Annotated in this window: 200 protein-coding genes, 2 pseudogenes and 1 riboswitch (1 of these 203 only partly in view); of the genes and pseudogenes, 66 read left to right on the top strand and 136 right to left on the bottom strand. The window is 51.0% G+C overall.

What is annotated here, in order from left to right; translation table 11 throughout:
• The 6 genes from METTU_RS10790 to METTU_RS10760 all read right to left on the bottom strand — a co-directional run.
• On the bottom strand, positions 1-174 hold the beginning of the coding sequence (locus METTU_RS10790; RefSeq protein ID WP_006891571.1) for an MdtB/MuxB family multidrug efflux RND transporter permease subunit. It extends 2,952 nt beyond the left edge of the window; the window shows 174 of its 3,126 coding nt (coding positions 1-174); it begins with the start codon at positions 172-174; its stop codon lies beyond the left edge, outside the window.
• A gap of 619 nt (positions 175-793) precedes the next feature.
• Positions 794-2,059: an MdtA/MuxA family multidrug efflux RND transporter periplasmic adaptor subunit gene (locus METTU_RS10780; protein ID WP_006891569.1), complete on the bottom strand. Its 1,266-nt coding sequence runs from the start codon at positions 2,057-2,059 to the stop codon at positions 794-796.
• Between the two features lie 11 nt (positions 2,060-2,070).
• Positions 2,071-2,718 carry a TetR/AcrR family transcriptional regulator gene (locus METTU_RS10775; RefSeq protein WP_006891568.1) on the bottom strand — a complete coding sequence of 216 codons (648 nt, stop codon included), beginning with the start codon at positions 2,716-2,718 and terminating at the stop codon, positions 2,071-2,073.
• An 814-nt stretch (positions 2,719-3,532) separates the two neighbouring features.
• On the bottom strand, positions 3,533-4,996 hold the full coding sequence (locus tag METTU_RS10770) for an MBL fold metallo-hydrolase (protein WP_006891567.1): 1,464 nt from the start codon (positions 4,994-4,996) through the stop codon (positions 3,533-3,535).
• 756 nt (positions 4,997-5,752) lie between these two features.
• Positions 5,753-6,967, bottom strand: coding sequence for an efflux RND transporter periplasmic adaptor subunit (locus tag METTU_RS10765; protein ID WP_006891566.1), 1,215 nt, complete (start codon positions 6,965-6,967; stop codon positions 5,753-5,755).
• A gap of 7 nt (positions 6,968-6,974) precedes the next feature.
• Positions 6,975-10,265, bottom strand: a complete 3,291-nt coding sequence (locus tag METTU_RS10760; RefSeq protein WP_254257891.1) for an efflux RND transporter permease subunit — start codon at positions 10,263-10,265, stop codon at positions 6,975-6,977.
• 572 nt (positions 10,266-10,837) lie between these two features.
• On the opposite strand from METTU_RS10760, the gene ilvD reads away from it, so the two are divergent.
• Positions 10,838-12,691, top strand: a complete 1,854-nt coding sequence (gene ilvD / locus METTU_RS10755) for a dihydroxy-acid dehydratase (RefSeq protein WP_006891564.1) — start codon at positions 10,838-10,840, stop codon at positions 12,689-12,691.
• 285 nt (positions 12,692-12,976) lie between these two features.
• Here ilvD and darG read toward each other — a convergent pair whose 3' ends face one another.
• The 6 genes from darG to METTU_RS10730 form a co-directional block, all read right to left on the bottom strand.
• The gene (gene darG, locus METTU_RS10750) at positions 12,977-14,068 is read right to left on the bottom strand and encodes a type II toxin-antitoxin system antitoxin DNA ADP-ribosyl glycohydrolase DarG (protein WP_006891563.1); all 1,092 of its coding nucleotides are present in this window, start codon (positions 14,066-14,068) and stop codon (positions 12,977-12,979) included.
• Positions 14,069-14,713 carry a type II toxin-antitoxin system toxin DNA ADP-ribosyl transferase DarT gene (gene darT, locus METTU_RS10745; protein ID WP_006891561.1) on the bottom strand — a complete coding sequence of 215 codons (645 nt, stop codon included), beginning with the start codon at positions 14,711-14,713 and terminating at the stop codon, positions 14,069-14,071.
• Positions 14,710-15,270: a DarT ssDNA thymidine ADP-ribosyltransferase family protein gene (locus tag METTU_RS10740; protein WP_006891559.1), complete on the bottom strand. Its 561-nt coding sequence runs from the start codon at positions 15,268-15,270 to the stop codon at positions 14,710-14,712. The genes darT and METTU_RS10740 overlap by 4 nt, the downstream gene beginning before the upstream one ends.
• Positions 15,271-15,427: 157 nt before the next feature.
• Complete coding sequence (locus METTU_RS24955; protein WP_367301503.1) at positions 15,428-15,574, bottom strand: type I restriction-modification system subunit M N-terminal domain-containing protein; 147 nt, start codon at positions 15,572-15,574, stop codon at positions 15,428-15,430.
• Between the two features lie 254 nt (positions 15,575-15,828).
• A complete protein-coding gene (locus METTU_RS10735) occupies positions 15,829-16,290 on the bottom strand; it encodes a cupin domain-containing protein (RefSeq protein ID WP_006891558.1) in 462 nt (153 codons plus the stop codon).
• Between the two features lie 38 nt (positions 16,291-16,328).
• Complete coding sequence (locus METTU_RS10730; protein WP_006891557.1) at positions 16,329-17,756, bottom strand: arylsulfotransferase family protein; 1,428 nt, start codon at positions 17,754-17,756, stop codon at positions 16,329-16,331.
• 624 nt (positions 17,757-18,380) lie between these two features.
• On the opposite strand from METTU_RS10730, the gene METTU_RS10720 reads away from it, so the two are divergent.
• The 4 genes from METTU_RS10720 (at position 18,381) to METTU_RS10705 (ending at position 21,838) form a co-directional block, all read left to right on the top strand.
• A complete protein-coding gene (locus METTU_RS10720; RefSeq protein ID WP_006891555.1) occupies positions 18,381-19,121 on the top strand; it encodes a hypothetical protein in 741 nt (246 codons plus the stop codon).
• Between the two features lie 81 nt (positions 19,122-19,202).
• Positions 19,203-19,751: a cytochrome c gene (locus tag METTU_RS10715; protein ID WP_006891554.1), complete on the top strand. Its 549-nt coding sequence runs from the start codon at positions 19,203-19,205 to the stop codon at positions 19,749-19,751.
• Positions 19,752-19,868: 117 nt separating this feature from the next.
• Positions 19,869-20,297: a desulfoferrodoxin family protein gene (locus METTU_RS10710; RefSeq protein ID WP_006891552.1), complete on the top strand. Its 429-nt coding sequence runs from the start codon at positions 19,869-19,871 to the stop codon at positions 20,295-20,297.
• 509 nt (positions 20,298-20,806) lie between these two features.
• Positions 20,807-21,838 carry a sterol desaturase family protein gene (locus tag METTU_RS10705; protein WP_006891551.1) on the top strand — a complete coding sequence of 344 codons (1,032 nt, stop codon included), beginning with the start codon at positions 20,807-20,809 and terminating at the stop codon, positions 21,836-21,838.
• 44 nt (positions 21,839-21,882) lie between these two features.
• Here METTU_RS10705 and METTU_RS10700 read toward each other — a convergent pair whose 3' ends face one another.
• From METTU_RS10700 to METTU_RS10670, 7 genes are all read right to left on the bottom strand, one after another.
• On the bottom strand, positions 21,883-22,134 hold the full coding sequence (locus METTU_RS10700) for a DUF504 domain-containing protein (RefSeq protein WP_006891550.1): 252 nt from the start codon (positions 22,132-22,134) through the stop codon (positions 21,883-21,885).
• Between the two features lie 7 nt (positions 22,135-22,141).
• Positions 22,142-23,203 (bottom strand): RNA 3'-terminal phosphate cyclase, encoded by a 1,062-nt coding sequence (gene rtcA / locus METTU_RS10695; protein WP_006891549.1) that lies wholly within the window; start codon positions 23,201-23,203, stop codon positions 22,142-22,144.
• Between the two features lie 330 nt (positions 23,204-23,533).
• Positions 23,534-24,010, bottom strand: a complete 477-nt coding sequence (locus tag METTU_RS10690; protein ID WP_254257889.1) for a DUF502 domain-containing protein — start codon at positions 24,008-24,010, stop codon at positions 23,534-23,536.
• Positions 24,011-24,220: 210 nt separating this feature from the next.
• The gene (locus METTU_RS10685) at positions 24,221-24,613 is read right to left on the bottom strand and encodes a hypothetical protein (protein ID WP_254257887.1); all 393 of its coding nucleotides are present in this window, start codon (positions 24,611-24,613) and stop codon (positions 24,221-24,223) included.
• A gap of 49 nt (positions 24,614-24,662) precedes the next feature.
• Positions 24,663-27,389, bottom strand: a complete 2,727-nt coding sequence (locus METTU_RS10680) for a cation-transporting P-type ATPase (protein ID WP_006891546.1) — start codon at positions 27,387-27,389, stop codon at positions 24,663-24,665.
• 98 nt (positions 27,390-27,487) lie between these two features.
• Entirely contained in the window at positions 27,488-28,354 is an 867-nt protein-coding gene (locus METTU_RS10675) for a universal stress protein (protein ID WP_006891545.1), read from the bottom strand.
• Complete coding sequence (locus tag METTU_RS10670) at positions 28,354-29,847, bottom strand: SulP family inorganic anion transporter (protein ID WP_006891544.1); 1,494 nt, start codon at positions 29,845-29,847, stop codon at positions 28,354-28,356. Before METTU_RS10670 ends, METTU_RS10675 begins: the two co-directional genes overlap by 1 nt.
• Before the next feature lie 244 nt (positions 29,848-30,091).
• On the opposite strand from METTU_RS10670, the gene METTU_RS23645 reads away from it, so the two are divergent.
• Together METTU_RS23645 and METTU_RS10660 are read left to right on the top strand one after the other, a co-directional pair.
• Positions 30,092-30,226: a DUF2934 domain-containing protein gene (locus tag METTU_RS23645; protein ID WP_169624889.1), complete on the top strand. Its 135-nt coding sequence runs from the start codon at positions 30,092-30,094 to the stop codon at positions 30,224-30,226.
• 98 nt (positions 30,227-30,324) lie between these two features.
• A complete protein-coding gene (locus METTU_RS10660) occupies positions 30,325-31,035 on the top strand; it encodes a metal-dependent hydrolase (RefSeq protein WP_006891543.1) in 711 nt (236 codons plus the stop codon).
• Positions 31,036-31,306: 271 nt separating this feature from the next.
• Here METTU_RS10660 and METTU_RS10655 read toward each other — a convergent pair whose 3' ends face one another.
• The 12 genes from METTU_RS10655 to METTU_RS10610 all read right to left on the bottom strand — a co-directional run bounded on the left by METTU_RS10655 (position 31,307) and on the right by METTU_RS10610 (position 43,336).
• A complete protein-coding gene (locus METTU_RS10655; protein ID WP_006891542.1) occupies positions 31,307-32,230 on the bottom strand; it encodes a DUF1259 domain-containing protein in 924 nt (307 codons plus the stop codon).
• On the bottom strand, positions 32,227-33,624 hold the full coding sequence (chrA, locus tag METTU_RS10650) for a chromate efflux transporter (protein ID WP_006891541.1): 1,398 nt from the start codon (positions 33,622-33,624) through the stop codon (positions 32,227-32,229). The genes METTU_RS10655 and chrA overlap by 4 nt, the downstream gene beginning before the upstream one ends.
• Before the next feature lie 288 nt (positions 33,625-33,912).
• Positions 33,913-34,815 carry a LysR substrate-binding domain-containing protein gene (locus tag METTU_RS10645; protein ID WP_006891540.1) on the bottom strand — a complete coding sequence of 301 codons (903 nt, stop codon included), beginning with the start codon at positions 34,813-34,815 and terminating at the stop codon, positions 33,913-33,915.
• 737 nt (positions 34,816-35,552) lie between these two features.
• Positions 35,553-36,596 carry a sulfate/molybdate ABC transporter ATP-binding protein gene (locus METTU_RS10640; protein WP_006891539.1) on the bottom strand — a complete coding sequence of 348 codons (1,044 nt, stop codon included), beginning with the start codon at positions 36,594-36,596 and terminating at the stop codon, positions 35,553-35,555.
• A 31-nt stretch (positions 36,597-36,627) separates the two neighbouring features.
• Entirely contained in the window at positions 36,628-37,494 is an 867-nt protein-coding gene (gene cysW, locus METTU_RS10635; RefSeq protein WP_006891538.1) for a sulfate ABC transporter permease subunit CysW, read from the bottom strand.
• Positions 37,495-37,507: 13 nt separating this feature from the next.
• Positions 37,508-38,335, bottom strand: a complete 828-nt coding sequence (cysT, locus tag METTU_RS10630) for a sulfate ABC transporter permease subunit CysT (protein ID WP_006891536.1) — start codon at positions 38,333-38,335, stop codon at positions 37,508-37,510.
• Positions 38,322-38,510: a hypothetical protein gene (locus METTU_RS24030; RefSeq protein ID WP_150107776.1), complete on the bottom strand. Its 189-nt coding sequence runs from the start codon at positions 38,508-38,510 to the stop codon at positions 38,322-38,324. The genes cysT and METTU_RS24030 overlap by 14 nt, the downstream gene beginning before the upstream one ends.
• 29 nt (positions 38,511-38,539) lie before the next feature.
• Positions 38,540-39,568, bottom strand: a complete 1,029-nt coding sequence (locus METTU_RS10625) for a sulfate ABC transporter substrate-binding protein (protein ID WP_006891535.1) — start codon at positions 39,566-39,568, stop codon at positions 38,540-38,542.
• 139 nt (positions 39,569-39,707) lie between these two features.
• A complete protein-coding gene (locus METTU_RS10620; RefSeq protein WP_006891534.1) occupies positions 39,708-40,718 on the bottom strand; it encodes a sulfate ABC transporter substrate-binding protein in 1,011 nt (336 codons plus the stop codon).
• A 26-nt stretch (positions 40,719-40,744) separates the two neighbouring features.
• On the bottom strand, positions 40,745-42,235 hold the full coding sequence (locus METTU_RS10615; RefSeq protein ID WP_006891533.1) for a porin: 1,491 nt from the start codon (positions 42,233-42,235) through the stop codon (positions 40,745-40,747).
• Positions 42,236-42,344: 109 nt separating this feature from the next.
• Positions 42,345-42,515, bottom strand: coding sequence for a YezD family protein (locus tag METTU_RS22430; RefSeq protein WP_006891532.1), 171 nt, complete (start codon positions 42,513-42,515; stop codon positions 42,345-42,347).
• Between the two features lie 326 nt (positions 42,516-42,841).
• Positions 42,842-43,336: a Crp/Fnr family transcriptional regulator gene (locus METTU_RS10610; RefSeq protein WP_006891531.1), complete on the bottom strand. Its 495-nt coding sequence runs from the start codon at positions 43,334-43,336 to the stop codon at positions 42,842-42,844.
• A gap of 362 nt (positions 43,337-43,698) precedes the next feature.
• On the opposite strand from METTU_RS10610, the gene lptM reads away from it, so the two are divergent.
• The 8 genes from lptM (at position 43,699) to dinB (ending at position 50,387) form a co-directional block, all read left to right on the top strand.
• Complete coding sequence (gene lptM, locus METTU_RS23195) at positions 43,699-43,857, top strand: LPS translocon maturation chaperone LptM (protein ID WP_006891530.1); 159 nt, start codon at positions 43,699-43,701, stop codon at positions 43,855-43,857.
• 2 nt (positions 43,858-43,859) lie between these two features.
• Positions 43,860-45,107 carry a diaminopimelate decarboxylase gene (gene lysA / locus METTU_RS10605; RefSeq protein ID WP_006891529.1) on the top strand — a complete coding sequence of 416 codons (1,248 nt, stop codon included), beginning with the start codon at positions 43,860-43,862 and terminating at the stop codon, positions 45,105-45,107.
• A 170-nt stretch (positions 45,108-45,277) separates the two neighbouring features.
• Positions 45,278-46,105 (top strand): diaminopimelate epimerase, encoded by an 828-nt coding sequence (dapF, locus tag METTU_RS10600; protein ID WP_006891528.1) that lies wholly within the window; start codon positions 45,278-45,280, stop codon positions 46,103-46,105.
• Positions 46,102-46,785, top strand: coding sequence for a DUF484 family protein (locus METTU_RS10595; RefSeq protein WP_006891527.1), 684 nt, complete (start codon positions 46,102-46,104; stop codon positions 46,783-46,785). The genes dapF and METTU_RS10595 overlap by 4 nt, the downstream gene beginning before the upstream one ends.
• Before the next feature lie 4 nt (positions 46,786-46,789).
• Positions 46,790-47,698, top strand: coding sequence for a tyrosine recombinase XerC (xerC, locus tag METTU_RS10590; protein WP_006891526.1), 909 nt, complete (start codon positions 46,790-46,792; stop codon positions 47,696-47,698).
• A 124-nt stretch (positions 47,699-47,822) separates the two neighbouring features.
• Positions 47,823-48,848 carry a DUF2333 family protein gene (locus METTU_RS10585; RefSeq protein ID WP_027148663.1) on the top strand — a complete coding sequence of 342 codons (1,026 nt, stop codon included), beginning with the start codon at positions 47,823-47,825 and terminating at the stop codon, positions 48,846-48,848.
• Between the two features lie 5 nt (positions 48,849-48,853).
• Positions 48,854-49,168, top strand: coding sequence for a DUF4389 domain-containing protein (locus METTU_RS10580; RefSeq protein ID WP_006891524.1), 315 nt, complete (start codon positions 48,854-48,856; stop codon positions 49,166-49,168).
• Between the two features lie 127 nt (positions 49,169-49,295).
• Entirely contained in the window at positions 49,296-50,387 is a 1,092-nt protein-coding gene (dinB, locus tag METTU_RS10575; protein WP_040580413.1) for a DNA polymerase IV, read from the top strand.
• Positions 50,388-50,402: 15 nt separating this feature from the next.
• Here the strand turns inward: dinB and yjgA are convergent, their stop codons facing one another.
• The 3 genes from yjgA to METTU_RS10560 all read right to left on the bottom strand — a co-directional run bounded on the left by yjgA (position 50,403) and on the right by METTU_RS10560 (position 53,009).
• Complete coding sequence (yjgA, locus tag METTU_RS10570) at positions 50,403-50,978, bottom strand: ribosome biogenesis factor YjgA (RefSeq protein WP_006891522.1); 576 nt, start codon at positions 50,976-50,978, stop codon at positions 50,403-50,405.
• Positions 50,979-51,226: 248 nt separating this feature from the next.
• On the bottom strand, positions 51,227-51,547 hold the full coding sequence (locus METTU_RS10565) for a ComEA family DNA-binding protein (protein WP_254257882.1): 321 nt from the start codon (positions 51,545-51,547) through the stop codon (positions 51,227-51,229).
• A gap of 142 nt (positions 51,548-51,689) precedes the next feature.
• Positions 51,690-53,009: a UDP-glucose dehydrogenase family protein gene (locus tag METTU_RS10560; RefSeq protein WP_006891520.1), complete on the bottom strand. Its 1,320-nt coding sequence runs from the start codon at positions 53,007-53,009 to the stop codon at positions 51,690-51,692.
• Between the two features lie 392 nt (positions 53,010-53,401).
• On the opposite strand from METTU_RS10560, the gene METTU_RS10555 reads away from it, so the two are divergent.
• The 4 genes from METTU_RS10555 (at position 53,402) to METTU_RS10540 (ending at position 60,534) form a co-directional block, all read left to right on the top strand.
• Positions 53,402-55,534 carry a RelA/SpoT family protein gene (locus METTU_RS10555; RefSeq protein ID WP_006891519.1) on the top strand — a complete coding sequence of 711 codons (2,133 nt, stop codon included), beginning with the start codon at positions 53,402-53,404 and terminating at the stop codon, positions 55,532-55,534.
• A gap of 289 nt (positions 55,535-55,823) precedes the next feature.
• Positions 55,824-58,616 carry a DNA polymerase I gene (gene polA / locus METTU_RS10550; protein ID WP_006891518.1) on the top strand — a complete coding sequence of 931 codons (2,793 nt, stop codon included), beginning with the start codon at positions 55,824-55,826 and terminating at the stop codon, positions 58,614-58,616.
• Positions 58,617-58,788: 172 nt separating this feature from the next.
• The gene (locus METTU_RS10545; protein ID WP_254257873.1) at positions 58,789-59,592 is read left to right on the top strand and encodes an HDOD domain-containing protein; all 804 of its coding nucleotides are present in this window, start codon (positions 58,789-58,791) and stop codon (positions 59,590-59,592) included.
• 60 nt (positions 59,593-59,652) lie between these two features.
• Positions 59,653-60,534 carry an MBL fold metallo-hydrolase gene (locus METTU_RS10540; protein ID WP_006891515.1) on the top strand — a complete coding sequence of 294 codons (882 nt, stop codon included), beginning with the start codon at positions 59,653-59,655 and terminating at the stop codon, positions 60,532-60,534.
• Here the strand turns inward: METTU_RS10540 and yihA are convergent.
• Positions 60,507-61,139 (bottom strand): ribosome biogenesis GTP-binding protein YihA/YsxC, encoded by a 633-nt coding sequence (gene yihA, locus METTU_RS10535; protein ID WP_006891513.1) that lies wholly within the window; start codon positions 61,137-61,139, stop codon positions 60,507-60,509. The genes METTU_RS10540 and yihA overlap by 28 nt on opposite strands.
• A 107-nt stretch (positions 61,140-61,246) precedes the next feature.
• Between yihA and METTU_RS10530 the strand changes: the two genes are divergently transcribed.
• The 3 genes from METTU_RS10530 to METTU_RS10520 all read left to right on the top strand — a co-directional run bounded on the left by METTU_RS10530 (position 61,247) and on the right by METTU_RS10520 (position 64,449).
• A complete protein-coding gene (locus METTU_RS10530; RefSeq protein WP_006891510.1) occupies positions 61,247-61,909 on the top strand; it encodes a c-type cytochrome in 663 nt (220 codons plus the stop codon).
• Between the two features lie 278 nt (positions 61,910-62,187).
• The gene (locus tag METTU_RS10525; protein WP_006891509.1) at positions 62,188-62,808 is read left to right on the top strand and encodes a thiol:disulfide interchange protein DsbA/DsbL; all 621 of its coding nucleotides are present in this window, start codon (positions 62,188-62,190) and stop codon (positions 62,806-62,808) included.
• Positions 62,809-62,910: 102 nt separating this feature from the next.
• Positions 62,911-64,449 carry a GGDEF domain-containing protein gene (locus METTU_RS10520; protein ID WP_006891506.1) on the top strand — a complete coding sequence of 513 codons (1,539 nt, stop codon included), beginning with the start codon at positions 62,911-62,913 and terminating at the stop codon, positions 64,447-64,449.
• A 577-nt stretch (positions 64,450-65,026) separates the two neighbouring features.
• Here METTU_RS10520 and METTU_RS10515 read toward each other — a convergent pair.
• The 37 genes from METTU_RS10515 to mnmG form a co-directional block, all read right to left on the bottom strand.
• Positions 65,027-65,794 carry a ParA family protein gene (locus tag METTU_RS10515; RefSeq protein WP_006891504.1) on the bottom strand — a complete coding sequence of 256 codons (768 nt, stop codon included), beginning with the start codon at positions 65,792-65,794 and terminating at the stop codon, positions 65,027-65,029.
• 7 nt (positions 65,795-65,801) lie between these two features.
• The gene (locus METTU_RS10510; RefSeq protein WP_040579739.1) at positions 65,802-66,170 is read right to left on the bottom strand and encodes a response regulator; all 369 of its coding nucleotides are present in this window, start codon (positions 66,168-66,170) and stop codon (positions 65,802-65,804) included.
• A gap of 222 nt (positions 66,171-66,392) precedes the next feature.
• On the bottom strand, positions 66,393-67,439 hold the full coding sequence (locus METTU_RS10505; RefSeq protein WP_006891500.1) for a sensor histidine kinase: 1,047 nt from the start codon (positions 67,437-67,439) through the stop codon (positions 66,393-66,395).
• Positions 67,440-67,480: 41 nt separating this feature from the next.
• A complete protein-coding gene (locus METTU_RS10500; protein WP_006891499.1) occupies positions 67,481-67,846 on the bottom strand; it encodes an ATP-binding protein in 366 nt (121 codons plus the stop codon).
• A gap of 1 nt (position 67,847) precedes the next feature.
• On the bottom strand, positions 67,848-70,103 hold the full coding sequence (locus METTU_RS10495) for an EAL domain-containing protein (RefSeq protein ID WP_006891497.1): 2,256 nt from the start codon (positions 70,101-70,103) through the stop codon (positions 67,848-67,850).
• 17 nt (positions 70,104-70,120) lie between these two features.
• Positions 70,121-70,705 carry a SpoIIE family protein phosphatase gene (locus METTU_RS10490; RefSeq protein WP_006891495.1) on the bottom strand — a complete coding sequence of 195 codons (585 nt, stop codon included), beginning with the start codon at positions 70,703-70,705 and terminating at the stop codon, positions 70,121-70,123.
• Positions 70,696-71,085: an anti-sigma regulatory factor gene (locus tag METTU_RS10485; protein ID WP_006891494.1), complete on the bottom strand. Its 390-nt coding sequence runs from the start codon at positions 71,083-71,085 to the stop codon at positions 70,696-70,698. Before METTU_RS10485 ends, METTU_RS10490 begins: the two co-directional genes overlap by 10 nt.
• Positions 71,086-71,093: 8 nt before the next feature.
• The gene (locus tag METTU_RS10480) at positions 71,094-71,513 is read right to left on the bottom strand and encodes an ATP-binding protein (protein WP_006891492.1); all 420 of its coding nucleotides are present in this window, start codon (positions 71,511-71,513) and stop codon (positions 71,094-71,096) included.
• Positions 71,510-71,899 (bottom strand): STAS domain-containing protein, encoded by a 390-nt coding sequence (locus METTU_RS10475; RefSeq protein WP_006891491.1) that lies wholly within the window; start codon positions 71,897-71,899, stop codon positions 71,510-71,512. Before METTU_RS10475 ends, METTU_RS10480 begins: the two co-directional genes overlap by 4 nt.
• Positions 71,896-72,774, bottom strand: coding sequence for an STAS domain-containing protein (locus METTU_RS10470; protein WP_006891489.1), 879 nt, complete (start codon positions 72,772-72,774; stop codon positions 71,896-71,898). Before METTU_RS10470 ends, METTU_RS10475 begins: the two co-directional genes overlap by 4 nt.
• Before the next feature lie 22 nt (positions 72,775-72,796).
• Positions 72,797-74,047, bottom strand: coding sequence for a methyl-accepting chemotaxis protein (locus tag METTU_RS10465; protein WP_006891488.1), 1,251 nt, complete (start codon positions 74,045-74,047; stop codon positions 72,797-72,799).
• Positions 74,048-74,051: 4 nt separating this feature from the next.
• Complete coding sequence (locus METTU_RS10460) at positions 74,052-74,426, bottom strand: response regulator (RefSeq protein WP_006891487.1); 375 nt, start codon at positions 74,424-74,426, stop codon at positions 74,052-74,054.
• Positions 74,427-74,442: 16 nt separating this feature from the next.
• The gene (locus tag METTU_RS10455) at positions 74,443-74,676 is read right to left on the bottom strand and encodes a hypothetical protein (RefSeq protein WP_006891485.1); all 234 of its coding nucleotides are present in this window, start codon (positions 74,674-74,676) and stop codon (positions 74,443-74,445) included.
• Positions 74,676-77,309, bottom strand: a complete 2,634-nt coding sequence (locus METTU_RS10450) for a chemotaxis protein CheA (RefSeq protein ID WP_006891484.1) — start codon at positions 77,307-77,309, stop codon at positions 74,676-74,678. Before METTU_RS10450 ends, METTU_RS10455 begins: the two co-directional genes overlap by 1 nt.
• The gene (locus tag METTU_RS10445) at positions 77,306-77,677 is read right to left on the bottom strand and encodes a response regulator (RefSeq protein WP_006891482.1); all 372 of its coding nucleotides are present in this window, start codon (positions 77,675-77,677) and stop codon (positions 77,306-77,308) included. The genes METTU_RS10450 and METTU_RS10445 overlap by 4 nt, the downstream gene beginning before the upstream one ends.
• Positions 77,674-78,516, bottom strand: coding sequence for a CheR family methyltransferase (locus tag METTU_RS10440; RefSeq protein ID WP_006891481.1), 843 nt, complete (start codon positions 78,514-78,516; stop codon positions 77,674-77,676). The genes METTU_RS10445 and METTU_RS10440 overlap by 4 nt, the downstream gene beginning before the upstream one ends.
• A 5-nt stretch (positions 78,517-78,521) precedes the next feature.
• Positions 78,522-79,145 (bottom strand): HEAT repeat domain-containing protein, encoded by a 624-nt coding sequence (locus METTU_RS10435; RefSeq protein ID WP_006891479.1) that lies wholly within the window; start codon positions 79,143-79,145, stop codon positions 78,522-78,524.
• A 20-nt stretch (positions 79,146-79,165) separates the two neighbouring features.
• On the bottom strand, positions 79,166-80,221 hold the full coding sequence (gene cheB, locus METTU_RS10430; RefSeq protein WP_006891477.1) for a chemotaxis-specific protein-glutamate methyltransferase CheB: 1,056 nt from the start codon (positions 80,219-80,221) through the stop codon (positions 79,166-79,168).
• Positions 80,222-80,240: 19 nt separating this feature from the next.
• Positions 80,241-81,812, bottom strand: coding sequence for a chemotaxis protein CheW (locus METTU_RS10425; protein ID WP_006891475.1), 1,572 nt, complete (start codon positions 81,810-81,812; stop codon positions 80,241-80,243).
• 29 nt (positions 81,813-81,841) lie between these two features.
• Positions 81,842-83,764: a methyl-accepting chemotaxis protein gene (locus METTU_RS10420; RefSeq protein WP_006891474.1), complete on the bottom strand. Its 1,923-nt coding sequence runs from the start codon at positions 83,762-83,764 to the stop codon at positions 81,842-81,844.
• 1,418 nt (positions 83,765-85,182) lie between these two features.
• The gene (locus METTU_RS10415) at positions 85,183-85,728 is read right to left on the bottom strand and encodes a DUF2058 domain-containing protein (RefSeq protein WP_006891471.1); all 546 of its coding nucleotides are present in this window, start codon (positions 85,726-85,728) and stop codon (positions 85,183-85,185) included.
• Positions 85,729-85,731: 3 nt separating this feature from the next.
• Positions 85,732-87,561, bottom strand: a complete 1,830-nt coding sequence (gene glmS, locus METTU_RS10410; RefSeq protein WP_006891470.1) for a glutamine--fructose-6-phosphate transaminase (isomerizing) — start codon at positions 87,559-87,561, stop codon at positions 85,732-85,734.
• A gap of 1 nt (position 87,562) precedes the next feature.
• Entirely contained in the window at positions 87,563-89,029 is a 1,467-nt protein-coding gene (gene glmU, locus METTU_RS10405; protein WP_006891468.1) for a bifunctional UDP-N-acetylglucosamine diphosphorylase/glucosamine-1-phosphate N-acetyltransferase GlmU, read from the bottom strand.
• A 139-nt stretch (positions 89,030-89,168) separates the two neighbouring features.
• Positions 89,169-89,591, bottom strand: coding sequence for a F0F1 ATP synthase subunit epsilon (locus METTU_RS10400; RefSeq protein ID WP_006891467.1), 423 nt, complete (start codon positions 89,589-89,591; stop codon positions 89,169-89,171).
• Between the two features lie 25 nt (positions 89,592-89,616).
• A complete protein-coding gene (atpD, locus tag METTU_RS10395; RefSeq protein WP_006891465.1) occupies positions 89,617-90,996 on the bottom strand; it encodes a F0F1 ATP synthase subunit beta in 1,380 nt (459 codons plus the stop codon).
• A 61-nt stretch (positions 90,997-91,057) separates the two neighbouring features.
• Complete coding sequence (gene atpG, locus METTU_RS10390; protein WP_006891464.1) at positions 91,058-91,921, bottom strand: F0F1 ATP synthase subunit gamma; 864 nt, start codon at positions 91,919-91,921, stop codon at positions 91,058-91,060.
• 12 nt (positions 91,922-91,933) lie between these two features.
• Positions 91,934-93,475 carry a F0F1 ATP synthase subunit alpha gene (gene atpA / locus METTU_RS10385; RefSeq protein WP_006891462.1) on the bottom strand — a complete coding sequence of 514 codons (1,542 nt, stop codon included), beginning with the start codon at positions 93,473-93,475 and terminating at the stop codon, positions 91,934-91,936.
• Positions 93,476-93,495: 20 nt separating this feature from the next.
• Positions 93,496-94,026 carry a F0F1 ATP synthase subunit delta gene (locus tag METTU_RS10380; protein WP_006891460.1) on the bottom strand — a complete coding sequence of 177 codons (531 nt, stop codon included), beginning with the start codon at positions 94,024-94,026 and terminating at the stop codon, positions 93,496-93,498.
• 5 nt (positions 94,027-94,031) lie between these two features.
• Positions 94,032-94,505, bottom strand: a complete 474-nt coding sequence (locus METTU_RS10375; protein ID WP_006891459.1) for a F0F1 ATP synthase subunit B — start codon at positions 94,503-94,505, stop codon at positions 94,032-94,034.
• 39 nt (positions 94,506-94,544) lie between these two features.
• Positions 94,545-94,832: a F0F1 ATP synthase subunit C gene (atpE, locus tag METTU_RS10370; protein WP_006891456.1), complete on the bottom strand. Its 288-nt coding sequence runs from the start codon at positions 94,830-94,832 to the stop codon at positions 94,545-94,547.
• A gap of 189 nt (positions 94,833-95,021) precedes the next feature.
• Positions 95,022-95,795 carry a F0F1 ATP synthase subunit A gene (gene atpB, locus METTU_RS10365; RefSeq protein ID WP_006891455.1) on the bottom strand — a complete coding sequence of 258 codons (774 nt, stop codon included), beginning with the start codon at positions 95,793-95,795 and terminating at the stop codon, positions 95,022-95,024.
• 25 nt (positions 95,796-95,820) lie between these two features.
• A complete protein-coding gene (locus tag METTU_RS10360; protein ID WP_027148645.1) occupies positions 95,821-96,180 on the bottom strand; it encodes an ATP synthase subunit I in 360 nt (119 codons plus the stop codon).
• Positions 96,181-96,300: 120 nt separating this feature from the next.
• Positions 96,301-97,164: a ParB/RepB/Spo0J family partition protein gene (locus tag METTU_RS10355; protein WP_006891451.1), complete on the bottom strand. Its 864-nt coding sequence runs from the start codon at positions 97,162-97,164 to the stop codon at positions 96,301-96,303.
• Positions 97,165-97,234: 70 nt separating this feature from the next.
• On the bottom strand, positions 97,235-97,570 hold the full coding sequence (locus tag METTU_RS10350) for a hypothetical protein (RefSeq protein ID WP_006891450.1): 336 nt from the start codon (positions 97,568-97,570) through the stop codon (positions 97,235-97,237).
• Entirely contained in the window at positions 97,567-98,343 is a 777-nt protein-coding gene (locus tag METTU_RS10345; RefSeq protein ID WP_006891447.1) for a ParA family protein, read from the bottom strand. Before METTU_RS10345 ends, METTU_RS10350 begins: the two co-directional genes overlap by 4 nt.
• Complete coding sequence (rsmG, locus tag METTU_RS10340) at positions 98,343-98,978, bottom strand: 16S rRNA (guanine(527)-N(7))-methyltransferase RsmG (protein WP_006891445.1); 636 nt, start codon at positions 98,976-98,978, stop codon at positions 98,343-98,345. The genes METTU_RS10345 and rsmG overlap by 1 nt, the downstream gene beginning before the upstream one ends.
• Complete coding sequence (gene mnmG, locus METTU_RS10335) at positions 98,978-100,849, bottom strand: tRNA uridine-5-carboxymethylaminomethyl(34) synthesis enzyme MnmG (protein WP_006891444.1); 1,872 nt, start codon at positions 100,847-100,849, stop codon at positions 98,978-98,980. Before mnmG ends, rsmG begins: the two co-directional genes overlap by 1 nt.
• Before the next feature lie 80 nt (positions 100,850-100,929).
• Here mnmG and METTU_RS10330 point away from each other — a divergent pair, with 80 nt between their 5' ends.
• The 5 genes from METTU_RS10330 (at position 100,930) to METTU_RS10315 (ending at position 102,611) form a co-directional block, all read left to right on the top strand.
• Entirely contained in the window at positions 100,930-101,178 is a 249-nt protein-coding gene (locus METTU_RS10330; RefSeq protein WP_006891443.1) for a DUF7230 family protein, read from the top strand.
• 3 nt (positions 101,179-101,181) lie between these two features.
• Positions 101,182-101,340: a hypothetical protein gene (locus tag METTU_RS23640; protein ID WP_006891442.1), complete on the top strand. Its 159-nt coding sequence runs from the start codon at positions 101,182-101,184 to the stop codon at positions 101,338-101,340.
• On the top strand, positions 101,312-101,803 hold the full coding sequence (locus METTU_RS10325; protein WP_006891440.1) for a Fic/DOC family protein: 492 nt from the start codon (positions 101,312-101,314) through the stop codon (positions 101,801-101,803). Before METTU_RS23640 ends, METTU_RS10325 begins: the two co-directional genes overlap by 29 nt.
• 302 nt (positions 101,804-102,105) lie before the next feature.
• Entirely contained in the window at positions 102,106-102,333 is a 228-nt protein-coding gene (locus METTU_RS10320; RefSeq protein ID WP_006891439.1) for a ParD-like family protein, read from the top strand.
• Positions 102,333-102,611 (top strand): type II toxin-antitoxin system RelE/ParE family toxin, encoded by a 279-nt coding sequence (locus METTU_RS10315; protein WP_006891438.1) that lies wholly within the window; start codon positions 102,333-102,335, stop codon positions 102,609-102,611. The genes METTU_RS10320 and METTU_RS10315 overlap by 1 nt, the downstream gene beginning before the upstream one ends.
• Before the next feature lie 67 nt (positions 102,612-102,678).
• Here METTU_RS10315 and METTU_RS10310 read toward each other — a convergent pair whose 3' ends face one another.
• Positions 102,679-105,339, bottom strand: a complete 2,661-nt coding sequence (locus METTU_RS10310; RefSeq protein ID WP_006891437.1) for an HD domain-containing protein — start codon at positions 105,337-105,339, stop codon at positions 102,679-102,681.
• Positions 105,340-105,718: 379 nt separating this feature from the next.
• On the opposite strand from METTU_RS10310, the gene METTU_RS10305 reads away from it, so the two are divergent.
• From METTU_RS10305 to METTU_RS10295, 3 genes are all read left to right on the top strand, one after another.
• Entirely contained in the window at positions 105,719-108,400 is a 2,682-nt protein-coding gene (locus tag METTU_RS10305; protein WP_006891436.1) for a cation-translocating P-type ATPase, read from the top strand.
• A 174-nt stretch (positions 108,401-108,574) separates the two neighbouring features.
• Positions 108,575-111,232: a UPF0182 family protein gene (locus METTU_RS10300; protein WP_006891435.1), complete on the top strand. Its 2,658-nt coding sequence runs from the start codon at positions 108,575-108,577 to the stop codon at positions 111,230-111,232.
• A gap of 141 nt (positions 111,233-111,373) precedes the next feature.
• Positions 111,374-112,204, top strand: coding sequence for a glycosyltransferase family 2 protein (locus METTU_RS10295; protein ID WP_040579738.1), 831 nt, complete (start codon positions 111,374-111,376; stop codon positions 112,202-112,204).
• Between the two features lie 228 nt (positions 112,205-112,432).
• Here the strand turns inward: METTU_RS10295 and METTU_RS10290 are convergent, their stop codons facing one another.
• Positions 112,433-113,059: a helix-turn-helix transcriptional regulator gene (locus METTU_RS10290; protein ID WP_006891433.1), complete on the bottom strand. Its 627-nt coding sequence runs from the start codon at positions 113,057-113,059 to the stop codon at positions 112,433-112,435.
• A gap of 177 nt (positions 113,060-113,236) precedes the next feature.
• Between METTU_RS10290 and METTU_RS10285 the strand changes: the two genes are divergently transcribed.
• Together METTU_RS10285 and METTU_RS10280 are read left to right on the top strand one after the other, a co-directional pair.
• Positions 113,237-113,623 carry a group I truncated hemoglobin gene (locus tag METTU_RS10285; RefSeq protein WP_006891432.1) on the top strand — a complete coding sequence of 129 codons (387 nt, stop codon included), beginning with the start codon at positions 113,237-113,239 and terminating at the stop codon, positions 113,621-113,623.
• 21 nt (positions 113,624-113,644) lie between these two features.
• The gene (locus tag METTU_RS10280; RefSeq protein ID WP_006891431.1) at positions 113,645-114,622 is read left to right on the top strand and encodes a 2Fe-2S iron-sulfur cluster-binding protein; all 978 of its coding nucleotides are present in this window, start codon (positions 113,645-113,647) and stop codon (positions 114,620-114,622) included.
• A 53-nt stretch (positions 114,623-114,675) separates the two neighbouring features.
• Here METTU_RS10280 and METTU_RS10275 read toward each other — a convergent pair whose 3' ends face one another.
• From METTU_RS10275 to METTU_RS10265, 3 genes are all read right to left on the bottom strand, one after another.
• The gene (locus METTU_RS10275; RefSeq protein WP_006891430.1) at positions 114,676-115,467 is read right to left on the bottom strand and encodes an MOSC domain-containing protein; all 792 of its coding nucleotides are present in this window, start codon (positions 115,465-115,467) and stop codon (positions 114,676-114,678) included.
• A gap of 105 nt (positions 115,468-115,572) precedes the next feature.
• The gene (locus METTU_RS10270) at positions 115,573-116,553 is read right to left on the bottom strand and encodes an FAD-binding oxidoreductase (RefSeq protein ID WP_006891429.1); all 981 of its coding nucleotides are present in this window, start codon (positions 116,551-116,553) and stop codon (positions 115,573-115,575) included.
• Between the two features lie 29 nt (positions 116,554-116,582).
• Complete coding sequence (locus METTU_RS10265) at positions 116,583-116,957, bottom strand: group I truncated hemoglobin (RefSeq protein ID WP_006891428.1); 375 nt, start codon at positions 116,955-116,957, stop codon at positions 116,583-116,585.
• Between the two features lie 194 nt (positions 116,958-117,151).
• Between METTU_RS10265 and METTU_RS10260 the strand changes: the two genes are divergently transcribed.
• Positions 117,152-117,607 carry an Rrf2 family transcriptional regulator gene (locus METTU_RS10260; RefSeq protein ID WP_006891427.1) on the top strand — a complete coding sequence of 152 codons (456 nt, stop codon included), beginning with the start codon at positions 117,152-117,154 and terminating at the stop codon, positions 117,605-117,607.
• A gap of 153 nt (positions 117,608-117,760) precedes the next feature.
• Here METTU_RS10260 and METTU_RS10255 read toward each other — a convergent pair whose 3' ends face one another.
• Both METTU_RS10255 and METTU_RS10250 read right to left on the bottom strand, forming a co-directional pair.
• Positions 117,761-118,114, bottom strand: a complete 354-nt coding sequence (locus METTU_RS10255; protein WP_254257869.1) for a DUF488 domain-containing protein — start codon at positions 118,112-118,114, stop codon at positions 117,761-117,763.
• A gap of 170 nt (positions 118,115-118,284) precedes the next feature.
• A complete protein-coding gene (locus tag METTU_RS10250; protein ID WP_254257867.1) occupies positions 118,285-119,184 on the bottom strand; it encodes a LysR family transcriptional regulator in 900 nt (299 codons plus the stop codon).
• 202 nt (positions 119,185-119,386) lie between these two features.
• Here METTU_RS10250 and METTU_RS10245 point away from each other — a divergent pair, with 202 nt between their 5' ends.
• From METTU_RS10245 to METTU_RS10225, 5 genes are all read left to right on the top strand, one after another.
• Positions 119,387-120,247 carry a hypothetical protein gene (locus METTU_RS10245; RefSeq protein ID WP_150107774.1) on the top strand — a complete coding sequence of 287 codons (861 nt, stop codon included), beginning with the start codon at positions 119,387-119,389 and terminating at the stop codon, positions 120,245-120,247.
• Positions 120,244-121,839: a DHA2 family efflux MFS transporter permease subunit gene (locus tag METTU_RS10240; protein ID WP_006891422.1), complete on the top strand. Its 1,596-nt coding sequence runs from the start codon at positions 120,244-120,246 to the stop codon at positions 121,837-121,839. Before METTU_RS10245 ends, METTU_RS10240 begins: the two co-directional genes overlap by 4 nt.
• A complete protein-coding gene (locus tag METTU_RS10235) occupies positions 121,836-123,374 on the top strand; it encodes an efflux transporter outer membrane subunit (protein ID WP_006891421.1) in 1,539 nt (512 codons plus the stop codon). The genes METTU_RS10240 and METTU_RS10235 overlap by 4 nt, the downstream gene beginning before the upstream one ends.
• A 70-nt stretch (positions 123,375-123,444) precedes the next feature.
• Positions 123,445-124,671: an HlyD family secretion protein gene (locus METTU_RS10230; RefSeq protein ID WP_006891420.1), complete on the top strand. Its 1,227-nt coding sequence runs from the start codon at positions 123,445-123,447 to the stop codon at positions 124,669-124,671.
• Positions 124,672-124,910: 239 nt separating this feature from the next.
• Positions 124,911-125,732, top strand: coding sequence for a nucleoside phosphorylase-I family protein (locus METTU_RS10225; protein ID WP_006891419.1), 822 nt, complete (start codon positions 124,911-124,913; stop codon positions 125,730-125,732).
• 15 nt (positions 125,733-125,747) lie between these two features.
• On the opposite strand, the gene METTU_RS10220 is transcribed toward METTU_RS10225, so the two are convergent.
• Genes METTU_RS10220 through METTU_RS10210 form a run of 3 tightly spaced genes read right to left on the bottom strand, consistent with a single transcriptional unit; the run spans position 125,748 to position 127,433 of the window.
• Positions 125,748-126,110 carry a SirB2 family protein gene (locus METTU_RS10220; protein ID WP_006891418.1) on the bottom strand — a complete coding sequence of 121 codons (363 nt, stop codon included), beginning with the start codon at positions 126,108-126,110 and terminating at the stop codon, positions 125,748-125,750.
• Complete coding sequence (locus METTU_RS10215; RefSeq protein ID WP_006891417.1) at positions 126,107-127,075, bottom strand: homoserine kinase; 969 nt, start codon at positions 127,073-127,075, stop codon at positions 126,107-126,109. Before METTU_RS10215 ends, METTU_RS10220 begins: the two co-directional genes overlap by 4 nt.
• 13 nt (positions 127,076-127,088) lie before the next feature.
• Positions 127,089-127,433: a DUF2782 domain-containing protein gene (locus tag METTU_RS10210; RefSeq protein WP_006891416.1), complete on the bottom strand. Its 345-nt coding sequence runs from the start codon at positions 127,431-127,433 to the stop codon at positions 127,089-127,091.
• Positions 127,434-127,964: 531 nt separating this feature from the next.
• Here METTU_RS10210 and dndC point away from each other — a divergent pair.
• The 6 genes from dndC (at position 127,965) to METTU_RS10180 (ending at position 134,918) form a co-directional block, all read left to right on the top strand.
• Entirely contained in the window at positions 127,965-129,113 is a 1,149-nt protein-coding gene (gene dndC / locus METTU_RS10205; RefSeq protein WP_006891415.1) for a DNA phosphorothioation system sulfurtransferase DndC, read from the top strand.
• Entirely contained in the window at positions 129,110-129,304 is a 195-nt protein-coding gene (locus METTU_RS10200) for a DNA modification system-associated small protein (protein ID WP_006891414.1), read from the top strand. Before dndC ends, METTU_RS10200 begins: the two co-directional genes overlap by 4 nt.
• Entirely contained in the window at positions 129,301-131,337 is a 2,037-nt protein-coding gene (gene dndD / locus METTU_RS10195) for a DNA sulfur modification protein DndD (protein ID WP_006891413.1), read from the top strand. The genes METTU_RS10200 and dndD overlap by 4 nt, the downstream gene beginning before the upstream one ends.
• On the top strand, positions 131,330-132,826 hold the full coding sequence (locus METTU_RS10190) for an FtsK/SpoIIIE domain-containing protein (protein WP_006891412.1): 1,497 nt from the start codon (positions 131,330-131,332) through the stop codon (positions 132,824-132,826). The genes dndD and METTU_RS10190 overlap by 8 nt, the downstream gene beginning before the upstream one ends.
• A gap of 163 nt (positions 132,827-132,989) precedes the next feature.
• Positions 132,990-134,009, top strand: coding sequence for an AAA family ATPase (locus METTU_RS10185; RefSeq protein WP_254257865.1), 1,020 nt, complete (start codon positions 132,990-132,992; stop codon positions 134,007-134,009).
• 18 nt (positions 134,010-134,027) lie between these two features.
• Positions 134,028-134,918, top strand: coding sequence for a DUF4435 domain-containing protein (locus tag METTU_RS10180; RefSeq protein WP_006891410.1), 891 nt, complete (start codon positions 134,028-134,030; stop codon positions 134,916-134,918).
• A gap of 36 nt (positions 134,919-134,954) precedes the next feature.
• On the opposite strand, the pseudogene METTU_RS22425 reads toward METTU_RS10180, so the two are convergent.
• Positions 134,955-135,068 (bottom strand): annotated as a pseudogene (locus METTU_RS22425) (winged helix-turn-helix domain-containing protein); the annotation flags it as partial.
• 79 nt (positions 135,069-135,147) lie between these two features.
• Here METTU_RS22425 and METTU_RS10170 point away from each other — a divergent pair.
• Both METTU_RS10170 and METTU_RS10165 read left to right on the top strand, forming a co-directional pair.
• On the top strand, positions 135,148-135,396 hold the full coding sequence (locus METTU_RS10170; RefSeq protein WP_006891409.1) for a type II toxin-antitoxin system CcdA family antitoxin: 249 nt from the start codon (positions 135,148-135,150) through the stop codon (positions 135,394-135,396).
• Positions 135,396-135,710, top strand: a complete 315-nt coding sequence (locus tag METTU_RS10165; protein ID WP_006891408.1) for a CcdB family protein — start codon at positions 135,396-135,398, stop codon at positions 135,708-135,710. Before METTU_RS10170 ends, METTU_RS10165 begins: the two co-directional genes overlap by 1 nt.
• Before the next feature lie 261 nt (positions 135,711-135,971).
• On the opposite strand, the gene METTU_RS10160 is transcribed toward METTU_RS10165, so the two are convergent.
• The 19 genes from METTU_RS10160 to METTU_RS10075 form a co-directional block, all read right to left on the bottom strand.
• A complete protein-coding gene (locus METTU_RS10160) occupies positions 135,972-136,673 on the bottom strand; it encodes a response regulator (RefSeq protein WP_006891407.1) in 702 nt (233 codons plus the stop codon).
• Positions 136,666-139,410 carry a DUF4118 domain-containing protein gene (locus METTU_RS10155; RefSeq protein ID WP_006891406.1) on the bottom strand — a complete coding sequence of 915 codons (2,745 nt, stop codon included), beginning with the start codon at positions 139,408-139,410 and terminating at the stop codon, positions 136,666-136,668. Before METTU_RS10155 ends, METTU_RS10160 begins: the two co-directional genes overlap by 8 nt.
• A 331-nt stretch (positions 139,411-139,741) precedes the next feature.
• Positions 139,742-140,647: an MCP four helix bundle domain-containing protein gene (locus METTU_RS10150; protein WP_006891405.1), complete on the bottom strand. Its 906-nt coding sequence runs from the start codon at positions 140,645-140,647 to the stop codon at positions 139,742-139,744.
• 132 nt (positions 140,648-140,779) lie between these two features.
• Positions 140,780-142,156, bottom strand: coding sequence for a porin (locus METTU_RS10145; RefSeq protein ID WP_006891404.1), 1,377 nt, complete (start codon positions 142,154-142,156; stop codon positions 140,780-140,782).
• Between the two features lie 119 nt (positions 142,157-142,275).
• On the bottom strand, positions 142,276-142,851 hold the full coding sequence (gene kdpC, locus METTU_RS10140; protein WP_006891403.1) for a potassium-transporting ATPase subunit KdpC: 576 nt from the start codon (positions 142,849-142,851) through the stop codon (positions 142,276-142,278).
• Positions 142,852-142,959: 108 nt separating this feature from the next.
• Complete coding sequence (gene kdpB / locus METTU_RS10135) at positions 142,960-145,029, bottom strand: potassium-transporting ATPase subunit KdpB (RefSeq protein WP_006891402.1); 2,070 nt, start codon at positions 145,027-145,029, stop codon at positions 142,960-142,962.
• 149 nt (positions 145,030-145,178) lie between these two features.
• Positions 145,179-146,921 (bottom strand): potassium-transporting ATPase subunit KdpA, encoded by a 1,743-nt coding sequence (kdpA, locus tag METTU_RS10130; protein WP_006891401.1) that lies wholly within the window; start codon positions 146,919-146,921, stop codon positions 145,179-145,181.
• The gene (gene kdpF / locus METTU_RS22420; RefSeq protein WP_081466901.1) at positions 146,921-147,010 is read right to left on the bottom strand and encodes a K(+)-transporting ATPase subunit F; all 90 of its coding nucleotides are present in this window, start codon (positions 147,008-147,010) and stop codon (positions 146,921-146,923) included. The genes kdpA and kdpF overlap by 1 nt, the downstream gene beginning before the upstream one ends.
• A gap of 619 nt (positions 147,011-147,629) precedes the next feature.
• Positions 147,630-148,649: a magnesium/cobalt transporter CorA gene (gene corA, locus METTU_RS10125; protein WP_006891400.1), complete on the bottom strand. Its 1,020-nt coding sequence runs from the start codon at positions 148,647-148,649 to the stop codon at positions 147,630-147,632.
• A 193-nt stretch (positions 148,650-148,842) separates the two neighbouring features.
• Entirely contained in the window at positions 148,843-149,559 is a 717-nt protein-coding gene (locus METTU_RS10120; protein WP_006891399.1) for a haloacid dehalogenase-like hydrolase, read from the bottom strand.
• Positions 149,560-149,601: 42 nt separating this feature from the next.
• Positions 149,602-150,099, bottom strand: a complete 498-nt coding sequence (locus METTU_RS10115) for a potassium channel family protein (protein ID WP_006891398.1) — start codon at positions 150,097-150,099, stop codon at positions 149,602-149,604.
• A 114-nt stretch (positions 150,100-150,213) separates the two neighbouring features.
• A complete protein-coding gene (locus METTU_RS10110; protein WP_006891397.1) occupies positions 150,214-150,567 on the bottom strand; it encodes a hypothetical protein in 354 nt (117 codons plus the stop codon).
• Between the two features lie 225 nt (positions 150,568-150,792).
• Positions 150,793-151,434: a MarC family protein gene (locus METTU_RS10105; RefSeq protein WP_006891396.1), complete on the bottom strand. Its 642-nt coding sequence runs from the start codon at positions 151,432-151,434 to the stop codon at positions 150,793-150,795.
• A gap of 2 nt (positions 151,435-151,436) precedes the next feature.
• Positions 151,437-152,402, bottom strand: a complete 966-nt coding sequence (dapA, locus tag METTU_RS10100; RefSeq protein ID WP_006891395.1) for a 4-hydroxy-tetrahydrodipicolinate synthase — start codon at positions 152,400-152,402, stop codon at positions 151,437-151,439.
• Positions 152,344-153,444 (bottom strand): sterol desaturase family protein, encoded by a 1,101-nt coding sequence (locus tag METTU_RS10095; RefSeq protein WP_006891394.1) that lies wholly within the window; start codon positions 153,442-153,444, stop codon positions 152,344-152,346. Before METTU_RS10095 ends, dapA begins: the two co-directional genes overlap by 59 nt.
• A gap of 131 nt (positions 153,445-153,575) precedes the next feature.
• Entirely contained in the window at positions 153,576-153,938 is a 363-nt protein-coding gene (locus METTU_RS10090; RefSeq protein WP_006891392.1) for an IS110 family transposase, read from the bottom strand.
• A 413-nt stretch (positions 153,939-154,351) separates the two neighbouring features.
• Positions 154,352-155,317 (bottom strand): magnesium and cobalt transport protein CorA, encoded by a 966-nt coding sequence (locus METTU_RS10085; RefSeq protein WP_040580393.1) that lies wholly within the window; start codon positions 155,315-155,317, stop codon positions 154,352-154,354.
• Between the two features lie 36 nt (positions 155,318-155,353).
• Entirely contained in the window at positions 155,354-156,565 is a 1,212-nt protein-coding gene (locus METTU_RS10080; protein ID WP_006891390.1) for a hypothetical protein, read from the bottom strand.
• Positions 156,566-156,674: 109 nt separating this feature from the next.
• On the bottom strand, positions 156,675-157,049 hold the full coding sequence (locus METTU_RS10075; protein WP_006891389.1) for a hypothetical protein: 375 nt from the start codon (positions 157,047-157,049) through the stop codon (positions 156,675-156,677).
• A 782-nt stretch (positions 157,050-157,831) separates the two neighbouring features.
• Between METTU_RS10075 and METTU_RS10070 the strand changes: the two genes are divergently transcribed.
• Positions 157,832-158,128, top strand: a complete 297-nt coding sequence (locus METTU_RS10070; protein WP_217182815.1) for a hypothetical protein — start codon at positions 157,832-157,834, stop codon at positions 158,126-158,128.
• Positions 158,129-158,247: 119 nt separating this feature from the next.
• Positions 158,248-158,970 (top strand): hypothetical protein, encoded by a 723-nt coding sequence (locus tag METTU_RS10065; protein ID WP_006891385.1) that lies wholly within the window; start codon positions 158,248-158,250, stop codon positions 158,968-158,970.
• 195 nt (positions 158,971-159,165) lie between these two features.
• Here METTU_RS10065 and METTU_RS10060 read toward each other — a convergent pair whose 3' ends face one another.
• The 4 genes from METTU_RS10060 to METTU_RS10045 all read right to left on the bottom strand — a co-directional run bounded on the left by METTU_RS10060 (position 159,166) and on the right by METTU_RS10045 (position 163,286).
• Positions 159,166-159,840, bottom strand: a complete 675-nt coding sequence (locus METTU_RS10060) for a hypothetical protein (protein ID WP_254257863.1) — start codon at positions 159,838-159,840, stop codon at positions 159,166-159,168.
• A 601-nt stretch (positions 159,841-160,441) separates the two neighbouring features.
• Complete coding sequence (locus METTU_RS10055; RefSeq protein WP_006891382.1) at positions 160,442-161,110, bottom strand: hypothetical protein; 669 nt, start codon at positions 161,108-161,110, stop codon at positions 160,442-160,444.
• 350 nt (positions 161,111-161,460) lie between these two features.
• A complete protein-coding gene (locus METTU_RS10050; RefSeq protein ID WP_006891380.1) occupies positions 161,461-162,258 on the bottom strand; it encodes a hypothetical protein in 798 nt (265 codons plus the stop codon).
• Positions 162,259-162,698: 440 nt separating this feature from the next.
• Positions 162,699-163,286 (bottom strand): hypothetical protein, encoded by a 588-nt coding sequence (locus METTU_RS10045; RefSeq protein ID WP_050897749.1) that lies wholly within the window; start codon positions 163,284-163,286, stop codon positions 162,699-162,701.
• Between the two features lie 78 nt (positions 163,287-163,364).
• Here METTU_RS10045 and METTU_RS24440 point away from each other — a divergent pair, with 78 nt between their 5' ends.
• The gene (locus METTU_RS24440) at positions 163,365-163,838 is read left to right on the top strand and encodes a helix-turn-helix domain-containing protein (protein WP_254257855.1); all 474 of its coding nucleotides are present in this window, start codon (positions 163,365-163,367) and stop codon (positions 163,836-163,838) included.
• Positions 163,835-164,434, top strand: a complete 600-nt coding sequence (locus METTU_RS24435) for an IS630 family transposase (protein ID WP_050897727.1) — start codon at positions 163,835-163,837, stop codon at positions 164,432-164,434. The genes METTU_RS24440 and METTU_RS24435 overlap by 4 nt, the downstream gene beginning before the upstream one ends.
• On the opposite strand, the gene METTU_RS10030 is transcribed toward METTU_RS24435, so the two are convergent.
• Entirely contained in the window at positions 164,435-164,653 is a 219-nt protein-coding gene (locus METTU_RS10030; RefSeq protein ID WP_040579735.1) for a hypothetical protein, read from the bottom strand. It abuts the gene before it with no gap.
• A gap of 493 nt (positions 164,654-165,146) precedes the next feature.
• Between METTU_RS10030 and METTU_RS10025 the strand changes: the two genes are divergently transcribed.
• Positions 165,147-166,331: a M20 aminoacylase family protein gene (locus METTU_RS10025; RefSeq protein WP_006891375.1), complete on the top strand. Its 1,185-nt coding sequence runs from the start codon at positions 165,147-165,149 to the stop codon at positions 166,329-166,331.
• Positions 166,332-166,339: 8 nt separating this feature from the next.
• Here the strand turns inward: METTU_RS10025 and ribA are convergent, their stop codons facing one another.
• From ribA to METTU_RS09995, 6 genes are all read right to left on the bottom strand, one after another.
• Positions 166,340-166,948 (bottom strand): GTP cyclohydrolase II, encoded by a 609-nt coding sequence (ribA, locus tag METTU_RS10020; protein ID WP_006891374.1) that lies wholly within the window; start codon positions 166,946-166,948, stop codon positions 166,340-166,342.
• A gap of 165 nt (positions 166,949-167,113) precedes the next feature.
• Positions 167,114-167,731, bottom strand: a complete 618-nt coding sequence (locus tag METTU_RS10015; RefSeq protein ID WP_006891365.1) for a class I SAM-dependent methyltransferase — start codon at positions 167,729-167,731, stop codon at positions 167,114-167,116.
• Positions 167,732-167,986: 255 nt separating this feature from the next.
• Positions 167,987-170,500 carry a glycogen/starch/alpha-glucan phosphorylase gene (locus METTU_RS10010; protein WP_006891363.1) on the bottom strand — a complete coding sequence of 838 codons (2,514 nt, stop codon included), beginning with the start codon at positions 170,498-170,500 and terminating at the stop codon, positions 167,987-167,989.
• Positions 170,501-170,556: 56 nt separating this feature from the next.
• Positions 170,557-171,312, bottom strand: a complete 756-nt coding sequence (locus tag METTU_RS10005) for a ParA family protein (protein ID WP_006891362.1) — start codon at positions 171,310-171,312, stop codon at positions 170,557-170,559.
• Positions 171,313-171,475: 163 nt separating this feature from the next.
• A complete protein-coding gene (locus tag METTU_RS10000) occupies positions 171,476-173,329 on the bottom strand; it encodes a diguanylate cyclase (RefSeq protein WP_006891361.1) in 1,854 nt (617 codons plus the stop codon).
• On the bottom strand, positions 173,326-177,069 hold the full coding sequence (locus METTU_RS09995; protein ID WP_006891360.1) for a response regulator: 3,744 nt from the start codon (positions 177,067-177,069) through the stop codon (positions 173,326-173,328). The genes METTU_RS10000 and METTU_RS09995 overlap by 4 nt, the downstream gene beginning before the upstream one ends.
• Positions 177,070-177,472: 403 nt before the next feature.
• On the opposite strand from METTU_RS09995, the gene hemL reads away from it, so the two are divergent.
• The 7 genes from hemL to METTU_RS09960 all read left to right on the top strand — a co-directional run bounded on the left by hemL (position 177,473) and on the right by METTU_RS09960 (position 186,368).
• Complete coding sequence (gene hemL / locus METTU_RS09990; protein ID WP_006891359.1) at positions 177,473-178,753, top strand: glutamate-1-semialdehyde 2,1-aminomutase; 1,281 nt, start codon at positions 177,473-177,475, stop codon at positions 178,751-178,753.
• Between the two features lie 35 nt (positions 178,754-178,788).
• Positions 178,789-180,111 carry a DNA recombination protein RmuC gene (locus METTU_RS09985; protein ID WP_006891358.1) on the top strand — a complete coding sequence of 441 codons (1,323 nt, stop codon included), beginning with the start codon at positions 178,789-178,791 and terminating at the stop codon, positions 180,109-180,111.
• A gap of 273 nt (positions 180,112-180,384) precedes the next feature.
• Positions 180,385-180,885: a 5-(carboxyamino)imidazole ribonucleotide mutase gene (gene purE / locus METTU_RS09980; protein WP_006891356.1), complete on the top strand. Its 501-nt coding sequence runs from the start codon at positions 180,385-180,387 to the stop codon at positions 180,883-180,885.
• Positions 180,882-181,976 carry a 5-(carboxyamino)imidazole ribonucleotide synthase gene (locus tag METTU_RS09975; protein ID WP_006891354.1) on the top strand — a complete coding sequence of 365 codons (1,095 nt, stop codon included), beginning with the start codon at positions 180,882-180,884 and terminating at the stop codon, positions 181,974-181,976. The genes purE and METTU_RS09975 overlap by 4 nt, the downstream gene beginning before the upstream one ends.
• Before the next feature lie 462 nt (positions 181,977-182,438).
• The gene (locus METTU_RS09970) at positions 182,439-185,735 is read left to right on the top strand and encodes an SIR2 family protein (RefSeq protein WP_217182813.1); all 3,297 of its coding nucleotides are present in this window, start codon (positions 182,439-182,441) and stop codon (positions 185,733-185,735) included.
• A 113-nt stretch (positions 185,736-185,848) separates the two neighbouring features.
• Positions 185,849-186,100, top strand: a complete 252-nt coding sequence (locus METTU_RS09965; protein WP_217182811.1) for a BrnT family toxin — start codon at positions 185,849-185,851, stop codon at positions 186,098-186,100.
• Positions 186,101-186,134: 34 nt separating this feature from the next.
• Positions 186,135-186,368 carry a BrnA antitoxin family protein gene (locus METTU_RS09960; protein ID WP_254257853.1) on the top strand — a complete coding sequence of 78 codons (234 nt, stop codon included), beginning with the start codon at positions 186,135-186,137 and terminating at the stop codon, positions 186,366-186,368.
• Between the two features lie 363 nt (positions 186,369-186,731).
• Here METTU_RS09960 and METTU_RS09955 read toward each other — a convergent pair whose 3' ends face one another.
• The 3 genes from METTU_RS09955 to METTU_RS09945 are packed head-to-tail and all read right to left on the bottom strand — an operon-like array spanning position 186,732 to position 190,438.
• Entirely contained in the window at positions 186,732-188,261 is a 1,530-nt protein-coding gene (locus METTU_RS09955; RefSeq protein WP_006891347.1) for a complex I subunit 4 family protein, read from the bottom strand.
• Entirely contained in the window at positions 188,254-189,903 is a 1,650-nt protein-coding gene (locus tag METTU_RS09950) for a complex I subunit 4 family protein (RefSeq protein WP_006891345.1), read from the bottom strand. Before METTU_RS09950 ends, METTU_RS09955 begins: the two co-directional genes overlap by 8 nt.
• Positions 189,904-189,910: 7 nt before the next feature.
• Positions 189,911-190,438: a hypothetical protein gene (locus tag METTU_RS09945; protein ID WP_050897748.1), complete on the bottom strand. Its 528-nt coding sequence runs from the start codon at positions 190,436-190,438 to the stop codon at positions 189,911-189,913.
• Between the two features lie 86 nt (positions 190,439-190,524).
• Between METTU_RS09945 and METTU_RS24430 the strand changes: the two genes are divergently transcribed.
• Complete coding sequence (locus tag METTU_RS24430; protein WP_050897696.1) at positions 190,525-191,028, top strand: transposase family protein; 504 nt, start codon at positions 190,525-190,527, stop codon at positions 191,026-191,028.
• Positions 190,982-191,362 (top strand): transposase family protein, encoded by a 381-nt coding sequence (locus METTU_RS24425; RefSeq protein ID WP_254257792.1) that lies wholly within the window; start codon positions 190,982-190,984, stop codon positions 191,360-191,362. Before METTU_RS24430 ends, METTU_RS24425 begins: the two co-directional genes overlap by 47 nt.
• Here METTU_RS24425 and METTU_RS09935 read toward each other — a convergent pair.
• From METTU_RS09935 to METTU_RS09910, 5 genes are all read right to left on the bottom strand, one after another.
• Entirely contained in the window at positions 191,359-192,447 is a 1,089-nt protein-coding gene (locus METTU_RS09935; RefSeq protein ID WP_081466900.1) for a proton-conducting transporter transmembrane domain-containing protein, read from the bottom strand. The genes METTU_RS24425 and METTU_RS09935 overlap by 4 nt on opposite strands.
• Positions 192,448-192,691: 244 nt before the next feature.
• Entirely contained in the window at positions 192,692-196,003 is a 3,312-nt protein-coding gene (locus METTU_RS09925) for a DUF2309 domain-containing protein (RefSeq protein WP_006891340.1), read from the bottom strand.
• 8 nt (positions 196,004-196,011) lie between these two features.
• Positions 196,012-197,502 (bottom strand): complex I subunit 4 family protein, encoded by a 1,491-nt coding sequence (locus METTU_RS09920; protein ID WP_006891338.1) that lies wholly within the window; start codon positions 197,500-197,502, stop codon positions 196,012-196,014.
• Between the two features lie 260 nt (positions 197,503-197,762).
• The gene (locus tag METTU_RS09915) at positions 197,763-200,900 is read right to left on the bottom strand and encodes a bifunctional diguanylate cyclase/phosphodiesterase (protein WP_006891336.1); all 3,138 of its coding nucleotides are present in this window, start codon (positions 200,898-200,900) and stop codon (positions 197,763-197,765) included.
• Positions 200,901-201,054: 154 nt separating this feature from the next.
• A complete protein-coding gene (locus METTU_RS09910) occupies positions 201,055-202,446 on the bottom strand; it encodes a sensor domain-containing diguanylate cyclase (RefSeq protein WP_006891334.1) in 1,392 nt (463 codons plus the stop codon).
• A 549-nt stretch (positions 202,447-202,995) separates the two neighbouring features.
• Between METTU_RS09910 and METTU_RS09905 the strand changes: the two genes are divergently transcribed.
• Complete coding sequence (locus METTU_RS09905) at positions 202,996-203,394, top strand: hypothetical protein (protein ID WP_006891332.1); 399 nt, start codon at positions 202,996-202,998, stop codon at positions 203,392-203,394.
• A 148-nt stretch (positions 203,395-203,542) separates the two neighbouring features.
• Entirely contained in the window at positions 203,543-203,971 is a 429-nt protein-coding gene (locus METTU_RS09900; protein WP_006891330.1) for a hypothetical protein, read from the top strand.
• A gap of 42 nt (positions 203,972-204,013) precedes the next feature.
• Here METTU_RS09900 and METTU_RS24025 read toward each other — a convergent pair whose 3' ends face one another.
• The 9 genes and pseudogenes from METTU_RS24025 to METTU_RS09860 form a co-directional block, all read right to left on the bottom strand.
• Positions 204,014-204,154, bottom strand: a complete 141-nt coding sequence (locus tag METTU_RS24025; RefSeq protein ID WP_217182810.1) for a hypothetical protein — start codon at positions 204,152-204,154, stop codon at positions 204,014-204,016.
• 1 nt (position 204,155) lies between these two features.
• Positions 204,156-204,422, bottom strand: coding sequence for a hypothetical protein (locus tag METTU_RS09895; protein WP_217182808.1), 267 nt, complete (start codon positions 204,420-204,422; stop codon positions 204,156-204,158).
• A pseudogene (locus METTU_RS24950) lies at positions 204,419-204,604 on the bottom strand (type II toxin-antitoxin system HigB family toxin); the annotation flags it as partial. The gene METTU_RS09895 and the pseudogene METTU_RS24950, both read right to left, overlap by 4 nt.
• A gap of 15 nt (positions 204,605-204,619) precedes the next feature.
• Entirely contained in the window at positions 204,620-204,913 is a 294-nt protein-coding gene (locus METTU_RS09885) for a BrnA antitoxin family protein (protein ID WP_006891328.1), read from the bottom strand.
• Positions 204,897-205,166 (bottom strand): BrnT family toxin, encoded by a 270-nt coding sequence (locus tag METTU_RS09880; RefSeq protein ID WP_006891327.1) that lies wholly within the window; start codon positions 205,164-205,166, stop codon positions 204,897-204,899. The genes METTU_RS09885 and METTU_RS09880 overlap by 17 nt, the downstream gene beginning before the upstream one ends.
• A gap of 124 nt (positions 205,167-205,290) precedes the next feature.
• The gene (locus METTU_RS09875; protein ID WP_006891326.1) at positions 205,291-206,010 is read right to left on the bottom strand and encodes a hypothetical protein; all 720 of its coding nucleotides are present in this window, start codon (positions 206,008-206,010) and stop codon (positions 205,291-205,293) included.
• Between the two features lie 7 nt (positions 206,011-206,017).
• The gene (locus METTU_RS09870) at positions 206,018-206,554 is read right to left on the bottom strand and encodes a hypothetical protein (protein ID WP_006891325.1); all 537 of its coding nucleotides are present in this window, start codon (positions 206,552-206,554) and stop codon (positions 206,018-206,020) included.
• 13 nt (positions 206,555-206,567) lie between these two features.
• On the bottom strand, positions 206,568-209,525 hold the full coding sequence (locus tag METTU_RS09865; protein ID WP_050897747.1) for an Eco57I restriction-modification methylase domain-containing protein: 2,958 nt from the start codon (positions 209,523-209,525) through the stop codon (positions 206,568-206,570).
• 615 nt (positions 209,526-210,140) lie between these two features.
• Positions 210,141-211,007 carry a YicC/YloC family endoribonuclease gene (locus METTU_RS09860; protein WP_006891324.1) on the bottom strand — a complete coding sequence of 289 codons (867 nt, stop codon included), beginning with the start codon at positions 211,005-211,007 and terminating at the stop codon, positions 210,141-210,143.
• Positions 211,008-211,052: 45 nt separating this feature from the next.
• Here METTU_RS09860 and METTU_RS09855 point away from each other — a divergent pair, with 45 nt between their 5' ends.
• Complete coding sequence (locus tag METTU_RS09855) at positions 211,053-211,952, top strand: serine/threonine protein kinase (RefSeq protein ID WP_006891322.1); 900 nt, start codon at positions 211,053-211,055, stop codon at positions 211,950-211,952.
• An 86-nt stretch (positions 211,953-212,038) separates the two neighbouring features.
• On the opposite strand, the gene METTU_RS09850 is transcribed toward METTU_RS09855, so the two are convergent.
• The 6 genes from METTU_RS09850 to METTU_RS09825 all read right to left on the bottom strand — a co-directional run bounded on the left by METTU_RS09850 (position 212,039) and on the right by METTU_RS09825 (position 226,903).
• Entirely contained in the window at positions 212,039-214,546 is a 2,508-nt protein-coding gene (locus METTU_RS09850) for a S8 family serine peptidase (RefSeq protein WP_169624887.1), read from the bottom strand.
• Positions 214,547-214,712: 166 nt separating this feature from the next.
• Positions 214,713-215,315 (bottom strand): hypothetical protein, encoded by a 603-nt coding sequence (locus METTU_RS09845; RefSeq protein WP_006891320.1) that lies wholly within the window; start codon positions 215,313-215,315, stop codon positions 214,713-214,715.
• Positions 215,316-215,470: 155 nt separating this feature from the next.
• A complete protein-coding gene (locus METTU_RS09840; RefSeq protein ID WP_006891319.1) occupies positions 215,471-218,239 on the bottom strand; it encodes a multicopper oxidase domain-containing protein in 2,769 nt (922 codons plus the stop codon).
• Between the two features lie 35 nt (positions 218,240-218,274).
• Complete coding sequence (locus METTU_RS09835) at positions 218,275-219,618, bottom strand: multicopper oxidase domain-containing protein (protein ID WP_006891318.1); 1,344 nt, start codon at positions 219,616-219,618, stop codon at positions 218,275-218,277.
• A 23-nt stretch (positions 219,619-219,641) separates the two neighbouring features.
• Positions 219,642-221,051 carry a multicopper oxidase domain-containing protein gene (locus tag METTU_RS09830; protein ID WP_006891317.1) on the bottom strand — a complete coding sequence of 470 codons (1,410 nt, stop codon included), beginning with the start codon at positions 221,049-221,051 and terminating at the stop codon, positions 219,642-219,644.
• Between the two features lie 71 nt (positions 221,052-221,122).
• On the bottom strand, positions 221,123-226,903 hold the full coding sequence (locus METTU_RS09825) for an SdrD B-like domain-containing protein (RefSeq protein ID WP_006891315.1): 5,781 nt from the start codon (positions 226,901-226,903) through the stop codon (positions 221,123-221,125).
• A 532-nt stretch (positions 226,904-227,435) separates the two neighbouring features.
• Positions 227,436-227,510: riboswitch (cyclic di-GMP riboswitch) on the bottom strand.
• Positions 227,511-228,070: 560 nt separating this feature from the next.
• On the opposite strand from METTU_RS09825, the gene rph reads away from it, so the two are divergent.
• The 3 genes from rph (at position 228,071) to METTU_RS09810 (ending at position 230,615) form a co-directional block, all read left to right on the top strand.
• Entirely contained in the window at positions 228,071-228,793 is a 723-nt protein-coding gene (gene rph, locus METTU_RS09820; RefSeq protein ID WP_040580354.1) for a ribonuclease PH, read from the top strand.
• The gene (gene rdgB, locus METTU_RS09815; RefSeq protein WP_006891312.1) at positions 228,790-229,401 is read left to right on the top strand and encodes an RdgB/HAM1 family non-canonical purine NTP pyrophosphatase; all 612 of its coding nucleotides are present in this window, start codon (positions 228,790-228,792) and stop codon (positions 229,399-229,401) included. The genes rph and rdgB overlap by 4 nt, the downstream gene beginning before the upstream one ends.
• A gap of 149 nt (positions 229,402-229,550) precedes the next feature.
• Positions 229,551-230,615 (top strand): phosphotransferase enzyme family protein, encoded by a 1,065-nt coding sequence (locus METTU_RS09810; RefSeq protein WP_006891310.1) that lies wholly within the window; start codon positions 229,551-229,553, stop codon positions 230,613-230,615.
• The last annotated feature ends 71 nt before the right edge of the window (positions 230,616-230,686 follow it).

Here is a 230,686-nt window from a genome sequence, read left to right as displayed (position 1 = left end):
CACCACCTGTATGGTCGGATAATCGACTTGCGGCAATGCCGACACCGGTAACATCCGATAAGCCAGGATACCGACCAGCAGCATCGCCACCATCAGCAGCGAAGTCGCCACCGGGCGCAGGATGAACAGCCGGGACGGGTTGAACTTCGGCAGGGTATGGTTTGAGGGTGTCATATTTGTCTCGTTCCCATGCGCTGCGTCGCTGCCGTTAGATCGCCGCCTCGTGGGAACGAGAGCAACGAGAAGATTCCCAAGCGGCTCGTGGGAACGAGGGGTAAATTTCCAGTTGGAACCCGCACGAAGGCTGGAGTGCAGGCTTCGCCTGCAAGCGCAAGCAAAGCTTGCACTCCTGTTTGTGCTAGTTCCCAAGCTCCAGCTTGGGAATTCAGTACGGGAAGCTGGAGCTTGGGAACCCGCGTAACGCAGAAGTAGGCCGGAATAAGCCGGTTCGAGCGATAGCGAGAACTGGCGTTTCCGGCAAACATCATCCAAATTCGCCGGAAACGCCACCTCGCGCTATGCGCTTGGATGGCCTTATTCCGGCCTACATCTGCCATTAAGTTAAGGATGGATAGCCCCTTCTCCCTCAGGGAGAAGACTGGGATGAGGGAATCAAATAAGGCTTTTTGTCTTATTTTATCCTCGTTCCCACGCGCCGCGTGGGAATGCAGTGCAGGACGCGCTGCGTCCCGTAACGCCAGACGCTGATCGTGATTCGCGGCGCAGCGCGCCTTGACTGCATTCCCACGGAGCTCGTGGGAACGAGAGCAGGTATAGTTTGCTGAGTTCATAGTCAAGGACGCTTATCTTTTTTACGCGACGTGCCTTCGGGCTTGGCCTGCATATTCGGATCCGCCGCCACGGCCAGCCCGTTTTTTTGGGCAATATCGACCCGGCTGCCTTCGTGTAGCTTGTCGACGCCGTCCACCACCACCGTTTCGTCGGCGGCAAGATTACTGAGTACCGCAACCTTGTCCCCTTCGGTCGGCCCCAAGGTGATGCGGCGCACTTGTGCGGTTTTTTCCTGGCCGACCACGTAGACAAACGAGCCCTGGGTATCGTGCTGAATGGCGGCGCTGGAAACCACTGTCACGCCGGGCAAAGTATCCAGGTGCATTTTGATGTTGACGAATTGATTGGCGAACAGTGTGCGCTCGTTATTGTCGAATTGCGCTTTCAACTTCAGCGTACCGGTGGTGGGATCGATCTGGTTATCGAGCGCCAGCAATTTTCCGTCGGCCAGCTTGGTTTTACCGGCCCGGTCATAGGCTTCGACGCGGACCGCTTCGTTGGAACGCCAACGCTGCACCACCGCTTGCACATTGTCTTCAGGCAGGGTAAACACCACGCTGACCGGCTGGAGCTGGGTAATCACCACCAGGCCGTTGGTATCGTTGGCATGGACGATATTGCCCTGGTCGATCTGGCGCAACCCGACCCGTCCGGAAATCGGCGCGGTCAGCCGGGCATAACTGAGCTGGAGTTTGGCGTTATTGACCTGGGCTTTATCCATTTCCACAATGCCTTGATACTGTTTGACCTGTGCTTCCTGGGTCATGGTTTGTTGGGCGGAAATAGAATCCTGCTCCAACAGCGTCTGATAACGGTCATGGTCTATTTGGGCATTTTTCAGCAAAGCTTCATCGCGCATCAGCTGCCCTTCGACCTGCTGCAACTGTACCTGGAACGGGCGCGGATCGATTTCGGCCAGCAAATCGCCTTCCTTGACCATCTGGCCTTCGCTGAACACGACCCGCACCAGTTCGCCGTCAACCCGGGGCCGCACGGTCACGGTGCGCAATGCGGTTACCGTACCCAAGCCGTTCAGGTACACCGGAAAATCGGCTTTGCCTGCGCTTTCTATCGCCACTACCGCCGGTGCGTCTTCGTCGTGACCGCGTTTGCCGCCCTTGGAAGCGGATTTTTCGTCGGGCGATGACGAATGCTGGAAATAAAAACCTGCGGCGATAAGCGCCAGCACGATCAGCGATCCGGGCAGTAAAAAAGCGCGGCGGCGGTTGGCGAGCGGGCGTAATTCGTGGCGATTGTCTTGACTCATACGAACGTTTTTTAATTAAGGGTTTGAGAGCGAATGGCTTGAATACCGGCCAGCGAGAATTGCACGACGTGTTCGGCAAAGGCCTTGATGTCGCTCAAATCGCTGGGATGGCTGCGAAACGGCCGGGCGCCTTGCATGTGCTTTAACCGCAACAGTTGAAAACATTGGCCCATGATGCTGGCGTGGCAGTATTGGATTTGTCGCTCGCTGGCCGCCTGTCCCAGGCACTCTTTCAGCAAGGCGAACATTTGCAGGCGTTGCGGATTGATTTCCTTTTCCAGAATATCGGCCAGCAACCGGGTGGGCTGCGCCATTTCCTTATGAATAATCGCAAACGAATAGGAGTTTTCATCGCCCATACGTCTGACCAGGGATTTAATCCGCCCGGCCAGCCGTTGTTCCGCCGATGCGTCGTCCATCAGCCCGCCGTCGGGCGGATACAAGTCAAGTTCCTGGTTAAAAGCAAAACGCCAGGATTCCAGGTAAAGGGTTTCCTTATCGCGAAAATGATAATTAACCGAGGCGATATTGGCTTTCGCCTGCTCGCAGATTTCGGCGATCGTCGCTTCCTGAAAACCTTTCTCGGCAAAGATCCGGCTGGCTGCGGTTAATAGTCGGTTGCGAGTTTGTTCCGACTTGGTGGTTTTAAGGTTCGTCATGTAGGAAAGTTGGAAACAGGATTACATTTGGCAATTGAAATCATAAATTCAAATGCGCATTTGATTTTTTAAAAATCATATATCAGTTTCATGGCATTCCAAATATATTTTTTATTTAGCAAGCTTTGTACCAAGCTTTACGGTGTTGATTTTATTTGGATTTTATTCAGAATCAATCGGCGATTGTTTGAAAATCAGCAGTGGCTGTGCAGACGCTGTCTGTTAGGCCACACTTTGTTACGAATGTGATTAAAAGTGCGGTTTTTTAGAAGACTATTCCTTGTACCTATCCTTGTTGAATACACGGGCATCTAAACAACGCGTCATCCCGGCAGGGATTGCCGGGATCCAGATGCCATGGATGGCAATATCAAAGTAGGCCACAAGTCTTGCTACACTGAGGACAACGCAGTTTGATTAATCGGCATTTAATAGCGGAAGAACACTTTCGCGCTGTTTTTACATACGCATACTTAAGCACATCCTTGTGCTCTGGATCCCGGCAATCCCTGCCGGGATGACGATAGTACAATTTGCGTAACATCTATGTTAGTGACCATTTACTTTGAGTTCAAACCGCACTTTTAATTGCACCCATCTGTTACCGCTGTCATCTGACAAGCTCAATATATGAATGAAAATACAATGGAACGCAGATGACGCTGATGCTTATGATAGACACAGAATATTCATAAAAAATCCGTGTTAATCATAGTCATCAGCGTCATCTGCGTTCTATTTTTGACGACTGGAGACAGGCCAAATAGATCAAGGCAAAAGCATTGCACTGTTGCCCTGATCCGAGTCTGGCCGGTTATTTGACGGCTTTGGGCAGGCCAATGGCGGTACGCAGATCGGCCAGCGTGACCACGCGCGGACCGTGCAAGGCAGCAATCTGACCGACATCCAGTTTCAGTTTCTGGATGTTCTGGTAAAGATTCACTGAATAAGGATTAGGCTTGGCCGGTGGCGGCGCATTAGCGGCGGGAGGCGTATAAGCATCGGCTTCGACCAGAATTTTCTCGTTCGGCAGATAGACCAATACGAACGCATCGTTGTGTCCGCTGCCCGCAATTGAGTGGATCTCGATATTGCGCTTACCGTCCGAAAGTACATGTTTGCCGGTAAAACTCTCGAAGCGCGCAGGCTTAAGCGACTTAGCCAAACGATCGGGATTGATGGTATGCGACGCAGCCCAAACTTTCTCGTAATAAGTTTGATTCGGTTGCAGCGTTACGATCGCAGCCCCTTCATCGACAAAAGTGCGTAAACCGCCCGAATGGTCGAAGTGGGCATGGGTGTTGACCAGATATTTGATCGGCTTGTTGGGAATGATCTCCTTGAGTTTGGCGATGACGGCCTGCGAGCGCTCTTCATTCTGCGGCGCTTCGACCAGCACAATATGGTCGCGCTGATCGATGGCGACGCTGTGATGACTGCCGCCGGTCAGGTAGTAAACGCCCTCGGCCAGCTTGTTGGCGGTCACTACCACAGCCGGTGCTTTGGCGACTTGCTGGGGTACCGCAATGTCAACTGGCGGGTTCGCCTTGACTGCCGAGACATTGATGTCCAGCACCGGATAGCCGCCCTGATTGCGGACGATGTGAGCGGGAAACTGGATGCCGCCGAAGTCTTTGTAATCGGTGTATAGAGTTTCGACCAGCGTGTCGCCGAGTACAGGATTGTCGATCCAGGTCTGCACCCGCTCGACCTGGTTGTTGGCGTTGATGGTGCCGACATAGCGATACTTGTCGGCAATGCTGAACGATACTTCGGTGCCGTTATCGACAGCCTTCGAAACGGCATGGTTGGCTTGCGCCGCTTTCAGGAAGCCTTGCGGGCTTGCCCAGATTTCCGCCAGACGCTCTTCAACAGCTGTCGGTTGAGCGCTTGGCGCCGGAGCCGCATTACCGGCAGCAGCCACGTTCCAGGCGGTGCCGCCGCTGACGTATTGGTCGACCTTTTGCTCGACCGGCGCAGGACGCAAGCGGCCGGGTTCCACGACCTGGCTGCGGGTGATCTGCACCCGCGCACTGGCGGTGTCGTAATTGATGTCGGCGGTAAAGTTTTTCACGTCGAACGGCGGCCAGGATAAATCCGGATTCGGCGCTTGACCGAACTGGTACCAACGCCCGCTGCCTGAAAATTCGATGGATTTAATGCTGTCGGCACCCGAGGCCTCAGACGCCGCCTGCAAGCCCTGCGGTTGCAGCAAACTGCATCCCGCCCCAGTCAATGCGACTGCCAAGCCAACAGCGGTGTATATCGATCTATGCATGAAACCCCCTTGGGTTTGAATATGGTGGAAAAATAAATATGAAGAGCCAGCCAAGTACAAAGCAAGAGGCATACCAGTCGACTTTGATCAGGGAAAAGGACATCTGAAGGCACGGTAATGTTGCCTTGGGCGGCAAGAGGCGATTGATCTGTTTTGTAACACGGCCCAGTCATGCTGAAATTCCAGCAGCTTTTGTTGAAGCGCTGCTTCTATCGGGGCAGTTTTGCTGCTGTGTTGAAAAACAGAACACGGATGCCAAAAGTAGGCGCCTCTAGGCGACACTGATTAGGCGGATTTAAACGGATTATTTCTTTTGAGCAAGCGGAACATCGTCATTCCGACAGTCCCTCACCTGGCGTTAGGCGAGGAACAGGCCGATAGGCAGACCTTCCAGGTTTTAAAAACCTGGAAGGTCTAAATAGCAACGTTCTGAACAGGCGGGGCGTTTCGAACTAAGCAACATGCCTCGTCCGGCATTATCACAATTTAGCGACACTCTTTACGCTGGTTCCCAAGCTCCAGCTTGGTAACCCAGTTGACGAAGCTCCAGCTTCGTGAGACGGGAAGCTGGAGCTTCCCACACTGAATTCCCAAGCTGGAGCTTGGGAACTAGCGCTCACTAAAATCCTTAACTTAATGGCAGTGACGCTCCGGAGTGGGAACAATAAAAGGCGCGCACGGCGCGCCCTACGCATACGGATAAAGGTCGTCCCGGCTGTTTTTTTCGTGCTTTTCGTGGACAATCCATAACATCGATCATAATTTGGCAACGCTCTTTTCCTTAGCTTTGTCATCCGGTTTTTTCTGTACTTCCACCACGCTGACCGTCTCGCCTTCGACCAGCAAATCCGACGGACTGGCGACCAGCACATCGCTGGGCCCCATACCTTCCAAAACTTCGACTTCTCGCCCGAAATCGCGACCCAGCTTTACCGGACGAAACGCGATGCGTTTTTCGGCATCGACAATAACGACATGCGTACCCGCCTGATCGATAACCAGCACATTGGCAGGCACAACCAACGGACTGGTTTTGCTGCCAACCACGTTGATCGAGATTTCCACATAGGAGCCGGGCAATAATTTCCCGTCTTTATTGGGTAGCGAAATATCCACCTGCCGTGAACGATTAACAGGGTCCAGGGCGCCTGCAACATGCTCGACACGCGCGGAGACGGACTTACCTTGCGCATCGGCAGGGCGCACCGCCACGTCCTGCCCTATCTTGACATCGTCCGCGTAAGCTTGAGGAACCCAGACGGTCAGGCGGAGCGGATCGATTTGCGTCAGCGCGAACAATTCCTGGCTGCCCGCGTTGATCAGGCTGCCCACATCGACGCTCCGGCGCGTAATAACCCCCGAAAACGGCGCGACAATGCGGCGATAATCCTCAACTTTTTCAAGCCGTTTAACGTTGACTTGGGCCGCCGCCAGGTCGGCTTCCGCCTGTAGGACGGCGCTACGTTTTTCGTCGAACTCCTGTTGAACCACGCTGTCGGTGTCTTTCAGCAGCGTCCATCGCTTCAATGTCGAACGCGCCAATTCCAGCCTGACTTTGATCTGTGCCGCCGCGGCATGTGCCTGGGCCAGCTCCTGCTCCAATTCGGGAACGTCGATCACGGCCAGCAGCTCGCCTTTCTTGACCTGGTCGCCGATGGTCTTGTGCCAGGCGCTCAGGTATCCGTTGCTGCGGGCATAGAGCTGCGTTTCGGTGTTTCCGCGCAAACTGGCAGGCAACACAATCTTGCGCGATACCTCGCCCGGCTTGGAGCGCACTGCGATGACGCTGCGCGACAGGCTGGCCTCGGTGCGCTGCCGCAAGCTCTCGGCCTCGCTTCGGTTAATCACCAGTCGCCAGCCTCCGGCCAGCAGTAAAAACAACAACAGCCCGAAGCCGAATCGCCTGACAATAATCAGCGTCCGTTGCGGATGAGAGGGTAAAGCAAAGACAGGATTTTGATAATTACTCATGACGGTTTCATTCAGTGATAAGGATAGGTCGAGTCGAATGGCGATGTTCAAGCCAGCGATGCGCGCCGGCGAAAACAATCGGCACAAACAGCAATGTGGACACCGTGGCGAACGCCAACCCGCCGATGACCGCGCGGCCCAGCGGCGCGTTCTGTTCGGCGCCCTCGCCCCAGCCGACAGCCATCGGCAGCATGCCGACGATCATCGCAAAAGCGGTCATCATGACGGGCCGCAAGCGTGTGGCTCCGGCTTCCAGCGCTGCTGTCACCGGCGGCACGCCGTCGGCCAGCCGGGTGCGGGCGAAAGAAACCACCAGAATGCTGTTGGCGGTGACCACGCCCATCGACATGATGCTGCCGGTCAAAGCGGGAATGCTCAGCGTGGTTCCGGTCAGAAACAAGGTCCAGGCGATCCCGGCCAGCGCCGCCGGTAACGCGCTGACGATAATCATCGGATCGAGCCAGGATTGAAAATTGACCACCAGCAACAAGTACAACAAGACAATAGCCACGGCCAATCCGGTCGCCAGCCCGATAAACGAACTGTTGAGCGTCTGGATCTGCCCGCGCACCGCCAGTTCAACGCCGCGCGGCAATTTGGCCCGGCTGTCCTCGATCAGTCGATCGATATCGACACTGACCGAACCCAAGTCCCGGCCCTCGACATTCGCGTAAATATTAAAAACGTTATTCGAGTTGAAGTGAGTCACTGCCGCAGGTTGCACCGAACGCTTCATCGTCACCAGATTGCCCAGCAATTGCGGCTGACGGTCATTGTCGCCGCCCACCGGCGTCCGCATCAGCGCTTCGATGCTGTCGAGATCGAGCGGATTGCCCATCACGCCGATGTTGACCGTGTTGCCGTTGGCGGGATTCAACCAATAGGTCGGCGCGGTTTGCATGCTGCCGCTCAGCGTGAGCAGCAGGTTTTGCGCGACGTCGCGCGCCGAAAGTCCCAGTTGCTGAAGCTGCGAACGGTTCATCTCCAGATCCAGCGACGGCCGGTTGGTGCGTTGGTAGATGTGTGCGTCGACGATGCCGGAAATTTGCCGCAGCCGGTTATTCAGTTCCACGACCAACGGCATGATCTCTTCGGGCTTGCCGCCGACAAACTGGATGTCGATAGGCGCCGGAATGCCGAAGTTCAGTGTTTGACTGACTTGGTCGGCGGGTTGGAAAAAGAATTCGAGTCCGGGGAAACGGCGCGGCAATTCGGCGCGCAAATCCTTGATATAGTCGACGCTCGGCGCGTGATCGCCGGGACGCAGGGAAATCATGATTTCGGTATCGGCGGTTTCGACCGTGCCCGAGTTGCCGAACAGCGTATTACGCGTACTGTAGGGCCCGCCGATAATATCCAGCACATCGCCCAGTTCGTGCGCCGGAATGCGCTCGCGGATCGCTTTTTCCACCGCGTCTATCCGGCTGGGCATCTCTTCTATCCGCGTCCCCGACGGCGCGCGAACATGCAGCCTGATTTGACCTGCATCGACCGCCGAAAACAAATCCTGACCGAGCAGCGGCACCAGCGTCAGCGACAACAGGCAGAATCCCAAAAAAGCGGAACCGTAACGCAAGCGATGATTAAGCAAATGGCTCAACAGAACCACATACTGCTCCCGGAAAACCTCGAAGCCATGCTCAAAGGCGTGGTGGGTTTGCTTGAAAATGCGGGCAATGGCGTTGGCCGGCGGCTGGTGCTTGCGGCCATGATGCCCGGCCATCATATACATCACCAGCGTCGGCACCAGCGTACGCGACAGCAGGTAGGACGCCAGCATCGCGAACACCACCGCCTCGGCCATCGGCACGAACAGGCTATGCGCAACGCCGGTAAGGAAGAACATCGGCACGAACACGATGCAGATACACAAGGTCGACACGAAAGCCGGCATCGCGATTTCCGCGGCACCATCGAGAATAGCCTGGCGCGGATTTTTGCCCATCAACATTTGCCGCTCGATGTTTTCGATTTCGACGGTCGCATCGTCGACCAATACGCCCACGGCCAGCGCCAAACCGCCCATGGTCATCAGGTTGATGGTTTCGCCGATCAGGTACAGCACAATCAGCGAGCACATGATCGATAGCGGGATCGACACCGCGATGATGCAGGTGCTCCGCCAGTTGCCGAGGAACAGCAGTATCATCGCGGCGGTTAAACCGGCGGCGATCAAGCCCTCGTGGATCACGTTGCCGATTGCCGCCTTGACGAACAGCGACTGGTCGAACATCAGTTTCATGTTGATGCCTTCGGGCATTTGCGCAAGCATTTTAGGGATAGACTGTCTCACATGATCGACGACATCCAGCGTCGATACCTTGCCCCTTTTAAAAATGGAAGTAAGAATGCCGCGTTCGCCGTTCTGGCGTGCGATGGTGGTCTGCGGCGCCGAGCCGTCGCGCACATTGGCGACGTCGCGGATCAGCGTGGTCGTGCCGTTGACCGTGCGCACCGGAATGTCGCCGATGCGGGGAATCGCGGCAATTGCGCCGTTCAGGGTAACGTCGTATTCGGTCGAACCGACCTTGATCGTTCCGGTCGGCAAAATCAGGTTCTGCACGGCCATCGCATCGACTAGGTCGGACGGAGTCAGTCCGCGGGCGAGCAATGCCGCCGGATCAATATCGACCGTCACCTGACGACTCTTGGAGCCGAACGGATTGGTCGAGGCAACCCCCGGTTTGGACTGAAGGAAGTTCCGGACGATGTTATTGGTCAGGTCGTTGACTTCCGTCTCCGGCACGATGCTGCTGGAGATGCCCAACTGCACCAACGGCAAATCGGAAGCCGAATACTGTATAACCTGGGGCGGGGCGGTGCTGGCCGGTAACGAGCGATAAACCGAGTTGCTGCTGGACATCACCTGAGCAATTGCAGTGCGAATGTCGGTGCCGGGATGGAAAAACACCTTGATAACTGCCGATCCTGCATACGACACCGATTCGCTATGTTCGATACCGTCAATCAACGACATCGAACGCTCGACCGAACCGGTAAGACGGTCCGCGATTTCCTTGGAATTCATGCCCTTGTAATCCCACAACATCGCCACCACCGGAATGTCGATATCCGGAAATATATCGGTCGGCATGTTGCGCAACACATAAGGAGTGGACAAAAGAATGAGTAGCGCCGCCACAATAAAGGTATAAGGGCGGCGTAGTGCAATATTAACAATCCACATGGTTTCTCGGGAGATTCGATTAAGTAACGAGCCGGCTCTGAAAGGTCTAGCCGTTTTTAAACTATCGTTTCCCCTGCAAAGACAACAAATATCTGAATGTATGCAATTCACATACCAGCAAGGCGGCATCGCTTGGCTATTCCTTCTCCAGCTTAGCTATACACCCTAGGTATCCAGGCAAGTACCGGCCTCTTGTCTCGTTCCCACGCACTACGTTCATTGATATACATACGTATCTGCGGGATGTCGTCCTTCCTACAGTCCCTCACCTAACATTAGGTGAGAAACATGCCGACAGGCAGACCTTCCAGGTTTTAAAAACCTGGAAGGTCTAACTTGCAACGTTTCGAACGGAGCAAGAGGCATACCCGTCGGCTTTAATCAGGGAAAACGGCACCTGAAGGTACGATAATGTTGCCTTTGGTAGTAAGAAGCGATTGGTCTGTTTTGTAACACGGCCCAGTCATGCTGAAATTCCAGCAGCTTTTGTTGAAGCGCTGCCTCTATCGGAGCAGTTGCCGACGACTACAAGGATGTAGGAGATAGAGCAATGCAGGAGCTATTGCCGGCCGGTATGTCGAACCCCTCAATCGCACGGCCCATGTGGCGCTACGTGCGCGATTGAAGTAGAATTGCAAGGCTTTACCCCCTTCAATTCCTTTAAGATTCTACCGAGGTCCGCCATGCCACAATACCGTTCCCGCACTACCACCCACGGCCGCAATATGGCAGGCGCAAGGGCGCTGTGGCGAGCCACAGGGATGAAGGAGGAGGATTTCACCAAGCCCATCATCGCCATTGCCAACTCGTTTACCCAGTTTGTACCCGGCCATGTGCACCTCAAGGACATGGGGCAACTGGTGGCCCGCGAAATCGAAAAAGCGGGCGGCGTAGCCAAGGAATTCAACACCATCGCCGTGGACGACGGCATCGCCATGGGCCACGACGGAATGTTGTATTCGCTGCCCAGCCGCGACCTGATCGCCGATAGCGTGGAATACATGGTCAATGCCCACTGTGCCGACGCGCTGGTGTGCATCTCCAACTGCGACAAAATCACCCCCGGTATGCTGATGGCCGCACTGCGCCTGAATATTCCGGCTATCTTCGTGTCCGGCGGCCCGATGGAAGCCGGAAAAGTGGTCTGGAACGGGCAAACCCGCGCCCTGGATCTGGTCGACGCGATGGTGGAAGCTGCCGACGACAGGATCAGCGACGAACAGGTCGCCGCCGTGGAACGCTCCGCCTGTCCGACTTGCGGTTCCTGTTCCGGCATGTTCACCGCCAACTCGATGAACTGTCTGACCGAAGCGCTGGGCCTATCGTTGCCGGGCAACGGCTCCATCGTCGCTACCCATACCGATAGAAAACAGCTGTTTCTACGTGCCGGACGCACCATCGTCGAGCTGAGCAAACGCTATTACGAACAGGACGACGCCTCTGTGCTGCCGCGTTCCATCGCCACTTTCGACGCATTCCAAAACGCGATGAGCCTGGATGTTGCGATGGGCGGTTCCACCAACACCGTACTGCACCTGTTGGCCGCCGCCCATGAGGCCGGCGTGGATTTCACCATGGCCGACATCGACGCCATTTCGCGCCGCGTGCCTTGCCTGTCCAAGGTGGCTCCGGCCAGCCAGAAATACCACATGGAAGATGTACATCGCGCCGGTGGCGTGATGGGTATTCTGGGCGAACTGGACCGCGCCGGCGTAATCAACCGCGATGTGCCGACGGTTCATGCGCCGAGCATGGCTGCGGCGCTAGACCAGTGGGACATCCAACGCAGCCAGGACGAGACGGTCAAAGACTTCTTCCGTGCCGCGCCCGGCGGTATTCCAACCACCATTGCCTTCTCGCAATCAGTGCGCTACCCGACCTTGGACGACGACCGCGCCGAGGGCTGCATCCGCGACAAGGCGCATGCCTATTCGCAGGACGGCGGCTTGGCCGTATTGCACGGCAACATTGCGCTGGACGGCTGCATCGTTAAGACCGCCGGTGTGGACGACAACTCACTCAAGTTCACAGGCCGTGCCCGCATTTTCGAAAGCCAGGATGCTTCCGTGGCAGCTATTTTGAATGACGAAATCGTCGCCGGTGACGTCGTGGTTATCCGTTACGAAGGCCCCAAGGGCGGGCCGGGCATGCAGGAAATGCTTTACCCGACCAGCTACCTGAAGTCCAAGGGTCTGGGCAAAGCCTGCGCCCTGCTGACCGATGGACGCTTCTCCGGCGGCACATCGGGGCTTTCTATCGGCCACGCCTCACCTGAAGCAGCCGAAGGCGGCGCGATTGGATTGGTCGAAGAAGGCGACACCATCGAGATTGATATTCCCAACCGCCGTATCCACTTGGCGGTCACAGTGGAAGAACTGGAACAACGCCGTGCCGGGATGGAAGCTAAAGGCGTGCAGGCCTGGAAGCCGGTCGACCGTAAAAGGACAGTGTCCGCCGCGCTCAGGGCTTATGCCGCGATGACCACGTCGGCTGCTAAAGGGGCGATTAGGGACGTTTCGCAAGTCGAACGAAAATAAAATTGATTTAAACGAGTAGTCTGGATGAAGCGTAGCGAAATCCGGGATGATTGGGGCTACGAAACTTCGGATTCCGCAAAGCTCTATTCAGGCGACTTCCATTAAGTAGGGGGCGCATCGCGCCCCATTTCGGAATCCAACCGTACTGGATATTTTTGTTCTCGAAATGGATTGTCCGTCGGAATGCTTTACCTCCGATTATTTTGGTATTTGTAAATGGGGCGCGATGCGCCCCTACCGGACTGTCTCGTAACGCACAACGTAGCCTACTTGGCTTCCGTGTATTCAAACATCCACCACCTCAGGCCGTTGCGGAATGGGCGGATGGATCAAGCGTTCCAATGCAATACCAATAGTATGCCTATCGAAAAGACGAGATTTTCGCTCCGCTGCGCCGGCTGGCCAGCGTTTCAAGCCTTCATATATAGCCTCAACCGTAGGCGCGACGTTTTCTTTACTAAGAAGCCAGTCCACGGTGGCTAATAGCTCCATACCGAATGGCGATTCAAAACCGTCGATCAATGCGGTCGTATACTCAAGCGCTGGTATATAAGCCTTTGCCTCTGTTTTCAAGTAAGTCTGCAAGTAAGCCTTGCGTTCATCATCAAACCAGATCACATCGAGCGGATCGGTGTCACTGATACGCTTATCACAATGCAGATAACTACCATCCAAGTTGTTCAGTAAGTGGCTTAACCGATTAGCGTAAGGGCCGTATTTGTGCGCAACAAATTGCAAGTTTAACGGATTGTCTCCTGGAGAAAATTGCTCTATAGCTCGTTCCAGAAACCACGCCAGCTTTTGTATCTCCAGCAAACTGCATTCCATGCCCAGCACCCAATAGCAGCGTACCAATTCGGCGATCAAAGCACGGGCAGGAGTCAACTTTTCCACACCGGTGCGTTTGGCGACATTTTGGTATTTCTGGGTAGGCTCAAATACCAGAATCTCAACATCAAGATTGCCCAAAGCCCTCTCGATTTGCATCCGCACGGCGGCCCATTCCAAGCCACCGTTGCCCGCGCCCAGAGGCGGGATAGCAACCGATTTAACATGCTGTTCGACAAGAAATCGGCGTAAATCTTGCAGCCCATCGATAATCCACTCCATACGTGATGACGCGCGCCAATGCTGCTTGGTGGGAAAATTGATAATCCAGCGCGGGCCATCACCTAGTTCATGCACTTCTGTCACAAACATACTGCCAGTCTGCACCTGCTTGGCCTTGCAAGCCATTGCATACAAATGGAAGTTCTCAGCAAAACGTTCCTTAAACATCAGTGCGATGCCTTTACCCATCACGCCAACTGTATTGACTGTATTAACCAGTGCTTCTACTGGAGCTTCCAGCAAATTGCCTTGTGTAAATGTAATCATTTAAAAATACCACTTAGTACGGGCATAAACTTCTAACATCAGGTTACGATCCTGAACCTGCTGTTCAATGTCATGTTTTAGTTGTTCTGTATAGCATACAATACCTAGTATGCCATTAATCGGTAAGTGTTTAAATATTAAAGCTTCCGCCTGATAACGTTCCATTTTTCTTAGATCATCTGGGTCACGTTTAAAATCCCGGCGTTGCAGGATATCCCAATCAATATTGTATAACTGCGCCAAGTTACTGTAATAATTAGTCCAGTTCGGATAAGCGTGAGCGTTTGTAAACAAAAATGGCAATCCGATGGAATGCACGTGATGCAGATTGGACACCAAGATCACAATTTCCTCATTTCGGCGTCGCGGCACCCCCCCCCGGCCCGAATGAATATTTAGCATCATGACTGAAAACGGTGTGAAATAGAACGGCACATAGTCTGCTAGTGTGCCGCTTGGCGCAATCGGCACTACCCTATGGCGGCGCTTATCGATCAAATCAGAGTTACCAATATTGATGTAATTTGGTGATAACGTCTTAGAATTTGCACAATGTAAGCCATTATCCAAAATCCACGACAGGTTGTCGCGATGGACGATACGCCAGATTAGCGCTTTCTCAGCATTGAGATTTTTGTAAATCATGGCAAAAACATTCGCTCGTTTTTTGTAATCTTTATTTGACGATCAAAACGTCTTACATAAGAAACGCTGTCGTCACAATAAACAAATATATTGAAAAAATCATCTGGTGATACTGTTATCGGCGACAAACACTCAGCCATACAGATACTCTTACAGAGTGGGTCGTGATAGTCTCTTCGATTCATCGTATCCCAATCGATTGCAGCAAAGCCTTTGGAATAGTCCATTAGCTCAATGTTTCCAGCAGATAAAGGATGATATGGAATAACTTTCCAGTTTCTACTTACTGCTAAAGTTCGTTCAACAGTGATAAGTACAAATAGATCATTTGGTCGATCTGCTTGCACACGTCCATCAAAAGGATTACGAGCAAACCAGTGAAACGGCACAAAATTTTCAAGTGACAAGTGTCGACGATTAACAATAATCTCTGAATCAGCAACATCATCAAAATTCTTTAACTCTGCTCGAGGTTTGAGCCCATCGGCAAGTATTGGGCCAATATTTTTAATGCTGGTTAAGTGATACAAAAGTTTTTGATCTTCTATGTCAGGCATAATTACCATCTCTTATTTGTAACTGTGATTTTCCCATAAGTAAATCTTGCACCAAACCAAGCTTTTGCCATTTCAATTTTCCAACTACGCACTCTCTTTTTGAATAGCCTGATAAGGTGTTAGTTTCGCTTATAAATTAATACTTGTTCAGCGATCATCAGACATACCATGCTTTTATCAATTCTTTCCTCCACTGGCCAAACAGATCGATGGCACGTTTGAGAAGCAGCATACCAAAAATATATTCCTTATATTCACTGGCATCCATATTGTCGCGTAAATCATCGCAGACATTAAGTAACAGATTTTCAAGGCAAGTCTGGGTAAGCTTTGATGAGGCATCGATTCTTTCTATTTTTGATTAGCTAATGGCTGTTGCACCAATCTAGACAAGAAAGTTTACGGTATTGAACTATGTAATTTTATACGGCTCACCCTGAATCCACGAGTTTTTTTACCGATTGTTCAGATCCTTAGGGTAGAGCGGCAGCGAAACCCATCATAATCATAAAGTCATGGATAGGCTTCTCTACGCTCTTGGCAATTGCTCCACACCCGTTATTTTGCCGGTACCGCCGGGGTTGAGGTCGCAGGTCCGATACCGACGATTTGCAAAATGGTATCGCCATCCTTGGCGCCGTCGTAATGGACTTCGTTGCCATAGTGGGTAACGAAACTACCCGCCGGAACCGGCTTCAAATTGTCCGGGTTGTAATCGGTGCCGGTGCCGACCCACCAAGTACCGGAAATCACGGTAATAAAACGGTCGTTCGGATGCGAATGCGGCTTGCTGTTGTGATGCGCTTTCCATTTGTTCAGCACCACATAAAGCCCCAGTTTGGACGGGTCGCCGACCAATACAGCGGTTTCCGAGCCGCTGGGATTGGCGACCCATTTAATGTCATCGGGCAGCTTGATCGAAATAGCCTTGGGATCGAGATCGGCTGCCGACACGGAACCGAAACTCAGGACCAAGCAGGTTGCCAGCGCTAAGCGTTGAACGTTAATAAAACCCAACATATAAATTCTCCAGTGATAATGCATGATTCGGCCGCAGATCAAGGCCCAGGCGGAATGCTGGCCTGACTTAACTCAGGCGGAATCACCGCTTTTTCGGAATGCGGCGTACCGGCCGGTACCCACTCATAAGGCACCGGCTGGCCGCGATACAGCTGATTGTTGGCGGTGGCCCGGCCGGTCAGCTTATCCTTGCCGATACGGGAATAAGGATTGACGTATTCCCAAACGATGTCACCGTCGCGAGTCACCTGGAACAAGCGGCCACTCTGGCCTTCATCGATAAACGTATTGCCGTTCGGCAAGCGGCGGGCGGCGCTGATATGGGTGCTGCGAAACGACCAGGCGGGGCCGCCGGAATCTTCGCCGGTGTACTGCCAAACGATCTCGTTCTTGACCGGATCGATTTCCAGCACCCGAGAGCCGCCGGTCCTGGGAACCGCCGCCGTCGGGTAGCCGGCCAAGCCTTGATTGTCGAATACCAACAAGTTACCGGCGCCGGGCAGGCCTTCGGGAATGATATGGGCGTCGTGCTGGGCGCTGATCTGGTCGACCGGCCTCGGCACATTGCGCGGCTGCGCTTGCTCTTCGCTGGCGGCTTTATAGTGCGGCCCAAGCCTCCAGACAATCTTGCCGGTCTTTTTGTCGATGATCGCGATGAAGTTGGCGTTACGGGCGTCGAACAGCAGGTTTTCGGGATCGAAACGTTTGTCACCAGCCGCAAACCAGCGATTGGGACCGACCACTTTGAGGTTGTTGACATGCAGGTAGTCGGCAATATCGGCATTGCGCACCAGCTTGAGTTCGGCCGGACTGAAACCGAATTCGTTGATATGCTCGGATGCGATCCATTTCCAGACCACCTCTCCGGCCGGGTTGACTTCATAAACGACATCGTCCAGCACCTGCGGCTGCTTAAAGCCTTTTACCGGATGCACGAGGTTAGCCAGCACGACAGTATTGCCGTTCGGCAGCCGCGCCCAATCATGATGTTGCTGGGCGGCTCCGCCGGGCGCTTTGTCGCCGAACGACCAAACGGTTTTGCCGTCCCAATCCAGTTCGCCGACGGTCTTGGCAACCCGCCGACTCACCTGCCCCGGCACCAAATCGGTCCCCTTGCCTTCGGTCATATCCAGCGTCACAAACACATGGCCAAGTTTGCCGCCGTTCACAGCCGGATCGATCAGCGTGCTGTGGCTGGCCGCGTCTCTCCATTCATGCACCGAATTGCCGTTCAGGTCGATCAGGTGAGCGATGTTGTCGCCGCCGGTAAACAGCACGAAGGAATTCAAGGCCTTGGCCGGATCGTAACGTGTCGTGCCGGTGGGGTAGATGCTGGGGGCTGCGCTTGCAGAGATGCTTAACATGACGCCGACTGCACCCAGCATCGCTTGGGATAAAACCGGTGAAAACCGGGCTCTGCTACCGGGGCTGTTATGTAGCGTCTTAAAAGTAGTTGTCAGCGTCATGTATTGATTCCGTTAGTGATTGATAAAGCAAGCGCTCGCCACAACGACAAAGCAATTACCAAGCCAGCATAAGAAACGAGCACAGGATAAAGTCACGCGGACTTGGATCGAGTCATAGCCAGCGCTGATTGCCGGAGGCTGTGCAAGCTTTCGCCGCCGCAAAAAACCGACACTTATCAGGTCGCGACCACGCCGACTTGTTGAGCAATGCGCAGCCTATCAGCAACGAAGTGAACGTAATTCAACAGTTGCTTTTTAACTGAGCGTTAATTGATTCTGCTGTTATCGCAATATCATCTGCTGGATAGCTGCCTTTAAATCAACACATTACCCGTGGACTGCATCGAGCCGCTCAAACCCACCCGATCCCGCTAAAGTTCAATCGAAAATAATAGATGTTTTGAAACAATCATCTAAATCATTCTTTGTGTTCTTCACCAGCGACAGCAAGGGGCGATTAAATCCATGGCACGGAATCTGCTTACTTTCTAGCGCTATGCTGCCGTCTATCGCCAGTTTGAGAATCATGTTGCCGGACTTGCAGGGCACACGACTGGATTCGCTTAAAGCGCCAAAACCGCAACCCCGCAAGTCCATTACTTAAAATTAAAAAGAAAAAATACTATGAAAAATACAATCCTGTTGGGTTCGCTGCTGTTAAGCACTTCACTCGTCATAGCCGCTGATCAGCCTGCATCTGTGACGCCTGTCGCTGCACCGGCACCCGCTCCGGCAGCGATGCCTATTCCTGCCGCTGATGCGAAACCCAAAGAACCGCTGAGCTTTTTTGTCACCAGCGTAGGGATAGGAAAAGGTGCAGAGCTTGGCGGCTTGGCCGGAGCCGATGCACATTGTCAAAAGTTGGCGGAAGCCGCAGGAAGCGTCAATAAGACCTGGCACGCCTATTTGAGTACGCAAGCCGCTGACGGTCAGCCCGTAATCAATGCTCGCGACCGTATTGGTTCAGGCCCTTGGCACAACGCGAAAGGCGCCGAAGTAGCTAAAAACATCGCGCATTTACATGGCAACACGCTGGAGCTCGCAAGACTCGGTAATAACCTGAGCAGAACAACAGTGCTCACTGAGAAAAATGAAACGGTTAACGGTGCCGGGGACAAGCCCAACCAGCACGATATTCTTACCGGTTCTCAACCCGACGGCACCGCTTTTACCGATGCAGCCGACCATACCTGTAAAAATTACACCCGCAGCGCTGAAGACGGTTCGGCTCAAGTGGGGCATTTCGATCGTACCGGTGGGGGCAATACGTCCTGGAATTCAGCGCATGCCAGCAAAGGCTGCGGCCAGGAAAACCTGGTTAAAACCGGCGGAGCGGGTCTGTTCTATTGCTTTGCGATCAATTAATGTTCATCATTTGCCGACCGGCCCGGAATTAACCGATGCGCCGGAAACAACTGACGTTCTTATCAATAACCCAAGATTCAGATGCTCTTAACATTAAAGTTCGCCCTCATCGTGATAGCGCTATCGGTATTTTCAGCGTGTTCGCAGAAATCGGTCATCCGCGACCAGAAGGAAAGTCTTGAATCGTCAGCCACGATTCAAGAACTGATGCTGTCGTTGATTGCCCCCGCCTCTGACGGAGTTTGGAACTCAGTCAGCAAGTCCGGCATAGGAGAAAAACAGCCGCATACGGACCAAGAATGGGCGGCAGCCAGGCAATACGCCGCCACGCTGCTTGACGCGGCCGTACGGTTGAGCGAAGGCGGCCGTCTCGTAGCGATAAAGGACTCGAAATTTGAAATCCCCGGCGTCAAAAAAAGTCCTGAAGAAATTCAGCAATTAATTGATGCGAAGCCGGAGATTTTTTTCAGGTATGCGCAGCAACTTCAGGCGACAGCCGAAGAAACGCTGGCAGCGATAGAGGCAAAGAATCCAGCGGCTTTACGTGAAATCGGAGGCCGAGTCGATGAAACCTGCGAACAGTGTCATACAACTTTTTGGTATCCAAATCAGCTTGAATCCAAGCAATGAGGATGAAATTTAATGGTGCATTTAATGTGCGAGGTAGCCATAAGAACCAGGAAACATAAGTTTTACCGCATCAAATTTAACCCGCTATTAGTCACTAACCAATAACAAGGAATTACTATGGAACGTCGCGATTTTATTCGCTTAAGTGTAGCAAGCGCAGGCGCTAGCCTAATCACGCCCACCCTGGCACTGGCTGCCGGTGATGAGCAGGCAACGGCATCAAGGGATATTTATTATACAAAAGAAGCACCGGGGCGCTGGGCGGGAAAAGTAGCCACCCATTTGCCCACTATTGAAATTACCAAAGCCGAAGACGTTACCACCGTAAAAATTGTCACTCCCCACGAAATAAAAGGCTACGAACATTACATTGTTAAGCATGTCCTGTTAGATAAGAACTATAAGTTTATCGATGAACATTTGTTTGACCCAACCAAGGACAATGCGGCTGTTTCAACATTTACGCTTAAAAACTACAGCGGCGCGGTGTACGCGCTAAGCCTATGCAATAAGCACGATCTTTGGCTAAATAGCGCGGATGCGTAACGACTCTTAAATCGAGAGAATACGTAGGTTAGACAAGTAGCCTGGGGTGCCTGGAAAAAGGCATTACCTGACTTTGGGTGATTTCGTATTTGTGCGGGTGGGCAAAAAATCCGGCCCACCCGCGGCATCCCGATTGCCATGATAACGACGCTTGGTGGTTTGGTGTTGCGAAGGTGCGTAAAAAAGAACAATTGCACCGGACTGATGCAATCCGGCGGCTAACCCATAAACCTTCTTCCAACGCTATTTGCAATCCCCGTTCTTCTTCATAAACCTCAAACCTTTGGCAATCATGGCTTGCAGGGAGGCATTGACTGCACCTTGCGGCCTTCCTCGGCTAAAAAGCAGTTTGTGGCGTGGATTTTGCTGGTATTTAATCAAAGCGTTTTCTTAAGTAAAGAACCCGAGCACATCGGAATTATCACCCCGCCTTTTCATCAAATTGTCACCGCTTTTACTTAAGATACCGTTGCACTAAGTTCACGTAAATTTGTATCGAGGTAAAGACAATGTCCAGCGAAATTACGTCACTCATCACCTTTGTTGAGTCCTATTTAACAGGGCTCTCAAGCATGTCGGGAGAACTGGCGACATTGATCCTGCTTATTGCATTTGTCGTCCTGTCGGCTCTTGAGCTTAACTATCCCAAGCGCGGCTTATCCCTTAAACAGTCGCGTCAGTCTTATCGAACCAATGTCGGCCTGTTTGTTTTTAACAGTATCGTTATCTCGTTACTGTCGGCAACGCCCTTGTTGATGGTGGCCGAACGCTATTCAGAGCAGGGACTGCTGAGTTACATCGCCAATACTGCATGGAAAGCCCTGCTGTCGTTTGTATTGCTCGATTTGATGCTCTATTGCTGGCACAGGCTCAGTCACCGCTTTGACGGCCTGTGGATGTTCCACAAAGTGCATCACAACGATCCTTATTTGAATGTCTCGACCGCATTCCGGCTGCATATTGTCGAGCTGTTAATCATCACCGCGCTGAAATCGGCTTACATTATCTTGCTCGGCGTAGACGCAACGATGGTGCTGACCAATGAAACCCTATTGACCTTATTCATCATGTTTCATCACACCAATATTTCATTTCGCGGCGAGAAACGCTTGGGGCAGGTCATCATCGCGCCCTATTTGCACCGTGCGCACCATTCAACGGAACGCAACGAGCACGACACCAACTACGGCGCTGTCTTTTCGATATGGGATCGTCTTTTCGGCACGTTGGCGGAATTGGAACCGGCGGAAATCGGCATTAAAAACAGCTCGCCGCAAACCGTTTTAGGCCTTGTTAAGTTTGGGTTTACCCCGGAGAACCCCGTCCCTGTCTACGAGCTGGATGTGAACCTTAAATCGATGATCGCCGAAGCGGCCTATTACAAAGCGGAAAAACGTGAATTTAAGCCTGGGAATGAACTGCGCGACTGGCTGGAAGCCAAGAGGGAAATTATCAGGATGGTTTATGGCGATAAGGCCGTCAGAAAGCAATCAAACCCATTTGACCGTCCCTCAATGCAGGGGCCTTATACGCTTTGTTAACCATGACTGCATGGGCATTTGCGGGGATGCCTCGGCATCCCCGCTCACTCCCGATGCCAGATCAACTCGCCGTTCTTGTAAACCGACCTGACCCGATGCAAGGGAATGGTATGCACTTGTCCCTCATGGTCGATCAGTTCGAAAACGCCGGGGCCGTCCTTTGGAAATGCGATTTCGCGAAACTGCACGCGGATGATTTTGTGCTCAACCCGGTCGTAATAGCCGATGACGAACTCGCCGCGGCCGAATTCCGGGTCCCAGCGGATGCGATGGAGAAGGTCTTGAATGGGGATCATGAGAGCGTTACCCGCTTGCAAGGATTTTGACGAAACCGGTTCCATCGGCGGCCGGGACGATGTCTATCCGCGCCAGTCCGAAACGCTCGACTACCCAGGCGTTGGTGACGAGGTGCGGACTGATGCGCTCGACGCCGAAGACGGATTCGCCCCGGCACAAGGCGGTCGGCAGGATCAACTGATCGGCGAGATGCTGCTCCAGGGCCGCGCCTGATCGATAGTGCTGCAAGAGCGCAAAACAGGCTTCCTCGGCGACTTGCTCGGCGGGCTTTCCGCGCTTCCCTTGGGCGCCGAAACCGGCCAAGCTGTTTTCGTAATGCGCCGTCAAATACAAGCCTGCTCCGGGGCAGGCTGCCTTCATAACGACCGTCTCGATTTTCGCCGCCATCCCGGCCTGCTCCAGAAGATAGCGCGCATGGGCAGCCATGCGTTCGCAAATATGGGCGGGCAGGTTGGCGACCAGGGCGCGTCCCGTAACCGCTCGCAGCGGGCCGCGATGTTCCAGGCGCAGGGGCAGCAATTTTTCAGCCCCCTCGATCCGCAGCTTCACTTCGCCCCGCCCCACCGGGTACCAGCCGGATCGCATCAGTGAAAGCTCGGCGCGCACGCCCATGCGGGCGAGCGTGGGCAGCCAGACATCATGCACGTAATCGTAGGAAGGACTCATGTCGACATGCGTGCCTCCGCGCAACATAACGTTGGATACCCCCGTAGCCAACGCCAACGGCGGCAGCAGGGTTTGCAGCACCAGCATGACCGCACCGGCGCTGCCGCCTTCCCGTGCATGGGCCACGTCCAGGAAGTAATCGCCGGCCCGAACCGGCTTGCGGGGGATGAATTGCAGCGTTTGCGAGCCGAGTTCCGCGCCCTTCACTTCGGCGTCGCAGAGCATCGCCGCCGCCCGCACCGAAGTCAGATGCTGCGCCGCCAGCCCCGGCTTTTTCCTGTTCGCGCGGAGCTTCTCGATGCGCACCGGACGCCCGGTAATGGCGGACAGACTCAACGCGCTGCGCAGGATTTGCCCGCCGCCTTCGCCGTGGGAACCGTCGATGATGAGCTTATCTGTCATCTATTAAATCCCCCTATTAAAGGATGATCCAAAAACAGCCGTTGAATCGTGAAAACCATCGTCAATGCCCCGTCGAAAGCGTGGAATGCAGTCGGCTCGTTATGTTATTAGCAACCCAACTCTTTGTGCTTGCATCTGCCGGGTTAACGATAAAGTCGTAACCCAGCCTATATTCATTTTGCGGTGAGAAAAGCTTTGGGCAGGTCATTATCTCGCACCATTCAACGGAGCGTAATGAGCGCTGCAATAACTGGAGCAGCCTTTTATGCTTTGTTAATCATGCAATAGATGTTTCTCGATAATAATTGCCATCCGCTTTAAACCGCTCGCCTACTTGCTTGTCTGGTTACTGATTCCGGCGCGCTCCAAGTCGGCAAGCTTTTCAAGCTCCTCTTTTTGATGCAAATCAACGCCGACACTGACAATAAAACTGGTAACCGCTTCAATATCCATGCTCGATTTCACGACCTTTGATTGATGCACAATAATGGTAAATCCGGAAGTTGGATTTGGCGAAGTCGGCACATAGACAACCAGCATCTCGCCCACCTTATTGGTGACATAGCCCGGCACCCATAAGCCGTCCTTGGGGTATTCGATAAAAACAATTTCTTTGGCTACGCTCTTTTCCTGGCTACCGAGCAGGTTGACCAGTTTTTTGCTGACTCTGTAAATCGTCCTGATCATTGGAATCCGGTTAATCAATAATTCGACTTGATGCAGCACCCACATTTTTTCGGATACGGTGACCCGATAACCGGTATAAGCGATTGCAACAAAAGACAGCGTGAATGCCAAAACAGTCATAAAGACATTGTTGGAGTACCCGTAAATATAAATAAAAAAATCCCTTAGGATAGTTTCCAAAAACACCAGGACTTGAATGACAATAACAACCGGAATGACCGCTAAAATACCACTATAAAATACTTCAGACTCGATTTAATAAAATTAAGCATATTTGACTCCTGATTCTGTTTCAACAAAGATTGCACCGCAAATAAAAATGCCACTAACTTAATCACGCATTAATTTCTCTTTTATATATTTTGCTGTCAGATAACCCAAAATCGCCCCCCATATCATCATAAAAATTCCGTGTAATATTATTTCCAAATTAAACCTATAGGCTTGTGTATAGTAATCATGGATATAATCTATTGTTACTATACAAGCTGTTATATACACAGCTTTTTTAAATTCCACTGCATGCGCATAAAAAAAACTAACGCCTAACACAATAAACCCTATCAAAAACCTTAGGCCTGCATGGATCGACCAATGAAGATCGAGTAGTGGGTTTTTTAATAATGCTATATTCAAAAAATAGAGCAAAACAATACCTACAATAAAAGAAAAAACGAGCATTTTCATAGCGCCACCTCTATACATATAATCATGTATATTCATTATAACTACTTGTTTTAAAATTAAGGGTGCCTCGAAAAATACCCTTTATTCATCTCTTGCTATTCCCGGCCGCTGCTTTGGGCAGAAACAAGCGAATAAAAAACTTTTCTATTTCAACCAGTATAAACACCGTTAAGGCGACCGCGACAATCATTTGCCAGGTATGCGCGTCTATGTCGACAGTTCCGAATAACACTTGCATGGGCTGCCAATAGGTGAAAGCCATTTGGAATGCAATCAGCAGCAGGACAGCCAGCCACACCAACCAGTTACCGAACAGGCCATGCAGATTGAGCACGGAATGGTGCAGGTACCGGCTGTTGAAGACGTAAAATATTTCAAACATCACCAGCGTATTCACCGTAACCGTCCGTGCCTGTTCAATCGGTGCGCCGAGTGAGCGTTCCCACAGAAACAGGCTAAAGGTGCCGGTTACCATAATCAGCGACACGAACACAATGCGCCAAATCATAAACGCCGAGAGCAAGGGCTTATCAGGCTTCCTGGGCATGCGATTCATAATGTTGCGTTCCGGCGGCTCAAAGGCCAGCGTTAGCGACAAGGTCACCGCAGTAATCATGTTCACCCACAATATTTGCACCGGGGTGATCGGCAATATTTCGCCCATGACGATGGCCGCGACGATCATTAACGCTTCACCGCCACCGGTAGGCAAGATAAAAATAATCGACTTAAGCAGGTTGTCGTAAATGCCGCGGCCTTCTTCAACGGCATGGGCTATCGAAGCGAAATTATCATCTGCCAACACCATTTCGCTGGTTTCCTTGGCGACCTCGGTGCCTTTTTGACCCATCGCCACGCCCACATCGGCGCGTTTTAGCGCCGGCGCATCATTAACGCCGTCACCGGTCATCGCCACCACATGCCCGTCCGCTTGCAGCGCAGTCACCAAACGCAGCTTGTTTTCCGGGCTGGTGCGGGCAAAAACATCGACATCGCGGATGGCCGTCGTCAGTTCGTTATCGGTCATCCTATCCAGGTCTTCTCCGCTCAACACCGAGCCGTCACCAATATTAAGCTGCGCGGCAATCGCTACAGCCGTCGCCGCATGGTCGCCGGTAATCATTTTGACATTGATACCGGCATTCCGGCACTTGAGCACGGCTTTGACGGCTTCGGGGCGCGGCGGGTCAATCATGCCGACGATGCCCAGCAAGGTCAGGCCGGTTTCCACATCGGCAACGTTAATTTGCTTCTGGGTGGAAGGCACGGTCTTGTACGCAATCGCAAGCAGGCGCTGCCCGCCGCCCGCGATTTCATCCATCATTTGATGCCACTGGACAGCATGAATCGGCACATCTTCGCCATCAATACGTTGTAGATTGCACATGCCCAGCACCCGTTCGGGCGCGCCTTTGATGAATATAAAGGCATGACCGCTATGGTCGTGATGCAATGTCGCCATATAGCGATGCTCCGATTCGAACGGAATAACATCGGTACGCGGCATTTCCTGATTGAGAAGATCGGGGTCCATCCCCGCTTTGTGCGCCAGGGTGATCAAGGCGCCTTCGGTAGGATCGCCGTGCACTATCCAGTTCGTGTGTTTTTGCTCCACTCTTGCGTTATTGCACAGCGCGGCGGCGCGAAGCAATTCATGCAGATACGGATGATCTTCTACAAGCGCTGTTTCGTCCGCCAGTTTAAAACCGCCGTGCGGGTTATAACCGACACCTTCCACAGTAAACAGTTTGTTATTGACGAAGACCGATTTGGCTGTCATTTCGTTGCAGGTCAGAGTGCCGGTTTTATCGGAACAGATAACGGTAACCGAACCCAGAGTTTCGACGGCAGGCAAGCGCCGGATAATGGCATTGCGCTTGGCCATGCGTTGTACGCCGATAGCCAGGGTGATGGTCATAACGGCGGGCAAGCCTTCGGGAATCGCGGCCACGGCAAGCCCTACCGCAGACATAAACAACTCGGTCAAAGAAGAATGCTGAATAGCCCAGCCATAAGCGAACGTAGCCGAGGCCAGCATCACAATGGCAAAGCTCAACCACTGGCTGAAGCGTGCAATCTGCCGCAGCAGCGGCGTGGCCACCGACGGCACTGTGCGCAGCATGGCGCTGATGCGGCCGATTTCGGTAAGGTCGCCGGTGGACACCACCATGCCAAGCGCTGTGCCGTAGGTAATCAAGGTACCCGAGTAAGCCAGGCAGAACCGATCTCCCAATGCGGCATGGGTGCCGACAGCCGCCGTGTTTTTTTCGACGGGTAAAGATTCCCCGGTGAGCATGGATTCATCGGCGCGCAAATTTTTGACCTGCAACAGGCGCAAATCCGCAGGTACCTTGTCGCCGCTTTCCAGCATGACAATATCGCCCGGAACCAATTGCTCGGCAGGCATCAGCACATTCTTGCCCTCGCGCCGCACCATGGCCTGGTGCGTGAGCATATTGCGTATCGCGTCCAGGGCTTTTTCCGCCTTGCCTTCCTGAATGAATCCGATCAGCGCATTGATCAACACCACGCCGACGATGACGCCGCTGTCTACCCAATGCCCAATGGCCGCCGTTACACCGGCGGCGGCAAGCAATACATAAACGAGTACATTGTGAAACTGGCTGAGAAAGCGTTTGCAAGGGCCGCGACCGGCGGCCGGTGTCAACTTGTTTAAGCCGTATCGCGTCAGTCGCCGCTTGGCCTCCTGCGGGCTTAAACCCTGTTCGGTGCTGACCAAAGCCTCACAAATTACATCGGGGGGCAGCGCATGCCAAAGATGGTTCTCTGATGGAGTCTTTTTTTTCATCATGACTGACCTCATTGTGATGACTATCTGATGTTATGCGCTGTCCAAAGCTTCTGTTTTTTGGAACTCCGTCAGAACCGGCCCCGCCCCCTTACAGCCGTTTATCTCAGTAAAAGCAGCGGCTTTTGGGTGTGCGCCAGCATTTTTGCGGTGAAACTGCCCAACAGTAGATCGTGAATGCGGGTATGGCTGAATGCGCCCATCACGATCATGTCGATAGCCTGGTCTTTTTGATACTCGCAAAGAACCTGTTCAGGTTTGCCCGGTAGTATTTTGGCAACCACGTCGATGCCGCCGGCGTTAATCAATTTACCGGCAGCCGACTCCAGTGTGCGTCCCTTATCGTCGTCCTTGCCGACGTAAACCAGGTGGCAGGTCAGTCCTTTATAAAGCGTGCTGTTGGCGACCATGTCCAGCGCTTTTTCGGCTGCCTCGCTGCCGTCATAGGCGATCATGATGCATTGCGGCGCTTTGAACGCCCCATTGACCACCAGGATAGGCTTATGCAATGAGCGGACGATGGATTCGAGCTTTGCGCCTATCTTGTCCGGCTGGTTTTCATGCACTTTGCCACGGATGCCGATGACCAGCACGCGGATGCTTTCTTCAAGCTCGATCAGCGATTCAACCAGGCTGCCGTGGCGCTGGTTGCTGTCGGGGTTGGCGATGCCTGCCTGGATAACCCGTTCTTTGGCGGCCTGTACCAGCAATTTGCCTTGCTGTAGCCGCAACTTGCTGTGTTGTTGTTCGACGGCGGTCAATTCTTCGAGCAAATGTTCCTGGCTGCCCAAGCCGATGTTGCCGGACAAATCCAAGGTTGCGGCGGTTTCAGGATGATGGTCGATGACATGCAGCAGCTTTAACGGCGCATCGACACGTTGCGCTATCCAGGCGGCGTAATCGCAAACGGCTTCGGTCAATAACGAACCGTCTATACACGCCAGCACTCTATTGATATTCGTGTTCATTAATGACCTCCCATGACTTTTTCAATTTCTTCCGGTTTATCGTGGATGCCGAATCGGTCGACGATGGTGGCGGTAGCTTCGTTCATGCCGATCAACTCCACGTCTGCGCCTTCGCGGCGGAACTTGATGACGACCTTATCCAAGGCGGTCACCGAGGTTATATCCCAGAAGTGGGCGCGGTGTAAATCGATCACCACTTTATCGACGGCTTCTTTGAAATCGAAGGACGTAATGAACTTGCCCGTCGAATTAAAAAAGATTTGACCGGTCACACGATAAGTCCGGGCGCTGTTCGCGTCATCCAGCTCCGACTCGACATACATGAAATGGCTGATTTTATTGGCGAAGAACAAGGACGCCAGCAATACGCCGACAAAAACGCCGAACGCCAGATTATGCGTCCAAACCACGACAATCACGGTCGCCAGCATCACCACATTGGTGGACAGCGGGTGTTGTTTCAGGTTGACGATGGAACTCCAGCTGAACGTGCCGATCGAAACCATGATCATCACCGAGACCAATGCGGCCATCGGTATTCTGGAAATCCAGGTATCCAGAAACACCACCATGATCAACAGAAAGCTCCCTGCGATTAAGGTGGACAAGCGTCCGCGCCCGCCGGACTTAATATTGATAACGGACTGTCCGATCATCGCGCAACCGGCCATGCCGCCAAGCAATCCGGCGCCGACATTGGCAAGCCCTTGGCCTTTGCATTCGCGGTTTTTGTCGCTGGAGGTATCCGTCAAATCATCGATGATGGTTGCGGTCATCAACGATTCCAGCAAACCGACGACGGCCAGCGGAACCGAGTAAGGCGCAATGATTTTTAAGGTTTCCAGCGTCAGCGGCACCTCGGGCCAGAGAAAAATAGGCAGCGTGTCGGGCAACTCACCCATGTCGCCGACCGTGCGGATGTCCAGCTGCCAATAAATGGCGACACCGGTCAGGGCCACAATGCAGACCAGCGGCGAAGGCAAAGATTTGCCGATGGCCGGAATATACGGAAACAGGTAAATAATCGCCAGCCCGCCCGCCGTCATCGCGTAAACATGCCAGGTCACATGGATCAGTTCCGGCAACTGCGCCATGAAGATCAATATCGCCAGGGCATTGACGAAACCGGTGACCACCGAGCGCGACACGAAACTCATCAGGCTGCCGAGTTTCAGGTATCCGGCGACGATTTGCAGCATCCCGGTCAGCAGCGTCGCCGCCAGTAAATACTGCAAGCCGTGATCCTTGACCAGCGTGACCATCAACAACGCCATCGCCCCGGTCGCCGCCGAAATCATGCCCGGCCTGCCGCCGACAATCGCGGTCACCACGGCAATGCAGAACGAAGCATAGAGTCCGACTTTGGGGTCGACCCCGGCAATGATGGAGAAAGCGATGGCTTCGGGAATCAGGGCCAAGGCAACGACCAGTCCAGACAACACATCGCCGCGGATGTTGCCGAGCCAGTCCTGTTTTTTCGATAAAAAGAGCATGTCAGTCCTATAAGTTAAAAAAGGCTATGCAAGGAACACAGCCGGGAGCATAAAAAATGACACAAAGATGGGAGGAATACTAAGTCGGCATTACTTGAGTTGGATTTCCTGGCATCTGCAAATTAATTGGAGATTAGTGTATTAGAGGGGGGCTTAGCAAATAGCCTGGATGGAACTTACGGAATCCGGGAGGTTCACGCCATATACTTTTGGATTAAACAGGCACTTCACTCAGGTGACTTGTTTGAATTCTAAACCGACGATCGCCGAAGCGGCCTATTACAAAGCGAAAAAGCGCGCTTTTAAGCCTGAGAATGGGCTTCGTGACTGGCAGGATGATGGAGAAATCCGCTGCCATATTGATGTGACGCCAGCTTGAGGTGTTCTTGCAACGCGTGCCCTACAAGGCTTATTTTAGTAAGTCCCGCTTAATTGTAATGGGTTACACTATTATAATTTAACGAATTATCACCCCCTATGGCTAACTTTAACACCCACCTATCCATAGCCTTGGTGGTCAGTACCGGAGCCGCTATAGCGGCCGTTAATGTCAATCTGATTACCACTACCGATATGGCGCGGCTTATATTCTTGGGCACATTGGGCGGACTGTTGCCGGATATTGATTCAACCAACTCAAGACCGGCAAAAATGTTGTTTTTCATATTGGCGTTAATGGGCACGGCGACGGCAATAGACACCTTTAAAAACAGCTATCCGCCCTACCCTCTATTGTTGATTATAGCGGGCACTTACCTGTTTATTCGCTACGTAATGCTTGCATTGTTTAATGGACTTACCGTCCATCGCGGCGTATTTCATTCGATACTGGCCGCCCTATTTTTTGCCTTACTGGCGACCTGCATTAGTTATCGCTTTATGCATCAGGATGTTTTGCATGCGTGGGCGAACGGTATTTTTATCGCCGTGGGTTTCATTGTTCATTTGCTGCTGGATGAGGTATATAGCGTTGATTTGTCGAACACGAAAATGAAGAAATCTTTTGGCACCGCTCTGAAGTTATTTAGCGGTAACAGCATAGCCTCTTCCGTTTTGATGGCGATCTGCACACTCGCGCTTTACTGGATGACCCCGTCACACCAGCCGTTGGCTGCGGTATTTAAAGGGTTTCAAATTGAATCGCTATTTCATAACAATGGCCGTCATCCTAACACTATAGCGTGTTGATTTTGGACATGACGCCATGGCCGGATCAATTGTAGGCAGCGGTCAAGGCGCTGGGGAAACATATTGATGTGACATTGGCTTAATGCGTTTTGAATATTGGGTGCGCTACCGCTTAAGGCAACACAGCACATTCACAATAAGTCGGGTTGGGCAACATCTTTTCGTTACCCAACATTTCGGCATACGGTGATGGGGAAATCCGCCGCCATATCGAAATATCGCAATGTTGGGCATAAAAAGCGCGCCCAACTACAGTACTAATACTGTCGATCTATCCTTTTAGATTTTCGGATTGTGTATCCAACGCGGCTTTGATAGCTTTGGCCAGATCGCTTACGGTGCCTGCGCCCCAGTAGTGCAGGAAAACGATTCTCGGCGACTCGCCGACCATGTGGTTATGGATCGAAGTGATGGCGATACCCGCTCCGCGTAAGGCTTTCAGCACGCCCTGCAATTCGGATTCCAGCATCGCAAAGTCGCCTTCGACAATCGCCTTGTCATTGCTGCCTGCAAATACCGCCCAGGTATTCACGCCCATGGTCTTGCCCACCTCATGGCCGTCCATCTGCGTGGTTCGACCGAGGGTCACCTTATACACTTCGCCGGTCTTTTCCACGGACGCGCCAATGATAGCTTCGATGGGCTTGGGATCAAGCGAGGTCTTACCTGCGTCGAACGTTGTGCGTTTTTGGGCCTTGCCGCCGCTGGTTTCCTTGATTTTGGCAAAGACCTTGCCAATGCCCGTTGCCAGACTTTCCGCATCGCCCGAGCCGCCGATGTGCATGAACATGACTTTCGGCGTATCCCACAGGAAATGGTTGTGCAGCGCGGTGACCTCGATGCCGTTTTCCAGCGCCGTGCTCATCACAGGATTGACCTGGTCTTCCTGCAATACCATGTCGCCCATGACCATGGTCTTATCGCCGGCCGGGGTAAATGCAGCCCAGGATGTGAGCCCCATAGCCGGGGTCATTTTGACCCCGGCCACAGTGACACTGAGATCGCCGCGCGGAACGGTGACTTTGAAGACATTCTCGGCGCTATCGAGCTTGCCTTTGGCGCCTGTCAACTGCTCTATCCTGGCCGTATTATCCAGAGTCGCTGTATGCTCACTTTGCTCCTGAGCGACGGCCACACCACCCAGCAGGGATGCCAGCAACAGCGCTAAAACCTGAGATTGACGAACTTTGTTCATACAATAAATCCCTGCTGGGCTAGCCAGCCTTTGATGAAAGTAAATAAAAGCCCGGCTACGCCGCAAGCGGCGATGACCGGAATAACCCCAACCTTGTAACGGAACAGCGACAGCAAAGCCCCCGCCCCGATCAGCACGGCAATGCCGTCGAAACGACCTTCGAAGCCTTGCGGCCAGAACACATGCCATGCAAAAAATACCGCAAGATTGAGAATCACGCCCACCACGGCGGCGGTAATTGCCGACAGCGGCGCGGTGAATTTTAAATTGCCGTGCGTCGATTCCACCAACGGGCCGCCAGCCAGGATAAATAAAAAACTGGGCAGAAAAGTGAAATAAGTGACTACGACCGCCGCGACCACACCGGCCATCAATAACGCATCCGGGCCGAGCGGCAACTGGCTCCAGCCGCCCAGAAAGCCGACGAAGGTGACGATCATGATCAGCGGGCCGGGCGTGGTTTCGCCCAGCGCCAAGCCGTCGATCATTTGCGTGGCGCTCAGCCAATGATAATGCTCCACTGCACCCTGATACACATAAGGCAAGACCGCATAAGCGCCGCCGAAAGTCAGCAGGGCCGCCTTGGTGAAAAACCAGCCCATTTGCGTCAGCGCACCGTTCCAGCCGTATTGTCCGTACAAGAACCCGATCACGCCACCCCACAAAACCAATCCTGCCGCTACGATTTTAAGCAGGTGCGTCCAACGGAACCGGGCATGATCCGGCGTCGGCGTGTCGTCATCGATCAACGCCGGGCCGTAGCTTTGTTTGACCGCACCATGCCCGCCGCCCACGGCGAATTTGTCAGGAGCGATGCGTCCGCCAATGGCTCCGAGGCAGGCCGCGATCAGTACGATCAACGGGAACGGCGCATGCAATGCGAAGATGGCGACAAAGGCCAGCGCCGCCAAAATCCACAATACGCCATTTTTTAAAGCCCGCGAGCCGATGCGGTACGCCGCGAACAGCACGATGGCGGTGACGGCGGGTTTGATGCCGTAAAGCACACCGGCCACCGCCGGAACCTGGCCAAAGCTCAGGTAAATCCAGCTTAGCAGCATCAACAGGAATAGCGACGGCAGGATAAACAACAGTCCTGCGACCACCCCGCCCCAGGTGCGGTGCATCAGCCAACCGAGATATACCGCGAGTTGCTGCGCTTCAGGCCCCGGCAATAGCATGCAGTAATTCAGCGCATGCAGAAAACGCCTTTCCGAAATCCAGCGCCGCCGCTCGACCAATTCCTGGTGCATGATGGCGATTTGCCCGGCTGGGCCGCCGAAGCTGATGAAGCCGAGTTTGAGCCAGAAGCGGAAAGCTTCACCGAAGCTTACGGGTTGCGGACGTTCCATGGAGTTTCCTTGATCGGATGGCGGGTTGGATTTTCTGGTCATACGCATCAACTTAAGGCTGGAGTGCAGGCTTTTGCCTGCAAGTTATGCGAGGTATTTATCTCGTTCCCACGCGCTGCGTCACTGCCATTAAGTTAAGCTTTACGCTGGTTCCCAAGCTCCAGCTGGGGAACCCAGATGACGAAGCTCCAGCTTCGCGAGACGGGAAGCTGGAGCTTCCCACACCGAATTCCCAAGCTGGAGCTTGGGAACTAGCGCACTAACCGCATTCCCACGCAACGCGTGGGAATGCGGCAATCTGGGACCCCAAGCTGAAGCGTACTTCGCTACTTAGTGGAGATCAAGCTCTTTAGCCGCAACCAGCAACTCGTCGATAAAGTGCTGCGTGTATAAAGGGAGGTAGTTGTTCTTTAAATAGGCGATCTTGGTTTTTGAACTGGGAATAAGATGCGATAAATCCCGTGCAACCAGATCTTGATCCATTGCCGGGTCATACGCCATACCAGCAATAATGCCGACTCCCATCCCCAGACGGACATAAGTCTTGATCACGTCGGTATCGGCGGCGGCCAGGATAATATCCAGTTCCATGTCGGTGTTTTTAAATGCGGTCTCGATATTTGAGCGCCCGGTAAAACCGAAGCTGTAGGTGAGTATCGGATAAGAAGCGAGTCGCTTAAGAGAAATTTCACCCTCGCTCAGCGGATGACTTTTTGGCACCACCACCGCATGATGCCATTCATAGCAGGGCTTGACGATCAAGTCGGTATCTTCACCGACTTTCTCGGTGCAGATGGCAATATCGGCTTTCCGGGTGTGCAGTTTATTAATCAGCTGCTCGGGCGATGCTTCAATCATATAAATCCTGACGCCCGGATATTTTTCCCTGAAACGCAGGATAGGTTTCGGCAAAAAATACTTGGCCTGGGTATGCGTGGTGGCAATATGCAGAACGCCTTGGTTGCTGTCGATATAGTCGGCGGCTATGGTTTGGATATTGTTTTTGGCCAGGTTAATGGTTGCGACTTCCTCCATGATGCGCAGCCCCAAGGAGGTCAAGCCTATCAGTTTTTTGCCCTGCCGTTCGTAGATAGGCGAACCCAGCTCGGCTTCAAAAAGCTGCAATTGCCGACTGACCGCCGATTGCACGATGTGCATTTTTTCCGCCGCTTTGGAAAGGCTGAAATCATTTTCCTGGAGAACGCGGAGCAGTTCAATTTGGCTTAAATTCATTTTTGGGGATGTTCCTTGTCTAAAATATCAAGTAGTGTGGGGCGGCACGACTCCCCATAGGCTTTAAATTAAAGCATAAAACCACGAAGACACGAAGGGTACGAAATTTTTAGGGGTGTAAAAAGCCCGTAGTTCACGCTACGTCGTGTAACTGTGTTATTCGCCTGACACCGATTCGTGGCGTAGCGCGCTCATCTTTGTACACACGTGCCTGCGGAACTCCGTTATTCGGTAAGAATGACGGAGTCGTCTTCGCTCCTGCGCAAACCTCTATCCATCGTTACGCGACTTATTGCAACGGGAGTGCAAGCTTTGCTTGCGCTTGCAGGCGAAGCCCGCACTCCAGCTATCAGCAACTTCCTTACACTGGTTTCCGAGCTCCAGCTCTCGTCGTTATACACAAGTATCTAAGTAACGCGTCATACCCGCCGGGAAGCGGGTATCCAGTGCCATGGATGGCGAGCTGTGTACGTCCATGTAGCCTGGATCCCGGCACAAATCCGTCTGGAACGGATTTGCATTAACCCAAAGGGTGTCAGGCAGGATAGCCTGACATGAATCCCTGCCGGGATGACGTGCTTTTCAATACTTATGTTAACGACGACAGCTCCAGCTTGGGAACCAGCACAAATAGTGTTATTTGCTTTGACATAAAGCAACATTAATTGTCTGTGGTGCGCGCACATTACTTAGCGTAGGGCGTGCCGTGCTCCGGCTTTTGTTTTTTGATCTAACAATCAATGAAACCAATGCGCATGGCGTATCCGCAAATCAACTTTGTCGCCTTTATTCAGGTGCAAGCGCTTGAACTGGTCATTAGGCATTTCTGCATAAACACTTGCAGCCGGACCGTTGGCGCCGGTCTTGACCAGTTCAATACGGATCAGCGCGCCCAAATGCTGCCAGTCTTTCAAGGTTACAAAGGCATCGCTATTGGCTGACGATTTTTCAATAACAATATCATGAGGGCGTACATGCACAATCTTGCCTTTCTGGTGCGCAGTGGACAATCCAGCCGTTTGCAGCCAATCGGTATCTTGATCTTCCATGTCAAAAATATTGGTCTGCCCGATAAAGCGGGACACGAAAGCGTTGGCAGGATGATCATAAATATCGCTGGGCGAGCCTTGTTGTTCGATGCGCCCGTGATTAAGCACCACAACCTGGCTGGCGACTTCCATGGCTTCTTCCTGATCATGGGTGACAAAAATGCTGGTGACGTTCAGGTCGTGATGCAAGTTGCGCAGCCATTGCCGCAAATCCTTGCGCACACTGGCGTCCAGCGCACCGAACGGCTCATCCAGCAATAACACCGCCGGCTCCACGGCCAGGGCGCGAGCCAAGGCGATACGCTGCCGCTGGCCGCCGGACAGTTGATCGGGGTAACGGTCATGCAGCCAGTCGAGTTGCACCAACTCCAGCAACGCATGGACTTTTTTAGTGATGACATCGTTGCTGGGCCGGTCGCGGCGGGGCTTGACTCTTAAGCCGAACGCCACGTTCTCGAACACCGTCATGTGCCGGAACAATGCGTAATGCTGGAACACAAAACCGATGCCGCGCTGGCTGACATCATGATCGGTCCGGTCCTGGCCGCTGATTAATACCCGCCCCTGATCGGCGCTTTCAAGACCGGCAATGATGCGTAACAGCGTGGTTTTTCCGCAACCGGAAGGCCCTAATAAGGCCACCAGCTCGCCTTCCGGGATTTCCAGATTAATATGATCCAGTGCGGCAAACGTACCAAAATTTTTACTGATATTGGAAAGTAAAATGCTCATAGTGGGAATCTCAAAAATAAAATCATTGTGGTCATCGTTTGGCTTGCTGCCATTCCAAAACCGTTTTTAAAACCAACGTCACAACCGCCAATCCGGCCAGAATTGAAGCACCGGCAAAGGCGCCGACTATGTTGTATTCGTTATAATTGACTTCGACATGCAGCGGCAGGGTATTGGTCAAGCCCCGGATATGACCGGAAACCACGGAAACCGCGCCGAATTCCCCCATCGCTCTGGCGTTACACAGCAACACGCCGTACAGCAATGCCCATTTAATGTTGGGCAGGGTCACCGCGCAAAAAGTCTTCCAGCCGCTTGCGCCTAATGACAGCGCCGCTTCTTCTTCCTGACTGCCCATTTCCTGCATCAACGGAATCAACTGCCGCGCCACGAAAGGAAAGGTAATAAATACGGTAGCCAGAATAATGCCGGAGGCGGCAAAGATGATTTTTACATCATGCGCTATCAGCCAGTCGCCAAACCAGCCCTCCGCGCCGAACAACAGCACGAAAATCAATCCCGAAATAACCGGCGACACTGAAAACGGCAGGTCGATCAAGGTGGTCAACAGACTTTTGCCTTTAAATTCAAAACGGGTAATTGCCCAGGCGGCGGCAACGCCGAATACCGTGTTCAACGGCACGGTGATCAATGCGGTCAATAAGGTCAACCTGATAGCGGCCAGCGTGTCGGGCTCAGATAATGCCGCCCAATAGGCCTCGACGCCTTTGGATAAGGCTTTAACAATCACCAGGCCCAGAGGCAGGCAGATAAACAGGCCGATAAAGCTTACCGCAATTGCAATCAAGCTCCATCTGACCCAATCCGCATCTTGCAAGGCCAGTTGTTGACGCGCGACCAATTTGGCCGGGTTCATGGGTTGGGTAACAGCGCTCATAGTCGAATCTTCCTCATAATTGTCCGGAGCGCTTACGCACCCAAAATTGCAGCAAATTAATCAACAGCAGCAGCACGAAAGAGATCACCAGCATGGTCAGGGCGATAGCCGTGGCGCCTTCTATGTCGAACTGTTCCAGCTTGGTCACAATCAACAGCGGCACAATTTCCGATACATAAGGAATATTGCCGGCAATAAAGATGACTGAGCCGTATTCGCCCACGCCTCTGGCAAAAGCCAGCGCGAAACCGGTCAGCAAAGCGGGGAGGACGTTCGGGAAAATGACTTTGCTGAACACTTGCCAGCGCGTAGCGCCCAGACTTGATGCGGCTTCTTCCATCGAAGTTTCGAATTCCAGCAGTACCGGTTCGACGGTACGCACGACGAACGGGATGCTGATAAAAATCAGCGCCATCACGATACCCAGCGGTTTAAACGCCACCTGTACGCCAAAGGTATCAATCAGTAATTTACCCAGAAATCCGCTCGGCTGGAAAATAGTTGCCAAGACGATACCGGCAACGGCTGTCGGCAGGGCAAAAGGAAAATCGATCAAGGCATGAAAAAATTGTTTGCCGAAAAATGAATAGCGCACCAGCACCCAAGCGACAATAAAGCCGAAGAATCCGGCAATCAAAGCGGCCACCAGCGCGGTGGAAAAACTGACCCGAAACGACGACAGCACGCGCTTGTTGGTTATGATATGGACGTAATCGTCCCAATTCAGCTGAAAACTTTGAAACACCAGGGTGCTTAGCGGAATTAAAACGATCAGGCTCAAATAGATCAGGGTGAAACCGATCGTCGGACGAAAACCCGGCATAATACTACTTCGTGACATTGCCGCTCTCCACGGGTGATTGATTGCTTTGTGAAAGCGGCGGTGTCGCTAAACCGACAATAGATAACGTTGATTTCATTGTTGCCCTCAAAAAATTAATTCCTGTTGGTCGGGTGCCATCCCCCAACAGGTCATCGTAATTCCATCCAATCAATGGTTTTTTATCTTTAACCACCTTTTTGTTGATTGGATAACTTGCTCAACTTATTCCTTTTTATAAATTTGATCGAATAATCCTCCATCGGCAAAGTGGATGCGTTGTGCGGCCGCCCAACCCTCCGGGATGATGTCATTAATTGAAAACAGCTCCAGCTTGGCGAATTCATCGGCGTGACGGGCAAGAATTTCAGGATTGCGCGGACGATAATGATGTTTGGCGATTATTTCCTGGCCGGCATCCGTCCAGAGAAAGTTAAGATAAGCTTCGGCAACCTTTTCGTTACCTTTTTTACTGACGATCGGGTCTATAATCGCGACCGGATGATCGGCTTCTATACTGGTTGAAGGTATAACCACATCAAACTTGTCCGCACCCAGATCGTTTGCAATCAAGAAGGCTTCGTTTTCGAACGTTAGCAACACATCGCCGGTATTGTTCTGAATAAAGGCATTGGTTGCTGCGCGTCCTCCGGTACTCAAAACCGGGACATGCTTGAACAGTTGAGTAACAAATTCCTGCGCTTTTTCTTCACTGCCCAATTTGCGTAAGGCATAACCCCATGCCGCCAAATAGCTGTAACGGGCATTGCCCGATGTTTTAGGATTGGACAGGATAACGACGTTATCGGATTTAACCAGATCGTCCCAGTCCTTGATATTTTTAGGGTTGCCTTTGCGTACCAAAAATACCGTGGTCGACGTGTAAGGCGCGCTGTTATCAGGGAAACGGGTACGCCAGTCCTTGCTAACCAAGCCCTTGGACGCCAGCTTGTCGACATCCGTTTGTTGATTCATCGTCACCACATCCGCTTCCAGCCCGGCTATTACAGCGGCGGCCTGCTTGGTGGAACCGTCGTGCGATTGCTGAATCGTCACTTTATCGCCGGTTTCCTTTAGCCAGTAATCGGCAAATGCGGCGTTAACGTCTCGATATAACTCACGAGAAACATCATAAGAAACATTCAGTAGCGTATATTCTTTAGCACTCACATTGAAAGCCAAAAGTAGCGCAAGTAAACCCAGCGGATAAAGAGCATGGCGAATAAATCGCGCATTAAAAATATGAGTAAGCATAATTTCTCTCATTTGAAAAAACCCCGATGTTGTGCTGTGCCTCACTCTCTATACTGATAGGGAGTTTTGCAAAAACAGTGCAGGGCGGACAAAAAACCTGCCCACCCTGCCTTTCTACACGCTATAAACAATCAGCGACTTATTTTCCCGGTCCGTAAATCTGGTCAAACACACCGTCATCGGCAAAATGCTTTTTCTGCGCCGCATCCCAGCCGCCGAATTTATCGATTTTCACCAGCTCCAACGGTTGGAATTGCTTGGCGTACTTGGCAGCTATTTCAGGATCGGTTGGGCGATAAAAGTTTTTGCCTATAATTTCCTGGCCTTCCTTGCTGTATAAATACTTCAGGTATTCGGTCGCTACTTCGGTAGTGCCGTGCTTACGCGTCACATCCTCAACTACAGCGACTGGCGGCTCAGCCAAAATACTCAATGAAGGCGTGACAATTTCAAACTTGTCCGCGCCGAATTCACGTAAGGCTAAGTAGGCTTCGTTTTCCCAGGCAATCAACACATCGCCGATTTCCCGTTCGATAAAGGTCGTGGTGGAACCGCGAGCCCCAGTATCCAGTACCGCAGCGTTTTTGAATAACTTGCCGACAAAGGCTTTAGCCGCCGCTTCATCGTTGTTGTTCGCTTTAAGCGCATAGGCCCAAGCGCCCAAATAGTTCCAGCGCGCGCCGCCGGAGGTTTTCGGGTTCGGGGTCACGATGCTGACGCCCGGCTTGACGATGTCATCCCAATCCTTGATTTTCAGCGGATTGCCCTTGCGCACCAGAAATACGATAGTGGAGGTATAAGGCGAGCTGTTATTAGGCAGCAAGCTTTGCCAGTTTTCAGGAATCAGTTTGCGCTTCTGGTAAAGCTGATCGACGTCATAACCTAGCGCCAGCGTAACCACGTCGGCTTCCAGGCCTTCCAGTACGGAACGCGCCTGTTTTCCGGAACCGCCATGAGATTGATTGATCGTTACGGTATCGCCGGTTTTGGCTTTCCAGTATTTGCTGAAGGCGGTGTTGTAGTCTTTATACAACTCGCGTGTCGGATCATAAGATACGTTGAGCAGATTAATCTCCGCCGCACGCACCTCGCTGGCTGCCAATACGGCTAATACGGCCGCAAAGACGATGTTGGTAAAGTTTTTATTCATAAATAAAATTCCTTAGCTCAGGTTGTTTAGAACGATAATTGGAAACGTGTGGCAAAAATTGATTCGTTGGGCATGTCACGGCCTCTGGCCGCACCGCCGTCAAAAGATACATTTTCATAATCCGCCCGAATGATGGCATTGCTGTTAAGGTACCAGTTGGCGCCTAGCGTCCAGGCTTTGGCCTTTGAAGCGGACAGGTTCGGATCAACAATTCGGAAAGTCGCATCGTCGACATCCAGTTCGCTATAGCGTGCTGCAAGCTGCAAGGCTCCCCACTTGCCTTTCAGCGGATCAAAATTCTGAATGGGCTTAACGCCGGCAAAACTATTATCCTCTCCGGTGACCACATAAGAAGCCAGGATCTGCCAGGCTTTATTATCCTGCTTGACATCCGTTCTTCCGCTAACCAGATGCTGGGATGAAATAACATATTCGCCAATGGCGCCGAACGGACCTGAAAACCAGTAAGCCTGCGGATAAATACGGTAGGTAGCGCCATCCGATGTCGGCGCGGCGAAACCGGTATTAAGCTTGGTATAATCAAGATACGTAGTTCTGCCTATTGGCGTAGCCTGGGCTTTGAGGCCCTGTTTATCCGGATTACCAACAGAGCCCGCCACACCAAGTCCCAAGCCTTCCAGCCAGGAGTAGCCGGTGTGATGGAACGGATGGGCAAATAAACGCCCGACCACTTCTTTATTGTTGTCGGTATCGGGCGAATTATTATTCGGGCTGCCATCGTCCCCGGAGCCGTTTGAAACACCTATCTGATAGGTGAACGTATTCTTGGTATCGATAGGCCCGGCTACGGTCTCTGCCTTATAACCCGGCTTGGAGAACGCGCCATGCAGCTGTATGCCTACGTCACGATTACTCGCCAAATAAGTTGGGAAACCGCGTTCCAGGAATGTGCCGTCCGAGTCGCCCTGTAACCGTTCAAGACTAATTGAGGGCTTGAACTTGCCGACCAACAGGCTGGCCGCAGGGTGGTAGGCGTAGTCGAGGTAAGCATCCGGCAGAATATTGCTACTCGCCGCAAAGTCGGGCATGATTTTAAAATAAATGTCTTTAAAAAAGTAACCTTCCAGCCAGATACGCGCTTGCTTGACCTCGAATTTATCGATTGACCTGGACGTGTTGTCATTAAGCCAGAAACGCGCGTCGGTTTGTACCGCACCGCGTATCCGCACCTGATGTTTTTTATCCGAGGAAGTAATCTTGAATCCATCCGCACCGGCATCGAATACCGGCAACTTTTGGAACGCACCGGCAGTCACTTCATCCTGCACTTCCAGTTTACGTTCAAGCGTATTCACTTTTCGGGTCAGTTTTTCCACTTCGGGAGTTGCTGCAACCGGCTTGCTGGATAACGCCCCGGCCTGATCCAGTTTTTCCAATCGGCTTTCCAGCTCGCGAATGCGCCGCTCCAGGGCTTCGGTATCGGCATGGGCATCGGGAATACCGAATAAAGCCAGATTAATCACGCTGGCTAAAGCGGTGCGTTTAAAATGTTTCATAGTTTTAGTCCTCAAAAAAAATCCATACCATCCGGCGGTCCGGTCAGGCTGCTATCTCTCGTATAGTATTTTTATCGCCGTTTTTTTACGGTAGAAATGGGTAATTATTTTATTTATTATCAAAGCGTAATTTCTCTTTACGCTCGATTTGCACAACTTTGCCTTCGTGAATAATAATTTCAACCGAACCAAACCTAATATCTTGTAAAATATCGGAAATCTGAGTTGCGATTTCAGACAGTCTCGGTTCTCTGTGTGTGTGTTCCAATTTAAGCGCCATGACAATGCTCCTGAAGGTAAAAACCTGTCGTTTACGTTGGCGGGAAGTTTAAAGAGGATTTAATATTTAATAAAACGACATTATTAGATGCACGTATCTAATTACAAGATATTGGAATTGACTTTAGTCAACCCTGCGACCTCTTAACTTAATAGGCTAGTGACGTATTACGGGGGAAAGAAGCCAAAGTAGAATCTTTGTGCTTTAACTGGAGGGGTATGGGGTAAAAAACATGGCCCGCTTGAGCGAGTGCCAAAACAACTCGCACAAACGACTTAAATCGACATCATTGGCTAAAATCAGCCATGCCTGTGACGTCCTGCATATCAGATAACATTGGATTCCAGAAAATCAGCCAATTGCGCACTGGTAAGCCTGAGTCGCTGGCTCAGGCCGCGGGAAATATTCCAGATAATCTTAAATGCCAGAGCAGGATGCTTGTCAGCCAAGGTCAGCATACCGGCTTTGTCCAATGACAAAAAAACGGTTTCCCCTTCTGCACGGGCCGTCGCTGATCGGGGTTGCGCGTCAATAACGGACATTTCGCCGAAAGTGCGTCCGACGCGCAGGGTTGAAATCAGTTTATTATTTTTGTAAATGCCGATTGCCCCCTTGGCAATAATTCCCATGGAGGAGCCTAGCTCGCCTTCTTTATAAATCGCCGTGCCTTTTGATGCGGCATAAGGTTTAAAATAATAGCTTATGGCTTGCAACTGCTCCCATGAAAAATCCTCTCCCCAATGCGAAGCGTCCAGTATTTGCGCGTTTGTTTGCAGCGTATTTTCAATGGTGATTAATCGTGGGGATTTGGATTCAGTCATGATGATGGCACAGCCTATCTGATTAGGTTTTTCAAAAAAATAGCATTTAAATCCTGCAAGCTTTGTCTAAAGACATGCGGATTCGGTCAGGGCGTTTAACTCATGGATACGTGCTTTTTCGCCGACTCGCAAGTTAAGTTGGACTATAGCACCTATCTTCATCCTCGCCATAGACGAAGCCAATACAATTAAGCAATTGGAAGCCGGCCATAAACCGACTTGAGATTATGCCGTTTTCCGGGTTAGCGCAAATCGCAACAGTCCTGCATTTCTAATGCCTTTTCTTGCAATTCAGCTTATTATATCGGCGATTCCTGCCATGAGCTCTCATGCTTACCAACAATGATTTATGATAATGCGCCATGAAACCTTATAAATTATTAGCGCTTTTGCTGCTAAATCCGGTCATCGTAGGCTGCGGACAACCGGGCCCGCTGTATTTGCCGGGACAAGCGGCACCGATTCATGTAGAACCGGAACACGCGCCAAAACCTGAACCCAAGCCAGAAAAAAACAAATAACCATGGATTATTTTAATTACCGAAACGATGAGCTTTTCGCCGAAGACATCGCTGTTTCCGACATCGTCTATAAATACGGCAGCCCTTGCTACATCTATTCAAGAGCTACGCTGGAGCGGCACTGGAAAGCATTCGACCAGGCTTTTGGCGAACAGGCGCATTTAATCTGCTATGCGGTAAAGGCCAATTCCAATATTGCGATACTCAACCTGCTGGCCCGGTTAGGTTCGGGGTTCGACATTGTCTCCTTGGGCGAATTGGAGCGGGTTATTACCGCCGGCGGCGACCCTAAAAAAATCGTGTTTTCCGGTGTCGGCAAGCGCGAAGATGAAATTCTGGCGGCATTAAAGATCGGCATACGCTGTTTTAATATTGAAGTCAGCGGCGAACTGGACCGGATTAACCGGCTGGCCGGGCAGTTGGGCGTTATCGCGCCGGTGTCTTTTCGGGTCAATCCTGATGTCGATGCCAAAACCCACCCCTATATCTCCACCGGGTTAAAGGAAAACAAGTTCGGCATCGACATACAGCAGGCTTTGACTGAATATCGCCGCGCGGCGGCCATGCCCCATATCAGCGTGATCGGCATCGATTGCCACATCGGTTCGCAACTGACCGAAACCCGGCCTTTCCTGGATGCGCTGGATAAGATTCTCGATCTGGTCGCGGCGCTTGAAGCCGAAGGGATTAAGCTGCATCATCTGGATCTGGGCGGCGGCTTGGGTATTTGTTATAAAGACGAACAGCCGCCAGAACCTGCGGAATATATTCAAGCGGTTTTGGCGCGACTGGGTCAAACCGATTTTGAAATTTTACTGGAACCGGGCCGCGCTATCGTCGGCAATGCCGGTATTCTGGTGACTCAGGTTGAATATCTTAAACCGACCGCCAATAAGAACTTTGCTATCGTCGATGCGGCCATGAATGACCTGGTGCGGCCTGCTTTATATAGCGCATGGCAGAACATTATTCCGGTCAACCGGCAAAATAACGCAGCGGAAGCGACTTGGGATATAGTCGGCCCGGTCTGTGAAACCGGTGATTTTTTGGGCAAAGACCGTACGCTTAAAATTGCCCAGGGCGATTTGTTGGCGATACGCTCATCCGGCGCTTATGGTTTTACCATGAGTTCGAATTATAATTCCAGACCTCGCCTGGCTGAGCTGATTGTTGATGGCAGCAACCTGCACGTGATCAGGGAACGAGAAACGATTGCGCAGCTTTGGGCGGGCGAGCATTTGTTGCCCTAAGACATAAATATTCACCACGAACGACTGCATGGATGCAGGAGGTAGGGCACCAACAGTAGGCGCTTTAGGCGATGCAGGAGCAATTGCCGAGGCACGAAGTTTTATCTTATTTCTTCGTGTTCTTCGTGTCTTCGTGGTGAACAATTAAATCCATTGTATTTAATATATAAATGATCAACTTCACTAAAATGCACGGCCTCGGTAATGATTTTGTGGTCATTGACGCCATCAATCAGCACATCGACTTAACGCCCGAACAAATCCGGCTGATGTCCGACCGGCACTTCGGCATAGGCTTCGATCAGCTGTTATTGATCGAAAAGGCGGTAAACGCCAATGCCGACTTCAAATACCGAATCTTTAACGCAGACGGCGGCGAAGTCGCCCAGTGCGGCAATGGCGCGCGCTGCTTTGCCCGCTTTGTTCGCGATAAAAAGCTGTCGGACAAGAATGAAATCTGCGTCGACACCAATTCAGGTCAATTGTTACTGCGCTTTGATGCCGACAACCTGATCACCGTCAATATGGGCATCCCAAGGCACGCGCCTGCTGAAATCCCTTTGCTGGCCGAAGAAGAATCCCGATTTTATACCGTGCTGGTTAACGAGACTGAAAAAGCTTTTGGCGCTGTATCCATGGGCAATCCGCACGCGGTTATTCAAGTCACGGATGTTAAAACCGCGCCGGTGGCTGAACTGGGAAAAGCCCTGGAAAGCCATACTTTTTTCCCGGAGCGGGTTAATGTCGGTTTTATGCAAGTCGTAGATCGCCAACACATTAAGCTGCGTGTGTATGAACGCGGCGCTGCCGAAACGCTGGCTTGCGGCAGCGGCGCTTGTGCCGCCGTGGTCATCGGCATTGAACACAATTTGCTGGATCATACGGTCAGTGTTGACCTGCCCGGCGGAACGCTAAGCATCAACTGGCTTGGCCGTGGCGAACCGGTTTTAATGACCGGACCCGCCATTTCTGTTTTTGAAGGACAAATAACGCTATGAACGAACACCCCTCAGAACTCACTTCAACCCAGGTTGAAGACTACCTGCGCAAACATCCCGAGTTCTTCCATGAGCATTTGAATTTGCTGGAACACATGAGCATCCCGCATCCTACCGGCAATGCGGTCTCCTTAATTTCAAAACAGCTGGAGCTGTTCAGAAGCAGGCATCATGACATGGAAAACCAGCTCACTGCGCTGATAGAAATAGCCAGGGATAACGATACCTCGCTGAACCGTATGCATAAACTGACTCTCGCGCTGCTGGATGCCATAACGCTGGAAGAAGCGGTTGCCAATCTGGATGTCGTGCTGTCGGAATATTTTTTGATCGATTTTGTTGCGGTGCGCATCATCAAACACAATCCGGACGCCGCTATTACCAACCTGTTTATTGAACCGGACAGCAAAGACCTGGAACCGTTTGCGGTTGAACTGACCGGCAACCAGCCCAAATGCGGTCGCCCGACTATAGCCCAGGCAAGAGTATTATTCGGCGAGCTGGCTTTTGAAGTAAAATCCTGCGCCATTATCCCCCTGGCCTTTACCGAACTGGAAGGCATTTTAGCCATCGGCAGCCGGGAAGAAGGCCGGTTCCATTACAGCATGGGCAACCTGTTTTTAAATCAAATGAGCGAAATCATAGCGACCCGGCTGATCACCTTGTTGCAGCAGCGTTAACAACATGGATTCCGATGCCGAACTGATGCTGGCTGACTTTTTCAAGCAGCTCACTGTTGAAGTTCGCGCTTCGGAACACACCGTAAAAAATTATCAGCGGGATCTTAAACATCTATCCCGCTATTGCACAGACAAACCCATAACCCGCTGGGCCGACCTGAAGCACACCGATATTCGCGCCCATATCGCCAGTCGGCATCGGAAAGGCCTAAGCAGCAAAAGTCTGCAACGCGAGCTGTCCGCTATTCGCAGTTTTTATAACTACCTGTTAAAAAAGGGCCAGACCGACGTAAATCCTGCGCAGCATATTCAAGCGCCCAAACAAGCCAGGAAGCTGCCTAAAACACTGGATGTCGATCAGTTATCCGGCTTGCTGGAAGCCGGGGCGAGTTCATTGCTTGAAATACGCGATCTGGCCATGTTCGAATTATTCTATTCATCCGGCCTGCGGTTGAGCGAGCTGTCGGCGCTTGATTTAACCGACCTGGATTTGCCGGACAGCACCTTGACTGTCCGCATAGGCAAGGGCGGTAAATCCAGAGTATTACCGGTAGGCAGTAAAGCCGTTACGGCGATTGAAAACTGGTTACAGCAGCGAGCCGTAAAAATCCCCGCTATCGAGCCCGCGCTATTCGTTTCAACGCGGGGCACCCGGCTCGGTCAACGCAACATTGAGTTAAGGCTGGAACGGTGGTGCAAAGCAAAAGGTATTGCCGAACATATCCATCCGCACATGCTGAGACATTCCTTCGCCAGCCATTTACTTGAATCCAGCCATGACTTAAGAGCCGTTCAGGAACTGCTCGGACACAGCAATATCAGCACGACCCAGATATACACCCACCTGGACTTTCAGCATCTGGCTGAAATCTATGACAAAGCACATCCAAGAGCCAAAAAAAAACCGTTATAACAACTTGCGCCGTAAGCAAATAGCAAAAAAACCTGCTACCATGTAGCTAATTTTTCATATAAAAAAGCAGTGGGATGAAATGTTTTTCGATCCTACGAAAAAACCTCTTTACGGGATTTCAAAAATGGCGGCAAACGATACACTGAACGATATAAAATCTAAAGGGATACTGTGGGGCTTTGGCGTTTTTACCCTCATTGTGGTGATCATCCTGATCTTCCTGGGCGCTTGGTGGGGCAGAGAACCGGACCAGTTTAATGTTCTGGACGAAGCCGTAAAACGCGCAGAAGAAACCCACGCCACTGAAAGTATGCCGGTCGGCTATGTCTACACCAACACCCTGGCTCATATCGCCGAGGTTCTGTTGCATAAAAGCGGCGGTTATATTACTAACGACGTCGCGCCTCCCGGCGTATTCCTGGACAACATTTCCAACTGGGAATATGGCGCATTAGTCATGCTGCGCGATGCCACATCGGCATTAAGAAACCACTTTGCCAGGGATCAATCCCAATCGGCCGAAGATCCTGATCTGGCGATTGCAGAACCTTATTTCTATTACGAAAACGACTCATGGGCCCTGCCGTCAACGGAAGCCGAATATCAAAAAGGCGTTGAAGCGCTGCATAAATACATGGAACGCCTGCAAAAATACGGCGGCCCCATAAAAAAAGCTCAATTTTATTCCCGTGCCGACAATCTGTGGCAATACACCGAAGTTGTGATTAAGCGTCTGGGCGGGCTTTCCACCCGTTTGACCGCAAACAGCGCCAGCGGCAACTACGGCCCCGGATTGACCGAGCTTGAGCGGGAAGCGGCTGATGAAAAAGGCACCTCCGTAGCCAAAGTTACCTGGTTGGAGATTGACGACGTTTTCTATGAAGCGCGCGGGGCAAGCTGGGCGTTGTTGCATATACTCAGAGCCATCAAACATGACTTTGAGGATATTTTATTGGACAAACGGGCCATGCGTACCGTTGACATCATGATTAAGGCGCTGGAAAACGCCCTGACCCCTATTCTAAGCCCGATGATTTTAAACGGTAGCGGCTACGGTCTTTTCGCCAACTACTCCCTGTCAATGGCAAATTATATAGCTCGCTGCAACGCGGCGGCTCTTGATTTACGCGACATTATGAACCGAGGTTAATTACGATGGATGAACAAATCAACTACAATTTGAAACAACTCAGCACCTGGAAAAGAATATTCTTTATGCTGATTTTTGCGGCTATCGGCGGGCTGGTCAGAATGCTGCTCTGGGCCGTTATTATATTGCAGGTGGCATCAACGCTGCTCACCGGCAAAGCTAATGTCAACATTCTTAATTTCGGACGCAGTCTTTCCATTTATACGTACCATATTTTGCTGTTCCTGACTTTCAATACCGAAACCCTGCCGTTTCCTTTCTCCGACTGGAATATGACCGCAGAACTGCAATTGCCGGAAGCGAAAAACTCCGCAAAATAACGCTCGGCAATCGCTCCATGCGTTGTTCTACCTCCCCCATCCCTGGGGGTCGTAGCTCCTGCATAATCCACAGGGATGCGGTGAATGCGAATATTGCAGGAGCAAATATCTGTCCATGCAGTCGCCGATGAACTCTAACCGCAAAATCATTCATATCGACATGGATGCTTTTTTTGCGGCCGTAGAGCAGCGCGATTTCCCGCAATACCGCAACAAGCCCCTGATCGTCGGCGGCGCTCCCGACTCGCGCGGCGTTGTCGCAACCTGCAGTTATGAAGCGAGACAATACGGCATCCATTCTGCGATGTCTTCAGCGCACGCTTACCGCTTATGTCCCCAGGCCATTTTTGTAAAACCCCGCTTCGACGCTTATCAAGAAGCGTCAATGGCCATTCGAAAAATATTTGCCGACTACACCGATCTTTTTGAACCGCTGTCCCTGGACGAAGCCTATCTGGACGTCAGCAATGCCGGCCTGCATCAAGGCTCCGCCACATTGATCGCCAAAGCCATTAAAGCCTCGATTAAGCAGGAGACCCAGCTGATCGCTTCGGCCGGTGTTTCCTATAACAAATTCCTCTCCAAGATCGCTTCGGACATCAATAAACCGGACGGGCTTTATTTAATCACCCCGGAACAAGGACCTGACTTTGCAGAGCGACTATCGGTCGAAAAGTTCCATGGCATAGGCAAGGCCACTTCGCTAAAAATGCACTCATTGGGCATCAAGACCGGCAAGGATTTGAAGGAATTGCCGCTGGAAACATTGCAGCACTATTTCGGCAAGGCCGGGCTGCATTATTACAGCATTTCCAGGGGCATAGACAACCGCCCGGTCAACAACTGCCGCATCAGGAAATCGGTGGGCGTGGAAATCACCTTTCAGCAGGATATTAAGGCCAAACAAGACGTCATTGCGCAGTTGCAAAGCCTGCTGGAAAAGGCCTTAAGCAAAATCGCCGAAAAACAGCTGGTCGCCCATACCCTGACCGTAAAAATCAAATATCACGATTTTGTGCAAATCACCCGCAGCAGGACACTGCCGCATGTCATTACGGCGGCATCGACCCTGGTCGACATCCTTGAAGACTTATTGAAAAACACCGACATAGGCAGGCGTAATGTGCGCTTGCTGGGAATTACGCTGTCATCACTGGAAAACAAGGCCGGGCAGACTCATTCCCGGCAAATGGATTTATTTAACGATTGTCAGGCATGATGGAGTAACGGGCGATTAATCGTCTTCCTGTTCATCCTCAAACCCTGCCTCATCATCCGGTTCGCCTTCAACCTTAAATAATTCTTTCAGTTGGCGATATAACAGACGCGAAGATTTGGGCGGCTTACCGGCTTCAGTTTCTTTTTGGGCATTACGCAATAATTGTCTTAATAACTGCCGATCGGCATGAGGCTGCTCGTCCAGCAATTCCGTCAAGGCATCATTGCCCTCGGCAATCAGCCGATCTCGCCAACGCTCAACAATATGGTGCTCCCTGACCGCGTGGGCGCTTTTATTTTTGATGCGCGACAGTTTTTCTAAAATAGGCTCTATATCTATCTTATTGAGCTGGCCGGCAATAAATTTCAGCAGCCGTTTTCTCGCGCCTTTATGCGGCATTCCCGATACTTCTACAACGGCTTTATTGATGATCTCAGGAAGCTCAAGCGTTTTTAATTGCCCCGCCGGTAGCTCAGACATTTCCTCGCTTAAGGCAAAAAGAACTGCCATATCTTTTTTGATTTGTGTTTTATTAGGCCGGATTGCGTAATATTCAACCTCTTCATCATCGTATTCGTATTCTTCACTCATTTCATCTCAAACCATTGCGATTAAAAAATAACACACAGCACCGGCACTGCCGCTCAATGCGATTAACTCATGCCTGTTGATTCATTTTACAGCATTTTCAATCAGCCTGTTTTTTGCTCGGTAATACGGATTGTCCACTCATGTTCAATGCTTGCATTCAATAGCACACGTAAAATAAATCCCAGACAATAAAAAACCAGCCGTCTCTAATTAGAAACGGCTGGTCTCTTAAGATAACTACCGATAATCTACTTGGTTTTTTCTTCTATCTTTTTATCCGTTTTTTCATCTATTTTTTTATCTGTCTTTTGATCCGCGACGGCCGCCGCCGCATCGCTTAACAAGACATCGTTTTTAATTTTTTCGACAGTTTTCGCGCCGATTCCATCAACGTTAACCAAATCTTCCACTGCTTTGAATTCACCTTTTGTTTCCCTGTACTTAACAATGGCTTCGGCTTTTTTCTGACCGATACCTGACAGGGCTTCCCCTATGGTTTTAGCATCGGCGGTATTGATGTTTACAGGAGAGGCAATGACATTAAACGAGCAAAAGGCGGCAAATAACACTACTAATAATCTAAGCATCTTTATTTTCCTATTATAAAAAATTATATGATTTATGATTTGTGAATAGTCTTATATGCCAACCAAAATTATTATTAACCATTCGCCGCTTAGTTTAGACGCTTGCCCTGTAAATACAACTTTTTTATCTCCCTATTGCGTAATAGGCTAATCCGCTACGCTTAACCCTGTCCGGTTCATACATATTACGGCCGTCAAAGATCACCTTATCATGCAGCTGTTGACTCATCTCATCAAAATCAGGACTGCGAAATTGTTTCCATTCCGTAACTATCACCAACGCATCGGCTTGTTTCAGGGCACCCTTGGGCGAGTCGTAATAACTCAAACCCGGCATGTCGCCATAAAGTCGCCGTGCTTCTTCCTGCGCTTCAGGATCAAAGGCCTGCACGGTTGCACCGGCTCCAATCAAGGCTTCCAGCACAACCCGGCTTGGCGCATCGCGCATGTCATCGGTATTGGGTTTAAACGCCAGTCCCCACAAGGCAAATACCTTACCGGTTAAATTGCCTCGATAATGCTTATTAATTTTTTCAAACAAGCGGTGTTTTTGCCGATTATTGACATTCTCTACCGCATTGAGCAATTCTGCATGATAGCCCTGTTCCTTTGCCGTTCTTTCCAACGCTTTCACGTCTTTGGGAAAACAGGAGCCGCCATAACCGCAACCGGGATAAATAAAGCTGTAGCCGATGCGGCTATCGGAACCTATGCCATGCCTTACCTTCTCAATATCCGCCCCCAAATGCTCGGCCAGATTTGCCAATTCATTCATAAAACTGATTTTGGTTGCCAGCATCGCATTTGCAGCATACTTGGTTAATTCGGCCGAACGTATATCCATGGTGATGACCCGGTCGACACTGCGATTAAACGGTGCATAAAGCGCCTTGAGCAATTCCGCCGTTCTGGGGTTGTCGGTACCGATAACAATCCGATCCGGCTTCATAAAATCATCCAACGCCGCGCCTTCTTTCAGGAACTCGGGATTTGACACCACATCGAACTCCAGATCTTTGCCGCGGCTTGCCAATATCTGCTGCATAACCGCTTTAACCTTATCTGCGGTACCCACAGGCACCGTCGATTTATCAATCACAACCCGATACTCGTCCATATTCTCGGCAATACCCTTGGCAACCGCCAATACATACCGCAAATCGGCTGAGCCGTCGTCATCCGGCGGTGTACCGACCGCTATGAATTGAAATACGCCATGATCCACGGCCGCCTTAATATCGGTAGTAAATCTTAATCGCCCTTCCGATTGATTTTCCTTGACCATAGCTTCGAGTCCCGGCTCAAATATCGGAATGATGCCCTGTTGCAGTTTGGCGATTTTAGCCTCATCAATATCAACACAGATAACGTCATTGCCGACTTCCGCAAGACAGGTACCTGTCACCAAACCCACATAACCGCTTCCGAATATTGTAATTTTCATTCTTTTCAGCTTTAAATTATTTGTTAAAAATATAACCGTGTTGCCGTAACCATAGAACTGCCGTTAGTTGACACCAACATCATAGATTTATTTCATTGTATTTCAATAAGTTAAAATACGTATTTAATGGATGTGTTTTCAGCAATCTGCACCAAAAGTAGGTGCTCTACCTCCTGTATAATCCACAGGGATGTGGTGAATACAGATATTGCAGGAGCAAATATCTGTCCATGCAAGTCGTGCTCACGCTCCTTACCTATATCCATGGAGGCAAAGCTTCCGCTCCTGCTCACGTCCCTTGCCTACTTCCATGTAGGCAATGATTGCTTGTTACATTTACCGGCATTGACCTATCATAACCGCCAAGTTTTCAAATTATTGACTATCGTTTGATGCAAAAAAACACCGAGCCCAATAAACAGCTTTTTAGCGGATTTTCCGCTCCCGATACCGAACAAATAAATCGGGCGCTGGCGATTATCGCCCAAATCCCTGAAGATCCGCATTATTTTCGCCCCAAAGGCGTTGAGGTAGCGGCAATTTTGATGGACTTTAATGTCGATCTGAAAACCATCCTCGCCGCAATATTAAGCGATCCACGCTTAGCCCATTTAAATCCGAAGCCTAACATTAAAGAGCAATTCGGCGAAACGGTTGCAACACTGGTTAACGATGTTAACTGGCTGAATAAGTTAACCGTTTATTCCCTGGAAATGACCGATCAACCGAGCCAAACGGAAACTTTACGCAGAATGCTGCTGTCCATGACTCAGGATGTCCGCGCCGTATTAATAAAACTGGCTTACCGGCTTCAACGGCTTAAGGTTTTACCCAGGGAGTCTTACGAACTCAGGCGCTTTATCGCCCAGGAAACGCTGGACATTTATGCGCCGATTGCTAACCGCATGGGTATTCATCAGCTAAAGTGGGAGCTGGAGGATATGGCCTTCCGCTATCTGAAACCCCAATCCTACCGCCGCATTGCCAAGTCGTTGACCGATAACCGCGTGCAGCGGGAAAACTGTATTAATAAGTTTATTGTCCTGCTGCAGAAAAAGCTCGCCGAAGAAGGCATTTCTGCCGAGATTTACGGTCGTCCCAAACATATTTACAGCATCTGGAAAAAGATGCGGCGCAAGCAACTGGATATAGACGAACTTTACGACCTGTTGGCCGTGCGCGTTATTGTCGACAACCTGACCGCCTGTTATGCCACCTTAGGCATGGTGCATAGCCTTTGGCAAACCATTCCCAAAGAGTTTGACGATTATATCGCCAACCCTAAAGAAAACGGTTACCAATCTTTGCATACCGTCATTATCGATCCCGAGGGCAATCGCATCGAGGTGCAAATCCGCACCCAGCAGATGCACGACTTTGCCGAACTCGGGGTTGCCGCGCACTGGTCTTACAAAGAAGGCGGCAAGCATGATGCGGCCATCGAAAAAAACATCGCCTCGTTGCGCAAATTGCTGGACGAAACCAGTCCTGAGCGTAGCCGAAAGGAAGGCAGCGACGAAGCGCTGTCGGAAAATTTCCGTAGCGAATTATTCAATGATCGCGTCTACGTTTTAACGCCCGCCGGGAAATTAATCGACCTGGTTAAAGGCTCGACGCCGCTGGATTTTGCCTACGCCATCCATACCGAAGTTGGACACCGCTGCCGCGGGGCGAAAGTCAACGGTCGCATTGCGCCGCTGACCTATACCTTAAAATCCGGCGATCAGGTAAAAATTTTGACGGCAAAAGAGGGCGGCCCCAATCACAACTGGATCGATCTCAACCTGGGCTATTTAAAGACATCGGCCGCGATCAGCAAAGTCAAAAGCTGGTTTAAAAATCAGCAACAAACCCAGAATATGGCCACAGGCAAGGCTATTTTAGACAAGGAAAGCCAGCGACTGGGCTTAAAAATGCTCAATCTGGCGGAGCTGGCTAAACATTTTCATCAACCGGATACCGATAAGCTGCTCGAAGCGATAGGCCGTAGCGACATTAACAGCCGACAGCTTGCGGCGTTTTTCAAGATTCCTGAACTGGAAGCTCAACCGACCCCCATTCAACGCAAAAAGCCCGAGACTAAATCAGTCATTTCCGTAGAAGGCATCGATAATGTCCTGACTTCTCTTGCTCACTGTTGCTCCCCGATTCAGGGCAATGACATTATCGGCTATATTTCCCACAAAAAAGGCATTACGATCCACCGCAAAGACTGCGAAAACATCTTGCACCTTGGCCCCGAAAAACAGACCCAGCTTATTTCGGTTAGCTGGGGCGCAAAAAAAGCCAGCTACGCTGTGCCTATTGTTATCCATGCCTTTAATTCGCAAAATTTACTCAATGACGTTACCCAGATTTTGGCCCAGGCTAAAATTCATATTTCCAATGCGGCACTGGATACGCATCCCGACTTTTCAGCGCTACTCAATTTGACCATTCAAATTGAAAATACCGATCAGTTAAGCCAGGTTCTTAATAAAATAAGTCAATTGCCCAATATCGTCGATGTTAAGCGTAAAACTTAATATATTTGGAATTTTCAGCAATTAGCAAAATGGAACGCAGATGACGCTGATAATTATGATTAAATAAGATTAACAAAGTCGTTAATTAGCGCCTCTACCCGCTATATTTGCAACCAAATGGAGCGCAGATTTAAAAGCGCATAACAAATTCGGCTTTCGGCTTTAAAAAAACCGCGCAAATCCGCCCAATCGGCGTCGCTTAGAAGCGCCTACTTTTGGCATCCGCGTTCTTTTAATCCATTCGCCGAATAGTTACCTCACCTTTAGCCCTTAGCCTTGAACCTAATTTATGTCCCAACAAACACAAATCCCCCCTGCCTCCCCTTTGTCAAAGGGGGGCGTCAGAGAACGCCTGATCCTGGTTGACGGTTCCTCTTTTTTGTTCCGCGCTTACCATGCCATTCCGCCGCTAACCAACGCGAACGGGGAACCCACCAACGCCATCTACGGCGTCAGCAATATGCTGCGCAAACTGATTGCCGACTATCACAGCGACTACATCACCGTGGTCTTCGATGCGCCGGGCAAAACCTTTCGCAACGAGCTTTACGATCAGTACAAAGCCCATCGGCCGCCCATGCCCGATGATTTGCGGGTGCAGATTGCCCCGCTGCACAACCTGATTCGGGCGATGGGTCTGCCGCTGATTATCGAATCCGGCGTGGAAGCCGACGACGTGCTCGGTGTTCTGGCCCAGCACGCCGAACAGCAAGGCTACGACGTTATTATTTCCACCGGCGACAAGGACATGGCGCAGCTGGTCACCGAACATATTATCCTCGAAAACACCATGTCCAATACCCGCATGGATATTCAGGGCGTTATCGACAAATTCGGGGTCAGGCCGGAGCAGATTATCGATTATCTGGCCTTGATAGGCGATACCGTCGATAACATTCCCGGCGTACCCAAGGTCGGCCCTAAAACGGCCGCAAAATGGCTGGAACAATACAGTACCCTGGAAAACCTGATCGCCCACGCCGATAAAATCACCGGCAAAATCGGCGAAAACCTGCGCGCCAGTTTGGATCAACTGCCGTTATCCAAACAACTCACCACCATTAAATGCGACCTCGATTTGCCCTACAACATGGAAGACTTGAAACAGCAGCCGATGGACAAGGCGGAACTAAGAATCTTATTGGCCGAACTGGGTTTTTCGTCCTGGTTAAAATCGCTGGATGCTTCGACTGAGCTCAGCACAGGTTCTTCGTCCACGCCTGCCCTGAGTCCTATTGAAGCCGCACAAACCGAAGACAAGCCCGCCAAAATCGATTCCAGTTACGAAACCGTGTTAACCGAACAGCACTTTGACGACTGGCTGGCTCGACTGGAAAAAGCCGAATTGTTTGCGTTCGACACCGAAACCACCAGCCTTGATTACAGCAAAGCCCAGATAGTCGGCGTATCGTTTGCGGTAACGCCGGGCAAAGCCGCCTACGTGCCTTTAGCGCACGACTATCCCGGCGTACCGGATCAGCTTGATCGCTCTGAAATACTGGAAAAACTGCGACCTCTGCTGGAAAATCCGCGTAAAGCCAAACTCGGGCAAAACCTGAAATACGATACGCATGTCCTGGCTAATCACGGCATCGCATTACGCGGCATCGCCCACGACACCATGCTGGAATCCTACGTGTTAAACAGCACCGCGACCAAACATAATATGGATGACCTGGCCAAAGAATACCTTGGCGTTGAAACCATCCATTACGAGGATGTTGCCGGAAAAGGCGCGAAACAAATAGGCTTTCAGGAAGTATCGATAGATCAAGCCGCACCTTACGCAGCGGAAGATGCTGACATTACCCTGCAACTGCATCAGGTGCTAAATGCAAAACTGGCGCAGCATCCAAGACTGCTTGAGTTATATTCGGACATGGAAGTCCCGCTGATTAGCGTACTGGCCCGCATCGAAAACAACGGCGTATTAATCGACGCGGCGATGCTCGCGCAGCAAAGCCTTGAGCTTTCCAGCCAGATTATCTCCCTTGAGCAACACGCTCACGATCTGGCCGGACAGACCTTCAACCTGGGTTCGCCGAAACAGATCCAGGACATCCTCTACGACCAGCAAAAGCTGCCGGTATTAAAGAAAACGCCCAAAGGCCAGCCCTCAACGGAAGAATCGGTGTTGCAGGAATTGGCTCTCGATTACCCGCTGCCCAAGCTGATTCTTGAGTACCGCAGCTTAAGCAAGCTGAAATCAACCTATACCGACAAACTGCCGCAGCAGATTGACGGACAAACGGGTCGGATCCATACCTCTTACCATCAAGCGATAGCCGCGACAGGCAGGCTGTCGTCCTCCGATCCCAACTTGCAAAATATTCCGATACGCAGTGAAGAAGGCCGAAAAATCCGGCAGGCGTTTATCGCCCCCGAAGGCAAAAAAATTGTCGCCGCCGATTATTCGCAAATCGAGTTACGCATCATGGCGCATTTATCGGCTGACGAAGGCTTGTTAAAAGCCTTTAGCGAAGAACAGGACGTGCATCGCGCCACCGCGGCGGAAGTTTTTGGCGTCGCTCCCGAGCAAGTCACCACCGATTTGCGCCGTTCCGCCAAGGCCATCAATTTCGGGCTGATTTACGGCATGTCGTCCTTTGGACTCGCACAGCAACTGGGCTTGTCGCGCAGTCAGGCGCAATCTTATATCGACTTGTATTTTGCCCGTTATCCGGGCGTCAAAAACTACATGGACCGCATCAGGGAGCAAGCCCGCGAACAAGGCTATATCGAAACCCTGTTCGGCAGACGGTTGTATTTACCGGAAATAAATTCACGCAACGCGGCGCGTCGCCAATATGCCGAACGCACGGCCATCAATGCACCGATGCAGGGAACTGCGGCCGACATCATTAAACGCGCCATGATTGCCGCCGACCAGTGGTTGTATAAGGAACAGCCGGATGCCAAGATGATTATGCAGGTGCATGACGAACTGGTGTTTGAAATTGCCGAAGAGCATGTCGACGACTGCGCGGCGAAGATCAGATCCATCATGTGTGCAGCCGCCGATCTTGACGTGCCGCTGATTGTAGATATAGGCATCGGCAATAATTGGGACGAAGCTCATTAACGGTTAGTTATTATTTTTCCGCATTGCGCCGGTATTGTATTATAGTGGCGGCGTAACCGGGATCTCACATAACTATACTTTTCGCTGCGGTGCTCTCCTTGTTGATTATTGTTTAACGAATCCTTAAATGCAAAACTCAAAGAACGAAAAACTCCTCGTCCTCGTTGAAAAAATGCCCGCTTTTCCTAAAAGCGTCCAACAGGTGGTGCAATTAACGTCAGACATCAACGCTTCGGCAAAAGATATTATCCGCGTTATTGAATGCGACCCGGTCATGACCGTTAGAATCCTTAAAGCCATTAATTCATCTTTCTACGGCTTACCCCAAAAAATCACCTCGGTGCAACGAGCCGTCGTACATATCGGCCTTAATACCATAAAAAACATAGCCCTGGGCGTTGCCGCAATGGGCATGTTGAATGCCGACAACAAGGCCAATTTCAATACCTCCGATTTCCTGCTGCATTCTTTGACCACCGCAGCAATCAGCAAACTGCTTGCTGAACGCATAGGCCTGTCTTCAACAGAATGCGGCGATTGTTTTGTTGCCGGATTACTGCATGACTTTGGGAAAGTGGTATTCGCCGAATTTATTCCCGATGAATTTAAACTCGCGCTGGAAAAGAGCCAAGAACAACAACTGCCGCTGCATCAAACCGAGCTCGAATTTATCGGTCTTAATCATTCGCAGGCAGGCAGAATACTGGCCGAAAAATGGGAGCTTTCAGGCCCGTTAATTGATGCCATCGCTCATCATCATGAGCTTGACCATAGCCCGAATGTCTTACGAGACTGCGTTTTTGCCGCGAATCAAATCAGCAAACGCATGCACTTCGGCGATGGCGGCAATCCTGTGATAGAAGCCTTCCCCGAATCCATTATCGCCCGTTTTGGCCTGGATCTCCCTGCGATGTGCGAGGCTTTGGGGGATTTGGAATCCGTCAAAATAGAAGCCCAATCTTTTATTAACTTGTAGCGCCCGGTTTGTGCTCCTGCATCGCCCCTACCCCCTACATCCATGCGTAGAAGGACAACAATGAAAATCAAATTCTGGGGCGTTAGAGGATCCATACCCACACCGGGACCCAGCACCGTTAAATACGGCGGCAATACCACCTGTATAGAAATCAGGACCGATGACAATGATTTGATCATTCTTGACGCCGGCACCGGCATCCACGCGCTTGCACAAAACCTGCTGAAAGAAATGCCCGTCCAGGCGCATATTTTCATTACCCACACCCATTGGGATCATATACAGGGCCTGCCTTTCTTCATCCCCATTTTTATCCCGAACAATCACATTAAAATCTACGGAGGAATTGACCCGGTCACCAATGAAACCATCAACCGGGCGCTTTCCGTACAGTTGCAATACAGTTTTTTTCCGATACGGGAAGCGCAGCTGAATGCCCGGATTGAATACGCCACAGTCAAACCGGGCGTACCGGTTCATGTAGGCAGAGCCGTAATCACGCCCATTGTGCTCAGTCACCCGGTATTAAATTTCGGCTATCGAATCGATTGCGACGGGCAGTCGGTTTTTTTTACCGGCGATTACGAACCGCAACTCAACATCTATGATCCGGAAGATGACGAATATGCAGAATTCCAGTCTTTTGTCGATGCAAAATGGGACGAAGTCGTGCTGGCCATGAAAGATGTCGATGCGTTGATTGTCGACTCATCCTATACCAATGAGGAATATGCCTCCAAACAAGGTTGGGGGCACGGTACTTATGATTCGGGAATAAAACTGGCTACCGCCGCAAAGGCAAAAAAACTGTTTTTCACCCACCATGAACCCACTCGTAGCGATACAAGTCTTGAAATCATTTACCAAAACTTGTTGCAAAATAATCCGGGAACCGGCTGCGAATTATTGCTCGCTCAGGAAGGTATCGACATTTCACTCTGATCCTGATCGACAGGATGAAACAACTGATCAAGCGCGGCATGCACTTCATCAATGCCGGTTTTTTTCAACGACGAAAATAGCTGTATCGTTAAAGGAAAATTACTATCCTTTAGTTCCTTTTGTACCTGCAACAAAGTATTTTTAGCGGCGCCGTAATTCAATTTATCGGCCTTGGTTAACAAGATATGCAGCGGCAGCCTGGTATGCTCGCACCACTCGACCATTTGCCAGTCGAATTCGGTTAAGGGATGGCGCACATCCATCACCAGAATAATCGCGCATAATGACTTGCGACTGGTTAAATACGTTTCCATCAACTCATGCCATTTCTTCTTCACCTCTAAAGGCACTTTGGCATAGCCGTAACCCGGTAAATCAACAAAGCGTTGCCGCTCATTAATTTCAAAAAAATTAAGCATCTGGGTTCTGCCCGGCGTTTTACTGATTCGGGCCAATCCGTTTTGCCGGGTTAAGGTATTAATCGCGCTGGATTTACCGGCATTCGAACGCCCCGCAAATGCCACTTCCAGACCCTGATCCGGGGGCGTATTGCTGAGATGTGGCGAACTGTTAATAAATTTTGCTTGATGATAAACTGGATTCATCGTTGTCTCGCTTAGAGTTACTATTTAGAGTAAAATTCGGATATGCGCAGCAGCCTGAGTAACTAAAAGACTGGCATAAATGATTAACCATTCCGAAGGGGAATTTGATGAAGAAAAAATTGCAGGTACTTTCAATTTCTCTGGCATTGGCCAGTGCTACGAGTATTTTACATGCAGAAGGCAATATTAACGCAGGAAAACAAAAATCAGCGTCCTGCACCAGTTGTCATGGAGACGACGGTAACAGCATGGTAGCAACATTCCCCAAGCTTGCACAGCAACATTCTTCTTATCTGGTAAAGCAGCTGCACGCATTTAAAGACGGTAGCCGCAACGATCCCATGATGTCGGCTATGGCGCTGGCATTAACTGATGAAGATATAACAGACATTTCCGCTTACTACGCGACACAAAAGATTTCAGAAAACGCCTTGCCTGTTTTGGACTCTGACGATGACAACGAAAAACCGGCCGGCAAAAAAGATGTCCAGGCCCTCATTGCTCAAGGCAGCGATCTGTATCGCAACGGCGATCTAAAAAGCGAAGTCTCCGCTTGCATCGCCTGTCATGGTCCTTTTGGCGAAGGCAATAAGCCGGCTTCATTTCCGGCATTAAAATCGCAACACGCCGACTATTTAATCAAAGCACTCACTGACTTTAAATCCGGTGCGCGCAGCAATAATCCGGAAAACATCATGTACATGATTGCAAAGAAGATGACGGATGAAGAAATAAAAGCCGTTTCGTATCGCATATCAATGATGAAATAAGCGTAGGGCGGACTCTCCCTACGATGGCATGGACCGATTTTTGCTCCATGCAAAATCGGCATAACCCGCACCCCTTTAGATTATGCTGAAATGGTTGCCGAGCAATCCGCCTATTCGCAGACAAAGTTTGGCGGTTTGCTCGGCAACGGCTCCTGCGTTGTTCTACCTCCTGCATGACGCACATGGAAGTGGGGAATGCAGATATTACATGGAGCAAATATCTGTCCATGCAGTCGTAAAACGAAACTGCCCTACAAAACCTACAGAGAACTTTAGCTATGCTTAAAAAAATCGCTCAAACCAGCTTATTAATCTTATTATTTTCCTGCTCAGCCTTGTTAAAAGCCGAATCCGTTGGCTATGAGACCCTGTCGCCGGCACAACCTACCCATAATCCCGGCAAAATTGAAGTTATTGAATTCTTCTGGTACGGCTGTCCGCATTGCTATAGCTTTGAACCACTATTGGAAGAATGGGTAAAAAAACTGCCTAAAAATGTCGAATTTATCCGTCAGCCCGCTGTATTCAGCGACCTTTGGGGCAAACATGCCAAAGCTTATTTTACTGCTGAAGCGCTGGGCGTAGTCGATAAGGTTCATGCCGACTTTTTCGACGCCATACAAAACAAAAAACAGAATCTTGAAACCGAAGATCAACTGGCTAAATTCTTTGTTGCGCACGGCGTTAACGAAACCGACTTCCATAACGCCTACAATTCATTTCTGGTTGACTCCAAAATGCGTCAGGCAACCGCCATGGCTGGTCGTTACGGCGTAACCGGCGTTCCTGCCATCATTATTAACGGCAAGTATAAGACCAATGGTCCTATAGCCGGTTCTCATGAAAAAATGATAGCGGTTATCAATCAGCTGATCCAACAGGAAAGCGCTGCAAAATAATTGTACCGCGCATCACCATTAGCGATGCGGCGGCCGGCAAGGCCGCCCATTGCATAAAACGCATAAGTTATTTATTTTTCATTATTATTTATAAGATCGATCATGAGTTTTTTTAGTAAGGCAGCCGACCCGGATAAATGGAAAGAGAAATATTTAGACCTGATTGATGAACATGAACAATCGGGGGAATCCTACAAGGAAAAGGAAGACCTGCTTTGTAAAACAATAGTCCGTCTGACTATCGCAACCACAGGACTAGACCCGCTTCTCGATCCACACCTGCTGAGTATCCGCGATCAATTAAAAGGCGGCATCAATAGCCATGCACTTAAAGATGAGCTCGAAAAGTTTACCAATTCCGTTGCTCAACTCAAGCACACGCCACCTCAAAGCCGGTCAGAGGAAACCGAGCTACTGTTTGATTTTTTGCTTCAGCAATACACAACTGAAAAACAACAAAGCATACTGAAACTGCTGAGGAAAAAAGCTGAGACCGTAAAATTCGAGACCTCCGATCAATTATTTATCGCCATACTTGAAGTTATCGAGCCTGACGACGACACACCGGCGCCAAATATCATCGCCAACCACATTGATACGGGAATTATCAGCAGACAGTTATTGCTTTTGCTGGAAGGCATCGAAATTCCGAGCATCTTTGATCAACAGGCGCAAACTGCAAAACAATTGCTCACTGCGTCTAATCAAACTGCGGCGGCTTTTGAGTCTATTCTGGATAAGTCCTTTAAGTTGCTGCTTAAAATCAAACAGCACAGCCAATCGGAACAAAAAGACATTGATCAATTTCTCTCCCATATCACCGAGCAATTAGCCGCGCTGGATGTAAGCGTAATGGGAGCCAGTACCGCGGCGCAACAATCGGCCGAAAACAGAAACAAACTCGATCAATCCGTTTCTGAACAGATGGAAGAATTACAGTTAAGCTCGACCAACGCCACCACGCTGGAGCCCTTAAAAGGAATCATTAACAGCCGCTTAGCAAACATTGCCAAAGAAATCCGGGAACATGGCCAAAAAGAAGCCATTCAACGCCAAAAGACGCAGCAACAACTGGACGATTTGGTCGATAAAATAAAAGACATGGAGTCAGAATCCTGCGAGCTTAAATCAAAACTGAAAATTGCCAATACCCGGGCATTACGCGACACCTTAACAGGCCTGCCGAATCGCAACGCCTATAACGAAAGACTTGAAACCGAGTTAGCCCGCTGGAAGCGTTACCATTCGCCACTAAGTCTTATCATCTGGGACATTGATCATTTCAAAAATATCAATGACAGCTACGGCCATAAAGCCGGCGATAAAGTGCTGCTGTTAATCGCCAAACAATTATCGGATCATTCCCGTGCAACCGACTTTATTTCCCGTTTTGGCGGTGAAGAATTTACTATGTTGCTACCAAACACCGACAGTAAATCGGCTTTGATACTGGCCACCCAACTGCGTCAAACCATTGAAAAAACAGGCTTTAATGCCAGCGGCGCGTCCGTTGCCATTACCATTTCCTGCGGCATTACCGAGTTTACCGATAACGATACTGATGAAACAGCGTTCGATCGGGCAGATCAGGCACTTTATCAGGCGAAAGAGCAGGGCCGCAACCGATGTTGCGTCTTGTAAAGGCATAACTTTTAATTATCCACAGGCGGTACGATTGAGCGGTGAATACTGGTAAAAAGGGTTCGCAAAATGAGTCGCAAGCTTTATTTTGGATAGTTTGGAAGTCGTTACAGGTGTTGCAACGTTACTGGGTTTGGCACTCACCTTAAGGCCTTCAAAGTAATGTTCGACTGATTTAAAAAACGTGACTGTTAATTCTACTTTGTCAGATTATACGTAAGCTCGTCATACCCGCCGAGAAGCGGGTATCCAGTGCCATGGATGGTAAGCTAAAATCCATCCATGGAGCCTGGATTCCGGCACCAATCGGTCTGGAACCGATTGGCATTAACCCGAAGGGCGTCAGGCAGGATAGCCTGACGTGAATCCCTGCCGGAATGACGATCTTGAATTGTGTGATCATGAAATCTGACAAAGTAGAATTAAAAAGCGTGCAAAACTTTCCAGGGTCCTGGGGAAAAGAGCGTTGAAAAGTTTCCACCCCGGTTTCTAAGCCGCGCACGCGCTCACCCTACTCACTTCCACCTCATCCGTCACGGCCATTCAGTCAAGGCTGGTTGTGCTTAGCGGGCTTATCTCAGCTACACAGTTGAACAAGAACAGCCCCGAGTTGGGCGAAGTCTTCCGCAGCACGGCTTTTCGGCGCGTAGTAACGGATGGGCTTGCCCGCGGCAAAGGATTCGGCCAAGCGGATGTCATTACGAATTCCCGACATCACCCGGTGAGCGCCGAACTGGCGGGAAACTTCGCCGCTAATGGCCCGGTGCTGTCGGATATGTTGCGCAACCATCATCGGCAGAAACCCCAAGATCTTCAGGCTGGGGTTTTCTCCCGACATCACTTTAAACAGCACCCGCATCAATTGCCGCACCCCCTCGAAAGACAGGTGGTGGGGAACATAGGGAACCAGCACCCAATTCGCCACAGAAAGCGCATTGAGCAGCAGAACGTCGAATGAAGGCGGCGTATCCACGATCACCACATCGAAACGCTCCTTGATTTCCGGCTCGGCAAGCGCATTCGCCAGACGCCGTACGTCGCGCACGCCGCTGCCATGCTCGAATAACTGGTCAGCGGGCGCGAGAAAAAGATTGGGGAAATCGGTATCCCGGATGGCATCGGCCAACCGGGCGGTCGGGTCGATAAAAAGATTATGAACGGAATGCTCGGGGGGCGTCGCATTAACGCCCAGCCCCACGGCGCAGTGTCCTTGCGTATCCAAATCCACCAACAGCACCCGCTTGCCGAGAGCGGCCAGTTCAGCGGCAATATTAACCGATACGGTGGTTTTGCCGGTGCCGCCCTTACGGTTGGAAATGGCGATAATATAAGGTGATATTGTCATAGTCGTTTCAGCCCAGCGCCTGCTCTATGGCCTGACGCAAATCGGCTCTGGTGAAAGGTTTCGCAAGCGTCGCCTTAACCCCCATCAGCGTCGCCGATTCAAGGTTGAATTCGGCGCTGATCGAACGCCGTCCGCCGGAAATGGCAATGATGGGAGTATCCCCGCCCTGCCGCGCCAATTCCATTATGGTCTCAATACCGTCCATACGCGGCATGAGTATGTCGGTGATAATCAGGTTCGGCCGGACTTGCCGACTGAGCCGCAAGCCCTCTTCGCCGTCATGGGCAACCGTTACCCTATGGGCATCCTGAGTCAACATCTGAACCAGCATCTCGCGGAATTGCTCATCATCTTCAATAACTAAAATACGTGCCATTTTGCTTATTTCCTCATTCATCAAATTTTTTCGCTGGTCTGAAACTTCCCCCTTCAGGGGGATTATTTGAGTTTGACAACGATGCACTGGCATCGTTATCCTTTTGGGTAACCTCCTCGTTTACGGGGAGGAACAATCCACCGACCTCTATCCGTCGGCGGGTGTCATTCGACGGATGAGGTCGGATGTGGATTGAAACATTAACTTAACTTCTGACGGCTTCTAGCCGTTTTCCCCATCGGGGGGATTATTCGCCAAAGGCAAAAACACCTTGAATTCCGTTCCCGAATTACCGCCGGCAGCCCGGCTTTGCACTTCTATGAGTCCGCCCAATTGGGTGACAATGCCGTACACCACGGAAAGCCCCAGCCCACTGCCTTTGTTGGGTGCTTTAGTGGTAAAAAAAGGATCGAATATCCGTTCCTGCACCTCAGGGGGCATACCGTGTCCGCTATCGATAACCTTCAGGCAAATGCCCGCCTTCGCACAGTCGTCAAATCTGGCGAAATCAAGACCAACGGCCACCACGCCCCGATGGCTCATGGCATCGGCCGCATTGATGCACAAGTTCATCACGATCTGTTGCAACTGGCCGGGATCGGCCATCACCGTCACTCGCTCGATGCCGGTCTGAAAACGGATTTCCAAACCCTTCTTATAAGAAACACTCAACAGCTCCAATGTTTCCTGCATTTGCGCGACCACCTCCACTTCCACCGCTACCGACTTGACCGGGCTTTGTCTGGCAAAGGTCAACATTCGGGTAACAAGGTCGCGGGCACGAAAGCTGGCGGTCAACACATGGTTAATGCTATGTTTCCCGGAAGACCCCTCCGGCAGCTCATCTCCCGCCATTTCCGCGAAACCGATGATACTACCCAACAGGTTATTGAAATCATGAGCGATACCCGCCGCAAGCGTGCCGACCGCTTCCAGTTTGTGCGACTGCGCCAAGCGGGAATTGACCATATCCTGATACTGACGCTCCATTTGTTCGCGAAAAGCCAAGCCATACGCCATGGTCATTTCCATCAACGGCCGGGTCAAACGATCGGCCACCTGCGCGAAACTTAATGAAGGATGCGTTCGGGAAAACCTGACCACCGCTTCATGATGAATATGCGTCACCTCATCCGGCGGCACCTTTTGATCGACCAAGGCCCGGCCCAGCTCAAAGGCTTCGGCCAAATAAACTTCAATCGCATAGGTATCATCGGCAAAGACCACCTGTTGCAGAATCTGGAAATAGCGTTCCCCGATCGGTTTCATGGGCGCACAACCTCCATGTCAATGCCAATCATCACAGCCATTTACGCGCCCTCACTACCGTACCTGTCGATGTCCATCTCATCCATCAGCCGCTGCACGCCGAGCAGGCCGCAGCCTAATCCGTCAGCCGTGCTATAATCGCCCCGCAACACCTTGTCAATATCGCCAATGCCGGGGCCCTGATCGGTAGCCACCCGCTCTATACCGGAACGATCCTTCAGACAGGACGCTTCAATCACCCCCCCGTCGGCATGGATAAACAGGTTGGCCGCCAATTCCGAGGCGGCGGTGGCAATGTAATGGGCTTGCGCGGCGCTAAACCTTAACGCCAATGCCGTCTGCCTAACTTGGCGGGCAACTTCGACAATGTCCGGTTCACCGGCCACCTGAATGCATACTTTATTCATTTCATCTCATCAAGACCGCTAACGGTCCCTCTATAACAGCCGGTTTCTGTGCGTCGGCATTAACAAATGCCAGAAATGCCTCAACCGGCATCGGTTTGGCGAACAAATAGCCCTGCACGTATTCGCAACCCGCTTCCGCCAGCAGCGCATACTGGCCTTCGGTTTCCACGCCTTCCGCTATCACCTTCAAGCCCAAGCGATGCGCCATCACCACAATCGCTTCCGCTATCGCCCGGTCGCCCGGATCGGTTTCCAAATCGCGGACGAAAGACTGATCGATCTTCAGGTAATCGATGTTGAATCTTTTCAGATAGGCCATCGCCGAATAGCCGGTGCCGAAGTCATCCAGTGAAATCTCGATACCGGCCGCGCGCAACTTTTCCAGTTTTTGGGTGACGCCCGGACAATTATCCAGCAACAGCCCTTCCGTTATTTCGACCGCAATATGCGCCGGATCAAGACCGTAAGCCTGCATATAATTAATGATAATTTGCTCGCCGCGCCCCCGGGTGAACTGGCGCGGCGACATGTTGACACTGATCTGCCGCTGACCTTGGTTTGCCGAGAGGGCATTCCAGCGCTTAACGGTATCCGCCGCCTCGCGAAATACCCAGGCGCCGATTTCCTGGATCAGGTCGGTTTCTTCAGCTATCGGAATAAACCGGTCAGGCGGCACCATGCCCCATTCGGGATGCCGCCAGCGCAACAGCGCTTCAGCCTTGACAACCCGACCGCTGACCACATCGATGATCGGTTGGTAAAACACCTCAAGTTGGCCTTTGCCCAGCGCATCGTGAAGGTCGTTGCCCAGTTGCATGCGCTGGTGGGCCAGCTCCAGCATCTGACGGTTAAAGAAGCAAAAATTGTTGCGACCCGTTTTTTTAGCCGAATACATGGCCTGGTCGGCGCATCCGACCAGCGTATCTGCGTTGTCGCCATCCTGCGGAAAAATGGCAATACCGATGCTGGCCGAGACGTAAGCGCTATGTTCGCCAAAAGTGAAGGACTGCGCCATAACGCCGACGATGTTTTGCGCTATCCGTTGCAAAGCCCCGCTTTCGCCGACTTCCGGCAAGATCACGACAAATTCGTCGCCTGCAAAACGCGCCACCGTGTCGGATTCGCGCACACAGCTGCAAATGCGTTGCGCTGCTTTTTTTAGCAACAGGTCGCCAACAGCATGACCCAAGGTATCGTTGACTTCCTTGAATCGATCCAAGTCGATAAACAATACCGCTAAGCCAAAGTCGTTACGTTTGGCCTTGGCAACGTCCTTACCCAGCCGGTCACCGAACAGTCGCCGGTTCGGCAAGCCGGTCAGGATGTCGTAACTAGCTTGATGGAGCAATTGCCGCTCGGCTTCTTTGCTACGGGTTACATCCCTACCGATCGCCAAGGTACCTATGACATCGCCATCGGCATCGTATTCAGCCACTACGTACATTTCATGGCTTACCCGCTGAGCATCCTGGCGCACCCACTCCAGCAGGATTTGATCCGTAACCCCGGTGTCCATGACTTGTTGCAGCCTCTTGCGGTATTCTTCGCGCGGCATGCTGGGACGCCAAACATTAGCATCATCGGTGCTTTTGTTAAGCACCAGCTCAGCAGGTGTATCCGTTTCCCGAATGTAAGCCGGATTAACAAATACACGCCGACAATCCCGGTCGTAACGGACAATAATGTCCGGCGAGTTTTCCACCAAAGAGCGGAAACGGCGCTCGTTTAATGCGATTTCTTCCAACATGGCCTGTTCGGCGGTTAGCAAGGTATTGATGTTGTCGACCATATTATTAAAGTCGTCTCCGGCCGAAGAACCGGGCATCAGTTTGTCCGCCGCAATTTCCGCAAAACCGCCGATGTTGCCCAGCAGATTATTGAAATCATGGGCGATGCCCGCCGCCAGTTTACCGACCGACTCCAAGCTGTGCGACTGCTTAAGGCGGGAGTTGACGATGGCCTGATAACGCTGCTCCATTTGTTCGCGAAAGGCCATCCCATAAGCCATGGACATTTCCATTAACGGTCGGGTCAAACGATCCGCCACCTGAGCAAAAATTAACTCGGGATGCGCCGTAGACAAGCGCACCATCGCGTCATGATGAAGGAGCGTCACTTCGTCAGGCGGCACCCCCCGGTCGACCCAAATGCGGCTCAGCTCGAAGGCCTCGGCCAAATGGACTTCAATAGCGTCCGCATCCGCGGCAAACGCTACCTGTTGCAGAATATGAAAATAGCGTTCTACATCCTGTTTCATAAACGCTTTAAGCCGTATTAAAACTCATGGCGGTAAATCAACACCGAGGCATCGTCGTCATTGTGCGCACAGTGATCCAGTATCGCTTGCGCCTGATCTTTCGCGGATACTCCGGGTTCGACAAAAACCTCCCGCAATGCGGGAAATTGATCCAGCCCGTCGGAAAACATCGCCAACACATTTCCCGGAGCAAGCACCCGCGTTTCCGGGACCAGGTTTTGATAGCCCGCGCCGACAATGCCTCGTCCGCCATCAAGCCTGCTGTCTTTGCTGTCGCACAGCAGCAGAACCCGGATATTGCCGACCGTGCAAACCGTCATTAGACCGGTGGCCGGTTCGATAATAGCGACGGCCAACGCCACGCCGCGCGTATCTTGCAAACAGGCGTCGCAATCGGCAAACAGGTCTTCGCAAGTCCGACTCAAGTTGTTAGCGATACAGGCCAAGGCGGCTTCGGAAGCGTAAGCGGCCTCCGGTCCATGACCCAGGCCGTCGGCCACGGCCAATACAATGCGCTCGCCGGAGCGCCACCAGCCGCAACTGTCGCCGCAGACCGTCTCTCCCGCCAGCGGGCGCGTCGCATAACCGATTGTTACAGCCATTTGCGCGCCCTCACCACCGTCCCCTGACCGGGTTGACTGTTAATATCCATTTCATCCATCAGCCGCTGCACGCCGGGCAGGCCGCAGCCCAAACCGCCTGCGGTGCTGTAACCGTCCTGCAAGGCCTTCTCTATATCGGCAATGCCGGGGCCATGATCGGTAACCACCAGCTCCAGACCGGGACGATCCGTCAATGCAGAGACTTCAAACATACCGCCGTCGGCATGGATAAACAGGTTGGCAGCCAACTCCGATGCCGCGGTAGCGATGTAATAGGCTTGTATCCTGGCGAACCCTAGCTCCGATGCCATGAGCTTGGCGGTGCGGACGGCTTCGGCGACATTAGGTTCACCGGCCACGTAGACACTTATTTTGTTCATACCTTCCTTCAAGATCGTTTTCTGACCAAGGCAATGCTGATGCGGGTAAGTCCCGGCTCCGATTCAATGACAAATTCATCCATCAACCTGCGGGTGCCCGGCAAACCCGCGCCCAATCCGCCGCCGGTGGTGTAACCATCCTTCATGGCTTTATCGATGTTATCAATACCGGAACCGTGATCCTCAACCAGAATGCCCAGCCGCATTTCATTGTGATCGGATGCATCGACAATCTCACAAAAACCGTCTTCGCCGTACTGCACGACATTGCGCGCCAACTCGGAGACCGCTGTCGCCAAACGCGTCTGGTCGGCAAGGCCGAAACCGATCCGTCCCGCCACTTGCCGGGCAACGCCGCGCGCCCGCACAATGTCCGACGCATCGAGAATCGGCACCCGTTCAGATGAGTTTGTCGGCTGCGTGGTCATCCCTCCCCCTCAATCATCCTTGCATCGCCGCGCATCTCAATCCGCGCTTTGATTATTTCCAGCCCTTGATCGAGATTGAAGGTGCAATCGACACCGATCAGATCCCGGCCCATCTCCACCAGCGTCATGGCCACATAAGGCTGGACGCCGCAGATGACCACCTCGGCGCCCAGAAGGCGGGCCATGCCGGCGGTATCGTTGATGACACGCGCCATGAACGAATCGACCACCTCCAGCGAGGTAATGTCGATGACGATGCCCAAGGCCTCGATTTCGGCGATTTTATTGACCAAATCGTCCTGAAACTGCATCGCATCGGCATCGGTGAGATCGACCTGGATGGAACTCAGCAGAATCCTGCCCAAACGCAGAATAGGGATTTTCACTTGTGTACTCCGCCGGTGAACTCAATGCGGCGGCCGACCAGCTGCAAAGCCTCGGCCAACCCGGCCCGCAAGGTCGCCCGGCTGATCACGTTGGCAAAGCTGATGCCCAACTTGGTCAGTGTCTGCGCGCCTTCCGGACTGATGCCGGTCATCACGATGCGGGAACCGAGCAACTGAGCGGCATCAATCGCTTTCATGATATGCCGGGCGACGCTGGTATCGAATACCGGCACCCCGGTCACGTCGATCAGCGTCACGCTGGCCTCGTGCTTGGTGATCGATTCCAGTAAGCGTTCGGTTAACTGGCGGGCGCGGACCGTGTCGATCACGCCGATCAGCGGCAGCAGCAGCACATTGTTCCAGAGCAGGATCACCGGCGTGGACAGCTCCACCAACGACAGGCTCTGCTGGGCAATGACCCGTTCCCGCGTTTCCACGAAGGCATCGAAGGTGAGCAGTGACAGGCGGTCGAGCACATCGTCCACCGCCCGCAGACAGAGGGTGAGGCTGGTCGGCGATTCGTTCAAGGTACGCACCAAATGTTGGGTCAGCACATTTTTCAGGGTAATCACGTATTGCGCCGTGTCCGCCGGTTTAAAGCCCTTTTTGGCGCGTTCGGAGCTCAACTCGCGAGCGATTTCGCCAAGCTCGCTGTTCCCGGTAATATCCGGCGGCGCTTCGCCGCTATGCTCGGAAAAGAGTTTGCCGAGCTCCTTGAGCAGAGCGTCGGCCTGCCGACGCAACTCATCCTCGTTGACCAATCCGGGGTACAGGCGCATCCAAACGCGCAGCACTTCAGTCATCCATTCCGAACTGATCGCGGCTCGATGCTGCTGCAACAGAGTAACAATGGGGGCAAGGGAATTCGTTGTCATAAGTACGCTCTAGGTTGTAAGTTCAAAATAATTCAAATTGAGGCAGGCCGGCATCCTGTTCCGATGCGTTATTGGCAGCAGGTGCATGGCGGCTTTCAAGCGCCAGATACTCATCCAGCACCACGCGCATTTGCTCAGCAAGTTCAAGCAAATCGGCATCAGGCGTATCCAGCCCCTGAGCAAACGCCTGAAACAGCACATTGCGCTTTGCCACGGCATTTTCCATACGCTCGATACGTTGCCGCACCACGTCCTGAAACTGTATGTGTCCAAGAATTTCGCCGAGCCCTGCCGCCAGACAGGTGTTGTGCTCGGTCACCACGGAGAACAGCGTCTGGTAATACTGTCGCATGTTCTCGTGGCTTTCCTGCAGACTGCGGATGGACTCGACCACTTTGTCCGCATCGCAGATCTGCTGTGCGTACTCTTGCAGAAAGTTGAATTTATGGCCGTTCTGCCGGATGTTCCGGGCAACGGTGAGACTCTGTTCGATCATGGCGGCGGCATTGGTCGACTGCTCCGAAAGTTTGCATATTTCGTCGGCCACCTCCACAAAACCGGCCCCGAACTCGCCGACGCTCGCCGCCTCAATGGAAACATTACGAGCCAGGAAATCGGTTTTCTTGCTGACTTCCTTAATGACATCAACATACTTCCCCAGCTCATCGATCTCCTTACCGGCCTCCCGCATAAACGCCATGTCCTGCTGTATCCGGTCGGGCAGTTCCCGCACGAAGTTGTCAATCCGGACAATGAAAGCAACGCTCTCGCCAATTTCATGCTCCATGTCGCGGGCATTCATATTGGAATTATCGAGGTAAGACATCAGCGTATTGGCGGCATCGCTGAGCTTGCGTACCTCCAGCATCAGCATCATTGCCGCATTCTCGGTGTCGCCGACCACCCCTTTAAGCTGAACGCCCATAGCCTCGTCGAGGCGCAGGTGATGCTCCACCATCAAGGCAGCCTGCTCAGCCGGTCGAACCGCCAGACTAGCGGCTACCTGCACTTGAGACGCCCTCAACTCGATGCGACGGGATGCCCGACGTATCAGGCTCATGTTGGTGGCTATCAGGATCAGTGCGGCCGCCGCCAGAATAACAAAATCCCGCTGACCGCCCAACAAACGATCCAGATCACTCTGAAACATCATCGCCGCCCAGCCAACCAAGGCAAACAGCGCCAATGCCATGTACGTGGCACGCCAAAGCTCTTTACCGGCAATGGTCGGCAGCTCGAATACATCGCTGCTAACATTGGTTTCTGGTGACATCACGCTAGGCTCCCGGCAGCACCTTCTTAATAATTGACATCAACAGTTCCCCGCCCACCGGCTTGACCACCCAACCGGTAGCGCCCAACTGCTTGGCTTCATCGCGCATGGTCTGCTGGCTTTCGGTAGTCATCACCAGGATAGGCATGAACCTGAATTCCGGTAACGCACGGGTACTCTGGATCAACTCGATGCCGTTCATATTGGGCATGTTAATGTCAGTGATCATCAGGTCGGGCTTGAGGCCGGCTTTAAGCATATTAAGCGCATTGAGGCCGTCATCTGCGGTCTCGACGGTAAAGCCACCGTTTTTAAGGTGCTGAGTTACACTCGTCCGAATAAGAGCCGAGTCGTCCACAACCAGTATTGTTTTTGCCATATTATTTTCCTTGTTTCTATTTCAGGGCCGATTCCAGCCAAGTACGCAGCTTCGCGTCCTTGGGCCAGACGGCGATTACAGGTTTTACTGCCATCATGACTTGCAGATTGGCGGCATGCAAATGCCGGCAATCTGCAAAATTGAGCTGGCTTTTCGGGTTTTTCAGCAACCATTCCAGTAGGCCCTCGGCCTCTTCTGCACCAACGGCATCCTGGAACAGCGCCACTTTTTTCTGGTAGGTAATTGCCATTACACAAGCTCCCTTGGGTTTAAGACCATCAGCACCGAACCGTCACCCAGCAGCGCCGAGCCGGAATAGCCGCCCAGACCGCCAATGATCCCGGCCATCGGTTTGAGGATGATGTCCACGGTTTCGCGAAAATCGTCGACCACAATGCCGACGTGTTCTTCGTGGACGCGCACCACCAGCGTTGCCAATTCGTCGTCCTCGTTGGCGTACGGCTCAGCGTCAATCGCCAGCAACTCGTTGAGCGCCAGCAGCGGCACGATGCGGCCGCGCAAAACCGTAGTCTGGCGTTTTTTGATGGTACGGATGGCGCTTCTCGATACGCGGACGGTTTCCACCACCATGTCCATCGGCACGCCGAAAATCTGCTTGTCGGACTCGACGATCATCACATTGGTAACCGCCATCGACAGCGGCAACGACAAGCGGATCAACGTACCCTTACCCAACTCGCTTTCCAGGCTGACGGTGCCGTTGACTTTTTCTACCGCACTGCGTACCACGTCCATGCCGACGCCTCGGCCGGACAGGTCGGAAATCACCTCCGCCGTGGAGAATCCGGCGGCGAACACCAGGTTCACCGCTTCCTGGTCGCTCAGTCGTTCCATCGTGGATTCGTCGATAATGCCTTTCTCGTAAGCCTTGCGTTTGATGATAGTAGGATCGATGCCCTTGCCGTCATCGGAAATTTCAATGTACACCCGGTCCGCTTCCTGCGTGGCGCGAATGGTAAGCCGTCCGGCAGGCGGCTTACCCGCGGCACGCCGGACTTCCGGCGTTTCAATGCCGTGATCGAGGCTGTTGCGCACAATATGAATCAACGGGTCGGCCAGCGCTTCGACAATATTCTTGTCGGCCTCGGTGTTTTCGCCTTCCAGTATCAGGTTCACTTCCTTAGCCAGTTTTCTGGAGGTATCGCGCACCAGTCGCGGAAAACGCTGGAACACAAACGACACCGGCATCATCCGCACCTGCATGATGGCATCCTGCATTTCCTCGGCGATACGGTTGATGACCGCATATTGGGTCTTGATCTCGCGACCCAGTTCGCGCACCCCGTATTGCGTCTCGGCCCGGCTGGCAAGATAAGGCAGGCTGTTCTTGGCCACCACCATTTCGCCGATCAAGCCCATCAGGTTGTCGATTTTGTCCTGATCCACTTTGAGCGTCTTGGGCCCGACGTAAGAATCCTCGACGCGACGACCGAACTTATTATCAGACTCCACATCGATCAGCGCATTGCGCACCTGCATCGGCGCGGCCTCCGCCTCCGACTCGGCCGTTGCAGACCGATCAAGCGGCGCGTGCGCATCCAGCCATGCCAACAACGGCGCTGCCTCAACGCTATCCAGAGCCTCTGCCAGCGCCGCTTCCAACGTCGGTAACGCCTCGATCCGCCCGGCACTGCGTTGGCAGGCCGCAAGCGCGGTCGCCGCCGCATTCAATCTGCCGGGCAGCCATGCATCGCTATCCGGTAAGCCGAGAATTTCACGCTGCGCTTGCAGGATGTCGGCAAAAGCCCGCGCATCGGCTTCAGAAAACCTCTCGCCGACAAGCTCCGAATCAGCTTCAACCGCTGTTTCCGGCGTCGTCCAGACCGGCAACGTCAAGCTACCCAGAGACTCTATCAAGGTGCGTTGCGCATAGCGGTTGCCGGGTTCCAGTTCAAGCACCAACAGCAGCCAGCGCAAGCCCGAAGACAGCCACAGGCTGGGGGAAGACAGCTCCAGCATGGTGCGGGCAACGGATTCCAACCCGGCCATGTCGCCGGTATCCAGTCGACCCAGCGCATCGGTGACAAAATCGCCGTACACCGGCCCGCCGTTTGGATCGCCATGAGGCAGAGCCAGCACAATAGGCGGCAACGGGACGATGCGCAGCTGTTCCGGGGTGTAACGGAACAGCTCGTACAACTCTTCGGGCGCAGCCGTGGTCAGCGCATTAAAGACCAGGTTGCAATGATAGGCATCCAGCTCGGCCGGCGCGCTCCACGGTTCGCGAGGCAGCACCGACTGCCAGACGACATCAGGAATCTGCCGCGCCTGGTGGAAAGGATCTTCCCCCTTAAAAAAACATTCCTGTTCCGGCGTGTACTCCACAAACAGCAAAGTGTCTCCGGCCAGCGCCTCGCGATATAACGCCATACGCTGCTGTTCCGGCAATTCGGCAAGCCGTGGCAGTTCCGGCATGTTGTGCACCGATGAGGCCTGGGAAGCTTCAGCAACCGGGGCTTTAACCTCGACGGCGGTAACGCCAATCAGCTGCCGTAGCGACTCAGCCAGACGCAGCGCATTTTGCGCATGGTCCGAACCGATCGCCCCATCGTTCGATTCGATTTCATCCACCAGCAAATTGACGAAATCCATCGCATCCAGCAGGCGGTCGGTCAGTTCCTGGGAATACCCGACCCGGCCGTCGCGCACCGCATCCAGCAAGTCCTCGCCGGCATGCAGCACCCGCGTCATTTCCGGAAACTCGAACAGGCCGCTGTTGCCTTTCAGGGTATGCACCAGCCGGAACAACTCGTTCATGACCGGCGTACTGCCGGGGTCGTTTTCCAGCTGCATCAGCTTCTCGGCGATGCCGTGCAGGAAATCCCGCGCTTCCGAGAGAAATTGTTCCAATAATGGATTCATGTACGCTCCTCCGCGAGCAACAGGCGAATGTAGGTCAGCAAGCCATCCGGTTTCACCGGCTTGATCAGATAAATATTGGCACCGGCGCGATAAGCCCGGTGCCGGTCATTGCTCTCGGCTTCGGTGGACACCATGATCGCCGGAGGCTGGGCGATTTCCTGGCTGCGTATTTCCCGCAGGAATCCGTAACCGTCCAGCTTGGGCATGTTGATATCGACCACATACAGGTCGAAAGGCGTCTGCAAGGCTTTTTCCATGGCCTCAATCCCGTTGACGGCCTCATCCACCGCATAGCCGGCAGCTTCGAGTATGTTGCGGTGATACAGACGTACCGTGGCGGCGTCGTCCACGACGAGGATACGTTTCATAGGTCCCCCAAGGGCTTTTGATACACAATCGCTTCCGGGAACTTGCGCACCCGGAACAAAGAAGAAATCCGGCTCATCGACTCCGAATGGCCGAGACAGATGAACCCGCCCGGATTCAGGGCGTCGAAGAAGGTCTCCGCCGCCTGACGGCGCGACATGTCATCGTAATAAATCAGCAGGTTGCGGCAAAAAATTACGTCGAACCCGCGATAAGCCCGCACATCCGCCGCTTCCATCAGGTTGACGCGGGTAAACTCCACCGCATCGCGCAAGTCATCGCTGATTTGGTAACCGCCGACGCAGGGCACAAAATATTTTTGCAGCAGTCTCGGCGGCAAGTGTTGCACTGATCGCGGCGAATAATGGCCGCGCCGCGCCCGCGTTATAATGTCGGTATCGATATCCGATGAGATGATTTCCACATCCCACTTTTCAATGCCCGGCCAATGTTCCAACAGGTAAATCGCGATGGAATAAGGCTCTTCCCCGGAAGAAGAAGGAACCGACCAGATACGGATCGGCGAGTCGTCTTTTTTACGCCGGACGATTTCGCCCAGCATCGAGTTGACCAGACACTGAAACTGATACTCTTCGCGGAAAAAATAGGTCTCGTTGACGGTCATCAGGTTGACCAGCGTCTGCAGCTCGTCCCCCTTAGCGTCAAAGCGCAGCATCATGAAATAATTGCGGAAATGACCTGAATCGGTCGCTTCGATACGTTCGACCAGCCGTTTGTCGACAAAATAGCGCTTGGATGCCTCGAACTGGATGCCGGTTTTGCGATAAAAGTATTCCCGGAATTTCCGGAAATCTTCTTCGCTGATAGTGATCTCTGTCATTCGCCTTAATTCTCGTCGATACGTTTAATAGCCAAGTCGACCGTAAAGCCGATATAGGGCTCGTCGGCAAACCGCGCTTTGAGCTGTTGCAATGCCGGACGGGAAGCCAATGTCCCCACCTCGCTCAACAGATCCAGCGCCGTGGCGCAGACATTGACATGCGCATCCTTTTCAATGACGCTGATTAACCATGCCTCGACCTGCGGATGACATAGCGATTCGAGAATATTCACCGCAAAAATACGTACATCGGGGTCATGATCTTCCAGCAACTCGCTCATGATCGGAGCGACTTCGTCGGGCAATTCCTTCATGGCTTCGATGACTTCATTGCGCAAAGAGGCATCCTCGCTACGCAGGCATTCCACCAGCCCCGCCACCGCCGCCGGATCTCCCAGACGGGCCAAAGTGGTCAGTATGGCCTCGCGTACGCTGGTATCCTCCTCGCGTTTGAGCCTCTCCACCAAGATCCCGGCAGCTTCCGGAAACTCGGCCAAATCCCGCGCCGCCCAACGTCTGGCGGTAGAATTATCGGCCGCCAATTCGGCCGTCAGCCCAGCGAAATCGCGCGGCTGTAACCGCTCATCGACATCAACCGTCTGGATAGTGTGTTGTTTAATAATAGGCATATCTGCTCCTTATCCGGCCTTTATCGGGCCCAGGCGATAATCTGATTGGCAATCTTGGTCGCATGCAGCACCACCGATGCGCCGCCGCGCTTGATCAACTCCGCAGGCATGCCGAAGACGACGCAAGACTCCTCCGATTCGGCAATGGTGCGGCCACCTTTCTTTTTGATTTCGGCGAACGCATCGGCGCCGTCGTAACCCATGCCGGTCAGCATCACGCCAATGACGCGCGCCGGGTCGCAATGCTCGAGCACCGAACGCCCCATCAGCTCCACCGAGGGATGCCACAAAAACTCGGCAGACTCCGGTTTCGCCAGCACCGTCATCTTACCGGCGCGCGATGCGACCACCATGTCCGCCCCGCCCTTGCCGATATAGATGGTGCCGCGTTCCAGCGGCATCGGCCGCGAGGCCTCAACCACCTGTAAATGACAAAGGTCGTTCATGCGATTGGCGAAAGGCAGCGTAAAACTGCTCGGCATGTGCTGGGCCACCAACACCGGCCAGGGGAAATCCGCCGGCAACAGCGGCAGGATGTCCTCCAGCGTACGCGGCCCGCCCGTGGAAACGCCGATGATGACCAGCCCCTCACCGCCAATGCCGCTACGCACCAAAGCCGGCGGACGTTCTGGCCGACTGCGCTCGGCGCGGATACGCGAGCTAAGGCCGCGCGCCGTTTTCAGCTTGGCGCGGGCCGCAGCCCTGACCTTGCTTATCAGGTCATGACCGATCTCATCGATGGACAGCGAAATGGTGCCGCCGGGCTTGGCGACATACTCCACCGCGCCCAACGCCAGCGCCTCGAAAGTCGCCAGCGCGCCTTTCTCGGTCAGCGACGACACCATCACCACCGGAACCGGCCGTTCCGCCATCAGCAACGATAAAGCGGTCAGTCCGTCCATTTCCGGCATATTGATGTCCAGCGTAACCACGTCCGGCTTGAAAGCGATGTTTTCCGCCACCGCCTCCTTGCCGTTGCGCGCCAAACGAATCTCGAAACCGCCCTCCGCTTCAAACAGCGAAACCAGCTGACGGCGCATCAGCGCCGAATCGTCAACAATCAATAATTTAATCATAGGCCGCCTCCGCTTAAACTTACGGTGCTAACTGAGCCAAGCTTTTCAAATCCTGGCTTTCAATCAGTTGCGACGGATCGATCAGCTGGATCAAACGCTTCTGCTTCTCGAGGTTCGCGACGCGGCCGATCAGGCGAGTCTGCTCACCGGACAGGCTCGGCGCGACCTCAATAGCCGCCTTCGGTATTTTCAGCACCTCGGTCACCGAATCGACGATAAAACCGGTGCGCACGCCGTCGAACAAAAACACCATGATGCGCTGCCTGTCGTTGCGTTCGGTCGTTGCCAAACCCAAACGCAAGCGCTGGTCGATAACCGGCAGCACCGCTCCGCGCAGATTGATGACGCCTTCCACGAAAGCCGGAGCCCTAGGCACATGAGTCAGCTCCTCGGGCACGCGCACGATTTCCTGTACGCTGTCAATCGGCACCCCGAATTCCTCCTTGTCCAGACGGAACACCACCATCTGCTCATCATCTTCAATACGGTCGTCATCCTGCCCTTCGACAACATCTTGTCCTATTGCTTCTTCGCGTAAGTTATCCACGGTGCTCAATGCCTCCTTAATGGCGGAATGACGGAACATATTGCCGACAGAAATGATGGACACCAGACGCTTGCCCTCATCCAACCGGCAAATCTCGGTAATATCGGACAAGTCGCCGTCGCGAGCGAACAGGCCTGGCATGTTGTCGACATAAACCTTGGGAACGCGCAACACCTCGTTAACGCTATCCATCACTACGCCGACTGAAGCATTGCCGAGCGCCACCACGACGATGCGGCTATGCTCGTCGGCATCCTGCGTCGGCAAGCCGAACATGCGCCGCAGACTGACCAGAGGCAGCAGGCGGTTTCTGAGCGTCATCACCCCCAACACATGCGATTCCGAGTGCGGCACATGAACGATATGCTCCGGCACCTGGACGATTTCCTGCACGTCTTCAATGGAAATGGCGTATTCCTGTCCGGCAACGGCAAAGCTCACCAGTTGCAGTTCATCGCTGAGCTTTTCCGCTTCCTCTTCGTCCGTGCGGTTGCCGACCAAATGCTCACCGGCAGTCGAGCGGGACAGCGACGCGATGTCGGCGAACTCGGCGGCAATCAGCTTGGCAAAATCCAGCACCATGATCATTTCGTGACCGCCCACATCCTTGAGCAGGCCGGACAGCAACTCGGTATCCACGGTGCCGCGAATCGAGTCGACATCATCGATTTTTGAGGGCTCGACGCCGACCACGCTGGCGACGCGATCCACCACGAAGCCCAGCGGCTGGCCCAGGTCGATGACCACGGCACGGGTGGAGTCGTCGTATTCCTGGTCGCCAAAACCAAAAATGCGCCGCAATGAAATAATCGGCAACACCTTGCCGCGCAAGTTGGCTAGGCCTTCCAGGGTGTGCGGCGCCAGCGGCACCCGCACCACCTCGGGAACCCGGATGATTTCCTGCACCGGGGCCATATCGACGGCAAATACCTCGTCACCGGCGATAAATGTGACGAACTGACGGATATTGGATTCCTGCACGTCGACGGTTGCCCCATCGACGCTCGGCGCATCCTCCCGTTGTTCCAGAGTTTCGGTAGTCATGACAATCTCCTGGGAATCAATGGGCAAAATCAAGCGCTTTGCAGTTCGTCGGCAAGAGAAGCAATCTCCTCGACGGCGGCAGCCAGTTCCTCAGCGCCTTGCGATTGCTGAGTGGCGGCAGCGCCGGCCTCGGCAGCGGCTTTTTCGGCTTCCTGAGCGGCGGCGGAAATTTGGTCCACACCGGTTTTCACCTGGGCGATGGCGGCGGCAATCTCGTTGGAAGCGGTCAGTATTTCAGTAGTGCCGGTTTCCACCACAGCGATGTCGGTTTCGATCAGCACCAGATTTTCGGTCGTGGCCTTGGCCTTTTCCACTTCGCTCAGCGCCGCAGCCTGGATCTCCTCCAAGTCGCGAGCGACTGTACCGATCTGATCCTGTACCGCTTTAACCAGATCCTTGATGCGGTCGGCATTCTCGGCGGAATCGTGCGCCAAGTTACGAATATCGGTCGCTACAACCACGAAGCCCTTGCCGTATTCTCCGGCGCGCGCGGCTTCGATTGAGCCGTTGACGGCCAGCATGTTGGTTTGGATGGAAACCGTGGCAATGGCATCGACAATCTTGTCGATACGGCGCGACACCAGCTCCAGCTCCTTGACTTGCCTGATGCTGTCGCGGGTCGCGTCTGCCGAACCGGAAACGCCGGCAATCATCGTATCGATAGACGTTTTGTTGACATCCAATAGTTCCTTGATTGCCGCAACTTTTTCGCCGCCGACGGTCGCACGGGCCTGGGCCACTTCGATACCCTTTTCGATCTGGGCAATGGCAGCAGCAGATTCTTCGGTCGCCGCCGCCTGCGCTTGTGCGCCTCGACGGATTTGTTCGATAGCAGCCATGATCTGGGTACCGGAACGGTTGATTTCCTGCACGGCGGAAGACAGTTCCTCGGCGGCGGAAGCCACTTCTTCGGCGCTCTTGGCGACGTCGGTGGAGTTTTTAAGGTCTTCGGCCAACTCGGACAGGTTTTGCGCGGCCTGCTCGCACTCGGCCAACGCTTGCGCTTGTTCCTCCACGGTTTTACCGGCTTCTTCAGCGGCAGTGGATTGCTCTTCAGCAGCCGAGGCAATCGTTTCCGAGGCTTGCATGGTCTGTTGCGCTGCGGTGCTGGACTGCTGGGCGCCGCTGGCGATTTCCCGAATACCGCCGACGATCTCGATCACATCCACACGGATCTGTTCCAGTTGCATGGTGATGGTCTTGCCGTTTTCGATTTCTCCCTCGATGGTTTTTGCCGAGGTGTTGATGCCATCGGCGATGACTTTAACTTCCTGCTGAATTTGTCCCACCAGCTCCTGAATCTGTTGTGCGCTCTTTTCTGACGTTTCTGCCAGGGTGCGCACTTCGTCGGCCACGACGGCAAAGCCCTTGCCGTGCTGTCCGGCGCGCGCCGCTTCAATCGCGGCATTAAGCGCCAGCAAGTTGGTCTGGTCGGCAATGCGCGCTACAGCCTTGACGATATCGCCGATATTGGCCGCCTGCTTTTCAAGCTCGACCACCCTTTCCACCGACGAAGACTGGCGTTGCGCTGCCACGCCCACATTAGTCACCAGACCGGCGACTTCAGCGCTGGCCTTGGCCACCAAGGCTTGTATGACTTCGCCTTTGGTCTGGCTGATGTCTGCGTTTTGCAACTGACGGGCAATGGCAACGCTTACCTGGTTGACCGCTGCCAGCGATTCCTGAGCAGCGCCTGATGCTTCTTCGGCGCCGGTGGCGATCTGGTCGCCGGCGCGCTTCAATTCTTCGGACGCGGAAGCCGCTTCGTTAATGCCGGAGGCCAGCTGACCGGTTGCTGCAGCGATGCGCTCTGCCGCCTGCTGTTGTTTGGCGAGGGTACGCGCTTTCTTGCGCTGGGCATCCGCATCGCGTGCAGTCACGCTAGACGAATGACTGCCTTCTACCGCTGATGCGGAGGCGGTTCTGGTATTGGTTTTTTTGACGATAGCCATCGGGTTTCTCCTTTAAGATTTTAATAAAAACGGGATTTTAACGAACAGTAAAACAACCGCCGGGATGCGATGGCAACCAGTCGGAATAAGAACCAACCATGGAAGAAATTCCATAGCGGTAAGCATGGGGACGCTTCTGGATATGTACGCTTAACGCGAACACAATCAGGCATCGAAAGTCTTGAGTAGACTTCGGGATAGGGGGCATATGTGGAAAGAGTTCCACACCGGGAAGCGCGAGTGTGCGCTTCCGGCAATAATTCCGGATATATCCGATTAACGTGAAAACAACTAGGGGGGCGAAAAGCTAAGCAGCCTTTGGAAATAAATCCCAGGCCAATCTCTATTCTGGCATGTATTTTGCTAAACCCGGGGGGGGTAAATCCTTTAAATAACAACAGGTTATACTGTATTTTTTGTTCGTTTACAGGAAGCATAACGGCTCCCATTACCGCATAACTACAGATCAAACCCACAAGGCCGGTCACCCCAACCTCTTGACAGTGGTTTTGACTGGTTTTCGACATGCGGTTAATTCCTCTTTTTTGCGCGATAAGTTTTTGCCCGCCGACATCACAATCCGGCAGGGCTATTCAGTTGGCATCGAGTCTGAACCGATCGAGCGACAGCCACAATCAGGGCAATCTGAACTTAGCTAGGAATCGCCCTACAAAAACAACACCGGCATTTTGTAGGAAATGGATTACACGTAGGATATTTTACAAATCGAATCAATGAATTGCATTGATAACTATAGTGTGCATTTTTCAGCAAGGAAATAACTACGAAAAAATATCTTTGTTATATGGAATCTTATGAACAGCATACGCATCAACTTAAGGATGGCGCACAGGCTTTGCCCGCAAGTTATGCGATGAATTGTTAATCCTAAAAATGCAGTTGGAGCGCGTGAAAGCCGCCTTCGTGCTGAGCCCCATTCGACAAGCTCATGACAGGCTTCGGCTACGCTCAGGAGAGCCTTGTCGAAGCATGAACGGCTTTCACTTCCTACTACCCGTTTGGAATGCTCCACTGCGGTTTTTAGGTTAATGGGCAAGCAAAGCTTGCACTCCTGTTATACGACAAACTGTAATGAGGTAGTTCCAAAACATGTTTTTGGATTCTGGTTTTTTTATGATAAATCGAATAATGGCCGGTTGTTATCTTACGGCGTGGCGTCTTCTTGATTTATGGATCGCGTCTTGGCTAGTTGCAGCAGCAAACTGCCTGCAAAAGGGAACGAGCTGATAAACAGCAGAGATAAGAAGGTGAAAAGTTGATTTTATTCTCCTCAACCCTCCCGGCAACTGCACCATGCAATCACCTATCAGAAGAGGAGGCAAAAATAGTTTTATAACTAACTGTATTTAAATATAAAAACACGCTTAAACAGCTATACTGGAACGCAGCAACTATCCCTACCAGATCAAATCATCGGGAACCTGATACGCTGCGTAAGCATCATCAACCACATCGGTCGTTTTATTGGACTCATTAAAGACAATCACGCTGGCGGCATCGCGCGCCTGGATTTTTTGCGCCACCTCGGCTGACACCACTTCATATTGCGGCCCAAGCTTTACAATAGCCAGCCGTCCTTCGGCAATTTGATCGCGCATCCCCTCCGAGACGTATAGCCGCTTGACCTTATTATTATCGGTAAAATTAAAGGCCAAGCCTTCAGCGTCTCTAGGCAGCCGATTTAATTCAATGATCTGTTTTATTTGAGCGGCCAACTGTTTTTGCTCGTCCTGCTGCTGGCGCAACTGGTTAAGCTCCCGATCCCTTTGGATTTTTTCAGCCTGTGCTTTTTGAGCCAGTTCTTTGGCCTCGTCAACCACTTCGACTTTGTTCTTGCGCTGCTGCTGGGTTTGCTTGCGCTTGTCGGATTTAACGCTTTTGGCTTGAGCGGCGCTGACCAAACCGGACTTTAGTAATTGTTCTTGTAATGATAATTTTGCCATTTTCTATTCCACCGTAACCGATTTCGCAAGATTTCTGGGTTGATCAACATCCGTACCCTTCAACACCGCGACATGATAAGCCAACAGTTGCAATGGGATGGTGTACACAATCGGCGAAATCTCATTGCCGACTTGAGGTACTTTTACGATCCGTACATTTTCATCATTTGCCGATGCCAATGTTTCATCCATAAAAACAATAAGTTGCCCGCCTCTTGCGCTGACTTCCTGTATATTGGATTTGAGTTTTTCCAGCAGGCTATTGTTCGGCGCGACGGTTACAACCGGCATGTCGGCATCGATTAATGCCAAGGGGCCGTGTTTTAACTCGCCTGCCGGGTAGGCCTCGGCATGAATATAGGAAATTTCCTTTAATTTTAACGCCCCTTCCATGGCTATCGGATAATGGGTGCCCCTGCCTAGAAACAAGGCATGCTGTTTTTCGGCAAATTGCTCGGCCAGGACTTTAATTTCATCATCCAACTGTAATACTTTCTCAATTTTCCCCGGCAAGCTGAAGAGTTCCGAGGTGATCTTTTGCTCCACTATTTCGGTCAGGTGAAAGCGTCTGCCGATCGCAATAACCAATAGCATCAATGTTGCCAGTTGCGTGGTGAATGCTTTGGTCGATGCGACGCCAATTTCAGGGCCCGCACGGGTCATTAATACCAGATCCGATTCTCTGACCAACGAACTTTCAGGCACGTTGCAAATGGCTAATGAATATTTTGCGCCCAGTTTCTTGGCTTCCAACAATGCTGCCAGTGTGTCGGCGGTTTCGCCGGATTGCGATATGGTGACAATCAGGGTATCCGGCGCTAATACCGGGCTTCGGTAGCGAAATTCACTGGCTACTTCGATATTGCAGGGGACGCGGGCCAGTTCTTCAAACCAGTAGCGTGCCACCATCCCGGCATGATAGCTGGTGCCGCAGGCTAAAATCTGGATGGCTTTTATGTTATCGAACACTTCGGCGGCGTTATGCCCGAATGCGTTTTCCTGCAGGCGATTGTTAATGAACCGGCCTTCCAGGGCTTGCGAAATAGCAAAGGGCTGTTCGTAAATTTCTTTCAGCATATAATGACGATAGTCGCCTTTATCGACGGCATCCGCGGTCAACTGACTTTCTATGATCGGACGACTGACTGCCTGATCATCCCGGTCATAAATAACCAGCCCGTCTATGGTGATCGCCGCTATGTCGCCGTCTTCCAGAAATATAAAACGTTGCGTAACCGGGAGCAATGCCGCCACATCGGAGGCAATAAAATATTCGCCTATCCCGACGCCGATAACCAGCGGACTGCCTTTTCTGCATGCTATCAGGATATCGGGACTATCAATGCTCATTATCCCCAGCGCATAGGCGCCATCCAGTTTTTTGACGGCCTGTTTAACGGCGCTCAGCAACCCGTCGGTAGATTCCATAGCGTGATGAATTTCATGCACGATAACTTCGGTATCGGTTTCTGAAGTGAACTCGTAGCCCTGCTTCAGCTGCACTTCTCTTAAATGCTCATGGTTTTCAATGATGCCGTTATGGACTACGGCAACTTTATTCCGGCAAATATGCGGATGCGCATTAGCCGTACTGGGTTTACCGTGGGTCGCCCATCGGGTATGCGCTATTCCAATATTGCCTGAGATAGGATCGGCTTCCAGCAGCGCCTCAAGTCCCTTTACTTTGCCCAGCTCCCGTTTCCGGTAGATTTGCTGATTGCTTATAACCGCGAGGCCTGCCGAATCATAACCGCGATATTCCAGCCGCTTTAGGCCTTCCAATAAAATAGGCACTACATTTCGTTGCGCGATACCGCCTACAATTCCACACATATTATTTCTCCTCGGTAATTGTTCCCAACATTACACTCGGCAACTGCTCCTGCGTTGCTCTACCTCCTCCATCCGTGGAGTCGTACCTTCCTGCATCCATGCAGTCCTGCTTAACGGGTCGTTGCCATCCGGCAAGGGACATCTGTTTGGCCCTGCTTAAGGTCAACTGATTCTCAGGGCTGTCTTTGGTAATGGTTGATCCTGCGCCTATCGTAGCGTTTCTGCCTATAGTAACCGGAGCGACCAACTGGGTATCCGAGCCTATAAAAGCGCCGTCTTCAATAACGGTTCTGAACTTGTTAACGCCATCATAATTACAGGTAATGGTTCCCGCGCCGATGTTGACTTTACTGCCCACCGTCGTATCGCCGATATAGCTTAAATGATTTATTTTGCTGCCTGCGGCTACCGATGATTTCTTTATCTCTACGAAATTACCGATATGCACGTCATTAGCCAGAACGCTTTCCGGCCTTAGTCTGGCGTAAGGACCGATTCTGCTGCCCTGCCCGATAACCGCATCTTCTATGACGCAGTTTGCCAGGATTTCCACATAGTCGCCGATAATGGAATTTTTTATCTGGGTGTTGGCGCCGATTTTGACATTGCTGCCGATGCTGTTTTTTCCTTCCAAGATCACATTAATATCGATTTCTATGTCTTGCCCCAGACTCTCTATCGAACCTCTTTGATCAAAGCGCATCGGGTCTTTTAAGGTGACCCCCTGCTCCATCAAACTATTGGCTTGCTCTTGTTGGTAGACGCGTTCCAAGTGACTGAGCTGTATGCGATTATTGACACCCAATACTTCATCCTCGGTTTCGGGCTGGCTGGTCACGATGTTAATTTGATCGGCGACGGCCATTTCAATCACATCAGTCAAATAATATTCACCCTGGACGTTGCTATTATTTAACTGGCTCAGCCATTTTTTTAATTGCTTGCCTTGCACCGCCATGATGCCGGTATTGACTTCGTTGATCTGCTTTTCGCTCAATGCCGCGTCTTTTTCTTCGACAATTTTTGTAACCTGCCCGGCTGCATTGCGGACTATTCTGCCATAGCCGGCCGGATTGGCAAGATTTACGGTGAGTAAAGCCAGAGACTGATCGTTGACATTGTTTATCAGCAGTCTGATGGTTGCCAATTTCAACAAGGGTACATCGCCATACAGTATCAGCACATTATCGGAATCGGCAATTTGATCGCTCACTTGCTGCACAGCGTGGCCCGTGCCTAACTGCTGCTTTTGCTCTATCCAGTCGGCATCCAGGTTTTTCAAGGCTTCTGTAACCTGATCCGCACCATGGCCTACAACAATCTTGATAGTATTGTTTTCCAAGTGCTTGGCGGTGTCGTAAACATGCTGCAGTAAAGGTCTATTGGCAATTTTATGTAAAATTTTGGGTAGCTCCGAACGCATCCGCGTTCCTTTACCCGCAGCCAGAATAATGGTCTTTATGTTCATTTTGATATTCCGTTAAACCAAAAAAGCCCGATAGCGCATGAATACGTTACCGGGCTTTTTAAAAAGGGAGGAGCTTCGCCTACAGGACGTAGGCGAGGGACATGAGCAAGAACGAAAGCTTTGCCATGTAATATCCCAACTACCCGCCGCGTTTTCTAAATCTATCCAATGTTCTTAATTGCATAACAGCTTCCTGCAATTGCACCTGAGCCGTTACAAAATCAATCTTGCCCGACTTGTCTGCCAATGCTTCTTCAGCTCTGGCCTTGGCTTCTATTGCGGCTGCCTCATCAATATCTTTCGCTCTGATAGCCGTGTCAGCCAGAATGGTAATCATATGCGGTTGTATCTCCAGCATACCTCCTGACACATAAAACTGATAAGTTTCCTTATCGTTGACTTTCACCCGAACTTCACCGGCCTTAAGTCTGGATATTAATGGTGCATGCCGAGGAGAAATGCCCACTTCGCCAAGTTCGGCAGGAGCAAATACCATTTCCGCTAATCCGGAAAATATTTCCTTTTCTGCACTAACGATGTCTACATGTACGGTCATGGTCATTTTTATTACCTAGCAATTTTATAACTTATTTCATGCCTTTTGCTTTCTCAAGCGCTTCGTCTATGGTTCCTACCATATAAAAAGCTTGCTCAGGAATCGCGTCGTATTCACCGTCGATAATGCCTTTAAATCCGGCAATGGTATCTTTCAGTGACACATACTTACCCGGAGAACCGGTAAATACCTCGGCAACGAAGAAAGGTTGTGACAGGAACCGTTGCATTTTACGCGCTCTTGATACAGTCAATTTATCTTCTTCAGATAATTCATCCATACCCAAAATCGCAATAATGTCGCGTAATTCTTTATAGCGTTGCAGGATACCCTGAACCTTACGAGCCACGTCATAATGCTCTTGTCCGATAACCAATGGATCAAGCTGACGGCTTGTAGAATCCAAAGGATCAATCGCAGGATAAATACCCAATTCGGCAATTTGACGTGACAATACGACGGTCGCATCCAAATGCGCAAACGTGGTTGCAGGCGATGGATCGGTCAAGTCATCCGCAGGTACATAAACCGCTTGGATAGACGTAATAGAGCCGGTCTTGGTTGAAGTAATACGCTCTTGCAGTACGCCCATTTCTTCAGCAAGCGTAGGCTGGTAGCCCACCGCTGAAGGCATACGGCCTAACAGTGCCGATACTTCAGTACCCGCCAATGTATAACGATAGATGTTATCCACGAAGAATAGTACGTCGCGGCCTTCATCACGGAAATATTCCGCCATGGTTAAACCGGTCAACGCAACGCGCAGTCTGTTTCCTGGCGGCTCGTTCATTTGACCGTAAACCAACGATACTTTGTCGATTACGTTTGAATCGGTCATTTCGTGATAAAAGTCGTTTCCTTCACGAGTACGCTCACCCACGCCGGCAAACACCGAGTAACCACTGTGCTCAATCGCGATGTTACGGATCAGTTCCATCATGTTAACGGTCTTGCCAACACCGGCACCACCGAATAATCCGACTTTACCACCCTTGGTAAACGGGCAGACTAAATCGATAACCTTGATACCGGTTTCCAGTAACTCGGTTGCCGCAGCCTGTTCAGCATAACTTGGCGCTTCACGGTGGATGCCCCATTTAACTTTTTCGCCGATTGGGCCTTTTTCGTCGATAGGCTCGCCCAGAACATTCATAATGCGGCCCAGGGTTTCCTGTCCGACCGGCACTGCAATAGGGGCATTGGTATTACTGACTTCCAAGCCGCGACTTAAACCATCGGTAGTACCCATCGCAATAGTTCTGACGACACCATCACCTAATTGCTGCTGAACTTCCAGCACCAAGCCTTTGCCTTGTACATTTAAGGCATCATATACTTTGGGCAGGTCTGAACGTGAAAACTCCACGTCAACGACCGCGCCGATAATCTGAACGATTTTACCCGAACTCATTGAGTTGTCCTCTTGTGTTGTGTCATTTTAACTTGGGTCCTTCGACTAGCTCAGGAGAGCCTTAAACGGCTGCGGCACCGGCAACAATTTCTGAAATTTCCTGGGTGATAGCGGCTTGTCTGGCTTTGTTATATACCAGCTGTAGTTCGCTGATAATATTTCCAGCATTGTCCGAAGCACTCTTCATCGCCACCATTCTGGCAGCTTGTTCGCAGGCGTTATTTTCAACCAGTCCCTGATAGACGATAGATTCGATATATCGGGTTAGCAAATGGTCCAAAACTTCTTTGGCATCAGGTTCATAAATATAATCCCAATGACCGTTTAGACTTTCCTCAAGCTCACCGGCTACGACAGGCAATAGTTTTTCGATTGTAGGCTTCTGGGTCATGGTATTAACGAACTCATTGCTAACTACATGCAATTCATCGATTCTACCCTGCTCATACGCATCCAACATGATCTTAATGATGCCGACAATGTCATGCTGGTGCGGCGTATCACCCAATTTAGAAACCTGACCGACTAAATTCGCTTTCAGGTTGCCAAAAAAACCAAATGCCTTCGTGCCTATCGTGCAAATATCCACTTCAATATTTACCTTGTCCCATTGCATTATTTGCGTCAGCGTTCTTCTGAATAAATTTGAATTCAGTCCGCCGCATAAGCCCCTGTCGGAGCTAATCACAATGATCCCAACCCGCTTAACCTCACGTTCAACGAGAAAAGAGTGTTTATACTCAGGATTTGCTTGAGCCAGATGCTTGATAATCTGGCCAATTTTTTTGGAGTATGGACGTGTTGCCAGCATTCTGTCTTTTGTTTTACGCATTTTACTCGCGGCAACCATTTCCATTGCCCGGGTGATCTTTTGAGTATTTTTTATACTCCCGATCTTGGTGCGTATTTCTTTACCAACAGCCATTTTAAGACCCTTTTACCAGCTATGAGTTTTGACGAAAGTCTGGATAGCTGTAAGCATACCCTTTCTTATGTCGTCACTGAAATCGCCAGTTGCATTAATGTTGTTCATTAACTCAGAATGCTCTGACGTCATGTACGACTGTAAGGCAGCCTCAAAATCGAGGACCTTGTTAACTTCCAAGCTATCCAGGAAACCTTCATTGGCAGCAAACAAGGAAACCGCCATTTGCGCGACCGACATCGGCGAATATTGATTCTGCTTCATCAACTCAGTCACACGTTGACCGCGTTCAATCTGCTTGCGGGTGTTTTCATCCAGGTCGGATGCAAACTGTGCAAAAGCCGCCAACTCACGGTATTGCGCCAAATCAAGACGCGTACCGCCACCCAATTTCTTGATGATCTTGGTTTGAGCTGCACCGCCTACACGCGATACCGACAAACCTGCATTCACCGCAGGGCGTATGCCGGAGTTAAACAAATCACTTTCCAGGAAGATCTGACCATCGGTAATAGAAATTACGTTAGTCGGTACGAAAGCCGATACGTCGCCGCCTTGAGTTTCAATAATAGGCAATGCGGTCAATGAACCTGTTTTACCTTTTACCTTACCGCCGGTCAATTTCTCAACTTCGGCTGCATTAATGCGTGACGCTCTTTCCAGCAAACGAGAATGCAAATAGAACACATCCCCTGGGTATGCTTCGCGGCCTGGCGGACGGCGCAGCAACAGGGAAATCTGACGATAAGCCCAGGCTTGCTTGGTTAAATCGTCATAGATGATCAAGGCATCTTCGCCACGATCTCTGAAAAACTCACCCATCGAACAGCCGGTATAAGGCGCGATAAATTGTAACGCTGCCGATTCCGATGCAGACGCTGCGACAACAATAGTATGTGCCATTGCGCCGTGCTCTTCGAGCTTCCGAACTACGTTGGCAATCGATGCACGTTTTTGGCCGATAGCGACATAGATACATTTAATACCTGTACCTTTTTGATTGATAATCGCATCAATTGCAATAGCCGTTTTACCGGTTTGTCTATCGCCAATGATCAACTCGCGCTGACCGCGACCAACAGGAATCATCGCGTCGATAGATTTCAAACCCAGTTGCACAGGTTCGTCAACTGATTGACGGGCAATTACACCGGGTGCAATTTTTTCAATCGGCGAAGTTTCGGTTGTCTCAATAGCACCTTTGCCGTCGATAGGATTACCCAGCGCGTCAACGACACGACCCAGCAATGCTTCCCCAACCGGTACTTCCAGAATTTTACCGGTACATTTTACGGTATCGCCTTCAGAGATATGCTGGTATGAACCTAATACCACCACACCCACGGAATCCCTTTCAAGGTTAAGCGCCATGCCAAAGGTATTGCCGGGAAATTCCAGCATCTCGCCTTGCATCGCTTCCGAAAGACCATGTACTCGTACAATACCGTCAGTCACACTAACTACGGTACCTTCTGTATGAGCCTCGGCGCTCAGGTCGAAGTTTTCGATCTTCTTTTTAATCAGATCACTTATTTCAGATGGGTTTAATTGCATGTTCTGTTTCTCGCTCTAGTTTAGAGTCGTTTTGCTAATTGTTGAAGCTGGCCTTTAATGGAACCGTCAATCACTCTGTCGCCTGCACGTACCAGAACGCCACCAATTAATGATTTATCCACGGTCACATTCATATGGACTTTTTTGCTTAGCGTTTTTTCAAGCGTTGAAGTGAAACGTTGCTTTTCTTCTTTAGTGAAAGCGTAAGCAGTTGCTACTTCAACATCGACATAACCTTCACTTTCCGCCTTATAGGCTTCGAATAGCTCCGCAATAGTCGGCGCCAAGGTTAGACGGTTGTTTTGAACCAGTAATTTCAGAAAATTTGCACCTTCTTCATCTACTTGCCCCTGGCAAATATCGAGCATCAACGCCGATAACCTCTCACTACTTACCTTAGGGTTATCCACTACGACAGAAATCTCTTTATCGTTCAGGACAGCCGATATAAACGCCAAACTTTTCGACCACTGTTCAGTAGTGCCGGTTTCTTTGGATCGCTTGAACACCGCTGCTGCATATGGTCTTGCCAATGTTGCCAGTTCGCTCATTATGCTTAACCCAGTTGATTAGAGATTTTGCTCAGGATGTCCTGGTGCTTGGTTTTATCGATTTCCGCACTCAAAATCTGTTCTGCTGCCAGCAAAGCCAAGGCTGCTACTTCTCTACGCAAACCTTCTTTAGCTTGTTGTTTTTCTTGTTCAATTTGCGCCTTTGCCACAAGAATCAAACGCTCGCCTTCTTTCTTGGCGGTGTCTTTTGATGCTTCAACAAGTTCATTGGCACGTTTTTGAGCTAGATTAACAATCTCTGAAGATTGCTCTTTGGCTTCTTTTAAAACGCCCTTGGCCTTTTTCTCTGCCAAGTGCATTTGTTCCTGACCTTTTTCAGCCGCAGCCAAACCATCAGCAATTTTCTTTTTACGTTCTTCTAAAGAGTCAAATAAAGGCGGCCAGATGTACTTCATGGTAAACCATACCAGAAGTGCAAAGGTAATCATTTGCCCAATCAGAGTAGCATTGATACTCACGATGCGTTCCTCTTGTTGCTAGTAAAGTTAAACAGCCTATTAACCCGCTGCCGCAGCTGTTACAGCAGACAGGAATGGGTTAGCGAAGGTAAAGAACAGCGCCAAACCAACACCGATCATTGTTACCGCGTCTAACAGACCCGCAACAACAAACATTTTTACTTGCAGCATAGGTACCATTTCCGGTTGACGAGCAGCGCCTTCCAGGAATTTTCCACCTAGCAGACCGAAGCCTATAGCTGTTCCTAAAGCGCCCATACCTAGAACCAGACCCACTGCAATAGCAGTCATGCCTTGTACATCAGCAATTAATTTTGCAATTTCCATGAAACCTCCAAACGTATAGTTAAATTATAAAAAGTTAAAAAAATCATTGCCTACATGGGCAGATATTTGCTCCTCGGCAACTGCTCCTGCGTTGCTCTACTACAGGCCATCCATGGCCTTATGCAATATCTGCATTCACCACATCCATGTGGATTATGTCGGTAAGGGGCGCGAGTAGGAACGAAAGCCTTAATGATCTTCGTGTGCCATACCCAGATACACAATGGTTAGTACCATGAATATAAATGCCTGAAGCGTGATAATTAAAATATGAAAGATCGCCCAGGGAAAACTCAACACCGGCTGAATATACCAAGGCAATAAAGCAATCAAAATAAAGATCAACTCACCTGCATACAGGTTTCCGAATAAACGAAGCGCCAATGAGATTGGCTTGGCAATTTCTTCAACCAGTTTGAGCAGTAGATTGAAGGGTAACAGCCAAGGGCCAAACGGCTGAAACATCAGCTCTTTGGCAAAGCCCCAAGGGCCTTTTATTTTGATGCTATAGAAAATAATCAAACAAAAAACGGAGATGGACATCGCGAATGTTGCATTTAAATCCGTACTTGGAACAACGCGCAGGTATTCAATACCCATCAACGAACCAATTAACGGCAATATATCAACCGGAAATAAATCCATGAAGTTCCACAGGAACACCCAGCAAAAGATAGTCAATGCCAGAGGAGCAATTAGTTCATTTTTACCGTGAAAACTGTCTTTAACCTGAGTATCGACAAATTCAATCAGCATTTCTGCAAAATTTTGCACTAAACCCGGAACGCCTGCTGTCGCTTTTTCTGCCGCCCGCTTAAAAAACCAGACAAACAGGCCACCCAAGACGGCTGAAAAAAACAACGTATCCAGATTTAATGTCCAGAAACCCTCGCCCACGGACAGCGAAGTTAAATGGTGAATAATATACCCGGTTGCACCTTCGGCATGAGCTTCGGTAGCCATCGTTCCTCTCTAAATATTAGTAATGTCAGCGCATTAACAGCGCAAACCAAAAAACCGATAATGCTGCTATGTATACGGCCAGCAGCGGTAATATTTCTATGTTTGGGAGTTGAAAAATCATGAAGAACAGCGCGGCCGTTAACAATAACTTGCCCGATTCCCCGGCATAAAAAGATCTTACAATCTTTCTTGCTTCCTGCCCTGCGGACTTATGTACCCGCAATGCAAAATACAGGTTTGGAATAAATGCCGCCGCCCCGCCTAAAGCCGCCGATAGGGCGTAAGACCTTCCCCCTGTCAGGGCAAATCCTGCTGTCATTATTATTATCATCAAAATTTGATAACTTATAATTTTACTGACAGCGGAGCGATTTCTAGCTGTCACACCCAACTCCATACCCAACAGGTCGGGAATTATATCGATCGACCTTCATTAAATCAAGGAAGATTAAATTTAACTTACATTTTTTATTGTTTTTCATCTACAGGCTCATTAGCTATCACGCTATTTAATTTGCCCGAGAATTCCATCCAACTCTTCTAAACTGGAATATGCGATGACCAGCTTACCGGTGCCATTTTCTTTATGCTCAATCAGCACTTTTGCACCCAGCTTTGCCGTCAAGTCCTCCTGCAATCGCAAGGTGTCTTTGTCTATTTCCCTTGTTTTAGGGGTTTTATGCTCTGCCTGGCTGTCCTTAACCAAGCGCTCTGCCGCTCTTACCGTTAACCCGTCCCTGACAATCTTGTGAGCCGCAGCTACCTGCTTCGGACCATCCAGAGATAGTAGCGCTCGTGCATGGCCCATTTCCAGCTGCCTATTGATCAACAGCTTTTTCACTTCCGGGTGCAAGTCGATCAGTCTCAGCAAATTAGTAACCGTAGCGCGCGACTTACCAACCGCGTCCGCAACTTGTTGATGGGTCATTTCAAACTCGTCCAACAACCGTCTTAACGCTTCCGCCTCTTCCAAAGGATTCAGATCTTCTCTTTGAATATTTTCAATCAGCGCTATCGCCATTGCGGCGCGGTCGTCTATCTCCTTGATGACCACCGGCACCTGCTGCAACCCCGCCAATTGCGCGGCACGCCAGCGCCGCTCACCCGCCACTATTTCATATTTTTCCGGCGCAATCTTGCGCACTACAACCGGCTGAATGATGCCTTGCACTTTTATGGAATCAGCCAACTCCTGTAGCTTTTCAGGGTTCATATCTTTTCTTGGCTGATACTTGCCTCGCTGCATATACTCGATTGGCAAGGTTTGAAGCTGATGGACGTCCCCTATTTCCCTGTGCTCGTCTTTATCGGAAACATTGCCTAATAAAGCATCCAGTCCTCGATTTAATCCCCGTTTTTTCACAGCCATAACTTTCAACTTTTCTCTTTTCTAATCATTTTACCCACCCATTCAACCGCCCCATAGCTCTTGCGCTGGTTTAGGACGGATCGGCACGGACTATCGATTCAAACTCTATAATCAATTGCCTTAAAGCCTCCGCTTCCTCAAGCAAGATAAGGTTTTCTCTCTGAATATTTTTAAACAACGCAACCACCATTGCCGCTCGGCCATCCGCTTCCTCGGTAATTACCGCCGCATCCATGCATTCGTCGACAACCGCAGGCACACTCTGAATGTCATCCTGGCCCACATCTTCAGTTAACTGATGATCACCCGCTTGCATAGTTTGCGACGGCTGTTTTTTCTCTTTAGCTGAATCATCAGCCAACAAGGCTTCAAGCCCCCGACCTAACCCACGTTTTCTTAAAGTCATGCGCTGTTCTGTTTTTCTTTTCTGATCATTTCGCCCGCCAATGCAATATAGGCTACAGACCCTCGCGATGATTTATCGTAACTCAGTACCGGTAGACCATGACTCGGAGCCTCCGCCAATCGAATGTTTCTTGGAATGCAGGTTCGAAACACCTTGTCGCCGAAATAGCGGATCAACTGCTCCGACACGTCTTTGGTCAAGCGGTTTCTGTCGTCATACATGGTCCGCAGGATACCTTCCAAATGCAGTTCCGGGTTAACGGAGTCCTGAATATTTTTCAATGTACTCATTAATGCGGATAGCCCTTCAAGCGCATAATACTCGCATTGCATGGGTATCAACAGGCTGTTGGCCGCTACCATCGCATTTAAGGTCAACATATTCAAAGAAGGCGGGCAATCGATCAAAATAAAATCATACTCCGCTTTTATCGGGATCAGGGCATCGGCCAGCCGCCGCTCCTTATGATCTGCATGCATCAATTCCACTTCAGCCGCAGTCAAATCGGAATTGCCCGGAATCACCGAAAAACCGATGTCCGGGATTTTAATGACCGTTTCCGACGCAGGCACTTCTTCCATCAACAAGTCGTAACTGGAATATTTGACCTCCTGCTTATCGATGCCGCAGCCCATCGCCGCATTACCCTGCGGATCGAGATCAACCAACAACACGCGCCGGTTAGCCGCAGCCAGCGAGGCCGCCAGATTTACGCTGGTTGTAGTTTTTCCTACACCGCCTTTTTGATTGGTTATGGCAATTACTTTTCCCACTAGCTTACCTCGGCCTGTTCAGGCAATTGTATTCGTACCAAACATCTTTCAACATCAGTTCCCGGCACACTAACCGATATGACAGATTTTTTTGCTGCGATCTCTGCCAGTTCTGCATCCAGATTCTGCCCCTTCATGGCCAGCAACACGCCATCCTTGCTCAGCAAGTGCGCGGTCAATTTCACTATATCGGACAAACCGGCAAACGCTCGGGTAAGAACTGCGTCATAGGTTTTCTCAGGATGATAATTTTCCACGCGACTGTGGAGAACCTCCACGTTTTTAAGCTTTAATTCCAGGACGACCTGTTGCACAAACCGGGTCTTTTTGGCATTGCTATCAAGCAAAGTAAAGTCAATCTCAGGCAGGCATATCGCTAACGGAATACCCGGCAATCCTGCACCGGTGCCGATATCGATGACCCGCTTGCCTTCAATATGCGGAACAATCGCCAAGCTGTCCAATATATGCAGCCGCGCCATTTCCTCCCTGTCCCGTATCGCGGTCAGATTATAGGCTTTATTCCATTTCTCAATCAGCTTTATAAAACTAAGTAACTGATCTATCTTTTCGTCAGTTACATTTAAATTTAATGATGCTATCCCGGAGACCAGGATTTCTCGACATGCTTCCATCAGGCGCTTTTCTTCTTTAGATAAACCAACAACAGGGAAATTGCAGCCGGGGTAATGCCAGGGATTCTCGATGCCTGGCCCAATGTTTCCGGCCGCTGTTTTTTAAGTTTTTCACTGACTTCGTTAGAAAGACCGGGAATGCCGTTGTAGTCAATCACTTCAGGCAAACGCAGGTGATCATAACGCAAAGCCTTGTCTATCTCGGTTTGCTGCCTGTCTATATAGCCTGCATATTTGGCCTGAATTTCAACCTGTTCGGCAACCTGCGGATCCATATCCTCTGCACTGTCCATAAACGACAACAGCTGCTTAACATCCACTTCCGGACGGCGCAGCAAATCCATCAAATTGGCTTCCCGCAACAACGGCTTGCCCCAATATTGCTCGACTTGCCCGGCCTCTGCCGTTTCCGTTCTGACCCATTTCTTTTTCAGGTCGTCCTGCAATTGGGCGATGGAGGCCCGTTTAATCTCAAATGCCTGCCAACGTGCATCATCGACCAAGCCCAATTCCCGGCCTTTTTCGGTCAAGCGTAAATCGGCGTTGTCTTCCCTCAGCAGCAACCGGTATTCCGCACGACTGGTAAACATCCGATACGGCTCTTGGGTGCCGCGCGTAATCAGGTCGTCGATCATCACGCCGATATAAGCCTCATCGCGCCCCGGACACCAGCTGTCCAGACCTTGAACCAAACGCGCCGCATTAAGCCCCGCAATCAAGCCTTGCGCCGCCGCCTCTTCATAACCGGTCGTGCCGTTGACTTGACCGGCAAAAAACAGCGCATTCATGTGCTTGGTTTCCAGCGATGACTTCAAATCTCTGGGATCGAAAAAGTCGTATTCAATCGCATAACCGGGGCGCACGATTTCGGCATTTTCAAAACCCAGCATCGAACGCACGAACTCATACTGCACATCGAAAGGCAGGCTGGTCGATATGCCGTTGGGATAAATCTCATGGGTATTCAAGCCTTCCGGTTCGACAAAAATCTGGTGCGAATCCCGATCGGCAAAGCGAACGACCTTGTCTTCAATGGACGGGCAATAACGCGGCCCGATGCCCTCGATAATCCCCGAATACAGCGGCGAACGATCCAGGCCGGAGCGGATAATGTCGTGAGTTTTATTGTTAGTACGGGTGATATGACACGGAATTTGCCGGGGATGATGCTCCGGCTTGCCGATAAACGAAAACACCGGCACCGGTTCATCACCGTGCTGCTCTTCCAGCTTGCTAAAATCGATGGTCCGACCGTCGATACGCGGCGGCGTGCCGGTTTTTAAGCGATCGATCCTGAACGGCAATTCCCTTAACCGCTCAGCCAGCGCGATGGAGGCCGGATCGCCCGCTCGACCGCCGCTGTAGTTTTCAAGGCCGATATGTATTTTGCCGCCCAGGAAAGTGCCTGTGGTTAAAACCACAGCCCTTGCCGTAAAGTTTAAGCCCATTTGAGTTTTAACACCGGCAACCCTATCGCCTTCGACAATCAAGTCGGACACGGTTTGCTGAAACAAGGCCAGATTAGGCTGGTTTTCCAGCGCCGTTCTTACCGCCTGCTTATAAAGCTGCCGATCCGCCTGAGCGCGGGTCGCCCTGACTGCCGGTCCTTTGCTGGCATTCAGGGTACGAAACTGAATGCCGCCACGGTCGATAGCCTGAGCCATCACCCCGCCTAATGCATCGACTTCCTTAACCAGATGACCCTTGCCTATTCCGCCGATAGCGGGGTTGCAGCTCATCTGTCCCAAGGTGTCGATATTTTGCGTCAGCAACAAAGTGTTCGCGCCGCACCGAGCCGATGCCAGCGCAGCCTCCGTACCCGCATGACCGCCGCCAACCACAATGACATCAAAGTCTCTTCTAAATTTCACTAGCGCTATGTACTCTTAAAAAATGGTATATTATCAATGTGTGGAGTCACACAAACTTGTCTTATTATAAGAGGTAAACGATGAAAAAACGTAAAAATCCGAAAGGGCCGCAAATTGCCCCTATTCAAAACCTGGTCGCGAAGCACGCGCACCTGTTTAACAAAGCACAAACCTTTTGCGATAAAAGCAAATACAGCCGCAAAGCGAAACACCCAAGGCAGGAGGCTAGTCCAATGGTTCCACGCGGAATTATTGGACTAGCCTCTTGTTTTATCCTAAGCAGGACCTCAGGCTTATTTCCTGCCGCATTACTTATCATGGGAATATAACTCATGCCGACTAATCCCAAGCTGGATGAAATGCTCCTTAAAGCCGTACAAATATCCATGCGCATTGAGGGCTATCAGCCTGCACGCACCGAACAGCTGAGACAACAGGCAAAACAGCTGATGGAGCAAAAAGGTGTCCAAGTATCAGTTCAAAGCAAGTGACATTTATCTGCCAGGTACAGACATCCCTAAAAATCGTTTAGGAATAGATGATGCCGAACTGTTGCATGAAATCGAAACAAACCTGTTAATAGCGTCCTACAGAATTCAAGTATCAGAACTGCAACCCGACACGCGATTTGATGAAGCCTATTTTATCGGCTTGCACAAACACACCTTTGCCAGCCTGTACGATTGGGCGGGAGAATACCGTAGCGAGGACATGAGCAAAGGCGGAAGCTTGTTTTGTTTGGCACAGCACCTCCCTGCACAGATGAAACGGTTATTCCACAATCTGGAGCAAGAGCAGTTTTTGAGGCAAGCCAACAGTGCGGCTAAGAAACATTTTGCCGAGCGGCTGGCCTACTACCAATGCGAACTGATTGCCCTTCATCCCTTTTATGAACTTAATGGCCGCATCACCCGGCAGTTTTTCGACCTGATTGCCATTGCCAACGGCTATTAACCGATTGACTATAGCCAAGCCCTGAACCAAGACACTGCTCCCAATTCTTATATTGAAGCGTCGATTGCCTGTATGCAAAGGGCCGATAATCGTCAATTACAACGATTCATCCTTGATGAACTAACCCGCATGGATGAATCTGCATGAAATGCACCTTCACGCTTGTATTAAACATCATGGATTTTCATAGGCATGCACAATGCAAAACCTGACACTTCTTTTGGCTACATTGTATTTGCATTTCTAATGTGCCTGCCTTAGCATGGAACTACTTTTGTAGTGTTTTATTTCGGAGTGAAGCTATGGGAATGCCGGTACGCATAAACGATGATTTGTACGAACAGGCACGGGCGCAAGCGCAGGCCGAGCGACGCACGATTGCCGGACAAATAGAATTTTGGGCCGTGGTGGGAAGAACAGCCTTGGACAACCCCGATCTGCCGATTGATTTCGTCCGTGACTTGTTGGTTGCCCGTGCAGAAGGGCCGACGCTTGCCACACCCTTCGTACCCGAAGGAAAGCGTGATTGATGGCTGATGCCGTTCAGGTACGGCAAAGCGCGACGTTCAAACGGGCTTATAAACGCTTGCATCCGAATCAAAAAGCCGATGTGGATGATGCCATAGCTGAAATTGTTCATGACCCGACCATTGGCGAAGCCAAGAAAGGCGATCTGGCGGGGGTGTTTGTGCATAAGTTCAAGTGCAACGAACAACTGATGTTACTGGCTTACGAATACGATCCCGGTACTCGTCTATTGCTGTTGCTGGGTTCCCATGAAAACTTTTACCGGGACTTGAAGCGGTAAACCAGTAAGTCCAGTCGGGCAGACATGTTGGTTGGTTCTACCCGGCATCGGCATTGCAGCTCTACAACTATTTAGGCCTTCTAATTACATTAACCCTCAGCACAACAGGTTTTCCATTACAGAGGCCAATCTCTTTCTTTATGGATTTATTATCTGTACTTCGCTGTGAAACCTCCAATACATGACGTAATGGCACACCCCAAGCTATTGCAATCGCTTCCATTAATGCTCCTTGCAATGACTTGGAATGAAAACTCCATTCACCACCCCAGATGTTTTCGGAGTTATCTTCGGGCGGCCAATCAACCCATATGTCGTGGCGGTCAGTTTGTAAAATTCCGGTGATTCCCATATCAACTGCAAAGACATTTTTATGAAGCTCGATTTCTCCAACATCCATACGGGCTATCGAAAGTGAAGCGTCCTGAAGGATTAAAATCTCATCGTCAAGATTTTCTCTTGAGAGACCATCTGCACTCTTCCAACCACCCTTGCCCTCGGCTATATGGAGCTTTTGTGTGGAACCATGAAGAGCTCGTATAGTGGAGGCACAGTCTGACTGATATTCACTATCCAGAGAATCCTTAAAGATCAGTTCCGCCTGTTCTGATGCCCATGGCTGAAAAGCATTTAAATCGGCGACGGGAACCCCAATATTACGTGCTGCGGTATGTGGCCTCCCGACAAGCACTCCACATATCCCGCTTAATTCACACGAACGAAATCCGCCAATAGTTACAACACCAGAAGTGACATGCCCATAAACATCAGAGAAATCTTTTCTATTATGCGACATTACGCTGACACATGCGCGCCCAACGACTTCACCAGATATACTCTTCATTAATCGCAAATTTGGCTCTATCATCTTTTGCAATGCAATGACCTCTGCACTTTTTTTGTTTGCTCTAGAACCCAAAAGGCGTTGCAAAAGCTTGCTTCCTTTTATCGTAATCCAGTCAGACGCCCCGACAACTAATGTCTTCTTCTTTTGCTCTACGTAAAGGTTGACATCCAATGTTGGGCATAGCCAAGCGCATCGCTCCTCAAGCGTCCATGTTTTTTGTATATTTGACTCAGAAAGCATTTGGTCAAAGATTGCTGGACTATTCATCCAAACCCGAACTCGCGTACCCCCGTCAATCAAACACTCATGACTATCAGCTTTTCTAAGAATTGGCCGAGAAGTCAGGCCATTTTGAAACTCTAAGACTAAGGTTTCATCACGTGCCCGTTCTGCGCGTCTGGTAATGACTTGGACTTTTTTTCCCCACATAAACACGGAAAAAAAGCCAATTCCAAACTGCCCCGAGGACGAAAATCCTTTCGACTCCAAGCCGGGCAGTTCCTTATGCATAAGTGAAGTACCCCAAAACGAGGTGCCGAAGTCTAAGAATGGCCCAGTCAATACGTTGATTGACATACCGATACCGCAATCTTCAACCTCAATCCATCGCCCGTTTGCATCTTCGCCGCTCCGAACAATAACGCTGCCCCAATCTGACGCTTGGTCTTCGGCAAGTCGACGCGCTCTAACAGCATCAGAGGCATTCTGAATTAGCTCTCTCAGTGGAACAGTTTCATTGTGCCCATATAACTTTTCTCCGCCAAGATTTCCGATTAGCCTTGCCACATCTCCAACCTGGATTTTTGCGTCGATAGGCACCCAATTCGATGTTCCAATAAGTTTCGCCAGTCGCTGTGGGTCATCTGCATAGGAAACGCCTCGCGCTGTAAGCCTTGGCCTCTTTGTATCGGCAAGTAAAGAATCAACTTGCCTCAATTCCCTATCAACGACTTGTAGTGCATCAAAACAGGTCCACCAAGCAGAAGCCTCGTCGACCGAGAAGTTGTCTTTGGAGGAGTAAACCAGTCGATCAGACTCAAGCCGTGGCTGATATAACTTCTCTTGAAATGACCAATGGTTGGCACTGGTTCCAACGGGCTTTCGAAGGGCTGCCAAGAAACCTGGAGCCCGTCTTTCGTCAAGATGGCTGGCGTCCGCTGTTCGCAAAATGCATGCAAGCTTGACCGGATCAACAGTCCAACTGTTGTCAAATCCACCCGGCGCACCCATTTCACGTGGCAAGTCTTGTACTAATTGTTCGGCGGGCCACCAGTGGCTATGAGCGATCTTCCCAATTATTGGTCCGTATGTGTTTCTTAAAGTTGGATCATCAATCAGGAAGTATTTATCAGCGCTCTTATGACGATCTGCCCAAGAAATAAGCGCCAAGCGCTCGGCATGTTTTGCGTGTAACTCTCTCAGCACTTGACGCATCGCTTGATTCTGAATGTTTTCAGGAGGATTTTTTATTGCATCAGGCGTTGGTTGGCATCCATGTTCTTTTTTAAGCAAAGCAGCAACAGTGTCGTCCCATAGCTCTGCTTTTCGTAATGTGCCAATACCTTCTGGATATGCAGCGAGTCCCATCCCCAAATCGTGAATTAAGAATGCACCGCCTAAAACAAATGCTTCAGCGGGTGTTAACGGAAAGTCTTGTCCGGCAATGAGTTGCGCCATTTCCCATAGTGCATCCAAGTGGGTAATGTCATGCACAGTAAATTCAGGGAGATCAATGGCAATTTCGCCAGCGAGTATTTCCGCACGTTCTCTAAAATTTTCATAAGCGGCTCTAAGACGAGCTCGATTTTGAGCTTCAACATCAGGCTCAAGCTGAGTTGCGAGGGTCTTCTGCCATAGGCTGGTATTCTCAAATCTTTTCATCACATCCCTCTACAAATAGTTTTAGTGCAGCAAATATATAGCTCGTAAGTTGATGAACTTGGCGATCCCATCGATGTGGTGTGCATAAGTCTTTTGTTGGGGGCTAGTATTTATGTGCTGTTTTTAGCCGCCCATTCTACATGATAGTAATGGCGAAAAAATAATCTGATAGTTGTATTTAGCTGGCTCTCCCACGCTCCTAGTTGCGAAGCTCTAGCTTCGCAACTAGGAAGCTGGAGCTTCCTGCACTGAGTTCCCAAGCAGGAGCTTGGGAACTAGCAATATGTCCACGCTATCTTATTTTCATTTTTTAAGGACTATTGCAATCACTATATAAACTGAGATACTTGTAGCGTCCGTTTTTACAGAAGACCGAACCTTGACTAAGCGACCAAAGATTCAAAAACCCCAACCTCCCGCACCGCCGTGGCATCTTCTTGAACCCTGGCAGACCACCGCGTGGCTCAAGGTCGATCCCGAAAAGGGTCTGAATCATCAGGAGGCAAAAGAACGCCTCGAAACCTACGGCCCGAACGCCATCCAAGAGCAAAGCCGCCGGGGGCCGATTCGGATGTTTTTGGGGCAATTCGCCGATTTCATGATCATCGTGCTGATTTTGGCCTGCATCGTTTCAGGTTTGGTCGGCGACGTGACGGATACGATCGTCATTCTCGTGATCATCGTGTTGAACGCGATCATCGGCTTCATCCAGGAGTACCGTGCGGAAAAAGCCGTAGCGGCTCTGAAACGCTTGTCCAGCCCCACCGCGCAGGTGCTCCGCGAGGGAAAAACCCATACCATAGCGGCGCATGAGCTGGTTCCCGGCGACCTGGTCATGCTTGAAGCAGGCAATGTCGTCCCGGCCGACCTCAAACTATTGGATGTGGCGCGGCTCAAGGTGGAGGAGGCCGCGCTGACCGGCGAATCGCTGCCGGTCGAAAAATCCGGGGCGTTGATCCGGGAGCTGGATTCGCCGCTCGGCGACCGGCTCAACATGGCTTACAAGGGTACGATTGCGACCTACGGCCGTGGCGTCGGAATTGTCATCGCCACGGGAATGGACACCGAACTCGGTAAAATCGCCGAACTGCTGCGCCAGGAAAAGGAGACTAAAACCCCGCTGCAACAACGCCTTGCCAGTTTCGGCGTGCGCCTTGCCCTTTTGGTTTTGGCGGTCTGCGCGATCATTTTCGTGGTGGGTTTACTGCGCGGCGAACCGCCCGTGCTGATGTTTCTGACTGCCGTCAGTCTGGCCGTGGCCGCCATTCCTGAAGCCTTGCCCGCCGTGGCCACGGTGACCTTAGCCATAGGCGCGCGCAATTTGGTCGCGAAAAACGCGCTGATCCGGCGCCTGCCCGCCGTGGAAACCTTGGGTTCAGTGACCTTCATCTGCTCGGACAAGACCGGCACGCTGACGCAAAACCGCATGCATGCCGAAGCGTTCTACGTCGATGAGGGTTTACGGGGAGGCATAGCCGCCGACTTTCCGGCACCGCTGTTATGGGCGCTGGCCCTGAACAACGACGCCCGCCGCGACCACGACGGCCGACTGCTGGGCGACCCCACCGAAATCGCCCTGTACGAAGCGGCCGAAAGCGTGGGCTATGTTGGTGCCGATCTAGCCAAAGACGCGCCGCGGCTGGATGAAATTCCCTTCGATTCCGAGCGTAAACTGATGACTACGCTGCATCAGGAAAATGGCGCGCTTGTCGCTTACACCAAAGGCGCGCCGGAGAATGTGCTGCCGCGCTGCGTTAACCAATGGATCGGTGACGGCCCGCAGCCTCTACAGAAGGAAACGATACTGGCCGCCGCCGAGCAAATGGCCGAGGAAGGCCTGCGGGTGCTGGCCCTCGCGTACCGGCAGTTCCCTGAACGCCCGCCAACGCTGAGCGCCGATTCTGTCGAAGTCGAATTGTGTTTTCTGGGTTTGGCGGGACTGATGGATCCGCCGCGCCCGGAAGCCAAGGAAGCCGTGGCGCTTTGTAAGACTGCCGGGATCACGCCGGTCATGATCACCGGCGACCACCCGGCGACTGCCCGTGCCATCGCGATCAGGCTCGGCATCGTCGATGACGGTTGCAAGGTGCTGACCGGGTCGCAAATGGCAGGGATGAGTCTTGAGGAATTCGAGAAAGAAGTCGAAGAGGTTCGTGTTTATGCCCGCGTTGCGCCGGAGCAAAAGATCAAAATCGTCAAGGCGCTACAGGATCGGGGGGAATTCGTAGCGATGACTGGGGATGGCGTCAACGATGCCCCGGCGTTGAGAGCCGCCAATATCGGCATCGCGATGGGCAAGATCGGCACCGATGTGGCGCGGGAGGCATCGCATATGGTATTGCTGGATGATAATTTCGCCACCATCGTCACCGCTGTGCGCGAAGGAAGGCGGATTTTCGACAACATCCGAAAATTCATCAAATACACGATGACCAGCAACTCGGCGGAGATCTGGACGCTGTTTCTGGCACCTTTTCTGGGCTTGCCTATCCCGTTGCTGCCGATCCACATTCTCTGGATCAATCTGGTTACCGACGGCCTGCCGGGGCTGGCCCTGGCCGTCGAGCCGGAAGAACGCGGCATCATGCAGCGTCCGCCCCGAGCGCCCCAGGAAAGCATTTTTGCTCAGGGCATGTGGCAGCATATCTTGTGGATCGGCCTGCTGATGGGCAGCGTTTCCTTGTTCGCCCAGGGCTGGGCTTATGTTACGGGTTCCACCCACTGGCAGAGCATGGTGTTCACGGTGCTGACCTTGTCGCAGATGGGCCATGTGCTGGCGATCAGGTCGGAACGGGAGTCGCTGTTCAGTCAGGGACTGTTTTCCAACAAACCGCTGTTGGGCGCGGTGCTGTTGACCTTCGGCCTGCAAATGGCGGTGCTGTATGTGCCGGTCTTGCAGCCGATCTTCAAGACCGATGCGTTGAACCGCGATGAGCTATTGTTCTGTCTGGCGCTTTCTTCGCTCGTGTTCTTTGTGGTGGAAATTGAAAAGTGGATGCGCCGCCGGGGCTGGATTTACCGGAATGGGCCGCTGCCTGCCGGATCAGGCCGGTCAACCTAAAAACTTCGATTAGTCCGCGAAATGATTTTTCCCGGCTAAACGATAACGCCTAAATCATTACGAACATTTTATTGGGTGTTAGAATACGATTAGAACTGTGCGTTTGCCCCGAGCTGTAATCTGAAAAATGCACAAAACGAATACGTTAAAAACATTTTCCATTAAGAGGACACTATGCGGAACCTGAAGCTTTTACCCGCGTTAATTGGGGCGACACTTGTCATCGCTATCATTTTATATGTCGCCTTCTACTTCATATTTCTTGATCTGTTTGTTGACTTATGGTGGTACGAATCATTAAAACTTGAAGCCTACTTCTGGCTTAGACTGCTCTACAAGTTTTTCCTTTCCGGCGGAGTCACGCTGGCGTTTTTTGCCATTTTCTTTTTTCATTTCTGGGTCGCCTCGCGTTATCTGGGCTTAAACCCGCCGGATGAGGTTCTCAGCACTTTAGATCAGCGCCGACGCTTCCAGCGTTTTGCCGATACCTTTATGAATGGTTCGGCAACCGTATACACACCCATATCCTTGATACTGGCCATATTTATCGCCATCCCCTTTTACAATCAGTGGGAAACGACACTGCTGTACTTTTTCGGCAGCGATTCGGGCGTAACCGAATCGGTTTACGGCAAGGATGTCAGCTTTTATATGCTGTCCTATCCGACCTACATGCTGATTCAGCAAGAGCTGCTGACAACCGCCTCGCTCATTTTTTGCATGGTCGGCATTTTATATTGGCTGGAACATGTTTTTATACCTGACCAAAGCTCGGAATTCCCGCTGGGAGCCAAGGTTCATCTAACCACCCTGATCGGCTTTGTGGTTGCTTTTGTGGTCTGGGGCTTCATGCTGGACCGCTTTACCCTGCTTTATACCGATAAACACGAACCGGTATTTTACGGTCCCGGCTTTGTTGAATTACGCTATCAGTTGCCGCTGATCTGGCTGGAAATCGTTACCTTCGTGGCGACAGCGATAACGGCAGGCCTGTTTATTTTTTCAGAAAAACACCGGGTAAAAGCGCCGTTTTTAATATCGCTGACCCTGTTCCTCTGTGTCGCAGGTTTACCGAAGATTCAATTTATTCCCGATTTAATTCAAAAATATATCGTCAACCCGAATCCGGTCAAAACCAATAAGTCGCTGATACAATACAACATCGATGCGACGATGAACGCTTACGATTTGAAGAATATCAAGACGGTTGATATGACTATTAAGCTGAATGCGACCAAGGACATTGAAACGTGGAGCACGCAAAAACATTTTGAGAATCTTCCGGTCTGGGACAGGGAATTTATCATTGACGGCTATAAGCAATTACAGGAGATCAGGCCTTATTACAAAATCATGTCTGTCGACGAAGACCGCTATTTTATTCTTGACCATACCCGGCAGGTTAATCTGGCAGCCAGAGAAGTTAATATTTCAAAGCTGCCGCCTGAAGCGCAAAACTGGGAAAACGCCCACTTGCGCTATACCCATGGTTATGGCGCTGTCGTCACCCCCGCCGCGCAGGATGCCGATAACCCGCTCATCTGGTATTTACGCGATTTAAACATGCATTCCGATGTCGGTTTCAGCGTCAAACACCCGGACATCTACTACGGCCAGGAAAAATTCGACTATGCCATCGTCCCCAATAAGCTCAACGTCGTAGGCATTGCCGGCTCCTCTGATCCCGGCATTGCAGAAGCTTACCACGGCGAAGGAGGCGTCCCCATTCCGTCCCTGTTCAGAAAAGCATTATTTTCCTTTTATTTCAAAGACGAAAAAATATTCTTTTCAACCAACATCTCTACACAGAGCAAAGTCAAGATACGCCGAAATATAACCGAGCGCATTAATACGCTGACCCCTTTCCTGCATCTGGATAAAGACCCTTATCTGGTGATAACCAAGGATCGGTTCTACTGGATACAGGATGCCTATACCTTATCTAACCGGTATCCGGTTTCCAAGCCTGCGGACGATGATTTCCTGGAAGGCAAACAGAATTTCAACTACATCCGCAATTCGGTTAAGGTGGTTGTCGATGCGTTCGATGGTGGTGTCGATTTTTATATTTCCGACCCGTCGGATGCCATCATTCAGGCATACAGCAATGCATATCCCGGATTATTTAAAAATCTGGAGGAAATGCCGGCCGAATTAAAGCAGCACCTACGCTATCCTAGGGATCTTTATTATCTACAGATGAAGGTGTATGCCAAATATCATCAACAAACCCCTGAGCTATTCTACGAACAGGCCGAAACCTGGCAATTTGCCAATGTCCGAGGACAACCGGTATTGCCGTATTATCAGACCATGGACTTTGGCAACTGTAACGATACCGAAGAATTTGTCCTGATCAACCCGATGACGCCGGTTAACAGGGGCAATCTCAGCATGATAGGTGTGGCGGGAACCCTGGATAAATCCAACTGCAACCTGGATTACAAGCCCGGTATTACCGTTTATAAGTTCGGCAAGGATGTTCAGGTAAACGGCCCTGCGCAGGTTGAAGCGCTGATTAACCAAGACCCTGAAATCTCCGCCCAATTTACATTATGGGGTCAGGCCGGTTCCGTTGTTGAAATGGGCCGTATGATCATCCTGCCGATGGGCAATACCGTTCTGTATGTGCAACCCATTTACCTGGCCTCAACCAAAAACAAAATACCTGAATTAACCCGGGTCATTGTTTCCATTGGCAACGTGGTGGTTATGGATAAAACCTTGTGGTCGGCTTTTAACCGTTTAAAGCAAATTTATATCCAACATGCCGCCGACAGCGACGGGACAGAAACGCCTAAAGCCATTATGAATCAGGAGATAATTAAATAATCAAGATAGCGAACCGGGACCGGCGGAACACTATCCGCCGGTCCTTTTACCGGTCACTGCCAAATCGATTCTTTTGCCCGGCCTTCCCCCAAGGCGGATCAATCCTGCTCCAGGTCATCCAAGCAAAATAAGGTAACTCTTATAAAAATTTCAGTTGTTATTCCCAGCTACAATCGCCGAGAACGGCTAAAACGCGCGCTACTATCCGTGTATTCACAAACCTCATTACCGGCTGAAATTGTGGTGATTGATGACGGCTCTACCGATGGCACGGAAGCCATGCTCCGCCGGGAGTTTCCCGAGGTGAATTATTACTATCAGGAAAACCTCGGCGTCAGTGCGGCACGTAATCTTGGCATACAACAAGCGACCGGCGACTGGCTGGCTTTTCTGGATTCCGATGATGAATGGCTGCCTGAAAAACTGGCCAACCAGAAGGCGGCGTTGGCGACCCACCCCGAACACAGGATTTGCCACACCGAAGAAAACTGGATACGCAACGGAACCCAGGTTGACGTACCCAAAAAATACGCCAAGACCGGCGGCTGGATATTTAGCCATTGCTTGCCGCTCTGCGCGGTGTCGCCGTCCACCGTATTGATCCATCGCTCGGTATTGACCGACATCGGCCTGTTTGACGTCCGGCTTCCGGCCTGCGAAGACTACGACCTGTGGCTACGAATCACCGCAAATTACCCCATTCTATTGGTTGAACAGCCGCAAATAAACAAGCATGGCGGTCATGAAGACCAGTTATCTTGTGCATTTTGGGGCATGGACCGGTTCCGGATCAGCGCCTTGCAAAAAAGCATTGATGCCGGTCAATTGTCCGAGCAAAACCGGGAGGCGGCGGTCAATATGCTGCTAAAAAAAGCCGGTATTTACCTTAACGGCGTTATCAAACGCGGCAAAACCGATGAAGCGGACTATTACCGACAACTCATTGAGCGCTATGCAATGGATGTTGATTAACATTCAGTTAAAAACCTTAAAAGATCCTCACCACGAAGACACGAAGGACACGAAGAAATAAAACTTCGTGTCCTTCGTGTCTCGGCAACTGCTCCTGCGTCGCCTAAAGCGCCTACTGTTGGTGCTCTACCTCCTGCATAACCCACAGGGATGTGGGGAATGCAGATATTGCAGGAGCAAATATCTGTCCATGCAGTCGTTCGTGGTGAATAAATCACTTTTAATCGCCTATTTGACTCTAAAGCTACAGTTGCAATCGCCCTTGGCCATACAACTTAACTGCTCAACTTCTTTATCCAGCAACGAAGACATAAGCGCCAAATCGAACGCGCAGATCTCATGATGTTTCTGGGCCAGATCGTGATAAATACAATTATAAGCCTCCATATTCGGGCTTTCAGTTTCGGACTCCATATCCACTTTCACTTGAAAACCAAGATCGGTCATGACGATGGCCAGCTCATCAACGCGTTCGTTTAAATTTTTTCCTTCAAATTTGCCACGCAGCTTATCCGCCAGCTTGCTACCCAGTTTTTGCATATACGCGTTAAAGCGTTCAGGGCCTATTTCCTGCTGCAAATCGCTAAGAATTAATTCTGAAAACCAGGCATATTGCTTGGGGAAATAATTGTTGCCTTTGTCGGTGATGACGTAAATAGTCACCGGACGCCCGGCCGTTTTATTGAGAGTGCTTTTCCTGATATAGCCATCCCGCTCAAGAACAACAAAATGCTGCTGCACCCCCGTTCTGGAAATATCCAGCGCTTTAGCCAGCTCATCAACACTCAAGCCATTCCTGCTTTCCAGCAAATATTCAAGTATCTGATGTTGGCGCGAACTTATCTTTTGAAGCATTAGCGGATTCATCCTTTGGTCGTGACTTTGTTGTTAAGCGTGCAGTGATAATAGCTCATTATGACACATATAACTTGTAAAAGTTTTATATAGCAAAAAATCGCCTGTTGTTATAAACTCTTCTATGAGCAAGTTTGCTTAAATAATAATAATTACCCACACAACTGGAGACAAATAATGAGCGATTCTCAAGAAACAAGCCAAACACTCTATGAAAAAATCGGCGGCGAAGCGGCTGTTAATGCTGCCGTAGATATTTTTTATCGCAAAGTGCTGGCGGATTACCGGATTAACCGTTTTTTCGACAACACTGACATGGATCAACAAATTGCCAAACAAAAGGCCTTTTTTACCATGGCATTTGGCGGTCCAAATAATTATAGCGGTCAAGACATGCGTAATGCTCATGCGCGTCTGGTCAAAATGGGCTTGAATGCAAGTCATTTTGATGCAGTGATGGAGCACCTTGGCGCAACATTAACCGAGTTGAATGTACCGCAAGAACTGATCGCTCAAGCAGCAGCCATTGCGGAAAGCACACGCAACGACGTATTGGGCAAATAACCGAAATATCAGGTGGAGACCATGCGAAGCATAACTATTGGCGAATCAACATTTTCCTGCCAACCGAATGAGACTGTATTGGAGACCCTGTTAAGGGGAAACATACAGGTGCCTAACGGTTGTCGCCAAGGCCTTTGCCAAGCCTGCCTGATGCGCAGCCTTGATAACTCTCCACCTGTCTCCGCCCAAGTCGGTCTTAAAGACACGCTGCAAAAGCAGAACTACTTCCTGGCTTGCGCTTGTCATCCTGAGCAGGATATGACCGTTGCGTTGCCCAACCAGCAAGGCGCTTCAATTGAAGCAGGCGTCATCAAAAAACAGCTGTTAACGCCTGACATCGTCCAGTTGGTTTTGGAATACCAAAGCCCGTTTAATTTCTTCGCCGGTCAGTTTGTTAATTTAAAACGACCCGATGGTTTAACCCGGAGCTATTCGATTGCGAATATCCCGCTAGCCAAAAACATCCTGGAATTTCATATTCGCCGCTTGCCGAACGGCCAATTCAGCAGCTGGGTGTATGACGAATTGGAAGTAGGCGCTCAATTAACTATTTCAGAAGCGCAAGGCTCTTGTCATTACCTGCCCGGACGCGCCGAACAACCCTTAATGCTGGTCGGAACCGGCAGTGGTTTGGCGCCGCTTTACGGCATTATTGCCGACGCTTTGGCGCAGGATCACTCAGGCCCCATCCACTTGTTTCATGGCAGCCGCGATCTTAACGGCCTGTATTTTGTTGATGAAATGCGTGAGCTTGCCGAGAAGTTCGATAATTTTCATTACACGCCCTGTATTTCAGGAGAAGGCATTGAATCGGACCATGTCCAAGGCCGCGCTCACGACATTGCCTTATCATCTACTGAAACTTTAAACGGCTGGCGGGTTTTCCTGTGCGGACACCCGGAAATGGTCAACCAGACCAAGAAAATGGCGTTTATGAAAGGCGCGTCTATGAGCGATATTTACGTCGACGCTTTTCATGTGATCCAAACTGAAAAATAGACCCCACTCAATACGAATACACTCAAAGGGACGCGTTCCTGGATTGATGTTTCTCAATCCAGAAGACTGACTTTATCCCCAACGTGAACCTGCCCCCCGGCGCCGCGGGTAACCATCGCAATCGCAAAAGTCGGCTTTTCCTGGCTAAAGGCATGGGTCAGCGTTTTCAGAATCGGCAAGTCCCGGTTGCCGGAGTCGGGATTCGCCTGCGTAGCGAGACATCGGGTCTTCGGCATGACGACATCGAAGTTGACCTGCCCGATACGAATCTTGCGCCCCACCCAACTTTGCTCCTCCCATGCCTCCAGACCGTCGATGACGATATTTGAGCGGAAACGGCGTTCACTGAGATCGTTATCGCCGACGGCAGTGCCGACAGCCGCCACGCTCGCGCGGCCGTGCAAGGTTATCTGGCCTGCCTCGTTGTCCTGATACCGGGGCGTAACCCCGTCCCCGACTAAGCGCAACGGCAACCTGTCCAGATGAGAAGACAGCGGATTTTCGTCCAGCTTGAGCACATAATTTTCGATCGCGGCCGCAATGTTCTTACGCCCCGTCTCGTCCAGCGCTTCATTGACCAAAACCGTGCCTTCCAAACTGATGCATAATCCAAGTGCCTTATGATCGAACCGAAGCTGGAGGCGCGCTATGCCGGGCGTGTTCACCAACGCAACGAACTCGTGTTTTTTACTCCAGGCATCATCCACGACGCCTGAATTGGCAAAGCGGATACCGAGAACCCTGTCGCCGGCGATTCGCCCTTCATCGAGAACATCGACAACTTCACACCTTTCAGGCGTGAAGCCCTTCACTGGATAACGATATAAGGCAACGACTTGAGGCATAGGAAATCTCCATCCATAAACATTTTCCATTATTCTCCAGCGAGAGGTATTACATCAATTTGACACCCCCCGAAAGAATGGCGAAAACCCAGCGCTGGGCTTTTATCAGGAAGACTGGCTGACATTGAACGCATCGGCATAAATGTCCTTCATAGAGGCCCCTGCCATAAAAGCTTTCTTCTTGGCCGCTTTAACCATATCCGGGTGCCCGCAGAGAAACATGCGCCAATTTTTGAGATTGGGAATCTGTTGAAAGGCTACGTCATCGGCCCGCCCAGCCGCAAAGCCGTGGGGCGCATCCCCGCCGGAAAGGCAGGGCACATAGTTGAAATTCGAATATTGCTGAACCAGGTCGCGCAATTCGTCAGTCAAATAGAGCCCGTTCAAATCGCGGCTGCCGTGAAACAAATGGATAGGTCCGGTGTGGTTCCGGCTGAGGGCATCGCGGATGATACCGTAGAGCGGCGCAAGCCCTGAGCCGGTACCGATTAGCACCAAGCCCTGCTCGGTATTGCCGGGCGTGTAAAAGCAGTCGCCGCCGGGGCCGCGAATCTCGACCGTCTCGCCGGGACGCAATTCCTCATGTATCCAGCCGCTTACCCGCCCCTGCGGCAGTCGGCGGACATGGAGATGAAGATGGTCGTCTTCATGCGGCACGCTGGCGAGCGAGTAACTGCGGCCAAGCGACCGGTCTCGAAACAGGTTGATGAATTGCCCGGCCCTGTACTCGATCGACGCGTGACATTCGAGCTCGACATGCATGATTTCCGAATTGAGCAATTTCAGGCTTTTGACGGTAGCCGGAATAACCGCCTGGACATCATCGTCATTCGGCATGGCAACTTCGAGGTCTGCGGTGGGATGACAAATACACGCGAGAAAATAGTTCTGGAGTTTGAGAGTATCCTTCAAGCCGTTTTGCGAACTTTCAGGAGGCGTGCCTCCAGTGGCACGCATCAGACAGGTCTGACAGACCCCGCTGCGGCACGAAAAAGGAACCGGCACACCGCGATCGGTCAAACAATCCAGAACGGATTGGTTTTCACCCAGTTCGAAATTGTCTTTTGCGTAACGAATATTAACCATGGCGGCGCACCTGTTTCAAAGATGGAAAATTAACGGCCCAGCACGTCGTTGCGTGTGCTTTCGGCGATGGCGGCAACCTGAGCGATCAGGTCCTCACCGACATTCAACTCGCGGAGGGTCGCTGCGAGGTCTTCGATCACTGCATCGACATGGGCGTCATTCAGGCCGCGCTCGACCAGATGGGCATGCCCGCGACGCATATCGAGGCCGCTGTAATTATGCGGTCCGCCGAAAGCCATGGTCAGGAATGATTTTTGTTTGGCGGCCTGAGTTTCCATATCCACGCCTTCGAAAAAGGAACTGATGCGGTCATCGCTCAACACCTTGCGGTAAAAAATATCAACGGCGGCATTGACGGCGGCTTCTCCGCCCAATTTCTCGTACAAAGATTGTTGTTGTGACATATTTTTCTCCAAATAATTAAAAAGGCGTTTAAAATACATCTTCAATAGCCCTAACCCTCAGGGCCTTTGCCAAGACGCAGCAATAAGATGTATTCTTAATGCATCTTATTGCGCCATTATTAAATCGTCAAGACCTATCTTTTAATTTTCAAGATATAAGCTAAAAGACAGGCGACTTTGAAGGAGTATGCAGCATGCAACTTACGCAATTCACGGACCTTTCACTGCGCCTGCTGATTTATCTTGCCCGCCTGCCTGAACCGGGCATGGCGACAATTCAAGAGATCGCCGAGTATCATCAAATTTCCCGCAACCATCTGGTGAAAGTGGCGAACAGCCTGGCCAATCAGGGATTTATTATGACGACCCGGGGCAAGGGCGGCGGCATCCAGTTGGCCCGGCCCGCGTATACGATAGGCGTGGGCGAAGTGGTGCGACGGACCGAACTTAACATGAATCTGGTAGAGTGCTTCGATGCCCCGACCAATCAGTGCCGCCTGATCCGCAACTGCTTCCTCAAGGCCACTTTATACGAAGCGCAGCGTGCCTTTATGACTGTGCTGGACAAATACACCTTAGCCGATGCGGCCGGTTTCGGCCCCAACACCGACCTGTCAGCGTTGTCTGGAGATAAACCGCAAAACATCTGACGCGGAATGGATTCCGGCAAACTAACTCATTCCACGTTTCTTGAAAAAGTCCTGTTTGGCGAGCTTCGTTTTCAGGCGCGCCAGAATAGAGTACCGCTCTCTGCCTGGACATGGCTATCGGTCCTTCGGAACATGCCTATAGGACTTCCTCTTTCACAAAAGCGTCTCCAAATAGTCTTTCAAGACCGCAGCATTATTGAGACTGGCTTCCTTCGAGCTAAACAGGAGCGTGGCATTTCCATGCCCGATTTTGGCGATAAGTGCCTGTACCGGACCGGGATTGCCCTGTAATTCGGCAACGTATTTACGCTGGAATTCGGGCCATTTCTCCTGCTCATGTTGATACCAACGCCGAAGCTCATTTGAAGGAGCCGCTTCCTTGGCCCAGAAATCGATGCTGGCCTCCGCCTTTGAGAGGCCGCGCGGCCATAGGCGATCAACCAAGATGCGGATTCCATCAGTATCCGCAGGCGACGCGTAAACCCGTTTAAGTTGAAGCCTCATCATTGCCTCCTGTATTCGAATAACGACTGTCACGCGAGCCCTGAGGCCACAGCCTCATCGGTGAACGCCTTAATCGATTTTAAACTTCAAAAAATGTAATTTTATTACGCTTTCAACAATCCCCGTTTCTAACAAAGACTCATTTTTTCTCTTATCCTTCTTCAACTGAGCGCCTAGGCAATAACCGCTTTTTGTTGCTCGATAACAGCCAATGAACGCAAGCTATCCAGCACCTGCTGCAACACCATGGAATCGCTGTCGCGTGGAAAAACCATATAAGCGGGTAACTTAAATTGCGGACTGCCGGGCACATGAAACAATTTTTTGGCCTGGATTAAAGGCTCAGCCATACGCATAGACAGAAAACATGAGCCGCCATTGCTGAGGATTAACTGCACGCCCAACCAGCCGATATTGACCACCTGCGGAGGACGCTCCAGATTAGGGTAACTCATACTGTGCTGTGCGTAAAATGCCGCCCCCCAGTCTACATAAATGTAATCCTCGTTCGGCCAGGGTTTGTCGGGATCGGTAGTCAGCAGCACCAGTGTCTCATCAAATAAATGCTCAATCTGAAGGCCGGGGCTATGCTGCGGCGTGTACATCATACCCACATCCATCCTGCCTTCGACCAGCGCCCGCATTAAGTCTTCTTCAAAACCGATTTCGCTGCGAATCGAAATATCCGGAGCCTGCTTTCGCAGTGTGCCGACCCATCGAGGCAACAGTCCTTCCCACAAAGCGATTCGAGCCCCCACGGTAATACTGGCGCGAAAACGGCTGGGTAAGCCGATATCATGTCGCGCCTGTTCCAGTGTTAATAACAGGGATTTGGCATGGCGCAAAAAGCGATGTCCTGGCGGCGTTAACGCGGCGCCGGAGCGATTGCGCACAAACAGGGTAACGCCCAGATAGGATTCCAGCCGCTGTATGCGGGTGCTCACCGTCGATTGGGTCACATGCAGTCTGTTGGCCGCTTCCAGAAAGCTGCCATTGGCGACTACCCCTAAAAAAGTTCTAATCTGATCTATGTCCATCGCTTTAATATCGGATATATCGATACTAATGTCCAATAAATATCGTTTGTCTTATACAACGCCCCGCTTTTATATTAGCCGGAAGGAAGTCTCTTGTCGCCCTGTTTTTAGCTCTACTCGTCCTGAAACCGATAAGGCAGATAAATATGGCTGTTGGCATGATTCGTCTGCTCTTAATGTCCAACCCTTAACGCTATCCGGAGGCAACATGTTTTATCTACAGCGGATTTTACCCCCTATGAAAAGCTATTGCGTGTTGCTGCCACTGCTCTTTATTTTAAGCGGTTGCCTCGCCACACCGATCAAACCTTCACCCCACCAAATGGATGAGATACGCACGATGCTTGTGGTGCCGGTGGAGCCGCCACCGCTGGAGGTGACGCCTGATCCGATTGAATCCCGCTTTCCCGTGTACAACCAATTTCAGTATCAATCCATACCCTCCTCTGTGTACCTGAAAAAAACGGTCTACAAGAATCCCGGCGGAGTGCTCATCGCCGGTCTGCTAAGCAAAGACGACGACATGATGCCCATCGCGAATATTCACCAGACACCGGCTTCAATGGAAAAAATTGCCGGCCTGGAACCGACAGCGTCGCTTTCGGAAAACTGGACGCCAACTTTCACATTAGCGCAGGAAGCGGTTTCGCAGCTGAATGGAGATCGAATCAAGGCAATATTGAGCAAGCATTATTATCACCTGCCCATGGCAAGCGGGGATCGTAACGCCAATCTCGATAATTGGCGTAGCGCCATTGAGCAATGGTACAACCTGAATATATCATCCGTTGATTATCGCCGACATGGCCTGGAGCAGGTCGACGCTGTATTGGAAGTGGGCATTCAGACATACCGTATTTTCAACGCCCAAACGTCATTGCAGGTGCTGATCAAGCTAATCGATCCCAACACCCGGCAAGTCATCGGAAGAATCAGCGCGAAAACCCTCTCTGTTGAGGACTCGCCGGAAAGCCTGCTCAATAATGAAGCCGAAAGGTTCAAATGGCTCGTGGCCGATATGGGCGCACACTTGGTCAGTGAAGGGTTAAGTGACCTCGGACTACCGGTTAAAGCACCGGTTGACAGGTTGACGCCATGACCGTCGCCTACGCCAGGCGCCTGCGCGGTTGGCGCTTCATCCTGTTTAACGTCGTGCTCGGTCTGGGACACATGGTTGTGCTGTTCAATGTCGGAGCCTATATTGCGCTGCTGCCTGATGTTGCCGGTGACCTGGGCGGCGTGTTCCCGAGCTTCGGCACCTGGGGGCAGACGTATTTCATCATTGCCCTGGCGCTGGCCTTCCCTATCGCACGCTGGCTGTCGGACAGGTTTGGCGACTATCGCTTGTTTATCGCGGCGTTTGTCGTGTTTGCCTTCGCTTCCTATCTCTGTGCCGTCAGCCAGACCTTATGGTTGTTCATTCCAGCGCGCATTGTGCTCGGGTTTTCAGGGGGGATTACGCTCTATATAGGACAGCCGCTGCTATTGAAAGAGTACCCCGATCAGCTGAAATTGCTGGGTTTGGGAATATGGGGACTGATCACGCTGATGCCTTTTACCATCAGCTTTCCGATAGGCGGCCTGATCGCCGACGAACTTGGCTGGCGCTACCTGTTTTATCTGAACATCGTCTTCGCCTTGGCTATCGCCGGCATTTGCGGGTCATTGCTCGCCGGACGGGGATTCGAGCGCAGAGACACCCGTTTCGATAACATCGGTTTTGTTCTGCTGGCGTTGGTGATCGGCAGCATGCAGACCCTTCTGAACCTGGGCAACGATTTCGACTGGCTGAATTCGCCATTCCTGCGCGGTACGATGATCGTCCTGATCATCGCGTTACCCTGCTTTATCATCTGGGAACTCGACGAACGCCACCCGGCGTTCAGCATACGGCTTTTCGCTGACCGTAATTTTACGATAGGGGTCATTTGTCTTTCTGTTGGATTTCTTTTAATCCAGGGACTGCTCTCTTTGCTCATTGTTCAGCTGCAAGTATTGCTGGGCTATTCTTCATTCCTGGCGGGCATGGTTTACCTGCCCATGATCCTGCTTGCGGCGCCCATGACTGTAGCGATACACCGGCTGCCCAAAAGCCTGGACGTTCGCCTGCCAGCCTGCCTGAATCTTCTTGGCTTCTCCTTTACCTTTTATTGGTTAGGCCTGTTCGATGATCCCGGCTCATTCGATCAAATTTTTTGGCCCGTGTTGCTGCTCGGCTTTTTTCTGGGTTCGTTTTTCATGCCGCTGACTAGGCTAACTCTTCACGGACTGTCCGGAAGCCGGGAAATACGCGCTGCCGAAGAGACGGGGTTGCTGCGGGTTGTTGCCGGAGCATTCGGCATCACCCTGCAAGGCGTCATGCTGTTTCGGCGTACCCCTTTGCATCAGCTTCAATTGGCGGATCATTTCGGGGGACGGAAGTTTGCGTCCATTGATTTGCTGCAAGGATTTTCTTCGAGATTGGAGGCCTTTGGCCTTGATAAAACCCTGGTCAACGGCAGGCTCCTGACCCTCATCAAGCAGCAGGCAACCCTTCTGGCCTTAAACGACGCCTTTCTGCTGGCAAGCTTCCTGTTCATCGGCTTGGCCGGGTTGGTGTGGCTGGCCTATCCCACCCATCAACCGCTGCATCCGACCCTGATCAAGGAACTGGGCGACATTCAGGCGGAAGAACTCATGGTGGAACCATGATCGGTCAAATTACGCCAAAGCGATCGCGCCTTTTTGGGGCCTATGTCGTGTTTATGCTGTTGGCATCCAGTTGCGCCTGGATACCGCCAGGAGATAAGCCGGCCCAGTTCTTACATTCACCCTCCCTGGACCACGCGTTATCCCATACGGGCCGCGATGAGCCGCATGCTCCTGCCGGGCATTGGCCGCCTGAACGCTGGTGGCGGGAATTCAGCAGCTCGGAGCTCAACGGCCTGATGGATGTCGCGCTAAAGGATAACGTAGGCCTCAAAGTGGCTGCCGCCCGGCTGCGTCAGGCGCAAGCCATGGTTCGCGTGGAAGGCGCAAGGCTGCTGCCATTCCTCGATGCCGAGGCGGAGTTTGAGAACACCCGTATTTCAGAGAATGGTGTTTTTGCCGCGCTCAACCGCCAAGAAGCGGCAGGGGCAAATATCGTCTTCGGCAGGATCAATCCCTTCAACTTCCGCTACGAATTTGATTTCTGGGGGAAAAATCGTGCCGCACTGGAAGCGGCTCTGGGCGAGGCGGAGGCCGAAAAAGCGGAACAGGCCGAAGTCCTGCTTCAGTTGACTGGCGCAATTGCCCGGTCTTACATACAGGGCATGGCGCTCCGTCAGCAACTCGATCTGACGCATGACATGGCTAAGTTACGGCGCGACTTGCTCAGTATGGACGAGACCCGGTTGCAGTTGGGCCTGGATTCCGCCGACCCGGTGAAACAAGCGATCATTGAATTAGAGCAGATCAATAAGCGCGAAGCCGGTATCCGGGATCAGTTGGATATTCAGCGGAACTTGCTGGCTCGACTGGTAGGCAAAGGACCGGATGCAACACAAAACCTGTTCGCCGACACCGTGCTTAGCCCCGAAAGGATTCGCTTGCCTGCGCAGCTTCCGCTGGAGCTGCTCAGCCAACGCCCCGATCTGGCCTCCGCTCTTCACCGAACCGAGGCGGCGGCGCAACGGGTCAAGGTCGCTAAAGCCGGCTTTCTGCCCACCATCGACCTGACTGCATTTGCCGGCGTGAACGCGCTCAGGATGACGAAGGGCGCAAGTTCCCTGGCTAATCTTCTGTTCTCGGGTTCCAGTTTCTCCTATGGAATCGCACCGGGCCTGCGGCTTCCGTTGTTCGAAGGCGGACGTCTGCGCGGGGAATTGTCGGCGCAAAGGGCCGAGTACGATAGCGCAGTGGAGCTTTACAACGAAACCTTGTTACGCGCCGTACAAGAGGTAGCCGATAGCCTGAGCCGTTGGCAGGAGACACAGGCCATCCTCGAAGCGCACGGCCGCCTGCTGTCTGCTCAACATGAAAACCTGAATCTAGCCCAGGTGCGTTTTCGCAGCGGCCTTGATGATCGCAGGGCGCTGCTGGCCCGCCGACACACCTTGCTGGACCAGGAATATGTCTTGAAAAATTTGCAATCCGATCAGCTGGTTGCGATGGTGGATTTGATGGAAGCGTTGGGCGGAGGTTACGTCAACACGCTCCAACCTGTCCAACAGAGCCCTGAACAGCCCGGCTGGTGGCCATGGTAAGTTTAATGACGGCCTTGAGCGAATGGATTCGAATCGAAAATAAACTCCGGTACTGCCACTATAAAGACCTATGAAAACTCATCCCAAGATTATTCGTACCCGCCGCAACCGCTATCTCTTGTCAGTTCTGCTGGTAATGGTTGTCAGTGCTTTGATTTATGCCGGTTATTGGTGGCACTACAGCCGTTTCCGGGTTGTCAGCCATAATGCATTCATCACCGGCAACCTTATTCCGGTGGAGGCGGATGCAACGGGCATCGTCACGCAGGTGTTGGTCGAGGAAAGCCAGCATGTCAACAAGGGCGATCTGCTGGTGAGTCTCGACGAGCATCGCGCGCAGACTGCTTTAGGCCAGCGTCGAGGCGAACTGGGGCAGGTAGTGCGCGAGATCGGGGCGGTTTTTTCCACGCGCCGGCAAATCTGCCAAAAACTCATTGCCCGCTCGGCCCGGCTTGCCCGCGTGCACCATGATGTGACGCGTTTTCGGCAGGCGCTTCCAACCGGTTCAGTATCCGAGCAGGTCATGCAAAATGCCGAAGATCAGGCCACAGCCCTTGAAGCCGAGATGCGGGAAGCCGAGGCGGAACTCAAAGCCATAGAAGCCAAAGTAGGAGGCACCAGTAAAATTTTGCACCCGGACGTAGAGGCGGCCAAGTATAAATTCATCGCCGCCTATCTTGAATACTCGCGGCAGCAAATCCATGCTCCTGTTTCCGGCTATGTGTCCATGCGCAGGGCTCAGGTCGGAAGCCGGGTTCAGCCTGGAGATCCGCTGATGACCATTGTTCCTTTAGATCATCTGTGGGTGGAGGCGAACTTGCGGGAGACAGAGATAGCCCAGATACGCCCCGGCCAGCCGGCAGAGGTTAGCGTCGATCTGTACGGGAAGAACCGGATCTATCATGGCACGGTAGAAGGATTGATACCCGGCACCGGCAGCGTCTTTGCTTTATTGCCCCCGGATAATGCGGTCGGAAATTTCATTCATATTGTAGAACGCATTCCCGTGCGTATCGCATTACGGCAAGACGAGATACTGAAAAATCCAATTCGCCCCGGACTCTCCACCGTGACTTCAATCGACGTCACGGAATCGGAGCAGCCGCTGGGTGCTTCACTGGCGGCAGTGACTAGCCCGGAGTATCAGACTGACATCTTTGCCGATGAAATCGCCGATGCGGAAACCCAGGCCCAAGCGATTATCATGGATAATCTGATTCAAAAAAACGAACCACCAGAGCCGGATTGCCCGTCTCCCCAACCAGCAACCCTTAACAGCTCTGCCGCTTATCAGTGATGTGAGCTGTAACGGGTTTGAAGCATAATCGATTTAACGGCTTCAGCTTCTTTGATTATGGGCTGGCGCTATTAAAAATATCATCTCCGGTGTTTTATCGAGGTATTGTTTAATGGATAATTGATGCTCATGTTCAAAATTGGAACGCCTGCTCATTCATCGTTTCAACTTTATGCCCTGTGTGGCCTTGCCGTTTTTTGCCGCCCGCCATTAATAAAATCTCACTAACCATCCGAATTATGCGACAAAACCCTCCCCGAATTTTTATCTACGCCGCACTGCCCTGCGAGGCCAAGCCGCTGGTCGAGCATTTCAAATTAAAGAAAGATACAACGATTCAACCGTTTGCGGTTTATTTAAATCAGGACATCTGCCTGACGGTAACGGGGCTGGGGAAAAGCGCGATGGCGGCCGGGGTGGCTTACACGCAGGCTTTGTTTGCTTCAGTCGAACATCCGGTGCTGCTTAATATCGGTATCGCCGGGCATATTGGTCATGCGCTGGGCAGCCTGTTTTTAATCGACAAAATTACCGATGTTGACAGCCTGAAAAGCTATTATCCGCCCTTGGTTTTTACGCCGCCCTGCCCCACTGCAAACATCCGGACCGTATCCAGGCCGCAGCTTGTTTATGACCGGGAACATCTTTGCGACATGGAGGCGTCTGCATTTTATGAAACCGCTGTGCGATTTTCGACCGGTGAATTAATCCACTGCCTGAAAGTTATTTCGGATAACGAATCATCGCCTGCCGAAAACATCCAACCCAAGCAGGTTGCGGCATTGATAGCCGCGCATGTCGCGGCAATTGAATCCCTGCTGGCAGAATTAAGCCGTCTGGCGAAGCTGATAACGGTACAGGAACCCAAGCTGTTTGAGCAGTTGACGCAACGCTACCATTTTACAACCAGCGAACAGGGACAGCTAAAAAACCGGCTGTCCCGCTGGTCGGCATTAACCCATCAACAAGCCCTTGAGTTTGATGAAACCCGGTTTCATAAAAGCAAAGATGTCTTGTTTTGGCTGGATCAACAAATCAGTGAAATTGAATTTTGCTTATAACGTTTTTTCAAACCGCTATAAAAAGAAAAATGCGTTCTTGCTGACCGCGACTATGCCGATATAAATAAAGCAGGCAAGAGCACCGGCAAAAGCCTGCCAGCGCAGAGCGCCCTGGCTCTTGATAGCAACCATACCCAAACCGACATAGCCCAGCAGGGCTATTATTTTAGCGACAATCCAACCGTATTCACCCGACAGCCACGAACCTTGAAAAACCAGCGTAAACCCGGTGATCAGTAGCAGGGTATTGACAATATGCGGCCCGATTTTTATCCATTTTTGTTCCAGCAATTCCGGGCGCTTTTCCGCCAGATAAACCCTGCCGACAAAACTGGAGATGGATAATAAAACAAAGGTGAGATGAAGAATTTTAATCATGCTGTGCTCCTGAGGTTGAAAATATTTACATTGCTCGATAAATAAGTCTGTTGCCGATGTTGCAGTAGTATGCGCCGGAAAACCAGCGGGTCCTTTTGCTGGGTTATTTCGCCGGGTCGGGGATAACATTGATGTTCAAGGCGAGACAGCCAGAAGCGCAACGCCGCGGCCCTGAGCAGGATCGGCCAGTGTTGTTTTTCCAGCGGCTCCAACGGCCTCAGGCTTTCGTAAGCGGATAGCAACGCCGTGAATTTTTCGGCATTAACCGTGCCGTTATCGCAGCACCAATCGTTAGCCGTTATCGCAACATCGAGCAGCAAGGTATCGGTGCAGGCGCTGTAAAAATCCAACAAACCGCTGAGCTGGCCATCAACAAACAACACATTATCCCTGAACAGATCGGCGTGAATGACGCCCCGAGGCAGATTAACCGGGGTGTTTTCCGATTGGAAAGCCAGCTCATCATCAATCAGCTCACGATCGCTTGCCGATAAATGCGCGCCGACTTTACTCAGCACCGTTTTACACCAGCTTAAATCATTGCCGTTTTTTATCGGAAAAACGTAGTCCTCCGTGCAGCGATGCAAACTTGCCAGCTGCAAGCCGATTTCCTGGCAATGCAAAATGGATGGGATTGCCGTTGCCGTACCGGATAAACGATTGAATACCGCAGCCGGTTTACCGTTAAGCTGTCGCAACGAATTTGCCTGCCGGTCGCTTTGAGGCCTAGGGCACGGCAAGTTGTTTTCGCCCAGGTGCGCCAGTAATTTTAAAAAATGCGGCAATTCATCGGCAGTCAGCGACTCGAACAGGGTCAACACAAAACTGCCTTGCGTGGTGGTTACGAAATAATTGGTATTGTCTATGCCGTCCGTTATACCCTCAAAACTGACGACTTCACCGAGGGTATAAGCACTAAAGAATTGATCGAGTTGCGGGCGTGTTATGCGAGTAAATACAGACACCGGTTTTAAGCGACTACCATTCCAGCAACTTCCACATATTGATATCGAGTTCTCTATCTATATTGTTGCGGCGTTCATCCATTTTGCCATCGCCGTTGGTATCAATAAAATAATACGGGGGCCCCACAGCCGGTACGACTTTTATCATATAAAGCCTACCGCCGCGCCGGTATTCCTGAATGGTTTCCTTACCTTTACGAATAATGGTGATGTCCGGCTCCATGGTTTCACCGTTTTGCACCGGCAAAGGCGGTTCCGGCGCTTCCGGCGCTTCCGGCACAGCCTCAAGCTCAGGCGGCCGCTCATCGACAGCATAGACCGGGAAGGCCAGCAAACTCAGTAGAATAAAACGTCGCATAGAGTGACTCTTTGTAAAAATAAAAACTGCGGCTATCTTATTACAGTTTTTACCGGCTTGCTTGACTAAAATAACGCCACAATCAATGTCATCAATGTTGGGTTTCGTTTCCTACCTATCAGGCTTCCAGCTCTACATTCGCGGCGAACCGGATTATCAAGGTCGCCCAGCCATTGTTTCAATCTGTTTTTTAAAACACTCATTACCCAGCGGAGTACCAGAACACAAACTTGCACGAATCATAGCCAACTCATTGGCATCGACTTTCGCATTTCAGCGGCTGTGCTTACTCAGTTAAAAAGCGGCTTAGCATGACCCATCGATTTCCTTTGGAGTTATCAACTTAAAGCGAGACAAATCAATAGCATAAGCTTTGCCTGTTCGCAAGCAGAGTCGGCACTTCCCGTGCCATAGAGTATTCACGCAGCCCTACTTTAAGTTGCCAGTCTATTTCGTCAAACGCACACTGCCTAAAGTCCTATTAAATTAACAATCCCTAAAATATTTTATGAATTGTTTTATAATCGTCCCATGATCACAAATTTAGCGCTATCGACCATATCACCTGTTAAGCGGGCTGAGTCTCATGTTGAGTACTCTCGCGCCCTACTTAAATCAAATTTTCTGGCCGATTCCAGACCTTGGGTTGTTGCCTATTCGGGAGGTAAGGATTCCACGCTGGTTTTGCAGCTGGTTTATGAATTGTTGTTATCCCTCGATTCAACACAGCGCAAGCCGGTCTACATCGTGTCGTCTGATACTCGGGTAGAAGCGCCCAATATCGAATCCTATTTGGAAGAAAGTATTGCAGCGATTAATAGACATGCCACTACCTCCAATTTGCCAATTCACGCAGAATTAATACAGCCTGCCGTTGATCAGGGTTTTTGGGGGAATTTGATCGGAAAAGGGTATCCACCACCGACTCGCTGGTTTCGCTGGTGTACTTCAAAAATGAAAATTAAGCCGGTTAAATCGGCTATTGAAGATGTTATTCGAAAACACGGCAGCGTTATACTTCTATTGGGTACGCGTACCGATGAAAGCATCAGCCGCAGTCAGAGTATGAATGCCCGCGAATTAAGCAGCCGTATGCTTAATCCGCATCATGAAATACCCAATGCGCTGGTATTGTCGCCCATCTCCAAATGGACTAGCGATGAGGTTTGGGAATATCTTTTTATGCATAACCCGCCTCCGTGGGGTGAAAGCCACGATTTTATGTTAGATTTATACCGGCAGGCGAACGGCGGCGAATGTCCGGTTGTAGTTGATCTCAATACGCCATCTTGCGGCGGCAGCCGTTTTGGCTGTTGGACATGTACCGTGATTAAAACCGATAAATCCATGGAAAGTTTTATCGAAAATGGCGAAGCATGGATGAAGCCGCTTAATAAATACCGCAATTGGCTCAAAGAAATTCGAGAAGATGATTCGCGCCGTAGCCCCGTCAGGCGTGATGGGCGCGAAGGAAACGGGCCGTTTATCGCGTCCACCCGCAAAGAAATGCTGGAAGAGCTGCTTAAAACGGAACAACAAGTGAACAAAAGACTGATTTCCGATGAAGAGATTATGTATATCCAATCCATCTGGAGCAACGACTTTGATGTTTTCGACAGTGCGCTTCGTATTGCAGAAAAATATGGGCGGGAGCCTTGGCTAACCCTAAACACACTATGAATGAATATACGGAATTATTGCTGTCCCTGGCTAAAGAACATCATATCCCTGATGAACTAGCCGAATCATTAAGTGAATTAATGCAAAAGTATCCCGACCTGAGTCAATGGGGTAGTCATGCGGAATTGAAACGCAAACTTGAAATGCTTACCGAGTCAGCTTTTAAGGATAAACTGATAATAACGGAATGATTTTTAAAACTATCACCTTAAACAACTTATTTTCCTATTATGGAACCCATGATTTCGATTTAAGCCCGAACCCGGACGGGCATCGGAATATTGTAATTATCATGGGCCGCAATGGCTTAGGGAAAACCAGCTTCCTCAATAGTGTTAAGTTGCTGTTTGGCGGCGTCACTAAGGATTTGACCGCAAGCGTTCAGCGGGGTTCAGTGACTCAGCCGAAAAGCTTTGTCTTGGGACACAAAGACTGGTGGGGAATTTTAAATCAAAAAGCCAGAGCCGAGAAAAACATGCAATGCAGCATCAAGGCAGTGTTACTTGACTCTTCCAATCAGGAAATCCATATCTCGCGTTGTTGGGATTTAAGCAACGATAATTACTATGATCAATTGGAAATCCAAGCGCCGCGTAAACCGCTGCTTAAAGGTGATACTGCGCAGCAATATTTGTCCGAGTTATTGCCTTTGGATTATATCCCTTTCTTTTTTTTCGATGCAGAAGAAATAGGCTATTTGGCAGAAGCCAATCGCAATCAAACTATTGAAAAAATGGAGTTATTACTGAACATTCGCCCTGCGGACAATATAAAAACCGTAGTTAGGGAACTACGCCGGGAATATCAGAAGGATGCAATGGATGCCCAAGCAAGAGAAGCCCATACCAAGGCCGAGCACCGGCTTGAAGAACTGCATCTTCATTTAGAAACCTTGCAACAAGCTCAAGAAGAGATCGATGCCGACATAGAAGCTCAGGAAGACGCATTGAATGATACACGCCGCAAAATGCGCAATCTGACCGGAACCGGATCGATAGAAAAAAATGCTCGTTTGGAAGAAAACAAACGCCAGCTTGAAAAGCAGCAGGCCGAGGCATTATCCGACATTTCTACGGCTTTTGAACATGATGCTTTTTTGCGTTTGAATGCCGATTTAGCCCTACAAGCCATGCATGTCGCCGAAACTTGTGCTTTCAGCAAAGGCAATGAAATGTCTGAGTTAATCCATTCGCTTAAAGATGAGTTGACTGAAATCTTTAATAAACCACCTTATCCAAACACTCGTTTAACCACTGCGCAAGCCAATTTTTACCAGGAACGTATCGCCAAATTAATAGATGCCAGAGACATTAGTAATGATGAAGAACAGGCATTGTTTGTTTTGGATACCGGCAGGGCGCGTAAGTTGGCTAATTTTTTTGCCGCCTATCAACCTGAACAAAATCCGGCGAATGAGCTGTTTCATCGTTTAAATAATGCAATTGCCGCTAGCCAGGAAATTGTAGATATAGACGATGAGTTACAAACTGTCAGCCAACTTTCCGATGAAAATAAAGTTGATCTGAAAAAACTAGAATACGATGAAGAAGCGATACAAAATCATTTATTAAATCAAAGAGTCGAATCGGAACGGCTTAAACAGGAACAACACATTACAGGCCGAGAACTCACTAAAGCAGAGAGCGCTATTAATATTTCCCAAGCTCAGGTGAAAAATGCCTTAAAAGCACGTGACCGTTTGACCTTGTTAGATAATATGCTGGCATTATTGGATGCTTATAAACAAAAAATAAAAGCCAGAAAACGGAATAGCGTGGAACAGGCTTTTAACCGTCATTTACATGAATTATTGGATTCCAACCAACTTATTGCCGAGGTAAAAATTAATGATAGTTTTGCATTGAGTTATCACGGCAAATCCGGCGAAATCATACCAATGAGCAGTTTGTCGGCAGGCATGAAACAGCTTTGTGCTACCGCCTTATTGTGGGCTTTAAAAGAAGCGGCCGACCGACAGTTACCGGTCGTCATTGATACGCCCTTGGGTCGTATCGATAAACGCCATCAGGACAATTTGTTGGAAAAGTATTATCCCAATGCAGGCTCTCAGGTCATCTTATTGCCTACCGACTCGGAACTGGACGAAAGAAAACGGGAATTACTAGCCCCCTATATTTACCGGGAATATCTTTTACACAACATTGACGGTAATAGCACTACGGTGGAACCGATTACTTCAAGGCAGGAAGTGAATCATGGCTAATATCTCGATTAGTGAAGAAGATGAAAATATTATTCTGCAAGTTAGAAGCTTAGGTTTTCGCACACCTGATGCAGCAAAATACCGGGTATTGCGCTTGGCTTTGGCAAAATCTTTAAGGATAGAAACGCCGCCTGAATCCGGTTTGGATACTATCGAGAAGAAAGGAAGGGATTACGATTTAGAGGTGGTCACTGGCTTTGGAAAATCAGAAAATGAAAAAGGCTTTCACGATTTTGATGATGCTGTACGCGCTTTATTAAGTGTTTATCATCAAGAAGATTTATTTGCTTCGGATCAAGAGTATAAAAAACTCTTGCAACGCCATATACGCCGAGGACTGAGAGAAATACGCACCAGTTGGAACGCCGGCCATAATTTTATTAATTGGTTGCGGGAAGAATTATTTCAAGGTCTAACATCCGACAATGCCCAACTCGCCGTGGCAACCGAGACTGATTTATTGCTTGATGCATTGGCTGAAATCAGCGTACATGCAGCTATTCGCGATATAAAACAAGGCATCCGTTTAGATCGTTACGCCCTTTATCTAGCCAATATCAATCATCTCGATAACTTAAAAAAAGGTTTAAGTAAGTTATCTTTTCGTTTGGGTCTTCCTGAAAATGCGATTACCTTATCCGGCAACAAAGAAGCGGGCGTCGTAAATCTGGATATTCCTCGTTCCCCAGAACATTGGAAAACCGTTGCTCCCGCCAGATTGAATGAATGGGCTGATCTCCCGCATCCTGAAAAATTACCAGTCTGGCTGGGACAAACCGTTCTCGGCGAGAATTTCAACATGGATTTGGCGGAAGCCCCTCATGTTTTATTGGCTGGAGCTACGGGAAGCGGTAAAACCGTCTGTTTGCATAGTTTGATTTGCTCGTTACTTAAAACTCAAAGCCAAGAAAAGCTTCAGTTTGCATTGATTGATCCTAAAGGCACTGAATTGAACGCTTATGCAAAGTTGCCGAATTTATTCGGTGGTTTTGTTGCTAAATCTACGTTAGAAGCAGCCAATATGTTAGATGAACTGGTTGAGACGATGGAGGCCAGGAACCGCTTATTCGTAGAAATGGGGGTCCGTGATATTGATGAGGCTTCCAAAAAATCGGCTTTACCCCGTATTGTGGTGGTGGTTGAAGAGCTGGCCGATTTGTTGATGCAATCGCGGGAACTGGAAACTCCATTGGTGAGACTTGCCCAAAAAGCACGTTCTACCGGGATACATTTGGTGTTGGCTACACAAAGACCAGATGCAGCAACGTTCAGCGGGCTTTTGCGTAGCAATATTCCGGTCAGGATTGCTTTAAGAGTGCAAAAACACACGGAATCTTCAATCATTCTCGATCAAAAAGGCGCAGAAGCATTGTTGGGTAAAGGCGACATGCTAATAAAGTTGACGGATCAACTGGAACCGATACGGGTACACGGAGCGAAAATCGGCGATAGCGAGATTGCTTTAGCCATCCAAAAATTTGGTCGATAAATTCTTGAAGGTAAATACTATGGATGAATTGAAAATATATGAATTTCGGCCTTTATTTCTAACCTTAGATCGCATTGGCCCATTTAGGAATGTTCACGAAATAGACTTCACTGACAGCAAGCATCATCCGTGCAATTTTTATATGGTGGTTTCTGCCAATGGAATGGGTAAAACTACGGCATTGGAGATATTTTCCTGTCTGATGAATTTATTGGGTAAAAAGGAAATTTCCACTTACGGGCATGAAGACCTGGATAAAAAAGACGGGCGAGCTCAATTGGATTTTTGGGTGCGCTTACATTGGCAAGGCCGGGATATGTCCATTGTGTTATCGGTGCTTGCTGGAAGAATTGGCGAGGAGGTTTTTCTTAAACCCTGGACGGATGAACTATTGACCATGCATAACGCGGAAAATTGGCATCGTGTGGGGTTTCGTAGTCCGGTTCCAGGGCGTTACGAGGCTATTATGTCCCGTAAAGATGAGCTGCTATTAGACTTATCTTCAACTATCCGGGCAAGCCTGGAAAATGCGCATGAAGAACACTTTCTTCAACCTGGCTTCCATTTGCCGACAGCGCTCTATTTTTCAGCCTATCGGGATATTCCCGGCATTAGTGATGATAATAACGGTAACGGTCGCAATATTAGTCAGCCATCGCACTGGAATTATCGGCCTCTCTATGCTTTCGATGCGCATAGTACTTTATGGCGTGATTCGCTGGATAATCTGGTTATCTGGCTTAAATGGCTGGAGAACGGTTCTTTCGAAGCGGCACAGAAACTTATAGACGAACAAGTTTTCGTTGACACTCCGAAACGTTTAAAGGGTGTGCGAAAGGTACCGCCTGAAGCTCTGGTTGATGCGGGTGATGGTGAAATCCACAGGCTGGATAGATTGAGTAGTGGTGAAAAAAGCCTAGCCCATTTGTTTCTTCGAATAGGCGCGCATGGAACAGCCAATACCATTATCCTGATCGATGAAATCGATGCGCATCTGCATATTCGTTGGCAACATCGTCTTTATAATGCATTGGAAAAATTGGCGGAAGATCATCCCGGCTTTACCGTTATTATGACAACCCATTCGACTGAAATACTAAGACGTTTTACTACGTCGATGAACATCGAGAAGGAAAGTTTATATCTTGGTGGTGATTTAATCGAGCAACAAGAATTAATTTGAATTAAATAGGGAAATATTATGAGTAGTTTTAAAGGGATAGCACCTGATTTTATCGACAGCAAGTATGAGGGGGGTATTAAAGTATTTTTAGAGTCAACTGAAGATGTGCGTATTTTTAGCGATCATTGGTTCAGTCATTATCAAGATAAAATCAGTTTTGAAAGTGCGGAAGACGGCAGTAATAAAGGTGGCGGTGGATGCAATGCTGTGTTACGCAAAGTTAAGGAAGCTGAAAACCAGCAATTAACCGCTTACGGTATTGTAGATAGGGATAAGCTTTTGGGGGATGATGATAAACAGGATATTTTTTGGGAAACTGATGATGTCAAGTTTCATGCTTCCTCGCCTTATGGACAGAATATTCACGTGCTTCGCCGCTGGGAAATGGAAAATTATTTATTAAAGCCGGAGGCTTTTAGAGCAGAGCTGCAATGTAGGTCATCTAATCCGCCGGAAATTTCGACAGGAACGCTGCTAAATCATGAAGATGATTTAATAAAACTCACTGCATTTAGTACTGTTCTGGCTAAGAAGAGCATTTCCGCTCCAGACGAAGGCTTTGGACGCGCTTATTCGGGCGAAAGTTTACATACGGCATTAAATAATTATCTTTCATCTTCTAAAATCACGCTTGAATCCAGCGAATTTTCAAAAGATATAAATCAAATTTCAGCATTCACCAACAATGAAGAAAACCCAGACATGCGGTGGGATAAGCTTTCAAGGATTTTAGATGGGAAAAGGGCATTGTATAAATTTTGTTCAATCTTCCATCGGGAATATAAACTTGGAGGATTCCAATTTGTAAATGAAGTAAAAGGCTGTCTTGCTAATAGAATAGCTTCCAAAAGAGAACTGCTTGATGAAGAGCTGTGTACCACGATTGAACGATTCGCAGAAAGCCGCTGATACTTCCTGATCGGCAACACCCTTCTCCCCATAAGCTCACTCCCCACCCGCCAACCGATACCCAACGCCCGCTTCGGTCAGCAAATAACGCGGCTGGGTAGGATCCGCTTCAAGCTTCCGGCGCAATTGCCCCCTGTAAATCCGCACATAGGGCGCATTAAAACCTCTTGCCAATGCGCATTCTGGTTGACACAATATGCGCATCAAAAATTCGTATATGGAGCGCATCATGCAAGAAAGTTTCTATGACACTCATGCCTCGAAAAAACCTACAAATCTCAGCATCAACAGCGACCTGCTTCAAAAGGCAAAAGCCCTGCACATCAATCTTTCCAAGGCATTAGAGCAACGCCTTGTCGAAATGCTGCTGGAAGAAAAACGCAGGGAATGGCGCGAAGAAAATCGCGAAGCCATTGACGCTTACAATCGGCGCATTGAAACAGACAGCGTGTTCAGCGACGGTTTAAGGAAATTTTGATGGCGCAGTTCGATGTCTTTGAAAACCCAAATAAAGCCACAAATCAAACAATTCCTTATCTACTCGATGTTCAGTCTGACTTGCTCGATAACCTTTCAACACGCGTAGTCGTACCCCTCGTATCCGCTTCGGCTATGGGTAAAGCGATCAAACATCTTAATCCTGAATTCACAATAAGAAATACCGCTGTGTTTATGTCTACAGCGGAATTGGCTGGCGTTCCAGTTCGGGCTATCGGTGAAAAAGTCGACTCACTAACAGGCCGGCGTCATGAAATTATTTCTGCACTTGATTTTCTATTCACCGGCTTCTGAACATTAATTGGCGGTTTGCTCGGCAATTGCTCCACCTAATCTTGCAGGATGACGCTAAGCGTCTGGAATGGCTGACTCGGATGTAGGCCGGAATAAGCTCGCCCGGCGACAGCAAGGGCGGGCGTTTCCGGCAACTCTTGAGCTTCGAAATGCCGGAAACCCCTGTCCTGCGCTGAACGCGCGGACAGGCTTATTCCGGCCTACTTCAAGATGTGTATGACGATGAGCGCTGGAGCGTGGAAACGATAAAAATTTTTCAATTTATTCCCCACCCGCCAACCGATACCCCACGCCCGCTTCGGTCAGCAGATAACGCGGCTGAGTAGGATCAGCCTCAAGTTTCCGGCGCAATTGTCCCATGTAAATCCGCACATAGTGGGCGTGCTCCACGTAGGCAGGCCCCCAAACATCCAGCAATAACTGTCGATGCGTCAGTACTTTGCCCGCATGATGAATCAACACGGTCAGCAGCCGGTATTCGATCGGGGTCAGATGAATTTCCCGGTCGCCGATATGTACGCTGCGCCGGGATAAATCAACCTGTAAATCGCCGACGCTAAACAGCGTTTCAACGCTGTCCCCGGCAAGCTGCGCGGCATGACGTAGCGATACGCGGATACGCGCCAGCAGTTCGCCGATGCTGAACGGCTTAGTCAAGTAATCGTCCGCTCCGGCATCCAGCGCGGCTATCTTGTTGCTTTCCTGACTCCTGGCCGACAGCACAATGATCGGCACGGCAGACCACTCGCGCACCTTGCGGATCACCTCTATGCCATCCATGCCCGGCAAACCCAGGTCGAGGATGACCAGCTCCGGTTTGCGCGTGCCGATTTCCACAACGCCCCGTTCGCCGGTTCCGGCCTCAATCACCTGAAATCCCTGCACGCTCAGGCCGGTACGCAAAAACCGGCGGATTTGCGGGTCGTCCTCGATGACCACAATGACAGGTTTAGTGTTATTCATCTTGCAGCTGTTCCACTGCCAATTGCGGCGGCGCTTCGTCTACGGGTAGCAGAAAAAAGAATTGCGCCCCGCCGCCAAGCCTATTGGCGGCTCCGATAACGCCGCCATGCGCGATAATAATGGCCTTGCAAATAGCCAATCCGAGGCCGACGCCGCTTTGCGTACCTTCCCGATGTACCCGATAGAATTTATCGAACAGTTTTTCCTCTTCTCCCGGCGGGATACCGGGGCCGCGATCCGCTACCGTCACCTTTAACATATGAGCGGAAATTTCGGCAATAATGTCGATAGGGCTGCCCGTCGGCGTATATTTGCAGGCATTTTCCAAAATATTGACCAGCACCTGTTCGATCAGTACCGCATCAACGCGCACCAGACACAGATCATCCGGCAGCTTGGTGTTGATCACACGTCCTTCAAGCCGCTTGTGCATCCGCGTCAAAGTGCCGCCGATAATTTCATCCAACGGATACCATTGCCGGTTCAGCGATGCCTGCCCTGCATCCAGACGGGCCATATCCAGAATATTATTGGTCAGATTCGACATGCGTAGCGCTTCGTCATAAATGGTCAGACTCAATTCCTGCCGATCAGGAGGGGCAAGCTGGGCATCCTCTTCCACCAAGGTACTGGCGGCACCGACGATGGACGCCAAAGGCGTGCGTAAATCATGGGAAATGGCGCTGAGCAAAGAGTTGCGCAGGGTCTCGGATTCCATGCGCAATTGCGTCTGTTGCGCTTCTTCGGAAAGACGCACCCGTTCAACGGTTTGGGCAATCTGGCTGATAAAGGTATCCAACAGCCGACGCTGTTCGGGTAGAAACACCCGCCGTAGATTGGCGGCGCGCAAAGCCAACACACCGATGACACCACGAAAACCGGACATAGGAAAAAACACCGCACCGGCTCCGGGTAAGGTATCGGTGCCTTGTCCGGCCATTTGGTCGTGGTCGAAAACCCACTGCGCCACGCTGAGATCGCAATCGCGCAAGGACTCCGGGGCGGGCGGATCCAGCGGGTAGGCTATCCGGCTGTCATCCACGGGAAACAGCAATACGCTGGCGCCACCGAATTCATCCTGAATATGACGCGCGGCGATTCTGGCAGTATCCGCTACGGTGCGGCTGGCCGCCAGCTCTTCACTCAGCGCGTAAAGAACATTAGCGCGCCGTTCCCGATGCGAGGCAACCTTCGCCTGGGAACGCATGTTGCTGGTCAGATGGCTGATAATCAACCCCACCAGCAGCATAATTAAGAATGTCACTAAATACTGGACATCCGCAACCGCAAAGGTATGAACCGGGTTGACAAAGAAAAAATCGAATGCGACAACGCTCAGTACCGAGGTCAGAACGGAAGCCTCACGGCCAAAGCGGGCCGCCATAAAAACCACGCCCAGCAAATAAACCATGACCAGATTAGCCAGCTCGAATTTCCCGGACATTAACCAGGCAAGCAACGTCGTGCAACTGGTCATAGCCAGCGCCCAGCCCCAATTTAACCAACGGCGCTTGGCGCGTCCCCAGGGATAACTGGAGCGTAGTATTTTTGCCCCTGGTATTTCCTTAGACGTTTTTTGCTCGGAAGCATCTTTGCCGCGCGGACTGCCCAGCAAATAGACGTTGATGTTATGTGCATCGGTAATCAGGGTATCGACGACCGAGCCCAGCATCCAACGTTTCCAGCCCCGGCGACGGGGTTTGCCCAACACGATTTTGGTGACGTTGCGGCTTTTGGCGAAACTCAGGATTTCTTTGCTCATATCAGGGCCAGACAAAGTCACCGTTTCGGCACCCAGCTGTTCGGCAAAGCGCAGCACCCGCAATACCTCATCGCGACGTTCGGCAGGCAGGCGTTGCAACTCCGGCGTTTCCACGTAGGTCACGATCCAGTGCGCATGCAGACTGGTAGCGAGTCGCTTGGCGGCGCGTACCAGCCGCTCGGCGATAGCATTGGGGCCTATGCAGACCATTATCCTGTCGCCAACCTGCCAAACATCGCGTATCGCGTGGTCGTCCCGATAGTCTTGCATTTGCGCGTCGACCCGATCAGCGGTGAGGCGTAAGGATAACTCACGCAAGGCAATCAGATTGCCTTTGCGGAAGAAACTGTTCATCGCCCGTTCCGCCTGTTGCGGCACATAAACCTTGCCTTCTTTGAGCCGCAACAATAATTCATCGGGCGGCAAATCAATCAATTCGACTTCGTCCGCCAGCTCGAATACCGTGTCAGGCACCGTTTCCTTAACCTGCACCCCGGTTACTTGACTGACATCGTCGTTGAGACTTTCCAGATGCTGGACGTTGAGGGTACTGTAAACATCGATACCGGCGTTCAGTAATTCCTCTACATCCTGCCAGCGTTTGGGATGACGGCAACCGGCGGCATTGCTGTGCGCTAATTCATCCACTAAAACTAAGGTCGGACGACGTTTCAGCGTACCGTCCAGATCAAACTCGCGCAGTACCGTACCGCGATGTTTAACCAGTTTGGGCGGCAGCACATCCAGGCCTTGTAATACTGCGACGGTTTCTTGCCGATCATGGGTTTCCACCAGACCGACCACCACATCGACACCTTCAGCCCGTTTGGCTTTGGCGGCCAGTAACATGGCGTAGGTTTTTCCAACTCCCGCTGCCGCGCCGAAAAAAACCTTGAGTCGTCCGCGTCGCCGCTGGTTTTCCTCTCGCTCTACACGGGCTAGCAGGGCGTCAGGGTCTGGTCGTGTGTCGTTCATGCGTGAGTCCGGTCGTTGCTAAAAATAGTGTGTAGATCATTATTCGCTGGTTCCCAAACTTAAAGCTTGGGAATTCGCTTTGGAAGCCTATCCTGAGCCTTGTCGAAGGGCTCTTAGGATATGGTCAGTAATAACTTCCCGATATGGATTGAGTGAAATTTTTCCGTTCGCCCTGAGCTTGTCGAAGGGTGAGCGGGAAAATTTCGGCCTACCGCGTCAAGCCGATCATGCTTCGACAAGCTCAGCACGAACGGCTCGACGATCGAAAATAGTGGTTTCGGGAAGTTATTTTCAACCAAATCCTTAGCTTCCCGTTTTGTTGAGGCGCCCCCTATCTAGTCGCATTGGATCGCTGGGCTTGAACTGTCTCCTGTAGGGTGGCGAGGATCTCCTGGCATTGTGAAGAAATTAATCTTTTTCTTCCCAAGGACAGTTCGGCCGACTTGATATTCGTATTCATCCGGGAAAGCCTTAAGACCTCACCCGTTAGGTTCATAAATTGTTCGTATGCCGTCTCGGCATTGTTCAGATCTTCACTGCCACTTGGATCGGCAATGCTGCGAAGAGATCCAAGAGCCTTCCTGGCTGATTCGTCATAAGACTTGATGCTTTGCTCGATTTTATCCATCTCTTGATCGTCCGCCTCTTCAATATGTGGCTTGTGGAGAGCCAGTATTTTCAGGCTGGCAGTGAGCGCTTCATACGAGAGCGTGACGGCCTCGTTACACTTGTTGTTAGTGTTTCGGTGGATGAGGCGGCTCAAGCTCTGTTCAAAGCGTCCCATTTCTTGAGCGCCTTGCGTCGCGGAGATTTTTTGGGCTTTGAGATTGGTGTTTTGAGTTGCAAGAGCCAGAATTGTTTCGTCCAGCTTTCTAAATTGAGCCCAGCAAATATTGAATTCATTTAGAATCTCCGTCTCTCGTGGGCGTTTCTGCTGGTTGATGATGGCTTCGATTTCCTTCCGACTGCTTTCTACGTCATCAGCGGCCTTGCGCGCTCGGATCGCAAAATTTTCCGACGCCTCATCCGTAATGGCTAGAACGGCGTTCTTCTCTGCCTCAATAGCTTCGAGCAGATGAATCCTCATCGTTGATAGTAGATCAACCTTCATAGACTCCGTCTCGAATGGATTGTAACTTCCTCTATAATAGCTAAACAGTGTGAATGCTCCCAGCAGAGTAAAAGTCAGTATCCATGGCAAAAAAACATAGGATCTTTTCGTTGTTTTTGGTTCCATACTTCAGTCTCTCATCTTTGTTTGAGCTCGCTCTACGAATATCTTTTGTAGAGCCTTCTTTGGACAGAATATGCGCTAGTTCCCAATCTGGAAATTGGGAACTAGCGCAACATCCCTGTCCCTAAAGCTGCATTAAAAATTGACTGCGAAATCGCTGGAGAACAGAAATTGATCCTGCTTGGCATTGCCGAAAGGCCGGTACTGACCGCCAGTAGCAGCAACTTGTCCATCCACCCAGTCATAACGAACATTAGGGCGGATATTCAACCATTTCATTGGCTTCCAGTTCATACCGGCAGTAATGCCGTAATAGCTGGCGCCGCTGCCAAGATTACTGTTGCTGTAGTTACCCAGACCACCACTGGCGTAACTGTCTAGTCCATTGCTGGAAGCCGCAGCTACACGTTGCGGAGACCAGACCCTAAAACCGTCTTGATCGCGGAACCATTCGGCTCGAACTCCCGCAGTCAGGTTATCCTTGATGTCGTAAGTTAGATGTGTGTTGATGCCATACCATTCAGCATCTTTATTAACCCCTGTAGCTATTAAGGCTCCATTGGCGTAACCATGATCATGTTGTAACATCAGATGGGTTTTATCGGTGATATTATGCTTGAGCACGATGCTGTACAGGCCCCATTTTTTGCTGCTCTGTTCTGAAGTAGAACCATAGGTACCGCTGATATTGGCTGAAGTATTCTTATCATCGCTGGTCCAGGTGGTACCGGCCAAGCCGCCCCAGTTACCCAGTTGTTGGTTAAAACTGCCATCCCAACCACCGGTCGCGCTACCCGTGGTAGCGCCGCCCATAACTGCCCAGTTTTTATCAACCGTATAGTTTCCCATCACGCCGGTATGGGTGAACGGTTCGCCATATTGCATGGTGTACGCATGAGTGTAGAAAAAGTTATCAGGAGCCGGAACTGTCTCATACCCGATCGGCGTATAAAAGTGACCGGCCTTGATATTCAAACCATTTCCAATAGGTGCATACGCCTCGGCATAAGCTTGAGGTAATGCAATGTCGTAAAAACGGTTGCTGTCGCTGCCGAGCAAGTTAAGATCCCAATTGCCCCGGTTTTTAACAAGTCCGCTATTCACATCGAGTGCGGGAGAACCGTATGCTTGGGTAAAAATCGAATCGGTACCGAACATCGCATCGAAACGTCCGCCGAAATCCCACGCGTCGCCTTCTGCAGCCACGGCGCGTTGCACGAATATGTTTAATTGGTTCAATTGAAATTCGGCAGAACGATCACCAAAAGTAACCGGACCGTTGAACCCGTTAGTGGGGCTAGCCGCGTTGTAGGTGACGCCGGCGTTGGCCCAGCCGCCTATTTTTAAGCCAAGGTCTTTCATGAACTGGCTTTCGTTGGGGTCACCCACGGTTTCGAGTAAGGTGCTGGCTTCGGTCAAACTCTTTGCCTGTGCTACACCAAAAACAGAAATCAGCGCTATGCCCAAAGCCAGCGGCTTTAGTTTGGCGTTATTATTTAGATGGTTTTTCATATTATAAATCCTTAAGTTTAAAGCAGAATGCCTGCTTTACAACCGTAAGCAAATAAGATTCCGGCTGTGTTTGTGTTATAGGTCTTCGCTAGTTTTCAAGTTCCAGGGCATAGTTACCCTTACTTAAGATGCTGATCCAGCGCCAGATTCAATTTCAGCACATTCACTCGAGGCTCACCCAATATTCCCCATTGCCGTGCTTCCGTGTAACGATCAACCAATTCGCTTACACTGTTCGGCGACATCTGCCTGGCTTTGGCTACGCGGCTGATTTGATAGGTGGCCGCGGCAGGGCTGATATGGGGATCAAGTCCGCTGGCCGAAGCGGTCACCAAATCCACGGGTACAGCTTCCAAATGGCTAGGGTCTGCATCGCGCAACGCTTTGATGCGCGCCTGAACAGCGTCGATCAGTGCAGGATTGGTAGGCCCTTGATTGGAACCGCTGGATGCTCCGCCGTTATAGGAAGCGGGCGAAGTCGCTGAAGGTCGTCCCCAAAAATACTCGGGGCGGCTAAACGCTTGACCGATTAATTCAGAACCGAGCGGCAGCTCGTTACTGCCAAGCAGACTGCCGTTTGCCTGGCTGGAGAACAGGGTTTGCGCGCTAAACGTGACAGCCAATGGATAGGCGATGCCGGTTAGCACAGTAAAAAACAATAACATGAGTATTGCGGGTTTAATTTGGTTTGTCATTGCTGACTCCTTTGTTTGTCTTTTATCTAGCGTACCTTTGATGGCGATTGCTTGGCAGGAACGCTTTGAAAATGGTGCGCGATGCGCACCCTACAGAACTTTCTTTAATTAGAACGATAACGCAATTAAGCCAAGATCGATCAACTTAATACCTATAAACGGCACGATTACACCGCCGACACCGTAAACCAGCAAATTATTACGCAGCAATGTAGCTGCATTTTGCGGCCGGTAAGTCACGCCTTTCAACGCCAAAGGAATCAAGGCGACAATAATCAAGGCGTTAAAAATAACGGCAGCAAGTATGGCGTTGGCCGGACTGCTAAGCCCCATGATATTAAGCGCGCCTAGTTGCGGATAAGTGCTTGCAAACGCGGCCGGAACGATGGCGAAATACTTGGCCAAGTCATTAGCCAGGCTAAACGTGGTCAACGCGCCGCGCGTCATCAGCATTTGCTTGCCGGTTTCAACGATTTCGATCAGCTTGGTGGGATTAGAGTCGAGGTCGACCATGTTGCCGGCTTCCTTGGCCGCCTGAGTACCCGAATTCATCGCCACCGCCACATCGGCCTGAGCCAAAGCAGGGGCATCGTTGGTGCCGTCACCGGTCATCGCCACCAGACGGCCTTCGGCTTGGTGTTCGCGGATCAGCTTGAGTTTGGCTTCCGGCGTAGCCTCGGCCAAAAAGTCGTCGACGCCCGCTTCGGCCGCAATCGCCGCGGCTGTCAAACGGTTATCGCCGGTGATCATGATCGTTTTAATGCCCATATTGCGCAGCTCGACAAAACGCTCCTTGATGCCGCCCTTGACCGTGTCTTTCAGCTCAATAACGCCCAACACCTGTCCGCCGTCGACAACCAGCAGCGGTGTGCTGCCACGCCGCGCAACAACATCGGCGATTCGTGTCGCTTCCTCAGGGAATTTTGCCTGTTGGGCTTCCACAAAACCGCGAATGGCATCAACAGCGCCTTTACGGATTTGCCGATCGCCGATATTGACGCCGCTCATCCGGGTTTGCGCGCTAAAGGCGACAAACGTTGCACCCAGCTCGTGAATATTGCGCTCCCGGATGTCAAATTTCTGCTTGGCAAGAATAATGATGCTGCGACCTTCCGGCGTTTCGTCGGCAAGCGTTGCTAGTTGCGCGGTATCGGCCAATTCTCTTTCACTGGTCAAACCAATCGGAAAAAATGCCGAAGCTTGACGGTTACCCAGGGTAATCGTGCCGGTTTTGTCCAGCAACAACACATCCACATCGCCCGCCGCTTCAATGGCTTTACCCGAAGTGGCGATAACGTTTTTCTGCATCATCCTGCCTATGCCTGCCACACCGATGGCGGACAGCAAGCCGCCGATGGTGGTAGGAATCAGGCAGACCAGCAACGCGACCAGTACGGTGATCGAAACCGGCGTACCGGCTTTGGCGATTTCGACGCTGTACAGGGAAAACGGCAACAGAGTCACGGTGGTCAGCAAAAAAATCAGCGTCAATGCCACCAGCAAAATAGTCAGGGCAATTTCATTAGGCGTTTTTTGCCGCGATGCGCTTTCCACCATCGCAATCATGCGATCCAGGAATGCCTCACCGGGATTGGCAACGACCCTCACTACCAGCCAATCGGACAATACCCTAGTACCGCCGGTTACCGAACTGAAATCGCCGCCCGATTCGCGAATGACCGGCGCGCTTTCGCCGGTGATAGCGCTTTCATCCACACTGGCGGCGCCTTCGATGACTTCGCCGTCGGCGGGGACAAAGTCGCCCGCTTCAATCAGTACCAAGTCGCCGCGCCGTAATGTTGTGCTGGCGACTTTGGCGTATTCGGTGCTGTACTTCGGTTTATCCAATTTCTTGGCCATGATGTCGCGCTTGGCGCTACGCAATGATGCCGCTTGCGCCTTGCTGCGGCCTTCGGCGACGCTTTCCGCGAAGTTGGCAAACAACACCGTGAACCACAGCCAGAAAGTCACGGCCAACATGAAGCCGGTTTGCGTGTGGTCTCCGGAAAACAATTCCCATAGCCAGAGCCCGGTGGTCAGCAAGCTGCCGATATAGACCACGAACATCACCGGGTTTTTCCATTGTTGTTGAGGCGCCAGTTTGCGCAGGGTATCGCCTAGCGCATCCACCAGGATCTGGCTGCTAAATAGCTGTTGCGTATGTTTTTTTGTGCTCATCGATTGTTTCTCACTTTGCTTAAATTCATAGTCGTAGGCCGGAATAAGCCGGTTCGAGCGACAGCGAGAACTGGTGTTTCCGGCAAACAACTCCCAAATTCGCCGGAAACGCCACCTCGCGCTACGCGCTTGGATGGCCTTATTCCGGCCTACAAAGCTGTATTCATAATTAAATGCTCGACCACCGGCCCTAATGCCAACGCGGGTACGAAAGTCAACGCACCGACCAAAACCACGGTGCCGATAAGCAACATCACGAACAACGGCGTATGCGTCGGCAAGGTGCCTACAGTGGTTGGCACGGTCTTTTTTGCCGCCAATGAACCGGCAATAGCCAATACAGGAATCATGATCCCATAGCGCCCGAACAACATCGTGATACCCAACGCCGTGTTATAGAACGGAGAATTGGCGCTAAGACCTGCAAAAGCGCTGCCGTTGTTGCCTGCCGCGGAGGAGAATGCATAAAGAATTTCGCTAAACCCATGCGCACCGGGATTGGCAACCGCTGATTTTCCTGCCTCCACCATGATCGCCAACGATGTTCCACCCAGAATAAAGAAAGCCGGAATTAAAATGACGATAGCCGCCATTTTTATCTCGAAAGCTTCAATTTTTTTGCCGAGATACTCCGGCGTACGGCCTATCATCAGACCGGCGACAAACACTGCGATCAGTACAAAAATCAGCATCCCGTAAAGCCCGGAACCGACGCCGCCGAAAATGACTTCACCGAGTTGAATCAGCCACATCGGAATCATTCCGCCCAACGGCGTATAAGAATCGTGCATCGAATTGACTGAACCGTTCGATGCCGCTGTGGTCGCCGTCGCCCAGATCGCCGAATTGACGATGCCGAACCGCGTTTCCTTGCCTTCCATGTTGCCGCCGGATTGATCAACGCTGACGCTTTGTTCGACGCCAAGCGCAGCCAGCGCCGGATTGCCGCCTTGCTCATAACCCACCGTGACGAATAATAAGCTGACCAGCACCAGCGTCATCGCAGACAAAATCGCCCAGCCCTGACGCGGATCGCCGACCATCGTACCGAAGGTATGACACAGTGCTGCCGGGATCAGTATCAGTAACAGCATTTCCAGGAAATTGGCCAACGGCGTCGGGTTTTCGAAAGGGTGCGCCGAATTGACGTTAAAAAAACCGCCGCCGTTGGTACCCAGTTGCTTAATGGCAATTTGCGAGGCGGCAGGCCCTACTGCCAAGGTTTGTGTAGTCTTTTCCGTTGCGGTACTGACTTGCTCAACTAACGGAATGGTTTGGTAAGGTTTGAAGGTTTGCACCACGCCTTGCCCAACCAACACCAACGCCAGCACAAACGACAGTGGCAGCAGGATATACAAAGTGCCGCGGGTCAGATCCGCCCAGAAGTTGCCGATACCGTCCGCATGAGTGCGTTGAAAGCCGCGGATCATGGCAACCAAAACCGCCATGCCGGTGGCCGCCGAGACGAAGTTTTGCACACTCAAACCCAGCATCTGGGTCAGATAACTCATCGTCGTTTCGCCGCTGTAACCCTGCCAATTGGTGTTAGTGGCAAAACTGACCGCGGTATTGAATGCCGAATCGACAGTGACGTTAGCCATCTGTTGCGGGTTCAGCGGCAAATGGGCTTGCAGCATTTGCAATGCGAATACCGCCAGCCCGCCGAACAGATTGAACCAGAGCAGGGCGGCGGCGTAACTTTTCCAACCCATCTCTTGTTCCGGGTTAACGCCGCTCAAACGATAAAACCCTGCTTCCAATGGCCCCAAGATGCGCTTAAGAAGTAACGGGCGATTTTCATACACCGCCGCCATATAAACACCCAAAGGCTTAGCCAACAGCAGCAGGGCGACAAAATATAAAGTGATTTGCACTAAGCCGTTTGCAGTCATCAGAATTTCTCCGGGTAAAATAACGCCACCAGCAGATAAATGAATAATGCGAATGCGAGCAAGCCGCTCAAGCCGTAGATAATGGTCATGGTTACCTCTTTTTTGTGGATGTTCCGAATGGTTAATGTAACGGTATTGTTATAAAAAAACTGTAAAAATCGCGGTCTATCTTTACAGCGCCCAGATCATCAAATTCGGTTGTTGTGTAGCATTTACTTTGAAATTGGTTATGCCCCTGGGGGCTTCTGAGCGTGCAACGGGCTCATCACGAACGAACACTAACTAAGCTGGTGAGTCTCCTTCGGCTACGCTCAGGAGTCTGGTCAAACAATCGCAGCGCTATGAAGTATTGCCTGTTTGCGAACGATGATAAATCCGTACAAACACCAGTTTTAATGGTTTGCAGGAAAATCGTCGGCGATGTGAATCAGCGATAAATTTTTCCGGCATCCGCATCAATACGCCTGAATCTGTGGCTGTTGTGTGAATAGGTTATGGTTCTGTCGCAAATAGTGCCTCACTTATTTGCGACAAAGTCATCCTGCTAAAGCCATCCATGGCTTATAGGACGGGGAGTGGGGGACTTTCCACGGTCATGATCGCTAACAACGTTCCAGAGAAACGCAACACTCAATACTGGCTGCCGGCTAGCGGTTAATCGGAAGGGGCTTTATGATTGTCTAACGACATTGTGTGTGTGCATCTTAACTACAGCCAACCGGCCCTTTTCAGGCGTAAATACAGCAGCAGACTGCACAACGCCACACCGCCGACCACCGCCGGATAGCTGTATTCCCAATCCAGCTCCGGCATGTGCCTGAAATTCATGCCGTACCAGCTAAATACCATGGTAGGTATCGCCAAGATCGCCCCCCAACCAGCCAGCCGTTTGACGACTTCGTTTTGCCGCACCGTTTCAAAGGTCAGATGCACCTGCATCGCCGCGAACAACATCTCGCGCATGCCGTGAATCGCCTGATCGATGCGTTTGATGTGATCGGCAATATCGCGAAAATACACCCGTACATCTTTGGGAATAGCCTCTTTATGAAAGCGCATCAGCTCATTGCAGATATCAATGACCGGATTAATGGCGCTTTCCAATAGCAGCAACTCGCGCTTCAGTTCGTAAAGGCCTTCCATGGTCTGCTGGCTGGGCCGGTATTCGAATATTGCCGACTCCAACACATCGAAGCGTTCCTGTAAACCGTCGATAACCGGCATATAGTTATCGACGATAAAATCCATGATCGAATACAACGCAAATCCCGGCCCTTTGGCCAATTGCTTCGGCATGGCCTCGCAACGCTCCCTTACTTTGCTGTGACTAGTTGAATAGCCGTGCCTGACTGTCACCAGAAAACGCGGCCCGAGAAAAAAATGGGTTTCTCCGAACTCAATCTGATCTCCGTAAGGATGGGCGGTATGCAACACCATGAACAGCGATTCGCCGTATTCCTCGATTTTAGGACGTTGATGTGCCATGCAGGCATCTTCGATAGCTAAGTCATGCAAGCCGAATTCCTGCTGGATTTTAATCAACAACTCACTGTTCGCTTCGCGCAAACCCAGCCAGACAAAGGTATGTTCCCGTTGCAGCACTTCGCTGATGTCTTCTATTCTCACATCGCCGATACTGACACCGTTTTGATAGGCCACGCATCTCATGACCCTGCTGCTGTCAATTTGCTCTGTCACAAGCTTCTCCCTCTGTACGGCCGGAGCCATGCCAATAATTTCCGGTATTTTAAATAGGGGGCAGAAACGAGTCTTGCTCCAGGCGTTGAACCTGAGTTGAGTCTTTCATGCTTGTTCTTCATTGGGGCCGGGTACTGGCCGGTCTTCGGCTGTGTTCAATGACAACTGCTTCCCCATCGCCGTTATGCGCTCGTTCAGTCGGGCCAATTGACATTTGTCAAAACTAACCATTGTGGTGGAACGTGATCCAGTCGGTGCTGATTTTGTCCCAATCCTGGAGTGCCAAACCATAAGAGGTGAACAGTTCGCGAATCTGGAGCGAATCCCACTTGAGGACATCCTCAAGAATTGGCACCAACACGCCGACCGCGCTGTCGCTGAGCACGGTGCGGTTGGCGATACGGCCGATGGATTTCGTCTCCGACACGGCGATGGTGTGACCGTCGCGGCTATTCACGTCGTGCATGACGTAAAGATCCGAGCTGCCGTCGCCAACATAGATGACTCGGTCCGGGCTCATCTGGAGCTTGAGCTCAAGCTCCTGCAGAACGGCAACCTTACCGTTACCTGCGGGTACACGGAGGACCGCGCAAATCTCACCCGTTTCAGAATCGAAGTCCAATTCGGTGCCGAATATGTTCTCCGGCGGGACTATGCCTTCGAGCGCCGAACACACGACTTCTCTCGGCCCGGCGGAGATCACGAAAAACTGGAAGCGGTTTCCACCCACACCTTCGCTCAAGATTTTGGCGAACAACTCGACATTATCTTTGAGCCGGACGCGCTTGCCTGCTTCAATAAGGTGCTCGCGGCGAACGCCACGGAATGCAGGGTCGTGCCGCAACAGGTAAGCCAGCTCAGCGCCAGACTGAACAAGGTTCGAGCGCGCGAGCCCCCCGACTTTCTTCTCGAAATCGGAAATACCCAGTATTTCTGCCATTTTAAAAGAGGGTGCAGAAGCCGGTCTTGCTTCAGGCGTTGGCTAGTTAACCGACCGGTCTTGGTCTGTGTTCGATGACAACTGCTTTTCCAGCGCCGCCATGCGCTCGTGCAGTCGAGCTAACTCTTCGAGAATCCGGCTTTCCCCGGTTTGAATGCGACCGGTCTCCTGTTCGATTTGCTGAACATCCATCCCCAAGACATGCATATTTCTGCCGATCAATGCCACCGAAATCAGGGCGGTGAACAGTGAAAAAAATACCAGTCCAAACAAAATCAGCCCCGCTGCCAGCAAACGCCCAAAAAAGGAGACCGGAACCACGTCGCCGAAGCCTACATGGGTCATCGTTACCCAGGCGGACCAAATGCCGTCCAAGGGCGACTTGATATTGGGATCGATCAGGAAAAGTATCAACCCGACAACCAAGGTCGCCATGGTCGCAAGCAAGACCAGATGTTTCAGATTCTTAACCTTGAAGAGATCGATCCTGAGGTTGTTCCCCCATTGAATCGCATTATGACATTCGGCTAACCAACGCATATATTTTATCCTTCTCTAGTTTGTTATTTGATCAATCGTAATATCAAAGCATCCGCTCGGTATCAGGTACTGACGAGTCTCTGAGACTGATCCAAGCCAATCAGTGGAAACCTATCAGAATTCCTCAATGATTTTCCCGGTTGCCAAGTCACACAGCATAAACCAGTCCAAACCGTCATGCGCCTGTATCTGAAATCGCACCACGAAATCCCCGCGCCGATGCAGCATTCGTTGTTTCTCAATTATTCCCGGATGCAGACGCAGCGCCTCTCGTTGGCAGGGCTCGATGTTGACTTTACTGGGAGGCAATGCATAGCGGTCGGTAATATTCGCATCCGCGCCGACGACCTCCCTATAGGTCGCCAATCTCGATAAAGTATCCGCTGAATGAGCTAGGTTTGAAAATGCAGTCTGAGCCACAAGACTCACCATCAAAATCAAAACTTTTTTAATAAACTTGCTATTCATGGAAGCGCCTCGTAAAAACTGTAAGGAAATCGCTTGAATTAATCCTGGCCCAATCGGTGCTTTATTGATTTCAAAAACAGCCAATCATGCCAAACTGATCATCAAGCAATTAACTGCATGATATAAAAAACGCTGTAAAAAAATTGTAAAAACTAAGCTCGATGCTATAAATTTTTTTGGGGCCAATGTGGGGCATAAAGGAGTAAGGCAAAACAATTTAAGAGATCACACCGGTTGCCCCAGTATCGGAAAAACGGCGGCCAAGCCTTTAGTGATGAACTCCACCGCGATGGATAAAATAATCAAACCGAATACGCGGGTAATCACATTCATACCGGTTGTGCCCAGCCAATCGGCAATTTTTTCCGCCATCAGCAAACACAGCAGCACCAGCGTTGCCACCGTCGCGATAACGCAACCGGCCAGAAAATCATGGTTCCAGGAGGGGTTCAGGTTATGGTAGACAATCACGCTACTCATTGCGCCGGGACCGCTGAGCAGCGGAATTGCCATCGGCACCACGGCGATAGATGCTTTATCGACCGACTCGGCCCGCTCCTCCGGCGTGTTTCTGGAGCGGTCATGCGAAGCCTTGAGCATCGAAATCCCCATTAACAAAATGACAATGCCGCCCGCAATCTGAAACGAGGGAATGCCGATACCGAAAAGCGCCAGCATAAACTTGCCGTCCACCAATGAAAACATCAGTACGGCACCCACCGACATTGCACAAACCCAGGCGATATGCTGCCGCTCATCGGAACTTCGATGCTCGGTCAGGCTGATGAACAACGGGATCGCGCCGATAGGGTCCACCACCGACAGCAGCCCGGCCAGCAGTTTGATGAATTCGTCTAATTCCGTCATTGTTATTCCACGGCAGTGCCAACAAATTTCATTAAGACTTCATCGTAAGGGATATGATGCCCGGAAAACTTGGCAAGCATCATTTGCGACTCATGAACAAGCGTTGCCGCTTTATCCTGCGATAAATCCACCAAGGGTTTTCGGCATGATCCTACCTTCATACCCGCACGGTTCATTATCGATTTGATCGGGGCCGGGTTTGAACCCGATTTTAGTAAGGCGCGGCAGAAACCATGAATAGCATGCATAATGTTCCTGGACCGATTCAAATCCGAACGCATGAAACTGGCGACCAGTTCGTCCATCACTCGCGGCATAATGTTTGCCGCCACCGAAATCACGCCCACACCGCCGACTGCAAGAATGGGCAAGGTCAGCGAATCATCGCCGGAAAATACCGAGAAAGGCCGGTCAAGTTGGGCAGACCGGTAAATAACCTCGGTAATTTGATCAAGATCGCCGTTAGATGCTTTTAGCCCGGTTATTGACGGACATTTTTCGCACAGCTCCATGATCAGGTCGGCGCCAAGATCGATTCCGGTTCGGCTGGGGATGTTATAAAGGATGAGCGGTATGCCCACTTTATCCAGTTCCTGAAAATGCGCGAGTATGCCTTCGGGACTGGGCCTGTTGTAATAAGGCGTTACCACCAAGCAGGCATCGGCGCCAAGTTCGGCTGCCCGCTCGGTGAATCTCAGCGCTTCCCGCGTGCTGTTCGAACCGGTTCCGGGAATAACTTTGAGATTTGTATCTCGGGCCGCCTCGATCACTGTCGACATAACCGCCTCCCATTCCTCTTTCAGCAGCGTCGGCGATTCGCCGGTAGTGCCGCAAGGCACAATCGCCGCAGTGTTGCTGTCGGCGTGCAGCTTGACCAGTTCGGCGAGTTTGTCCCGGTTGACGGATTGTTCAGCATCGTCGGTAAAGGGGGTAATAAGCGCTGCAACAGAACCTTTCAATAATTTCATGGTATTTTCCATTTCGGATAAACGATATTGATGAAACCGCAAGCATGTAAGATTTATAGAGTTGCGACCGTCTGCCTGGCCGATCACCATAAACCAACCTGTTAACTCCCCTTTTCCAGCCGGTCGCGAAGCTTATTTTCCAGGTATAAAAGCATGTTTTTCGGCTTTGTGAGGACGCTTCAGCGATCATCGCGTTAACATTCAAGTCCGGTTCGTATGCCGGCACAGGCGCTGGATTTGCCGGAGTAAAGCCGAATTTTACCAAGCCTAAAACGGTTTGCGGCGAGCTGTTTTTAATGCCGATTTCCAGAGGTTCCCGTTCTGTGAACGTGCCGAACAGCCGATCCCATATTGAAAAAACCGCACCGTAGTTAGAGTCGTGTTCACTACGTTCCGTTGAATGGTGCGCGCGGTGCAAATAGGGCGCGATAATGGCCTGCCCCAAGCGTTTCTCGCCGCGAAATGAAATATTGCTGTGATGAAACATGACGAACAAGGTCAATAAAGTTTCATTGGTCAGCACCATCGTTTTATCTACGCCAAGCAGGACAATATATGAAGATTTCAGCACGGTGATGATTAACAGTTCGACAATATGCAGTCGAAATGCGGTCGAGACATTCAAATAAGGGTCGTTGTGGTGCACTTTGTGGAACATCCACAGACTATCGAAGCTGTGGCTGATTCTGTGCCAGCAATAAAGCAGCAAATCGAGCAACAAAAACGACAACAGGGCTTTCCAGGCAGAACCTTCGACATAACTTAGCAGCCCCCGGCCCGAATAACGGTCGGCCACCATCAACAAAGGCGTCACCGACGCTGAGATAATAAGACTGTTAAAAATAAACAGACCGGCATTGGTTTGGTAAGACTGACGCAACTGTTTAACAGGCAATCTGCGTTTGGGGAAGCTAAACTCAAGGGCGGCCAATACGACAAAAGCAATCAGCAGGATAAATGCGGCTGAGTCTCCGGGCATGCTTGAGAATCCTGTAAAATTGGATTCAATAAAGGTGATGAGTGACGTAATTTCGCTAGACATTGACTTTTCCTGAGTACAAAACTGCGCTAACTTTGGTGCAGGTAAGAGCAGTGACAAATATTTCATCATTGACCAAAGAACCGGGTAGTTGCGGCGGCTCTTTGGTACTCGAAACTTCAGAACCGTGCCGCTTAGATCATACGCTCAGCGCAATCGGCAAGTATCTCCGCTTCAAAGGAAGTCGCTTTAGAATTTCTGATGATGCTTTTCGGCAAACAGGTTTGGTACTGTTTAAATCCCGCTTGCGAAATAAATACGACCTCAATGCCGGGAATGCCGCAGAGATATTTCAAAAGGCCCAATGCAGCACAGCCGGTCGATTTAATATAAATTCTCGGCTTCTCGCACCGGCTTTTTATGAACTTCGAAAGCTCGTCGAGTCCATCAACCGTATTTTTGAATCGCCGTAAAAATACGGTTGTTCCCTCGCTACGCTGGACGAGCAGCCATGAATTTTCATCATTATCAAGACCAAAATAGGTTTGAATTGTCATGGAATGTTTTTCACCTTGTTGTTAAGACAGGATCTATCTTATGTAATTACCCATAAAATTTATGTAAAGCGTTACGGTAAATGTATAAAGGTTTTGTAAAAACATACCGGGAGGTAAAAGAAGGGATATTTTGATCGTCTTTTAGATAAAAACTAAATTCAAGTCGCCCCGGATAGGATGTCCACATGAATCTAGAAAAATAGACATCAATGTTATGCGCTTTCAACCCCGGTGACGGGATTTGCCCAACATGATCTTGGTGATGTTACGGTTTTGGCGAAATTCAGGATTTCTTTGCTTATATCGGGGCCTAACAAGGTCGGCGTTCCGCAGAGGTCACGATCCATTGTGATTGAAGACTGGTAACAGATCGCTTGACAGCACGCACCAGTCGCTCGGCGATAATATTAAACTTACAGCCAACCGGCCTTTTTCAAGCGCACATACAGCAGCAGACTGCACAACGCCACGCCGCCAACCACCGCCGGATAGCTGTATTCCCAATCCAGCTCCGGCATGTGCCTGAAGTTCATGCCGTACCAGCTGAAGACCATGGTCGGTATCGCCAGGATCGCCCCCCAACCGGCCAAGCCTTTGACGACTTCGTTCTGCCGCACCGTTTCAAAAGTCAGATGCACCTGCATCGCCGCCACCAACATCTCCCGCATGCCATGAATCGCCTGATCGATGCGTTTGATGTGATCGGCAATATCGCGAAAATACACCCCCACATCCTTGGAAATAACCCCGCCATGAAAACGCATCAGCTCGTTGCAAATATCGATGACCGGGTTAATGGCGCTTTCCAGCTGCAACAACTCGCGCTTTAGTTCGTAAAGGCCTTCGATGGTCTGCCGACTGGGCCGGTATTCAAATATCGCCGACTCCAGCACATCGAACCGCTCCTGCAAGCCGTCGATAACCGGCACATAGTTGTCGACGATAAAATCCATGATCGAATACAACGCAAATCCGGGCCCTTTGGCCAGTTGCTCCGGCATGGCCTCGCAACGCTCCCTGACTTTGCTGTGGCTGCGTGAAGCGCCGTGCCTGACCGTCACCAGAAAACGCGGCCCGAGGAAAATATGGGTTTCACCAAACTCGACCTGATCTTCGGCAAGGTGGGCGGTGTGCAGCACCATGAACAGCGATTCGCCGTATTCCTCGATTTTCGGGCGCTGATGCGCCGCACAGGCATCTTCGATAGCCAAGTCATGCAGCCCGAATTCCTCCTGGATTTTGGCTAGCAACGCGGCATTTGCCTCATGCAAACCCAGCCAGACAAAGGTATGTTCCCGTTTCAATACCTCGCTGATGTCTTCGATGGTCACATCGCCGATGCTGACGCCGTTTTGATAGGCCACGCATTTCATGACCATGCTGTTGTCAATTTGCCCCGTCAAAAGCTTCTCCCGTTATTTGGCAATGGTAATGATCGGCGCGCCTTGCTGCGCCAGATCGGTCATGGTCATTTGAAAAACCTGGCATAACAGCCGAAAGCCTTCGCGATTCCATTGATAGCCGGATTCAGCTTTAAGCGCGTAGTGCCAATCGCCAAACTGCACACGGGTATCGGCAGCCGCCGACTCATCATCGCTAACCAGCAATGCCATGGTATTCACCGGATTCTCACTAACGTTAGGCGTTTGCGGATGTTTGGCAACGGTATATTCCGGGTCATCACTAATGGACTGACCGATAAAATTCAGCACATTATGAAAGCTGCGCAAGCGAAAAACCCCGTGTATCGGCCATTCGCCGCCCGGATAACCGGGCCGGATATCGACACTGACATCATTAACTGCGCCTTTATCGGCTTCTGCATTCAAACGAATGCGCTCCTCGTTGCTTAGCGTCGTCGGATCGTAATTGGTCAACAGGATATGCCCGGTCACCCGCTTGCTCAATGTGACTTCCTTACGCTCGGCCTGATATTCGATCTTGAATTCTTTTTGCAGATCGGCCATTTGTTCCGCCGTCAACGATCCGGCCGGCAAGGTCCAATGCCGGTCAAACATCAACGGTTCGACAAACAACTTGTGTCTATCCTGGATCGACGACAAATGCAGCACGGCTTGCCGAAACAACCGGTAGCCTTCGGCATCGCCGGGTTTGTTCAGATAAATGCCGCTCTGGCCGTTGTCGTAAATCCGTAATTCACCGGCCAGCAGGCGCAGAATCAAGTCCACATCAGCGCCTTGCCGCAACAGCATGGTCAGTTTGTTTTCTTGAAATGGCGTCAGCAAACGGCGGGTAAACTCCTCGCCTTCAATCGGCACGATGCTGATGGTCGGGTTCTCGGAAATCGTACCGCCAAACACCGGCGTCAATAACGAGCCGGTTTCACCGGTAAACGCCGGTGTCGCCCCGGCATTAAATTGAAAATTAAAAGTCGCGGCAATATTGGAAACGCCGGTGAAATGCATGGGTTGATGCTGATGGGAACGGGCAATATTTAAAAGCAGCTGCTTGGACAGAATATCCGCGGTTGCCTTGTCATACTCGATTACCGCATGATCCAGCGCCATCGGTGAAAAGCAACCTTGCAGGCCGCATAAAGTCAGTATCGTCAGCCATCTTGCAGTGGCCTTGGTTAATACTACCGACGGGTAGAGATTGAAGATCATGTCGTCCCTTTGAATTTGGCAAATTTGTAATTCCATCAATTGTAATATCAAATCACTCGTTAGGCATCAGGCACGAATGGAATTCCTGTGACTCAACACTGCCAAACCATCAGAATACATCATCGATCAGCTTCTGCTCACGGATGATTTTACCGGTTTTCAAGTCGCACAGCGCAAACCACTCCGAACCGCCACGCGTCTGTATCTCAAGCCGCACCCAAAAATCTCCGTGCCGATGTAATATTTGTTGTTTCTCAATGACGCCAGGATGCCGAAGCAGCCCTTCCCGTTGGCAGGGTTCGATGTAAACCTTGTTGGGAGGCAGCGTATAGCGGTCGGTCATGTTCGCATTCGTGCCGACGATCCCCCTATCGGCCGTCAATCCCGATAGCGTATCCACTGTATAAAAGGTGTTTGAAAATGCAGCCTGCGTCATAAGACTCGACATCAGGATCATAAAAAATTTAATGAACTTGTTATTCATAAAAGCGCCTCGTAAAAACTTGCAGGGAAAACGCTTGAATTATTCCCGACCCCATCGCCGCTGTATTGATTCCAAAAACAGCCGTTCCTGTAAAAACCGGTCATCAAGCAATTAACTGCATGTTAATAAAAATTGCCTTAAGAAAGCTGTAAAAATCAAGCTCAGTTTTATAAAGAAAATATAAATTTTGGGAATCAAAACGCGTTATCGCAGCCAATGGCAGGATGTGCAACTGGCCGGAAAATCAGGGTTCCAGGAAGAATTCAGGTTATGGCAGGCAATCTGAAACAAGGGAATGCCGATACCGAAAAACCCTGGCATAAACTTGCCTCCGATTAAGGCAATCAGCTGCAAGGCCGATATTTTGATGAATTCGTCTGATCACTGGCGTATGACCCGAAGGTATTCCGATTTCCATCAGAAGGGGGCTCAGATCAAATTAGAATGACCATTTATGTTAGACCGGTACATGCACAGGCTTCGCTTGTCGCACGGGTCCCCCGATAGCGCCTAAAGACTGTTACCGTAACGATACTTACTTTAAAGTCGGTAAGGCATTATTGTTTAACGCGAGATTGACGGCAGCGCGAACGATCCAACAAAGATCATTTCAGGTTGACTCGTCGCAACTCAAAGTCTTACGAATCACCATCATGTGAGGAATGAACCCGAATCTACGGCAGGTCAATCGAGTCTGACCCATTGCACCTTATCGGTTTACCGGATTCTTGTTTTTATTGAAATTGACATGGGTGTTCCGTATTTCAGAATGTGGCTTTTAAATGGCCGCTCATAAAACTCAGCGAGGAACAGAAATGGTAACAAGTGTAATAGTAAACATAGTTGGCGGAACCGATGCTCAAAATACCACTGCGGTGACAATCGGCAATGTCAGGTGGGGGCTGAACGGCACGGCTAACTTTGGTACGGCGCAAAATGTAGCTGATGGGAACTCATTATTAACTGTCTACAAGACAACCCAACCCGCCCAAATAGCAATAACGGTGGACGCAAGGGGTTATCCTACGACACTCAATATCACAGTCAATGCCGATACCATAAACGTACAAACAGCATAAGCTCAAATTAGCAAAATGGCGGAATTGTATCCGCCATCTTTCCCACTCCACCGGGCCCGTGGTTTCCCGCATCTGGTGCTTATTTCATTAAATATTAAAACTTTTTGGAGGCTTAAATTATGGCTGGCAATACTGACAACATACACGGGTGGAATCCGCTTTATCGTAATAGGAACGTGGATCCAGGAAACAATTTCGATTCATTTGGGTTTAACTATGGTCGTCCGGGTAATTTTAATTACAGACGAGTGACAGGGATTCAGGTATACGACCATCAAGGTCACATCGTTCCTCAAAACATGCTCAATATCGTGTTGGATCCTTTAATGATTGCAATGTCAGAAGCATGTAACAATGCTGGAGACGTCGTTAATTTTATTAACAACCAAATCCCTGCTCGGCCTTGGCTTCAACAGGTGCTGAATTATGTAAATGCTCTTCCTATTGCCGCACCGGAAGCCGCCTTTTTTGATTGGGGGACGCCAGTTATACTCAATAATGCGGTTAATGCGGAAACGAGAGTCGGAGGCTTTTTCTCAATCATGACCTGGAATCCGGTTAATATCTGTAGAGCGCCTGTAGATGCACAACGAGGCAACTATCCCGGTAATGCAGTTGACGTACAGGTATTCACTTATTTGGATGCGAATAATTCAGCCGACCCTGCGTGTCTGACAGCCATACAGAACATCATAAATATTCCGAATAATGCTGCCGCAATAGAAACTTTCCTAAGCGCATGTTCTGCGACGCTTGCGGCTCAACTCATTGCCGGTGCGGGCTTTTATGCGTTTCCATGGAAAGCAAATTCTTTAGCACCCGGCGTACTAATACCCGCGTAATAATCTTCGCTTCCTGTAGCTGTATTTTGGGTTCATCAACGGATTTGATAGTGGGTAGAGGCGGGAGCTAAAACCCACAACCATAATCACAAAGACGTTAGGTTTTGCGTTGTCCCAGCTAACCTTTTTCTTTCCGATCAGTGCCGCTTGCTCTTATGAGTTGAATCTAAGCGTTAATTTAAGCAGATATGGATGTTATTCGATTAGCCACGGGGTAAGGTTCTCATTTGCCGGAATCTGTTGCGCCCAGGCATAGTTGCCCCAGTCCCAGCCCAGATTCACATCGTAGGTGACCGTACACGAGGACATCGCGCTAAAATCTATGATTATCCCCGGCCCATTGGCTCCGGCAAGAGCGGTACTATCTGCGCTATCTACGACTACCGTACCGTTATTTGTCTTCGCCGTAGAGAACATCAGAAGAATTTTATTAAGGGGCCTGATTTCCTGAAGATTTAATCCATTCAATGGAAAGGCGCAATAGGGTACAAAAGCCGAAGGATTTCCATTGATAGTTTGTTCCTGCATTATGCCGCAGGTAAATTCTGTTGTCGTTTGGTTGGAAATAGAGACATCGCCAGGATGTCCCGTGTTGACAACCGACCCAACCCCTCCCTCAATAACTTGCAATGTTTGTCCGCACAAAATATCCGTTGAAAAGCCGACGGTTATTTGCTCTCCCGACACGATAGGACTGCTAGAGGTGTAAACTTGATACGTATCAGAACAACTGACGACAGTTGTCGTTGAATAGCTTTGCGTGCCAAACCATACCAACGGCCTACCCGCTTTGTCCGTACTTTGTACTGCTTTATACCCGTATAAAATGTATTGGCCGGCGAGTAGCTTTTGAATGGTGTCCGCATTCATATTTATATTAATCGTCGCATTATATGCCGAGCTCGACATGGCACGTACTTCCGGACTGGAATCGAGCAGTCCCCAGAAGAGATAAGGCTGAGAGTTAGCACGTAACGTTTTTTGCGTCGCTAAAATGCAAAGCTTTACGAAATCGCGTCGGGTTAATGGGTCGTCAGTTTTGTGACAGCCGGACGGCTGGGGCGTCGTAAGCATTAACGGCTGCGTGGTTTTTAGCGGGGTTGTCCAACACAAGCTTTTACAAAAACAGCGGCTCCCTCCTGCCGCCACAGCACTCGCCGCCGTATCCGCACATATTCGCCAAGTCAGGTTGTACAACCGTTTGATGTAACGCATTAAAAATAAATCAAATAACGCGCCAGCCGATTACAGCTTACGCAGAAAAGGTTATGGACATGTATTTTGCGCGATAAAACCGGATAAGGAAACCCCCTCATGGCGACGTACGCTATGAGGGGGTAGAGGAGCAAAATCAATCGAGCTGGATTTGTAACCAGGCTCAATTTCTTACTTCAACATAGCTGACCGACAAGCATGATTCTCTTCAATGTTTATACGAAATATTAAAGAGATTTTTTGCGTAACCGGTCTACTATGATTGGATGAGTAATGGAGACATTGATGCGTTAGCCGTAACTGACTGAGCCCATGAATATCCGCCCCACGACCAACCTGTGTTAAGGTCGTATGCCACATTTACGTTATTATTAGCCGTCAGATCGATAAAAATACCGGGGCTGTAAGCTTTTTGGATTACCGTTCCGGTGTTGATCTGGTTAGAGGAGAACATAAGTAAAATTTTCTCGATGGGCGCTATAACATCCATGTTGCCGCCATACAGCGGAAATGCACAGAGCGGATTCATCGAGCCGTCGGTCGCTGTTTGTGAAATACCGCATGTGTATTGAGTTGTTGTTTGGTTTAAAATTGAAATGGCCAAATCAGTGCCGTCATTAACCACGGTACCTATCCCGCCCGTAGCAACATCCATGGTTTGGCCAAGGTTAATATTGTTAGAGTTGCTTGCGTTGATTTGGCCATTGGCAATGATACTGCTGTTAGACGTGTAGGCTTGGTACTGTTCCTGCCAGGAAACGGCAGTGGTGGTTGAATAATTTAGCGTTTTAAACCAAACGAGCGGCGCGCCCCCCGATTGCGTAGTTTGTACAGCCTTGAAGCCATATAGATTGAAATTGCCGTTTATAAGATTTGTAACGGTACTTGCACTCATAGTGATTGTGACGCCGTATGGTGTTGCCATTGTTATCTCCAAAATTAAAGTTGAGTTTTTTACTTCATTAATGTCGCTAATATTCACAGGTGGCTGGCAAGTGCTCAAGGTCAGCCCAATATAACGGCAAAGTAAATGTAAATAAATTTGCAAGCTAAGCAGGATCGGTATGCGTTTATTTTCAAGCTATCCAGGTCAACTTACTGTGTGGCATCGTTACCGGTATTCAGTAATTAAGATCACACGGCTAAACAATAAAGCCTTAGTGCCTCTAACATAAGTATCGTTACAGTAACATTTAATATAAGCGGCTTTATAAATTTATCTTTATGTTACGAGACGCCGCCGCACAAGGCGGCTTAGTTTGAACGAATATGCCGTTATTCGTGCCCGAAGAAGCTCTTTAATGAGCCGCAAATAGATGAGGCAAGCTCTTCCTGAAGCGTAATGGCAAAAAAAGCATCTCGATCAAATTGTTCTGACCAAGTAATGCAACCCACCGAAACATCTACCACGCGGATTGAGGCTCTAATGCTTTCTGCATCGATTTGTACACTGCCTTCAAGTCGATGGTTTGCTCCGGCGTTGGAAACATTTTTTAAAGTCCTGCTTTCAGTATCGGTGTCGCCTGACGTGAAAAAAGAATGCGGTACAATTATTTTCCCGAATGCTTTAAATAACTGATGCATAAGTTCCTCATTCAAGCCTTGCGTGAAATGGGCGTTATCTCCATGATACGAAATACATTTAAAGGGATGGATTACCAACATGCAGCACTGCTTGAAATCAATGTCCACCGCACTCATAGCCCTGATAACCGGCATGTAACTGCCTATTGGGACGGATATTTCGATGCATGAACCAGATCCCAACGTCGCATAATAAACTTTAAGCTTTTCACGCAATCGACCGATCTGAACCCGGACCACAGGATCTTCACTGACACTATAAGCAGCCGGATCTCTATCAAAAACCTCTATGCCGATAGCATATTCACTGGTATCGCGCACAGCCCCGGAGATTGCCTTCTCGACAAGAAAGCGCAACAAACGACACATGCGTGGCGCATTAATAAACACACTGCTTGCCAAAATCGTCTCAAGAGCGGTTCGAACCTCACCCGCAGGAATGGCATTGACATCATTCTTCCCGTTTTTCATTGCCGTCATGATGCTCATTACCGGCCCATCACGTTTATGAAATGCAGACCTAATCGTGCTTTTATACTTCTAAATACGATACTCATAATTAGTGTATTTAATAATTATCTGAAATTTTGGATTCATTTGAGCCGGCCATTAAATTTGACATGCTGTTTTAAAAATATGCCTACTTTTCATGAATATTGATTTAATAAAAAATAAGCGGTTTTGTTACCCCGACTTACTTAAGAGGTGTGTCAGTAAATATCATCATTTCAATAAAAAACACGCAATACGCGCATAAAAAACAGGATTTAATTATTTATTTACAATAACTTGCAACAAATAGTGGACTCGGTAACATTAGTAATTAAAATCACGCGCCAAACAATAACGCTATAGTGGCGTCTAACGTAAGTATCGTTACGGTAACGCTCCATCAGTGTTACCGTAACATCGCGGCGTGAACGGTTTGATCAAGCTTGATGCGGCATGGGATACGGCTGCGTGACTTTGAAATACAATGCCCGCGAGACGCCGTTACTGGTGACAAAAAAACGCTTTAATGCCCTGCAAATAGATGAGGCAAGTTCTTCCTGATGTGAGATGGCAAAAAAAACACGTCGATCAAATTGTTCTGTCCAAGCTATACACCCCGCTGAAACATCAACCAAGCGAATTGAAGCTCGAAGACGTTCTTCGTCAATTTGGATGCTGCCTTCGAGTAAGTGCTTTACGCCAGCACTGGAAATATCTTTTAAAATCCAGCTTTCGTGGTCGGCATCGCCGGATGTGAAAAATGAATGCGTTACAATTATTTTCCCAAATGCTTTAAACAACTGATGCATAAGCTCCTCATTCAAACCTTGCGTGAAATGTACCGCATCTTGATGATGCGAAATACATTTAAAGGGGTGGAGCGCCAACATGCCGCACGGCTTGGAGTCGATCTCCACAACACTTTTGCGTTGAATAACCGGCCTGTAACTGCCTGTTGGAATTAATATTTCAATGTCGGCGCCCGCTCCCAAGGTCGCATAATACGTTTTAAGTTTTTCACGCAAGCGACCGACTTGAACCCGAACAACAGGATCTTTACCGGCGCTAAGTAGTAATGCGAAAGTTATTAGGAAGTAAATTTATTGTGTCAAACTGGAAACGATTGCAATAACAGACAAAAATTAGGAGTCCACCTGAAATTCATCGCCAAACTGACCCCGGAAGAGGAAGTAACGTTAACCGAAGCCTATCGTAACCACCCATTATTCCGGGTTAGACAACGGGCACATGCTATCTTATTGAATAATAGGAGGTATGTAATTGCACGGCTGAGCGAATTGTTTGAGTCCCAGCATGAGACTGTCAGCTCATGGTTAGACAAATGGGAAACAGAGGGATTAATAGGGCTTTACGATTGTCCACGAAGCGGTAGGCCTGTGCGCTTCACGGTTGAGGAACAAGCCGTTTTTCTGGGCTATATTGACAAAAACCCACACCAGCCCAAGGCCGCCGCAGCACGATTGCTGGAGGAGACGGGCAAGGAAGCCAGCTTTGACACCTTTAAACGAATTTTAAAAAAAGTGCCTATGCCTGGAAACGTTGTCGGCAATCAGTGAAGGGAAAGCGTAATGAAGCAGATTTCCAACGTGATAAGGCATATCTGAAGGCCTTGAAACAGCAAGAGGATGATGGGGAATTGAAGCTTTACTACTTTGACGAATCCGGATTTAGCACGACACCCTGTGTACCCTATGGATGGCAACGGATTGGCGAGACCCGACAAATACCCTGCTATCGTAGCAAGCGCATGAATGTGTTAGGTTTTTTGAGTCGCAGCAATGATCTGATTTTCCACAGCTCCGAACAATCGGTGACAACGGATACGGTTGTCAATGCCTTTGATGCGTTTGTCGAAACGTATGCAGGCAAGTACGAAGAAACTAAAGTGCCGTGCTGTGTGGTGTTGGATAATGCTTCCATTCATCGTAGCGGCGTATTCAAAGAAAAGCTGGCGGGCTGGCAACAACGTGGTGTGTACTTACATTTTCTTCCGCCTTACAGCCCGGAGCTGAACCTGATCGAAATACTCTGGCGTAAAGTTAAGTACGAATGGTTGCCGCTTGATGCGTATCAAAGTTACGGACACTTGAAAAAGTGGGTGTTGGAAATCCTGAGTGACATCGGTAAAAAATTCCAAATAACTTTTGCGTAACTACTTATAAGCGGAAGGATCGCGATCAAAGACTTCGATGCCGATAAAATATTCGCCGGCATCCTGAGCAGCCCCGAAAATCGCCTTCTCGCCGAGAAACCGTAACAATCGGCGCATGCGAGGTGCATTAACAAACACACTGCTTGCCAAAATCAACTCAAGAGCGGCTTGAACTTCGGCCGCTGGAATAGCGGCCGCCCCCTTTTTCATCGCGGTCATGATGTTCGTCCCTACAACCCATCACGTTTATCAAATGTTGGCCTCACAGGATATTCTGAGGAATGAAGTGCATCGTTTGCATGAATACTAAAATCGCCAAATGTCCGCAGTTATTCGGGTAAACACCCCGCGCTACAAATCGATAAAAACGCAAATGCGGCCAGTCGACAATCCGCGCCGTACCCAGCCATGTCAGACATGGATTTCGAGAATATAATCCAGATAGTTGTTAAAACCGCCTTAGTTGCTTAGCTTTGTGAAGCTCCACCTTACCGTATTGTACGAGAAAGTAACCCTATACTCTTACGCAAAAACTTGCCGGCAGCTATAAAAAAGGACGGCTCTCTGAACTTCGCTGATCAAACATTAAGACGCGGCATCCGACGTTCCAATGTCGCGTTTATTCATCACGAAGCACCTTGATAAAAATTCTTACTGTTTATCAAAACTTAGTTGTAGCATAGTAATCATCATCAAATTCACGCGAGTTTTTATGTCCATAGCAAACGATATACAGCCGCTGCACGCTCAAATGCGCGAGTGGCGGCAGCATCTGCACCGGTTTCCTGAAGCCGCTTTTGAGGAAACAAAAACAGCTGAATTTATTGCCGATAAATTAACGAGTTTCGGCTTGGACGTTCATCGGGGATTAGGCGAAACCGGCGTTGTCGCTACGCTTACGGCCGGGAGCGGCGGTAAGAAAATCGCGTTGCGCGCCGATATGGATGCTTTGTTCATTCAGGAACAAAACACTTTTGCTTACAAATCCTGCCACGACGGGAAAATGCATGCCTGCGGCCATGACGGCCATGCGGCGATACTGTTGGGCGCGGCCAGCTATTTAGCCGAGCATCGCGACTTTAACGGCACGGTGTATTTTATTTTTCAGCCTGCGGAAGAAGGTCGCGCCGGAGCCAGGCGGATGATTGATGACGGATTGTTTGAACAATTTCCGGCCGACTGCGTTTTCGGGCTGCATAATTTCCCCGATATTCCGCCGGGACATTTCGCGCTTAAGTCCGGCGCGATGATGGCCTCATTCGACTGCTTTGAAATCATTATCGCCGGACAGGCAACCCATGCCGCCATGCCGCATTTGGGCAATGACGCGATAGTCGCATCGGCCCAGCTGATTACCGCGTTGCAGACTATTGTCAGTCGAACTCTCAATCCCACCGATCCGGCGGTGGTCAGCATTACCCAGATCCATGCGGGCAATACCTGGAATGCGCTGCCGGAATCGGTTGTGTTGAGAGGCACTTTCCGCTGCTTTAACCGTGCGACTCAAAAAACCATTGCCGATAAAATCGCCCGATTGGTGAACGCGGTCTGCGAGGGTTTTGAGGTCAGCGCAGAAATCAAGTTCAACCCGGAAAATCCGGGTTACCCGGTGACCTTTAATGCGGAAGCTGAAACGGAACTGGCGCTACAAGCGGCGATGGCCGTAGCCGGGGAGGACTGCGTCGATCGACAACCGGCGCCCTGCATGGGTTCGGAAGATTTTGCGTTTATGTTGCAGGAAAAGCCCGGCTGCTATGTCTGGATTGGCAACGGCTCTTCCGAAAACGGCTGCCTGCTGCATAATCCGCATTATGACTTTAACGATGAGATATTGCCGATCGGTACGGCTTACTGGGTGAAACTGGTTGAAACGGTATTGGGAAAGCCAGTTCTGTAGGGATGAACCTACTCTTTTTTTGACTCAAACAACATGTGCGCCATTTTTTTTGCCTTGGTTTTCAGATAACCGACATTGTCATCGTGAGCCACGGACTCGACCGGAATGCGGCCCGCCACGTTAATGCCGAGTTTTTTCAACTCTGCTATTTTCTTGGGGTTGTTGGTAATCAATTCTATGGACTTTATGTTCAGATTTTCCAGCATTAACGCGGCAATGCTGTATTCTCTTTCGTCGGCAAGATGACCCAAATGGATATTGGCATCCACCGTATCCATACCCTGATCCTGCAAGTTATAAGCCTGTAGTTTTTTCAACAAGCCAATACCGCGTCCTTCCTGACGCAGATAAATCAATACGCCGAAACCGGCTTTATCGATCATTTGCAGCGCCATATCCAGCTGTTCGCCGCAATCGCAACGCCTGGAACCCAAAACGTCGCCGGTAAAACACTCGGAATGAATGCGTACCGGCACATTTTCCTTGCCCGCAACATCGCCTTTAACCAGGGCGACATGCTCCTTGTCATCAATGGTGTTGCTGTAGTAATGCAGGATAAACTCGCCGTGTTTGGTCGGGATCGGCGTCTGTACCAGATTTTCTAATTGTGGCTTCACGTAAATAATTAATCCAAAAATTCGTTATATTTTACCTAATTCGACGGCTGTCCAGTTAAAAAGTTTCATGCCGTTTGGAGGATTATGATTTCCAACAAGAACGCATGATGTTTTTTGTTCTCTCGTCCGGCGCGCCCTGCATGAGATTACTTGAATATCAATCCGCTATTTCCGGGCTTCAATCAGCTTGATAATATCACTGCTGCGTTCATCGACATGCACCGAGGTAAAGGCGCAGGCTTTAACGTTTTTAACGGTGTTCCGGTTAATGTTCGCCCCGACCAGCGCGACAACGACAGGGTTAAGCAAATTCATGACCGCGGCAAGCACGGGGTTTGAACTGATCACATGTTCCAGCAATAAAACCTGTCCGCCCGGTTTGCAGACCCGATAAACTTCCTTCAAGCCCTTTACCGCCGACGGCACCGAACAAAAAACAAACGAACAAATCACCGTGTCGAAACTGTTATCGGCAAAACATAACGACTGAATATCCATCAGTTCCAGATCAACATTGACATTTTTCCTGTCCCGTTTCTGCACCGCCTGCTTTAGCATTTTTTCGCTAAAATCGATCGCGGTTATTCTGGCATCCTTGGGATAATAGTCGAAATTCTTGCCCGTCCCTACGCCCACTTCAAGAATATGATGGCCCTCGACCTTGGCCCAACATTTTTTCCGCCAGTTTTTAAAAAACAGCCCTTCCATGACCGCCTCCATGCCCTCAAAATACGGGGCGATCCGGTCGTATCGTTTTCTAATAGCAGCGCTGTCTGGCTTCATAAGGGTTCCGGCTAATTAATCGGGTGCTGCATAGTACAGCGTGAGCTTGGCTGTTATCAACCTTAACTTAAGGCAGGCGTAGGCCGGGAATAAGGCCACCCAAGCGCGTAGCTCGAGGTGGCGTTGCCTACATGGATGTAGGTAAGGAGCGGAAGCTTTTCCGGCGGATTTTAGTGGTATTGCCGGAAACACCGGTTCTCGCTGTCGCTCGAACCGGCTTATTCCGGCCTACGAGACTTCGGTTAAAGCGATATTTTAGGGATATTGCACCGGCACCGGCACCGGCTCCAGTTTCCAGATGTCCCGGTTATAGTCGTTGATGGTTCTGTCCGTGGAAAATTTGCCGCTGTTTGCGCAGTTTAATATGCTCATTCGCGTCCAGTGATCTTTATCCTGATAGGCCGCTTCCACGCGTTTTTGCGCATCGATATAGCTTCTAAAATCCGCAACAGTCATCCACGGGTCATGCTTGCTTTTGATGGATGCGATAAGGTCGTCGAAAATCCCCGGCTCAAACTGATTGAAATGCCCGCTTTCCAGAAGATTCACCACCCGTTGCAAATCTTCATCCTGATCGATGATAGCAATAGGGTCGTAATGCTCCCGCCTTGCTTCGATCTGCTCTTCGGTCAGGCCGAACAGGAAGAAGTTTTCATCGCCGACTTCTTCCCTGATTTCAATATTGGCCCCATCCAGTGTCCCGATAGTTAACGCCCCGTTCATCATCAGCTTCATATTGCCGGTGCCGGACGCCTCTTTTCCCGCGGTAGAAATTTGCTCGGAAAGATCGGCCGCAGGGCAGATCATTTCCATCCCCGAAACCCGATAATCGGGCAGGAAAAACAGGGCCAGCTTATCGTCGACATCGGGATCCGAGTTAATGACAAGGGCGACATTGTTAATCAGTTTAATGCTTCTTTTTGCCATGACATAACCCGGCGCAGCCTTGCCGCCGATCAACACGCAACGCGCAACCCAGTTTATTGTGTCGCCACGCTTGATGCGATCGTAAAGATGAATAACATGCAGTACATTTAAAATCTGCCGCTTGTATTCATGGATGCGCTTAACCTGTATGTCGAACAACGCATCGGGATTTAAATGGATGTCCAGGTATTGCTTTTTGTGCTCAATCAAGCGCAGCTTTGCATTTTGTTTGATGACGCGCCAGCGATGTCGAAACTCGGCATCTTCGGCGAAAGGCTCCAGCTTTTTTAATTCGTCCAGATGCGTTATCCAGCCGTCGCCGATGGCTTCGGTGATTAACGCAGCTAATTCGGGGTTACAAGAGGCCAGCCAGCGGCGCGGGGTTACGCCGTTGGTTTTGTTGTTAAATTTGTGCGGCCATAAGGCATAAAAGTCGCGAAACAAGCCCTGTTGCAGTAACTGGGAATGCAATTGGGCAACGCCATTGACCGAAAAACTGCCGACGATGGCAAGATAAGCCATACGCACTTGCTGCTCGGCCCCTTCCTCTATAATTGACATTCTACTCAATATGGCTTTATCGCCGGGCCAATGCGCTGCGACTTCCGACAGAAAACAGGCATTGATTTCAAAGATAATCTCCATCAATCTCGGCAACAACCGTTGCATGAGTTTGACCGACCATTTTTCCAGCGCTTCAGGCAACAGGGTATGATTGGTATAAGCCATGGTTTGCCGGGTAATGCCCCAGGCTTTAGCCCATGACAGACCATGCATATCCATTAGCAGACGCATCAGTTCGGCTATGGCGATGCTCGGATGGGTGTCGTTTAACTGAAAACAGCTTTTCTCGGCGAAGTTGTCGAACTCATGTCCATGTTGCCTGACCCAAAGGGAAAGAACATCCTGCAAGCTGGCGGAAGCCAGGAAATACTGCTGGCGCAGCCTCAATTCCTTGCCGTTTTCGTTGGCGTCATTGGGATACAGCACCATGGTAATGTGCTCTGCGATGACTTTTGAGGCCACCGATTCGGCATAATCGCCCGCGTTAAACTCATCCAGATTAAATTCCTCGGTCGCCACGGCTTTCCATAAACGCAAGGTATTGACGGTGTTGTTTTGGTAACCCGGTATCGGTGTGTCAAAGGGGACTGCCAACACATCATGGGTACTGATCCAGCAGACCCGCTGATTGCCCTGTTCATCCGTTTGTATTTCGGTATGGCCGCCAAGCTTGATGCGTAAAGAATATTCCAGCCGCTCAATTTCCCAGACATTACCGTGGCGCAGCCAGTGATCCGGCTTTTCGATCTGTTCGCCATTGACGAGAGTTTGGGTAAACATGCCGTATTCGTAACGCAAACCGTAGCCCACCACCGGCAATTGCAACGTCGCGCAACTGTCGATAAAACAGGCTGCCAGACGCCCCAGCCCGCCATTACCCAGACCGGCATCAAGTTCCCGGTCAATCAGTTCTTCGATTTCAATACCCAAATCGTGCATGGCTTGGGTGGCTTCATCTATTACACCGAGATTAAGCATGGCATTGCTCAAGGTTCTACCCATCAAAAATTCCATTGAAAGATAAAACACCCGCTTGCTATCTCTTTTATTATAGGTCTTATAGGTGGTTTTCCAGCGCTCCATCAACCGGTCGCGGATAGACAGCGACAACGCCTCGCAGGCATAAAAAGGCGATGACCGGAAATTCTCGTCCCGTCCCAACGAGTGAACATAATACCGTTTAAAATCGCCGATAAAATCCTCTTTTGTTACACCCAATGTAGGAACATCAGTGATTGAAGAAATAGGCTTGCTCATAACAAATCGTTTATTAGGCATCGTTTACTCCAAGGTTGAGCGAATCAGGTATTAATTTAAGCGGCGTCCCTTTTATTTTACTTTTCGAGGTTGGCAACGCGGGCCAGAATTTCCTTCCACAAGGCATCGTAAGCAACCGTAGATTGGCTTTTCTTGATATAGCCCCCAAGCGGCATGCGCTCCAGCCCCATACGTTCAATGTCGCTGGCATAAGGAATGGCCGTAGTTAAAACCTCAGGGTGCGTCTCAAGCAGATTGTCCATAATCTCCCGGTGCATTTTTTTACGCCGATCGGCCATCGAGAAGAACGGAATGAGCGCCAGTTTATTCAAGTCATTATCCTCGATAAACTTTTCCAGTTGTTCAAGCGTTCTTAACGACAGCGTGGTAGGAATGATCGGCGACAACAATATATCTGCGGCCTCAAAAACGGCTTCGGATAATAGCGATATGTTGGGAGGACAATCCAGGAAAACAAAATCGTATTCTTCCGCCAAGGGCTTCAGGAGTTTTTTAAGTTGCTGGGTCGGCTTTTTCTTGGCGTCCAGAACCAAATCCAGATTTCTGAACGAGAAATCGGCCGGCAATAAATCCAGGTTTTCAAAATCAGTGCCTTTAATCAGGCCGTCCAGTTCGCGTTTTCCGGCGATCAAGTCTTTGCTGCCGCCTTTGATCTTGGGCTTGATGCGAAAATAATAACTGCTGGCTCCCTGCGGATCAAGATCCCAAACCAGGGTGCGATAACCGTTGCGGGCGGCAGTGTGGGCCAGATTGACCGCACTCGAAGTTTTGCCGACGCCACCCTTGATGCTATAGATAGCTAATACATTCATTGTATGGTCTCGTGTTTATACTAATAAAGTTGAAGCACATAACACAACCCCCACTCTTGGCAAGACTCGCCGGTTGCGTAACGGAAGCATTGCCGACTGCCGATTCAAGACACGACAAACCTTAAAAATTCGCCCTGCTTGTCACCTTATGGCCGGCTTGGGACTATGATTCAAGCCGCACGCCGTTGCGCTTGCCTTGTTTGACGAGATATAAAGCGTCATCCGCCCTTTTCATCAATTCTTTCCAACTGGGCTTGGCTCCCATCGCACCCGCCACACCAATGCTGACGGTAACCGGGTGACGCAAAGCCAGTCCCTTGGGCTGGTTTCGTTCGATGGAATTGCGGATGCGCTCGGCCAACAATAGGGCTGTGCTGCCGTCGGTGTTGGGGGCGATGATCAGGAACTCTTCGCCCCCCAGACGGCAGGTAATATCGTTGGTACGAGCGGTTGTGCGCATCAGGTTGGCCGCATGAATAAGCACCTGGTCGCCGACATCATGGCCCAGTGTATCATTGACCGATTTAAAATAATCCAAATCCAGCATTAAAACGCTCAACGGCTGATTGGAACGCAGCGCGGTCGCCGCCTCCTGCTCCAGGCGATTAAGCGCATAGCGTCGGTTGGGCAAGCCGGTCAGCACGTCGGTATTCGCCATAGACTTAAGACGGCGGTTCGCTGCCGCCAGCTCGGCCGTGTAACGTTGTATATCCCGGCTCTCTTTTTCCAGTTCGTTTTGCAGCGTGATGATGCGCTGCCCGGCCCGGAGACGCGCCAGCAGCACGCGCAGGCTAATCGGCTTGGTCACATAATCGTCGATACCGGCATCGAAGGCTTCGACCAGGGCGTCCTCGTCTTCCGTGGAGGTGAGCATAATCAGGTAAATATTTTTACCAAAGACCGATGCGCGTAGCGCCTTGCAAAGGGCCAATCCATCCATGGGTTTCATGCGCCAATCGGTAATCACCAGTTGAGGTTTATGCTCAATAACATACTTTAGCGCGGATTCCCCGTTGCGACACACAGCAACCTGATTACCGGCCGCGGCAAGCTGCTTGGAAAGACGCGCCAGCATCATAGGATCGTCATCGACCAGCAACAGGTTTAAGCCCAACAAATCCGATTCCAAGGTATCAACGGCTTTTAGCAGGGGCTGGCGCACATCCGTTTTTACGTCAATTAACTTTCCCCACTCATGCCAAAGTTCGATTGTTTCGTCGATAAACGCAAGCAAAGCAGGTTCGTCCAGAGCATGAAGGTCAGCCTCCGCTGTTAAATACGGCAACAGCATGGCGCGATGGGCTTCATCGGCCACACAGTAGTTTCCGATCAGCCGGGCGAGAATCAGTTGTCGGGCAAACTGGTCAATTCGAGTAAGTCCCGCTACTTTCATCTCAAAGCTCAGTTTCAGGGCGTCCAGAAATACCGTCGGAAACCCCCAGTCGGCCAGCAACATTAAACTCAAGGCGTTATGATCGATGGCGAAACGTTCGCGCTCCAAAGCAAGAAGCTGTTTGCCCTCTGCCATACCAAGACATTCGCCATAGATCTCCGACCAGGCGGTTGCCAAGGCAAGACCGCCTATGTCGCTAAGCAGTCCCAACGTAAACGATTCTGCCGGTACCACGGTGACCTCCCTGGCAGTGATCGCGGCGATGGACACCGACATCGCCAGGGATCGCGACCAGTAAGCTTCATAATCAAACTCCGAGCAATGCCCCTTACTGTTGCTGCCGATCAACGAAAGGCTCAACGCAAAGTTGCGCACCGTCTGCATACCCATCATCATGACTGCCGTTTGAATATCGGCAATAGGGCGTCTGGCCCCGAAAGCGGCCGAATTGGCGAAGCGCAAGATACGCCCGCTCAGGGCAGGATCGACTTTTACCAGTTGACTCACCTGCTGCACGGTGGCGTCGCTTTGTTGCACAAGCTGCATGATGGCCAATGCCGTTCCCGAAGGGGAAGGCAAGCGGTCGGCGGCTTTTAATTCATTAAGATTGAATTCGATATTCATTGATATTGTTCTTTTCTTTGTAGCAGAATCTCGACTAAATCCACTGTAGACTGGGTCAAGTCATTGGCCATCGACTGAAAATCGGTATCTGCGGCGTTGCTTACAGGATGCAGGTCAGCGGCGGGAGCACGACTGTCAGGGATGCAGGAGGTAGAGCCATGCAGGAGCAATTGCCGAGGAGCGGAAGCTTTACGGGCGGCGTGTTCCAGTTTTACCGCAAGACTGATTATTTTTTCAGCGCAAAAATGTCCGGCCATGCCTTTAATAGCGTGAGCTGCGTCGGCCAACGCAAGGAGATCGGTTCGAGACAGGGCGTCAGCCAATTCCGCCATAAACACAGGCGCTTCCTCGAGAAATAAATCTATCATCTCGGCCAATAAATCATGGTCGTCATCCAGCCGTTTGAGCGCCGCGGATTCATCCCAGCAGGCTGTTGAAGTCTCCCCGCCTTCGGCTTCGCTCTTTGCCAAAGGAAGACTGAGGTAGATTTCCCTTTGATCAGGATTATCCTGCGCTATCGGTGCGACTTCAGGTGCGGATGGTTCGCCCAGCCAGCGCGCCAAAACCACCGCCAAATCGGATCGACTGGCGGGTTTGCTAAGATAATCGTCCATGCCTGCGGACAGGCATTTTTCGCGCTCTCCTGCCGATGCATGAGCGGTAAGCGCGATGACTGACGTCCGTAACTTGCCGCTCCCTCGGCCATGCTCGGGACAGGCTCCGGCTATTTCCCGTTCACGCAAGATACGTGTGGCTTCGTAACCGTCCATGATCGGCATTTGACAGTCCATAAACACCAGATCGTAAGCTTGACGCTCCAGCTGATCCAGCGCCACTTGTCCGTTATTGGCCAAATCGGGCTTAAGCTGGAACTTGGCGAGCTGGGACAGTATCACTTTTTGGTTGACCTTGTTGTCTTCCACCACCAACACTCGCTTGCTGCTGTAATCGAGCAAGACCTCTTTTTTTTCCTTCTCCACTGGAGCGTTTTTTTGACCGGGAAGCTGTAATGCATCGATAACGGCATCAAAAAGCTGCGATTGTCGTACCGGTTTTAACAGGCTTTGGGTAAATCCCGACGCGAGTCTTTCGACTTGCGAGCCGATACTGCCGGAAGATAAAAGAATGCGCGGCGTGTCGGCAATGGCGGGGTTTTCGATGATGGCCCGAGCCAGGGCGAAGCCGTCCATGCCCGGCATTTGCATATCCGACAGCAGCAAATCGTAAGGTTCGTTTCGCAGAACCGCGGCTTCGAGTTCATCGAGCGCCGCAGGCCCGTTGTCTGCTTCGCTTAAAGTAAAACCCCAGTTGCTTAAATAATGCGTCAAAATCATGCGGTTGGTGGCATTATCGTCGACTATCAAGACGCGCTTGTCGCAAAAATTAGCCTGCGGGGCCGGAGCCTCGTTATCCACCGCCGCCAATGGCAAGGTAAACCAAAAGTTTGCTCCCTGTCCCAAGGCGCTTTCAACACCGATGTTGCCGTTCATCAGCATAACCAGGTCCTTGCTGATGGATAAGCCCAGCCCGGTACCGCCATAACGCCGGGAGGTGGAACTGTCAGCCTGTGAAAAAGCCTGAAACAGGCGCGCTTGCGCCTCGGCGGTAATACCGATGCCGGTATCGACTACCTCAAAACGTAGTATCGTCAGGGAGGGTGTGTCTGCCGCAAACCTGCCGGGAGCAGATGCGGCGTCGGTATCGTCCTTTTTCGATACGCGTACTGTGACAGAAACTTCACCCTGCTCGGTAAATTTAACGGCATTGCCAATCAGGTTGGTGAGCACTTGACGGATACGGGTGGGGTCGCCCTGCCAACGCAACGGTAAATCTGTCGGCAGAAAGCAGTTTAATTCCAGGCCCTTACTGTGGGCGCGACTGGACAGCAAGGTGCAAACTTCTTCCACCAAATCGGGCAAATTAAACTCGATTTGCTCCAACTCGATTTTACCCGCCTCCAGTTTGGAAAAATCCAGAATATCGTTGATGATGGTTAACAGGGATTCCGCCGAATTTGCCGCAATATCGATCAGGTCCCATTGCTCGCGAGACAGTTGCGTATCCTGTAGAAGATCCAGCATGCCCAATACGCCGTTCATCGGCGTGCGAATCTCATGACTCATATTGGCCAGGAACTCGGTCTTGGTATGCGCGACCTGCAAGGCAGCATCACGCGCAGCTTCCAGCGAAGCATTAGCCTGATTCTGGAGCAGCGCGAGCGCCATCATTTCGCCGACTTCCTTGAGCATGGCGATGCGGGACTCGTTTTGCACAGGGTAGGCATCAGTAAAAACAAACAGTACGCCGAGAATGTCCTCGCCGGAAGCGATGGGCACGATGTAGTGGCCGTGGGGCTGATGATCGCAATCACAATTATCGGCAACGGTAAATTTCCTTGAAACAGCGACTTGCCCGCACAGGCCGTCGCCAAAATCGATGCGCTGCTCCATGTTGTCGAGTTTGCCGTGTGCGACGAACTTCTCCAGATATTCATCATCCCGTACCCGCAGAAACACGCAGCCCTTGCGTTGCAAGTCGAAAGACTTGAGACCGAACAGAATATTCAGAACCTGGACGAAACGTTGTTCCAGCGTCAAGGGTTGATGCAGCACCTCGGAGATTGCCAGGCGGGCGGCGGTATCGTCGCTTTCGATTTGCAAAGCCGCTTCCTCTTCGACCTGCTTGCTGACATCATGCTGGATCTGCACGTAGCCGGACAGTGTGCCGTTTGCGGTCAGAATCGGGGTAATATTGGTCTTTGCCCAGTATTCCAGCGTGTCCTCAACGGCTTGTCCCGAGTTGCGGCTATCACTTTCTTCACGCTCCAAGACGGAAACATTGTCTACAGGATGCAGGCCAGAGACGTGAGCTCGACGGCGCCCCCGCAGCCGACCTGACCAGGGTTCGCTGCAACGGAGCCTGCTTTGCATATCGGACAGGGCTTGCCGATCGGCGGTAGAACTATCCAGTACGTAGGGTTTTTGTCCCATCAGCGCATCCTCCGCCCAGCCGGTGAACAGGCACAGCGCCGGGTTGGCGTATTGAATGTGTCCTTCCGCATCGGTGATGAGTACCATCTCGCTGCTGGCGTCCAGCGCACGCTTAAGCGACGTCAGCTTTAATTCATTCGCTTTTCGCTTGGTCGTATCCCGGCGTATCGAAATATATTGCTTAGGCTTGCCGGTTTTATCCAGCAGGGGCGCAATAGTGCTGTCCACCCAATACAATTCCCCGTCTTTACGGCGATTGCAAAACTCCCCGCGCCATACCTGGCCCCCGGCAATAGTATTCCACATGTTGCGGATGTAATCCTGATCGTGATGGCCGGAGTTCACGACACGGTGATCTTGTCCGGTCAGTTCATTCCGGGTATATCCGGAGACTTCGCAGAACATGTCATTCGCATAGACAATGCGCCCCTGAACGTCGGCAATACTGACCAGGACGTGATTTTCCAGAGCGTCCAGCAGCTCTCTATTGGATGTCGTCTGTTCCTGAACGATCTGCAAGACCAGCGGTCGTATCGCCAAAAACCATAACAGCGGCGAACTGAGTACCGTCAGCAAGGTGATGTTAAAAACGGTGTCCTGCAATGGCGAGAATATAATTCCCCATTGATGAATGGCATCAAGCAGCAATATGACCAGTGTTTCGGAAACACCAATGACAGCAATGATAATGCCTAGCGAGGAGAGAAAATTACGTTTCGGGTATTCCGGCGGCGACAATGGAGTTGACATAAACCTCTGCTTTTATTTTTTCTGTTTATCACTCTACAGGTCATGGATAATAGCCTGATTATCAAGGTATCACCATTCTTTTCGGACGGCGATGAAGCGGCTATTTTCTGTCTGTTATTAAACTTGAATGCCTGTGTCGATCCGGTGTGAAACGGGGGGGCAAACATCATTCCGGCAATCATCGAATAATGATCGGTTTTCCATCGACTCGATATTATCCGCTACTCAAATCAGAGCGTAACTTTAAAATCGTTATTTTTCAAGACGATTGTTGAATAGGAAACGATAAACTTTCAATCATCGCAAAGTTATCCTATCCTTTACGCGATAAATTTAACTCACGCCCCGCCTGCTCCCGGCAAGCTTACGGCATACACACTCTCCTTGGCGATAAAAAACAACCATGACTGAAGCAACCGCGTTATTTTCCGATGCAAAACTTGTAATTCCAGGCGGCGTGAATTCGCCGGTACGATCCTTTAGCGGCGTGGGCGGCACACCGGTTTTTATCGATCATGCCCTGGGCGCTTATATTTACGACAGTTCCGGCAACAGTTATATCGATTACGTCGGCTCCTGGGGGCCGATGATCTTGGGCCATGCCCACCCGGAAGTCATTGCAGCGGTCAAGCAGGCATGCGACAAAGGCCTGAGCTTTGGCGCGCCGACCGAAATTGAAACGCTGATGGCCAAACGGGTTTGCGAGCTGATGCCGTCCATCGATATGGTCAGAATGGTCAGTTCCGGCACCGAGGCGACCATGAGCGCCATTCGCTTGGCCAGAGGCTACACCGGCCGGGATAAAATCGTTAAATTCGAAGGCTGTTATCACGGCCATTCCGATGCCTTATTGGTCAAGGCCGGTTCCGGCGCGTTGACCTTTGGCGTGCCCAGCTCTCCCGGCGTACCGGCCTCGGTCGCTGAAAACACCATCACCCTGACCTACAACGACAGCGACTCGGTCAAAGCGCTGTTTGCAGAATGCGGCGAGCAAATCGCCTGCATCATCGTCGAGCCGGTCGCCGGCAACATGAACTGCATTCCGCCTGTGCCCGGTTTTCTGGAAAGCTTGCGCGAAGTTTGCGACCAATATAATAGTGTGCTGATTTTTGATGAGGTGATGACCGGCTTTAGAGTGGGCTTAACCGGCGCGCAGGGATACTATAATGTTAAGCCGGATTTGACCACGCTGGGCAAAATCATCGGCGGCGGCATGCCGGTCGGCGCATTCGGCGGCTCGCGCAAAATCATGGAGCGTCTTGCGCCGCTCGGCCCGGTTTATCAGGCCGGTACGCTGTCCGGCAACCCGGTCGCGATGGCCGCCGGTTTAAAAACGCTGGAATTGATAGCCCGGCCCGGTTTTTACGAGGCGTTAACCGCAAAAACCGAAAAACTGACTTCAGGCCTGAAAGCTCGCGCCGCTCAGACTGGTATCGCCATAACCACCAACAGCGTTGGCGGCATGTTCGGACTGTTTTTTAGTACAGAAAAGCATGTAACCAGCTTCGCCCAAGTCATGCAGTGCGACCAAAACCTGTTTAAACGTTTTTTCCATGCGATGCTGGAACAGGGTGTTTATTTAGCGCCTTCAGCGTTTGAAGCCGGTTTTGTTTCGGCCGCGCACAGTGATGAAGACCTGGATAAAACGCTGGATATTGCAGAAGCCATCTTCAAGCGCTTGTAACCTTAATTGCATTTGCACATCAGCTCCGGATCAGCATGAGTTTTATCAATAACATTCCCCCGCTGGTATTGGCCTTAATAGGCTTATTGATCGGCGCATTCTCAATGCGCTTGTTGAGCGGCAAGGATAAAAACCTGATCCGTCAGCTTTCGACCGACCTTGCCGTATCCGAAGAAAAACTAAGGCAATTTCAAAACCGCGAAACAGAGTTCAAGCAGTTGCAGCAGCTGTTTATCGAGACCAAAACCGAGAATGCGCAATTGCAGACCCGCATGGATGAGCAGGCAAAAAATACCGCGGAAAAACTAAAGCTGCTGCTGGATGCGGAACTGCGCCTGAACACCCAGTTTGAAAATCTGGCAGGCAAGATTTTCGACGACCGCAGCAAGCAATTCACCGAACACCATAAAACCAGCCTGGATCATATCGTCACGCCGTTACGGGAACAGCTGGGCGAGTTCAAACAGCGCATAGAAACGGTTTACGACAACGAGAACAAGGATCGCATTTCCCTGCGCGAGGAAATCGTTTCGTTGCGCCGAGATACCGCGCAGATGAACCAGGAAGCCCTTAACCTGACTCGCGCCTTGAAAGGCGACAAGAAAACCCAGGGCAACTGGGGCGAAATGATCCTGGAAACAGTGCTGGAAAAATCGGGACTGCGTAAAGGCATCGAATACGAAACGCAGGGCGCATTCCGGGATGAGGACAACCGGCTGTTCAAGCCGGATGTGATCGTCCGCCTGCCCGAGGACAAGGATGTGGTGATCGACTCCAAAGTGTCCTTGCTGGCTTATGAGCGCTATTGCTCAACCGAAGACGATCAGGAACGCATCACCGCATTAAGGCAGCATACCGAAGCGGTGCGGGAACATATCAAGGGTTTGAGTAACAAGGATTATTCCGGCTTGAAAGGCCTCAGGTCACTGGATTTCGTACTGTTATTCATGCCGATTGAAGCGGCCTTCATAGCCGCTTTTCAGGCGGACGAACGCTTATTTACCGATGCCTTCGAGCATAAGATCATCGTGGTCACCCCGACCACCTTACTGGCGACGCTACGCACTATTGAAAACATCTGGCGCTATGAACGCCAAAACGAAAATGCCCGCGCTATCGCCGATAAGGCCGGAATCGTTTACGACAAAATACGGGGCTTTGTCGATGACCTGGATAAACTGGGCAAGCAGCTAAGTACCGTCAACACCACGTATGACGGCGTAATGAACAAATTAACCCAAGGCAACGGCAACCTGATCCGCCAGGCCGGCAGTTTTGTTGAGCTGGGCGTTAAAGTCAAAAAGGCCTTTCCTAAAAGCATCACCGAACGAGCGGGTCTCGAGAGTGATGAAAGCTAGAAAATATCGGCTTTTACCGGCATCTTAAGAAACATTTCCCCAATATTTATGCGATACTACGCGGTTTTGTTGGCCGGTTTTTTGATAAGAACAGTAGGCCGGAATAAGGCCTCCCCGAGCGTAGCGCAAGAGAGGCGTTTCCGGCTTGTTATGCAATATGCCGGAAACGCCTGTTTTCGCTCCCGCTCAAACAGACTTATTCCGGCCTACATGACTAACCCAACCTACAATTCATTAGACATTTATGATTACCTGCTTAATTAGGAGTAACACATGACCGCACTGGTTGGCATCATCATGGGCTCGACCTCTGACTGGGAAACCATGCGCTTTGCAGCGGAAACGCTGGAACGACTCGGCATTCCGCACGAAGTAGAAGTGGTCTCGGCGCACCGTACACCGGATAAACTGTTTCATTATGCCGAAACGGCAGAAAGCAAAGGTCTGGAAGTGATCATTGCTGGGGCAGGCGGCGCGGCGCATTTGCCCGGCATGACGGCAGCTAAAACAGCGGTGCCTGTGCTGGGCGTACCGGTGCAGTCCAAAGCGCTAAACGGTATGGATTCCCTGCTGTCCATCGTACAAATGCCTGCCGGTATTCCGGTCGGCACCTTGGCGATAGGCAAGGCGGGAGCAATCAACGCAGCCTTGCTGGCCGCGGCCATCATCAGTAACAAACATGTCCAGTATAAGGACGCATTACAAAATTTCAGGAGTGAGCAAACCGAATCGGTACTTGCACACTCGGACCCACGAGCAGAGGACGATTTATGATAGTTGGTGTATTGGGCGCAGGCCAGCTTGCCAGAATGATCGCATTGGCAGGCATACCTTTGGGGCTGGACTTTATTTTTCTCGATCCCTCCGCCGATGCCTGTGCCAACAAGCTGGGCGAACCTTTGATCGGCGACTACAACGATCCGGCACTGCTGGCGCAACTGGCGGAACGCGCCGATGTGGTCACTTACGAATTCGAGAACGTTCCGGCTGAGGTCGCAGAGTTTCTGGCCTCTCACACCCAAGTGCATCCATCACCCAAAGCCCTGGCCGTTGCCCAGGATCGATTAGTCGAAAAAAGCTTTTTCTTTGGACTCGGCATCCCTACGCCGGATTATGCGGCCGTAGACAGCTTCGAAAGCCTGGAACAAGCCATGATCACCCTCGGCTATCCCGCTATTTTAAAAAGCTGCACCCAAGGCTACGACGGTAAAGGCCAATCGCTGCTCAAATCGCCGGACGATTTAAAACCGGCCTGGGAATTGTTGCAAGGCGTACCGGCTGTCGTCGAAGCCTTCGTTCCGTTTAACCGCGAAGTGTCCATTATCGCCGTGCGCAGCGTTTCAGGGGAAGTTGTTTTCTACCCGTTATCGGAAAACCTGCATCGCGGCGGCATCCTGCGCGTTTCCGAATGCCGCACCAATGACCCGATGCAACAACAGGCCGAAAGCTATATTTCCCGCTTGCTGGAAGCGTTGGATTACGTCGGCGTACTGGCCTTGGAACTGTTCGAAGTAGACGGCCAACTGGTTGCCAACGAGTTCGCGCCACGTGTGCATAACTCCGGCCATTGGACGATTGAAGGCGCGGAAACCAGCCAGTTTGAAAATCACTTGCGGGCGATTCTGGATTTGCCGTTAGGTTCAACAGCGCCGGTAGGCAATGCGGCCATGGTCAATTTCATCGGCGGACTGCCTAAGACTGAAGAGCTATTAGCCATTCCCCACGCGCATTTGCATCTTTACGACAAATCCCCGCGCAAAGGCCGGAAAGTGGCTCATGCAACGATACGCGCGGAAAGCCAAGAGCAATTATCGGAGTTGGTCAAGAAGCTGACCGTGTTGGCGGATCAGGTTGATGATTCGTAAATATTAGCAGTATGCCCGAGGGCTTTTCGCTTAAGGCGAGACACATTGCTTACAGCCGGACGGGGCATGTTACCCCGTTCGAAGCGTTTGTGCTGGTTAATTGCATCTGCTTATGCTTAGCTCGGACATCGCAGAAAGGTCAGGGACGGGGTTACAAACCCCGTCCCTCTTCGGCAATACGAGGATGTAATCAATTGCCCCGCCATTCGCTGGTTGCTATACTCCGCCGACAGTGTTCTCACCACCTACACTTAGAGCGCTATGTTTATTTGGCCTCGACAAAAACCAAAGCCTTCATATAATAACAACGCACTCACCCCCATGAATACACCCCGCAAATCAATTAAAGCGTCTGGCAAATCCCCATCATTGCCGAAGTGTTCAAGCCCTGAGCCAATCGCTCGACTCACAGACTCTGCCCGACGTGGCGAACTCGTTGTGATTGTTGGTACTGGCGTAAGCATGGCTCTTACAAATGGCACAATTCCCAGTCTCTCATGGAAGGGATTGATTGAGGATGGCTTTGCCCATGGTGTGAAGAAAGGGAAAATCACCCTAGCACAAGATGAGGCTTGGAAAGCTCAGCTCGATTCCAGCGATATTGATGATCTACTTAGTGCGGCGGAGTTTATGGGTCGCAAACTTGAGGCACCTCAGGGCAATCTCTATGCTCGTTGGCTGGAAAACGTATTCAAAGATGTCCAACCGATAAATAAGGAAATGGTGAGCGCAATAAGCGCCATCCATGCCGCAGGCATTCCCCTTTGCACACTAAATTACGACCCACTGTTAGAACGCGTAACAGGACTTCCTCCGATCAATTTTGGCGAACCCACCAAAGTCACAGCGTGGATGCGTCGTGAAAGCGCTGGTATTTTGCACCTTCACGGCTCATGGGATGTTCCTTCTACCTGCATACTCGGCATTAGCGATTATGAGACCACCCGTAACCACGATGTGCGTGATCTTATCCAGCGCAGCCTCAGCTCATTTAAGCAGCTGCTCTTTATCGGTTGCGGCGATACATTTGCCGATCCCAATTTCTCGGCGCTTATTAAATGGTTGAGAGAGAAAATAAATACCGGAGCGCATCAACATTACGCCTTGGTTTGTGAAGACGAAGTAGCAGCACGACACGCCGATTCAGCATGGCATGGTTTCGTTGAACCAATAAGTTATGGCGAAAGCCATGACAACCTTTCGACATTCCTGCTAATGCACTTCCCTTCCCTCATTTCACCTTCTAAAAAGAAGCGCAATACAACAAAAGCCGCTAGCGTTAATGATGAACACTCATGCCTCATAAACGATTATCGAGCCTTCTTATTGAGGGACTGTGGACAAATGACCATTGAAGGGGTGCGTGCCGATATGGATACAGCACAACGTAAGTTTGACCTCGAACGCCTCTTTGTTCCGCTTAAGGTGCTACCCTGCAGACCCGATATTCCCGCGAACGATCCAGATAGTGAACAAAAACTCCTAGAGTGGCAGGAAAAAAACAAAGATCCTCTGCCCTTCGGTAAAATATTTGCCAAGCACAAACAATTAGCGCTGTTAGCACTGCCCGGTGGAGGAAAAACACTGCTGCTAAAACGCCTCGCTGTGGCTTATGCTGATCCCTACCGCCAACAAGCCAGCGAAGATCAGTTGCCGAAGCTTGATCTTTTACCTGTTCTCATTCGTTGCCGCGAATGGCGTGAGCATATCCAGTTGCCCATCCTTACACTTCTTCGCAATATTGCTGACATCACCGGACAGATTGCTTTAAAAGGTCTCGACAGCGCCCTTATTCCGTTGTTTAAGAAAGGTCGCGTCCTCCTTTTAGTCGATGGTCTTGATGAAATCCACGATGATGCAAGCCGTAGTATTTTTGTAGATCATCTTGAGGCTTTCCTTGACGAATACAAGAACACCCGCCTCATCGTTACCAGTCGTGAGGCAGGATTCAATCTTGTGGCACCCTGCCTTTCACGTTTTTGTGAGCGATGGAATGTTGCGCCTTTAGATGAAGAGGCAATCACCGCACTCTGTAATCACTGGCAGACCCTCATGATAGGGGACTCTCCGGAAGCCAAGATTGAGGGTCATGAGTTAGCACAGCGCCTTCTACACAACGGTTCACTGCGCCGCCTTGCAGAAAATCCTTTGCTACTGACGATGCTGTTGGTGGTTAAACATGGTGCCGGAGGACGATTACCACCAGATCGCGTTAGCCTTTATGGACGTGCCGTTGAAGTACTGCTCGATACCTGGAACATCAAAGGTCATGACGCGCTCAACCTCAAGGAGGCTATACCCCAGCTTGCCTGCGTCGCTTTTCAGCTCATGCGTGCTGGAAAGCAAACGGCAACAGAGAAGGAACTGCTGGAATTGTTGGAAGCGGCGCGTGATAAATTACCGCAAATCCGCCGCTATGCCAAAGATACACCGTATGAATTTCTCAAACGCGTTGAACTCCGTTCCAGCCTACTGCTTGAGGCAGGGCATCAATTGGAAGCAGGGCGCACCGTACCGTTTTATCAATTCCGCCACCTTACCTTTCAGGAGTACCTTGCAGCTGTAGCGGCTGCCGAAGGACATTACCTGGAATATGGTGCTAGCGATAATGTGCTGACACCGCTTTCGTCCTGCCTTACCTCAGAGGAATGGAAGGAAGTCATTCCCATGGCAGCAGTGCTGGCCAGAAAACAGGCGGAACCACTCATGGCAGAGCTGGTAGCAGAAGGAAATAAGCTACGCCGTAAGCTGGAGGCAAGGAAAAATTTTAACGGTAAGAAGGAATGGTTAGATTATCCTCCACGATTACCCGCCCCGGTTGCACGACTCATGCAATGCTTAGTGGAGGAAGCAGAAGCTACGCCGAAAACACTCACAGCGGCATTGCAACTGCTTGCTCTTTTTTCAAGCGGATGTCAGACCGGTGGTGATTGGCAAGCACTCTGCCGCGGCCCCTATGGTGATGAGCTACTGCATCAAATGTGGCTTTTGTATGAACCCATGCAGTGGCCAATCGAAACAAAAATCTATTTCTCCTACGGAAATTTCATGCTCTATCGACAACCACCGGGCTATTGGCTTAGCATCGAAGGACAAGCCGAACTACAGAGACTTCTCGCTAGCCAGATTAAGGAAGAAATAGTCCGAGGGCTATTTGCATGCTCTGGGATAGCACGAAAAAGCCATGACAATCAGTTTAGTGCGGAATGGATGCCGTTAGATAAAGTGGAAAGCCTGCTTTTTCACAACGACCCAACTATCTGGACTGCGGCAGCGGTTGCTTTTGCAGTTATCCTCCTCAATCGAAAACAAAGCTTGCGACCCTCACCCTCCTCGACAACATTAGATCATCTGCTTATGCTGTGGTTGAGTAGCAATGGTGACAGGGCATTGGAACCGTTATCAGCTGTTTTCTGTACATTTGCAGGTCTTTCACGGCAAACATGGGAACCAGTATTATCGGACACTCAGGTACAGCAAATCCACCAAGTCCACCAATTAACGGAAGCAAAACATGAGGGAATTGATTCAGATTTCCTGCTGGGAGCTTGCACCGTAATTGCCTTTTATGCAAAAAATGTGTGGACTGAAGATGAACTCGCCAGTCGATTAGCTACACTTAAAGAAAATGCCGCCCACGTCTTCGGAAACAGCGAAAATCGAGACTTGAGTATTGAGAACTCACTGAGACAGATGGGTGTAGCAGGCAGAAAATATCTCGCCTCAGAAAAGCCACCACGCAAGAAAAAGAAATCATAATGCGGTAAATCAAGCGAACCGCCCACTATTTGTATTTACAAAGCCAATACATTATATTAATCTTGCTCATATGGATATTCACTACGAGAAAAACGGCGTCAGCTTTGTTTGGAATGCCCGCAAAGCTGGCGAACGCAATCAAACATGACGGGATTACGTTCGACCAAGCTGCCGAAGCTTTCTTCGACCCGTTTTTGAAACTGGTTGATGCAGGCCGCAACCATGAATCACGAGATGCGGTTATCGGCTACGATGAAAAAGGCCGATTGCTGTTTGTTGTGCATATTGAGGTTGAAGGTGAGTTTATCCGGCTTATTTCGGCCCGCAAGGCCACGCTAACGGAGCGCAATGCTTATGATTTCTGACACAGTTAAAAAACGTTTAACTAAAGACCGCCCCATGACTTCGATCACTTTGCGCATCCCGGTCGATGTGGTGGAATCCATGAAGGTTATAGCACCCTGCAAAGGCTTTTCCGGCTATCAGCCATTATTAAAGTCGTACATTAGCGAGGGTTTGCGCCGCGATGAAGCGCAGTTTGCCTTGAGCAAGGAAGCCAAGTTGATTGCGGCGTTAAAAAAGCTTGGCGTGCCTGATAGTATTATTGAAGAGGCGGCGCGTGAGGTTGCGTAATTCCAAGAGACCGTGAAAGAATGAAAAAAAGAAGGTGCCTTACATTGTATATGGGCAATTTTTTATTTTAAACATCCACAACGCACGGCTTGATCCCTTTTTATTTTTCATTTAGCCGCTTTCCAGTATCCATGCAGCTATGAAGTGTAGCGGTTCAAACCTAATCTGACAGTTACTGATTTTTAGAAGTGTCTGTCAGATTAGGTTTGAACCACTACAGCTAAACCAAGGTAGCTTGTTGATTCAATTTCTCCTCACCCCAGCCCTCTCCATCAGGAGAGGTGGCTATCTACCTGCGATCTGCGGATGCTGCTTAGCAGAAGAGTTACTTCATATTTACAATGACTGAGTGCTGCATCTCTTTTAATCCTGCTCAGCATTGCTTGCCATTACCGGCTGATCCATTAACCGGCTCAACCAGGCTTCCGCCGTTGCCCGATTGGTTTTCAGCACGCCATTAGGGAAAAAACCGAATCCCAAGATTAACAGCGCCGATACGCACAGCAGCGTCAGCTCGCGTGGCCGCAAATCCTGCACCTGTTTGACACCGGCCTGGGTGACGGGACCGAAGAAGGCGCGGCGGGTAAAGGACAGCATATACGCGGCGCTGAGTATCGCGCCGACCAGGGCTGCGATGCTGATACTGGGATGCGCCAGCATGGTGCTGACAATCAACAATAATTCGGCAGGGAAACCGCTGGTTCCGGGCAATCCTATGCTGGCCAGCGCAAATAAAAAGTAAAAACAGGTCAGTCGCGGCATGACTTTAGCCAGACCGCCCAGATGGATAGCCTCGGTACTGCCCAAACGATGCTGGATAAATCCGGCCACCAGCATCAGGGACCCGGCAACCATCGTGAAGTTCAGCAATTGAAATATCGCCCCCTGTATGCCCTGCATATTCAACGACGCAATACCGACGATGACCAAGCCGACATGGCTGACGCTGGCATAAGCCAGCAAGCGGCGCAGATTGGTTTGCTGCAACGCAATCAACGCGCTATACACCAGCGTGATCGCGCCGAGTATGCCCAGCACCCAGCTGTATTGAACGGCGGCGGACGGCGCCAGCGGCATCGCAAAACGGATGATGCCGAAAGCGCCTAGTTTCAAGCCGGTCAATACGGCGGTTAACTGCGTCGGACCTTCCATGGCGACGGTGGGCAGCCAGGTATGAAACGGCACCAGCGGCGCTTTAACGGAAAAGCCGAGCAGTAATAATAAAAACACCAACGCTTGCAGATTATCCGGCAATGCCGTTGCCAATAATACCGGCAGGCTGAAAGCCATATCTTGCGGGATACTGCCGCCGACTGCGGTGGCGTGATTGACTGCCAGTATGATTATCGCAAACAGTAACGGCACGCCGCCAAACAACATGAACAGCGTGTATTTTATCGCCGCGCCACGCCGCCCCGAACCGATGCCCCATAAGCCGATCAAGAAGAAAATCGGCGGCAGGGTCAGCTCCCAAAACAAAAAGAACAGCGCCATATCCAGCGCCAGAAACACACCGATGGTGATGCCTTCCAAGGCCAGCAACAAGCCAAAATGGAAACGGGTCAGGTGTTGCACCGAGTTCCATGAAGCGACGATCGCCATTAAGGTCAACAGTGCGGACATCGGCAAAAACAACACTGAAATGCCGTCCACGCCAATCAGGTATTCGATATTCAGGCTGGGTATCCAGGCGTAGTGTTCGACCAGTTGAAAATCGGCTAGGTCGGCATTAAACAACTGCAGCACACACCCTGTTGCGATTAATTCCAGCGCAGCAAACAACAGCGCAATGTTCTTGGCCAGACGGATATTACCAGTAACGGCTACCGCAAACGCGCCCAATAAAGGCAGTAAAATAATCAGGCTTAAAACGGGAAAACTGGCATTACTCATGTTGGTCGTCCTTGGTGTCGGTGTTGGAATCCCCCCTAGCCCCCCTTTTGCAAAGGGGGGAACTGAGATCGGTAGTGCAAGGCTGACTGGCCTCCCCCTTTGAAAAAGGGGGATTAAGGGGGATTTGTGCGCCGTGCATCGGAAATTGCTTGCCGATAGCGGCCGCATCCTGATCTATAAAATTCAGCCACGGCGTCGTGTAAAAACCGGTGCCGATCAGCAACAGGCAAATCACCACGGTAATAAAACGCTCCTTCCAAACCGGGTGGTGCGCGCAATTATACGGTTGTTTGGCACGCTTGGGATTCGCCATGAAAATCCGTTGGAACGCCCATAACAGGAAAGCGGCGGACATCACGTTGCCGACCAAAATAGCGATGGCAAGCAGCCAGCCGTCTTCCTCGATAATCCCTTCAACCAGCAAATGCGCCGCGTCGAATCCCGGCGTGCCGGGCATCACCATGGTGCTCAGCGCGGAAATCAGGAACAGCAATGCCAACGTGCCGTTGGTATCGAACAACCCGCCCAGACGCGGCAGATAAGCGGTTCGGCAGCGCTCATAAATCAGGCCGACGCTGAACAGCATGCCCGCCATCGCCAGACCGTATGCCACTGACAGCAGCAGGCTGCCTTCCAGGCCGTTCTCGTTAAAACAGAAGGTGCCGATAACCAGCATTCCGGTTTGACTGATGACCGCAAAAGCCAGTAACCGGCGAATGTTAATTTGCATCAGCGCCAGCAACGCGCCGTAAAAAATGCTGATCAAACCCAGTGTCACCACAAACCCGGCCCATTGTTCGGCAACGCCGGGCACCATCGGCAAAATGAAACGAATGACCGCATAAATGCCCAGTTTCAAGCCCACCAAAAAAATGACGGCGCTGGCGACCGTGCCTTGTTCCGCCAACACCGGCAACCAGCCGTGAAACGGAAATAACGGCATGCGGATCGCAAAGCCGAAGAACAGCAGAATAAAAATCAACACCTCATCGTGCAGATAGGCATTATTCTGTTTAAGCGTCAGCCAGTCGAAAGTCAGCGCATGTTCGGCATCGATCAAGCCGAAGGCCAGCAACAAAAAACCGGCCAAGGTCATCAGCAAACCGCTGACCCAATATTGCAGTAATCGCACGACGACCCAGCGCCGGTTTTGCCCGGTTCCGGCATGAATGGTCAACAGCGCCACAGGAATCAATTCCAGCACGCACCATAGCCAGAACTGCATCACATTCAGCGCGGCAAATGCGCCGATCAATACCGTTTCATAACCCAACAGACAGGCAATAAACAGCCGGTCGGTCACATGCCGGGTGATCAAGGTATAGATCAAAGCCAGCAAGGTTAAAACGGCGGTCAGCGGGATAAATAAAATATTCGTTCCATCGACGCCGACACGGTAACTGAGTCCTGCAAAATGCACATGTTCAACCAGATGAATACCGGGCGTGGCAGAATCGAAAACAGTCAGCAAATAGACGCTAAGCAATAGCGTCAACGACGCTCCGGCGAAGCCGAAACGCAGTGCAACAGTCGATGACCGCGAAAACAGGATAGCGATCATGGCCGCCAGCGGAACCAGCGTTAGCGTAGTGAGCAGCGGGAAGGCCGCCGATGCCGACCAGGGAGTAACAGTAATATCCATCAGAGCCTCAAAATGCAACTAACAATGTTATAAACACAAACAACACCAGATAGCGGGGTCTGAGCACGGATTGTTCAAACTTGTTGGCGATATGCCCAAGCTCTCGACCGTAATTGATTGAATTTTTGCCGATGCCGCGCAATACAAAGCGGTCCTCGAACCAGTGCAGGACGGACGCCATCCATTCGGTAAGTTTTCCTGCCAAGCCGCTGCCTTGGGCAAAGTTATCGGAGTCATTATCCAGTTGAGCGCCAACCATCTGTTCTTCCAGTTGCGCCAGTGACGATATGGTCCGGATGGCCGGGGCAGGAGCTCCCATGATTCGGTCAACGATATGATCGTCGAAATAACTCAGGTCATGCGCCAAGCCGCGCACCGGTTTGACCAGCGCCCAGTCGGTAATCTGGTCCAACCAGAAGCGCTGTAGAGAAGCGACATAAACCCAGGCAGGGACATCGCCGACACGACGCAGGCGACGGCTGTGATCGTGGTCAGGCGCTTTGCGCCGCGAGCTCTCTATATAATGACTCGGCATATTAGACATCTTTCCTAAATAGTCGGTATAGGACTAATCTTGCCAGGGTTATAATAGCGGCCCGACCGCTGAAAACACGGATAGCCATGAAACCTTATGCCCAATTACCCACAGACAACCCCGAAGAATTCATGCGGACTGTCGGCTTATCAAAAGAAGATTTCCATGTCCTTAACGACAAATTAACAGCTTATATTGCCACACAAAAAGCCCTCAACCCACTGACAATGCGCGGACGGAAAGACACCAAGTTAGTCTTAGAAGACCGATTGCTATTGACCCTCTATTACCTTCGCCATTATCCGACCCTGATAAACTTGGGGGCGATCTTTGATATCAGCGAATCTTACTGTCATAAGATTTATACCCGCACCGCGAGGATGATAGCCAAGGTCGAAAAACTCCCCAACCGTAAAACGTTGCTGGAGGATTCCACGACCACTTTAGCCATTGATGTTTCTGAGCAACCCATCGAGCGCCCTGTCAAAAATCAGAAAGCCTACTACTCAGGAAAAAAAACGCCACACGATCAAGGCCCAGCTCGTGATCTGCGTATTGACGCTGACCATTCTCTCCGTGGTAATGGGTAAAGGTCAACAGCATGATTTTTTGGTCTTTAAAAACAACCGCTTATTGTTACATTCCGGTGCCTTGTTATTAGCAGATTCTGGATATCAAGGGATACACAAACACCATCAGAATTCGACCCTGCCGGTTAAAAAGAAAAAAGGCCAGCCCTTATCGGCAGAAGACAAAGCTCATAATAAGGCGCTAGCAAAACGACGCATCTACATTGAGCATGTCAATCGTCGATGCAAGGTTTTCAGGATTGTCAAAGATGTTTATCGGGGCAAGCACAAAAATTACTCGCTAACATGGCGTTTAGTGGCAGCTCTTGTTAACTTGCGCTACGACGGTATTTAGGAAAGATGTCTATTATGCATCAGCGACGGCGCAGTCAGGAATTGATAACCGCGAACTACCGCATGAGCGCAAAGATGCCAGCCGGCCAGCTGCCAAAGCCCCAAACCGCATTCCAGAAACATCAAACCCAATTGGCCTGATGTCGCAAAAATCAACGAGCTTTTAACATCGGTCTGGGTCAGTCCAACCACAAAACCGTAAACCGCAGTCATCAAGCCCACGATAGCGACCACAGCCATGGCCAACGGCGCATGTTCAAAAATCGGCCTTAACAAAATGACCAGATAAACCCCGGCATGTACCATGACCGCACCGTAAAATACCGCGCTTGATGGCGTAGGCCCTTCCATTGCCCGGGCCAGCCAAGGCGTGAACGGCAGCTGCGCCGATTTGGCAAAGGCGGCTACCGCAAAACACAGCGCAATTGCGGTCGCTTCACCGGGGGTGAGCTGTTCCGATGCGGCATTGATATTGCTCCAATTAACGCTATCAAGCCAGGCGTAGCTTAAGCCCGCGCCCAACACAAACGCGGCGTCGCCGATACGATTGGTAACAAAAACGCGCGTCGCATTAGCGACTGCAACAGGGCGGTCATAAGCGTAGGCGATCAAAAAATAAGAACATACGCCTGCAACTTCCCAGCCGATAAAAGTGCCGACCGCATTGCCCGACAACACCAGCAACAGTATTGCCGAAGAAAACAGGCTCAGAATAAAAAAGAACCGGTGATAACCCGCTTCCCGATGCATGTAGTTAACTGAAAAGTGGGTAACTATGGTTAACAATATTGAAAACAGTGCCGCCAAACGGACATTAAAACCGCCGGAAATAAAATTTATCTGTATGTCCAGCGTATCGCTGTTCAGCCAGTGTCCTATAGTGTAGAAGCCGGTATTTTTACCCCATAAATCGATGCCCAGCAAAGTCAAGGCCAGCAGGCTGGACATGCTAATCGTCCAGTTTGCTATATCTGCCGTTATGCTTTCATCGGCCTCACCGCTGATGACGCCAAACAGATGCCCCATGCCGATAGCCGAAGCGGCGATCAATGGCATTAAGGGGATTAAAACGACTAATGCGTCCATTACACAACTCCAAACATTACACGGGTTCCCAAGCTCCTGCTCTCGTCTTTATACACAAGTCTATCGAAGAGCGTCATTTCGATATGGACGCTGGAATGGCGGACTCGGATGTAGGCCGGAATAAGGCCATCCAAGCGCGTAGCGTGAGGTGGCGTTTCCGGCGAGTTCGGGGGGTATTTGCCGGAAACGCCAGTTCTCGCTGTCACTCGAACCGGCTTATTCCGGCCTACGTCTAATGCATCCATTACGCAACTCCAAACTGTTCAGGCCTGTCCTCAGCCTGTCGAAGCGGTTGTTTGATCAACACCGGCGCTACCGGCAGCGTTTGATCCCTGTAACAATCCGGTGAATTATCCCGAACCGGCAGGTCTTTTGTCTCGGCTTGCCAAAGCACAAAACCCGTGCCGGGCTGAAATGAGAAAATCTCGGCGCTGTCGGGGTCTTTAGCGCTTAGATGCACCCAGCCACCGGCGACCAGCTCCCGTATGCTTGCCTGACGATGATAAATTTGTTCCAACACCGCAGTTTTGGCCTCAACCATCATCTGCAAGCGCATCGGCTCGTGTATTTCAACCATTTGCTGAGGCAGGCCGGTGCGTAAATCGCTGCTCGCCCCTTCCATGACACCAAAAAAACCGGTGACGTTATGCGGCACTTTAGAGCCGCAGCCGAAGCGTTCGTTATTAACGGTGGAAAAATAATATTCCAGGTTAATACCCGCACCAACCGGGGCCACCGCCAGCAAAATACCTTCCAGCACTTTGCCGTCGGGGTCTTGAGTCGGATCGTAGGAAATCAAAAACACCCGACGATCGAAAAATGCGCCTTGTGTTAAAGAACGACGACCGACTACCGCCGAAGCATTTGTGGCATGACCGAGTTCAGGTCGCGCCTGGGAAAAATCGACGGCGCGTTCCTCTATATGAACCAAAGCCTGTTCGGGTGTCGGGTTGCGCGGAGCCGATGCCAGCCTCCGGCAGCGCTCGTGCGCCGACATCTGTTGGGCATGCCGCAATTCCTGCTGTAGTTTCTTTAATCCGGCCAGACGTTCGGCCGGCAGCTGGTCGAGATCGTACCAGTTGATTTGTTCATTGCAGGTGTTGTGCTCGGCGCCGAGAAACCAGGTATCGGACGGAATAGTGATGCCGCGTTCCGCCAACAGCTCGCGTATTTCAGGGCGATTAGCCATAGCCGCAAACACCCTGGCATTCGGCCCGCCGTGCCGACCGCTGCAGGCGCCGCAATCGTAAGCCGCCAAATGCGGGTTATTCTGGCTGATAGAACCGTGTCCCATTAAGACAACCAATTCAGAGAAGCCATAGGTCAGGCCGGTATTGCGCAAAAAGCCTGCAACCCGGTCGGCCTGCTCGCTATCGTTAAAACCCAATTTTGGACGCTCCGGCGTGGAAGCTTCATCCGTAGAGGTAAACAACAGTTGCGTTTTAACCTCGGGCGAGACCCGCCGGGCTATGCCGGAAACCAGTCGTTGTTGCGGTTTGGGAAACAGGGCTTTAGCCAATAATCCGGCGAAGGTAATCGGCGCAAGCGCATCGATAACCGGATGCGATAACAACAGGCTGCGCCGCAAGCCCTGATGCAGCTGATTGGCAAACCACCGGCTCAGCTTAAGGCCACGGTTGTGCTTGAGCAATGCCGAGTCGTTGCCGGGCCGGGGCACTTCCCGCACTTCATGCGCCGGCGTTACCACCACCGGACACAGCGGTGTTACCTTGCTGTCGTCCAGCCCCTTGTAATTCATCGCAACGCCGAAAAACCCGGCTGCGCCCAAAGTTTCAACTGCGGGATTGAGCTCTTCAAGATGGCGGCGAAAACCTTCTTCACGGTCGTCCATGCAGAAGATGATCTGCGAATCGGGACGTTGCCCGCGTCCGGCCCAGCGACCGCGATGATGATTGGCGCGCACTGCCTGGAAAAAGTTCTCTCGGTAATGATGTTCGTAAGCCGTCAGCCAGACTTTACTGCGTTCGGTCGGGGTGAATTCATCCAGCACGGCCAACATGGCTTGCAGATCTTTTGTATCCAGTTGTTGCAGGCCTGCGGCGTTAATCCCCAGATGCTGGCATAACCGAAACAAACGCCAGCCGCTGTTATACGGCACATGAGCGACTACGGGCTGTTTGTCCGACATCGGACAGCACTGCCAGGTCCAAATCAGGTCGGCAAGTTGCTGCCAGTCGGTGCGGTCGTAACGCTCGGAACCGGCATGCAAGGTCAGCGATTCCGCCCGGTGGGTCAGATATTCCGGCAAGTCGCCCTGATACAAGCGACTGCGCACCATAAATTCCGACAGGTTCTTAGTGAAATAGCTGCGGATTGAGCTGAGCTTGGCTTCGATTTTCCAGGTGTCGCGGCAAACCTGGTTCAGCCACAGCCGATCCAAGGTCAGGCGTATGGCCAGATAATCGGCCAGCGTTGGTGCTGCATCATTGGAGGTCTGATAGTTGAGGTGATGCTGCCGCCAGTTGATCAGGCCCGACCAGCCGGGTATTTCCAGCGCCAGTCGACGCAGATAACCATCCCAGTGCGCTTTCGGTATTTCCAGGTGACTCAATTGCAGGATGATGGTATCGACCGGGTCTTCGGGCAATTCGGCGATAATTTGTTGCCAGTCGCTTAACTCATGCAAAAAAGGATTTGCGTCATACTGCGCCGTTGCCCGCCAGGCCGCATAAAGTCCTAAGCGACTGCGTTCAGGCAACTGCCATGCCGCCACGCCTTCATCCAGCCCTGATGCGCAAAAGCGTATCAGCTGCGACCGGATGGCATCGAGAATGTCTATGCCGCTCAATGCCAGAATAAACCCCCGCAAGCTGATGTTGCCGCCGACTTGAGCCAGCAGTTCATCCAGCGCCGCGCCTGCCTGTTGCCGCATTTGCTGGTGTGTTGCGGGAGCGACTTCAGTCGCGACTGAAGTCGCTCCCGCATTGATATTTTGCTGAACTTGCGCCAGCCAGTTTTCGGCTTGTTCCAGCGACAAATCCAGCATATTTTCCGGGTGCAAAGCCGCCTGCTCCAGCCCGAGCTTGATTAAAATACTTTCCCATAAGTGCCGGATCGCATGACTGTCGTCGGCAAGCAAACGCTGGCGAATCCGCTCAGGTACGTCGGCTTGCACCGCATCCAGCGCAGCCAATTCTTCTATTTGCCAGTTCAACTGGCTGACGCTAACCGCCTGCAAATCGAATAACAGCGCAATGCGGTAAATAGCCTGCCGGGTGATGGCCTTGTCTTTTAAGGCGCAAACGATTTGCTCCGTCTGCAAGTTCGGGTACTGTGCAAAGGCGGCGGACAGGTCGCTATCATCAATGCGCCCCTGCCGGTAAAAATCCCGGTTTCGCGCGTCGGGAAGATAGCAGCAAATACCGGTCAAGGCTTCGAATTCAGCCAAGGCCTCGTCAAACGGCAGGTGCTGAAAGCCATGCAAGGTATTGTGATGCACAAAATCGAGGATCGGCGCCTGCCCGGGCAGGACGTGGTCCAGATGGTTCAGCGCAGTGGTAATCTGCTCGCGCAATTTTAAAGGACTGTCTTGCATCGTTATTCCTACAAAATCCGTTGACTGATCAGACTGTTCATTTGGCTGATGGTGGCTGCGGATAAATCAAGCAGCGGCGCAGGCAGCAGACCAAAAAACACAATGCCGGTAACCAGTATTCCGGCAGCCAATAATTCCGGCGCTCTCAAGTCTTCAATCTGCCGCATCTGCGGTTTTACCGGGCCGGTAAACAACAGGCTGATGGTGCGTATCGCGTAGGCGGCTCCGATTAAAATGCTCACGCTGAAAAACACCATCACGCCCAGGCCTAAGCCGACGCTGGTTGATGAGCGAAACCCGCCGATCAGCGTATACAGTTCGGCAATAAAGCCGACCGAACCCGGCAAGCCCATCGCCGCCAGCAAGGTCAAGGTCATGAATACCGCAAAACGCGGCATCACCTGAATCAACGAGCTGTAATCCTGAATGTTGCGGGTATGGGTGCGCTCATACAGCAGGCCGACCAGCAGAAACAGTGCCCCGGCAATCAGGCCGTGCGCGGTCATTTGCAGCACCGCGCCGGTAATGCCCGCTTCATTCAAGGTCGCGATACCCAGCAACACAATGCCCATATGGCTGATTGAGGAATAGGCCACCATGGCTTTAAGATCGCTTTGCCGCCAGGCCAGCAATCCGCCGTAAAGCATGCCGAACAAGCCCAGGAAAATCAGGAAGGGTTGCAACAGTTTAGCGGCCTCCGGCAGCATCACCACCGCCCGGATCAAGCCGTAAGCGCCCATTTTCAGCAAAATACCGGACAGCAAAATACTGACCGGACTGGGCGCTTCGACATGCGCCAGCGGCAGCCAGCCGTGCAGCGGGAAAATCGGCATTTTAACGCCGAAACCGATCACGAAACCCAGCAGCACCAAGACCTGCTCGATCCTTGGCATGTCTTGCGCGGCCTGATGCATGGAGGACATTAACGAGCCGCCGTGTTCAAGATCGTACTGGCTGACCGCCAACAGGCTGATCAGCATAAAAACCGAGCCGCCCATCGTATACAGGACAAAATTAAGACTGGCCGTGTGCCGTCGCTTGCCGCCCCAGCGGCCAATCAGGAAAAACAGCGGGATTAATGTCACTTCCCAGAAGATATAGAACAACGCCCAATCCTGGGCCAGAAACACACCCAACATGCCGAACTCAAGCAACAGTATGCAAATATGATAGCCCTTGACGCTGCTGGATACGGTGAACGAGGCCAGCAATGCGATTGATGTGAGCAAGGTCGCCATCACCAGCATCGGCATCGATAAACCGTCGATGCCCAACGCATAAGCGCTGCCTAACTTGGGGTTAAGCGGAAAATATTCATTAAACTGTAAATTCGCATCCTGCGCGTTATAAATGCTAAGCAACCAGCAGACCAATAAAAAGGCGATCGTGGTAAACAGATTCGCGATATAGCGGATTAGCTGAATATTCCGGCCGGGCGTTAAAGCCAGGAGCAAGACCCCGGCAGCCGGAGTCCAGAGCAGTATGCTGAGTATCCCCATGATTTTAATGTTCCTTATGCTCTGTTGTCTGATAGTTTCAAGGGTTAGCAATTGTAAACTATAAATAGTTTTTTACCGATCATGGCGGATTTCAATAATCTAAGGGCCTGTAAACTCGCCCTGTTATTTCACGGACGAGTTTAACATTGCAACCTTTCAGTATCCTTTCAACGTCGATGCGGAACACACTTGCCCGCTTCAAGCCACGCGCCGACCGCATCTAACTATGTCATGGCCGACAAAACGGCTTCGGCATCTCATCAGAAAACGAATCCCTGCTTCAGCAATGCTTCAAACTGCTCAATCGGTACCGGCTTGCTGAACAGATAACCCTGCATCTCATCGCAGCCCTGTTCGCGCAGGAACGCCAGTTGCCCTGCCGTTTCCACACCTTCGGCAATGGTTTTCAGGCCAAGGCCCTTTGCCAGGCTGATAATGGCGCTGACGATGGCCTTGTCTTCCGGGTCGGTACTGATGTCGCGCACAAAGGACTGGTCGATCTTGAGTTTGTACACCTTGAACTTCTTCAGATAGCTCAGTGAGGAATAGCCGGTACCGAAATCATCGATCGACATGCGAACGCCGCGCTCGTGCAGATTATTCATCACGGCGATGACGCCTTGCGGGTTGTGCATCGCCACACCTTCGGTCAATTCCAGTTCCAGATACTCGTGCGGCAAGCCTTCTTCGTCGAGTATGCGGGTGATCAACTCGGGCAAATCGGGATGCCGAAACTGCACCGCGGACAGGTTCACGGCCATAATCAGCGGGCCGAAACCCTCATCTATCCAGGTTTTTGCCTGCCGCACCGCGCTCCTTAATACCCATTCGCCGATCGACAGGATCAGCCCGCTGCCTTCCGCGACAGGAATAAATTCTGCCGGAGACACCATGCCCAATTCAGGATGTTGCCAGCGCAACAAGGCCTCGGCCCCGATGACATGCCCATTTTGCATGGCCACTTGCGGCTGGTAATAGACCTGTAATTGGTCGCGTTCCAGCGCGTGATGCAGCGCATTCACCAATTGCAGATTGCGTGCCGAGCGCGCTTGCATTTCCTGGGTAAAGAAACGATAGCATTGGCGGCCTTCCTGTTTGGCGCGATACATGGCGGCATCTGCGCTTTTGGAGAGCGTTTCCAGATCCACGCCATCCGCCGGGTAGAGCGCAATACCGATCGATGCCGTCAGGGCCAGGTCATAGAGCTCGATCCAATAGGACCCCGCAATGGCATCCAGTAATTTTTGCGCAACATGCGCGGCGCCGATGGCGTCGACGCCGGGTAATAACAAAATGAATTCGTCCCCGCCCAGGCGCGTCACGGTGTCTTCCGTCCGAAGCACCAGGCGCAGACGCTTGGCCAATTCGATCAACAAGGCATCGCCGATGCTGTGGCCGAGCGAGTCATTGATGTCTTTGAAATGGTCGAGATCTAGAAACATCAAGGCCAAATGGCCGTTGCTGCGCTTCGCCAGGCTGAGGGCATATTTAAGATGATCATTCAGCTGGGTGCGGTTCGGCAATCCGGTGAGCGGATCGAAATTTGCCAGATAGTGGATACGTTCCTCGATACACTTTTGCTCGGTTATATCTTCGTAAATACCCAGTACGCCGATGGTTTCCTTGGCCTCATTCTGAAGCGGCACTTTAGAGGTACGCAGCCAGATGGTTGTGCCATCTGGCGTGGTTTGCTGCTCTTCAAAGGCCAGCTTAGGCGTATTCGAATCCATGACCAGCCGGTCGTCGGCGCGGTAATATTCCGCCTGATCTTTCCAGGCCAACTGGTAATCGTCTTTGCCGACCACATCCTGTAGAACCGATTCGCCGGCATCCTTGGCAAAAGCCGGATTACAACCCAGGTAACGTAACTCCTTATCTTTCCAGAAAATGCGCATAGGCGCGGTGTCGATAATCATTTTAAGCAGATGATGCGAATCTGCCAGCGAACTCTCGGCATGCCTGCGCTGCGCCTCGCGCTCAAAGCTGTTCAGTGCATAGTCGATATCCATCGCCATTTCAGCCAGCAGGTCGCGCGCAGATCGATCGAAGGCATTGATTTCGGCGGCGTATAGCGTAAAAACCCCAATGACCGCGCCGTTTCTGTGCAAGGGCAGCGCGGCTGAAGCATTCCAACCGAATTTCGCACCGCGCTCGTGCCAGGGGGCGGTTGCAGGATCATGCTGAAAATCCTGGCACCAGAAAGGCTGATCTTCACGCATGGATGTTCCGGTTGGACCTCGCCCGGCCACCTCGTTTTCATCAGCCGAAATTTGAATCCCTTCCAGATATTCCGTGCCGCTGCCATAAGACGCAACCGGCTTCAGCTGTTTGCTTTGTCCGTCCAACATGCCTATCCAGGCCATCTTCATCCCGCCGAAAGTCACCGCATCACAGCAAATTTGCAAAAACAGCTCTTGTTCATTACTGCACCGCACGATGGCCTGGTTGCACTGGCTCAACGCGGCATAAAGCTGGGTCATGCGCTGGTTTGTCGCTTCGGCCTCCTTGCGCTGCGCATCAAAGCGGGCAAGGTTGATCTGCGTTTCCGACAGCCAGCCCAGCACGCTGTTTTCCATGCCGCGTGCGACAGGAATGGCGGATGAAAAATCTCCATGGCCTATGCGGATAATACGCCCATACAACTCATCCACCGATGAACCCAGTGTGGCGTACAAAGCCCGATAAGCGCGCCACAACATGAAGACCAACAGCAAGCCGGATGAGACGAACGCCATGCGCAAAAGCGCGGCCGCATTCTCCGCAGCGTGGATGCCATCCAGGGTGCGTTGATTCATCAGCCGGTAGAACTCGCCGATCGGGCGCATGATGCCCGCCTTGGCCTGGTGATAGGCTGCGTCCTGCAACATCAGGCTTGCCTTCAGACGGTTGGCATCGGTAGGCGTGGTTGTGGATTCGACCAGCTTCATCGCGGCGAATTCAGTGCCGGTGAGTCCATCCGAATTGGCCTTGGCTTTTGCCAGCGCGGCAAACTCTTCCTCGGTAAAACCGGCTTGCCGCATTAGCTCCAGCAAGGCAATCTTTTGTCCGCTGTCTGGCTGTAACCGCAGATCGTCAGCCAGTGCCAGATCCCAATAGATGTTGTGATAATCGACCGGGCGCGACATCTTGCCGTCGCGGATGTCGAGAATGTCCTGGAAGTGTTGTTTATAGATGGGATTGCCGGTAATGACATAGCTGCGCACCATACGGGTAAGATCATCTGACGACTGGCGTAATTCGTCAGCCAACAAGTGGGATTGAAGCCGCGACTCATTGGCGCGATCAATCTGCTTTTCCGAACGGACGTATGTGACAAAAAGAATGGAGAAAACGACAAACATGCCCAATGCCAGCCAGAGGCTGCGCGAAAACCGGGATAAGTTGTTGGGAGGCGTCATAAGGAATTCTCTATTAATTGCAATTTAAACCGTCATGCTGCGAAGGCGCTGAATTTTTTAGATTTTTTCGAAATCCGGGGATTTTGAGGCCAATTCTTGTTTCAATGGATTCAACCATGACTGCCTGTCGACTGTTTAAACTCAAACGATCACCTTAAAGCCCTACGACTATCTGGTTGCGTCCTTCCGCCTTGGCGGCATAGAGCGCTCTATCGGCCCGCTTAACCACTTCAGTGTCCTTTTCCTCGGTGCCTGCAAACGCTGCCACTCCAATACTAACAGTGACGAAAATCGATTTTCCGTCAGCCATCGTCGAGCTGCTTTCAAACCGCTTGCGTATGCGCTCCAACGCAATTAATGCTTCATCGATATGACACTCGGGAAACAGGATACCAAATTCTTCGCCGCCCATGCGCACCACCGCATCGATAGACCGGCAGTTTTCGACCATAACTGCCGCCAGCGCACATAACACAGCATCTCCGCAATGATGTCCATAGGCGTCATTGATCGATTTGAAATGATCCAGGTCAAGCATTGCAAAAGTATACGTGTTACCCGTACGCAAAGCCCGTTGATGCTCGTTTTGCAAGCGCGGCAGAAAAGCGCGCCGATTAATCAGTCCAGTCAAGGGATCATGTTCTGCGGCGTCTTTCCACAACTCGCTGGAGCGTTCAATTGAAGTCAACTGCCGGTTTTGCAGGGCGATTCCGAGTATTGTCAACGCACTCGAAAAAACGAAGGCCATCAGTCGAAAGTTTGAATCCGCCGGATCGGTTACCTCGAAGGGACCGGCATTATGCGCGGTGGCAACGATGATACTCATTAAGGAGACGGAACTTATCGTTGCCACGCCAAATAGATTCACATTGAACGAAAGCACCAACAGTAGCGGCACGATAAAAAAGACCGCTCCCGGTAATGTAGTAAAACCGAGCGTCAATAAGACGGCCATGACCAACGTTGTTCCGGCAAGCCAATTCAACTCCGCTCGGCTCATTTTCCCGTCATCGTGCCAGCCTTGATAAACCTGATAAACCAGCAGAATGCCGAGACTGTCGGCCAAAACCAGCATGAGGAAAAAGTTTTCGGTTTCAGCCCATGAGATATAGCCGCCGACTGCCAAATTAATCGACAGGATGATACTTGTTATCGAAGTCGGGGCAATACAAACCCAAAGTCCAAACGGAACCAGATCATGGCTGCGTGTGAGTCCATTCGGCAAGAAGTATTTAAAGGCATGCATGGCTATAATCCCAACCATGCCATCTGCGATAGCGGCGACTGCCGTATGCAAAAACGGCCCCGGCCCTGAGAATGCGGACATGCCTGAAAAATTTGCGGCGAAACTGGCCAGGACAATGAAAGGGATGGACCGGTAACCCCAATGAAGACACATAACCAGGGCAATTCCGGACGGCAGCCAGAGTAGTGTGATATTACCCGGCTTAAGCGCAAATAATGCCATCCCGAAGTGGGCTAAAAAATAGTAGACCAACGCAGTGGCCGCTATCCAAATAACCGTTGTGTGTTTTAAGCGAGCCATGAAGTTGGGTTCTTTTTAGGCGTCAATCGCAAGCAGGTAATGTGGGACTGCCAAGTCGTTAATAACGAGTTTATCAACCGTTTTCGAGTATAGCATGAAAGCAAATACTGACACTGTTCTTCATGGAGGCGGAGCATTGGCTGGCAATTACAAACAAGCCGCGAAATTCGCGGCTTGTAGGGATTTTAAGGATCGGCTAGAAACACTACTCTATTGGATATATTCTCCGGTATAACCATTTTTTCAACGGCCTGAATAACATCATAATCAGTCGTTCTTACATATTGACCAGATTCGACAGCCCGCCGCCATAAAATCAGCAATACGACCCCGATGATCTTTAAAGTAGAAAGCCATACTAATGTAATCGTGATAAGAATGGTGCTACGCTAGGTGGAAGTGGCGGGGTTATGGATTCAGCCGATGCCGCTGATCTCAACTTGTCCGTCCTGCTCCCCAATGAGCCGTCATCAGGGCAGTGCCGCGCGTTCATTATAACGGCGTAACGATAAACATTAATGATGATAGTTTACGTTAGACATAAAAATCATGATGAATCAAAAATTCGTCATCTTCCCGGAAGATGAAAAAGTTATAGAAGCAGCAATAAAGCTGGGTGACTGGATAGCTTGCCAGCCTGAAACCACTAACGAAGAAAAAGCGATAGTACAAGAAGTACAAGCCGCGCTACGTAAACTTCCAGAGGTCACTTTTGGCTTGAGTGCGGATTATGAATTTTCGGCTACCAGTATCGAACTAGAAAATTGGGATGGCAACAAGCGCGTATTGATGATTGGATCAAGGACACTCAAGACCCTGAAAAATTTAAACGGGATGGGGGGAACTTCGAGATTGAAGTATCTAAATGGCACCCAAATTGGCTTACGCAGAAAAATGATTAGTTTTATGAACCTGAACCCTTCTGATATGGCCTATACTCGCTTGTGAGTGGAGGAAAAGCGAGTCATCTCTTCCATCAAATTCAATAGTGTCTGTCCTCGTATTGTTTCCGCTCGCAGTTAAAGATGTAATTTAAAATATTCACTTAAGACACATTGTCTAAGTACAAATCATGGTACACAAGGAGAATGAATATATGGTTAAATCTGAACTTTGTATAAACCTGTGGTATTGCTTCGACAAGGAATCAGGTTTTGTTGATGCAATTGCTGGGCGCGGGTATTTTTTAAGCGGCACTGATGATCAAAAAACCGCCATGTTAAAAGCATTGGCAGCATCAGATTATCTAAATGCACAATGGCAGCCTGTGCCTGAACGCTATCAATCAAAACTTGTTAATACGCCAACAAATGAAACAACGTCCTTTTCCGGTGTTATTCATGCCACTGATATAGATATGCTAGGCATGGATTTATTTGAAGAAGTTTTTAAACAAATTGAGTCGGTTAATCAAGCCTATGCTCCGATAAAAAATACAGGGACTGTCAAAGTCCCAGATGAGCCGTTATATGTAATAACGCCAGTTGAAAATTCAAAGGGAATAATAAAAATCATAACCGGTTAATTACGCTGGCACACCAAGTTGAAGGCGTATGACATGCTATGGTTAGCCTGCAAACAAAGCCAATGGGACACCAAATCTTTCTGCTAAGGATTTTGCTTGGCGTAAGTTAATTGCACGGCGGCCAGATAGCACCTCCGATACCTTGGCTTGATTGCCGATCTCCGGTAAATCTTGTTGGCGCAAATTATCGCGCTCCATAAAAAAAGCATAGCGCCTCAACGCCACTCATTTCTCCAGGCATGGGATAGTGTTTTTGCTCGTAGGCTGATACTAAATCACCTACCATACCAGCCAGACCGGCCAGCGGATGCGCTTCGTCAGCGGCTCCTGAATCCAGCAGCGCATCAAGCGATTCAACCAATGCTTGATATTCATCCTCAGTCGATGCAGGGGTTAGCAGGGGCGCTATATAATCCCAGTGCATTAATGCAGTGCTTAAGCGTGCATTCATTTCCAGTCGCCTTTGTCATATTGTTTGTGGGTTAGCACGATGCGTACAAAAACCTTTTTGGTGTTGAAGTGGATTGCAGCAATCAACCGAAGTTTGTTACCGCCTATATCAAACACAAATTTATCGCCTATTTTGTCAACAGATGGGAAACATCCCTTTACCTCGGAATAGTTTTCCCAATCAACCCGTTTAGTGGGCTATCCGGCGGCATGTTCCTTAAGCCAGTCTTTTAAAACCCCATCAATGCGCGTTTGCCATCCTTTGCCGGTGGCTTTAAACGCAGCCAGCACATCAGGCGATAAGCGGATAGTAATGCGCTCTTTAGTGACTTCCGCTTTAGGGCGACCGCCTTTATAGGGTTTAAGCTGCGCAAATTCCTCAGCAGAAAGTTCATAGGTATCCGGGTCTGCGGCGATTCCGGCATTGATAGCCGCATCTTCTTCGTCAGTGGGGATCTCGATTAATCGGCCTGATTTAGTAGTTATCAACATAATATTTTACCTCGTGTTGGTTAGCTTTGCGGAGACTGATGATACGACGATCAGTATCGCGGTCAGTGAATATTACACAGTACAAGCGCGTACCGATAAATGCGTAGCCAATGCTACGAACTTCGCCATAGTCATGCCGTGTATCTGATTTTGTGAGTAGCGTATCCCACTCAAGCAAGTTGGCATCTACCAAAGAAATGCCATGCTTTAGAAGGTTTGCGCTATCTTTTAATGCGTCAAAAATTAGCTTCATTAGTTATTGTGCGTACAATAATTAAATAAGTCAATAGTTGGCTATTGCGACATAGACCGCCCTTAAAAATAGCAGGCGGTCGGTTTTCATGGCTTGGTCTTCTCGATGAGCGCGATTTCTTTTATTAATTGCCTATCAGCTTAGTAACGTGCTCTTTTATGTATTCTCTCATCTCATATTCAGAGCCAAATGCCGATTGATAGTTTGGTATATTTTTGCCGCTCAATAACTCATACATATATTCTCTCCATAGGCCGCCCACTCTGCTGCCTAATCCTGCTAATGCAAGTAAATGTTCGGGTGATTTGGCTTTTACGAAAGCCCACTTGGGTAAGTTAAACTTACCGTCCATTTGGTCGATTATTTCGTATTTGAGAGCATCAATTTTGAATGGAGGGATTTTTTTGGGTTGAATCAAATTTTCAAGGAAGAGATGAATTATTAAGAAGTCGCTATAGAAATAGCTGATTTCCAATGATTCGCCATGATGTTCCTCCTTAATGTCAACGAGCAGAATTCCGCCACCACGCCCCGCGCCATACGATGGTGAGTGCAGTCGGAAACCTTCCAGATTAGAAAATGGAGGGCGAATCAATTTTCTGTGAATTTCCCAGCTATTTGTTTTTCCGGCGACGGATTTAAGTTGGATGGGCACACGTGTGCGCCGATCATCGAAAATCAAATCAAATCCGTCACAATCAACAGTCGGCGTATAAATTAACAGATCCTCACCGCGAACTGCTGCCGCGAGCAGCATGTCGTATTTTATTCTGCTCGTTAGTAATAATTCTCTCGCATTGCTATATCCAGGGGATTTGAGGAATTTTGATAATTTCGATGTCATTCTAAACTTAATACCGATTCTGTAATGATTTTTCAAGCTCTTCTAAGATATTGCTTTTCTTGGTTTTTAGCTCTTCAATCTTGTCGGTCATTGGATGTTTATAGGGTGGTGCGTTTTTTAGCGCCTCTCGAAGATAATTGTCTCCTGATGGATGGTTTGCATTGCTTTGATTTTCACTCTCTGAAATTCTGATCGTCAGAATTTCGATTTGTTCTTTATATTCTTTGAGTAAGTCAGAGAACGCAGTCAGTCTAGCGGTTTTTTCTTGTGCGTCTGCTGACCGTGAAAATTGTTTGCGGCTTTCAAGCAAGTCCTCTTTTTGGATTTTTATTTCAATTATCAGTGCGGAGAAAGTTAGTCCGGTAAACAACGCAGTCACCAAGCCCAAATGATCCCCAATTTCACCAACCGCCTTTTGCCAATCTGTTGCGCCAGAAATAACAAGCCATATGTAGATAAATAGGATAGCTATCGGAATAAAAATAATCGTGATGTACAGTATTGAATCTTTGATCTTATTTGATTCATTTCCAGTTTCATTCATTACTGTCTCCTGTTTATCCTTGCTCGATGAGAGCGATTTCTTCTGTGGTGAGGTTGAACAAAGCGTAAACGGCGGCGTTCAGCTCGCGCTCGTGTTTTGCGATTTCAAGCGTCAGGCGTTCGATTTCCTGAGCGCCGGTTTCCAGCTGATCTTTCCAATCGCCGCGTTCTTTAACCGGAATGTCTAGCTTGAATTCTTTTTTGATCTGCATTTGGAAGGCGGAAAAATCCAGTTGCCACCAGTTTTGCAGCGCGGTAGAAAGTTTTTCGACACGCTTGTTGGGGTGCAGGCTGGGGATAATACCGCGCAGGTCTTTTTGCTTTTTGTAACGGGCTTCGGCGGCTTGTTGACAAAGCTCTGTAAACTTGGCGATGGCTTGTTTTTGTGCTTCCGTGGCGGCGGGGATAGGCAGGGTTTCGATGTATTGCACACGAACCTCGTAAAATCCGCCACGCACAGCAGGACACATATTTTCGATCAAGTTCCAAATTGGCTTGGAGTTCAATAGACCTAATAAAAATTGGTCTCCACTTGGAATGAAATAGCTTTTGTCGTTTGATCTACTCCCTTTCGCTTCATAGGAAAACAAAGGATTAGGGGAGAAATGACCATAAATTATTTTCGGTTTCTCCATGAATGGCATATAAGCCTCTTGCGCCTGTTGCAGTTCGAACCATTCCTGCTTGGTGGCCCGTTGTTCCAGCTTATCCTTGAACGGTAGTAGATGCGCCTTGATTGCAGGATAATCATCAATGTCAATGCGGTTCTTGGCAATATAAAGCAGGTACAAATCTCGTGTTTCAACACGCCACTGTTTTAAGTCTTTACCTTCCAAAAATGGCTTGAGCAATTCTGCCGATTTTGGATCGACGGCAATCAGCCTGTCGCGCATAGTGCGGTCGATGACGAAAGCTTCGTTCAGTCCAGTCACCACTCCTCTGCATGGCGATCCATACACCTCCTTCAAGGTTTTATGATCGTGCATCAGTTTGTGGCGTAATGCAGAGTGAACATCGCCTTTTAACTGCCAGTTTTCCGCTGTCAGTTGGCTTTGAGGCATGTCCGCGGCACTCTGGATAAATGCCGTATCGAGCGTTGCCAGTTGATCCTCGCTATGTATCACGGCAAATTGCAGTACATGGTCGGATTCAGCCTTACCTTTTTCCAGGCACACAATGGCCGGATAGGTAGTGACACCTTCAAATACTTGCAAATCGCCGAAGTCCACGACTGTCTGGAGGCGCGCATTGTCCAGCAGATAACGGCGTAAAGGTTCACCGGAACCGGTCTTGAAAAAGGTGCTGCTGGAGATATAGCCCAGACAGCCGCCCGGTTTGAGCAGCCGTAAACCGATTTCATAAAAATAGGCATACAAATCGGCACGGTCGGATGCTACGGCGTAATTTGCGGATAGGTAAGGCTTGAACGGTTTGAGCACTTCCATTCGTACATACGGCGGATTGCCCAGCACCACATCGAAACCGCCCTTGGCAAGGATGTTTTTAAAAGTGGTATTCCAGCCAAAATGCTCACTACTCCAGCGGCTTTTGCTGTCCGGCTGAAAGCGTAGACTGTTGCCGCAAAGCAGATGCCCGTCGAGGGAATCGAGCTTATGACCGGGTTTGGCGGTTTTTAGCCACAACGAGAGTTTGGCGATTTCAATCGCTCCGGCATTGATGTCCACGCCATAAAGATTGTGAGTCAAAATGGCGCGGTCGCCGTTAAACGCTTCCAGGGTATCAGGATAAAGACGGCGCAAAGCTTGCGCTAATTCCCGATAGTACGGCGCGAACACATCGAAGGCCGCTACCAAAAAAGCGCCGCTGCCGCAGGATGGGTCAATGACCTTGATGCTTTCCAGCCGCGCTTGCCAAGCAGTCCAGTAAAGATATTCGCCTAACGCTATGTCTTTTAATCCGCCTTTTACACTACGTCCGGTAGCCATCCCTTCCGGCGCTTTCTTGCACCATTCGCCTTTGCCGGTTTCATAAATGCGGCGTATCCCGGTTTGTTGCGCTTCAAGGTAGCAACCCAAGGTGCGTTGCACGATAAAACGGGTAATGGAATCCGGCGTGTAGACTATGCCGTTTTCCTTGCGCTTGCCGGTGACGCTTCGGCCTTTGCTTTCAATCGGTGCAATGCGTTTTGCCAAATCGGCGATAAACGATTGTGGCTTGGCTTCTGCGGCTTCCCGCAATTGTTCGAGTTCGGCTACGCTTTGTTCAAAGATATGCCCCAGCACGGTAACGCGCACTTCTGTGCCAAAGTCGTATTGGGTCAAGTCGTTAAAACGATGGATCAATTCGTTGGCAATATCGAGATTTTCCAATGCCGGATTCGGTGCAAACAAGCCGCCATTGTATGCGGGGATAGTCTGCGGATTATCCCGACTGCCTTGGTCTATGGCGCGAAACAGCGCCTTGAGACTATCCCAGGCTGTGAGGGTAGCGCTGGCTGTCGCATAAGTTTTGAAGGTGTTTGAAGGCAGCAGTCCGTTATCTTCGGCAAAGGCAATAAACAGAATGCGATCCAACAGGGTTTGCGCAGGATCTATGATTTCAACAGCGGTGAGTTGAGGATTAGCTTTAGCCAGACTGACAATACTATCCCAGCGCATTTTTTGGTATTCGCCGTACAAAGTGCGGTTAATTTCTTTGTCTTGTTGCTCGCTTTCTTGCAGCCAGCGCAAAGTTTTGCCGCCAAGGATGGCTGCTTCCGACAATAAAGACGTGAAGCGCCAATAATGTGCCGGGGTGCTGAGGTCGGAGAGAAACCAACGCTCATAACGATCTGGACTGCTATTGTGCGCATACAGTCGCCATTCTGTCATATTGGTGACCAGATAAAATGGACAGTTTGGTTGTGCAAGGCCGGCGTAGTTACGGGCTTGTTCGACTGGAGTGCGCTTTTGGTAACCTTCGCTTTGCCTTACATCGAGATCGGTTTTAGAACCTTTGTATTCGCCGACCACGAAAACCTCTGCGGGTTTGCTGGTAAAACGTCCCAGAGCAATGTCCGGCGTTTTGGATGCTTTGGGAATGTTATATTATGAATCCAGCGTAGGCTTCTCGCTGGTGCTTCCATGCCAACCCAGAATTTTGACAAAAAAATCAGTGGTCAAATCGCCTTCCAACTTGCGCTCACCTTTTAGATGCTTACGCGATTTGTCCCCCATAAGCCCCTGCCATCGCTGAATAATTTCCAAATGCAGGGATGGTATGAGGGAGATCTCGGTAATTTGCTTTTGCAGGTAACGAGGCAAGAATAGGGGTCCGTTTTGTACGGCTTCGAGTTCATTTTTGTGGAATGGTCATTTTTTTATTATAGGTAGCAGGAATCTTGGTTTTGCTCGAATGGATGGCTACGTCGAAGCTAATGCTCCATTATGTATTTTAACCACTAGACTTGAAAAGCCACTACATTATCGTAAATTACTACATATTGGGTATATTGAAATGGCCATGCTTTAATCCTATCGTGTCTTCCGGCAGTTATGTGGGATCGCATGAAACCGATAGACACAAAAAAGCCGCGATATACGCGGCCTTTACTGGATTGATGGGACTGGTCGGGGCAGTCTGAAACATTACTCTATATTCTGAATTTGTTCGCGCATTTGCTCGATCAGCACTTTAAGCTCGATGGCTATTTTGGTCATTTCCTTGTCGGTCGATTTGGAGCCCAAGGTATTGGCTTCACGGTTCAATTCCTGCATTAAAAAGTCCAGCCGTCTGCCGACCGGGTCTTTTTGCTTGAGTACCCGCAACACCTCAGTGATATGGGTTTCCAGTCTGTCGAGTTCTTCGGTGATGTCCAGTTTTTGAGCCAGCAGCACCAGCTCCTGCTCCAGCCGGTCGAAATCGGGCTGCGCGACCAGTTCGGCAATCCGGTCATTCAGTTTATTGCGAATCAGCAACAACACTTCCGGCATGCGTTTACCCGCTGAAACGACAAAAATCAGCATTTTTGCGCAGCGCTCTTCAATCAGGAGCTTAAGCTGAGCGCCTTCTCTTTCACGCGCCTCCAGCAGTTGCGCCAAGGTTTGATCGACCAGCGTTGCAATGCCCAGGTCGAGTTGCTCTTTGTCAATATCCGGTTCCTGCTGGATACCGGGAAATGCCAGTACATCCAGCGCCGAAAAGGACAAAGGCCCCATCATTTGCTGCTCTATGGTATGGGTCGCGGCAAGCAGTGTGGCGACGGCGTCGGTATTAATGATGAAGCCTTGTCCGTTTTTAGCCTGTTTCTTGTAGCTCAATGAGCATTCAACTTTGCCTCGATTGATCTTGGCGGCGATGGCTGAGCGCAGATCGGCTTCAACAAAACGCAGGCGATCCGGCAGTCTTAAGCTAATGTCGCAATAACGGTGATTGACTGAGCGCAATTCACAGCTTATGGTTAAGTCGCCGATTTCTGTCTCGTTACCGGCAAACGCGGTCATGCTTCTAATCATTTTTCACCTATAATTAATGCGCTTTTAGTACAAACAAACAACACAATGGCTGAATACTACGATCCGCATACTTATCCCAAAGAGTGGAACTACCTGCAAACCGGCACCATTATAGACCAGTATGTGATTGAGCGGGAGTTGGCGCACGGCGGCTTCAGTTCCGTTTATCTGGCCAGACAAATAAAGGATCAGTTTCAGGTTGCCATTAAGGAATATCTGCCCCGAAAATTTGCCCACCGAACCTGGAATAATATGGTGGTCGCCAACAGCGAAGAAGCGGCGGCTTTATTCAAGCGCGGTCGGGTATTGTTCTTTGAAGAAGCCAAGGTTTTATCGACGTTAAAACACCCCAATATTGTCCAGGTTATCGGTTTTTTTAAAGCCAATTCCACCGTGTATATGGTGATGACTTACGATTACGGAGTTACGCTGGATAAGCTGTTAAGGGATAAATCGCTGTCTGTTTCCGAAGATTTTTTATTGCCCTTGTTCACCTCCTTATTGGCAGGACTGGGACATATTCATAGCCAACAGTTTATTCATCTGGATATTAAGCCCTCAAACATTCTGGTGCGGCCGGGCAATGATGCGTTGTTGCTGGATTTTGGCGCGATTCAGAGCTATCCGAAATCGCACTTGGGCAAGCAAAGCAAGATTTTGACCAAGGGTTACTCGCCGATAGAACAGCATGACTTGAGCGCCCAGCTAGGCCCGTGGACGGATATTTATGCGGTGGGCGCAAGTATGCGCAATTGCCTGGAGAACAAAACGCCGGTTCCTGCACGGGACAGAGTGCAACAGGACACACTGGTTCCTGCGGTCAAGGCGTTTAACCGAAAATTCCCGGAACATCTGTTAAAAGCCATCGACTGGGCGATGGCGTTGCAGCCGGAAAACCGTCCGCAGTCGGTTGCCGAATTGCAGCAGGCGCTTACTGGCCGTTGATGGCAACCAGTGTTACTCACTATCCACAAAAACAACAGTAAATAAGCTCCCCGACGTTAAGGCTGGGGAGCTCAATCTGGGCGGCGTTACGGCCCGATAACAGTAGCCCTCGTTGAAGCAAAAGCGTCGAAATACAAGGTTCCGCTGGCGGTATTAACAAGACCGGTAGAGGTGCCCAGCCGTACCGTATCCAACGAATAGGCGCTGGTGTTCAGGGCGCTCAGCGTCTGCCTGAGCACTCCGTCCGTGTAAAGCTGAAAGGATGCTGACGTACCGGACTGCCAAGCTATCTCGACGGGGTGTGCGGTGTTGTTGGCAAGAGTAACCCAGTTCGTGTAGGTCGTGCCGCCTGATCTCAACACAGCACCGCGCACTTGGTAGCTGCTGCCGTTGCGCTTGAATTGCACCTGAAAGATAGTCGTGCCGGCTGCATTCAGGCCGGAGAAAATCGTCACCTGCCCACTCCCCGGATTGGTACTGTGCGGGTTGAAATAGAACCGTGCGTGATAGCTCTTTTCAAGAGTTGGCGTCCCATCGGCAACATAGCCCGGAGCAGTACCGCCTCCAAGAGTGGCCTGCATGCCATAAATTCCGCCGGTGGTCATCGCTGCGGCGGCGGTATTAACGCTAATACGAGTGCCGGTAACGCCTCCGTTCCAGGCCGAGAAGCCCCCTGACTCGAAGCCGTCAATGAAAATGGCATTCGGCGCAGCTATGGTAATGTTCGCCGATACCGCGGCACTCCAATTTCCAGCGCTATCTCTAGCCCTGACGAACAGCGTATGGCTACCGGATGTCCAAGTGCCGACGTTAATAGTTGCGGCGACAGTGCCGCCCGACACCGACATCGAATACCCCAGCCCTTTACCGGGATCATTCCCTTCGAACCATTCGGCCTTAGTAACGCTGCCTGGAGATGGATCGGCAGCGGTAGCGGTCAGGTTGACCGTCGTGTTCGTCAGAGTCGTAGTGACATTGCTGACAGTAGGAGAAGTCTTATCGATGATCAGCACTGTGCTGCTCATTGCCCCCCAGTTTCCGGCAAAATCCTGGCCGTGCACGTAAAGGATATGGGAGCCATCGCCAAGCTGGGCGATGATCGTCAGCGGAATGTCTGCGTAGACGGCTTCAGCCGGACTATCATAAACCCCGTCGTCGGCGAGAAATGCCAAGCCGGAGCCATTGCTTCCAGCCGAGTCGACGAATACCTCGGCAGTTCTAATATTGGACTGTAAGCCATTGATGGCCGGATCGGCCACAGTAGCAGCCACCCGAACGGCGGGCGCATTGATGTCAAAACCCAGAGTCCCGTTACTGGGATTAGGGCTTACGCTGATACTGTTCGTGTCAGGTCCGGTGGCATCCACTGCCGTAGACGGATTGCCGGCGTTGAGCACCACCCAGTCATAGGCAGCCGGCAGATTGATACGGCCGTAACCGAAACTGTTGTCAGGCCCCGGAGTTCCAAGGTCTACCGCGGACAAAAGCAAAGCATCCCGTTGCTGTGCCACCGTCAACTGCGGATAGGCACTGAGCAGCAGCGCCAAGCCCCCGGCGATATGCGGAGCTGCTACCGAAGTTCCGGATTGGCTGGTATAAAAACCGAAAAGATCGGTCGTTGAAATATTCACGCCCGGCGCCACAAGTTCCGGATAGACTGTCGAGGCCTCGCCGCAAGCCGAAGGCCCTTTTCCGCTGTAGGCATAAAGTTGATCAAGATTGTTTGTAGCGCCGACCGCAAAAGCTTCCGGATAATTGGCCGGACTAACGCTGGTGCTGCTGCCCGGACCATAATTCCCAGCCGCGAACACCGGGACTATACCGGCGGATACCAGCGCCTGAAGATCTGGTTGAAAGGCCAGATTGCAACCTGGAGCACCATACGCCCAAGAGTTGTTCACTACTTGGGGTGCATCAGCCGTGGCGGGATTTCCATCGGGATCCAGAAGCCACTGGAAAGCCTGATGAATTCCAGTTATCGTGGCGGAGCCGTTATCTTTGAATATTTTCGCGGCGATCCACTGAGCCCCCGGCGCCACCCCAACGGAAGTGGCTCCGGCATCTCCGCCGACCATGAGCCCCATTGTCCAGGTACCGTGGCCGGTCGGATCATAAGGCGTTGCATGCTGCGCATAGGGATCGTACCAGCTGTTTGAGCCGCCCCGCCATCGATTGGCGAGGTCGGGATGCGTATTGTCCACGCCGCTGTCCAGATTGGCTACCACCACCCCTTGTCCGTAGAAACCTAAATCCCAAACGTCAGGCGCTCCTATCAAAGAAAGGTTGGGCTCGGGAGACATTGTTGCAGGCACAATGTTGACTTCATCCGCTTCAATCCGCTCCACATCGGCCCGGTCAGCCAGTTCCTGGATCACGCCCGGAACGGCAGTGACGGAGAAGCCGTTGAATACCCAGAACGACTTATACGTGCCGACTCGTCCATGGCCCCGGCGCAATTCCAGAAAAGATTTCAGGCTGCGTTGAGAGAGATCGGCCTTATTCCGTAACGCATTGACTACGCCTCGAAGCCGTTCTGTGCGGTGCAAATTGCGGAAAGACGCCAGATTGGCCCGGTCCTTCAAATACACGATCACGGAGATTTCTTGTGTCGAGGATGACGCAGCTATCGCAGACCGCACCTCGGAAGAAATTTTTCCCTGATTCGAGATCGCCGCAGGAACAGCGGGCAAATAACAGACCAGAGCAAGGTTTATCGCGATAAGAAAGACAGTCTTCATGATATGGGCCTCATAACTGGGATTATTGCGCGACTATCGGCTCGACCTTGATCTTGCCGAAGGCTACGGAAACAGGAGTACCGGCTTTTACCGCATTGCGGACGTTGGGATAGAAGGTAAACGGAGCGGTGCCTTTCTTCATGCCCATCTGGCTATGATGCCTGCTGCCCATTTTGGTCGGTGATAGTGTCAAGCCGCTGTCCACCGCAGTCAGCACAGGCGCATTCTCAGGATCATGGAGCAAAGCCGCAGCCTTTGCCGGATCGACAAGCTTGTAGCGAAAATCGACGATCCCGCCCACTGCCGAAACACCGATGAGCGTGACGCGAACGCCGTATTGAGCCTCCAACTGATCGTTGGATATGTACGCGGTTGATGCCTGAACCGCTACCGGCGGTGCAGCAATGCTGCGCTGATAATAATACCATCCCCCCCCAGTCAATAAGGCGGTAGCGCTCAAGGCGGTGAGGATACGCCCCACGTAGCGGAACCTTGGCACCGCATGCTTGTGCCTGGAAAGACTCGTTTCGGTCTCGGCCATGCTAGGGCAAGCCATAGCGCTCGCTGTAGATATGGACATGATGGATCTACGGCCGAAGCCGGAAAAAAGGGATAACTTTTTCATTTATTGTTCTCCTGATTATCAAAGAATACGGCATGGATCATGGCCCAGCCACATTCACTTTCGTTTTTTGTTGGCTTAGCTCAGCCCATCAACGCCCGTTGCAGTTTGGTCCGGAGGTAAGGCGAACCCAAGCCCGCCTTACCCGGTTCTAGCTGCTACGGGATGTCGAAGGCATCGATATCATGATTGCCGGCAGTCAGTCCTTTACCTGTACCATCGAAATATACCGACCAAGCACCGTTGTTGTAGTACACGACGTCTTCGTCCTGAACCGTTCCAATACCTGGCACAGCCACGGTAGCCGTGTTGAAGGAGAGATAGAAGTGCTTCGCGTCCACGAATTTCAGACCGTCAACGTTGGCAGCGGTGGCCCCGGCAGGCAGCGGGTTGGCGATAGCGGTGACATCGACCGTCCGGCTGAACGCCGTACCATTCCAGAGGTAGATATCCGCATCATCGGCCGTGCCTCCTACGCCCGGCAGATTGGTGTTGCCGACCGTCGAGAAGTAGATGTTGCTTCCATTGATGGTGAACGCATCAATATCGAGATTGTCGGCAGTCAACCCTTGGGCGGTACCATCGAAGAACACCGACCAGGTGCCGTTGTCGTAATAGACAATGTCTTCATCCTGAACCGTTCCAACACCTGGCACAGTCACGGTAGCAGAGCTGAAGGAGAGATAGAACTGCGTATTGCTTACACGCTGAAATCCGTCAACGTTGGCGGCGGCAGGCAGCGGGTTGGCGATAGCGGTGACATCGACCGTCCGGCTGAACGCAATACCATTCCAGAAGTAGATATCCGCATCGTCGGCCGTGCCTCCCACACCCGGCGGATTGGTATTGCCGAACGTCGAAAAGTAGATCGGCGATTGCACCGTTACGGTTCCGCTGACTGTACCAGTACTCCAGTTTTGAGCAGCATCCCTGGCGCGAACATTCACGGTATGATTTCCCTCTGCCCAGTTCAATGAACGCGCATTCTCGTTGGAGGTGACCGTCCATGGCCCCGTCGTCCCACCTGTTGCCGTCATAGGGTGGCCAAGGCCTATACCGGGATCCGTGCCTTCGAACCACTCGCCCCCGGCAATGCCCAAAGTTGGGGCCGCATCGGTTGCATTGGCAGAAAGTACGAAGCTGGTGAAGGCCGGATTCGGAGTAGCCGTCACAACGCCAGTTACCGCAGGCGCGACCTTATCGATAAGCAAGTTGTTGTTGCTGGTAAACACGCCCCAATTGCCGGCAGCATCTCTGGCTCTCACATGCACAACATGATTGCCACTGTTCAGCGTCGTTACAGTTCCCAGCGGAATATCAGCGTAGGCATTTTCAGATAGACTATTGAAACTGCCATCGCTCGGGACGAATGGGAAAACCGATGTCGTATTGTTGTCGAGATAGCCCTCGACGGCGCTGACATTGGTCAGGTTATCCGTTGCCGCTGCAACGATACGGGCCGCAGCCGTGCTCGAATTAACCCCATTTTTGCCATTGGAGGCGATGGGCGTGACTGTCGTCGACGGCCCGGCTGTGTCCTGTATAAGGCTGACAGCAGGAGCGAACGCGCCCCAGTTATTGGCGGCATCGCGGCTGCGCACCAAAATATTATGCGCACCCTGTACCGGTGCCGTGATCGAGGCGGCGGCAATCGCTACCGCGCCGGGCGATGCTACAGGCATAAATACGCCACGGGTTGCGTCAGAAGGGGGCGAAGCCGCATCAATAAAGTATTCGGCTGCGTCGACATTACTGTTACCGGTACTCGTATCATTGCCTGTCGCGCTTAAGGCTATGGTGGCCGCATTGCTGGGATTGGGCGTCATAGTTATGCCGCTGGTCACCGGACCGGCCGTATCAGTCGGAGGCCCTGGAGGCGCTGGAGGCGTTCCCGGCGTTGGCAAAACGCCGTCTCCGCCCAAAGCCACAAAAGTCAGCATTCCGCCCATGCCGGCGGCACTACTGTTATTCAGGTTCATGCCGGCATCGTATACAGCGAACCTGCTATCGGGTACTGCCGCGGACGAAATCGTTGTAATGGCATCAACTGTCTGGCCGGGAGCGATGGTCTCGGATACACCGTCGCGCGGATGCAGAATCAAGCTGCCGTCATTAGCGATAAATTTTTGCCGCAGGCCCAACAGCGCCATCGAATGATGTTTGATCCCGGCATTGACGTAGCGCAGCAGCAGGTTAAAACCGGACGCCGGATAAGGTGTAGCTACCGGATCCGGAAGCGTTATCAGATCGGGACTTGGATGGGCCTTGCCGTTGATCAGGAAATACTTGGGCGCGAATTTGCGCATATCGAACCCGGCTGGGTTCGCGCTGTTGTTCAAGGCTGTGTCGATCTCGCTGACCAGCACCAGAGCTTCGTCGTCAAAAGCCGTGGTCGCGCCATAGGCTTGATTCGGAGTCGCAGGACGCACTACGAGCGCACCGTATAAGCCCATCGCGGGCTGGTGCTGGGTGTTTTCCGGCAGACCGGCCTCGTACAAGTAAGTGCCGGGTTCTGAAGCTTTGAAAGTGTAGCTCTTGGTTCCCCCCGCCGCTGTCCCGACCGTATCCGGCGGCAAGCTCTGTCCCTGGAACAATAGCGCCGTGGGTTCGGATAGTGCGTTGTGCAAGTTCACAGTGACCGTATCGCCCTGATTAACGATCAAAACAGGACCGGGCAAGCCGGCCGGGTCGGCAGCCGCAGCCGCATAGCCCCAGACGGGTACGGTGACGCCCGTTGTCAGCGTTGCAGTACCCGGCTTAGCCCACAATTCACAGCTGACAGTAGTTCCAGTGCCGGTGCAGGCCGCGCTCGTCGGCAACGCGGCATTGGCCGGCAGCTGATAAAGCCCGGAACCTAGTACGCTCGCTATTGCCAGAGGTAGGGCTTTGCGTTTAAATTTTTTGAATATATTAGTCGATATTAACATGTCCGTTATCTCCTGAGTTTTCCGCAAAAGCCCCGTTACTGAGCGCACGAATTGGGTAGAGGTGGATCGACACGCATATAAGTAATCGGCCCCGTCATGTTTACACCCCATGAAGTGATCTGATACAGAGCGTGATTATGCGAAATGATGTAGTACTCACCGCAGGTATTAAGCGTCGACCAATTGGGCGGTTGTTGTCCTTGTACGCCAAGGTAGGGGCTGAAGTTGTAGAACTGCCCGAAAAACTGGTTGGCGATCTGAGGAATATTAATATCCACCGGATTGTCAGGCGAATAGTGCTCGGCGTCGTGCCAGCTAAACAGCACGTCCCAAGTCTGTCCCGGCCCGACCGGTACAATAAATTTCTCGAAAGACACGTCGTCTCCTGTCGCCGTCTCAAGTGAACGGCCGTCTCGGCCGACTACCGACCCGTTGTTACCATGCGGGTGGAACGGGTAATCTTCCGAGCCTACATTCAAATACCGGATTGCGCCGGGATAAGGGTGGGCCGGAGCACCGTACGGATGAACGCGTGCCAAGGCTCCATAAGGTTGGTTCGGTAGAAATGCCGCGGCGTTATCGGCGATGCTGTCCGGAAAGCCGCGTCCGTTAATGAGCCAATAGCGCGGCTTGTAGTTGTTAAAGTTAAAGTTGGCCGCCGGATTGACTTCGACCGCCCAATGCTGATAGGGGTCGATCTCCGAAAGCAGGGCAAGGAACTCTTCATCCCAGTTGCCTGCGCCCGCGGAATTGTCCGATGTAGTGAACCGGCTATCCGCACGGTTGTACAGGTGGTCGGAGCCGCCGCCTGTTCCGGTCGGACGCACGATCAGCGTACCAAACAGCCCCATGCGCACCTGCTTCTGCGGGTTGGTGCCCGATTCATATATATAGGTACCGGGCAGGTTTGCGACGAAACTGTATTGAACCACCCCAGGAATATTGTTGGCTTGTGCGGGAGCTGTTGTGGTCAACGAGGTTGCGCGGCTAGCGGTGAATTCCGGCTGGGCCGGAACTCCATTGGCCAGAATGTCGGTTTGCCCCGGAAACATGATCGAAACTTTTTCCGGCAAGTTATTGGTGAGGGTGATGGTCACGGTGTCGCCTTGGTTGACGCACAACACCGGGCCTGGATGCTGGAAGCTCTGTCCCTGCACCGAGTAACCCCACATATACATAGTATTGCCGTCGGGCAATTGGATGTCGCCGGTCTGGGTCGTGAGATTGAAGCTCGGATTAGGGCTGGTTCCGTTGGTGCAGGCGACACCCAAGGGGTCGGCCATGACCATCGTGGGCAGGCCCACAAGCAAGCTTGAGATAGCGACCGCCAGCGGTGTTGCCAGTTGCCGTGACAGCTGTTTAAAAGTTGACGTATTCATAGTGAACTCCGTTTGGCGAGTCGTCAGGCGACCGTAGGGTTTTCGTTGGGTATGGTCTGCGGACTAATGGTTCCGGGAGGATATACCCGGATTTCGGTACGCTGGCCGCCGGCGCCGCCGCTCTGATTGTCCGAACGATCATAGGCGCGGTTGTACAGGATGTAGACGTCAGGTCCTGAGCCGCCTGAATGCGGTGGTGCAGTAAAGATCGCGTCAAAGCTCTCCCCGGCGCCGAAAGACAGCGTGTTGGTCTCGTAGCTGGTGTCCACTCCAGTACGCGCCGTCCCGCCCGCAATAACGCCGCGCATTGGGGTCGCGTCCTTGCCCACCACTTTCATCTTGATGCCGGCAAGCGTCATTGACGCTTCCTTGAAGCCAAGATTGGCAAAACGCAGCAACACCCGTTCGCCTGCGTTGCAGGTCGCCAGAGCCGACAGCGGCTGGTATTGCAGGTCTGGTCGTCCGGTCGGAACGACCAGATCACCGTCCGCTTGACGTTGCGTGTCGTAGGCATGCGTGGAAGTCGCGGCATTGTATGGCGAATTGGGTTCCAGGGTATCGGGATAGACCCGTCCGTTGAGCAAAGTAAAATCCACCTTGTAATCGCTCCATTCCGGCAGCTGGATATGGGCGTCGGCCCAATGGGATTCGGCCCACACCTCGGACAGGAACATCGCGAACTCACGGTCGAAGCCGGTGGAGCCATCGCCATCGTTATAGGCAAACTTGCCGCTCGGGTATAGCGCAGTATTGCCATTCTGCCGTGGCCGTACAAAGACCAGGCCGGTCATGCCCATATGCACATGCTCGGTGTCCTCTACGTGACAGTGGAACATATAAGTGCCGGGATCGCGCGGTTTAAAGATATAGCGAAACACGCGGCCTACCGGGACGGCAAAGGAGCCGGTCGGTTCCCCGTCAAAAAACGGGATAACGTTACGGAAACCATGCCAGTGTACCGAGTGCGAATCGGTCAGGTCAGGCCGTTGCGCCAAGCCGACGTTCAGCAGGTCCAGCCGGAAAGTATTGGCGCCGGTGAATTCATCAACCCAGAACAGCGGTGCGCTATGCTGAGCTTTATTTTTTTGTCCGATTACCAGCGGGTTCATTTTTGTCGGATCCGCTGGGTCCATTGGCGGTATGCCGGTCATATTGCGGAAGCCGAAAATGTACGTCGTAAAGTTCGTCGGAGCATAGGTGTCGGGGTGGAACGTAGGTATCCCAGGGGATGCCGGTAAAGAGATCCAGCCGTCGGTGCCGACGAAGAATAAATCAGCCGGGTCGCTCGGAGTCGCCGCCGCGTCGCTGATAGGTAAGAGTTGGCGACGCAGTTGGCCGGGCAGCAGTCCGACGCCGCCAGTGATGGCAAGGCCGCTGCCGGCAAGTTTTAGAAAACGCCGGCGGCCGTGGTTGGAAAGTTTGTTATTGCTCATGTCAATTTCTCCTAAGAATTCGTTTGGGCTGAGTTGGGGGGCTGGCTGCCCCCCTTTTTCCATCACCAAGCTTACGGCACCATACCGCCGCTGAAATTGTCGACCCTCGCGCTACTTGGGAGCTGCATTCCGATTCGGCCACCGCTTGCGCCTTGCGTCCACGCACCACTCCCAGTCATCGGAATAATGACGCTACCGACCAGTGTTGTGGTGGTGCCTGCGGTCTTATAGACCTCCACGGTGCCATTCGCCCGGGCGACTGCGCTCAGCGTGTTGCCGTTGGCGAAATTGGCGCCGGCGGTGAATGTGGCACGGGTGTTGTAGGAGCCGCCAGAGTTAGTTGTCGTCTGCACAACGATTCTGCCACCACTCGCCGTTTGATATTGCACACGGATGAAGTTTGCCGGTATCGATGCGGAGCCACCGCTTGCCTTTAGCACCAACGCTGCGTTGTTCAGCGTCGTGTTGGCGAAGGTGAAGGCCGCCGCCTGGTTGGCGCCGAAGTTGTTGCCGATACCGTTCCAGTAGGCGGCACCAGGCAACAGCAAATCAACCGCTTGGCTACTGTTGACACGTATTGCCGCGTTACCGAAAAGGACAATCTGGCTCCAATTCCCTCCCAACGTATTGGCATTAGCACGGTTGAAGTTATCCAATACTGCCAGCGCCGGCAGTGTTGGAGTGCCACCACCACCGCCACCCGGTGTGCCACCGCCGCCCGGTATGGAACCGACAATACCTTGTTCATCGGCACCGGAGTCTGGCAATCCCGTACGGGCACCGTCGTCGATGTCGAGGCCAGGCGCATTTACACCATTTTTGCTACCTGCGCCCAAATTGATAGCCGTAGACCCCGCCAGCAGGTGGTAGTCTCCCAAGAGCGTAGGCGGCAAATCCGCGGATACCAGAATCGCGCCGATGAACGCCGGGTTGGTCCGCCATGCCGCAAAATCCAATATTGTGTCGTAGGGTGTGACAACTTGTGGATCCGAGTTAGCGTTAGTCGCCGATGTAATATACGCATACTGTCCTGCGTTTTGCTGCACGATGGAGTTGGTCGGCGCCAATAGGCCGCTGGTATCCGATGCGCCTAGGTCCCAAAGGTTTAGCGCCGTGGCATCACCCGCTGCGCCAATACCAGTGACAGTACTGCCGGAGCGCGCTCCGGCGCGGTTGTCCCAGAAAATGTTGTTGAACAACAAAGGATTGCTCCAGTTGGTTACCGGGTTTCCGAGCGCAGCCTGCAACTGAGCGCTATTTAATGAAGTGGAAAGTCCCGCCGGCGCCGGAGAACCTGTGCTGGTGACTGCGGTGGCGGTAGTGATGTTCTTCATGATCGTGTTGTTGTAAACACGAACAGCCGGCGCATCGTTAAGACTGATACCGCCGCCTTCGTGAGTCGATACATTGTTCACGATCATGTTGTTATAAACATCGCTGTTGCACGGAGTGTACGTATTTGCCGCCGGTGCGCAGTCCGCCGCTGCCTGTAAAAAGCGTATGCCGCCGCCGTCGTCATTGGCCAGGTTGCCCTGGATGAGATTGCTGTATATGGCAACCGGCCCTGCCCCGGTTGAGAGATTGTCTGGGTTGGACGGCAGTGCCCCGGCGATCATGATGCCGGCGCCTTCGTCGTAAGAACGATTGAGGTAAATGCGGTTGTGATGGATCTTGCCGCCGAAGTTGGTGGTACTGTTAAAAGACGCTGCGCGGTTGTAATTGAGGCCATAGGCGCTGATACCGCCACCGTACTCCGCCGAGAAGTTGCCGCAAATGTCATTGCCGGCCACCTCATAATTGCTGGTTCCGGCGAACAGTCCGACAGCTCCCGCTAAATTGGTACCGCCATTGGCAATAATGCGGTTATTGGCAATGCGCACGTTGTCGTTGTGCTGATCGGTGCCTTCGTTGGCGTCATTGCCCTGTAGATTCGGCGTACCGACACGCACTGTACCGTAGGCGCCGCCATTATTCTGGACCACGTTATTGGTGATCTGCAGATAATGGGCGTAGCCGTTGGCGAAAATAGCCCCGCCTTGGGTCACGACATTAGGCGCTAAGCCTGTCGGTGTACCTCCGATCTGGTTAATGTTGGTGGGAAAGCCCTGCTGGTCGCCACCGCGCAGGTCCAGACCATCGATACTGGCTCTGAACGTCGAACCGAACTGCGTCCTCGTTTGCGGGTACACGGTAATCACCGCGCCTTCGTATACTGTCTGTGTCCCTACCCAGGCCAGATTGGCAACCGTAGTGCGCCAGTCGGTCGCCTGCTGGGTATCACCGGCAAAAGCACTACCATCAATAATAGTGCCTGCGACCGTGCTACCGTCGCTCCGAATCCCTCCAGGTCCTATGCCTTGCAGTTTCACCGGCGAATGGATAATCAAGTTTTCGTAATACGCGCCGCGTGGATTAGCCCGCGGATTGGCATCCGCCACGCCGGGATAAACCACTACCAGCGTTTGTGTATTAACGGCAGCCGCATCCAATGCGTTTTGGATTGCATGGGGATTTGTCAGGGTGTTGATGCCAGGCCCCACGGTGATGACGTTCGGCATGTAGTTGCCACCAAGCACATGGAAAGTCAGACCGTTCACCGTCTTCTGGCCATTGGCCGAAACGATAGTGAGCTGGTGCGGCCCAACAAAAGCGGCGCTGGAGGTTATCTGCATGGTAATTGACGTAGGCGTCCATGCTGCCGTCGGAACAGGCACACTATCAAGATAGACATTGGCCGGGCCGGTCTTGGTGCCGAAATTGTCGCCCTGGATCGTGACAGCAACCGTTGCTGTCCCAGAAGGCCGAGTAACAACAGGCGTCGACACAGCCATCAACTCAGGCACCAACTTTTCAGGTGGCGTGGCATTTGGACCCGTGTATATATTAAGAGGGCAACTCAAGGGCTGAGCGACCTGGCCGCCCGGTAATTGCACCGTGACACCGACCTGCGTTGGCGCTAGGTCAGCCGGAACGATTAAGCCTGGGATTGCCTCGAACTCTGCCGCGATGGTGCGGAACTCCGGATGGTAGTTCAGATTCAGATTACCTGGAGTGCCTGGATCGTTACCGACAAAACGGTAGAGATTGGCACAAACACCGGAAGGCGTTGGACAACTGATGCGGTTGGTGGAAGGTAACAGCACGTCGAACAAGCCGTTGAAATCCGACTCGGCCGTATGAACCAGTTTGTTGGACCAGTCATAAATACCGACCGGTGCAAACGGCACGCCAGCCTTTTCCCCATAATTCAGCGCCTTCGGATCGGATGAGAAGTTGAGGTCGTCGACAATGAGGCCCCAGAAACGCGCTGGGATAGGTACGTCGGTGAAGACAGTGAAACTTGGGGCAACCGATTTGCCGTTGCTGACATGCACCAGTTTCATGTTGCACAGGGGCTTAGGCTGACCCTCATATGGACTTCCTCCGATACTAACGAAGGTTGAATTTACCGTCGGCGTTGATGCGGGCACGGTGACGCCAACCGGCACGGTATTGCCGTCTCCGACAAGCGGACCGTAGTTGTCGGTGCCGTAACCAGCCACGTCGACCTCATGCAGCGGACCGGCGCATTCCGGTGGCGGGATTTGCGGCACAAAGGTATCGCCATTGGCGATATTGATGTCTTCTTCCCTGGTAAACTTATACAGCGGCCGGCCGAGTGCGTCGTTCGGGACCTCAACTTCGACCAGGTAATCACCGGGGCTAAGTCCGCCAAAACCGTAGTTGCCGTCCACTGCCGCGCCGAAATTGGTCGGGGCCGCCGGATTGTCGGGCATCGGGCCGAACTGTATGCCCATCAGCGGGCCTTCCAGGCATTCTGCGGCCGGGTTGGCTGGCAAAACCTGCTGGCCGACAAGGGGGTTGCCGTCGACATCGCGAGCTACGCAGCCGCTGGGCCGCTGCCAGGTTTCGGTGATGTAGGTTTGAAGCGGACTCACAGTTGCTTTTTTGAAAGCACCGTTTACCTCCAACTCATAGCGACCGCTTGCGTCGCACGGTGCCCCGGTATTGGTGCCACAAGGGACAGGCGCATAAAGTTTAACAGGCAAATTGGAAACGCCCGGCTGCCAAGCCTCCACGGCTGCAAAGCGCGGATCAGTTTCATTGCGGGTGGTGTCGTAGCTGACCGTGCCGACTATGCCGCCGTTGGTGCCGGCTTCATAGCTGTGTTTGCCCCAGTCAAGATGGCCCGACAGGCCGATGATGGGCAACACGCTGACATCCACGCCTTCGCCCGGCACGGTCGTTTCGTTCGGCTGGTTGTCGGCCTGATAGGTGATGCCGGTGCTGTAGTGCAAGTCATCATAAGCCTCCATAACCAGCCACTGCGTCATCGGATAGGCGTTTTCCATGACATAATGACCGTTCGCGTCGGTAGTCACAGTAACAGCGCCACGGTCCATTAATGAATTTTCGCGCTTTTTCATGCTAACGGGATAATTAGCCAGCCCTGCTTCACCGGGGTCTTTCTTGCCGTTCTTATTGGTGTCGTTATAGACGTACCCTTCGAACTTGCTCCACCAGCCGGTCAGCGGCAGCACGCCCATATCGACGCTTTCATTAGGACCCACGGAGAGCTGAACAAGGTCGAGGATATAGTTCAAGTTGGAATCCCACCAGGTCAAGGTATAGTTCCCCTCAGGGACACCCGGAATCGAAAAATGACCGTTGGCGTCGCCTTGGCCTATCCATACGGCGGTGTCTCCGTTCGTCAAGTCGGTCAGGGCGATCCAAGGGTTTTTGACTGGGCCATCAATCTTTGCACCAGCCAAACCTCCCCAAATTGTTCCAGGGAGTCCTCCGACACCGCCCGTGGTTGGAACGTAGACCTTTACGGCGTCAATGAAACCTGAAATCGATCCGCCACCACCCGATAATGTATTTTTCGATTGTACATAACCGAAAATGGCGGCCGGGAAGGGTTCGCCCGCGACAACGAACTCCGTATCCAGTCCTGTTGCGCCCTCCATGACCCAGCTATCCCAATCCAGGTTGCCTTCCAGCGTTGTCGTCTGCTGCCAATTGGAACCATTGGGCGGCGTAATGGACAGTGCGTAGCGGTTAGGACCCAAGTTAGGTATCTTGAGCTTGCCTTCGACGGTATTTCCGGACGCGTCGGTAGTCGGGCAATGGCCTACGGCATCAACAGGAGCAACAGTGCCTACGTCTACCCCGTTTACGACGACGTAACATTGGCTAACGCATTGACCTCCACACAGCGGATCACCGTTTACGTCAGTAGTGACCTCATCAATATAGTCGGTGATATGGCCCACAAATCCTGCCAAGCCACGTTCTGCGGGTACATCTGGCGCGCCGTTGGTCGGCGAGATATCCTCGAACACCGCGGCCTGGATCGTAGCGCTTGGTAATGCACCGTTAGGCTGCAGTTGGACAGTCACGTTACTCACTGGCGCTGTAACGTGTACGCCGTCGAGTTTGTAGCCGTCGGCCAGTACGGAAATCAGGTACTTTCCATTGGTCAAGTTAACATCGGCGATGTCGTTCTGATCGCCCTGCGTATAGATCGGGCTGGAGCCTGGTACGCCAGCGATCGAGACCCAGTTGCACGGCCTGTTCGGGTCGGACACCGTTCCGGGATATGCGGGATCAGCAGGCGAACACCCTCCCGCAGGGCTGAGCTGTTCTGTGGTGCCGGTATTGTCGACGTTGATGATGTATTTATAGTCAGCGATCGTCGTGTTTCCATCTCGGCTTTGAACTGTCAGGCTCAGCGCATAAACCTGTGTTGTTCCGAAGGCTGAAACCAGCAATCCCAATGATAATATCGTCTGTACTATCCCTCTGGAGCTGAGCAGATGGACATGCGTCTTAGATTTTTTCTTATTCATCGAAGTAAGCTCCTGCTTAATAATTATGAACAAATGAGAAAAGCTTCCGTGATAAGGGACTCCCTGTACCGGGTGGTTTATCGGTGAATCATCAGATTTTTTGCATAGCAAAAACCATCTCCGGAGCTAGTAAATATGCTCCGGTGCCGACGTACCGCCTTAATTGGGTTTCTCGGGTTAAGTTGTTGCGCGGGTAGTCATTGTTAGCATTGAAAACATATCTTCTCGTCCTGTGACGGAATGATTTCGATGCTTAATGGAAATTGTTGAAGCCCCGTAAGGTACTGCGCCATCGAAGGTCTTTAAGACGGGTATGATCTCAGGATTGACAGAGCTGAGAGTGAATGAGGGTGAAATTTGTGGAAGCCACGTTTTTATAAGATGTTGTTTGACTGCCATAGCTGCATTCTCGCATTGAGCCAGGCTGATTGTTGTTTAATTCAGATTTAGTTATGTCGCATTTTGGTACACCGCGAAATGACCAACCAAACAGCAAAGCCTAACTGTATTAATAACCTTAACGCAGGTTACCTTCGGCAGTCCGGCTTTCCGTTTTGGAACCGTAACTTTCTGTCCCTACCTTTCAATAGGTTTAGCTTTATTTATTTATTTTTAGTCATTAAATTAATATTTATATTTGTAGCGTATAAGTTGAAGCACAACGTCTTCGGGTCTCAATGTCTCATGGAAATATTTTCGACGCTATCCGTACGAATACTGACAATTACCACACTTAATACACTGTTTTCATACGATATTGCAACAGTAACGCTTCGGTAAAAAATTGCTTAAATCGGGCAAAATATAACCCAATGAAACGTATAAGCTGAAGCACAACATCTTCGGGTCTCAATGTCTCATGGAAATATTTTCGACGCTATCCATACGAATACCGATAGTTACGACACTTACCACACTGTTTTTAATCGACATTGCAGCGCCAATGCTTCGGTTAAAAAACACTCAGCTCGGACACATTTAGAGTGTCATGGCAAGCCTGAAGCTGCTTTGCTCAATCAAAAATTTAAGGCCGACGGCTATTTCAGTCATTTTTCTTTGCCCTGGCATTGCAGCAGACTCTTGCTGGCCGTTGACGAATCTAAATTGCACAGCCGGGCAGCACGCTGTTCAGGTATACTGTGCGGTTTTCATTTCAGCGGAACAACTATGAGACCAAGCGGACGTAACCCGGACCAACTAAGAGACATCAAATTTACCTGCGGTTTTACCAAACATGCAGAAGGCTCTGTCCTGGTTGAATTCGGCGATACCCGGGTGCTTTGCACGGCCAGTGTCGACAGGAGTGTGCCGCGCTTTCTTAAGGGCAAAGGCGAAGGCTGGATTACCGCCGAATACGGCATGTTGCCGCGTTCGACCCACAGCCGGATGGGGCGTGAAGCCAGTAACGGTAAACAGGGCGGACGCACTCTGGAAATTCAACGCTTGATTGGCCGGTCCTTGCGGGCGGCGATTGATCTAAAGGCGTTGGGCGAACACACCATCATGATCGATTGCGATGTGTTGCAGGCCGATGGCGGAACCCGTACCGCGTCGATTACCGGCGGTTTTGTCGCGCTGTCGCTGGCGGTACAAAAAATGCTCAAGCGCAAACAAATCAAAACCAATCCGCTGCACGGGCAAATCGCCTCGGTTTCTGTGGGCATTTATAACGGCGTGCCGGTGCTGGATCTGGATTATGCCGAAGACAGCAACGCGGAAACCGATATGAATGTAGTGATGAACGACGCCGCGGCGTTTATTGAAGTGCAGGGTACGGCTGAAGGTCATGCGTTCAGGAAAGAAGAGCTGGACGCAATGCTGGCGCTGGCAGGTTCAGGCATCAAGGAATTGCTGGAAAAACAACGGTTCGCGATAGAAAATCATAAATGACCTTTTCGACATTACAAAAAATCGTCCTGGCCAGCGGCAATCCCGGAAAGATCAGGGAAATTCAGGCGATACTGGCGGATCATCCTATCGTTCCGCAATCCGCGTTTAATGTTATCGACGCGGAAGAAACCGGCGCTACCTTTGTAGAAAACGCCATTTTGAAAGCCAGAAATGCGGCGTTGCATTGCCAGTTACCGGCGATAGCCGATGATTCAGGGCTGGTGGTTGACGCCCTGAACGGCGCGCCCGGCGTGATTTCGGCCCGGTATGCCGGAGTTGGCGCCAACGATCAGGATAATCTGAACAAGCTGTTGCGGGAACTTGAAGGCGTACCGGATGAACTGCGCACGGCGCGGTTTATCTGCGTGATGGTGTTTATGGCGCATGCGAATGATCCTTGTCCTGTGATCGCCCAAGGCGTTTGGGAAGGCAGGATTTTGGATCACGCCGTCGGCGAAAACGGTTTCGGTTATGATCCGGTGTTCTGGGTGCCTGAGCGAAACTGCGCATCGGCGGAATTACCGGCGGACGTTAAGAATTCGCTGAGTCACCGAGGGCAGGCGCTGAAGACGTTAACGGCATTAATCAAGGCCAGGGAATCTGCTTAAAGAATTGTCCACGAAAGGCACGAAAAACACGAACAATTTCACAACACGATTATTTTGCTTTTTTTCGTGATTTTCGTGATTTTCGTGGACTCTGTTTTTCCTACGGATCAGATTTTTGATGGAACGTCCTCTCCCGTAATTGTATTTTGATGAACACATTACTCCCCATCGCCAGCCGGTTTGCTAATGCCGTTACCGGGATAACCCCGCTCGGTAATGGCTTGATCAATGACACTTATCTGGTCGCAACATCATCATCCCCGTTTGTTCTGCAACGCATAAACCGCACGGTTTTTCCTAAGCCTGAACAAATCATGGCCAACCTGGCTACGCTTAATCGGCATATAGCGCAAAAAACCGATGCTTCGGTCATGCTGCAAATTCCGGAAATTTTAAAGACTAGAGATAACGACTCGCTTTATCAGGAGCCAAACGGCGATTGCTGGCGGGCGTTGAGCTTTATCGCCGATACCGAAAGCATTGAAACTATAGGCTCTATCAGTGACGCGGAGCAGGCCGGATTTGCACTGGGACATTTTCACCGTTTGCTTAGCGATCTTGATCCCTTGCTTTTGCATGACACTCTGCCCGGCTTCCATATAACGCCGGGCTATTTAAAGCGTTATCATCAGGTTAGGCAGCAACCGGCCAACGCGGATCAGCGTTATTGCGCTGACTTTATCACCCGGTTTCAGCCTATCGCCGATGATCTGGAGGCTCCCAAAAAGCAGGGTTTGCTGCCATTGAGGGTTATTCACGGCGACCCCAAATTAAACAACTTCCTGTTTAATAAGCACAGCAGAAGAATCGTCAGCATTATCGACCTGGACACCGTCAAGCCGGGCCTGGTTCATTACGATATTGGCGATTGTCTGCGCTCTTGCTGTTACAGTGCCGATCCGGTCAGATTTAATCCGGATATTTGCGCCGCCCTGTTAAAAAGCTACCTGAACGAAGCCTGCTCGTTTTTTACCGAACACGATTATCGCTATTTATACCCCGCCATCCGGCTGATTCCCTTTGAATTAGGCATCCGGTTTTATACCGATTACCTGGAAGGGAATCGGTATTTCAAGGTCACAGACCCCGAGCAAAACTTACAACGCGCAATCAGCCAATTCCGCTTATGCGAGAGCATCATGGCGCAGGAAACGGCGATTAAAGACATGGTCTTGCAGTTACAAAACAAATTTAATACCGACTCGCCCCATTAATCGCCTGTTGCGGCCCAATATTACCGAGTAGAACTGATTTCTCAAGCATCAACTTAAGAATGCAAGCACTA

The organism is Methylobacter tundripaludum SV96, from assembly GCF_000190755.2.
GTDB lineage: Bacteria > Pseudomonadota > Gammaproteobacteria > Methylococcales > Methylomonadaceae > Methylobacter_A > Methylobacter_A tundripaludum.
This window is presented reverse-complemented; position numbering and strand designations above follow the sequence as displayed.

Coding starts and splice junctions, on each gene's coding strand:
- METTU_RS10780 (WP_006891569.1), bottom strand. CDS start 2,059: ATGAGTCAAGACAATCGCCACGAATTACGCCCGCTCGCCAACCGCCGC.
- METTU_RS10775 (WP_006891568.1), bottom strand. CDS start 2,718: ATGACGAACCTTAAAACCACCAAGTCGGAACAAACTCGCAACCGACTA.
- METTU_RS10770 (WP_006891567.1), bottom strand. CDS start 4,996: ATGCATAGATCGATATACACCGCTGTTGGCTTGGCAGTCGCATTGACT.
- METTU_RS10765 (WP_006891566.1), bottom strand. CDS start 6,967: ATGAGTAATTATCAAAATCCTGTCTTTGCTTTACCCTCTCATCCGCAA.
- ilvD (WP_006891564.1), top strand. CDS start 10,838: ATGCCACAATACCGTTCCCGCACTACCACCCACGGCCGCAATATGGCA.
- darG (WP_006891563.1), bottom strand. CDS start 14,068: ATGATTACATTTACACAAGGCAATTTGCTGGAAGCTCCAGTAGAAGCA.
- darT (WP_006891561.1), bottom strand. CDS start 14,713: ATGATTTACAAAAATCTCAATGCTGAGAAAGCGCTAATCTGGCGTATC.
- METTU_RS10740 (WP_006891559.1), bottom strand. CDS start 15,270: ATGCCTGACATAGAAGATCAAAAACTTTTGTATCACTTAACCAGCATT.
- METTU_RS10735 (WP_006891558.1), bottom strand. CDS start 16,290: ATGTTGGGTTTTATTAACGTTCAACGCTTAGCGCTGGCAACCTGCTTG.
- METTU_RS10730 (WP_006891557.1), bottom strand. CDS start 17,756: ATGACGCTGACAACTACTTTTAAGACGCTACATAACAGCCCCGGTAGC.
- METTU_RS10720 (WP_006891555.1), top strand. CDS start 18,381: ATGAAAAATACAATCCTGTTGGGTTCGCTGCTGTTAAGCACTTCACTC.
- METTU_RS10715 (WP_006891554.1), top strand. CDS start 19,203: ATGCTCTTAACATTAAAGTTCGCCCTCATCGTGATAGCGCTATCGGTA.
- METTU_RS10710 (WP_006891552.1), top strand. CDS start 19,869: ATGGAACGTCGCGATTTTATTCGCTTAAGTGTAGCAAGCGCAGGCGCT.
- METTU_RS10705 (WP_006891551.1), top strand. CDS start 20,807: ATGTCCAGCGAAATTACGTCACTCATCACCTTTGTTGAGTCCTATTTA.
- METTU_RS10700 (WP_006891550.1), bottom strand. CDS start 22,134: ATGATCCCCATTCAAGACCTTCTCCATCGCATCCGCTGGGACCCGGAA.
- rtcA (WP_006891549.1), bottom strand. CDS start 23,203: ATGACAGATAAGCTCATCATCGACGGTTCCCACGGCGAAGGCGGCGGG.
- METTU_RS10690 (WP_254257889.1), bottom strand. CDS start 24,010: ATGACTGTTTTGGCATTCACGCTGTCTTTTGTTGCAATCGCTTATACC.
- METTU_RS10685 (WP_254257887.1), bottom strand. CDS start 24,613: ATGAATATACATGATTATATGTATAGAGGTGGCGCTATGAAAATGCTC.
- METTU_RS10680 (WP_006891546.1), bottom strand. CDS start 27,389: ATGATGAAAAAAAAGACTCCATCAGAGAACCATCTTTGGCATGCGCTG.
- METTU_RS10675 (WP_006891545.1), bottom strand. CDS start 28,354: ATGAACACGAATATCAATAGAGTGCTGGCGTGTATAGACGGTTCGTTA.
- METTU_RS10670 (WP_006891544.1), bottom strand. CDS start 29,847: ATGCTCTTTTTATCGAAAAAACAGGACTGGCTCGGCAACATCCGCGGC.
- METTU_RS10660 (WP_006891543.1), top strand. CDS start 30,325: ATGGCTAACTTTAACACCCACCTATCCATAGCCTTGGTGGTCAGTACC.
- METTU_RS10655 (WP_006891542.1), bottom strand. CDS start 32,230: ATGAACAAAGTTCGTCAATCTCAGGTTTTAGCGCTGTTGCTGGCATCC.
- chrA (WP_006891541.1), bottom strand. CDS start 33,624: ATGACCAGAAAATCCAACCCGCCATCCGATCAAGGAAACTCCATGGAA.
- METTU_RS10645 (WP_006891540.1), bottom strand. CDS start 34,815: ATGAATTTAAGCCAAATTGAACTGCTCCGCGTTCTCCAGGAAAATGAT.
- METTU_RS10640 (WP_006891539.1), bottom strand. CDS start 36,596: ATGAGCATTTTACTTTCCAATATCAGTAAAAATTTTGGTACGTTTGCC.
- cysW (WP_006891538.1), bottom strand. CDS start 37,494: ATGAGCGCTGTTACCCAACCCATGAACCCGGCCAAATTGGTCGCGCGT.
- cysT (WP_006891536.1), bottom strand. CDS start 38,335: ATGTCACGAAGTAGTATTATGCCGGGTTTTCGTCCGACGATCGGTTTC.
- METTU_RS10625 (WP_006891535.1), bottom strand. CDS start 39,568: ATGCTTACTCATATTTTTAATGCGCGATTTATTCGCCATGCTCTTTAT.
- METTU_RS10620 (WP_006891534.1), bottom strand. CDS start 40,718: ATGAATAAAAACTTTACCAACATCGTCTTTGCGGCCGTATTAGCCGTA.
- METTU_RS10615 (WP_006891533.1), bottom strand. CDS start 42,235: ATGAAACATTTTAAACGCACCGCTTTAGCCAGCGTGATTAATCTGGCT.
- METTU_RS22430 (WP_006891532.1), bottom strand. CDS start 42,515: ATGGCGCTTAAATTGGAACACACACACAGAGAACCGAGACTGTCTGAA.
- METTU_RS10610 (WP_006891531.1), bottom strand. CDS start 43,336: ATGACTGAATCCAAATCCCCACGATTAATCACCATTGAAAATACGCTG.
- lptM (WP_006891530.1), top strand. CDS start 43,699: ATGAAACCTTATAAATTATTAGCGCTTTTGCTGCTAAATCCGGTCATC.
- lysA (WP_006891529.1), top strand. CDS start 43,860: ATGGATTATTTTAATTACCGAAACGATGAGCTTTTCGCCGAAGACATC.
- dapF (WP_006891528.1), top strand. CDS start 45,278: ATGATCAACTTCACTAAAATGCACGGCCTCGGTAATGATTTTGTGGTC.
- METTU_RS10595 (WP_006891527.1), top strand. CDS start 46,102: ATGAACGAACACCCCTCAGAACTCACTTCAACCCAGGTTGAAGACTAC.
- xerC (WP_006891526.1), top strand. CDS start 46,790: ATGGATTCCGATGCCGAACTGATGCTGGCTGACTTTTTCAAGCAGCTC.
- METTU_RS10585 (WP_027148663.1), top strand. CDS start 47,823: ATGGCGGCAAACGATACACTGAACGATATAAAATCTAAAGGGATACTG.
- METTU_RS10580 (WP_006891524.1), top strand. CDS start 48,854: ATGGATGAACAAATCAACTACAATTTGAAACAACTCAGCACCTGGAAA.
- dinB (WP_040580413.1), top strand. CDS start 49,296: ATGAACTCTAACCGCAAAATCATTCATATCGACATGGATGCTTTTTTT.
- yjgA (WP_006891522.1), bottom strand. CDS start 50,978: ATGAGTGAAGAATACGAATACGATGATGAAGAGGTTGAATATTACGCA.
- METTU_RS10560 (WP_006891520.1), bottom strand. CDS start 53,009: ATGAAAATTACAATATTCGGAAGCGGTTATGTGGGTTTGGTGACAGGT.
- METTU_RS10555 (WP_006891519.1), top strand. CDS start 53,402: ATGCAAAAAAACACCGAGCCCAATAAACAGCTTTTTAGCGGATTTTCC.
- polA (WP_006891518.1), top strand. CDS start 55,824: ATGTCCCAACAAACACAAATCCCCCCTGCCTCCCCTTTGTCAAAGGGG.
- METTU_RS10545 (WP_254257873.1), top strand. CDS start 58,789: ATGCCCGCTTTTCCTAAAAGCGTCCAACAGGTGGTGCAATTAACGTCA.
- METTU_RS10540 (WP_006891515.1), top strand. CDS start 59,653: ATGAAAATCAAATTCTGGGGCGTTAGAGGATCCATACCCACACCGGGA.
- yihA (WP_006891513.1), bottom strand. CDS start 61,139: ATGAATCCAGTTTATCATCAAGCAAAATTTATTAACAGTTCGCCACAT.
- METTU_RS10530 (WP_006891510.1), top strand. CDS start 61,247: ATGAAGAAAAAATTGCAGGTACTTTCAATTTCTCTGGCATTGGCCAGT.
- METTU_RS10525 (WP_006891509.1), top strand. CDS start 62,188: ATGCTTAAAAAAATCGCTCAAACCAGCTTATTAATCTTATTATTTTCC.
- METTU_RS10520 (WP_006891506.1), top strand. CDS start 62,911: ATGAGTTTTTTTAGTAAGGCAGCCGACCCGGATAAATGGAAAGAGAAA.
- METTU_RS10515 (WP_006891504.1), bottom strand. CDS start 65,794: ATGACAATATCACCTTATATTATCGCCATTTCCAACCGTAAGGGCGGC.
- METTU_RS10510 (WP_040579739.1), bottom strand. CDS start 66,170: ATGGCACGTATTTTAGTTATTGAAGATGATGAGCAATTCCGCGAGATG.
- METTU_RS10505 (WP_006891500.1), bottom strand. CDS start 67,439: ATGAAACCGATCGGGGAACGCTATTTCCAGATTCTGCAACAGGTGGTC.
- METTU_RS10500 (WP_006891499.1), bottom strand. CDS start 67,846: ATGAATAAAGTATGCATTCAGGTGGCCGGTGAACCGGACATTGTCGAA.
- METTU_RS10495 (WP_006891497.1), bottom strand. CDS start 70,103: ATGAAACAGGATGTAGAACGCTATTTTCATATTCTGCAACAGGTAGCG.
- METTU_RS10490 (WP_006891495.1), bottom strand. CDS start 70,705: ATGGCTGTAACAATCGGTTATGCGACGCGCCCGCTGGCGGGAGAGACG.
- METTU_RS10485 (WP_006891494.1), bottom strand. CDS start 71,085: ATGAACAAAATAAGTGTCTACGTGGCCGGTGAACCTAATGTCGCCGAA.
- METTU_RS10480 (WP_006891492.1), bottom strand. CDS start 71,513: ATGACCACGCAGCCGACAAACTCATCTGAACGGGTGCCGATTCTCGAT.
- METTU_RS10470 (WP_006891489.1), bottom strand. CDS start 72,774: ATGACAACGAATTCCCTTGCCCCCATTGTTACTCTGTTGCAGCAGCAT.
- METTU_RS10465 (WP_006891488.1), bottom strand. CDS start 74,047: ATGTCACCAGAAACCAATGTTAGCAGCGATGTATTCGAGCTGCCGACC.
- METTU_RS10460 (WP_006891487.1), bottom strand. CDS start 74,426: ATGGCAAAAACAATACTGGTTGTGGACGACTCGGCTCTTATTCGGACG.
- METTU_RS10455 (WP_006891485.1), bottom strand. CDS start 74,676: ATGGCAATTACCTACCAGAAAAAAGTGGCGCTGTTCCAGGATGCCGTT.
- METTU_RS10450 (WP_006891484.1), bottom strand. CDS start 77,309: ATGAATCCATTATTGGAACAATTTCTCTCGGAAGCGCGGGATTTCCTG.
- METTU_RS10445 (WP_006891482.1), bottom strand. CDS start 77,677: ATGAAACGTATCCTCGTCGTGGACGACGCCGCCACGGTACGTCTGTAT.
- METTU_RS10440 (WP_006891481.1), bottom strand. CDS start 78,516: ATGACAGAGATCACTATCAGCGAAGAAGATTTCCGGAAATTCCGGGAA.
- METTU_RS10435 (WP_006891479.1), bottom strand. CDS start 79,145: ATGCCTATTATTAAACAACACACTATCCAGACGGTTGATGTCGATGAG.
- cheB (WP_006891477.1), bottom strand. CDS start 80,221: ATGATTAAATTATTGATTGTTGACGATTCGGCGCTGATGCGCCGTCAG.
- METTU_RS10425 (WP_006891475.1), bottom strand. CDS start 81,812: ATGACTACCGAAACTCTGGAACAACGGGAGGATGCGCCGAGCGTCGAT.
- METTU_RS10420 (WP_006891474.1), bottom strand. CDS start 83,764: ATGGCTATCGTCAAAAAAACCAATACCAGAACCGCCTCCGCATCAGCG.
- METTU_RS10415 (WP_006891471.1), bottom strand. CDS start 85,728: ATGGCAAAATTATCATTACAAGAACAATTACTAAAGTCCGGTTTGGTC.
- glmS (WP_006891470.1), bottom strand. CDS start 87,561: ATGTGTGGAATTGTAGGCGGTATCGCGCAACGAAATGTAGTGCCTATT.
- glmU (WP_006891468.1), bottom strand. CDS start 89,029: ATGAACATAAAGACCATTATTCTGGCTGCGGGTAAAGGAACGCGGATG.
- METTU_RS10400 (WP_006891467.1), bottom strand. CDS start 89,591: ATGACCATGACCGTACATGTAGACATCGTTAGTGCAGAAAAGGAAATA.
- atpD (WP_006891465.1), bottom strand. CDS start 90,996: ATGAGTTCGGGTAAAATCGTTCAGATTATCGGCGCGGTCGTTGACGTG.
- atpG (WP_006891464.1), bottom strand. CDS start 91,921: ATGGCTGTTGGTAAAGAAATACGCACCAAGATCGGGAGTATAAAAAAT.
- atpA (WP_006891462.1), bottom strand. CDS start 93,475: ATGCAATTAAACCCATCTGAAATAAGTGATCTGATTAAAAAGAAGATC.
- METTU_RS10380 (WP_006891460.1), bottom strand. CDS start 94,026: ATGAGCGAACTGGCAACATTGGCAAGACCATATGCAGCAGCGGTGTTC.
- atpE (WP_006891456.1), bottom strand. CDS start 94,832: ATGGAAATTGCAAAATTAATTGCTGATGTACAAGGCATGACTGCTATT.
- atpB (WP_006891455.1), bottom strand. CDS start 95,795: ATGGCTACCGAAGCTCATGCCGAAGGTGCAACCGGGTATATTATTCAC.
- METTU_RS10355 (WP_006891451.1), bottom strand. CDS start 97,164: ATGGCTGTGAAAAAACGGGGATTAAATCGAGGACTGGATGCTTTATTA.
- METTU_RS10350 (WP_006891450.1), bottom strand. CDS start 97,570: ATGACTTTAAGAAAACGTGGGTTAGGTCGGGGGCTTGAAGCCTTGTTG.
- rsmG (WP_006891445.1), bottom strand. CDS start 98,978: ATGGAAGCATGTCGAGAAATCCTGGTCTCCGGGATAGCATCATTAAAT.
- METTU_RS10330 (WP_006891443.1), top strand. CDS start 100,930: ATGAAAAAACGTAAAAATCCGAAAGGGCCGCAAATTGCCCCTATTCAA.
- METTU_RS23640 (WP_006891442.1), top strand. CDS start 101,182: ATGCCGACTAATCCCAAGCTGGATGAAATGCTCCTTAAAGCCGTACAA.
- METTU_RS10320 (WP_006891439.1), top strand. CDS start 102,106: ATGGGAATGCCGGTACGCATAAACGATGATTTGTACGAACAGGCACGG.
- METTU_RS10315 (WP_006891438.1), top strand. CDS start 102,333: ATGGCTGATGCCGTTCAGGTACGGCAAAGCGCGACGTTCAAACGGGCT.
- METTU_RS10310 (WP_006891437.1), bottom strand. CDS start 105,339: ATGAAAAGATTTGAGAATACCAGCCTATGGCAGAAGACCCTCGCAACT.
- METTU_RS10300 (WP_006891435.1), top strand. CDS start 108,575: ATGCGGAACCTGAAGCTTTTACCCGCGTTAATTGGGGCGACACTTGTC.
- METTU_RS10290 (WP_006891433.1), bottom strand. CDS start 113,059: ATGCTTCAAAAGATAAGTTCGCGCCAACATCAGATACTTGAATATTTG.
- METTU_RS10285 (WP_006891432.1), top strand. CDS start 113,237: ATGAGCGATTCTCAAGAAACAAGCCAAACACTCTATGAAAAAATCGGC.
- METTU_RS10280 (WP_006891431.1), top strand. CDS start 113,645: ATGCGAAGCATAACTATTGGCGAATCAACATTTTCCTGCCAACCGAAT.
- METTU_RS10275 (WP_006891430.1), bottom strand. CDS start 115,467: ATGCCTCAAGTCGTTGCCTTATATCGTTATCCAGTGAAGGGCTTCACG.
- METTU_RS10270 (WP_006891429.1), bottom strand. CDS start 116,553: ATGGTTAATATTCGTTACGCAAAAGACAATTTCGAACTGGGTGAAAAC.
- METTU_RS10265 (WP_006891428.1), bottom strand. CDS start 116,957: ATGTCACAACAACAATCTTTGTACGAGAAATTGGGCGGAGAAGCCGCC.
- METTU_RS10260 (WP_006891427.1), top strand. CDS start 117,152: ATGCAACTTACGCAATTCACGGACCTTTCACTGCGCCTGCTGATTTAT.
- METTU_RS10255 (WP_254257869.1), bottom strand. CDS start 118,114: ATGATGAGGCTTCAACTTAAACGGGTTTACGCGTCGCCTGCGGATACT.
- METTU_RS10245 (WP_150107774.1), top strand. CDS start 119,387: ATGAAAAGCTATTGCGTGTTGCTGCCACTGCTCTTTATTTTAAGCGGT.
- METTU_RS10240 (WP_006891422.1), top strand. CDS start 120,244: ATGACCGTCGCCTACGCCAGGCGCCTGCGCGGTTGGCGCTTCATCCTG.
- METTU_RS10235 (WP_006891421.1), top strand. CDS start 121,836: ATGATCGGTCAAATTACGCCAAAGCGATCGCGCCTTTTTGGGGCCTAT.
- METTU_RS10230 (WP_006891420.1), top strand. CDS start 123,445: ATGAAAACTCATCCCAAGATTATTCGTACCCGCCGCAACCGCTATCTC.
- METTU_RS10225 (WP_006891419.1), top strand. CDS start 124,911: ATGCGACAAAACCCTCCCCGAATTTTTATCTACGCCGCACTGCCCTGC.
- METTU_RS10220 (WP_006891418.1), bottom strand. CDS start 126,110: ATGATTAAAATTCTTCATCTCACCTTTGTTTTATTATCCATCTCCAGT.
- METTU_RS10210 (WP_006891416.1), bottom strand. CDS start 127,433: ATGCGACGTTTTATTCTACTGAGTTTGCTGGCCTTCCCGGTCTATGCT.
- dndC (WP_006891415.1), top strand. CDS start 127,965: ATGATCACAAATTTAGCGCTATCGACCATATCACCTGTTAAGCGGGCT.
- METTU_RS10200 (WP_006891414.1), top strand. CDS start 129,110: ATGAATGAATATACGGAATTATTGCTGTCCCTGGCTAAAGAACATCAT.
- dndD (WP_006891413.1), top strand. CDS start 129,301: ATGATTTTTAAAACTATCACCTTAAACAACTTATTTTCCTATTATGGA.
- METTU_RS10190 (WP_006891412.1), top strand. CDS start 131,330: ATGGCTAATATCTCGATTAGTGAAGAAGATGAAAATATTATTCTGCAA.
- METTU_RS10185 (WP_254257865.1), top strand. CDS start 132,990: ATGGGTAAAACTACGGCATTGGAGATATTTTCCTGTCTGATGAATTTA.
- METTU_RS10180 (WP_006891410.1), top strand. CDS start 134,028: ATGAGTAGTTTTAAAGGGATAGCACCTGATTTTATCGACAGCAAGTAT.
- METTU_RS10170 (WP_006891409.1), top strand. CDS start 135,148: ATGCAAGAAAGTTTCTATGACACTCATGCCTCGAAAAAACCTACAAAT.
- METTU_RS10165 (WP_006891408.1), top strand. CDS start 135,396: ATGGCGCAGTTCGATGTCTTTGAAAACCCAAATAAAGCCACAAATCAA.
- METTU_RS10160 (WP_006891407.1), bottom strand. CDS start 136,673: ATGAATAACACTAAACCTGTCATTGTGGTCATCGAGGACGACCCGCAA.
- METTU_RS10155 (WP_006891406.1), bottom strand. CDS start 139,410: ATGAACGACACACGACCAGACCCTGACGCCCTGCTAGCCCGTGTAGAG.
- METTU_RS10150 (WP_006891405.1), bottom strand. CDS start 140,647: ATGGAACCAAAAACAACGAAAAGATCCTATGTTTTTTTGCCATGGATA.
- METTU_RS10145 (WP_006891404.1), bottom strand. CDS start 142,156: ATGAAAAACCATCTAAATAATAACGCCAAACTAAAGCCGCTGGCTTTG.
- kdpC (WP_006891403.1), bottom strand. CDS start 142,851: ATGACAAACCAAATTAAACCCGCAATACTCATGTTATTGTTTTTTACT.
- kdpB (WP_006891402.1), bottom strand. CDS start 145,029: ATGAGCACAAAAAAACATACGCAACAGCTATTTAGCAGCCAGATCCTG.
- kdpA (WP_006891401.1), bottom strand. CDS start 146,921: ATGACTGCAAACGGCTTAGTGCAAATCACTTTATATTTTGTCGCCCTG.
- kdpF (WP_081466901.1), bottom strand. CDS start 147,010: ATGACCATTATCTACGGCTTGAGCGGCTTGCTCGCATTCGCATTATTC.
- corA (WP_006891400.1), bottom strand. CDS start 148,649: ATGGCTCCGGCCGTACAGAGGGAGAAGCTTGTGACAGAGCAAATTGAC.
- METTU_RS10120 (WP_006891399.1), bottom strand. CDS start 149,559: ATGGCAGAAATACTGGGTATTTCCGATTTCGAGAAGAAAGTCGGGGGG.
- METTU_RS10115 (WP_006891398.1), bottom strand. CDS start 150,099: ATGCGTTGGTTAGCCGAATGTCATAATGCGATTCAATGGGGGAACAAC.
- METTU_RS10110 (WP_006891397.1), bottom strand. CDS start 150,567: ATGAATAGCAAGTTTATTAAAAAAGTTTTGATTTTGATGGTGAGTCTT.
- METTU_RS10105 (WP_006891396.1), bottom strand. CDS start 151,434: ATGACGGAATTAGACGAATTCATCAAACTGCTGGCCGGGCTGCTGTCG.
- dapA (WP_006891395.1), bottom strand. CDS start 152,402: ATGAAATTATTGAAAGGTTCTGTTGCAGCGCTTATTACCCCCTTTACC.
- METTU_RS10095 (WP_006891394.1), bottom strand. CDS start 153,444: ATGTCTAGCGAAATTACGTCACTCATCACCTTTATTGAATCCAATTTT.
- METTU_RS10090 (WP_006891392.1), bottom strand. CDS start 153,938: ATGACAATTCAAACCTATTTTGGTCTTGATAATGATGAAAATTCATGG.
- METTU_RS10085 (WP_040580393.1), bottom strand. CDS start 155,317: ATGGTCATGAAATGCGTGGCCTATCAAAACGGCGTCAGCATCGGCGAT.
- METTU_RS10080 (WP_006891390.1), bottom strand. CDS start 156,565: ATGATCTTCAATCTCTACCCGTCGGTAGTATTAACCAAGGCCACTGCA.
- METTU_RS10075 (WP_006891389.1), bottom strand. CDS start 157,049: ATGAATAACAAGTTCATTAAATTTTTTATGATCCTGATGTCGAGTCTT.
- METTU_RS10070 (WP_217182815.1), top strand. CDS start 157,832: ATGGCCGCTCATAAAACTCAGCGAGGAACAGAAATGGTAACAAGTGTA.
- METTU_RS10065 (WP_006891385.1), top strand. CDS start 158,248: ATGGCTGGCAATACTGACAACATACACGGGTGGAATCCGCTTTATCGT.
- METTU_RS10060 (WP_254257863.1), bottom strand. CDS start 159,840: ATGAATGCGGACACCATTCAAAAGCTACTCGCCGGCCAATACATTTTA.
- METTU_RS10055 (WP_006891382.1), bottom strand. CDS start 161,110: ATGGCAACACCATACGGCGTCACAATCACTATGAGTGCAAGTACCGTT.
- METTU_RS10050 (WP_006891380.1), bottom strand. CDS start 162,258: ATGAGCATCATGACGGCAATGAAAAACGGGAAGAATGATGTCAATGCC.
- METTU_RS10030 (WP_040579735.1), bottom strand. CDS start 164,653: ATGACCGCGATGAAAAAGGGGGCGGCCGCTATTCCAGCGGCCGAAGTT.
- METTU_RS10025 (WP_006891375.1), top strand. CDS start 165,147: ATGTCCATAGCAAACGATATACAGCCGCTGCACGCTCAAATGCGCGAG.
- METTU_RS10015 (WP_006891365.1), bottom strand. CDS start 167,731: ATGAAGCCAGACAGCGCTGCTATTAGAAAACGATACGACCGGATCGCC.
- METTU_RS10010 (WP_006891363.1), bottom strand. CDS start 170,500: ATGCCTAATAAACGATTTGTTATGAGCAAGCCTATTTCTTCAATCACT.
- METTU_RS10005 (WP_006891362.1), bottom strand. CDS start 171,312: ATGAATGTATTAGCTATCTATAGCATCAAGGGTGGCGTCGGCAAAACT.
- METTU_RS10000 (WP_006891361.1), bottom strand. CDS start 173,329: ATGAATATCGAATTCAATCTTAATGAATTAAAAGCCGCCGACCGCTTG.
- METTU_RS09995 (WP_006891360.1), bottom strand. CDS start 177,069: ATGTCAACTCCATTGTCGCCGCCGGAATACCCGAAACGTAATTTTCTC.
- hemL (WP_006891359.1), top strand. CDS start 177,473: ATGACTGAAGCAACCGCGTTATTTTCCGATGCAAAACTTGTAATTCCA.
- METTU_RS09985 (WP_006891358.1), top strand. CDS start 178,789: ATGAGTTTTATCAATAACATTCCCCCGCTGGTATTGGCCTTAATAGGC.
- purE (WP_006891356.1), top strand. CDS start 180,385: ATGACCGCACTGGTTGGCATCATCATGGGCTCGACCTCTGACTGGGAA.
- METTU_RS09975 (WP_006891354.1), top strand. CDS start 180,882: ATGATAGTTGGTGTATTGGGCGCAGGCCAGCTTGCCAGAATGATCGCA.
- METTU_RS09970 (WP_217182813.1), top strand. CDS start 182,439: ATGGCTCTTACAAATGGCACAATTCCCAGTCTCTCATGGAAGGGATTG.
- METTU_RS09965 (WP_217182811.1), top strand. CDS start 185,849: ATGCCCGCAAAGCTGGCGAACGCAATCAAACATGACGGGATTACGTTC.
- METTU_RS09960 (WP_254257853.1), top strand. CDS start 186,135: ATGACTTCGATCACTTTGCGCATCCCGGTCGATGTGGTGGAATCCATG.
- METTU_RS09955 (WP_006891347.1), bottom strand. CDS start 188,261: ATGAGTAATGCCAGTTTTCCCGTTTTAAGCCTGATTATTTTACTGCCT.
- METTU_RS09950 (WP_006891345.1), bottom strand. CDS start 189,903: ATGGATATTACTGTTACTCCCTGGTCGGCATCGGCGGCCTTCCCGCTG.
- METTU_RS09945 (WP_050897748.1), bottom strand. CDS start 190,438: ATGCCGAGTCATTATATAGAGAGCTCGCGGCGCAAAGCGCCTGACCAC.
- METTU_RS24430 (WP_050897696.1), top strand. CDS start 190,525: ATGAAACCTTATGCCCAATTACCCACAGACAACCCCGAAGAATTCATG.
- METTU_RS09935 (WP_081466900.1), bottom strand. CDS start 192,447: ATGGACGCATTAGTCGTTTTAATCCCCTTAATGCCATTGATCGCCGCT.
- METTU_RS09925 (WP_006891340.1), bottom strand. CDS start 196,003: ATGCAAGACAGTCCTTTAAAATTGCGCGAGCAGATTACCACTGCGCTG.
- METTU_RS09920 (WP_006891338.1), bottom strand. CDS start 197,502: ATGGGGATACTCAGCATACTGCTCTGGACTCCGGCTGCCGGGGTCTTG.
- METTU_RS09915 (WP_006891336.1), bottom strand. CDS start 200,900: ATGACGCCTCCCAACAACTTATCCCGGTTTTCGCGCAGCCTCTGGCTG.
- METTU_RS09910 (WP_006891334.1), bottom strand. CDS start 202,446: ATGGCTCGCTTAAAACACACAACGGTTATTTGGATAGCGGCCACTGCG.
- METTU_RS09905 (WP_006891332.1), top strand. CDS start 202,996: ATGATGAATCAAAAATTCGTCATCTTCCCGGAAGATGAAAAAGTTATA.
- METTU_RS09900 (WP_006891330.1), top strand. CDS start 203,543: ATGGTTAAATCTGAACTTTGTATAAACCTGTGGTATTGCTTCGACAAG.
- METTU_RS09895 (WP_217182808.1), bottom strand. CDS start 204,422: ATGAATGCACGCTTAAGCACTGCATTAATGCACTGGGATTATATAGCG.
- METTU_RS09885 (WP_006891328.1), bottom strand. CDS start 204,913: ATGTTGATAACTACTAAATCAGGCCGATTAATCGAGATCCCCACTGAC.
- METTU_RS09880 (WP_006891327.1), bottom strand. CDS start 205,166: ATGAAGCTAATTTTTGACGCATTAAAAGATAGCGCAAACCTTCTAAAG.
- METTU_RS09875 (WP_006891326.1), bottom strand. CDS start 206,010: ATGACATCGAAATTATCAAAATTCCTCAAATCCCCTGGATATAGCAAT.
- METTU_RS09870 (WP_006891325.1), bottom strand. CDS start 206,554: ATGAATGAAACTGGAAATGAATCAAATAAGATCAAAGATTCAATACTG.
- METTU_RS09860 (WP_006891324.1), bottom strand. CDS start 211,007: ATGATTAGAAGCATGACCGCGTTTGCCGGTAACGAGACAGAAATCGGC.
- METTU_RS09855 (WP_006891322.1), top strand. CDS start 211,053: ATGGCTGAATACTACGATCCGCATACTTATCCCAAAGAGTGGAACTAC.
- METTU_RS09845 (WP_006891320.1), bottom strand. CDS start 215,315: ATGAAAAAGTTATCCCTTTTTTCCGGCTTCGGCCGTAGATCCATCATG.
- METTU_RS09840 (WP_006891319.1), bottom strand. CDS start 218,239: ATGTTAATATCGACTAATATATTCAAAAAATTTAAACGCAAAGCCCTA.
- METTU_RS09835 (WP_006891318.1), bottom strand. CDS start 219,618: ATGAATACGTCAACTTTTAAACAGCTGTCACGGCAACTGGCAACACCG.
- METTU_RS09830 (WP_006891317.1), bottom strand. CDS start 221,051: ATGAGCAATAACAAACTTTCCAACCACGGCCGCCGGCGTTTTCTAAAA.
- METTU_RS09825 (WP_006891315.1), bottom strand. CDS start 226,903: ATGAATAAGAAAAAATCTAAGACGCATGTCCATCTGCTCAGCTCCAGA.
- rph (WP_040580354.1), top strand. CDS start 228,071: ATGAGACCAAGCGGACGTAACCCGGACCAACTAAGAGACATCAAATTT.
- rdgB (WP_006891312.1), top strand. CDS start 228,790: ATGACCTTTTCGACATTACAAAAAATCGTCCTGGCCAGCGGCAATCCC.
- METTU_RS09810 (WP_006891310.1), top strand. CDS start 229,551: ATGAACACATTACTCCCCATCGCCAGCCGGTTTGCTAATGCCGTTACC.